Genomic DNA, 165981 nt, shown 5'->3' on the forward strand with positions numbered 1-165981 from the left:
TTCCTTCTTCCTTCTTCCTTCTTCCTTCTTCCTTCTTCCTTCTTCCTTCTTCCTTCTTCCTTCTTCCTTCTTCCTTCTTCCTTCTTCCTTCTTCAGCCCAACGTATAACAGGGCTCGTATTCGCCGGCGAGCTTCATGCGTCCCTGAGCGACGAAAGAGGTCAGCAACTCGTCCAGGCGTGCCATCAGCTGCGGTTCGGCGTTGAGGCGGAAGGGGCCGTGGGACTCGATGCGGCGGATGCCGCGCTCCTTGACGTTGCCGGCGACGATCCCCGAGAAGGCGCGGCGCAGATTGGCCGCGAGTTCGTGAACCGGTTGCTCGCGATGCAGGGCGAGGGCGGCCATGGAAGCGTGGTCCGGCTCGAAGGGTTCCTGGAAGTCGCGGTCGACATTGAGACGCCAGTTGAAGTAGAAAGCATCCTGCCGGTTGCGGCGATAGGCGGTGACCTCATTGATGCCGGCCCGCATGGTGCGCGCGACCTCCACCGGGTCGTCGATGATGATGCGATACAGATTGCGCACGGATTCGCCGAGGGTATAGACGAGAAACTCGTCGATGCGTTTGAAGTAATCCGCGGAGTCGGGCGGGCCGGTGAAAATGACGGGCAACTCCATGTCGTCGTTGTCCGGGTGCAGCAGGATGCCCAGCAGGTAGAGGATCTCCTCGGCCGTGCCGACCCCGCCGGGAAAGACGATGATGCCGTGGCCCAGGCGCACGAAGGCTTCCAGGCGCTTCTCGATGTCCGGCATCACCACCAGCTCGTTGACGATCGGATTGGGAGCCTCGGCGGCAATGATACCGGGCTCCGAGACGCCCAGGTAGCGTCCCTCGCTGCGGCGCTGCTTGGCATGCGCCACATTGGCACCCTTCATCGGCCCCTTCATGGCACCCGGGCCACAACCGGTACAGATGTCCAGCTCGCGCAGTCCCAGGTGGTAGCCCACGTGCTTGGTGTAATCGTACTCTTCGCGCGAGATCGAGTGGCCGCCCCAGCAGACCACCAGGCTGGGGTCACTGCTGGGTTTGAGGGTGCCGGCCTTGCGCAGTATGTGGAAGACCGCATTGGTGGTGCCTTCGGCCGTGGCGAGGTCGAACCGCTGGCGGGTCTGGATCTCGTTGTAGACATAGACGATATCCCTCAGCACCGATGACAGGTGTTCGCGAATACCGCGAATCATGCGACCGTCGACGAATGCCTCGGCAGGCGCATTCGAGAGCTGCAGGCGCACACCACGGTCCTGCTGGATGACCTCGATATCGAAATCCGGATAGGTCTCCATCAGGGCCAGGCCGTCATCGGTCGGGTTGCCCGAGTTCAATACGGCCAGGGCACAGCTGCGCAGCAGGTCATGCAGGCCGCTGCGTGAGGTATCGTGCAGGCGATTGACCTCCTGCTGAGAGAGAATTTCCAGGCTGCCTTCCGGCGAAATGGTACTGGAGATGGTGTCGGCCATGCAGGGCTTCCGTGTCGCAGAACAAAGGGGTTGTCGCCTCGCTCGCTACCGACTGGTGATTACCGGACTCGATCGAAGCGAGAGTTTTCGATGCTACCACGGCCCCCTGGCCCGTGCAGCGCTGCGGCGATCGCGTCGAGCTGATAGAATCCATAAAGCCGGATTCCTGTACAGCGATGTCATGCGCCATGTTCAATGCCCAATACTTCCGCACTTTCATCACGCTGGTCGAGACCGGTAGTTTCACGCGTACCGCGCGTCGCCTGGAAATGACCCAGCCCGGGGTCAGTCAGCATGTTCGCAAGCTCGAACAGTATCTGGGGCGCTCCCTGCTGGAGCGGCAGGGCCGGCGTTTCGCATTGACCGAGGCGGGGCGCCGGGCCTATGACTATGCCCTCAAGCTGTTCGCCGAGCATGAGCAGTTCCGGCACTCCCTGGATGACGAGAGCCTGGACAGCGGCGAATGCCGACTTGCCTCGCCGGGTAGCGTCGGCCTGATGCTGTACCCGTTCATTCTCGGTCAGCAGCAGATGTATACCGGCCTGACGGTGAGCTATAGCTTTGCCTTCAACAACGAGATTGTCTCCGATGTCATTGCCGGTCGCCATGACCTGGGCATCGTCACCGAAGCGGTACGCCATCCGGACATCGATTGCGTGCACTGGCATCAGGAGCCGCTGTGCCTGGTGGTGCCGGCCGACTTTACCGGCAGCGGGCTCACCGACCTGATGGGCATCGGCTTCATTGCCTATGCCGACGGGGTCTATCACGCGGATAGCCTGCTGCGTGGCAATTTTCCCGGCGAATTCCGCTCCATGAGCCACTTTCCGCGTCAGGGCTTCACCAACGAGGTCTCCATGGTGCTGGATGCGGTGGCGCGTGGCCTGGGATTCACGGTGGTGTCGCGGCTGGTACTCGAGACCTCGCCCTGGCGTCGCCAGGTCAAGGAATTCCCGTTGGCGCAGTCGGTGGACGAGAACCTCCACCTGGTGACGCGACGCGGTAGTCGCATGCCCAGGCGTTACACGCGATTGCTCGATGCCTTCCGTGAACATCGCCATCAGGAACGCTACGGTCACGGCTGAAGGCCGCCCGGCCCCGACAGACGAGGCCAGGCGGGAGGGTGGCGTTCAGTCCCGGTAGGCGTCGATGCTCGGGCAGGAACAGATCAGCTGGCGGTCCCCCTGCACATTGTCCACACGATTGACCGACGGCCAGTACTTGGCGGCCTTGACCGCGGTGGTTGGGAAGGCGCCGGTCTCCCGGGAGTAGGGGCGCTCCCAGTGGTCCTGCATGATGTCGGTCATGGTGTGCGGTGCCTTGACCAGGGGATTGTTGTCGGCCGGCCACTCGCCGGATTCGACGCGCGCGATTTCCTCGCGGATATGGATCATGGCGTCGCAGAAGCGGTCCAGCTCATAACGCGATTCGGACTCCGTCGGCTCGATCATCAGGGTGCCGGGCACCGGGAACGACATGGTCGGCGCATGGAAACCATAGTCCATGAGACGCTTGGCGATATCCTCTTCGCTGATGCCCGAGCCGTTCTTGAGCGGGCGAATGTCGATGATGCATTCATGGGCCACCTGGCCGTTGGCCCCCTTGTAGAGCACCGGATAGTGCGCCGACAGCCGACCGGCAATGTAGTTGGCGCCCAGGATGGCCAGCTGCGTGGCTTCGCGCAGCCCCCTGGCGCCCATCATCTTGATGTAGGCCCAGGAGATCGGCAGGATCGAGGCGCTGCCGAAGGGCGCGGCGGCGACAGCCCCGGCGTCGGCTGCCACGCCCTCCAGGCCGCGCACGCAGTGGTTGGGGACATGGGCCGCCAGGTGCGCCTTGACGCCGATCGGTCCCATGCCCGGGCCACCACCACCGTGCGGGATGCAGAATGTCTTGTGCAGGTTGAGGTGGGAGACGTCACCGCCGAAATCCCCGGGGCGTGCCAGCCCCACCTGGGCATTCATGTTGGCGCCGTCGATGTAGACCTGGCCGCCATGCTGGTGAACGATCTCGCAGGCCTCCTGGATGCTTTCCTCGAAGACACCATGGGTCGAGGGGTAGGTCAACATGATCGCCGAGAGGTCGTCGCCATGCGTCTCGGCCTTGTGGCGCAGGTCGGCCAGGTCGATGTTGCCATTGTCGTCGCACTCGACGACGACCACTTTCATGTGCGTCATGGCCGCGGAGGCCGGATTGGTGCCGTGGGCCGAGCTGGGGATCAGGCAGACATGACGCTGGCCTTCCCCCTGGGCCTGTTGATAGCGACGAATGGCGATCAGGCCCGCATACTCCCCCTGGGCCCCGGAGTTGGGCTGCATGGCGATGTGGTCATAGCCGGTGATTTCCTCGAGAAAGGCCGCCAGCTCGCCGATGATCTGCTTGTAGCCGGCCACCTGGTCCTGGGGCGCGAAGGGATGAATGCGCGCCAGTTCGGGCCAGGTGATGGGCATCATCTCCGCCGTGGCATTGAGCTTCATGGTGCATGAGCCCAGCGGGATCATCGCATGCGCCAGTGACAGATCCTTGTTTTCCAGACGCTTCAGGTAGCGCAGCATCTCGGTTTCGCTGTGATAGCGCTGGAAGGTCGGGTGGGTCAGAAAGTCGGAATCGCGCTCACAGGCTGCCGGGATGCCGGCAAGGCCCTGGTTGACGACGGCCTCGTCGAGCACGGCAACGGCCAGGCCGTGTTCTTCGCCGAGCAGCACATCGAAGAGTTCGGCGACATCGTGGGCGGTGGTGGTCTGGTCGAGGCTGAGCCCGACATCGCCATCGGCGAAGTAGCGCAGGTTGACATCCTGCGCCATGGCGCGCCCGTGAATCTTGCCGGCATCCACGCCGGTCAGGCGAAGGGTGTCGAACCAGCTGTCATGGACCAGCTTGACCCCCGCCTGTGCGAGGCCGGTAGCGAGGATGGTGGTCAGGCGATGAATGCGCCCGGCGATGGTGCGCAGGCCCTCGGCACCGTGGTAGACGGCATAGAAGCCGGCGATATTGGCCAGCAACGCCTGGGCGGTGCAGATGTTGGAGGTCGCCTTCTCGCGCCGAATATGTTGCTCGCGAGTCTGCATGGCCATGCGCAAGGCGGTATGACCGTATTCGTCCCGCGACACGCCGATGATACGCCCGGGAATCGAGCGTTTGAGCTTGTCGGTGGTGGCGAAGAAGGCCGCATGCGGGCCACCGAAGCCCATGGGTACGCCGAACCGCTGAGCCGAGCCGACCACCATGTCGGCGCCCATGGCCCCCGGCTCCTTGAGCAGCACCAGCGACATGATATCGGCGCTCACGCAGGTCATGATACCGGCCTGCCCGGCGGCGTCGATCAGCGGCGTCAGGTCATGCACGCGGCCGCTCTCGCCGGGGTATTGCAGCAAGGCGCCGAACACCTCGTGCTCGGCGACCTCGGCGGCCGGGCCCACCACCAGTTCGAAGCCGAAGTAGTGAGCCCGCGTGCGCACCACGTCCAGGGTCTGCGGGAAGACATCTTCGGCGACGAAGAAGGCATTCGATTTCACCTTCTTGTTGGCGCGGCGACACAGGGCCATGGCCTCTGCGGCCGCAGTGGCCTCGTCGAGCAGCGAGGCATTGGCCAGGCTCATGCCGGTCAGATCCATGACCATCTGCTGAAAGTTCAGCAGCCCCTCGAGACGCCCCTGGGAAATCTCGGGCTGGTAGGGCGTGTAGGCGGTGTACCAGCCGGGATTTTCCAGCACATTGCGCTGAATGACGGCGGGCAGCAGGGTGTCGTAATAGCCTTGACCGATGTAGCTCTTGGCGACCCGGTTCTGGCGCGCCAGGCGATAAAGGTAGTCGAGGGCTTCGGCTTCGCTGCGCGGTGGGTCGAGGTCCAGCTCGCGCCCCAGGCGTATGCTCGCCGGGACAGTGCGATCGATCAGACTGTCCATGCTGTCGATTTCCAGGCTTTCCAGCATGGCGGCGATGTCGTCTGCATCGGGGCCATTGTGGCGCTGGAGAAAGGCATCGTGATTGGCCAGCTGGGCCAGGCGGCGATTGTCGAAAGCCATGACTTACCTTTTGTGACGTTCGGCACGCGAACCTTGTCCTCGGGTGCCGATGACGAGAGGGGGGCAGGCCCGGTCGTCCACCGGGCTGCAGGGAAAGCGACTTATTCTTCGGCGGCGGCGATGGCCTGGTAGGCATCGGCGTCGAGCAGATCCTCGAGCTCGGATGCGTCCTCGAGGCGGAGCTTCATGATCCAGGCATCTTCATAGGGCGACTCATTGATCGACTCCGGAGCATCCTCCAGCGACTTGTTGACCGCCACGACTTCACCGGAGACCGGCGCATACAGGTCGGAGGCGGCCTTTACCGATTCGACCACGCCGAATTCGTCACCCTTGGCCAGCGAGGCCCCCACTTCGGGCAGTTCGACGAAGACGACGTCGCCCAGGGATTGCTGGGCATGATCGGTGACGCCGATGGTCACGGTGCCATCACCATTATCCAGGATCCATTCATGGCTGTCGGCGTAGCGTAGATTGGCAGGGATAGCGCTCATGCTGGTTTCCTATATGAAATATGTTGATTGAATTGCTGCAGATCCTAACGCCATCACGGCCGTTTGGCGAGCCTGAAGGCGTTCGAGGGTGGCTGGATATCCTCTTTTACTGCCCATCATAGAAAACCCCGCGGGAATTGCCTATGCAGAAGGGCGGAAGAATTTGCCGTTCCGGGTCGAACCACCTGATGGGAGCTGGCGGTGAGCCGCTGTGGGATCTCGGTCGACCTGCCTGGCTGCCGGAGGCTCGCGCGCCTCGGGGGCAAGAGGCTTGTCGACGGGTCAGGGGCTGGCTTAGAGTATACCTTGTTTCTTATAGGAAACACCGGTCTCGGCGGCATGCGCACTGCGCCGATGGCGAGATCAGGACGATGCGGTGCTCAGGAAGGTCAGTGGCTATACTTTGTCCTGTCTGGATGCAGAATCCCGATATTTTCCCATACGGGGCTGGAGCGCCAACGGAAGGATTCGCTATGGTAGGCGCGTTCGTACCATCGCGGTTCAAGCCGCCATGTCAGGCCATGCATCGGGACATGACAATACCCCGAGTGCATAACAAAAAATCTGAGGGAGACGTAACGTGGAAACCTTGACCAATATACTGACGTCGATCGAGAGCGTCGTCTGGGGCCCCTTGATGCTGCTGTTGCTGCTGGGGGTCGGCCTCTATCTGCAACTGGGGCTCAAACTGTTGCCCATCCGCAAGCTGGGCATGGGCTTCAAGTTGTTGTGGGGCGGGCGCACGACGCCCGCGGATGACCGCAAGGACGGTGAGGTCTCGCCGTTCAATGCCCTGATGACGTCGCTGTCGGCGACCATCGGTACCGGCAACATCGCTGGCGTTGCGACCGCCATCTTCCTGGGCGGCCCGGGTGCCGTGTTCTGGATGTGGATCACGGCGCTGGTTGGCATGGCCACCAAGTTTGCCGAGGCCGTGCTCGCCGTGCGGTATCGCGAGGTCGACGAGGCCGGTGATCACGTCGGTGGCCCCATGTATTACATCCGCAATGGCCTGGGCAAGAAGTGGGGCTGGCTCGGCATGGCCTTTGCGCTGTTCGGCGCCGTGGCAGCCTTCGGCATCGGCAACACCGTTCAGTCCAACTCGGTTGCCGACGGCCTCGGCGAGTCCCTGGGCATTCCCCACTGGGTCACCGGGCTGGTGATCATGGTACTGGCCGGTGCGGTCATCCTGGGCGGGATCAAGCGTATCGCCAAGGTTGCCGGCAAGCTGGTGCCCGTCATGGCCGTGGCCTACATCGTCTGTGGTCTGCTGGTGCTGTTCATCAATGCCGACCAGATCGGTACGGCGCTCGGCATGATCTTCACCCATGCCTTCACGCCGATTTCCGCTGCAGGTGGTTTCGCTGGCGCGGCGGTCGCCAAGGCCATCCAGTTCGGCGTGGCACGTGGTGTCTTCTCCAACGAGGCGGGCCTGGGCAGCGCACCCATCGCGCATGCAGCGGCGCAGACCAAGAATCCGGTGCGTCAGGGCCTGATCGCCATGCTCGGCACCTTCATCGACACCATCGTGGTCTGCACCATCACGGCGCTGGCCATCCTGACGACCGCCTGGACGTCCGGCGAGACAGGGGCCGCCCTGACGGCGATGTCGTTCAATGAGGCACTGCCCGGCGTCGGTCAGTATGTGGTCTCCTTCGCGCTCGCCGTCTTCGCCTTCACCACCATCCTTGGCTGGGCCTTCTATGGCGAGAAGTGCTTCGAGTTCCTGTTCGGTGTAGGCGCCATCAAGTTCTATCGAGTGGTCTACATCCTGGCGATCTTCGTCGGCTCGGTGCTGCCGCTGGGCTTCGTGTGGCTGCTGGCCAGTGTCTTCAACGCCATGATGGCGATTCCCAACCTGATCGCTCTGGCGCTGCTGTCACCCGTGGTCTTCAAGCTCAGTCGTGACTACTTCGACGGCAAGGAAGTCCTGCCGGGCGAGGATCTCGACAAGTCATGATGACGACGACATGGCCGGCTCGAAGCCGGCCATCTTCTTTGCGTCACGATAAGGGTTTGCCAGGCGATGAACGAACAACGCAAGACTCCGCTCCATGACCTGCATGTGGAACTGGGGGCCCGGATGGTGCCCTTTGCCGGCTATTCGATGCCGGTGCAGTTTCCCCTGGGGGTCAAGAAGGAGCATGAACACACACGCCAGGCCTGTGGCCTGTTCGATGTCTCCCATATGGGGCAGGTGGTATTGCGCGGCCCGAACCCGGCCGAGGCCCTGGAGACCCTGGTGCCGTCCGATCTGGTCGGCCTCGCCGAGGGTGCCCAGCGTTACGGCCTCCTGACCGGCGAGCAGGGCGGCATCCTGGATGATCTGATGATCGTCAATGGCGGCGAGCATCTCTATCTGGTCGTCAATGCTGCCTGCAAGGACCAGGATATCGCTCACCTGAAGCACGGCCTGGCGGATCATGACATCGAGGTGCTGGACCGTGGACTGCTCGCGCTCCAGGGGCCGCAGGCGGTTGCTGTCATGCAGCGGCACTGCCCGGCGGCCTGTGAGCTGGTGTTCATGCAGCATGCCCGCTGCATGATCGATGATATCGAGGTCTGGGTCAGCCGCAGTGGCTATACCGGGGAAGATGGCTTCGAGCTCTCGGTTCCTGCGGATGCCACCGAGACGCTTGCGAGGCGCCTGCTGAGCGAGCCGGAAGTCGAGGCCATCGGGCTGGGCGCACGCGATTCGTTGCGGCTCGAGGCCGGTCTTTGCCTTTACGGCCATGATCTGGACACCTCGACCACGCCGGTGGAAGCCGGGCTCATCTGGGCCATCGGCAAACCGCGCCGGCGTGGGGGAGAACGTCCCGGTGGCTTCCCCGGTGCCGATATCATCCTCCACCAGGTGGCCGAGAAGGATCATCGGCGCAAACGCGTTGGCCTGCTGGGTGAGGGCCGGGCTCCGGTCCGCGAAGGGGCCGAACTCTTCGATGATCAGGGGCAGCCGATCGGCGTCGTCTGTTCGGGTGGTTTCGGGCCGAGTGTCGGTCGACCGGTGGCCATGGGCTACGTGGCCATCGGACAGGCCGAGCCGGGGCAGGTGGTGCAAGCGCAGGTCCGCGGCAAGCGCCTGCCGATGACCGTGACGCGCATGCCCTTCGTGACTCCGGGGTATCATCGAGGCTGATTTATACCGTTATCATGTCTTTGGTGGGAAAACCAGCAACGACTGCCTTCGGGCGGTCGTTTTTCGTCAGTGGGGCGCCAAGGGGCTGACGCCTAAGGTACCTACAGACGAATGGCGCGAAAGGTCAGGCTGATGCGCAACCCCCTGTGGCGCCGGTCGGGCAGGCAGTGCTCGAGCAGTGACTGGACCCCCGCGCCCATCAGCAGGAGGCTGTCATCCGGCTGATCGACGTTGAAGGCGCTCGCTCGCCGGTCCTTCCAACGAAAGCGCAAGGGCCTGTCACTGCCCAGGCTGACGGCGGCAATGACGGGCGTCGGGCCGAGCTCGGGCTCATTGTCACTGTGCCAGCCCATGCGATGCTGCCCATGTGCGTAACGATTGATCAGTACGCTGTTGAAGTCGGTTCGAATGCCTTCCTGCTCCAGCCTTGCCTCGAGTGCTCGGCGAATCGCCGTGACCCAGGGGTGCCAGGCCACCGGAGCAAACTCCTGGCCCGAGTAGCGATAACGGGCATCGCCCATCCACACCTGATGGCGCGGTATGGGGTGCTCGCGCCCGAAGAGTCGCAGCCCGGGCTGCTGCCAGTCGAGCTCGGCATCCAGGCATGTCAGTGCCCGGGCGGCTTCATGCTGGCCCAGCAACCCGGGGTATCGGGTCAGGGGCGGCGAGTCCAGCAGTGGCATTCCACCATGCGCAGGGTCGAGGAGAGACATGATCGACAGCATGCCATCCGCCTGGGTGGCGCGGCCAGTCGTTGGCCTGTCAGCCCTGACCGGTGAGGCCCAGGCTGGCGAGGGCGAAGGCATAGCCGATGAAGCCGCCGGCGACCACATCACTGATGTAGTGCAGGCCGAGGCCGACCCGGGAAATGGCGATCAGGATCACGATCGGCAGCAACCAGGGAGCCAGCCAGGCGCTATGCGTGAGGGTCAGGGCGAGAAACATCACGGCGTGCATGGTATGCCCGCTGGGGAAACTGTAACGATCCCGGGCCGGCTCGTTGCAGGCAATGGTCTGAAAGGTGATGAAAGGTCGCTCGCGGCACAGGCGTGTCTTGACCAGGCGGTAGAAGACGATCGCCACCAGTGCGGTGACGCTGTATTGCAGCATCAGCCGCCAGGCCGCGGACCCTTCATGAATCAGCGGTTGTGCGGCAATCAGGACCACCCACAAGGGCCAGTCGCCGGCGCGGCTGGCCAGACGCAGGCTGGCCAGCCAGCGGCGATGGATGCTGAAGCCGGCCATCCACTGGCATAGTTGCCATTCGAGCAGGTCGAGTCGTTCAAACACGGCAGTGCTGCGTATTTTCATCACTTGCCTCCCGAGCGAGGTAGAGCGCGGCGAGAAAATCATCGCTGATCGCCGACCAGCGGTACTGCAAAGCACGCTCGCGTGCGGCCCGTCCGAGACGTGCATATCGTGCCGGTTGCTGGCTGAGTGTCACCGCGGCATCGCGAAAGCCGTCTTCGTTGCCGACGGTCAGATTGATGCCATTGACGTCGTTGTCGATGAGTTCGCTCCCGGCGGCATGGCGGAAGGCGACCACGGCCAGGCCGCTGGCCATGGCCTCGAGCACCACATTGCCCCAGGTTTCGGATAGCGAGGGAAAGATGAAGATGTCGGCGCTGGCATAATGCTGTGCCAGGCTCCGGGCATCGATGAAACCGGTGAAGAGGACGTCCGGCAGGGCCTTTTGCAGGCTGTCGCGCCCTGGGCCATCCCCCACTACCACGATGCGCATTTCCGGGCGCGCGGCCAGCATGGCGGAGAAGGTGTCACGCAGCAAGTCGAGGTTCTTTTCCGGCGCCAGACGGCCCACATACAGGGCCACGGGGCGGTGCTCATCGCTGCCCCAGTGCTCGCGCAGTTCGGGGCGGCGATGGGTCGGCGAGAACACATCGCCGTGAATGCCTCGGGCCATGACGCTGACCCGCTCGAAGCCTCTGTCCGTCAGCTCCCCGGCCTGCTGGTGGGTTGGAACGAGCGTGGCGGAACAACGGTTGTGGAAGTGACGCAGACGACGAATGACCAGCGGTTCCAGCCAGCCGATACCGTAATCCCGGCAGTAATGATCGAAGTTGGTGTGCCAGCCGCTGACCACCGGGATCGTCAGGCCTTCGGCGATGCGCAGTGCCGACCAGCCCAGGGGCCCCTCGGTGGCGACATAGATGACATCGGGCCGCTCGGCTTGCCAGAACTGCTTCAGGCGACGATCCGCCGGCAGGCCCAGGCGGACATCCCGATAACCGGGCATGGAAAAGCCCCTGACCTGCAGCTCGGCGCTCATGCCTTCGGCGCGATACGCGTCGCCGGCGGGAGCCGGCCGCACCAGCTGCAGTGCCGTGTCACGCTGCAGGAGTTCGCGACTCAACTGATGGAGCGTATGGGCGACACCGTTGATATCCGGTGACCAGGTTTCGCTGACCAGGCAGATACGCATGTCGATCCTCGTGCCGTCCGGTGCCGGTGCGGCACCTTTCGGCACAGAGGTTGCGCTTCATCGATGACAGTCGTGCGACAGGGTAGTGAACGAGTGATGACACCCGTTAACGCAGTACCCTGGCGGGGTCCATCGGCTTGCCGCCGTGACGCATGTCGAACAACAGTTCATGGTCGCCGCTGTTGGTCTGGCCCGGTTCGCAGAGGGGAGTTCCCTGGGTGACATCCTGGCCGCTGTCGACCAGCAGACGACGGCAGCGGGCGTAGACGCTCTGCAAATTGTCCGGGTGGTGAATGATCACGACCTTGCCCAGTTGTCGCATCTCGCTGGCGAAGCGAACCTGACCATCGGCCACGGCCCGGGGGCTTTCATCTGACGGGGTGGTCAGCAGCATGGGCTGCAGGGTGCCGTGTTCATCCTTGCCGAAGTGACGGGCGATGGTGTAATCCTCGAGTGGCCAGGGCCAGCTTCTGGTCTTCGCTGACTGGCTGTCGGAAGCCGGCTGACGGGATGGGCTGGCGGGCGCGGGGTCGGGCGCCTGGCTCGAGCTCGTATCATGCCCGACGTCGATGGGCAACTGGATCAAGCGGCCGACTTCGAGGTCGGTTGGCTCGACTCCCTGGTTGGCCGCCACCACGGCTTGCGGGCTTACACCGAAGCGTCGCGCTACCGACGAGAAGGTGTCACCGGGGCGAATCTGATAGCGGTAGGGTCCGCCGGAGGGCGCGCGTTCCCGGTGACCGGGAACCAGTACGCGTTGACCCACGGCCAGGCCACGTGGGTCGATACCGGGGTTGAAGCGCTGCAGCCTGACCAGGGGCACACCGGCCCGCTGGGCGATCTGGCCCAGCGTATCGCCGCGACGAATGGAGACCCAGTCACCGGCGATGCTCTGCTGCGCCTGGTGCTGGTTCGCGGAGCTGTCTCCCCGGGGGCTATCGGGCTGAGCGGCACAGCCGCCCAGCATGACGGTCAGGAGTATCAGGCTGAGTCCAGAGCGGCATCCTTTGCCTGCCACAGCGTATTGAGCCATGAGTGAAAGCGTTCCTTGTATTTCGAGTCTTGATGGTAATTGCCGGCCTGCATCCAGTCGGGCACTGCCATGTGGCGTGCCTGCAGGCGGATGGTGCCTTCTTGGCCGCAGAGAAAGCGCCAGAAACTGGGGGCGGGGTCGTCATAACTCAGGGTGACATCGAGAATGCCGCCGAGCCGGTCGCCCAGCAGGCCGACCACCTGGGCGATGCCGCCGGCTCTCGGCGGCAGCAGGTGGCGATAGGGGCTTTGACGCGCCGCGTGCTTGGCGGGGGTGAAGCGCGTCCCCTCGACGAAATTATAGATGGCGATGGGGCGTTCGCGGGCATGGCGACACATGCGTTCCGTGGCTTCCTGGTCGCGGCGCGCCAGATGCGGGCGCTTTTCGCGCTGTTCACGGGTCAGGCGACGCAGCATGGGGAATTCCAGTGCCCAGAAGGCCAGGCCGACCACCGGTATCCAGATCAACTGGCGCTTGACGAAGAAATGCGGCATCGGAATGCGACGGTGCAGCACCATCAGCAGGGCGAAGATGTCGGTCCAACTGCGATGGTTCGATAAAACCAGCCACCAGTCATCGGATCTGAGGTCATCGGGCAGACTCGCCTCGATGCGTGGTGACAGCCACAGGCGCATCCACCACAGATTGACATCCAGCCACCAGCGCGCGATGGCATTGAGTCCCATGAGCACGCCGCGTCGCAGGGGGCGGCCCGGCGTGATCACCTTGACCAGAGTGAGCGCAATCAGCGGCACTCCCCAGAACAGGGTGTTGAGCGTCAGCACCAGCAGGCTGACGATCCCTTTCAGGGTCGACATGCCGATCTCCTTGATGGTTCTTTCCTTGACGAGGTGCCTCGATGGCTCCTGCCTGACGTCATGCTAATGGATCAGCCGGGGTGTGCCCAGTCACCCCGGTCCCGTCAGGCTGTCACTCGCGCAGTTCGGGCAGGTCCTCGAAGAGTGCCAGGGCCTCCGGATTGGCCAGGGCCTCGCGATTGCGCACCGGTTCACCGTGGACCACATTGCGCACCGCCAGCTCGACCAGCTTGCCCGAGAGGGTGCGCGGGAGATCGGCAACCTGGAGGATGCGCTGTGGGACATGACGGGGTGTGGTGTGGCCACGGATGGTGGCCTTGATGCGTTGGCGCAGGTCGTCATCCAGTGTCCGGCCATCGCGCAGCCTGACAAAGAGCACGATGCGCATGTCATCGCCCCAGGTCTGGCCAATGCACAGCGACTCCAGGACCTCTTCGACCTTTTCGACCTGACGGTAGATCTCGGCAGTGCCGATCCGTACGCCCCCCGGATTGAGGACGGCATCGGAGCGGCCGTGAATGATCAGGCCGTCTTGCGCGGTGATCTCGGCATAGTCGCCATGTGCCCAGGTATTGGCGAAGGTCGCGAAGTAGGCATCGTGATAGCGCTCGCCATCCGGGTCATTCCAGAAACCGATCGGCATGGCGGGGAAGGGCGCGGTGCAGACGAGTTCACCTTTTTCGCCCCGCAGCGGTCGGCCGTTATCGTCGAAGACATCGACGGCCATGCCGAGCCCGCGGCATTGCAGCTGACCGCGGTACACAGGCCGGATCGGACAGCCCAGCGCGAAGCAGGAAACAATGTCGGTGCCCCCCGAAATGGAGGCCAGCAGCAGGTCCTGCTTGATGTCGCGATAGACATAGTCGAAGGATTCGTGGGTCAGCGCCGAGCCCGTCGAGAGAATGGCACGCAAGGCACCGAGGTCATGGTCACGACCCGGCAGCATGCCTTCCTTCTCGCAGGCCGCGATGTAACGGGCACTGGTCCCGAAGACGCTGATGCCTTCCTGTTCGGCAATCCGCCACAACACACTCGGGTCAGGCGCGAAGGCGGCGCCGTCGAACAGCACCAGGGTCGTGCCATTGGCGAGCCCGGAGACCAGCCAGTTCCACATCATCCAGCCACAGGTGGTGTAGTAGAAGAGCCGATCCGAGGTGTCGAGGTCGGTATGCAGGCGGTGTTCCTTGAGGTGCTGCAGGAGGGTGCCGCCGGCGCTGTGGACGATGCACTTGGGCGTGCCGGTGGTGCCGGAGGAGTACAGGATGTAGAGGGGGTGGTCGAACGGCTGGGCACGAAAGTCGATGTCCCGGGCCTCGTTGTCCAGATAGTCCTCCCATGCCACGGCACGTGGCAGGCCTTCCAGGGAGGGGGCGTCCTCGAGAAACGGAAAGACCACCAGGTGGGTCAGGTCGTCGAGGGAGCGCACGATGTCGGCGAGACGTGACCGGGTGTCGATGGCCTTGCCGTTCCAGGTGTAGCCGTCCGCTGCGATCAGCACCTTGGGGCCGATCTGGCCGAAGCGGTCGAGCACGCCCTGGTGACCGAAGTCCGGGGAGCAGGAAGACCACACGGCCCCGAGGCTGGCGGCTGCCAGCATGCCGATCACCGCGTGTTCGCTGTTGGGCACGAAACCGGCTACCCGGTCACCGGCTTCGACGCCGTCTTCCTGCAATGCCCGGGCCAGTCTGGCGACCTGCTGATAGAGCTCGACGTGGCTGAGCTCCCGGCGTCGTCCGCGTTCGTCGTGAATGATCAGGGCAGGGGCATCGTCGCGCCTGCGCAGCAGATTGGCGGCGAAGTTCAGGCGGGCCTGTGGAAACCATCGCGCGCCAGGCATGGCCCCGGCATTGTCGAGTACCGATTCGCCCTTTTGTTCGCTGATGATGTCGAATTCGTCCCAGAGCAGTGACCAGAAGGCCTCGGGGTGTTCGATGCTCCAGGCATGGAGGTCCGCATAGTCCGTCAGGCGTATACCCGCCGTTGCTTCGATGCGACGCATCAGGGCGGCCATCTGAGTGGCTTCAATGGTCTCGGGGGCAGGTTGCCAGAGTGGAGCGTTCATGGTGTGGATCTCCAGGTCCGTATCCAGGATTATCGCGGCGCCTTGCAGTGACCGATGTGGCGGGTGGGCCCATCGGGGTCCGGCTGTGCTGCCAGTGTAACGTTTTCGCGCCGTACGTCACCCTCTCGGCGGGCCGTCACACAGCCGGCACCACTACGCAGCGGAATCTACAGGCAGGTTTCGCGGGGTCGGACAATCGGCCTGTGTCGAAAAACTGACCATTTCGTGACAGGCGGGCAGGCTGCCTGGCCTGAACGGTTTTCTACCAGGGTGGTTCACAGCGTTATCCACAGAATCTGTGGATGATCGCCACTGAGTCGGTAGAGGGCCTAGAGCCGGCGATGGAGCGCCTCAGCCCAGTTCGCACAAGGCATGCTGGGGCAACAGCAATTCGACGCCGCGCTCCTGATTGGTGTTGACCCGCTGCTGGATGAGCGCCAGGCCGCCCAGGGGGACATCATGGCGGTCTCCGCCGGCGAAGAACAGGCGTTGAGGACGCCCCTGGTAGAAGCGATAGTCGAGCAGTGGCGAAACGGGAAAGACTCCATGGCGGCGGTCGGCATTGCCGACGTAGCCGAGCCGGGCAAGCTCGCGGTCGAACGCTTCGAGAGAGCCTTCCAACTGGTGGCAATCGAAACCGGTATGGTGAACGCGGGTGCCCATGATGGCCAGCCAGCCGGCCAGCGGATCTGCCTGCTCCAGCAGCCGATACTCGTCCCAGGCGGGCATGGGCCAGGGGCGTCCGCCAATGGGCAGGGAGCCGTGGCCGGGGGCAGCGCGATCGACGAGTCGTTGCATCAGATCGCGCGGGCGGCGGGCCAGGGTGGCCACCTGAAACTCTGCCAGCACCAGCCAGGTGTCGTGTGGCATGTCGGTTGCCAGCAGGGTCAACAAGAGGCCGCGTTCCGGCATGGCATAGCGATACCTGGGTCGGTAGCCGTGCTCGGCCAGGCGCGGCATCATCGCCTTGGCCGACCAAGGGCCCTGGCTCAATGTCAGCAGCGTGAGATATTCAGCCCTGATCGTCTCGGGCCAGATCTTGAGTTCCGCGATATCCGGCTGACGATTTGCATGGTCCAGCCATAGTGCCTGGACGAGGGTGTCCCGTTGCATCCGTGATCCCCAGTGTCGACGCCCTGTGCCGATTTTCCTTTTGTCATATTATAAACGGGCGGGGTGTGGGCGGATTCAACGAGGCGCGGTTCGGTGTGGTGCAGTGAAGGTGGCGAAGAACAAAAAACCGCCCGCAGGCGGTCTTTTCGGGAGCTGGCCGGCCGCAGGGCTCATTGAGCGGCCTCGGACAACAGTTGGTGATCGGTCACATACTGGTTGAATTCGGTAAAGCCGCCGATGTGCGTCTGGTCGGCGAAGATCTGGGGTACCGTGTGCACCGGCTTGCCGATGGTCTTGGCCATGTCGGCCTTGCTGATGCCTTCCTCGACGATGTCCACGTAACGATAGCCTTCGATGGCACCGGCGTTTTGCAACTGTTCGGCGAGTGCCTCGGCGCGCACGCAGAAAGGGCAGGCGGGGCGGCCGAAAATGACGATGAACATCGGGTATCTCCTTGTGATGGGGATGCCGCAGGGGCGTGAAGACAGGCGGTGTAAGCACTGTGATTCTGACCGAGCGCGACGCCCGTGGCCAATAGAGGTCCCAAAGCGCTGCCATTGTCATTGACTATCCGGTGGGGCCGGGACGCTGTTGGCCCGGTCCGGCGGGCCTGCCTACCAGTCGGCCAGCTCACTGGCGTCGGCACGCCGCAGCAGCTCGCCGAGGTCATCGTGCAGCCCCGGGCTGGTGACCAGCAGGTTCTCGCCATAGAGATCCTCGGGGATGCCGCCGGGCCCGGGATACAGATGGCTGGCGCGGGCACCGGCTTCCCGGGCGATCAGCAGCCCGGCAGCGAAATCCCAGGGGGCAACGCTTTCGTAATAGGCGTCGAGACGGCCACAGGCGACATCGCACAGGTCCAGTGCCGCCGAGCCATTGCGGCGGATGTCCTGGCAATGGGTGAGCACTGCCATCAGCCGGCGCATGAGGGGCGGACGGCTGTCATGCCGGTAGGGAAACCCGGTGCCCACCAGGGCGCGGTTCAGGCGGCTGGAGCGGCTGGCCTGGATGGTCTTGCCGTTGCGGCGGGCGCCGCGGCCCGACAGGGCCGTGAAGGTCTCGTCGAGGAAGGGCGCGTGCACCACGCCCAGGTGCAGGTGCCCGCCGCTGGCCCAGCCGATGGAGACCGCTACATGGCGAAGGCCGTGGGCAAAGTTCACGGTGCCGTCGATGGGGTCGACGATCCACAGCGCACTGGGGGCTTCCAGGCTTTCGCGGTCGGGGGCGAGCTCTTCGCTGAGTCGATGCTCGTCGGGGAAGGCTTCCTCGAGGCGTTGCCGGATATAGGTATCGACATCCACGTCGGCATCGGTGACCAGCTCCTGGCCATCCTTGTAGCGCTGCTGAAAATCCTGGCCGGTACGTGCATCGAGAATCATGCGGCCCGCCTGGCGAGCAATGTCCTCGGCGATTTCCAGTCGTTGTTCCGGTGTCATGATGATTCCTCGGCATGGTTGAAGCGACTCCGCCCAGTGTCCGGCATCCGCCTTCCGGTGTCGATTCCTCGGACTGTCGGCGGATAGGCATGGCGACCGGCTTCCCTTATGCTGAAGGCGTCTCATCTTCCGGTTGTGATAAATCCCTACAAGGGAAGCGCTGAATAAATCGCCGAGCATAGTAAAGCGCAACACCGCGATTTGCATGCGCAGGCATTTAAGCAATGTTTCCCCAAGGAGTCGAGAATGAACGACCAGACTCAACGCCCGCGTGTCGCCCTGGTGACGGGTACCGGCAGCGGCATCGGCGAGGCCGTGATGCGCCACTTCTGTGAGCAGGGACTCCAGGTCCTGGCGGTGGACTTTCAGGTGGAAGCTCGCCAGGCCGCGGAGCATGCCGGTGCGGCCTTCTTTCAGGCCGATCTGACCGATGGCGAGGCCTGTCGCGCGGCCGTTCAGGATGCTGTCCAGCGCTTCGGTCATCTGGACATACTCGTCAACAATGCCGGTATCCAGCATGTCTCGCCCATCGAGACGTTCGCGGAAGACAAGTGGCGCCATATCATCGACCTGATGCTGACGGCTCCCTTCCTGCTGACCCAGGCGGCATGGCCGCACATGCGGGCCGCCGGCTGGGGGCGGATCGTCAATATTGCCTCGGTGCATGCCCAGGTGGCCTCCCCGGGCAAGGCGGCCTATGTCAGTGCCAAGCACGGCATGATCGGCCTGACCAAGACGGCAGCCCTCGAGGGCGGCAGCCAGGGCATCACCGCCAATGCGCTGTGCCCGGCCTATGTGAAGACGCCGCTGGTGGACAACCAGATTGCTGACCAGGCGCGCATGCATGACATGCAGGAGCAGCAGGTCATCGAACAGATCATGCTCAAGAATGCCGCCGTCAAGCGCCTCATCGATCCGGATGAGGTGGCCTCGCTGGTCGGCTACCTGGCTTCCGACGCGGCTGGCGCCGTGACCGGGGCAAGCTGGAACATCGACCTGGGCTGGACCGCCCAATAGCATGTCGCGCCTCGTCGACGCCCATTGTCATCTCGACTTCAGTGTCTTTGCCGCTGATCGGGCCGGTGTTTTCGAGAGAGCCAGGGAGGCCGGCGTCGAGAGCTTCTTGGTGCCCGGCACGACGCGGGCCCGCTGGCCGGATGTCGTGGCCATGGGGGCGCGGGAAGATGTCGCGGTATGTCTCGGCCTGCATCCGTGTTTCATGGACGCCCATGATGATCTGGGTGACATCGCGGCGCTGAGCGAATGGCTCGACCGCCATCCCGAAGTGGTGGCGATAGGCGAATGCGGGCTGGATGCTCGCTTCGCGGACAGCTGGCACGCCCAGTGGTCCCTGCTCGAGGCCCAGCTGCGTCTGGCCAGGGCGCGTCGCCTGCCGCTGGTGCTGCACTGCGTGCATGCCAATGATGTGCTCGCCCGGCGCCTGCGTCAGCTGGCACCCCCGGCGGGTGGTCTGATTCATGGCTTTGCGGGGTCACCCGAACAGGCGATGGCTTTCTATCGGCTCGGCTTCGTGCTGGGGCTGGGCGGCGCCACGACCTATCCCCGGGCGCAGCGCCTGCGGCGCACGGTGGCCGCCTTGCCCGATGACGGCTATGTGCTGGAGACCGACAGCCCCGACATGCCGCTGGCCGGGCATCAGGGCGAACGCAACGAGCCGGCACGGGTCGCCGAGGTCTGCCGGATCGTGGCCGAGCTGCGAGAGCAGACGGAGTCGCGGGTGGCGGCGGACAGTACTGCCACGGCCTGCCGCCTGTTCGCTCTGGACTGAGTGGCCTATAGCGCGCCCGCCAACTGCTCGGGATCCAGTCGTTCAATGGGGTAGGGCAGTTTCAGCAGCTTGAGTTGCTGGCCATCCACGCTGAGCGGCTCGGCCGGCTCGCGGGTGCTCATCACCGCCAGTATCTCGGCCTGGCCGTAGGCGTCGAGTTCGGCGCTGACGACTTCCCCGAGGCGCTTGTCACGGGCATCGACAATGCCGCTTCCGGGGGTGGGCAGCTGTCCGCCCTCCAGTTGGGCCCGCATCAGGCGCTTCTTGACCTGGCCGCGGAAGTGCGCCCGCGCCACGACTTCTTGGCCGGTGTAGCAGCCCTTCTTGAAGCTGATGCCGCCCAGCGCTTCCCAATTGAGCATCTGGGGCAGGTAGGTGTCGCCCTGACTGGCGTCGAGCCAGGCAAGCCCGGCCTGGATGTCCTGCAGCCGCCAGGTGGCGCTGTCGACCGCCGTCACCTTGTCGGCCAGGCGCGACCACAGGCTACCAGCCTGGTCCTCGGGCACGCTGATCAACAGCCTCGGCGTGGGCCCCGGGTGGCCGAGCAGCTGGCCGGCGTCGTGGGCCGCCTGATGCCAGGGGCCGGGCGCCGTGATGCCGATCAGGGCCTCGGCGACCGCCGGTGCCTCGCGCCCGAACAGGCCGATCAGGGCGAGATCCTGGCGATCGGTGAGCTCGACCTTGTAGAAGGGGGCGAACTTGGCCAGGTGCTGGCGCAGGGAGTCGACCAGCTCATGGTGCATCAGCAGTCGATAGTGGCCTGTATCGACGCGCCAGATCTGTACATTGGCGAGGATCCGCCCCTTGGGCGTGCAGAAGCAGCCCAGCGGCGCGAAGCCGCCATCCACCAGGGACATCTGGGCGCTGGTCTGGCCCTGGAGAAAGCGTTCGGCGCCTTCGCCCGTCACATCGAGCATGCCGAGATGCGCCAGCGGCGTCATCACCGGTCCCTCGAGGGCCTGGCGGGCCGCTTCGGGGGTGTCGAAGACGATGCGTGTCTCGTTCTCGCGGCGACCGCCGGTCTGCGCGATCCAGTCAGTCATGTCGGATCCTTATGCTCTGCCTTGCCGGATTGGCGTTCACGGGACTCTGTCTGATAGTCAAATGAGGGTGACATGGCCGGAATACAAGTGTCGTGACGGTGTCAGCGGGCCATCATGCTAGAATTGGAAACTTGATGAGGGTGGCCGAGTCCATCGTGTCGCACAGAGGATCAATGGAGCTGCTGGCATGGCGCAGGTATCGCTGAATTTCCAGGGGGTCGACAATGCCGACCAGGTCAATCGTATCACCACGGCGCTGATGATGATGGATGGTGTCGAAAGCGCCGAGGTGGGGCGTCATGGTGCCGAGGTGGATGGCAAGGTGCCCCGGCAGGCGCTGATCGAGACCATCCAGTCCCTGGGGCTGGATATCGAGGTGAACTGAATGAGCATACAATTGCGCAGCGAGCGCGACGGCAAGTTGCGTCAGCGAGCCATGATCGAGTCCTTCGAGGATCTGCTCGTTGATGTGCCCGAGGCCTATGGCGGGGATGGACAGGCGCCGGATCCGCATGATTATTTCGACCTGTCGCTGGGTGCCTGCAAGGCTATCACGGCCCAGATGTATGCGCGTCGCAAGCAATGGCCGCTGGAAGGCGTCGAGGTTAGGATCGTGCGCGACGAGCAGGACGAGCCGCGTGGCGTCTATTGCCTGGAGGTCATCATGACCTTTCTGGGAGACCTGGATGACGCCCAGCGCGAGCGACTCGAGGAAATCAGTCACAAGTGCCCGATACATCGTCTGATGACGACCTCCGAGGTCCGCATCAACACCCGTCAGCCGTCCTGATGCCGGCAGAGACGGCGCCGATCACCAGCTTTCGTCACGGCCGTCGTTGCTGTCGGCCGGGCCACAGCAGGGAGAACCCATGAGCAAGTCGTTTCGCCTGGAGTCCAGGTTCCAGCCCGCCGGCGATCAACCCTCGGCCATCGAGGGCTTGGTGAACGGCCTTGAAGCCGGCCTGGCTCACCAGACGCTGCTTGGTGTCACCGGCTCGGGCAAGACCTTCACCATGGCCAATGTGGTCGAGCGCCTGCAGCGACCGACCATCGTCATGGCACCCAACAAGACTCTGGCCGCTCAGTTGTACGGCGAGTTCAAGGCATTCTTCCCCGACAATGCGGTGGAGTATTTCGTCTCCTACTACGATTACTACCAGCCCGAAGCCTATGTGCCGTCCTCGGACACCTTCATCGAGAAGGATGCCTCGATCAACGATCACATCGAACAGATGCGCTTGTCTGCCACCAAGGCGCTGCTCGAGCGTCGCGATGCCCTGATCGTGGTCTCGGTGTCGGCTATCTATGGCCTGGGCGACCCGGATGCCTACCTGAAGATGCGGCTGCACTTCAATCGTGGCGAATTGATCGACCAGCGCGCCTTCCTGCGGCGGCTCGCCGAGCTGCAATACACGCGCAACGACATGGACTTCAAGCGCGGGACCTATCGGGTGCGCGGTGACGTCATCGATATCTTCCCGGCGGATGCCGAGGACGAGGCCGTGAGGGTCGAGCTGTTCGATGACGAGATCGACAGCATCAGCCTGTTCGATCCCCTGACCGGCGAAGTGCGCGGCAAGGTGCCGCGCATGACCATCTACCCCAAGACGCACTATGTGACGCCGCGGGAAACCATCATGGGCGCCATCGACTCGATCAAGGAGGAACTGGCCGAGCGCCTGGCGTGGATGCGGCAGAACGACAAGCTGGTCGAGGCCCAGCGTCTCGAGCAACGCTCGCTGTACGACATCGAGATGATGCTGGAACTGGGCTACTGCAACGGCATCGAGAATTACTCGCGCTATCTGTCGGGGCGCGAACCGGGCGAGCCACCGCCCACCTTCTTCGATTACCTGCCGTCGGATGCGCTGCTGTTCATCGATGAGTCCCACGTCAGCGTTCCCCAGGTGGGGGGCATGTACAAGGGGGATCGCTCACGCAAGGAAACCCTGGTGGAATACGGCTTTCGTCTGCCCTCGGCCCTCGACAATCGCCCCATGAAGTTCGAGGAGTGGGAACGCATCTGCCCCCAGGCGGTCTTCGTCTCGGCCACGCCGGGGCCCTATGAGGCCGAACATGCCGGCCAGGTCGTCGAGCAGGTGGTACGTCCCACCGGCCTGCTCGATCCCGAAATCGAGGTCCGGCCGGCCTCGACCCAGGTGGATGACCTGCTTTCCGAGGTGCGAACCCGGAGCGCCGCCGAAGAGCGCGTGCTGGTGACTACCCTGACCAAGCGCATGGCCGAGGACCTCACCGAGTACCTGGATGAGCACGAAGTGCGGGTGCGCTATCTGCACTCGGACATCGATACCGTGGAGCGTGTCGAGATCATTCGTGATCTGCGCCTCGGCAAGTTCGACGTGCTGGTCGGCATCAACCTGCTGAGAGAGGGCCTGGACATTCCCGAGGTGTCGCTGGTGGCCGTGCTGGATGCCGACAAGGAAGGCTTCCTGCGCAACGAGCGCTCGCTCATCCAGACCATCGGCAGGGCCGCGCGCAATGCGCATGGCAAGGCCGTGCTCTATGGTGACCGGGTTACGGACTCGATGCGCCGTGCCATGGACGAAACCGAGCGACGGCGGACCAAGCAGTTCGCGCATAACGAAGCACATGGCATTACCCCCGAAACGATTTCCCGTTCGGTGGCGGACATCCTCGAGTCGGCCCAGACGCCCGGCCGCAAGAGCAAGGGGCGCAAGGGCGAGCGCAAGGTGGCCGAAGATTCGGGCCTTTATGATCCGCAGACCCTGTCGCCGGAAGAGATTCGCAAGGAAATATCGCGACTCGAAGATGCCATGCTCGAGTCGGCCCAGAACCTCGAGTTCGAGGAAGCCGCTCGCTTGCGTGACCGTTTGCATGAGCTCAAGGAACGCCAGCTTGCGCTGGGGTGAGTGACAATGCGGCGTAGAGGCGTTGCCTTGTGCCGAGAACAGACTCGTTTCTTATACCGTTATCCAGCATCGAATCGAACACCCGCCGACCGAAGCGTGAGCCTTGACCAGTTCAGCCAACCTGATGCAGGAGTCGCGGCACTCGGCAAGCCCAGGGCAACTCGAGCTGCCGCCGGGCGCTCGGGTGCGCTATGATGGTCGACCTGGTAGCCCGCCGCCGGCCAGGACCGAGTTTCGGAGCCCTGGTCGGAAAAGAAGCGGGACGTCGATCCACCAAGGAGCTCGCTGCTCATGACCGTGATTCGCCAGGACGACCTCATCCAGAGCGTCGCCGATGCCCTCCAGTATATCTCTTATTACCACCCCAAGGATTTCATCGATGCCATGGCCGAGGCCTACGAGCGAGAGGAAAATCCCGCCGCCCGCGATGCCATCGCCCAGATTCTGATCAACTCCCGCATGTGCGCCATCGGCCACCGTCCGATCTGCCAGGACACCGGTATCGTCACGGTCTTCGTGCATGTCGGCATGAATGTGCGTTTCGAGACCGACATGAGTCTCGATGACATGGTCAATGAAGGCGTGCGCCGCGCCTATCTGCTGCCCGACAACGTGCTTCGCGCCTCCGTGCTGTCCGATCCCGATGGCAAGCGTCAGAACACCCGCGACAACACCCCGGCGGTGATTCATCACAAACTGGTCCCCGGCGACAGGGTCGAGGTCCATGTGGCGGCCAAGGGGGGCGGCAGCGAAGCCAAATCGAAGTTCGCCATGCTCAACCCCTCGGACAATGTGGTCGACTGGGTCCTCGATCAGCTGCCGAAGATGGGCGCTGGCTGGTGCCCGCCGGGCATGCTGGGCATCGGTATCGGTGGCACGGCCGAAAAAGCCATGGAACTGGCCAAGGAATCGCTGCTGGACCCCATCGACATCCAGGATCTGCAGGCACGCGGTGCGGCAAACCGGGCGGAAGAGCTGCGTCTCGAACTCTATGACAGGGTCAATCGTACCGGCATCGGCGCCCAGGGGCTTGGTGGTCTGACCACCGTGCTGGATATCAAGGTCAAGGATTACCCGACCCATGCGGCCAACAAGCCGGTGGCCATCATCCCCAACTGCGCGGCCACTCGCCACGCTCACTTCACGCTGGATGGCTCCGGCCCGGCGGCATTGCCGGCCCCGAAGCTCGAGGACTGGCCGCAAATCACCCGTGAAACCGGCGATAACGTCAAGCGGGTCGACCTGGACGCCATTACCGCCGAGGAAATCCGCAGCTGGCAGCCGGGGGACACCCTGTTGCTCAACGGCAAGCTGTTGACCGGCCGGGATGCGGCGCACAAGCGCATGGTCGAGATGATCGGCAAGGGTGAATCGCTGCCCGTGGATCTCAAGGGGCGCTTCATTTATTACGTCGGGCCGGTGGACCCGGTCGGCGATGAGGTGGTCGGACCCGCCGGCCCGACCACTGCCACCCGCATGGACAAGTTCACCCGCACCATGCTCGAGGAGACGGGGCTGCTGGGCATGGTCGGCAAGGCCGAGCGCGGCGAGGCGGCCATCGAGGCCATTCGCGACAATCGCGCCGTCTACCTGATGGCCGTGGGCGGTTCCGCCTACCTTGTCGCCCAGGCCATCAAGCAGGCTCGGGTGGTCGGCTTCGAGGATCTCGGCATGGAAGCCATCTACGAGTTCGAGGTCGAGGACATGCCGGTCACCGTGGCCGTGGACAGTGCCGGCACCTCGGTGCATCAGACCGGCCCGGCCCAGTGGAAGGAAATCATCGCCGAGCGCGTCTGAAGGCAGTGAAGCGTTCCGGCCGATTGACGACGCCCCTGCCTCTGGCGGGGGCGTCGGCGTTACCGGTATGCTGGCCCGCATTCCTTATTTGCCGACGCTTTCATCTCCAAGGAAACAGTGCATGGCATCCTGGCTCTTCGGCCTGCTGATACTGGTGATTCACGTGCTCGGCGTCCTGTCGGCGGTCCAGGCCTTGATGTCGAGCCGCACTTCCCAGGGGGCCATCGCCTGGATGATCTCCCTGGTGACTATTCCCTATCTGGCCGTGCCACTTTACTGGGTTTTCGGGCGGCCGCGCTTCTATGGTTATGTATCTGCCCGGGGCGAGCGGGATACCGTCCTGCGGCGGGTCCTGGCACGCTACCGCAATCTGGTCGAGCCCTATCTGGCCGGCGCCAAGCAAGCGGACGTCAAGGCCGTGGAAAAGCTGGCCATGATGCCCTTGACAAGTGGCAACAGTACCCGGTTGCTGGTCGATGGCAGGGCAACCTTCGACAGCCTGTTCGCGGGAATCGAACGGGCCGAGGAATATATCGTCGTTCAGTTCTTCATCGTCCGCGAGGATGCCCTGGGGCGCGAACTCAAGCAGCATCTGCAGGATGCCGCCCAGCGCGATGTGCGCGTCTACTTTCTCTACGACGAGATCGGCTGCCACCAGCTATCCGAGCGTTACCTGAATGACCTGCGCGAGGCCGGGGTGCTGGTCACTGCCTTTCATTCTTCCAAGGGCTTTCGTCACCGCTTTCAGTTGAATTTTCGCAATCATCGCAAGGTGATGGTCGTCGACGGTCGGGAAGGCTGGATCGGTGGTTCGAATGTCGGCGTCGAGTATCTGGGCGAGAGCCCTCGGCACGGACACTGGCGAGACACCCATCTGCATCTGATCGGTCCCAGCGTGCTGGGTCTGCAGGAAGCCTTCTGGGAGGACTGGCACTGGGCTACCGGCGAGGTGATCAGCCTCTCCTGGGAACCCTGGATCCATCCGGATGAATCGCGCAATGTGGTCATCGTGCCTTCCGGGCCGGCCGATCCCCAGGAGACGGCCAGCCTGCTGGTACAGCACGCCATTCATAGTGCCCATGAGCGGCTCTGGGTCACCAGCCCCTACTTCGTGCCCGACCACAGCGTGCAGGATGCCCTGCGTCTGGCGGCCATGCGGGGCGTCGACGTGCGTATCATGATCCCCGAGCGACCCGATCACCTGCTGGTCTTCCTGTCGGCCTTTTCCTTCCTGCCGGACATGCTGCGTGCCGGGGTCAAGGTCTATCGCTACCAGCCGGGGTTTCTCCACCAGAAGGTCATCCTCATCGATGACGTGGCGGCCAGTGTCGGCACCGTCAACCTGGACAACCGTTCCTTCCGTCTGAACTTCGAGATCACGGCCTTCGTGCCGGATCGACGCTTTGCCGCCGATGTTCACGACATGCTGGAGCGTGACTTCCAGGCATGTCGCGAGGTCACCCTGGAGGAGATCCAGTCACGGGCGATGTGGCGTAAACTCTTGTCACGCGCCGCCTATCTGCTGGCGCCGGTGCAATGATCGGCTTGGGCAGAATCCATGGCTGCGGTACATTACGGCCTCGACAAGGCGGTTACATGGCTCCTTGAGGGAGCCACTTCATGCACTCATGAGTCGGAGCTCCGGTGAACCTCGAAACCAAGTGGCTGGAAGACTTCGTGGCCCTGGCCAACACGCGCAGTTTCTCTGCATCGGCGCGTCAGCGCCATGTCACCCAGCCGGCTTTCAGCCGGCGCATCCGGGCCCTCGAGCAGGCGGTGGGCATCACCCTGGTGGACCGCTCGACGACGCCCGTCGGGCTGACCCCGGAAGGCCAGTTGTTCCTGGTCACCGCGCGCAGCATGGTCGAGCAGCTCAATGAGAGCCTGGGGCATCTGCGCGGGCTGTCCATGGCCAACGAAGCCCTGGATATCGTCGCCGCGCATTCGCTGGCGCTGAGCTTCTATCCGCAGTGGATCTCGCGACTGCAGAAGGGCGTGGGCGAGCTGCCGACGCGGCTGGCGGCGATGAACGTGGGGGACGCCATCCATGTGCTGCGCGAGGGCAACTGCGACCTGATGCTGGCCTACTATGATCCCTATGCCAGCATGCAGCTCGACCCGGAAGTCTTTCCGTCCTTTGCCATCGGCCAGGTCAAGATGCTGCCCGTGAGTGTGCCGGATGAGCGCGGGCGCCCCCGCTTTTCGCTGGAAAACGGCGATGCCATTCCCCATCTTGCCTATACCCAGGGCGCCTTCCTGGGGCGTAGCGTACGCATGCTGTTGAAGAACGACCCGCTGCGCATGCGCCTGCGCACGGTCTACGAGACCGCCATGGCCGAGGGGCTCAAGGGCATGGCCCTGCAGGGCGTGGGAGTCGCCTGGATCCCGGATTTCTGCATTCGTCAGGAGCTCGATGACGGGCGGCTGGTTCGCGCCGGTGAGGCGAAGAACGACGTGCCGCTGGAAATCCGCCTGTATCGCTGCTCGCTGGTGCACAAGCCCGGCGTCGAGAAGCTATGGCGGCAGATGATGAAACTGCCGCGCGACTTTCTGGAGGCGTGAGGCCGGATTGCACTTCAGGGGCTGCTGAAGTCGGCGGGCAGGCCGAGGAAGTTCTGGATGATGAAGAAGTGGTCCTCGAAGAGGCCATCGGGCTCGAGGTCGGCGAGCGGCACCCAGCGCGCATGATCGCCGCCCTGGACGGGCTTGAGGCGGGGCAGTTGCTGATCCGGGCGCAGGGCGAAATAGAAGGCCTCGGCCAGGGTCCGACCACGCCAGCTGCGATGGGGTTCATCGAAGAGCCGCTGACCGCGCAGCGAGCCCTTGAGCACCGGCTCCGGGACTTTCAGGCGTACCCGTTCGCGCAGTTCACGCAGGCAGGCATCCAGCAGGCGCTCCTGGGAATTGATGAAACCGCCGGGCAGGGCATAGAGTCCCTTGCCCGGCGCGGCGGTGCGCTTGACCAGCAGGATGTGTCCGGACTGCACGACGACGGCGTTGACGGTCACGAAGATGGGCGGGTAGGGGGCCTGGGCCCAGGCCTGGCGATACTGGTCGAGCAGTCCCTGCTCCTCGACCAGCTGGGCGTAGGCTTCGGTCTCCAGGAACCCCTGAATGCCGTCGATCACGCCGGGCGGCAGTTCGTGAGCGGCTCCGGCACTGGTATAGTCGGCGGCCGCCAGAGGCGAGCGGAACAGGCGTTCGCGAATCTGGCTGGCGGAAATGCCCTCGACCATGGGCACGCTCACCGACTCCCACTGCGGAAACAGCGACAGATAATAGCTGGACTGGCCGCGACTGGCGCCGATCAGGCCGATACGCGGCAGGCGGGCATGGCGCGGTGAGGTGAGGTCGCGCACCTTGCGTTGCACATCGCGCACCCAGACATCATTGTTGTAGAGCGCATCCAGCAGCGGTTCGATCTCGAGGCGCTGGTTGTCGTCCTCGTCGAAGGCACTGCGCAGCATGCGGCGACGCTCGTCGAAACGCCAGGGATTGCGCAGTGAGCGCGCCTGCCAGGCCGAGCCCACCAGCACGATGACCTGCCGGGCCCGCTTGAGGGCCTGATGGATGACCGCCAGATGCCCGAGGTGAGTCGGCTGGAAACGACCGATGAAGACCAGACAATCGAAATCGGGGTCGTGTGATTCGGCGTCCGGCATGTCGCTCATCGTGTCGCTCCGGGCAATGAAAGGACCATTATGGTGGCCTGCCGGATGCCACGCAATGCGCATCCCCCTGCACCTCACCGGTGGCCTCCGGTATGCTGTCAAGCGACAAGGAATGTGAGGAGCTGACGTGATCAAGCAAAGCGTGATGAGTGCCTGGACCCGGTTGAGGGATTTCGTGGTCTTCTGGTGGCAGGTGGTGCGCGATGCCGTGAAACTCTGGCTGGACCGCAATGCGTTCAGTTATGCCGGTTCACTGGCATTCTATACCCTGTTTTCCCTGGCCCCCACAGTGATCATCGCCGTCACCGTGATCGGCGTGGTGCTGGGTGAAGAGGCCGCCCAGGGGCAGATCGTCGCCCAGCTCGAGGGCACCATGGGGGCGAGTGCGGCCGAGCTGGTGCAGAACGCGGTGACCCAGTCACGCATCCAGGAGTCGGGAGTATTACCCACCCTGCTGGGTGTCGGAGCCCTGCTGGTGGGTGCCACCACCGTCTTCGGACAGATGCAGTTTTCCCTGAATACCCTCTGGGGCGTGGCTGCGCGACCCAGCACCAACAGCCTGTGGATCTTCATCAAGAATCGCATGCTGTCGCTGACCGTGGTGCTCTCGATCGGCTTCATCCTGTTGGTCTCCCTGGCCCTCGGCGTGATGGTCAAGGCGATGCTCAAGGCGGCAGACGGACTCCTGCCCTTTGTCGGCCTGTTGACCAACGGCGCGGAATTCCTGGTCTCGCTGGCTCTGGTCACGGCGCTGTTCGCCACCATCTTCAAGGTGCTGCCCGATGTCGTGCTGCGCTGGCGGGATGTCATGGTCGGTGCCGTGGTGACGGCCCTGTTGTTCGCGGTGGGGCGGACGGCGATCGCCATCTATCTGACCTATACAGCGACGGCTTCGACCTACGGCGCGGCCGGTTCGGTGGTGATCATCCTGCTGTGGGTCTACTACTCTTCCCTGATCCTGCTGTTCGGGGCCGCCTTCACCAAGTGCCATCTGGTCGGCCGGGGCAAGGCCGTCGTGCCGCGCAACAGTGCCGTACTGGTCAAGCATGAGCTGCTCGATGAAGCAGCCGGCAAGGCCGGCAAGGGGGTCAGGGTGCCCGACTGGCTGAAGAAACGGGGCAGGTCGCGCTCAGCGACCGACGCGGACCCGGCAGCAGAGACGCACCAGCCGGAGACGGCGGAGGATGCCGAGAACGAGGCGTCCGACCAGCGCTGAGCCGGCGCCTCGACGCAACCCAGGCCCGGGCCTGCCGGGCCGTGTCCGGGAGGAACCCAGATGGGACAACAGCAATGCATGAAGGCCATCATCAGTGGCCGGGTACAGGGTGTCTGCTTTCGACGCTCGACCCAGCAGCAGGCCGAGGCACTGGGCATTGTCGGTTACGCACGCAATCTGGCCGATGGCCGTGTGGAAGTCCTGATGTGCGGTGAGGCCGAGCGGCTCGCAGCACTCCGCGAATGGCTGGGGCATGGGCCGCCCGGCGCCGAGGTGACCCATGTGGAATGCCAGGATGTCGAGTTGGCGCCGCCCGATGGCTTCACCACCGGGTGACGAGGGCCCGGGTCTCAGGCAAGGGTGTCCGTGATCCATTCGACCACGGCATCACCGTCGACGCCCAGGCAGACATCCGCCAGTGGTGTCCGCGACCAGCGCTCTTCGATGAAGCCACGTCCCTGGGGAGCAAACAGCGTCTGCCCCTCGGCCAGGCCCAAGGTGGCGACGCCGAGATGGCCACGCTGGGTGGTGAAAAGCTCCGGGCGCACCAACCAGGCCAGGGCGCAGCTGTCGTGCGGGCAGCAGCCATCGATGTCCAGCATCTGCTGATAGAAGTCACGGTAGAAGGCGTAGCTCCCGGCCAGCACCTGGCCTAGCCGGCCCTGGCCGGCCTCGATACGTGCCATCTGGTCCGGCCCGAGAACGCAGCGGTGGGTCACGTCCAGACCGACCATGACCAGCGGCCAGCCTGCCGTCAGGACTCGGGCGGCTGCGTGCGGGTCATTGAAGATGTTGGCCTCGGCGACCGGCGTGACGTTGCCGCCTTCCCGGATGGACCCGCCCATGACGATGACCTGCTTGACCTTGTCGATCAGCGCCGGGTCCAGCTGCAGGGCCGCGGCCAGGTTGCCCAGCGGGCCCACGGCCACCAGCGAGACTTCCCCGGGGCGCGCATTGACGGTGTCGACGATGAACTGCGCGGCACTGCGCGGGTCGGCCCGGCCCTGCACCTCGGGCAGCGCGATATTACCCAGGCCGTTGTCGCCATGGATATGCGTCGGAGCCGGATGGCGTGGCTTGACCAGCGGGGCCGCAGCACCCTGGGCCACCGGGATCTGACGATCGGCCAGCTCGGCCAGCAGCAGGGCGTTATGGGTGGCGGTCGTGATGTTGACGTTGCCGAAGGTAGTGGTCATGCCCAGCAGGTCGATGTCGGGGTGCGCCAGCGCGATGGCAATCGCCTGGGCGTCGTCCACGCCGGGGTCGGTATCGAAGATGATCGGGTGTGCCATGATGGCTCCTGGTCGGGTGTGTCAGGTGTGGCGGGCCAGCTCGGCGTCGACATCCGCTCGTTCGGGGATGCTCTCGGTGGCGCCGAGGCGTTGAACCCCGAGGGCGGCGGCCGTGGCCGCCCGCTTCAGGCAGCTCTCGGCGGAGTCGCCGGCCTGGCGGGCGGCCAGGTAGTAGCCGATGAAGGTATCGCCTGCGGCGGTGGTATCCCGGGGTGTGACCGGCAGGGGCGCTTGAAAGACCCGTTTGTCGGCGCACTGATACCAGGCGCCTTCACCGCCGAGTGTCAGCACGGTTTCGCTTTCCGGCAGCTGGCGTGACAGGGCATCCAGCAGCTCGCTGGCCTCCGAGCCGGCCGGCATGCCGGTCAGGGCCTCGGCCTCGCCGCGGTTGACGAATAACAGCTGACAGTAGTGCAAGGGCAGTGCCGTGATGTCCAGGGTCATGGGCGCCGGATTGAAGGCGATCCTGAGCCCCCGGGCATGCGCCAGCTCGAGGGCCTCGGCGAGACCGCTGCACTCGTTCTGGACCAGTAGCCAGTCTTCGGCCCGGGTAGCCTCGAAGAGGGCGGCGAGATTGTCCGCATCGAAGCCGTGATTGGCTCCGGGGAAGAGCAGGATGGCGTTCTCGCCTTCATCATCCACCTGAATGATGGCATGACCGCTGGGGCCATCCACCAGCTGGACGCTGGCGGTATCGACCCCGGAAGCCTGCAGTAGCTCCCTGGCCCAGCCGTCCTGACGACCCAGGCATCCCCAGTGGCAAACTCGACCGCCGGCGCGAGCCATGGCGATCGACTGGTTGGCTCCCTTGCCGCCCAGGCCGATGCGGTAATCCCGGCCTGACAGGGTCTCGCCGGGGCGGACCAGGTGGGGGACGCGGTAGAAATGGTCGAGGTTGATCGAGCCGAGATTGTACAGCATGCCGTTTTCCGAATTGGTGTCAGTGACGGATCGAGGGTTCCGGGCCAGAGTATCCAAGGGGTGGCGGAGTAGCGCAAGCGAGTCGGGTGTCGATAGCTTCGCTTTATACCGTTATCTTTTACAAGCAAGACTCAGATCATGAGGCTCCCCAAAGTTATCAGCTTTCAGGAAACCGAATCGCCAGCCTGCCAAGCATCCAGATTGTCGGCCGTCAGTTCGACAATTCGTTGCCTGGCCTGCGGGGAAATCCACGCATTGTGGGGGGTCACCATCAGGTTCAAGGGTTCCGCGAGAGCCTCCAGGAGGGGATGGCCATCTCTGGGGGGTTCGACGGGCAAGACGTCAACGCCGAGTCCCCCAAGCCGTCCTTGTCGCAGGGCATTCAGGCAGGCCTGTTCATCGATGACTCCGCCACGTGCGCAATTGATCAACAGCGTCGAGGGTTGCAGGCGTTCGAGCATGGCTTCATCGACCAGGTGGCGAGTGGCATCGGTGAGCGGGCAGTGCAGGCTGAGGACATCGGCCTCGGGCGCAAGCTGGGCGAGGCTCGGGCGCGAATCACTGGCCTCGCTGCCGGGTCGCGCGGCATAGCTGACGCGCATGCCGAATCCCTGGGCCAGGCGTCCGACGCGACTGCCGAGTTCTCCCTGACCCACGATCACCAGGTGGCGGTCCTCGACTTCCATGGTGCGGTGATCCATCAGGCAGAAGAAGGGGCTGTCATTCCAGCGTCCGGCGGCGACATCCTTCTGATAGAGCGGCAAGCGGGCGGCCAGTGCCAGCATCATCAGCATGGTGTGCTGGGCCACGCTGGCTGTACCATATGCGGCCACGTTGCGCACCTCGATGCCCAGGCGCCGTGCCGTCTGCATGTCGATATTGTTGGTCCCGGTCGCCAAGACGCAGATCAGACGTAGGCCGGGTAGGGCTTCCAGGGTCTCGGCCGTCAGGACGACCTTGTTGACGATGGCCACCTCGGCGTCCGCGAGTCGTTGCGCCGCCTGCTCGGCGTGGGTGAAGTCATGGCAGGTGAGTCGGGTGACGCGGTCCTCGATGGGCGAGAGGTCGACATCCGGGCCCAGGCTGGCGGCATCGAGCACGACGGCTTGCATGGCAGAATCCTCATCGGTGGCGCCGCGAGTCGCGGCGGGTCAACATTCGGGCACCCGCAGGGCTGGGCCTGAAGGCCTCGGCCAGGCTATAATATGGCCCCTTTGTGCCAGCCTTGGAATGGCATCGGGCTGCCCCCATCTAGCTGGCAAGACTACATCGCGACAGCGCCAGGTTGCACCGTCGCGCCCTCATGGGATTTCGTCATCGGGAGAATCACGACAATGCCCATCTACGAATATGCGTGCAAGGCCTGCGGCCATCGTCTGGAAAAGCTTCAGAGGCTCTCGGCCGAGCCCTTGACGGACTGTCCGGCCTGCAGCCAGCCGGCGCTCGATCGTCTGGTATCGGCGGCGGGCTTCCGCCTGGCGGGGGGCGGCTGGTACGAAACGGATTTCAAGACCGGCAGCAAGAAGAATCTGGCCGGCAGCAGCGAGGGCGCCAAGGCCCCGGAAATATCGGGCAAGGACGGCACGGCGGCCTGATTCCATTGCGGCTTGCCGGCCGGCGATGACGGCAAGCTCGACGAGCGCAGACAGCTTCCGGACATTGCCCAGTAAACTTCACGGATCACGAAACAGACAGGATACGACATGCGCAGCCATTATTGCGGCCAGTTGAACGAGACCATGGTGGACCAGACGGTCACCCTGTGCGGTTGGGTGCATCGCCGCCGTGACCACGGCGGGGTAATCTTCCTCGACATGCGCGACCGCGATGGCATCGCCCAGGTTGTGGTCGACCCGGATACCGCCGAGGCCTTTGCCAACGCCGATCGTGCTCGCAGCGAGTATGTGCTGCGCATCAGCGGGCGCATTCGCCTGCGTCCGGAAGGCACGCAGAATGCCAACATGCCGACCGGCATGATCGAGGTGCTGGCTCGAGACGTGGAAGTCCTCAACACGGCGGTCACGCCGCCTTTCCAGCTCGACGAACACGGCAAGGTCGGCGAAGAGGTGCGCCTCAAGCATCGTTACATCGATCTGCGCCGCCCCGACATGATCGACAAGCTGCGTCTGCGTTCGCGGATTTCGCATACCGTGCGTGCCTACCTCGAGAACCAGGGCTTCCTCGACATCGAGACGCCCATCCTGACCCGGGCGACCCCGGAAGGCGCACGGGATTATCTGGTGCCCAGCCGGACGCATGCCGGTAACTTCTTCGCGCTGCCCCAGTCGCCGCAGTTGTTCAAGCAGCTGCTGATGGTGTCCGGTTTCGATCGCTATTATCAGATTGCCAAATGCTTCCGCGACGAGGATCTGCGCGCCGATCGTCAGCCGGAATTCACGCAGATCGATATCGAGGCTTCCTTCGTCGAGGAAGACGATATCATGGCCATCACCGAGGACATGATTCGTCAGCTGTTCCAGCAGGTGCTCGACGTCGAGCTGCCCGAATTTCCGCGCATGCCCTATGCCGAGGCCATGCAGCGCTATGGTTCCGACAAGCCGGACCTGCGCATCCCGCTGGAGCTGGTCGACGTCGATGACCTGATGAAGGACGTCGACTTCAAGGTCTTTTCCGGCCCGGCCAATGCCGATGACGGCCGCGTGGCGGCACTCAGGGTCAAGGGCGGGTCCTCCTTGACGCGCAAGGAGATCGACGCCTACACCGATTTCGTCGGCATCTACGGGGCACGCGGTCTGGCCTGGATCAAGGTCAACGACCGTGCCAGTGGCATCGATGGCCTGCAGTCGCCGATCGTCAAGTTCATGGATGGCGTGGTGGAGCCCCTGCTCGACCGCGTGGGGGCCGAGGATGGCGACATCATCTTCTTCGGCGCCGACAAGGCGCGCATCGTCAACGAGGCACTGGGGGCGCTGCGCGTACGCCTGGGCGAGGACCTCGACCTGTACACGGCCGACTGGTCACCGCTGTGGGTCGTCGACTTCCCTATGTTCGAGGCCGATGATGAGGGCCGCCTGCAGGCGCTGCACCATCCGTTCACGGCGCCGTCCTGCGATGCCGAGACCCTCAGACAGCAACCGGACCAGGCGCTATCGCGCGCCTACGACATGGTGCTCAACGGCACGGAACTGGGCGGTGGCTCGATCCGTATCCACGACCAGGCCATGCAGCAGACGGTGCTCGAGACACTGGGCATCGGCGAAGAAGAAGCGCGCGAGAAGTTCGGCTTCCTGCTGGATGCCCTGCAGTACGGGGCGCCGCCCCACGGCGGACTGGCCTTCGGTCTGGATCGCCTGGTCATGTTGATGGGGGGCGCGCGAACCATTCGCGAAGTCATCGCCTTCCCCAAGACCCAGAGTGCGGCTTGCCTGATGACCGACGCTCCCGGGGATGTCAGCGGCCAGCAGCTCAAGGAGTTGAACATCCGCCTGCGTCACAAGGCCAAGGCGGACAACGCCGGCGAATAACGGCCCCGATGCCCGACGTCACGCGAACCGGCGCCCAGGAGGCGCCGGTCGTGTTTGCAAGCCCCAAGTTTTGCAGCAAGGAGTCTTATGGCGGGACACAGCAAATGGGCGAATATCAAGCACCGCAAGGCGGCCCAGGACGCCAGGCGCGGCAAGATCTTCAACAAGCTGATTCGTGAGCTCAGCGTCGCGGCGCGTCATGGCGGTGGCGACCCGGCGGACAATCCGCGCCTGCGCGCCGCCATCGACAAGGCCCTGTCCAACAACATGACCAAGGACACCATTCAGCGTGCCGTGGACCGTGGTGCGGGCAATGTCGATGGCGACGCCATGGAGGAAGTCGTCTACGAGGGCTATGGTCCCGAGGGCGTGGCGGTGATGGTCGAAGCCATGACCGACAATCGCAATCGCACCGTCTCCGAGGTACGCCACGCCTTCAACAAGCAGGGCGGCAACCTCGGCACCACCGGCTCGGTAGCCTTCATGTTCCACCGCCAGGGGCGCTTGACCCTGCCGGAAGATACCAGCGAAGAAGCTGCCATGGAGGCCACTCTGGACGCCGAGCCGGAGGAAATCGAGACGCTCGACGACGGCCGCCTGGAGGTCGTGACCTCACCGGACAGTTTCGGGACCATCAAGGATGCCCTGGTCGAGGCGGGCATGGAGCCCTCGGCCAGTGACGTGGGCCTGTTTCCCGACAACTATACCCGCATTGCCGATGCCGACCTCGGACGACGCATCATCAAGCTGGTGGACCGCCTGGAGGACCTGGATGATGTGCAGAATGTTTTCACCAATGCCGACTTTGATGATGCCATCCTCGAGTCATTGCACGATGAAGGCTGAGCCCGTGTCGTCATTCACGGACGATGCCATGCCAGGCTACCGCCGGCGGACCGTGGCCCAGCGGGGCGTGCTCGCATGCTGATTTTGGGCATCGACCCTGGGTCGCGGATCACCGGCTATGGCGTGCTGGATGTCACCACGTCGCAACCGCTGTATGTCGCCAGCGGCTGCATCCGCACCCGCGGCGAGGACCTGGCACAGCGTCTGGCGCAGATCTACGCCGGCATCAGCGAACTGATCGGCATGCACGCCCCCGGGGAATTCGCCATCGAGCAGGTGTTTCTGTCGAAAAACGCCGACTCGGCCCTGAAACTGGGGCAGGCCAGGGGCACGGCGATTGTCTGTGCCGCCAACCATGGCTTGCCGGTCAGTGAATATGCGGCTCGCCAGATCAAGCAGGCAGTGACCGGCAAGGGCGGTGCCGACAAGGCGCAGGTCCAGCACATGGTCACCGCCGTGCTCGGGCTGGAGGGTGCCCCTCAAGCCGATGCCGCCGACGCTCTGGCCATTGCCCTGACGCACGCCCACGCCCGTCTGGGACTGATCCAGCAGGGGCGTTATGGCGGTGGTCGGGGACGTGGCAGGGGAAGTTCCTGGCGGGATTTTCGGCCCTCCTGATGTCGCCCTGCGGCGACGCGGCAACAGCTTGTCGAACACCGTTCAGAGAGGCTGGCAAGCTGTCCTGGCGACCAGTATAGTGGGCCGGCAAGGTGGCATGCTCCGCCATGCCCCGGGCTTTTGATGACCAAGGATGTTGATACACCATGATCGGACGCCTGAGAGGCACACTGCTGGAAAAACAGCCCCCCTGGCTGGTGGTCGACGTCGGCGGCGTCGGCTATGAACTGGAAGCCTCGATGACCACGCTGCTGGCATTGCCGGAGTCCGGGGAAGAGCTCGCGCTGTACACCCATCTCAGCGTACGCGATGACGCTCACCTGCTGTACGGCTTTGCCCGGGAACAGGAGCGTTCGCTGTTTCGGGCCCTGATCAAGGTCAATGGCATCGGGCCCAAGCTGGCATTGGCGATTCTCTCCGGCATGGATGAAGACGCCTTCATTCGTTGCGTGATGGATGACGACATCAAGTCGCTGACCCGCCTGCCGGGTGTCGGCCGCAAGACGGCCGAGCGGCTCGTCATCGAGATGCGTGACCGCTTTCCGCACTGGCAGGCTGACCCTCAGGGCGCCGTCGAAAGCGTCGGCGCCACGCCGAGTCAGCCTGCCGCCAAGGAGCCTCTGGCGGATGCCGAGGCCGCACTGATCAGCCTGGGGTACAAGTCGACGGAAGCCAGCCGCATGCTGTCGGGTCTCGAAGGCGAGGGCAGCACCGAGGCGATCATCAAGGCGGCGCTGGTGCGCCGCATGGCGGGTTGAAGCATGCCGCGCGGGGAGGCTGTAGCGACACGCCCATCGACGTTGCCTGAGGAAGAGGGCCCATGCTCGAAACCGACCGACTGATTGGCGCCGAGACCCGGGACGGCGAGGGGTCGCTGGATCATGCCATTCGGCCACGCCACCTGACGGACTACATCGGCCAGCCACGCGTTCGCGAACAACTCGATATCTTCATCAGTGCGGCGCGTGGGCGTGGCGAAAGCCTGGACCACACCCTGGTATTCGGGCCGCCGGGGCTCGGCAAGACCACCCTGGCCAACATCATTGCCACTGAAATGAACGTCGGGCTCAAGTCGACTTCCGGGCCGGTACTCGAAAAGGCCGGCGATCTGGCGGCCATGCTGACCAATCTGCAGCCCGGGGATGTGCTCTTCATCGACGAGATTCATCGCCTTTCCGCGGTGGTCGAGGAAGTCCTCTATCCCGCCATGGAGGATTTCCAGCTCGACATCGTGATCGGCGAGGGGCCAGCGGCGCGCTCCATCAAACTCGATCTGCCGCCCTTCACCCTGGTGGGCGCCACGACCCGCGCCGGGCTGCTGACCTCGCCCCTGCGCGATCGCTTCGGTATCGTCCAGCGACTGGAGTTCTATTCCGTCGAGGAACTGACACAGATCGTCACGCGCTCGGCCGGACTACTGGACGTGCAATGCGACGCCGAGGGCTCCATGGAAGTCGCGCGACGCTCGCGCGGCACGCCGCGCATCGCCAACCGGCTGTTGCGTCGCGTGCGCGATTTTGCCCAGGTACGCGGCAGCGGCCACATCGATGCCGAGGTGGCGGATCAGGCACTGAACATGCTGCATGTCGACCACCACGGGCTCGATCACATGGATCGTCGCCTCCTGCTGGCCATGCTCGACAAGTTCGATGGCGGGCCGGTCGGAGTGGATTCGCTGGCTGCCGCCATCGGCGAGGAACGCGACACCATAGAAGATGTCATTGAACCATACCTCATCCAGCAGGGGCTGATGATGCGCACCGCGCGAGGCCGGGTGGTAACCCGCCAGGCCTGGCACCACTTAGGCCGGGCCCCGGATGATCAGGCCCCGCGCAACGATTGACCGATCTGCCAAGACCGAGAGGATTGCCGTGAACGACGCCATGTCCATTCCCCACCTGATCATGAACGCCAGTGGCGTAGTACAGGCCGTCATGCTGCTATTGCTGATCGGCTCTCTGCTCTCCTGGGTGGTGATCTTTCAACGCACCTTCGTGATGCGGCGCGCCCGCAAGGCGCATCGTGAATTCGAGAACCGGTTCTGGTCCGGGGTCGACCTCAACGAGCTGTATCGCGAGACCCCGGCGGAGCAGGAAACCCAGGGAACCGAGCACCTGTTCCGCGCCGGTTTCCGTGAGTTCAATCGCCTGCTGCCCAAGACGCGCAGCCCCCAGGCCATCCTGGACGGCGTTCAGCGCAGCATGCGCGTGGCCTGGTCACGGGAAGAGGATCGCTTGAATCTGCACCTGGTGTTCCTCGCCACAGTGGCCTCGTCGAGCCCCTATATCGGCCTGTTCGGCACTGTCTGGGGTATCATGGGTTCCTTCCAGTCGCTCTCGATGGCCCAGCAAGCCACGCTGTCGACAGTCGCGCCCTGGATTGCCGAGGCCCTGATCGCCACGGCCATGGGCCTGTTCGCGGCCATTCCGGCGGTGATCTTCTACAACCGGCTGTCCGCGGAATCTTCCCGGCTGCTGGGCAAGTACGAGGATTTCGCCGAGGAATTCCATTCAATTCTGCACCGCAACCTCCAGGGTCGCGGCGAATCCGGCGAAGGCTGAGGGAGAGGCGTCATGCACGGACCCTTCAACCGTATGGGTCGGCGCAAGCCGATGAACGAGATCAATGTGGTCCCCTTCATTGACGTCATGCTGGTCCTGCTGGTGATCTTCATGATCACGGCGCCCATGTTGACCCAGGGCGTTCAGGTCGAACTCCCCCAGACCGCTTCCGAGCCCATCGAGGATACGCAGGACCAGGAGCCGATCATCGTCTCGGTGGACCGTGAGGGTGAATACTTCGTCAGCCTGGGTGGCGATGAAACCCAGGTATCTCTCGATGAGCTCAGTGAACGAGTGATGGTTCTGCTGGAGCGTGAGCCGGGTACACGGGTACTGGTTCGCGGTGACCGCAATGTGGCCTATGGCCAGGTGGTGACACTGATGAGCACACTGCAGAATGCCGGTGTCGCCAACGTGGGGCTGATTTCTGAGCCGCCGCCCGGGGAGTCCTGAGGAAGCATCATGGCCAGACAGCAACGACGCGTAGGCTATGGAATACCGGCGCTGCTCGCCATCGGGCTGCACCTGGGCCTGCTGGTGATCAGCGTGCTGCGCTTTCCCTCGGCGGAAAGCGAGCCGCCTACCCAGTCGATCGTCCAGGCGACCCTGGTCAGCACCCGGACGACGACCGATCAGGCACAGCAGGCCAGCCAGCCCGAGGCTTCCTCGCCGGCCGACCAGGCCGCGGAACAACCGGCCACGGCCGAGGCCGACGACGCCGAAGCACAGCGCCAGGAGGCAGCGGAAGCCGACCGTCAGGCCGAAGCCCAAGCAGAGGCTGAAGCCGCAAGGGAGCGCGCCGCCGCACTGGAAGCCGCGCGCGCCGCTGCGGAAGAGGCACAACGGCGCAAGGCGGAGGCCGAGGCCGCAGCCGAACGCCGCCAGGAGGCCGAACGCCAGCGCCAGGCCGAGGCAGAGGCCCGCCGCCAACGCGAGGCAGAAGAGGCAGCGCGTCGTCAACGCGAGGCCGAGCGCCAGGCCGAGGCAGAGGCCCGCCGCCAGCGCGAGGCGGAAGAGGAAGCGCGTCGTCAACGCGAGGCCGAGCGCCAGGCCGAGGAAGAGGCCCGCCGCCAGCGCGAGGCGGAAGAGGCAGCGCGTCGTCAACGCGAGGCCGAGCGCCAGGCTGAGGAAGAGGCCCGACGCCAGCGCGAGGCCGAGGAGAAGCGGCGCCAGCAAGCCGCCGCACAGCGGGCGGCCGAAGCCGCCCAGAGCAGCCTGGAGCGCGCTATAGCAGGCGAGGCGCAAGCCGCCGCCAATGCCGAGCAGGCTCGCGAGGCCGCCAATGGCTTTATCAACCTGGTTCGCCGCTCGGTCGAACAAGCCTGGGTGATTCCTCCCAATGTGAGCGACAATACCGGTGCACTGGTGGCGATTCGCCTGGGCCCCTCCGGCGCAGTCTTTTCCGCCAGCATCGCCCGCAGCAGTGGCAACTCTGCCTTCGACCGTGCCGCCGTACAGGCGGTGGAGTCAGCCGCACCCTTCACTGAACTGCGTGAATTGCCGGCAGGGATTCAGCAGGAATATCGTGAGTTCAATCTCAACTTCCGTCCGGGGGACATCCGCTGATGAGAGTCTTGTTAACGAGCTGCCTGGCTGCGCTGGTGCTGCTCTGTGCACCACTGGCCCAGGCCGAATTGACCATCGATATCACGCGTGGCAACGAAGAGGCCACGCCCATCGCCGTGGTGCCCTTCGCTGAAGACGGGGCCGAGCTGCCGCAGGACATCGCCCAGATCGTCGCCGATGATCTGCGTCGCAGCGGTTATTTCGCGCCGTTGGAGCGCCAGAACATGTTCGCCCAGCCTTCCAGCAGTGATGAGGTGACCTATGGTGACTGGCAGGCACTGGATACCCGCTACCTGGTCGTGGGCCGGGTGTCCCAAGAGGGCGGCAACATCAGCATTCGTTATGAACTCATGGATGTCTCGGGCGAATCACGAATGTTGGGCGAGACGGTGACCACCAAGCTGAACCAGCTTCGTGCTGCGGCACATTATATCAGTGACCAGGTCTTCGAGGCGATTACCGACATTCGTGGCGCCTTCTCGACGCGCATCGCCTATGTCACTTCGGAGGGGGTCGGCGACAACATCCAGTACCGCCTGATGGTGGCCGATGCCGATGGTCACAACAGCCATCAGGCCCTGACGTCGAATGAACCCATCATGTCGCCTGCCTGGTCGCCGGATGGCAACAAGCTTGCCTATGTCTCCTTCGAGGGCGGCCGTCCCGGTATCTATGTACAGGAAGTCAGCAGTGGCCGACGCGTCAAGCTGACCTCTTTCGAGGGCCTGAACAGTGCCCCCGCCTGGTCGCCGGATGGCCGTCGGCTGGCCATGACCTTGTCACGGGATGGGCAGCCCGAGATTTACACCATGGATATCGCCACCCGTGATCTGACGCGCATCACTAGTGCGCCGAGCATCGAGACAGAGCCTGCCTGGGCACCGGATGGTCAGAGCCTGATTTATACCTCGGATCGCAGCGGGGGCCCGCAGATTTATCGCCAGAACCTCAATGGCGGATCCCCCGAACGACTGACCTATACCGGCAACTACAACGCACGCGCACAGTTTGCGCCGGATGGTGAGTCCCTGTTCCTGATCCACAAGGGCAATAATGGCTATCAGGTGGCGCGACAGGATCTCGATAGTGGTCGCCTTGTCGAGCTCAGCGATGCCCGACAGGCCGAATCACCGAGTGTTGCTCCGAATGGCACCATGGTAATCTTCGCCACCCAGCAGGGAAGTCGTGGTGTGCTGGGGGCTGTATCCGCGGACGGACGCGCTTCGTTCCGACTGCCCGCGGCCCAGGGTGATGTACGCGAACCCGCGTGGTCCCCGTTTCTGAACTGATCGAACCAGTAGCGCAAGGAGTCCTACGATGCAACTCAAGCCCTATGCCCGGTCTCTGGCCGTTGCCTTTTCTCTGGCCTTCGTGGCCGGTTGTTCCAGCACAGGTGGTACCCAGGAAGGTTCAATGTCCGGGAGTGGCTCAGGCAGTGGTACCGGTGGTACCAGCGGGGTCGGCACCGGCCAGGTGAGTGGTACCGGCAATGGCAGCGGCCTCAATGGTGGTGCCGGTCAGATGGCTGGCTCGCGCATTCCCGAGACACGCACCATCTATTTCGCCTACGACAGCGATTCCATTCGACCTGAATTCCAGTCGGTGCTCAACGCCCATGCCAGCTTTCTGCGCAACAACAGCAGTGCCAGTGTCGTGCTCCAGGGACACACGGACGAGCGCGGTACCCGTGAATACAACCTGGCGCTGGGCGAGCGTCGTGCCGGGGCCGTCGAAGAGTTCCTGAGCGTGCAGGGGGTTTCTCCATCGCAGGTGGAAGTGGTCAGCTACGGTGAAGAACGGCCCGCCGCTCGGGGTAGCAACGAAAGAGCCTATGCCCAGAATCGTCGCGTGGTTTTTGCCTACTGATCAGCCCGGGCGAGCCGTCTCCCGGCCAGAACAGCTTCACCACGGCCTGAAACCTCGCGCCGTGGTGATGGCGGTTCGGGAACGACACCGGCCACGCAAACACGCAAAGAGGGATACGTGATGAAGGGCATCCAACGACTCTGCGCCATCGGTCTATTCAGCATGCCGATGGGCATCATCCCGGCCGCCGTTGCCCAGCAACCTTCGGTCACCGATCTGTCCGGCGGTGGCGGCAGCACTTTTTACGATCAAACAGCCACCCGCGCGCAAGCCGGTGGTGATCTGTTGCTGTTCAACCGCCTGCAGCAGAACCAGGAAGAGTTGCGGCGACTCAGGGGCCAGGTCGAGGAACTGCGTCACCAGCTGGAGCGACTGCGCCAACAGACGCGCCAGCAGTACATGGACATCGACTCCAGGCTGAGCTCGCTGTCCTCCGTCGGTCCGGAAAGCAGTGCCCCGTCGTCTTCGGCCTCGTCCGACACGGCATCATCCGAGAGTGACGCGGCAACGGACAGCAGCGCCGGACGTGAAGCCTACCAGGCCGCCTTCGCCAAGGTGCAGAACCGCGATTTCGGTGCCGCCAAACAAGCCTTCGAGGCCTTCATCGCGGATTACCCGCAGAGCGAGCTTGCCGCCAATGCCCACTACTGGCTGGGCGAACTGCATTCTGCCGAATCCGACCTCGAAGCCGCCGCCGGAGCCTTCAGGAAGGTGATCGATGCCTTCCCCGACAGCAACAAGGTGCCGGACGCCCTCTACAAGCTGGGGCTGCTCAAGGCACGCCAGGGGGACGTCGATGCCAGTAACGAGCTGCTTGATCAGGTCCAGTCACAATACCCGGACAGCAATGCCGCCAGCCTTGCCGAAGACTTCCAGCAGCAGTCGGGCAGTTGATATTCGATCGGGAGAGACACCATGGTTGCCTGCAAGATCGACTATGCGCCACCCCCGGACCTCCTGGCCGGCCGCGTCATCCTGGTAACCGGGGCCGGAGACGGTATCGGGCGCAGTGCCGCCCTGAGCTATGCGCGACACGGTGCCACCGTGATTCTGCTGGGGCGTACCACCGCTAAGCTCGAATCCGTCTACGACGAGATCGAAGCGGCGGGCGGTGCCCAGCCGGCGATCTTTCCGCTCAACCTGGAAGGCGCGACGCTCAAGGACTATCAGGACATGGCGGTTACCCTGAACAATGCCTTCGGGCGTCTCGATGGCATACTGCACAATGCCGGTCTGCTGGGGCGCATCACGCCCTTCGAGCAATATGACCCGGCACTCTGGGAGCAGGTCATGCAGGTCAACGTCAACGGTCCGCTGTGGATGACCCAGGCGTTGCTGCCCTTGCTGCGCGCCTCGCCGGACGCCTCGGTGATCTTTACCTCCTCGAGTGTCGGCCGCAAGGGACGCGCCTACTGGGGGGCCTACTCGGTGTCCAAGTTCGCCACCGAAGGCTTCGTCCAGTTGCTGGCCGACGAGGTGGAGCATGAAGGCGGACTGCGTATCAACAGTCTCAACCCGGGGGCCACCCGCACCGCCATGCGCAAGTCGGCCTATCCCGGTGAGGATCCCATGACCCTGCGCACGCCGGAAGCCATCATGCCCACCTATCTGTGGCTGATGGGGCCGGACAGTCATGGCCATAACGGCGAGGCCTTCGACGCACAACCACCACGCCGGACCTGAGGGCCCGGCTGCTTCGTTCAGGACGACAACTCGTCCACCGTCAGTTCCCGCACCAGGTCAGCGGCGCTATCCAGGCACAGGTCCGCCGCCCACCGTCGGTGGTCATCAGCACTGTCCATGTAGCCATAGCCGACGGCCACGGCCAGCATTCCCGCGGCATGAGCGGCCTGAACATCCCTTTGGTGATCACCGATGTACCAGCAGTCCCCGGGAGCCACGGCCAGCCGGCGCGCGGCTTCCTGCAGAGGCGCCGGGTCAGGCTTCCTGACCGGCAGATCATCCGCGCACAACAGCACATCCGGCTCGAGCCCCAGGGCCAGGACCAGTGGCTCGGCATAGGCGCGCGGCTTGTTGGTGACAATCCCCCAGGGACGTCCGGCACTCACCCAGCGTTCCAGCAGTTCGCGCAGTGGCGGAAAGACCTCGCTCTCGACCGCGACGCCCTCGCTGTAGCGATCGAGCAGATACTGTCGCGCCTGATCATGCTCGGCATGCTCGCGCTCCAGGCCGAGCGCCAGTTGCACCAGGGCACTACCACCATTGGAGACCTGGGCCCGGATTGTCGGGTAGGGCAGGGCCTCCAAGCCGTGATGCGCTCTCAGGGCATTGGTGGCGCGCGCCAGGTCCGGGGCCGTGTCGACCAGGGTGCCATCCAGGTCGAACAGCAGTGCCTGCGGACAGGGCCAGCCGCTCATGAGGATGCCTCACGCCGACAGTGCATCAGGTAATTGACAGAGACATCACGCGGCGCCAGGCGATAGCGACGCCACACCGGCTGATAGACGAGACCGCTCTGTTCGCACACCTCCAGCCCCGCCTCGCGGGACCAGGCAGCCAGCTCGGAAGGGCGGATGAAGCGGGCATAATCATGGGTACCCCGCGGCAGCATGCCCAGCACGTACTCGGCGCCGATGATGGCCAGGGCATAGGCCTTGGGGTGGCGATTGATGGTCGAGAAGAAGACCTGCCCGCCCGGCTTGACCAGGCGGGCACATGCCCGCACCACCGAGGCCGGATCGGGTACGTGTTCGAGCATTTCCAGGCAGGTCACCACGTCGAAGGAGGCCGGTTGCTGCTCCGCCAACTGCTCGACACTGAGGCACCGGTAATCGATCTCGACGCCCGATTGCTGTGCATGCTGCCGGGCCACGCCCAGCGGTGCCTCGCCGAGGTCGATGCCGGTGACATGGCCTCCGCGATGGGCCATGGCTTCGGCGAGAATACCGCCACCGCAACCCACATCGAGAATGTCGCGACCCGCGAGGCCGGCCCGGGTATCGATGAAGTCGAGGCGCAGCGGGTTGATGTCATGCAGTGGCTTGAACTCACCGCCGGTATCCCACCAGCGGTCGGCCAGGGTTTCGAACTTGGCGATTTCGGACGCATCGACATTGTCGCTGCGGGAGTGACGTGCCGTCATGGCTCTCTCCATCAGAGGTGGCGAATTCGCCCCGGTGGCGAACTCGGGCGCATTCGGTATCATGGGGCCATGATACCCGTTCCGGGGAACCCATTCACAATGGCGCTTCACATTCATTCGATCTCGACAGGGACTCCTTCATGATTCGCAAGGCTGTATTGCCCGTCGCCGGTTTCGGCACCCGTTGTCTGCCTGCCTCCAAGGCGATCCCCAAGGAAATGATCACCATCGTCGACCGACCGGTGATTCAGTATGTCGTGCAGGAGGCCGTCGAAGCCGGTATCCGCGATATCGTGCTGGTCACCCATGGCAGCAAGGGCGCCATCGAGAACCACTTCGATAAGCACTTCGAGCTGGAAGCAGGGCTCGAGGCCAAGGGCAAGTGGGAGCTGCTGGAAGAGTTGCGCGCCATCGTGCCGCCGGACGTCAACATCATCAGCATACGCCAGTCGGAGCCGCTGGGGCTCGGACACGCCGTGCTGTGCGCTCGGCCGATTATTGGTGACAACGAGCCTTTTGCCGTCCTGCTGCCGGATGTCCTCGTGGACGGCAGCGATCTGGAGGGTGCCAACGACCTCGCCGGCATGCTCGCCTCCTACGAGACGCGTCAGCGTAGCCAGTTGATGGTCGAGTCAGTGCCTCATGACATGGTGCACAAGTACGGTATCGTCGCTCCCGAAGGGGCGCCCCCGGCAGCAGGTGAGGCCGGTGCGCTAAGCGGAGTCGTCGAGAAGCCCGCCCAGGAAGAAGCACCGTCGGACCTGGCCGTGATCGGACGCTATGTGCTGCCCGGGCGCATCTTTCCGTTGCTCGCCGAAACCCCGCCGGGCGCCGGCGACGAAATCCAGCTGACCGATGCCATAGAACGCCTGCGCGATGCAGAAGGGGTCGATGCCTGGCGGATGCGTGGCCGAACCTATGATTGCGGACACCAGCTCGGCTACCTGGAAGCCATCCTCGCCTATGGTCGCCGACACGCTCGCTACGGCGAAGGCTTCCGCGAGCTCATCGGTCGTTACGCCGGCGAGGAGTAAGTCATGCGTGTCGTTATCATCGGCAGCGAACTGGCGGCCGCGACTGCCGCGGCAGCACTCGCCTGGGTGGGGCATGAGGTCACCTGGCGTCCTCATGCCTCCCTGGACTGGGCCCGTCTTGCGACCAGCGCCTGGCTGACCAGCGAGCCACAACTCGAGGCGCACCTCCAGGAGGGCCGTGACCAGGGCAGGCTGACGGTTCTTGATGCCGATCAGACGCCCGATCAGGCGGCCGCCTTCGATGTGGTCTGGCTGTCCCTGTCCCCGGAACAGCGGGCCGAAGCGGGTGAACTGATCGCCGAGCACAGCCGCTGGCTGTCGGACACGGCCGTGCTGGTCAACAACTCGACCTTTCCGGTAGGCGAGACCGAGGCCCTGGCGTCACAGCTGGGCGCGGGTCGCAGTGCCGTGACGCTTGTCGACCTGCTGGAGGAGGGGCGCGCCTGGGACACATTTACGCGCCCCTCGCGCTGGCTGCTGGGCTGCGACGATGATTACGCCGAGCAACGGGTCCGTGAACTGCTGCGTGCCTTCAATCGACGGCGCGAGGTCTTTCAGCGCATGCCCCGGCGTGCCGCCGAACTCAGTAAGCTGGCCATCAACGGCATGCTGGCGACGCGCATCAGCTACATGAACGAGATCGCCGGGCTGGCCGATACCCTGGGGGTGGATGTCGAGTATGTGCGTCAGGGCATGGGCGCCGATACGCGTATCGGCTATGAATATCTGTATCCCGGGTGCGGCTTCGGTGGCCCCAGCTTTTCCCGGGACCTCATGCGGCTGGCGGATGTGCAGTCGGCCAGTGGCCGACACTCGGCCCTGCTCGATCAGGTCCTGGACATCAACGAGCACAAGAAGGAAACGTTGTTCCGCAAGCTCTGGGCACATTATCACGGCTGCCTGGAAGGCCGTACGGTGGCGATCTGGGGGGCAGCCTTCAAGCCGGGTACGGCGCGCATTGATCATGCCCCGGTGTTGACCCTGCTGCGGGCACTCTGGGCCCAGGGTGTGCATGTCAGGCTGCATGACCCGGCCGCCGTATCGGCGCTGCAGGAGCGACTGGGGGCCCATCCGTTATTGCGCTGTTTCGACGCCGATCCATTCGAGGCCACCGAGGGCGCCGATGCCCTGATGCTGGTCACCGAATGGAAGGCCTACTGGAACCCGGACTGGCAACGCCTGGCCTCACAGCTCGACGGCCGCCTGCTGCTGGACGGGCGCAATATCTATGACCCCGACTATGTGGCGGCCATGGGGCTGCATTATCGCGGGATCGGTCGGCGTGCCGACCCCTGATCAGCCGCCGGCATCGGCATGCTGGCGGGCAACGAAATCCCAGTTGATCACCTTCCACACCGCTTTCAGATAGGCCCGGTGGTCAGGCGTCTGTCGAGAATGAGCACCGGGCCCCGAGGCCTCGATCGCCAGCAGCGGGAAATGGTCACTGGCCAGGGGACATGGGCTATCGATAACGGTCAATTCACCGTTGACGTCCTGAACCAGCCAGCTCCAGGCGGATGTCCGGTTATCGCGTGCAGCGGCCTTCATGGCGCGCTCGAACTGCGCGAATGAGCCGAAACCTGCCTCGATGGCCCTGGCCATGGCGCCCGCGGGCTTGCCGCCGCGAGGAGCCAGACAATGCCAGTAGAAGGTCAGGCTCCATGCCTCGGCTGCCAGCGAGAAGGTCTCGCCGGATGTGCGCTGAAGCAAGTCCTCGAGAGACGCATCCGCCAATGGCGAGTCGGCCACCAGGGTGTTGAGACGCTCCAGGCAGTGCCGGTGGCGGCCGTCGTAGCGCTCACTGATCCAGTCGACCGACAGCTGGGGCTCCAGGGCATGTTTCTCGTAGGGCAGGGCAGGCGGTAGAAAGGCCATGGAAGACTCCCCTGAGTCGCTGGGTGGCAGTTTGGGTCGGACGATATCGCCAGAGGATGGCATTGTATCGGCCTTGCCCGTTCGCTACGACGGTAAAAAACTTTACACTATTCAACATGCTGTGACTGTTCGGTGGCGGCATCCTATCAAGCTGGCCCCTGATGCCTGGCTGTCGGCCCCCGAAACCCGTTTCATCGCCCAAGGAGATCATCATGGCAGAGCGCCCGGAAGACAGCCGGTACCAACGACCGATCGTACCGGACCCGGATGCCAGCCTGGCGGGCCACCGTCCCGCCAGCGCCCCCAGGGTGCGTCTCTGGCCGCTGTGGTGCCTGACGCTGTTGCTGTTGATCATGCTGACGGGGCTGGCCGTTGCGGGCTGGTGGTATCATCAGGATGTCCAGCAACGCCTGACACAATTGCAGGGCGAGCTTTCCAATGTGCATGCCCGCTTCGATGCCGAGCAGGGGCGTGGCGAGGCCCTGGACTCCCTGCAACAACGGGTCGCGGACGTCGAGGACGACCAGGCCGCGGTGGGCCAGCGTATCGAACAGCGCCTCTCCGAATGGGCAGAGCAACGCCTCGTGCCCGTGGCAGAAGGCCTCGACGAGGCCTCCCGCAATCTGGCCCGTCTCGAAAAGGAGGCCGAGGTGCGCGACAAGACGTTGTCGGCCGTTCGCAGTTCGCTGGATGCGCTGGAGCAGGCCGGTGAAGAGAGCCGCGCCGCCCTCGAGGAGCGTCTCGTGAGTCTCGAGAACACCCTGGAAGCGAACGAGTCTCGGCTGTCGGAGTCCAAAGCGCGCGTCCAATCTCGCCTTGCGTCGATCAGCGATGACCTGGAAGCCACTCAGGAGCGTCTGTCGGGCATGCAGGACGACATTGCAGCCCATGACAGTTCGCGAGAAGATACCAAGTCTCAGGTCGAAGACTTGTCTTCGCGCCTGAATGAAATGCAGACGGAGCTGCGAGACCTGCGTCAGGCGCAACTGGCGTTGAGCGCTCAGCTGGAATCCTTGCGCTAGTCGCGAGACGTCGGTCAGGAAATCTGCGTATTATGGATAATCGTCAGTTCATGCGCCTGGGCAGCGGAGCACTGTGTCTGGTCGCGGCCATGCCAAGCTTGGCACTGGATGCCTCGATCAGCGGTGTGGAAGACGAGCTTGCCAGCAACATCGAGGTCTATCTCGATGGACTCGATGCCTCTCAATATCAGGCCGAACGCCTGGAAGAGGAGGTGCGTCGCCTGGTCGGCGAGGCCCTGCGCCCTTTCGGCTACTATGAACCCGACATGACCCTGAGCTTCGATGACCCGGCATCTCCTTCCCATGTCAGCCTGGACGTCGACAAGGGAAAGCCGGTGCGCATCGAACGCCTCGATTTCGTGCTGGAGGGAGCCGCCGCCGAGGACCCGCTGTTCACCGACGCCATCGAGGCCTATCCCCAGGAGAAAGGCGATATCCTGCGCCATGCCCCTTATGACAGCCTGCGCAGCAAGCTCTCGGGGCTGGCGATGCAGCGTGGCTACTTCGACTGGGGGTTCCGCCAGAGACGCCTGGAAGTGCGTCCCTGGGCACATAGTGCCTACTTGTCGCTGGGCCTCGACAGTGGGCCTCGCTACCATTTCGGCGAGGTCCATTTCAGCGGTCAGCACATCGAATCCGAGCGGCTGAGAAATCTGGTGCCCTTCGAACCGGGTAGCCCGTATCTCGCCGGGCAGGTGGCCCGCTTGAATCAGAATCTGGGCCAGACTCAGTGGTTCGGCTCCGTCAGTGTTCGACCGCGCCTGGATGCCGGTCCCGAGACCCTCGCCATCCAGGATACGGGGCCCGGCTGGTGGTATGCGCTGGATGTGGAAGGCATCCCTGAACCAACGGCGCAACCCGCCATCCTCGATGCCCGGGCACTCGGCGCCGCCGGGGCACTCACTGAACCCGAGGTCCCTCGGGTACCGATCGATGTGCAGCTCACACCGGCAGACCGCCACCAGTTCGAGACCGGTATTGGCTTTTCCACCGACGTTGGACCACGAGCTCGCCTTACCTGGAATCAACCCTGGGTCAATCGTTATGGCCACAGCTGGAATCACGATCTGTATATTTCCAGTCCCGAGCAGAAGTTCACCGGCGTCTACTCCATGCCGCTCGAAGACCCCTTGAATGACAGCTATGAGCTGCAATACGGCCTGCGCAACAAGGACCAGGATGACACCCAGTCCACGGAAGCCAGTGTCGAATTCGGGCGTCGATGGAAGTTCGAGAACGGCTGGGAGCAGTACCTCTATGTCCGCTCGACCTTTGAAGACTTCACCCAGGCGGGCGTCTCCAATCAAGTATTGCTGGTGTACCCCGGAGTACAGTGGTCGCGTACCCGCACCCGCAACCCGACCTTTCCAACCTGGGGCGATCGGCAGCAATTGACGGTACAGTATGCCAATCAGGCCTGGGGCTCGGAAGCCGACTTCCTTCGCGTCAATGCCGACACCCATTGGATCCGCATGCTCGGCGACAGTAATCGTTTCGTGGGGCGGCTTGGCATGGGCAGTGTCACCACCGATGACTTCGACGATATTCCCCCGTCATTGCGCTTTTTCGCCGGCGGTGACAACAGCGTGCGCGGCTATTCCTACGAGAGCCTGGCACCCAGGGACGACGAGGGCCGCCTGGAGGGCGGCGCACAACGTTTCGTGGCGAGCGTCGAAGCACAGCGCAAGATTGCCGACAAGTGGTGGCTGGCCACTTTCGTGGACGCCGGGGACGCCTTTTCCGACTGGTGGCCGGATCAATTGAATACCGGTGCCGGTCTAGGCATCAGGTGGATCTCGCCGGTCGGGCCGATTCGTTTCGATGTCGCCCATCCCTTCGATCACGATGACAGCTTTCGCATCCACTTTTCCATCGGACCGGAATTCTGAGAGGCCGCCACGTGAGACTCCGTCGCTTGACCTGGGCGCTGACCCGCCTGTTGTTGCTGATCCCGCTGTGGCTATTCGGGCTGCTCTTGTTGGTGCTGGGCCTGGTACTGTCACCCTGGGGCACCGGACTGCTCCTCGATCAAGGCAAACGCATGGGGCTCTACGACTTTGCCAGTGTCGAAGGCGCGCCACTGGATACACTCATTGTCGAGGAGCTGAGTCTCGAGGCTGGCCCGGCCCAGGTGGCCGTTCAGCGGCTGGAACTGGCCTGGGCCGAGGATTGCCTGCTGGACGGGCGCCTGTGTATCGATCGACTGGATGTCACGGGCGCACGCATTCGTCTCTCGGCCAGCGACGCGCCGCCTCCTGAGCAACAACCGACCGACGGCGAGGGCGGCATGCCGGGTCCCATTCAGTTGCCATTTCCCATCGAGCTACGCGAACTGGCACTGGATGATGTGGCGGTGCGGCTGGCCGATGGCACACAACTAGCTTGGTCGTCCTTTTCCACCGGGGCGGTTGCCCAGTCTGATACGCTCGAGTTCAAACCAACACGACTGGATGGTCTGCGCCTGACCCTGCCGCTGTCGGTCGGCAACCAACTGGTGCTCAGCGAAGGCGAGCATGAAGGCCCCATTCTGACCGCTGCCGCCATTGATGCCACGATCGCCGTGAATTCGCCGTTGCCCGCCGAGGCAGCGCCCGAGGCCGCGGGAATGGCCAACCAGTCGTTGGCAGACAAACCGCGTATCGAGCTGCCGGATATCACCCTGCCCATCAATGTGGAGGTGCCGCAACTCAAGGTCACCGATACGGCCGTGGAAGGCGCCTTTGCCTATCACCTCGAGGAGTTGCTGCTGAGCGTCACGGCTCGGGGACAGGACATCACCATCGAGCCGCTGCGGGTGGCGAGTTCGGCCGCGGATGCCCGCCTCCAGGCCAAAGTCACCCTGAGCGGCGACTACCCGCTGAACGCCCGCCTCGAAAGCGATCTTTACCTGCCGCAGCGCATGCCGGCGCTTGACGGCGAGCGTATCGAACTCGCCGTAAGCGGCGACATGGCCGACCTGCAGATAGACCTGACCACGACCGGGCCCATCGAGACACGCTTCAGCGCCACACTCGATGCCCTCGACCCGACACTGCCGTTTCAGGCGTCACTGCAAAGCCCCGGCTTGCAATGGCCACTGCCGGGCATGCAAGCGGCTACCCCATCGGCCACCCCGCAAGCTGATGCCAACACCAACAACGACCAGGGAGAGAGCGGCACCGACGCATCCAACGCGGATGCGCAAGCGGCGGGGACGACCGAACCCTGGCGGGTGGAATCTCTCCGCCTCGAAGCTGAAGGCAGCCTGATCGATTACCGCACCCGGCTTTCGCTGGCGGCACAGGGCCCGCAGGTACCGCGTACCCGGGTGAAGCTGAGCGGGCGTGGCGATCTGGCGCATTTCATCTGGGAACCATTGGCCCTGCACATGAATGACGCCCGCGTGACGAGCGAAGGTCGCATCGACTGGGCCGAAGGTCTGGCGGTGGAAGCCAGCCTGGCGCTTCAAGACGTCAACCCCGAACCTTTCGTCGAGGGGCTGAGCGGTAACCTCGACGGTAATGCCGATGTATCCTTTCGCCAGGATACCGATGGCTGGCAGGTAACGGTGCCGGCCCTGAACATCGATGGCACCCTGGCCGATTATCCATTGCAACTGGATGCGCAACTCTCGGGTAACAGCCGGATGAGCTGGGACATTCAGACCCTCGATTTTCGCCAGGGCAAGAATCGACTCTCTGCCAACGGCACGCTATCTCCCGAACGCCTGAATGTGACTGCCGAGCTCGACATGCCGGCCTTGAAGAGCCTCTATCCGAAGCTTGGCGGCGCCTTGTCCGGCAACCTCGAGGCCTCGGGAAGCCTCGAGGTCCCCCAGTTGGAAATGGCCCTCGATGGTCGCAATCTGGCTTTTGCTGACAATCAACTGAAAGACTTGAGCCTTGAGGGTAATGTCGCCGGCCTCGAGGACCCGCGCCTGGATGTGACACTCAATGCCAAGGGTCTCGACGCCGCAGGCCAGGTGTTCGACAGCGTCGACCTGAACCTCGACGGGCGGCTGTCACAACACCGTCTGACGCTGGGCGTGAGTGGTCCGGAGGAGGGTCTGCTGTCTTCTCTGAACCTGGCGCTTCAAGGCGGACTGGATCAACAGGCACAACGCTATCAGGGCCGCCTGACACCCCTCGAGGCCAGTACCGAGTACGGCGAGCTGGCCCTCGATGATGCCCTGGTGGTCGAGGCCGACCTGGCCAGCAGCGCGATCACCGCGCAGCCATTCTGCCTGCGCCGTCGCGAGGGCGGTGCGGTCTGCCTCGAAGAGCCGCTCGACGCCTCGGCCGACAACGGCAATGCCGTGCTGACCATCAATGAGCTGCCCATGGACCTGATCAATGACGCCATGCCCGCCGGTTGGCAAATGGCGGGCGAGACCCAGGCCAGGGTGACGGCCCAGTGGTCCCGCGGTGGCAGTGCCTGGCAGGCCGCAGCCAATCTGGAGAGTAACCTGGATATCACCGGTCAGGATGCCTACGGCCAGGCCTGGTCGGTTCCCGGTACCGATCTCTCGCTCGAGCTACAAGCCGATCAGACGCGCGCCGATGTCAACATGGCCCTGACACTCGGCGATAGCGGCGCCATCAGCCTTGACCTGGGGATTGACGATCCCATGGGCGCCGGCAACTTGTCCGGCATATTCAATGTCGAGGATCTTCGACTCAACCCCTACCGACCGCTGGTCGCCGACATCAAGACCCTCGAAGGGGCGCTCGGCGGGCGCATCGAGATCGGTGGCGATCGTCAGCAACCCAGACTCGATGGCAACCTGGAACTGGGCGGGCTCCAGGCCGTCGGCCTGGGGCTGCCGCTTTCCGTGACCGATGGGCGCCTGAACATCGATCTCAATGGCGACCGCGCCCTGCTCGACGGCTTCTTGGCCAGCGAGAAGGGTAGACTGGAGATGGAAGGCAGTGCCAGCTGGCCGTCCGCCGATGCCTGGCAGGCAGGCATCGAACTCACCGGCGTCGAGGAGCCCTTGCAGGCCTCGTTGTCCGGGTTCGGCCGCCTGCGTCTGGCACCGGACCTCAGCATCAGTGCCAACCCGAAACGCCTGCGTATCCGCGGTGATGTCGGCATTCCCTGGGCCCGACTCGAGGTCGGTGAGGTACCGGCCTCGGCACAGTCGGCCAGCCCCGATGAAGTCATCGTCACTCGGGAGGAAGTCGAAGCCAGAAAAGCCGCCCGGGCAACCGGCGAATCGACGGCCGAAGCCATGACCGAGGCCGGCATGGCCATGGACATGCGCATCACCCTGTCGCTCGGCCCGGATATGCGGCTCTCGGCCTATGGGCTGCAGACCGGTCTGGCCGGCAAACTGGAAGTTCGCCAGGAAGGGGGGCCGTTGCAGGTCTTCGGTAACGTCAACCTCGTGGATGGTCGCTTCCGGGCTTTTGGCCAGGACCTGATCATCCGCGAGGGTATCCTGTATTTCAGTGGCCCACCTGGAAAGCCCCTGCTGGATTTCGAGGCCATCCGCAACCCGGACAGCACACAAGGGGACGTCATTGCCGGTATCCAGGTTTCCGGGCCGGCATCGAGCCCACGCTTGCAGATCTTCTCCGACCCCCCCATGGATGAGTCCCGGGCGCTGTCCTATGTGTTGCGTGGGCGCGCACCGGATGCCAGCGGCGGCGCCGACGGCGCCTTGACCTCGGCACTGATCGGCTTGAGCCTGGGCCAGGCTGGAGGAGCCGTGGGGGCCATCGGTGAGGCATTCGGCATTCAGGATCTTCAGCTGGACGCCGCCGGCAGCGGCGAAGATAGCCAGGTGGTGGTCCGAGGCAACCTCACCGACCGCTTGAGCGTCGGTTACGGCGTCGGGGTCTTCTCGCCCATCGCCGAGCTGAGCCTACGCTACAAGCTTTGGCGCAACCTCTATGTGGAAGCGGTCTCCGGTGCCTCCCAGGCGGTGGACCTGATCTATACCTTCAGTCTGCCGGGCGATCCGCCGGACCTGGAATAGGTCCCGTCGGGCAAGCCATATTCACGCAACTACGAGGAAAGCGTCATGAACGTACAGGCTGCAAGCGCGCCGCCGGGGCGTAGCACACCACTGGAAATTTCCGGCCGGCACCGGGTGACCGGGCGCAGCATGCTGCCGCCCTGGCCGGAGGGCATGCAGGAAATCGTGGTCGGTCTGGGGTGTTTCTGGGGGGCCGAGCGGCTGTTCTGGGAATTGCCCGGCGTGCATGTCACGGCCGTGGGCTATGCCGGGGGCGTCACGCCCAACCCGACCTATGAAGAGACCTGCACCGGTCGAACCGGCCACGCCGAGGTGGTGCGGATCGTCTTCGAGGCCGAGGTGATCTCGCTGGAGACGCTACTGCGCTATTTCTGGGAGGCCCACGATCCGACCCAGGGCGATCGTCAGGGTAACGATATCGGCCCCCAGTATCGCTCGATCATCCTGACCCTCGATGAAAATCAGCAGGAACGGGCCCGACACAGCCGCGAGGCCTACGCCAGGGCGCTGGCGGAGCAGGGCAGGGGCCCGATTACCACCGAGATACTGCCGCTTGAGGTGTTCTACTATGCCGAAGAATATCATCAGCAATACCTCGACAAGAATCCCGGCGGTTATTGTGGCCTCAAGGGTACCGGGGTGAGCTGCCCGATCAACGCATGACGGTGGCCCAGTGATCGAGCTGCTGTGCGACGCGGCGCGCCAGCCAGCTGGCGAGTCGCCCGTCCCGCCACTCGACATAGCCCACATGACCGCCATGGCCGGCCCGTTCGAGGCGGACCCCGGTGCCCAATGACAAGCGGTCGTAGAGGCCGGGCGGCATGAAGGGATCATCAGCGGCGTGCAGGATCAGGGTCGGCAGCTCGATCCGGTCCAGCAGGGGGCCGGCCGAGGCGCGCCGGTAATAGTCCTCGGCCCCCGTGAAGCCGTGCAAGGGGGCCGTCACCACATCGTCGTAGGCCCGCAGGGTCGCAAGGTCCCCGAGATCGTCAGGCTGCAGATCCAGCGGTAACTCCCCGTCTGCCAGTCGCGGCATCACCTTGTCTTTCAGCGCATCGAGCAGGTGGCGTTGGTAGATCCTCGCCATGCCGTGCTCCAGGGTATCGGCGCAGGCGGCCAGATCCACCGGCGGTGCCACTGCCATGGCGCCCCGCAGCTGAAGCCGGTCGTCGGCTTCCTCGGCCACCAGCTTGAGCAGCATGTTGGCGCCGAGCGACACGCCCAGTGCCGCTATGGTGGCGTGCGGATAGCGATGGCGTAGTGTCGCGAGCAGATAGCGAGCATCCGCGGTGTCGCCACTGTGATAGGCACGCGGTAGCCGGTTCGGCCACTGCCCGCAGCCACGGAAGTGCATCAGCACAGCCCGCCAGCCCGATTGTTCGGCGCTGGCCATGACATGACGCGCATAGGGTGAGTCCACCGAGCCTTCCAGACCGTGAAACATCACCAGCAGCGGGGCCCGCTCGCTGGTCGCGGACCGGCCGCACCAGGCGAGTTCGACGAAGTCGCCATCGGGCAGTTCGAGAGTCTCCCGGGTCATGTCCGGCGCAGGCCGTGGCAGCACACGCGGTAACAGCGTCTGCAGATGCGCATTGGCCAGACCGGGCACCGGGCGGAAGTCGGCGGGGAAGTCACCTGCCTGGATCACGTGCCGACGTCCCGCTTCGACATGACGCTGCCGTCCAGATCCTGCCACAGGGCATCGACGGCAGACTGGGCGACATGGCGACGATAGAGTCGGATGTCCAGGGGCAGGCACCAGGACGTGTTGCCGGCCAGCACCAGCCTACCCGAGGTCAGCGCTTGCGTGACGCTGCGTTCCGGCAACCAGCCGATGCCATAGCCCAGCCCGACCAGCTCGCGGATATTGCCGCTCTGGATGCTTTCGTTGAGCACATTGAAGGTGGGGGCAGCCCCACGTGCGTCCAGATGGCGGCGAAGCGCGGCATTGACCATGGAGCGCGGATGATAGGCAATCAGCGGCAGAGGCTGATGGCTCGGCGGGTCCAGCGCAAAACGCGGAGCACCATCCTGGGTTGGCAACGATACCGGTACCAGGCGTTCCGTACCCAGTCGACGATAATCGAAGTCCGCGGTATCGAATTCCATTGGCACCTCATCCACCGGCCAGTAGCACATCACCAGGTCACACTCATCGCGACCCAGCGCCTGGAAGTAATCCGGCGTCAACCAGCCGGTGGCGCGCAGGTAGGGCGTAATATCCGGAGGGCGCGACCAGCCGGCCAGCCACTCCGGCAGAAAGTTGGCCAGCAGGCTCTGGGACGCGGCCAGCCGCATGCCAGCGGCCTGGTTCTCGGCCAGACTGCCCAGGCGCTGACGCGTCTCCGCGACCTGACGCGTGACTTCCTGGCAGAGACGCAGGAACTCCTCACCCTCGGGTGTCAGCGACAACGGTAATGTCTGGCGATTGACGAGAATGGCGCCCATATCATCCTCGAGCAACTTGATGCGTCGCGAGAAGGTCGGCTGGGTGACATTCTGCTCTTCCGCCGCCCGCGAGAAGTGCCGCGTCCGGGCCAGGGCAATGAAATCTTCCAACCAGCGTATTTCCATGACAGCTCTCTTGCCGCGGCTCCTCGGATGGGATCAGCCACCAGGCAACCACTGCATCGATAGATGACGAAGCGCACGCCGCAACGCAAGAGAGCCCGGATTATCGGGCTCCCTGCGGCACGCGTTACGAATGGAGGCATTATGCCAGCAAATCAGCACACTCAGCCAATGCGCCCTTCCTCGACCGCATGACAGGCTACCTGGCCCCCGTCATCCGTGGCGATCAGGGCGGGAATCTCCTGGCGACAGCGTTCATCGGCATGCGGACAGCGCCCGTGGAAGACACAGCCCGAAGGCAGGTTGACCGGCGTCGGCACCTCGCCTTCGAGGCGAATATGCTGCGGGCGGTCATCCTCGAGTCGCGGAATGGCCGACATCAGAGCCTGGGTATAGGGATGGCGGGGGCGGGAGAAAAGCGTCGCGGTAGGCGCCACCTCGCAGACCCGGCCCAGATACATCACCGCGACCCGGGTACCGAAATGCTCGACCACGGCCAGGTCGTGAGTGATGAACAGATAGGTCAGGTTGCTGCGTTGTTGCGCTTCCATCAGCAGGTTGAGCACCTGGGCCTGAATCGACACATCCAGCGCCGAGATCGGCTCGTCGGCGACGATGAATTCCGGATCCACGGCCAGTGCCCGGGCGATGGCGATGCGCTGGCGTTGACCACCGGAGAACTCGTGGCCGTAGCGCGGCCCCCAGTCGGCACTGATACCGACAGACGTCATCACCTCGCTGACCTTGTCCTTGACGGCCTGGTTGGACCAGTCCGGATGATGCAGCCGGATCGGCTCTTCCAGCGTCTGCTGAATGGTCATGCGAGGGTTCAACGACGCATAGGGGTTCTGGAAGATCATCTGCATGCGGCGACGATAGGGCAGCAGCTGTTTGGTGCTCAGGTTGTCGATGCGTTCCCCGTCATAGTGAACCTCGCCCGCCGAGGGCGTGATCAGACCCATGACGGTACGCGCCACCGTGGACTTGCCGCAGCCGGACTCGCCGACGACGCACAGGGCTTCGCCACGTTGAATGTCCAGGTCCACGCCATTGATGGCGTGCACGTGTTCCTGGTGGCGCACCAGCTTGCCGCCCTTGAACTGTAGTTGTTCGAGAAAATCCCCGGAAAGCGAGAAGCGTTTCTCGATCCCCTTGAGGGTCAACAGCGGCCGTGAAGCTTCCGGGCTTGTCGCGGTCGAATTCATCAGTCTTGCTCCTCGGCCGGAATGCGTTCGCTTTCGATCATCTCCGCCACCATGTGGCAGGCGGCCTGACAGTTGCCGGAGGTCACGAATGCCGGCACTTCCTCGTGACAGGCCGAACGATGGCTGCCGTCGGGCCGCTCGACGAAGCCACAACGCGGATGAAAGGCACAGCCGCTCGGCAGCTTGGAAAGTGACGGCATGCTGCCGGGAATCTGGTTGAGCCGCTCGCCCGGGGTGGCCATTTGCGGCAGGGCATTGATCAGCCCCTGGGTATAGGGGTGTTGCGGATCATTGATGATCTCCCGGGTCGGTCCCTGCTCGATGACGCGACCGGCATACATGACCAGCATGCGCTGGGTGACCTGGCTGACCACCCCCAGATCATGGGTGATCAGGATCAGACCGACATTGTGGGTCTCGCAGAGCTCGAGCAGCAGCGCCATGATCTCGGCCTGAATGGTCACATCCAGCGCCGTGGTAGGTTCATCGGCGATGATGATGTCCGGGTCGAGCAGCAAGGCGATGGCAATGATCACCCGCTGTCGCATACCGCCGGACAGCTCGTGCGGATACTGGTCCAGTCGCGCTTCGGGCGAGGGGATCTGGACCTGCTGGAGCCGGTTGATCGAAATGGTGCGCGCCTGACGGGTACTGATGCGGCGATGTGCCTTGAGGCACTCGACCATCTGTTCACCGATGGTCAGCACCGGATTGAGGGTCATCATCGGGTCCTGGAAGATCATCGACATGCGATGACCGCGCACCTTGCGCAACTTGCGATCGCTGAGGCCGATGAGTTCCTGACCATCGAACTCGATGCTGCCGCCGGCGATATAGCCCGGCTGGGCGATCAGGTTGAGCAGCGTGAAGGCCGCCACCGACTTGCCGGCACCGGACTCGCCGACGATGCCCAGTCGCTCGCCGCGATCCAGGCTGAAGCAGACATCGCGCAGGGCCCGGACATCGCCGCCACGCAGCGCGAAACGCACATCGAGGTGGTTAACGTCGAGTAGAGACATGAGATTCAGCCCTTGTAGAGTCGCGGATTGAGCACGTCGCGCAGCCAGTCGCCCAACAGGTTGATCACCAGCACCAGTACCACCAGCACCAGGCCGGGAATCAGGGTGATCCACCAGGAGCCGGACTGCAGGTAGTCGAAACCGGATTTGATCAGCGAGCCCAGCGAGGGCTGGGTCTCGGGCATGCCGAGGCCGAGGAACGATAGGGCGGCTTCCGAGATGATGGCGTTGGCCACCTGCACCGTGGAGATGACGAAGATCGGCGACAGGGTATTGGGCAGAATGTGGCGGAACATGATGCGCCGACTCGGCAGCCCCATGACCCGCGCCGCATCGACATACTCCTTGCCTTTCTCGGCGAGCACCGAGGCCCGCACGGTGCGCGCATATTGTGGCCACTCGGCCAGGCCGATGATCAACACCAGCAAGGGGACGGCATAGTCGCTGAAGGTGGCGCCGCCGAAGATGGCCTTGAACAGGGCACCCACGATGATGGCGACCATCAGGGTCGAGAACGACAACTGGATATCGGCCAGGCGCATCAGGAAGGCATCGACACGGCCCCCCAGATAGCCGGCCAGCAGGCCGAAGCAGACCCCCAGTGTCGCCTGCATGGCGACGGCGCCGAAGCCGATGATCAGCGAGACCCGCAGGCCATAGAGAATCGTCGACAACAGGTCACGGCCCTGGGCATCGGTGCCCATGAGGTACATGGGGTCGCTGCCATCCACCCAGAAGGGCGGCAGTTCTGAAGCCAGAATATTGATCTGCGCCAGATCGTAAGGGTTCATCGGCGCCAGCCAGGGAGCCAGCAAGGCGGCGCCGACCAGCAGAATGAATACCAGCAGGCTGACCTGGGCAATCAGATCGCGCTTGAAGCTGTAGAGCAGATAGGAGTCGCGAAAGCGTTCCCAACGGCTCGTCTGTCGAGTCGTCAGCGTGGTCATGCGGGTTTCCCTGTCAGCTTGACGGTGGGATTGATCAGGCCATAGATCAGATCGACCAGGGTGTTGGTGATCACGAAGATCAGCCCGACGATCATCAGATAGGTCACGATCAGCGGTATGTCGGAGCGCTCGATGGCATCCAGGAACATCAGCCCCATGCCGGGCCACTGAAACACCGTCTCGGTCAGGATGGTGTATGCCACCAGGGTGCCGATCTGCACACCACCCACGGTGATCACCGGCAACATGGTGTTCTTGAGCGCATGCAGGAAGTAGATACGCCGTGGGGAAATACCCTTGGCGCGGGCGAACTTGACGTAATCGGACTGCAGTACCTCGAGCATTTCGGCACGGATCAGGCGGATGAACAGCGGCAGCATGATCGAGGCCAGCGAGATGGCGGGCAGCACCAGGTAACTCAGTCCCTCGAGAGAGGCGAAATTGGTCTCCCAGGTGCCGAACACCGGTATCGGGTTGCCGCGACCGTAGGCCGGCATGCCGCCCTGTGTACTGACCAGTTCATTGAGCCAGCTGCCCCAGCCGGTATCCGTCGGAAAGGGCGACCAGGAGACACCAATGGCGAAGATCTGGATCAGCACGATGGCGGTGAGAAACACCGGAATCGAAATGCCGACGATCGAGGCGCCCATGAAAAAGCGTGACAGCCAGGCACGTGGCTTGATGGCACTGTAGACCCCGATGGGCACCGACAGCACGATGATCAGGAAGGTCGTCGCGGCCACCAGCTCCAGCGTCGCCGGCAGGTGGCGCATGATGACCTGAGTGGTCGGCTCATTGAAGATATACGAATAGCCGAAATCGAACTGGGCGGCGTTGGCGACAAAACGCATGTATTGCACCGCGAAGGGATCATTGAGACCCAGCTCTTCACGCAGGGCTTCGCGCTCGCTCTCCGGCACGGACTGGCCGACCATCTGTTGGATGGGGTCACCCAGGTTGTCCTGGATGGCGAAGGAGATCAGGCTGATGACGAACATCACCAGCAGCGCATGAAAAAGGCGCTTGATCAGAAAAGCGATCATGAGTGGCGTTCCATTATCTTGGAGGCCTGAGCCTGAGAAGCCGGGCACGCGATAATACGTCCCTCGGAGAGGGACGTATCACGCCTGGAGTGTTGAATCCCCGGTCCTGTCCTGGTTGGCTCAGGCACCGGCTGGAGGGTGGTTACTCTTCATCCTCGATGACGAGATCGCCCAAATAGGGGAAGTTCATCACGTTGACGACCGGCTCGATGTTGACATTGGTGTCACTGGCCCAGGCGAGATCCTGCCAATGCAGCGGGATGAAGGCAGCCTCGTCGTACAGCGTCTGTTCCATCTGCTGCAGCATTTCAGCGCGTTTCGCCTGATCGAGTTCGAGGTTGGCCTCAGAGACCAGCTTGTCGACCTCCGGGTTGCAGTAATTGCCGGCGTTGTACTGACCAGCGCCAGTCTCGGCATCCGGGCAGGCAGTGAGGTACTGGTGAAAATTGGCCGAGTCCTCGGTATCCGCATGCCAGCCGATCATCATCATGTCGGCGGCCCGATCGTCATACTCGCCCCAGTACTGAGCCTTGGGCAGCGTCTTGAGGTCCACCTTGACATTGATGCGCGCCAGCATGGCCGCGACCGCCTGGGCGATCTTGGCATCGTTCACGTAACGGTTGTTGGGCGCCATCATGCTGATCGTGAAGCCATCCTCGTAACCGGCCTCGGCCATCAGCTGCTTGGCCTTCTCGACGTCATAGCGGGGCTCCAGCTCATCATTGTGACCTGCATAGCCCTCGGGCGAGAGCTGAGCGGCCGGGGTGGCAAAGCCCTTCATCAGACGGTCGGCGATGGCCTCCTGATTGATGGCATAGGCAAAGGCCTTGCGCACGCGCGGGTCCTCGAACGCCTCGACACGTTCCTGATTCATATGAAACAGGATGATGCGCGTCCCCGACATGGTGACCAGCTTGACACTGTCGTCCTGGCGGACACGTTCCAGATCGTTGGGGGGGACCGGAGCAATGAGGTCGACGTCGCCGGAGAGCAGGGCGGCCACGCGGGTGGCATTCTCACCGATCGGCTTCAACACGATCTTGTCGACGTTGCCCGGAGACGACTCGTCCCAGTAGTCGTCGTTGCGCTCGAAAACGACGCGTACGCCTTGCTGCCGTTCGGTGACCTCGAAGGGGCCGGTACCGGACATGTGGCTTGACGCGTAGGAGTTGCCGTTCTTGACGATCTCGTCCTTGGGGTCCCCGTCACTATCCTTGCCGGAATAGAACTGGCTATCCATGGGGAAGATATAGGTCGCCAGGTTGAGCAGCAGGGGGTAGGGCTTCTCTGTCTTGATCTCGACGGTATGCTCGTCGACCGCTGTGGCACTCGAGATCGGCTCGAAGATCGCCTTGAAATCAGGGCTGCGCTTGAGGCGCTCGATGGTCCAGACCACGTCTTCGGCAGTAAAGGCGTTGCCGCTGTGAAATTCGACATCCTCGCGCAGCTTCATGCGCAATGTGGTGTCGTTGACCTGTTCCCAGGACTTGGCCAGACGCGGCTCGATCTTCAGGTCCTTGGTCCAGCGAACCAGCGGGTCGAACGTCATGTGCGACAGTTGCAGGATGCCACCCGACAACTGTTCGTGGATATCCAGTGATACCGGGTCGGCATCATAAGCCATGCGCAGGGTGTTTTCCGCCAGAGCGGCCGGGGCAATAGCAGCGGAGGTCATGGCGGTGCCGATGACGCTAGCCAGAAGAGTCTTCTTGATTGTCATGTCTCGTTCCATGCCGGATGGATTGTTATCGGTCTCGCGGCTCGGGTCCGGTGAACCTCGAGCGTCTCGACCATTATGGTCCAGTCATCAACATAGAGAGGTCGACGGGAAAAGGACAATCGAAATTATGAGACGTCGCCATGCGTCCGACGAATAGCCGTGCCGGACGCAGGGGCAGTGGGGGTAGGGGCCTCAATCCTCACCGGCCGGCGTGGCGCGGTCGATGCGATACAGGGTGGAAACCTGGTCGAGTCCTGTCACGCTGCAGTCCAGGTCGGTGGCGAGGCCATCGCTGAGACCATAGACCCAACCGTGCACGGCCAACGGCTGGCCCCGTTGCCAGGCGCGTTGCAGGATCTTGGTACGACACAGGTTGTTGACCTGTGCCTTGACGTTGAGCTCGCACATGCGATCCACCTGCTGGTCCAGCGGCAGGTGCTCCAGGTCGGGACGATTCAGGCTGTAGAGTTCACGCACCGAGTGCAGCCAGTAATCGACGATGCCGCACTCGCCGCCGGTGACGGCCGCCTTGACCCCGCCACAGCCGTAATGACCGACGATCATGATGTGCTTGACCTTGAGCACGTCGACGGCGAATTGCACCACCGAAAGCGCGTTCATGTCATTGTGATGAAGCAGGTTGGCGACGTTGCGGTGAACGAAGACCTCGCCGGGCGGCAGGTCGATGATCTGGTTGGCCGGGACTCGCGAGTCGGAGCAGCCGATCCACAGATAATCCGGATTCTGCTGCTCGGAAAGGCGCGCGAAGAAGTCGGGATCCTCGCGGTTCACGCTTTCCGCCCACTGGCGATTGCGCTCGAGGAGCTGCTTCATTTCATTTTTCATGTGGAGAGAGTCTCTTGTGATCAGGCTGACTGACGCGGAATATTTTTTATTACCGGCATAGTGCCGGTCAATGGCCAAGCCCCTCCCGGGGCCTGTCGGGCGCTGGTATCATCGTGCCATCTTCACTCTCGCATCCTTCAGGAGAAGCCTGTGTCCGAGTTCGATTATGATCTCTTCGTCATCGGGGCGGGATCCGGTGGTGTGCGCGCCGCCCGCACGGCCGCTGCCCAGGGCGCCCGCGTGGCCGTGGCCGAGGACCGCTACCTGGGCGGCACCTGTGTCAATGTCGGTTGCGTGCCCAAGAAGCTGTATTCGTATGCCGCGCATTTCCACGAGTCCTTCGAGGATGCCGGCGGCTTCGGCTGGCAGCTCGGCGAAGCGCCACGCTTTGACTGGGCCACTCTGCGCGACAACAAGATCGGCGAGATCAAGCGGCTCAATGGCATCTATGGCCGACTGCTCGACAATGCCGATGTTCGCCTGATCAATGGCCGCGCCAGCGTCGTCGACGCTCATCATGTCGAGGTCGGCGGCGACACCATCAGTGCCGACAAGATCCTGGTGGCGGTCGGTGGCTGGCCCTGGGTACCCGACTTTCCGGGCAAGGAGTTGACCGTCAATTCCAACCAGGTCTTCGATCTGGACGAATTCCCGCGACGCTTCCTGGTCCTCGGCGGCGGCTATATTGCCGTCGAGTTCGCCAGCATCTTCAATGGCCTGGGCAGCGAGTCCCACCTGGTCTACCGCGGCGATCTCTTCCTGCGCGGGTTCGACAACGAGGTGCGCGAATACACCCGCAACGAAATGGCCAAGAAGGGCGTCAATCTGCACTTCAACACCAATATCGACGCGATCGAAAAAGTCGCGAACGGCCTCAAGGTCACACTTACCGACGGTCGCGTGCTGGAAGTCGACGCCGTTCTGGCCGCGACCGGCCGGCGGCCGCATCTGGCCGGGCTGGGTCTCGACCGGCTCGACCTGGCCACCCACGACGATGGTGCGCTCGAGGTCAACGAGCGCTTCGAGACCTCGGTGCCTTCGATCCTGGCACTGGGTGATGTTACCGGCGGCCCCGAGCTGACACCGGTGGCGCTGGAAGAGGCCATGAAGCTGGTCGAATATCACTTTGGCGAGACCACGCCCGAACCGCTGGACTACACGCGTATCGCCACGGCGGTATTCTGCCACCCGAATATCGGCACCGTCGGCTTGTCCGAGGAAGCGGCCCGCGAGACGTATGACGCGATCCGTGTCTACAGCGCCGACTTCCGCCCCATGAAGCATACGCTCTCGGGCAGCAGCGAGCGCTGCCTGATGAAACTGATCGTCGATGACGCCACGGATGTCGTGGTCGGTGCCCACATGGTCGGCGAGGAGGCCGGGGAGGTCATCCAGGGCATTGCCATAGCCGTGCGTGCCGGACTGACCAAGGCACAGTTCGACCAGACAGTGGGCATCCATCCCACCGGGGCCGAAGAATTCGTCACCATGCGCACTCCCAGCCGCCATTGAGATCGGCAGCCCCGACGTCATCTTCACGTCATCTCGGCAAGCCACCCTCAGGGGTGGCTTTTCACGTTTACGGCCAGGCATTCACGCGCCCCTGACGAACGCGGACGCTCGAGTCGCTATCCAGATCCCGAGGCCGGTTCAGGCGAGGGCGGCATGTAGATCATAATTCTGCATTATGGATATTCGGAAGCTGGATAAACCAGCTTTTGAAATAAGATGAAGCGGTTGTTATGATGGCTAACGAATTCGCTACAGCGAACCCTGAACATGAACGCACCTACAGAGCCGTTTACCCCCTCATCCGACCTGGCAAGGCCCAGCGTCTCGGATGCCGTGGTCGGCCATGAAGCCTCGCCACTCTTCATCCGCAAACCCAACCCGGATGATGGCTGGGGCATCTACGAGCTGGTCAAGTCCTGCCCGCCACTGGACGTCAATTCCGCCTATGCCTATCTGCTGCTGGCCACACAGTTCCGTGACAGCTGTGCGGTGGCCATGAATGAAGAGGGCACCATCGTCGGTTTCGTCTCCGGCTATGTAAAAAGCAATGCGCCGGATACCTATTTTCTCTGGCAGGTGGCCGTCGGCGAGAAGGCGCGGGGCACCGGAATGGCCCGCCGCCTGGCCGAGGCCATCCTGACACGCCCGGAGATGCGCGACGTCCACCATCTCGAGACCACCATCACGCCCGACAACCAGGCCTCCTGGGCGCTGTTCCGTCGACTGGCCGAACGCTGGCAGGCACCCCTGAACAGTCGCGAATACTTCTCTACCGATCAACTCGGCGGTGAGCATGACCCGGAAAACCTCGTTCGCATCGGCCCGTTCCAGACCGATCGGATCTGATCCGCAACGCCGCCTTGCCGGCCCGCTGCCGGCCGGCGACCCCGCTTCCCGATTCATTCAATTCATTGCAGAGGAGTTTCCCATGCAGACCCAGACCCTCGAGCGCATGGAGTCCGAGGTACGCACTTATTCCCGCTCTTTTCCGGTCGTCTTCACCCAGGCCCGGAATGCTCGCCTGACCGATGAAGAGGGCCGCGAATACATCGATTTTCTGGCCGGTGCCGGCACCCTCAACTATGGCCACAACAACCCGCATCTCAAGCAGGCGCTGCTGGACTACCTGGACAGCGACGGCATCGTGCATGGCCTGGATTTCTGGACTGCCGCCAAGCGGGATTACCTGGAAACGCTCGAGGAAGTGATCCTCAAGCCGCGCGGCCTGGAGTACAAGGTTCACCTGCCGGGGCCGACCGGCACCAACGCCGTCGAAGCCGCCATTCGCCTGGCCCGAGTAGCCAAGGGCCGTCACAACATCGTGACCTTCACCAATGGCTTCCACGGCGTGACCATGGGAGCACTGGCCACGACCGGCAATCGCAAGTTTCGCGAGGCCACGGGGGGCATTCCGACCCAGGGCGCCGCCTTCATGCCGTTCGACGGCTACATGGGCAACAGCGTCGATACCCTGGATTACTTCGAGAAGCTGTTGGGCGACCAGTCCGGCGGCCTGGACGTGCCCGCCGCAGTCATCGTCGAGACCGTGCAGGGCGAGGGCGGTATCAATGTGTCCGGGCTCGAATGGCTCAAGCGCCTCGAGAGCATCTGTCACGCCCACGATATCCTGTTGATCGTCGATGACATCCAGGCGGGTTGCGGGCGTACCGGCAAGTTCTTCAGTTTCGAGCATGCCGGCGTCACACCGGACATCGTGACCAACTCCAAGTCACTGTCCGGTTATGGCCTGCCATTCGCCCATGTTCTCATGCGGCCGGAACTCGACATATGGAAGCCCGGTCAGTACAACGGCACCTTCCGCGGCTTCAACCTGGCATTCGTTACCGCCACGGCGGCCATGCGCCAGTACTGGAGCGATGACAGCTTCGAGCGTGACGTTCAGCGCAAGGGTCGTATCGTCGAGGAGCGCTTTGCCAGGATCGCCAGCTGGCTGGCCGACAATGGCATCGAAGCCTCCGAGCGTGGCCGCGGCCTGATGCGCGGCATCGATGTCGGGGCCGGTGATATTGCCGACAGGATCACCCATCAGGCCTTCGAGAATGGTCTGATCATCGAAACCAGTGGTCAGGACGGGGAAGTCGTCAAGTGCCTGTGTCCGCTGACGATTCCGGATGAAGACCTGATCGAGGGGCTGGATATTCTCGAGTCCAGCACTCATCAGGCGTTCAGTTGATCGCCACGCAGCTGCCTTGATGGCATTCTATCCAGAGCCGGCCGTAGCTTGCGGCCGGCTCGTTCACGAATCACCGGAGAGTCGACATGATCGTTCGTAACCTCGAGCAGGCCCGTCAGACTGAGCGCCTCGTCACCGCCGAAAACGGCAACTGGGACAGCACCCGCTTGTCGCTGGCAGAAGACGGCGGCAACTGTTCCTTCCACATCACCCGCATTTTCGAGGGTACCGAGACCCATATCCACTACAAGCATCACTTCGAAGCCGTCTACTGCATCGAAGGCGAGGGCGAGGTGGAGACCCTGGCCGATGGCAAGATCTGGCCCATCAAGCCGGGTGACATCTACATCCTCGATCAGCACGACGAGCACCTGCTGCGAGCCACCAAGACCATGCACCTGGCCTGTGTCTTTACGCCGGGCCTGACCGGCAATGAGATTCATCGCGAGGACGGCTCCTACGCCCCCGCGGAGTGATCCGGCCGCTCCCGCCATCGTGTTGCGCCATCCGAGCCCCTGGCCATAAGGTCCGGGGCTCCGTTGCTTCAGCAGGAGGGGTTTCGTGGACCACAACCACCGCCTTTGCCTGACCCGTGCCGATGCCCGGCGTGTCTTGAGTCAGCTGCATGGCCAGCAGCAATCCCTCGACAGGGTCATCCAGCGCCTGGGTACCATTCAGTACGATCCCCTGGCGCCCGTGGGCACCAATCCGGACCTGGTATTGCAGTCACGGGTGCCCGAATATCGGCAGGGCGACTGGCAGTCGGCCGCCTACGAGCGTCGTCTGCTGGTGGATGGCTGGGACAAGCAGGCCAGCCTGATCGGTACACAGGACTGGTGGGCCCAGGCGCCATTTCATGAATGGTTCGCCGCGCGCTGGCGGCGGCGCGGCATCGATGTCGAGTCGCGAGAGGCCGGCGAACTCGTCGAACAGGTAGCACGCCAGGGGCCATCCACCAGTCTCGAGCTGGGGGATCAGCGTTCGGACCCGGCATTGCGTGGCCACTGGTACGGGCCCAGGCGCTCGCGACACCTGCTCAAGGCACTATGGGACACCGGCCGTCTCATGACCCATCATCGAGTCAAGGGGCGCCATGCCCATGATCTGCCGCAACGCGTCCTGCCGCAGCCATCCAGCCATCAGCCCGGCGACACCGATGATGCCCTGGAACGCCTGATTATCCGCCGCGTTCAGGCCGTCGGACTGCTGCGGCCGACCGCCGATGCGGCCGTATGGTTGCTGCCATGCACGCGGCGCGAACGTGACCGGATCGCCCGCCGGGCCATCGACAAGGGCCGGCTGATCGAAGTCGACATCGAGGGGCAAGCCTTCTGGGCCAGCCCGGCGTTGATCGCGAGTCTCGATGGCGCCGGCACGGCGCCGGATCCGCGGCTTCGCTTCATCGCGCCGCTCGATCCTTTGATGTGGGACCGCAAGGCAGTGTTCCGCTTGTTCGGTTTCGATTATGTCTGGGAGGTCTACAAGCCGGCAGCACAACGCCGCTGGGGCTATTACGTGCTGCCGGTGCTGTGGGGCGAGCGCTTCGTGGCCCGCTTCGACGCCGATTGTCGGCACGGCGTGCTCCAGCTACACGCCTGGCACTGGGAGGCGGACATTCGACCGGCGAGTTTGCCGTGTGGCCTGGCCGAAGCGCTGGAAACGACGGCACGACACTTCCTGGCGTACCTCGGGGCGCAGCGCGTGATCCTGCCGAGAGGCCTCGGACAGGCTGCCAGACGCGCCTGGCAGCGGGCCACGCGATATCCGGAATCGACGCGCTGATAAGTCCATGGACAGGCTACGCACAACGAGAAACGAGAAACGAGAAACGAGAAACGGGCAGAGTATAGACAGCAGCTCCGGGCTTCATGCACGGTCGATCAGGCTGGCTGGATCGACATTTGCAATTCTTTTCATTCCTTCATTTAACATAATATACATTCTACGAAATGATATTCAGCTCGACTGGCTTGTCGATTCCGTGTCTCCGCCATCGTGCATCATGAACGATACTGTAGTATCGACATCGGTTTCACGGCACATGCTGGAAACTCCGGCGTGGACACCACCTGATCGCCTCCTTATCATCCATGCAGCTTGAGCATTTTGTACTCCCTCAGTGCTAAGGACACCCTCGACATGCCGAAACGCCCGTCCCTGATGTTAACGCTACTCGGCGCTACGGCATTGCTTGGCGGCTGCGCCTGGCTGCCATCCCAGCAGGAGCCTGCGCCACCGCCCGTCACCTCGGCCGAGTTCCAGGTCGGTCTTCAGCAACTCGAAAGACGTGTCATGGCGCAGTGTGACGATCACGCCGAGCGCCTCGCGCAGCAACGCCAGGGACAACGCACGCTGACGGCGGATGTGCGTGAGGTCGGACGGCTGGTCCGCGACTTGAGCGCCGACATCGAACAACTCGCGCGTGACAGCCACCAGCAGGACACCACGCGTGTCATCACCGAATGCCGCACAACGGATGACCGCCTGGCCAACAAGGCACTGCTGGGCCGCGCCGAATGGGTCGGCTTGCCCAATATCGGTACCTTCCTTAAGGCACGGGTCGACTCAGGGACCGATACGTCCTCGCTGAGTGCCCGCGACATCACGCCTTTCGAACGCGATGGCGAAGACTGGGTCCGCTTCAAGCTCGGGATCACGAAAGACGATGCGGTAGCCAAAACCGCACGCGACGGCTGGCAGGAGGCACCCATCGAGCGGCGCGTGCGCGTCACCCAGGCTGCCGGTGAAGTGTCGCGTCCGGTCATCGAACTGTTGATGACGCTCGGGCCCATTCGCGAGCCCGTGCAATTCACCCTGACCGATCGCCGTGACCCGGAATATCCGGTGTTGCTGGGACGACGCTTCCTGATGGACATCGCCATCATCGATGTTGCCAAGGAATTCGTGCATGACAAGCCCGAGATGCCCGGCACCGCCGCTGAGTCCGCGGACAGCGAGGAAGACGCGACCAGCGACGCGTCGTCCTGATTCCCCGACGTCTGGCCTCCCCATGATTCTCCCAGGAAGTTGACATGTCCCGACTGCCCTTCTATTTGATTGTCGTGCTGCTGCTGGTAATCGGCATCGGCATGAGCCTTCACCGTCACGTCCAGTTCGAGGTGCCCTGGACGCCCGGCGAACAGCGGCAGGTCTGGGAAATCGAGGCACAGGTCAATTTCATTGCCGACGGAGGACCGGTCAAGGTGGAGATGGCATTGCCTTCCACTCAGCAAGGCTTCCGCCTGCAGGATGAGCACACCGCCTCGCCGGGCTATGGTCTTTCCTTCATCGAGGAGAACGGTACTCGACGAGCCCTCTGGACGAAGCGCGACGCCACGGGTAGCCAGCAGCTGTACTACAGCGCCCGCATGCAGGTCACGCCCCGCGCTCAGGCTGCCCCGGTGCCTCCCCCCTCACCCGACGACGACACCGTCTGGGAGCGCCCTTATGACACCGCGGCCAGCCAGGTCATCGAGCGCGCCTGGGCACGCAGTGCCGACGCCTTCACTTTCACCCGGGAATTGATACGCGACTTCAGCGATGAGCGTCAGGGAGAAAATGCGCGCCTGTTGTTGACCCAATTCGACCGTGTCCCTCTGTTGGTACGTCTGCTCAATCAGGCCGGAGTCGCGGCACGCGCCGTCAGCGGCCTGGAGCTCGAGCACGGGCGCCGCCGGCAGACCCTGACGCCGTGGATTCAGGTATATGACGGCGACGATTCGGCCATCTTCAACCCCCGGACCGGGACAAAGGGGCGGCCGGACAATCTGTTGCTCTGGGAACGTGCCGGGCAATCGGTGCTCGAGGTTCAGGGCGGCACCAACTCCGGCGTCACCTTCTCCATGCTCTCACGCACCCAGCCCGCCGAAGCCCTGGTACGTGAGCGGGTTACCGAATCGTCGGGCACCCTGCTCAACTTCTCCATTCACAGCCTGCCGCTGGAGGAACAGGCGCTCTTCCAGACTATTCTGCTGATCCCCATCGGCGCCCTGGTGGTGGTATTGCTGCGGGTCCTGGTCGGCATCAAGACCTCCGGCACCTTCATGCCGGTGCTGATCGCCCTGGCCTTCATCCAGACCACCCTGGCGACCGGCCTGATCGGCTTTTTGCTGGTCGTTGCGGTAGGACTGGTGATCCGCAACTATCTGTCGTACCTCAACCTGCTGCTGGTGGCCCGGGTCACGGCGGTGATCATAACGGTGATCGCGATCATTTCGCTGTTCTCGGTGCTTTCCTACCGGATGGGCCTAAATGCCGGCCTGACCATCACTTTCTTTCCGATGATCATCCTGTCCTGGACCATCGAGCGCATGTCGATCCTGTGGGAGGAAGAAGGCCCCAAGGAAGTCCTGATCCAGGGTGGCGGCAGCCTGGTGACCGCCGTACTCGCCTACCTGGCGATGAACAACCCATGGATTCGCCATATCACTTTCAACTTCCTTGGTGTGCAGTTGATCCTGATGGCACTGATCCTCATGCTCGGCAATTACACGGGCTATCGTCTGCTCGAATTGCGTCGCTTCAAGCCGGTCACGGAGGATTGACGCGATGAACTGGACGACCCCCGGCAAGCTGCGCGCCAAGGGCATCATTGGCATGAATCGGCGCAATATCCACTATATTGGCCGCTACAATGACCGACGGCTCTACCCACTGGTCGACGACAAGTTGCAGACCAAGCTGCTGGCCCAGCGTTACAACATCACTACCCCGGCCTTGATCGGCACCGTCTCGACCCAGTTCGGCGTCAAGCACATGCGCCGTATCCTCGACGGCCACAGTGGCTTCGTCATCAAGCCGGCCAAGGGCAGTGGCGGCAAGGGCATTCTGGTGATCGAATGCATCGAGGGGGGACACTATATCAAGCCCAGTGGCACGCACCTGACGCTGCCCGACGTCGAACGCCATGTCTCCAACATCCTGTCGGGACTGTATTCCCTCGGCGGCTCGCCGGATGTGGCACTGGTCGAGGGCTTGATCGATTTCGACGAGTCCTTCAGCGCCTACACCCATGAGGGCGTACCCGACATTCGTGTCATCGTCTTCAAGGGCTACCCCGTGATGGCCATGATGCGGCTTTCCACGGCGGCCTCGGACGGCAAGGCCAACCTGCATCAGGGCGCCGTCGGCGTGGGCATCGACATTGCCTCGGGGCAGGCCATTCGCGGCGTCCAGTTCGATCGAGCGCGCCACGATCATCCGGATACCGGTCATGAGCTCGCCAGTCTGCATATCGACAACTGGCGGACCCTGCTGGAATTGGCGGCCAGCTGCTACGAAATGACCGCGCTGGGCTATCTGGGTACCGACATGGTGCTCGACCGCCAGCATGGCCCCATGCTGCTGGAGCTCAATGCTCGTCCTGGCCTGGCCATCCAGATGGCCAATGGCGAGGGGCTGCGCAATCGCCTCGACCTCATCGAGCAACAGGCCAACGGCGCTGCCCCGGCGCAACGTGTCGATTTCGCCCAGCATCACTTCGCCCGCCGCAGCGAACTCGTGAGCACCGGGGAGGCCACGGCTTGAGGCCGCGCCTGGCAGTGCGGGCACGCGACGCGTAGAATGAGTCCTTTACTCCAGAGAGCGCATGGCTAGCATGACCGATTCCCGAGCCCTGATGGATCAGGCCGAGCGCCAGTGTCGCCAGCGCGGCGTACGCTTCACGCCGATTCGCCAACGCGTGCTGCAGATGATCGCCGACACCCGTGGGGGCCTGAAGGCTTATGACCTGCTCGACCGTTTGACCACCGAACACGCTGCGGCCCGCCCGCCGACCGTCTATCGCGCCCTGGAATTCCTGATCGACCAGGGGCTGGTACATCGCATCGAATCGCTGAATGCCTATGTCGCCTGCCCCTGCCCGGAACATGCCCATGGCTTTCAGTTATTGATCTGCCGCGACTGCGGCCGTGTCGAGGAACTCCACCTCGACACCATCAATGAGCAGCTCGGCCGCCGAGCCCATGAGCTGGGGTTCACGGTCCAGCGCCAGACCATCGAGCTGCTGGGCCGCTGCGATAGCTGTCACCAGCAGGCCCAGACCTCCTGACCGTCACGGAGTCCTCATGTCAGACGTGTTCAAGGCGCTGGAAGGCGCCACTGCCGACAGTACTCGGCCGCTGACCGATATCCTCGCCGCCGCGCGTTTCAACGACGCCGGCCTGATGCCTGCCATTGCCCAGCAGCACGACAGCGGCGAGGTCCTGATGATGGCCTGGATGAATCGTCGGGCACTCGAGGAGACTCTGAGCACCGGGCGTGTCTGCTACTGGTCGCGTTCCCGGGACCGCCTGTGGCGCAAGGGGGAATCCTCCGGCCAGCAACAGCATCTGGTCAGCGCGGCGTTCGATTGCGATGGCGACACCCTGCTGCTGCAGGTCGACCAGACCGGGCCCGCCTGCCATACCGGGCGGCGCAGCTGCTTCTACGTCGCGCTGGAAGGCGAGCAGGCCAGGATCGCCTCGGCGCCACTGCTCGACCCGGATAGCCTCTACTCGCGATGAGCCTGCTGGCTGCCTTATGACCGCCCTGCTCTCCGGCATCAGCCGCCTGTGCCGATATCTGCTGACTCTGACGCTCGTCGCCCTGGTCAGGCTCTATCAGTGCTGCCTGAGCCCCCTTCTGGGGCCGAGATGCCGTTACTGGCCGAGCTGCTCGCAATATACACTGGAGGCCCTGCGGGTACAGGGGCCGTTCAAGGGCGGCTGGCTGGCCACCAAACGCATCCTGCGCTGCCATCCCGGCGCGTCCGGCGGCATCGACCCGGTGCCCGGCGGCCCCAGCGAACAGCTGTGCAAGGAAGACCCCGAACTGGATGACGACTTCCGGTGTCGCCATTAAGGAAACACTGCTTAAATGCTTACGCATGCAAATCGATGCGCTATAGCCGCCATTCTTGGCGGCTACCCTGCGGGCCCGTCTAAAGACGGTTCAAATTCGCTCCTGGCGAATTTGTGCGCGGTGCTGGTGCGCTAGCCCGGTCGAAAGCTCGCCTAACTAATTGTCATGTCTCGCTTTCTTCGCTCCGTGCACTGATGTCTGGACATCAGGGTTAACTAAATATTGCCCTTCAGGTCATGAAACCCGTTTTCGACTTCCTGCACCAAGCGTTCCGCCAGTTCCTCGTCCTGAATCACGGGAAACTCCTTGATCAGCTTGCCACTGATGCCACCGCTCTGTCGTACCGAGCGAATGATTCGGTCGATATGCTCATCGGGACCTTCCAGCCAATCCTTGATGGCCAGCCGGGTCCGATACCAGGCACGCTGGAAAGCCGCCTGTTCATGCATCTCATACTCCAGCGTATGCTGGACCACTTCCTGAAGATACTCGACTTGCCGGGTCAGGTCAGGATACCTCCATGTTGGAGCTGCTTGATCATACGCAGAAAATTGGAAATCGGACGCAATGCCATCAGCGTAGCGGTGACGCTTTTCCGAGAAGCTCACCGCTTCAGTGAAAACTTGCATCAGGGGTTTGGAGTAGCATTCAAGAATACGGTCATACTCGGCTCGCCGAATCGCTGTCGACGTGATGGTCGCCGATACGGGGAGGATAAATGGCTCGGGGATCTGGCCGTCCCTACGCAGCACGTCATTGACCAGAAAGCGCGATACTCGTCCATTGCCATCGGCGAGAGGATGCAGAAAGACAAAGCCAAAGCTGGCGACAGCCGCCCGAATCAGCGAGGATTCCTTCTCGGTAGCTGCGAGGAAATGGCGTAGTCCATCGAGCATCCCGGCGAGCCATTGCCAGTGCGGGCAGACATAGTGAACCACCGAGCCGTGCTGAAGCGAATTGCTCCCAACGAAAACCGGCGATTGCCGCAAGCCTGGTTGTATCGTGGAAAGCCCGAGGATGGCACGCTGGAGTTCGGAAAGCGCATGTGAATCCAGAGAGTCATCCAGATTGCCGCAATAGTGCTCCATGGCTTGCGCAAAACGCTGAATCCGGTCCCGGCGCTGCCCTTCATGTTCGATCACGAAGCTTGCCCGACTTTCCTTGATAGTCAGCCAGACCGCACTCCTGAGCAAAATATCAGCACCGAATTCGCCTTCCATGGTGTCGAGTTCAGCGCTGATATCAAAATGCCGGAATGCCTCGACAATTTCGGTTTTGCGCACCAACGGGCAATACTCCGGTGTTCCCGGTAAATTGTCATTGATGCGCCATCGCCTGTTTCGAACCGGGTGGCTCCTTGTCACATAGTAGCGAGCATCAAGGGCATCACGGTAATTGCCGCCGACTTCAGCGATATCCAGCTCACGACGAGTCAACCACTCATAGAAGAACCCCGCTCGACGGGCATATTGCCCGGTCGGTTCGCGGTGCACCCACGCCGTCAACTCCTGTTCGGACATGACGCCAAACAGACGGGCCAGGAACTCCAGGTGCAGCCCTTCATGTTTCATGGCAAAGGCGAGATGGGCTGTCGGCGTATCGGCAGGACGCATGGCCTCCAGATACGTTTCCTGGCGTCCACTCTCATGCTCGTGGGTATGCCGCGTGCGCCCGATACAGCTCACCACATGAAATGGCTGAACCACTCGTATGTTGAAGTATCGGGCAAGCCAGCCATAGCCGATTACATCCTGCTCTTGAGCCGTCAAAATGATTATCTCACCGATAAAATGATTACATCTTCCAGCATTGATTCAAAAATGATTATGGCAGGATGCCGGGCTGGCGGCTAGCCGACTCAGGCGGCTTCCTGTTCGGCGACACGATAGATGCGTTCGAGCATGGAATGTAGGCCATTGCTGCGGGTCGGTGACAGGTGCTTGTCCAGGCCCAGGTCCGTCAGGAAATGCGGACTGGTGTCACGAATGTCCTGCGGGCGCCGATCATTGTAGATACGCATCAGCACCGCAATCAGACCGGAGACGATGGCCGCATCGGAAATGGCCTGGAAATGCAGGCTGTCGCCATCGCGCTGATGGTGCATCCAGACATTCGACTGGCAGCCCTGGATCTTGCGCTCCTCGGTCTTCCACTCGTCGGGAAAGGTCGGCAACTGCTTGCCCAGGTCGATGATGTACTGGTAGCGATCCATCCAGTTATCGAACATGTCGAATTCCTCGACGAGTTCCTGTTGAGCCTGCTCGGCGTTCATGGTCGTCATGCAAGTCTCCTCGATTCGGTTGACGTCCATTATAACGCTTGCGTCCCGCCGTCGTCCGCCCCCGATGCGGGCAGACCATGGCCGGACTGCTGACGATGCCACTCTTCGGCCTCGGCATGCAGGTAGCGGGCCGTGGTGTCGAGTCGTGAATGGCGGGCCGTCTCGGCCAGATAGCGCAGCTCGATGCCCGCTTGCGCCTGGTGGGTCAGCGCCGTATGGCGCAGCCAGTGCGGCGTGGCGCGACGCAGCTGCTGTGCCTCATGCTGGGCCTCGCCATCCGCCGACAGTCCGCGGGCATCCGCCGCCCGGGCGAAGGTGGCACGCATCAGTCGATAGACCTGGTTCTCCCCCAGGCCACGCCGACCATTCAGACCACGCAGCACCGGCATCTCCTCGTCCGCCGCCGGTCGTGGCGGCAGGCCCAGCCCCTGTCGCCAGTCGGCCAGCAGCTGCAGCATGTCCGGCGGCACGGGGATGCTCGCCAGCTTGCCGCCCTTCCCCGTCACCTGCCACCACCAGCGCCCCTCGCGGCGCTTGAAATCATTCATGCGCGCCGCTGCCATCTCGCCGATACGCGGCGCGAGCAGATAGGCAAAGCCGAACAACAAGCGCTGACGACGCCACTCGAACTGCCGGCGTCGGGACGCATCCTCCTCCGGCGGCCGATTCAGCCACTGCCATAGCCACTGCCACAGGGGCCGCTCCAGATAGCGCTCGACACTCGACTGGCGATTGTCCAGGCGGCGACGCTTGTCGCGCATCAGCCGAAAGGGGTTGTGCTCCAGCCAGGCCGCCTCGACCAGCCAGGCAAACAGCCCCTGGAGGATCACCAGGCTCTGGCGACGACTGGAGGGCGACAAGGGACCGCGAAAGGGACGCCAAGCGGGGTCGTGGCGGGGCCTGGTCGGCCCGACCCAGCGCTCCCGGGGTCGCGGATCGGCCAGAAAAGCCTCGAAGTCATCCAGGTCGCGACGTTGCAGGTCCTGAAGTGACCGCCCTGCTTCGCGCAGCCACAGCAGCAGCCGCTCGGCCTCGCGCCGATAGGCACGCCGGGTATTGGGGCTGGCGCGGTACTCGGCCAGCCAGCAGGCCACCGCCTCGGTATCGCTGGAAGCCTGGATGCGCCCGGATGACGACACAGGCAGCGCCGGGCTATCCGCGGACGCATACAGCAGTCTACCGACCTCTTCGGCGACCGGTCTGGCCGCCGCATCGGACGCTGAATTAACAGGCAGCGAGTCGTCTTCCATGGGGCATTCCTGTGAGTGGTCGCGATCCTGGGTGATGCCCGTGCCTTTCGGCGCTGCGGGCACTGCCCTGCCCTTGCCTCGGTCCGGTTGGCACATCGGCTCGCCCAGTGTGGCGCTACACGGACAATAATTCAAGATAAGACGCGTAATCTTGAATTTATCGACAATAGTGTAAATATATTTACGTAATACACCATTATGTAAAACTCTTTATTTCAGCACCGGAACGCGCTATCCTGCGCGCTGCCAGGCAGCATCGGACACACGCCAAACAGGCCGGCACACACCAGCCATGGCCTGCTTCGGCTACCAGGGAAAACAACACGGGCCTTCACGAGGAGATCACATGGCACGCAGCGGTGTGCGATACGAGGATGTACAACGCGCCATCGACGCCCTGATGGCACGCGGGGAAGCCCCCAGCGTGCACAAGATTCGTGAAGCCCTGGGCACAGGCAGCTTCACGACCATCAGCGAACACTTGCGCGAATGGCGCCGGCTGCGCGAGGAAAACCGCGATGTTCCGCCTCCTCAGGGCATGCCCACCGAGCTTCAGGCACTGGCCGAAGCGCTGTGGAGCCAGGCCCAGGAAGCCGCCAATGACGCCCTGGTGCATTATCGCCAGGAAGCCGATACCCGCGTGGAAGAGGCCCATCAGCAGGTTGCCGGGGCCGAGCGCCGTGCCGAGGACGCCGAACAGCGAGAAGCCGCCCTGTCCTCGCGCCTGACGGAACTCGATCAGCGTCTCGATGAGCGGACCCGTGAACAGGCGCAACTACAGGCCGAACACGATGCCCTGCAGGAGCGGCTGACCCGCGCGCAACAAGAGGTCGAGACCCTCCAGTCGCGATTGGAGGCCGCCAGACAGGAAGCCCGTGAGCAGGAGCAGGCCCACCAGCAGGCACTGGAAGCGCTGCAAACGAGCCTCGAGCAACGCCTGCAGCAGGAAGAGGAGCGCAATGAAAGCGCCGAGGCTCGCCTCATGGGCCTGCTGGATGAGGCCCGACAGGAGCGCCAGGCGGCCGAGAAGGCCCATGCCGGACGCGAACAGCGGCTCGAGCGTCAGCTGGAAGATGTCCGGGCACAGCACAAGGCCCGCGAACAGGAGCTGTCCGAGGCCCAGCAGGCGCGACACGAGGCCGAACGGGCCCAAGTCACGGCACAGGAAAGAGAAACTGAGCTGCAGCGGCAGAATGAAGAACTGGCCGGGCGTATTACCGAACGCGATCGCCAGCTGGCCGAGCAGGCCGAACACTGGCAACAACGCGAGCAGCAGATGGAGGAGCGGCTATGGGCTTCGCTGGAAGCCTTGCGCAGCGAGTGGCGGGATGCGCGGGAGCGAGCCGAGGATACAACGGACTCACCTGCTCCGGAACGCGAGGACCCCGCCTGAACGGGACCGGCTCGCGCGAGCGGATGGATGCCTGCCGCGGCCACCCGGCCACGGCAGGCACCGGGTCTCAATAGTAGGCGTTGGTGGTATCCGTGTGGTCGGTGATGTCCCGGATGCCGCTGAGCTCTGGAATACGTTCCTTCAGGGTCTTCTCGACGCCATCCTTGAGCGTGATGTCCACGGCAGCACAGCCCTGGCACCCGCCGCCGAAGGACAGCACGGCGACCTGCTCCTCGGTCAGCTGCACCAGGCGGACCTCACCGCCATGCGCCGCCAGACCGGGATTGATCTCGCTGTGCAGGACATAATTGACCTGATCCTCGAGCGGGCTGTCGGCATTGACCTTCGGCATCTTGGCATTGGGCGCCTTGATCGTCAGCTGGCCGCCCATGCGGTCGGCGTTGAAGTCGACCACGGCCTCTTCGAGGAAGGGCACGCTGTTGCTGTCGAGATAGACGGCAATCTTCTCGAGTTCGAGCCGCTCATCGCTGGGCTCTTCCTCGCCGGGCCGGCAATAGGCCAGGCAGGTCTCGGCGTAGGGCGTACCCGGTTGGGTGATGAAAATACGCACAGCGATACCTTCGACGTTCTGCTTGGCCAGCAGCTCGGCAAGGTAATCCTGGGCACTGTCGGTGATCTGGATGCTGTCACTCATGATGCTCTCACTGGTCTGGCCCCGACCCGGGACGAAGTGGACGGATGCGAGTCAGGATATCGGTGTTTTCCCTCATGGTAAGCGAGCCTTGCCGCCAAGACAATCCCGAGTGTTTTGGTGGGTCTTTCCCACCCTGCCGCTGACGCCCGGCATTTGCTACCATGTTGCACCATCCGGCTCCCCGCACAGGGCGAATGCCGCATGACACAGCCCATAACAACGCTCGATTCACGACCTCCCGGAGATCTTCCCGACTCATGGCCGACGTTTCCGTATCCTCGCTTGCGACGCTTACCGATAGCCTCTCCAGCCGCATCCTGATGCTGGATGGCGGCATGGGCACCATGCTGCAGAATGCCGGCCTCAGCGAAGCGGAATTTCGCGGCGAGCGCTTCAGCGACTGGCCAACCGACCTCAAGGGCAACAACGACCTGCTCGGCCTGACCTGCCCGGACCTGGTCACGCGCATCCATCGGGAATACCTGGAAGCCGGCGCCGACATTGTCGAGACCAACACCTTCAACAGCACGCGCCTGTCCCAAGCCGACTACGGCATGCAGGAACTGGTACCCGAGCTCAACCGGGAATCCGCCCGCCTCGCCCGCCAGATCTGCGACAGCGTGGCGCGAGAAACCGGCGTGCCACGCTATGTGGCCGGCGTGCTGGGCCCGACTTCGCGCACCGCCTCACTGTCGCCGGATGTCAACGACCCGGCCATGCGCAACGTCACCTTCGATGAGCTGCGCGACAACTACCGCGAGGCCGCCGCAGCGCTGGTCGAAGGCGGCAGCGACCTGATCCTGATCGAGACCATCTTCGACACCTTGAACGCCAAGGCCGCCATCTTCGCCCTGGAGGAACTCTTCAAGGCGCGCGGCGAGCGCGTGCCGGTGATGATTTCCGGCACCATCACCGATGCCTCCGGCCGCACCCTGTCCGGCCAGACCACCGAGGCCTTCTGGAATTCGGTGCGCCATGCCAGGCCCCTGTCGATCGGTCTCAACTGCGCGCTGGGCGCCGCCGAGCTGCGTCCCTATGTCGAGGAGCTGGCGCACAAGGCCGATACCTTCGTGACCGCCCACCCCAATGCCGGGCTGCCCAACGAGTTCGGGGAATACGATCAGACCCCGGACGAGATGGCGGCGATCGTGGCCGAGTTCGCCACCAGCGGGCTGGTCAACATCATCGGCGGCTGCTGTGGCTCCACTCCAGAACACATCGCCGCCATTCACCGCGCCATCCAGGGCGTCGAGCCGCGCCGGATTCCCCAGCGCGACCGGGCGTGTCGCCTGTCGGGCCTGGAGCCCTTCAACATCCAGCACGACTCGCTGTTCGTCAATGTCGGCGAGCGCACCAATGTCACCGGCTCGGCGCGTTTCAAGCGCCTGATCAAGGAAGAAGACTTCACCACCGCCCTGGAAGTCGCCCTCGAGCAAGTCGAAAACGGCGCTCAGGTGATCGACATCAACATGGACGAAGGCATGCTGGAGTCCGAGGAAGCCATGGTGCGCTTTCTCAACCTGATTGCCGGCGAGCCCGACATCGCCCGGGTGCCCATCATGGTCGACTCCTCCAAGTGGGAGATCATCGAAGCGGGCCTGAAGTGCATCCAGGGCAAGGCCGTGGTCAACTCCATTTCCCTGAAGGAAGGCGAGGATGCCTTCCGCGAGCAGGCCACCAGGTGCCGTCGCTATGGCGCCGCCCTGGTCATCATGGCCTTCGACGAACAGGGCCAGGCCGATACCTTCGCGCGCAAGACCGAAATTTCTCAGCGCGCCTATCGCCTGCTGGTCGACGAAATCGGCTATCCGGCCGAAGATATCATCTTCGACCCCAACATCTTCGCCATCGCCACCGGCATCGAGGAACACGACAATTACGCCGTCGACTTCATCGAGGCCACGCGCTGGATCCGTGAGCACCTGCCGCATGCCATGGTCTCCGGCGGCGTGTCCAACGTGTCCTTTTCGTTTCGCGGCAACAACGCCGTGCGCGAGGCGATCCACTCGGTGTTTCTCTATCATGCCATCCGTGCCGGCCTGAGCATAGGCATCGTCAATGCCGGCCAGCTGGCCGTCTACGATGACCTGCCCGATGAGCTTCGCGAAGGCGTCGAGGATGTCGTGCTCAATCGTCGCCGCGATGCCACCGAACGGCTGCTGGAACTGGCCGACCGATACAAGGATGACGGCAGCGGTGCCACCCAGAAGGAAGACGCGGAGTGGCGCAGCTGGGAAGTCGAGAAGCGCATCGAGCATGCCCTGGTCAAGGGCATTACCGCCTACATCGAGGATGATACCGAGCTCGCTCGCCAGCGGGCGCAGCGCCCGATCGAGGTCATCGAGGGCCCGCTGATGGATGGCATGAACGTGGTCGGCGACCTGTTCGGCGACGGCAAGATGTTCCTGCCCCAGGTGGTCAAGTCGGCACGTGTCATGAAGCAGGCCGTGGCCTACCTGATTCCCTATATCGAAGCCGAGAAGAGTGAAGACACCCAGGCCAAGGGCAAGATCGTCATGGCCACCGTCAAGGGCGATGTCCACGATATCGGCAAGAACATCGTCGGTGTGGTCCTGCAATGCAACAACTACGAGGTCATCGACCTCGGCGTGATGGTGCCGGCCGAGAAGATCCTGCAGACCGCGCGCGAGGAGAATGCCGACATCATCGGGCTGTCCGGCCTGATCACGCCCTCCCTGGACGAGATGGTGCATGTCGCCAAGGAAATGCAGCGCCAGGACTTCGACATCCCCCTGCTGATCGGTGGCGCCACCACGTCCAAGGCTCATACCGCGGTCAAGATCGAGCCGGGTTACGAGCACCCGGTGATCTATGTCACCGATGCCTCACGCGCCGTGGGGGTCGCCGGCAAGCTGCTGACTCCGGGGCTCAAGGCGGATTACATCAGTGACATCCGCGACGAGTACGAAAAGGTGCGAGAGCGCAACGCCAAGCGCCGCCCCAAGGCCGCCGAAATCAGCTACGCTCAGGCCCGCCAGCACAAGCCGGACTTCGACTGGCAGGCGTATACACCGCCGCGCCCGGCCCACTCCGGCCTGCAGACCTTTGCCGACCAGCCTTTGGCGCCACTGATCGAGCGCATCGACTGGACGCCCTTCTTCATGAGCTGGCAGCTGGCCGGCAAGTACCCGCGAATTCTCGAGGACGACAAGGTCGGCGAAGCGGCCCGCAACCTCTTCGATGATGCCCAGGCCATGCTGCGGCACCTGGTCGACGAGCGGCTGATCCAGGCCCGCGGGGTGATCGGCATGTGGCCGGCCAACAGCGTGGATGACGATACCATCGAGGTCTACGCCGACGAGTCACGGACCCGGGTGGTCGAGCGGCTGCAGCATATTCGTCAGCAGACCACCAAGAATCGCGAAGGCGTCTGCTACAGTCTGGCCGATTTCATCGCGCCCAAGAGCACGGGACAGCCGGACTGGATCGGCGGCTTTGCGGTGACCGCCGGCCACGGTGTGGAAGCGCTGGCCGAGCGTTACAAGGCCGCCGGCGACGACTATAACGCCATCATGGTCCAGGCCCTGGCCGACCGCCTGGCCGAAGCCTTCGCCGAGTACATGCACGAGCGCGTGCGCACCGAGTACTGGGGCTACGCGCCCGACGAGGCACTGGACAACGAGGCCCTGATCGCCGAGCAGTATCGCGGCATTCGTCCTGCTCCCGGCTACCCGGCCTGTCCGGATCATACCGAAAAGGCCGCCCTCTTCCGCCTGCTCGAGGCCGAGCAGCACACCGGGCTCTCCTTGACCGAGAGCTTCGCCATGTGGCCCGCGGCGGCCGTCTCCGGGTGGTATTTCGCGCATCCGCAGTCGAAGTACTTCTCCACCGGCCGCATCACACGCGACCAGGTCGAATCCCTGGCCGAGCGCAAGGGCATGACGCTGGGCGAGCTGGAACGCTGGCTGATGCCGGTGCTCTCCTACGACCCCAGTTGATGGCCGGGAGTGCCACCAGACGTGATACGCCCCGCCTGCTGCCCGAAGGCAAGCGGCGGCGTACCATCCTGCGCATCGCCCTGCCGATCATTGGCGGCATGCTCAGCCAGAGCCTGCTGAATCTGATCGATGCCGCCATGGTCGGCATGCTCGGCGCGGTCCCGCTGGCCGGCGTGGGCATCGGCGGCTATGCCATTTTTCTGGTCACGGCCGTGGTCTTCGGCCTGTCATCCGGTGTGCAGGCTCAGACGGCCCGGCGGCATGGCGAGCAGGCCTGGGGCGATCGCGGACAGGCCCTGAATGCCGGGCTGCTGATAGCCCTGGCGATCACCCTGCCCTTGACCCTGCTGTGTCTGTGGCAAGCGTCCCCCCTGCTGGCAATGATCAACCAGGATCCGGCGGTGCAGGCCGATGCCGTGGCCTACTTCCGCTGGCGAGTGGTGTCGCTGGCGCCCGTGGCCTTGATCTTCTGCTTTCGCGGCTTCTGGAACGGCATTCAGCGCACCGGCCTGTATCTGCGCATCATGCTGGTGATGCATGTGATCAATATCGTGACCAGTGCCGGCTTGATCTTCGGCCTGTTCGGACTGCCCGCCATGGGGGCGTCCGGTGCCGGTGCCGGTACCACCCTGTCGCTGTTCGCGGGACTGGCCCTCTGGGCCGCCTACAGCCTGCGCCATGCCACCGCGAGCGGTTTTCTGGGCGGCTGGCCCCCGCTCGGCACCCTGACGACCACGCTGAGGCTCGCCGTGCCGCATTCCTTCCAGCAGATCTGGTTCGCGGCGGGCTATGCGGCGCTGTTCTGGATCCTCGGACAGATCGGTACCGCCAGCGTGGCGGTCGGCCATGTGCTGGTCAATCTGTCCTTGATGCTGATACTGCCCGGCGTCGGGCTCGGCATGGCCGCCATGAGCCTGGTCGGCCAGTCACTCGGTCGCCAGGATCATCGGGACGCCACGCGCTGGGGCTGGGACGTGGTGCGCGTGGCCATTGTCTGTCTGCTCGTCCTCGGGGGGCCGCTGGTGGTGTTTCCCGAGCGCGTGCTGGGCTGGTTCCTGCATGACTCCGCCCTGATCGCCATGGGGCATCTGCCGCTGCAGTTGACGGCCCTGATGATCGTCATGGATGCCGCGGCCCTGGTGCTGGCCCAGGCGCTGCTGGGCGCCGGTGCCAATCGCACCGTCATGCTGACCACCCTGGGGCTGCAGTGGCTTCTCTTCCTGCCGCTGGCATGGTGGGTCGGTGTCCAGCAGGAATTCGGCCTCATCGGCATCTGGTGGCTACAATTGGCCTATCGTGGCCTCCACTCCCTGTGGTTTGCCATCATCTGGCAACGCCAGCGCTGGACGACGGTGGTGGTATGAGGGACAACGTCGACCGCCGATGACGGCGCCACCCGGCCATGGCCGGGCAGACACTCTCATTCCATTTCGAATATGAAATATGCACATTTATTCTTTTATCGTATAAAGCTCGGCCGGTAGACTAGTCGCAACCGTGCCACTTCCCTATCGAAGGAAGGCGTCGAATGTATCGCTATGACAACCATGATCAGACCCTGGTAGATGAACGCGTCGCGCAGTTCCGCGATCAGATGCGCCGCTACCTGGAAGGCAAGATCAGCGACGAGGAGTTTCTGCCGCTGCGCGTGCAGAACGGCCTCTATGTGCAACGCTATGCGCCCATGCTGCGTATCGCCATCCCTTACGGCATGCTGGCGTCCTACCAGCTGCGCAAGCTCGGCGAGATCGCCGCACGCTATGACCGTGGCTACGGGCACTTCACCACGCGCACCAACCTGCAGCTGAACTGGCCGAAGATGGAGGATGTTCCCGACATCCTCGCCGACCTGGCGAGCGTGCAGATGCACGCCATCCAGACCAGCGGCAATGACATCCGCAACACCACCACCGACCAGTTCTCCGGCATTGCCGCCGACGAGGACGTCGATCCGCGCCCCTGGTGCGAGCTGATCCGTCAGTGGTCGACCTTCCACCCGGAGTTTGCCTACCTGCCGCGCAAGTTCAAGATCGCCGTTACCGGCGCCGAGGAAGACCGCGCGGCCATCCAGGTACACGATGTCGGCCTGCGTTTCTGGCGCAACGAGGACGGCGACGTGCGGGTCAAGGTACTGGCCGGCGGCGGTCTCGGTCGCACGCCGATGATCGGCAGCGTGATCCACGAGGATCTGCCCTGGCAGCATCTGCTAACCTATCTGGAGGCCCTGGTCCGGGTCTACAACCAGTTCGGCCGCCGCGACAACAAGTTCAAGGCGCGCATCAAGATTCTGGTCAAGGCGCTGGGCGCCGATGAGTTTCGCCGCCGGGTCGAGGAAGAATGGGCCCACCTCAAGGACGGCCCTCAGACCCTGACCGACGAGGCCATCACTGCCGTGGCCGACCACTTCGTCGAGCCACCGCGTCGCGCGGTTGCCGAAGCGGCCATCCAGCACTATGAACAGATGCGCGCGGACAACCGTGCCTTTGCTCGCTTCGTCACCAACAACGTGACGGATCACAAGGTGCCCGGCTACAAGGCCGTGACCCTGTCGCTCAAGCGCCATGATCACTCGCCGGGTGACGTCACCTCGGACGACATGAGTGCCGTCGCCGACCTGGCGGATGAGTTCGGCTATGGCGAGCTGCGCGTCACCCACGAGCAGAACCTGGTGCTCACCGATGTGCCCGTCGACCAGATGGAGGCGCTCTGGCAACGCCTGGAAGAGCTCGACATGGCCAACCCGACCGTGGGCACGCTCGCCGACCTGATCTGCTGCCCCGGCGGGGACTACTGCTCGCTGGCCAATGCCAAGTCGATCCCGGTGGCGCAGGAAATCCAGCAACGCTTCGAGGACCTGGACTTCCTCTACGACCTGGGCCCGCTGGAACTCAATATCTCGGGCTGCATGAATGCCTGTGGCCACCACCATGTGGGCCACATCGGCATCCTCGGGGTCGACAAGAAAGGCGAGGAGTACTATCAGATCTCGCTGGGCGGCAGTCAGGGCAATGAGTCGTCCCTGGGCAAGATCCTCGGTCCCTCCTTCTATCGTGAAGATGTGACCAATGTCATCGACAAGCTGCTGAAGGTCTATGTTGGCGAGCGCAACCCGGACGAGACCTTCCTCGACACCTATCGACGCATCGGAATGAAACCCTTCAAGGAGCATGTGTATGCCTGAACAGCAACGCAGCCTGATCGTGGATGGCTCGGTCGTGCCGGATGAGTGGACACGCCTCGATGCAGACGCCGAACGTCCGGCCGACGCCGCCGTGATCGTGCCGCTGGCCGATTGGCAGGCGGCGCGGGGGCCGGCCGTCGCGCCCCTTCTGGCCAGCGACACTGAGCTGACACGCGAACTCGCCGCCGAGTTGCTCGAGGCCCCCTTGATCGCCATCGACTTTCCGAAATTCACCGATGGCCGCGGCTACAGCATCGCTCGTCTGCTGCGCGAGCGACATGGCTATGCAGGGCAGATCCGCGCGGTAGGTGACGTCCTGATCGACCAGCTGTTCTACATGTCGCGTTGCGGTTTCAACGCCTTCTCCCTGCGCGAGGACCAGATCGTCGAGGATGCCTTGAACGCCCTGGATACCTTCAGCCTCAGCTATCAGCCGGGTACCGACACCGGCGAGCCCTTGTTCCGTCGGCGCATGCGCGAAGCCGCCAGGCAACGCGACGTGGCCTGAACGCGAGCCAGTAACCGCAGGTTGCAGGCCCGGAAGCCGGTCCACGAGGATCGGCTTCCGGGTTTTCACGGCTGCACGTCACCCGCCACTGCCTAGCCGCGCCGCTTTTGCTGGCGCTCCCGATTGGCCGCCCTGGCCCGCTCGCTCTTGCGCAGCATCACCCAGGTCGCGCCGATGCCACCATCGCCCTGTGTCGCCGATGTGTAGGCTTGAACCTCTTCCAGGGCACTCAGCCACTTGGCCAGATACGAACGCAGCACATTGGCTGCACTGTCGATCTCCCTGCCACGACCATGCACGATCAGCACCGAACGCAGATCACTCTCGCGCGCTTCGCGCACAAAGACCGGCAAGGCACGGCGACACTCTTCCAGTGGCCGGCGGAGTAGATGCAAGCTGGCCTGGGCCGGATAGCCGCCATGGCGGAGGCGCTCGACGACACCTCGCTGAATGCCGTCGCGCCGCCATTCCAGGGGATCGAAGGGCGGCACCAGATCGACAAAATCATTGGACAGCCCCCAGCGCGTCTCATCCTCTGCCTCGGCATTCTGGCGTCGCGCCAGCTGGGCCTCACTGGGATCGGTTCGCGGCCGGCCTGGATCGGCGCGATCCGTGCCGCTGCGCAATGGCTGAACGTCATCCATCAATGCCCGAAAATCCAGGTCTTCACGCTGTGACTCGGTCATGGGACACCTCCGACAGGCACGTCAACTGAAAGCTTGATCGCTTCATGTTAGCGTCAGCCTCCAATGGATCAAAGCCGTCCGATGAGGGAAATATGCCCCGCATGACCCTCTACTGCCCGGATTCGCATTACAGGGGTCTCTAGATGCGTAAAGCGCTTCGCTATGGTGTCAGCGCCGGACTCGCCGCACCGCTGGTCATGGCTGCCGGGTTCTGGCTGGTGTGGTTGAGCCCCTGGACCTATGACCGCCCGCCCGCATTGCCCGAGGTGTCCGAGGGCCCGCACCAGGTCTTCGTCTATGGCACGCTGCGCCATGCCAGCGTGCGCTGGATCGTCTATGGTCGCGCCGGGTCTCCATCACCTGCCAAACTGAAGGGGTATGCGCGCAACGACCTGGACCTGAGCCGCGCCAAGGGCGCCAGCGTCGACGGTCTCCTGCTGACGGTCGATCGCCAGGAACTTCAGCAGCTGGATCGCTATGAACGCCTGGGGATCCGTTATTCGCGAGAACGCGTGGAGCTTGCCGATGGCCAGCAGGCCTGGGTCTACCAGCGCCTGGATGATTGACGTCCCGGGTATTGGCACCGATCAAATGACTTTTGTGGGATAGATAACGGTATAAATTCTGGTGGATGACATGACGTCAAGGCCCCTTGCCTGTAGGCTGATGCCCATGGATAACGAACTGACATTGCTCGAGATGTTCACCCGTCTCTGCGCCGCCGCCGGACTGGCTCTGGTGCTGGGTTGCGAGCGAGAGTTCCGCCGCAAGCCCGCCGGCCTGCGCTCCCATATGCTGGTGGCCCTGGGGGCCGCGGCCTTCCTGCTGGTCGGGCTGGAAATCCTGTTTGCGACCGGCGAAGGCGACCCCTCGGCACGTATCGATCCGACGCGTATTGTCGAAGGTGTCATCGGCGGCATTGGCTTCCTCGGGGCCGGCAGCATCATTCGCAGTGGCACCAATGTGCAAGGCATCACCACCGGCGCCTCGATATGGCTGGCCGGTGCCATCGGTATCGCCGCCGGCGTTGGCGATCTGGCGCTGGCCGCCATGGTCACGCTGCTGGCCTTGATCATCATGACCGTACTGGGTGCCATCGAACGAGCCCTGCCCTGGCACAAGCGCGATGATTGAGCCTCCCGACAGGCTGTTGTAGGCCTCTGTGCCCCCGGCCTACAATGGCCGCATGCCGTTCGTCATCACCCATGAGGCCCTTCGATGCTGACCCTGCTCCACAATCCACGCTGTTCGAAATCCCGCGAGACACTGGCCTTGCTCGAGGAGCGCGGCCTAGATATCAGAGTACGCCGCTATCTCGAGGAACCGCTCGACGAAGCGGAATTGAGATCCCTGCTGTCCCGTCTCGAGGCAGGCTCGGCCGCGCTGGTGCGCTCCAACGAATCCGAATGGAAGGCGCTGGATGCTGACCGCCACGATCCCGAGCAGGTCATTCAGGCCATCGTTGCGCACCCGCGGATCATGCAGCGTCCGATCGCGGATGACGGACAACGCGCCGTCATCGGTCGGCCTCCGGAAGATGTGCTGAGCCTGCTCGACTGACCATAACCGCCCCGATCCCTCCCTCGACCCCAGGAAGTCGCATGTCTGCCCAGCCTTATGTCCTGATTCTCTACTACTCGCGTCAAGGCGCCACGCGCGCCATGGCGGAGCGCATTGCCGCCGGCGTCGAGTCACTGCGTGGCATCGAGGCTCGCTTGCGCACCGTGCCTCCCGTCTCGCCCACCTGCGAGGCCGTGGACCCGGAGATCCCCGCCGAAGGGGCCATCCATGCCGACCTCGATGACCTGCGCAACTGCGCCGGCCTGGCCCTCGGCAGCCCGACACGTTTCGGCAACATGGCCGCCCCCTTGAAATACTTCATCGACACCACCAGTGAATTATGGCTGGGTGGCGCGCTGGTCGACCGTCCCGCCACGGCGTTCACCTCCACCTCCAGCCTTCACGGTGGACAGGAAACCACCCTGATCTCGATGCTGCTGCCCCTGCTGCACCATGGCATGGTCTACGCGGGCCTGCCCTACAGCGAGGTCGAGCTGACCCGGACCCAGTCCGGGGGGACGCCCTATGGCGCCAGTCATGTCGCCGGGACACGCAGCGACCGCCCACTGGATGATCATGAACGCCAACTGGCGTTCGCCCAGGGTCAGCGCCTCGCCCGTCTGGCGCTGACCCTTCAACAGGCCGGGGAGAACGCATGAAGCGCTGGCTGAACGATCTCGAGGCCCACGAGGGACTGGACCAACTGGTGGCCCGGTGCCGCAAGCTGGTCATCGGCAGTTATGCGATACTGATACTATTGATGATCTATCGAGGCATGGTGGTCGACAGTGAAACCAGCCGCGTCGGCCCATTGATCGCGTTCGTGCTGCCACTGGTGCTGTTCCTGCCCTCGATCCTGGCACAGCGCGCCCGTGGGCATGCTTGGCTGGCCTTCGTCAGCCTGCTCTACTTCGCCCAGGGCATCATGGTTGCCACCCTGCCGGGCCAGGTTACACGCGGTGTCGCGGAGGCCCTGGTGGCCCTGGCACTGTTCGCCGGTTGCACAGGCTATGCTCGCTTCCGCAGTCGTCAGGTCAAGCATGCCCAGACGGGTTCCTCTTAGCGAAGCGCTGCTGCATGGTCGTGAACAAGGCGCGACTGGTCGCCAGTACTGGCATTCGCAACACAGCGGAGAAGACGCCCGAACACGGCCAAAGCACTATACATCCGAGTCCATGCGGATCTTGATCGGACTCGCGGCTGATTCAACACCGCCTGGGCAAGCACAGTCGTTTATCAATACCCTCTTAGCCCATTCGTTTACAGCTGTCAGGAGAACCCCATGACACGAGATATTGCCGACATTAGGCGCGACTACGAAGGTGGTCGGCTTGAAGAAGATCAGGTGCCCAACGAGCCCATGCCGCTGTTCGACGAGTGGCTGACCCTGGCACTGGATAGCGAAGGCGATGATGGCAATGTCATGACCCTGGCCACGGTCGACAGCCAGGGCATGCCGCATGCCCGCATCGTGCTGTTGAAGCAGGTCAGCGAGGCCGGTCTGGTGTTTTACACCAACTACCAGAGCCACAAGGGCAGCGAGCTGGCCAACTCGCCGCATGCCGCTCTGGTGTTCTGGTGGCCATCCCTGGGCCGTCAGGTGCGTGTCGAGGGGCCGGTCGAGAAGGTCAGCGCGGAGGAGTCCGACAACTACTTTGCCGGCCGCCCGCGTGCCAGCCAACTGGGCGCCTGGGTGGCGACCCAGAGTGTGGTGATCCCCGGTCGCAGTTGGCTCGAGGAACGCGAACAACGCTTCCAGCACGCCTACCAGGGCCAGGATATCCAGCGCCCCGGCCACTGGGGCGGTTATCGGGTCAAACCGGAGATGATCGAGTTCTGGCAGGGCCAGCCCAGCCGGCTGCATGACCGCTTGCGCTACGAGCGGCGTGGCCACGGGTGGCAATGCTTCCGTCTGGCACCCTGACACCCGACGCTCACTGCGCCGCCATCGCCTCCAGGCGGTGGCGCTGCCATTCGTTTTGCGGTTCATTGAGCCTCAGCACCGCATCCACCACCTGCTCTTCCATGTTGTAGCGCTGGCGAAAACCAAGGTATTTCATCAGCGCGCGCATGGGGTGATTATCGGCCATGATCTGGCCCACCATCTCCAGGGTGCCGACGCTCTTGCTGTAGCGAATCATGCGCTCCATCAGCAGTTTGCCGATTCCCAGCCCCTGCAGATCATCGCGAATGATGATCGAGAACTCGGTGCGGATATTGTCCGGGTCGTTCCACACACGCACCACGCCCAGCATTTCCTTGCTGCCATCCGCCCGGGGATGCTCGGCGATGAAGGCCATCTGGCGGTCATAATTGATGTGGGTCAGCATCGACAGGTCACGCTGGGACAGATCGGCCTTGTGGTGGAAATACCGGAAACGGATGCTCTGCTCGGACAGGCGACCGTGAAAACGCTCGATGAGGGGCGCATCCTCGGCGCGTACCGGGCGCACCTCCACGCCCCAGCCATTGCGCAGTGTCACCCACTCACGCAGTTCCTCCGGATACGGCATGATGGCAAAGCGAGCCGGCTTGCCGAGATCCATGGCGTAGTCCACGGCCAGGACGCCGTCACGATTGAGCAACACCGGGTTGAGCTCGAGCCCCTGCAGCTCGGACAGGTCACTGGCCATCTGGGACAGCTTGACGAGCAGCTCGCAGATGCGCGTGATGTCCCGCTGAGGGTCACTCGAATGTTCACGGATCAGCCGTGCCGCATGCGTCCGCCCCACCACATCGGCGGCCAGCGACATGTTGAGAGGTGGCAGGGCTACCTGACGGTCGGCCAGGACATTGACCTTGTAGCCCCCGATGCCGAAGACGATCAAGGGGCCGAACACCGGATCACGCGTTACCCCGGCACACAGCTGCATGGAGTGCTTGCCACGCTGCATCGCCTGAAGGCAGTACTCGCGGACCTCGAGCCCGGGAAACTTCTCCCTGACCTTGTCGCCCAGCCGATCGATGCCCTCGGCGACCTGCTCTGCCGTCATCAGGTCCTGCAGCAGGCCGGCCGACAGCTTGTGCGGATGGCGTCGATAACGAAAGGGGCGACAGTTGGCTTCATGCACGATCTTCAGGGCCATGGGCCCATGGAAGTCACTGGCTGCTTCACGGGCCTCCGCCGGACTCGTCAGATAACGGCTGCGGGCCGATGGAATGCCATAAGCCTCGAGAACCTTGGCCACTGCCGAATGATTCAGTGTTTCCCGTCCCTCTGCCTTCGCTCGGTCGATGAGCTCCCGGCATTCACGGCGGATGGCCGGGGTCGTGGCGAATGGCAGGCTGGGCGGCGTTTCCTGAAGCAGGGACTGCACACCTTGATAGTCGACCATGTGCATGAACGCCTTGACGGCCTTTTCTGGCGATATATAGGTTGGAATGCCGGCCTGGTTGCACTCGTGGCGCGCCGACAGCGCCTCACCCAGCCCCATCCAGCTGGTCAGCAGGTTGCGCCGGAAACGCTTGCGGGCGTCGATGACCGCCCTGGCCGTCTCCAGCGATGCCGCCAGCCGCGTCGGCGCATGGACGACCAGCACGGCATCGACACCGGGGTCGGCGGCCACCAGCTCGATGGCTTCGACGAAATGCCGTGGCGTCGCCAGACCTCCCAGGTCCACCGGGTTTTCGCCGGGCTTGGTGCGATCCTGATGTTCCTGCTGCAACAGCGCCTGGGTGCTCGGCTCGAAGGCCGCCAGCCGCCCCCCGGCACTGATGAGCTTGTCGATGGCCAGCATCGCCGGTCCCAGCCCGTTGGATACCACCGCCAGGCGATCCCCGCGCAGGGGCCGCATGCGTGACAGGGTTTCCAGGGCATCGAAGAGCTCATCGGAATCATCGACCCTGACCACGCCTGCCCGGGCAAAGGCGGCATCGAAGACCTGGTCACGGTTGGCGATGCCCGGCGTCGGCGGCAACCCGGACATGTCCGACTCGGCCGTGCGCCCGCTCTTGATGGCCAGCACCAGGCGATGACGCGAGGCATCACGCAGGGCCGTCATGAAATGCTGGGCGTCGAGAATGCGCTCCAGGTGCAACAGGATGGCCTTGGTCGGCGCATACTGGTTGATGTAGTCGATCAGGTCCGGCAGCAGCACATCCACGCTGTCGCCCAGTGTCAGCAGATGCGAAAAGCCGATCCCGCGGCCAGCCGCCCAGTCGATCATGGCATTGCCGAGCATGCCCGACTGGCCGAGATAGGCCACTCGGCCACGCTTGACCGGCTGGCTGGAATAGGAGGCATTGAGACGCCGCCCCGGCACGATCAGCCCCATGCATTCCGGTCCCAGGACACGCAGGCCCGATGCGCGGGCCGCGCCGAGGATGCGCTGGCGAATCGAGGCCTGACCCTCGGGCACAGTATCCAGCTGGGCCCCACCGGACAGCACCAGCGCGGCGCGCACGCCATGCTGGCCCAATGCCTCGATCCAGCCCGCCACGGCCTCGACCGGCGAGCAGATCACCGCCAGGTCGGGAGTCGCGGACAGGTCGCTGACATCATCGAGGCAGGGCTCGCCATACACCCTGCCGTGATTCGTTGCCGTGTCTCCTGGCTGGTCATGCATGGCCCAGATCGGCCCTCTGAAGCCGCCATCGCGCAGGTTACCGATGACCATTCCGCCCATGGAATCCGGCTGTTCGGATGCCCCGACCACGACGATGCTGTGGGGCTCGAAGAAATAATCCAGAAAGCGGGTGCTCATCGGCGACTCCAACGGCTAAGGGGGCAAGCATGGCAATGCCTGGCGCCACTTGCGATGACGACAGCATACCCTGCTTGTTTACGACTTATGGCCACTTTCATGCAAGGGGCGAAGGCCTCTAGGGTAGTGGTTCGCCAGCGGAGGGCCGACATGATCACCGCCTATATCACGCACCCGGACCACCCCAGGCACTTCATGGGCCCCGGGCATCCCGAGTCGCCCGAGCGCCTGGATGCCATCCGGGCACGCCTGCAGCTCACGGGCCTGCTGCAACAGACCATGCAGTGCGAAGCCGTCGAGGCCACGCAAGCCCAGCTGTGTCGTGTTCACCCCGCCGCCCATCTTCACCACCTGGAAGGCTGTGCCCCCGTCGAGGGAATCCGGTCACTGGATGGCGACACCCTGATGACCCCGGATAGCCTGCGTATCGCCCGACTGGCCGCTGGTGCGGCCATCAAGGGCGTCGATCGCGTCTACCGCCAGCAGGCCGACAACGTCTTCTGTGCCATGCGTCCGCCCGGTCACCATGCCGAGGCCAGTGACGCCATGGGCTTCTGCTTCTTCAACAACGTGGCCGTCGCCGCCGCTCATGCACGGTGGGAACATGGTGCGCAACGCGTGGCGATCCTGGATTTCGATGTTCATCAGGGCAACGGCACCATCGATATCTTCCAGAATGATCCTGATGTGCTGGTCTGCAGCAGCTACCAGTCCCCCTTCTACCCGTGGCGCTACCTGGAAAGCAGTGCCCCCAACATCGTCAATACCCCCTTGCCGGCCGGCACCGCCGGGCCGGCATTTCGGCGCGCCATCGAGCGCGACTGGCTGCCCGCCCTGCATGATTTTCAGCCGGACCTGGTGCTGCTTTCCGCCGGTTTCGATGCCCATCGTGAGGACCCGTTGGGCGAGCTCTGCCTGGAGGATGAAGACTTTTACTGGGTCACCCGCCTGGCCATGGAGGTGGCCGAACGCTACGCCGAACGTCGCCTCGTGTCAGTGCTCGAGGGCGGCTATGCCGGTGCTGCCCTGGGACGCAGCGCCGCCGCCCATCTCAAGGCCCTGCTGGGACTGCCCGAGGCAGCATGACCCCCCGGCAACCCTGGTCGCGGATGGCGTCATGTCGTCGGGCCGCAACCGCGCGTCGTCGGGACTAGCCGATGCCTCGGGACGATATGCTAGTCTGGCGCTTATTCGTTTCCTATAGTGAACTCACATGACCGCCAGCCATGATCAGGACGCTGCCCTGCGCATTGCCTCGGGGCGCAAGCCCTTTGTCGAACCCCTGCGCCTGGGCGAGCGACTCAAGGAGATTCGCCTGGCCAACGAGTGGACCCTGAGCGATGTCATCCAGCGGACCGGCCTGGCGCGCTCGACCCTGTCGAAGATCGAGAATGGGCAGACATCGCCCACGTTCACTGCGGTCCAGAAACTCATCGGCGGGCTGGACATCGATCTGCCGCAGCTGCTCAGCCAGCCTCAGACCCGGACCCGCACCATGGGCCGTCGTGACCTGACGCGCCGTGGTTCGGGGCAACTGCACCCGACACCCACCTATGAGCATGAGCTGCTCAGCTGCGAGTTGGCGCAAAAGCGCATGATCCCCTTCAAGACGATCGTTCGCGCTCGCCGTTTCGAGGAGTTCAGCGAATGGGTACGCCACGACGGGGAAGAGTTCCTGATGATTCTCGAAGGCGAGATCCATCTGTATTCCGAATTCTACGAGCCCCTCCAGCTGACCGCTGGCGACAGTATCTACTTCGACAGCGATATGGGCCATGCGCTGGTCTCGGTCAGCGATGAAGATGCCGTGGTGCTGTCGGTATGCACACCCCGCGATGGTGCCTGAACCGGTCCCACCGTTCGGGGTTCTGAAGACCAATACGGAGCCATATCATGCAGGATCTAGACGACACGACCCGCACCGAACTGGAAGCGGCGGCCTTTCGCCGTCTCCTGCGCCACCTCGACGACAACAAGGACGTGCAGAACATCGACCTGATGATCCTCGCCGACTTCTGCCGCAACTGTCTTTCCAAATGGCTGGTTGCCGAGGCCGAGGCACGTGGTGAGTCCCTGGATTACGAAGCGGCACGCGAGTATGTCTATGGCATGCCCTACGCGGAGTGGAAGGCGCTCTACCAGCCCGAGGCCACGCCGGAACAGCTGGCCGCACTGGAAGCCCGTCAGGCCGGGAAGCAGCGCGGAGAGGGCGAATGAGCGAACCGCTGATACCGCTCCAGGTGGCCGTGTTGACCATTTCCGACACGCGCACCGACACCACCGACAAGAGCGGTGAATGGCTGGTGCAGTCCCTGGAAACCGCGGGTCATCGGCTGTACGAAAAGGCCATCGTCCGCGATGATGTCTATTCGATCCGCGCCCGGGTGGCCACCTGGATCGCCGATCCACGGGTTCAGGTGGTACTGACCACCGGCGGCACCGGCTTTACCGGCCGTGATTCGACGCCGGAGGCCGTCGCGGTGCTCCTCGACAAGCAGATCGAAGGCTTCGGCGAGCTTTTCCGGCACCTTTCCTGGCAGGAAATCGGCAGCTCGACCGTTCAGAGCCGTTGCCTGGGGGGGCTGGCCAACCATACCGTGATCTTCTGTCTGCCGGGCTCCACAGGGGCCTGTCGTACCGCCTGGCACGGCATTCTGGCCGAACAGCTGGACAGCCGGCACCGTCCGTGCAACTTCGCCAACCTGGTCATACCACAACGAGGCCAACATGGCTGATGCAAGCACACTGCAATCCGTGGAAGCGGGACTGGCCGCCCTGCTCGAGCATGTGGACCCCGTCCCCGCCGAAACGCTCGCCTGCGACGCCGCCATGAACCGCGTCCTGGCCGATGATGTGCCAGCAGTCCTGGACGTTCCCCCTTTCGCCAACAGTGCCATGGACGGTTACGCCCTGCGGCGCGCCGATGCAGGCCGCATACTGCCGGTATCCCAGCGCATCACCGCCGGTGTCTCCCCCGAGGAGCTGGCAGCGGACAGCTGCGCCCGGATTTTCACCGGCGGACAACTGCCCGAGGGCGCCGACGCGGTGGTAATGCAGGAAAAGGTGGAATCGACTGCGCAGGGCATTCGCTTCCCCGATAGCATCGACCTCCACAACAATGTGCGTCCACGCGGCAGCGATGTCGAGGCCGGCAGCCGGCTGCTCAAGGCAGGCATGCGGCTGGATGCCGCCGCCCTCGGGCACCTCGCCGGCCAGGGCATCACCCGAATCGCGGTGCGTCAGCGCCCGCGCATCGCCCTGCTATCCACCGGTAATGAAATCGTCGAACCGGGTCAGCCGCTGCGCGCAGGGCAGATCTACAACAGCAACCGCCCCATGCTCAGGGAACTGCTCGAGAGCTTCGGCGCCGACGTCACGCAACTGACATCCGTACCCGATGATGCCGAAGGCACTCGACGCCATCTGCGCAAGGCCGCCGAGCATGCCGATGTCGTCATCACCACCGGGGGCGTCAGCGTCGGCGAGGAAGACCACGTCAAGGCCGCCGTCGAATCCCTCGGCCAACTGGATGTCTGGCGACTGGCCCTCAAGCCGGGCAAGCCGCTGGCACTCGGTCGACTGCCCGACAGTCGCGGCGGCACGGCCGTCTTTGTCGGCCTGCCGGGCAATCCGGTCTCCAGCTTCGTCGGCGCCTGGCTGTTCCTGCGCCCCCTGATGGGCGCCATGCTCGACTGCCCACATCTGCGCGAGCTGCCCCGCATAAGGGCCAAGGCCGATTTCGCCACACGCACCGGGCCCAGGCGCCACTACATGCGAGTCTCGCTGACCTTCGAGGCCGGTGGCATCCGGGCGCAGGCCTACCCGGATCAGAATTCCGGCGTACTCTCGTCCTGCGTGGGAGCCGACGCCCTGGCGGTGATCCCGCCGGATGCCAGTATCGAGAACGGCGACGTCATCGACTGCCTCTGGCTCAGCGCCAATTGAAACGCGAGGCGGGCTCAGCCGAGCGCCGCCTCGAGATCTCCCCAGAGGACCCGGAAATCCGCCGCCAGTCGGGCGTAATCGGCCTGCATCCACGGAATCAGCCGAGCCAGTTGATTGGGCCCTGTCAGACGCCTGCCGATCCCGGACACCGCCCGGCAGGTAAAGTCGAAATCGGCATAGCCGCGTAACCAGTCCTGCCGGATCATCACGGGCATCATGGGCTCCAGCCTGTCCGGCGCCTCACGCGCGCCGAGCAGGCGATAACAACGCTCGATCAGCTCATCCCGCGCCGCCAGGTCCAGTTCGTTGGCCAGAAAGTGATCCCAGACCAGGTCCAGCGCAATACCGGCATAACGGCGTTGCGGAGATGGCGCCCGCGCCCTGGCCCCGCTTACCGCGGGATGTCCGTCGACGAAGGCATCCACACGCCGATGGTGACGAATCCCTTGGGCGACCCTGTCCGGCCAGGATGCCAGGTCGGCGCCCTTGACGCCGTCCGCAATCAGATTGCCGTACAGGAAATCATTCGAACCGGCTCTGGCCAGCCATCCATGCGCAAGAAAATTCATCGCGCTCGTCCTATGGACCCTGCCGGGATGGTCAACTGCACGCGATTGGGTCTCGGGAGGTTGCCTGGGGCCGGTGTCGACAGGCAGGCGATCACAGGCAGTTCGCCGGCTTGGGCAACCCCGCCAGCCGTGCGGCCACCTTGGCGGGACTGCCCGGGAAAAGCCGCATCAGGTAGATGGAGCGGCCCTTTTCAGGCCCCAGCGCCTTGCCGACCGCCTTGACCAGGGGACGCATGGCCGGCGCCATTTCGTATTGGCGATAAAAATCCCGCAACACCTCGATGACCGCCCAATGGTCGTTTTCGAGACTGATGGACTCTTCTGCGGCCAGACTGCGCGCGACATCCGGCGACCACTGCTCCATGTCGACAAGGTACCCTTCTGGATCCAGCGCTACTCGATGATCTTGTGCCACACATAGATAACGGTATATTTCAGCGGTTGCCATCAGTACCAACTCACGGTTTTATCCGCCTGCTCGGTGAGGCTGACGAAGCCCTCGATATCCACCACAGCAAAACGTTCATCCTGCCGGGCCAGCAGGCCGCGCGACTCCAGATCCTCGCGGAGCACGTAACAGCGTCCCGGCAGCCCCGCACAGCGGTCCGCCAGGGCCGGCAAGGACCCCAGGACGCCATCCTCTATCAACAGCAGACTGTCATCGCCCGACATGGCGGTCAGCACCTGCTCCAGCGTCTTGCCGGTGTCCGGGGCTTTATTGACAACATGCAGTATCACGATTGTTTCACCACCAGTTTCTCTTCCGCGCCATCTGTCGCGCTCCATCATGATCCGCTGGCCACGGAATCATCGCGACACCCTCAGTGTCGACCAGCGCGACTAGAACGTCAGCACCAGGTCATGATGTTTCAATAAGTCGGCGATCGCTGTTTCACCCACCCGCTCGGGCGTCAGCAGAAGATCGGCCTCTGCCACAGCGAAACGAGACATGGCAGCAGATTCGGCATAGAGCGCATCGACATCATACATCTCCAGCATCTGCAGCGTCGGGTGAGTCCCCTTCTGCCCCAGTGCCCCGCTGGTCTGGCCACTCAGCAGCGCCAGCACCCCTTCCCCCATGAACAGCAGCGACACCTTGCGATCGAAGGCAGCCCCTACCAGGGCGATATCCAGACCCTCACGAAGCCAGCTGCTGCCATGCGGGGCATGACGCAACACCAGCAGAATGTCGCCCTCTCGTTGGTTGCCCTCGATTGCCTCTGTGCTTTCCATCACCCACCTTCCTTCAGGGACCGAAGGTCACCAGCCGATCACAATCGAGCCCCAGGTCGACAAGCTGACCGAGACCGACAAGTTCAAAGGGTGCTTCCACACTATAGCCCGCTTTGCCATGCCGGCTGGCTTCACGCTGGTCCATCAAACCTCGACGCAGGGCTGCTGCTATACAGACCTGCAGGCTGACGCCATGTTCCGTGTGCAGGGCTATCCAGCCGTCGACGAGATGGGGCTCATCCTGGGGAGGCGCGGCCAGTCGGGCGGCGTTGTGCACCCCATCGTGGTAGAAAAAGACACACTCGAGACGATGTCCTCTGGCTACCACGGCCCTTGCAAACCTGAGCGCCGAGTGGCTCGCCTGAGTGCTGTAGGGAGCCCCCATCAACAGGATCGCATAACGCATGAAACCACTCTCCCAACAAACTGGCCCCGCCGAAGCGGGGCCAGCTGGACCTCGATAGTTCGCCGCCCGGATCAGTCCTGGCTCATGATCCCCAGAATGGAGAGCAGGCTGACGAAGAGATTGTAGATCGATACATAGAGGGTAATGGTGGCGAGAATGTAGTTGGTCTCGCCGGCACGGTGGATGATCTCACTGGTCTGGTAGAGGATGGCAGCGGAAGAGAACAGCACGAAGCCGGCAGACACCATCAGCGAGAGGCCGGGGATCTGCAGGAAGATGCTCGCCACCATGGCCAGGACCAGCACGATGGCACCTGCCAGCAGAAAGTTGCCGAGGAAGCTGAAGTCCTTGCGGGTAATCAGCGCCACGGCCGAAAGCCCGAGGAATGTCAGCCCTGTCATGCCCAGCGCCGTCATGATCAGCTGCGCCCCGTTGGGCAGCGTCAGATAGGCGCTGAGCAACGGCCCCAGGGTGAAGCCCATGAAGCCGGTGAAAGCGAAGGTGGACAACAGCCCCCAGGCTGAATTGGCTGTCTTGTGCACCAGGAACATCAAGCCATAGGCTCCGATGAAGAACACGAAGATGTTCAATTGCTGAACGCCCATTGCCATGGCGGCACCCGCTGTCACGGCCGAGAACAGCAATGTAAGCGACAGCAGCCCATAGGTGTTACGCAGCGTCTTGTTGGCACTGACGCCTTGTGACGACTGCTGTGTCACATGAGTATCTTGATAAGCCATTGATCTAGCGCTCCTGTATAAGATGATCCAGGCAATTCCCACAGAATGCCCCTTCAAGGTTCTCGACGCAAGCATTCGCCCTTTCGAGCAGCCACCGTCGTGCCGGACCCTCCCGCACAGTATATGCCATTCCCAGGTGCTGCGGATAACATCTTGATCGGTCGATGGTCTTGACGTCGCGTCAAAAATTGATAAGATACATCGCCGTGAGCCGGAGGGATGGCAGAGTGGTTGAATGCACCGGTCTTGAAAACCGGCGAAGGTGCGAGCCTTCCCAGGGTTCGAATCCCTGTCCCTCCGCCACCTTCTTCAAGGGAATCAGCTACTTAGCTGGTTCCCTTTTTCATTTCAGCCCCTCCAAAAACGCGTTTTCTATAACGTCTATAACAGCCTCCGTTATAGAGAATCGCCCAGCCCGGTGCATAAACGACTTTTTTCGACGAAAGTATGAAGCAAGCTCAGCGAACGAGAGTCAGGCCCCAACCTGCGGACACCTGAACCATTTGTGCCGCATGAGCCTCAGGCGCTATGCTCTATACATTGCAAAAAGATACACCGATACTCGAAAGCGGTGAGGCTAGGAACAGACATGGCCAAAGCAAATCCAGAAATTCTCGTTTGGGCAAGAGAAACTGCCGGCCTAAGCCTTGAGCAAGCGGCTAGCAAGCTGGGCCTGGGCAGCAAGAACACGCCAGGACCAGACAGGCTGGCAGCATTCGAATCAGGCGATAGTTCTCCGAGTCAGCCTCAACTGGTAAAAATGGCCAAGCACTACCATCGCCCATTTATTACCTTTTTTCTTCCAGCCCCGCCGCGCAACGCTTCAATGGGTGAAGATTTCCGTCGTCTCCCAGAAGCAAAACGAGAAGAAAATGAAGGCAGCGTAAACGCTCTTGTTCGCGATATCTTCCTTCGGCAATCCCTTGTAAAAGATGCACTCATCGATGCTGAAGAAGACGAAATAGTCGAATTTGTAGGCATGGGTCATGGCATGCCAGATGTAGATGATGCCTGCAGAGCGATCCGGGAATACTTTGAGATCGATATCGCCTCATATCGTGACATGAGAGATGCCCACGAGGCATTCAGCTACCTCCGAAGCAAGATTGAGAGCAAAGGCATTTATGTGTTGCTCATCGGCGACTTGGGTAGCTACCACTCTTCTATCAGTACCGAAGCCTTTCGTGGCTTTGCCCTATCTGATCAAGTCGCTCCATTCGTAGTCGTCAACCAGAATGACTCCAAGTCAGCCTGGTGCTTCACCCTACTCCATGAGGTCGTACACTTGTGGTTGGGGAAAACCGGAGTCAGCGCGCAAACCCACGAACACAAGGTAGAACGTTACTGCAACGATGTAGCCAGCCATACCTTGATCTCCGCTCATGAAGTTCGAGAACTCTATGAAGCGGCCATGAGATCGGACGAGGCCTTTGTACCCGCACTGCAACGGGAGGCTGGCAGCCTCAATATTAGCGCGTCACTGGTTGCCTACCGACTTTTCCGTGGAGCTCTCCTTGATCAAGCGCAATGGGAGAAGGCGAGCACTGAGCTTCGAGAGCTGTGGATACAAAGTAAATCCCAGCCCAGAGGAAACGGCTCTGGCTCAAGCGGGAACTTTTATAACACGCAGCGCCATCGCGCAGGGGGCGCTCTTATCAGCCTGGTTCGTCGATCACTGCATGGTGGTGTTCTGACTGAAACTAAGGCAGGACGGGTTCTGGGAGTCAGCCCGGGAAATGTCGCGGAAATGGTAGGGTTGTAATGCCTGACGAACAAAAAAAGCTGTTTCTTCTAGATGCCAATGTCATTATTCATGCTCACGATTATTACTATCACATGGACAGAGTTCCTGAATTCTGGCGTTGGCTAGAATTCCATGCTGAAAATGGTTCTATCCGCATGCCTCTTGAAACAATTGATGAGGTTCAAGGAGGTGATAAAGCGCAGCATGCTAGCTGGGCAAAGAGCCGAGAAATTCGCGACATCCTTGTATTGCAAGAAGAATTCGATGCTAATCTATTGAACAGAGTTCTAGACCATGGCTATGGACCCGACCTCAATGAAATAGAGATTGACAAAGTGGGTAAAGATCCCTTTCTAGTCGCCTACGGACTGCGCGACCCCGACAACAGGGTTGTTGTGTCCAACGAGGTGCCTAAACCTACGGCTCGACGGAAAAACCGCAAAGTCCCAAATGTTTGCGCAGATATGGGGGTCCGCTGCTGTAACGTATATTCGCTCTTGCACGAATTGGACTTTCGAACCGACTGGCGAGACCATGTATAGCACTAGGCCCCACGCTTGCCCGCCTCGAACACTACACTCGCACTATGCCGATATTCGACATCACTGGCCTAGCAATCTGCGCCCTAGCCCTAGGCGGCACTGACATGACACACCTCGAGGGTGGCATTGTAATAACTCCCTGGATTCTGCACACCCTACGAAGCTAAGGCGGGATGTGCTCGGGGTGCCGTATAGTCCAGAGACTGATGCGCCGCTCTTCGTTGTAGTACCAGATCCAGCCTTGGCTTGGACCAGAGACTCGAAGCGATAGAGCCAGATGCACTCTTTCTGAAGAAGCGATCGACGAGCCCGTTCTGCTCCGAGGTATACGGCGTCGTAAACTCCTGCGTGAGACCATAGGCCTTCACCGTGCCGGTGTAGTGGCGACTGCTGAAAACGAGTCCGTTATCTGACCGAAGGGCTAACAATTGCTGAACACATCCCAGCGCTCCCAGCCGATAAATCAGTGCTGCCTCTAGCCAGGCCTTCGCTATCTTGCTGCTGTCATTGTCCGATAATCTCCAACCAAGAATCTCACGTGTGCAGCAGTCGATGATCACCGCCAGGCTGGCGCGCCGATCCTTTCCACACCACAGATGGCAGGATCGGTCGCCCATCGCTCATCAGGCCTCGAGGCGACGGATGGCAGACTCTTGGCACGAGGGCGGAAGCCCTGAGGCCTCTTGTGCACCTGCCAGCCTTTGAGCTGTAGGATGCGCTGGACCGGCTTGCGGTTCTCCCCCAGAACGCGCGCCAGGCGGCAATAGCCATAAGTGGGGAACCGCTCCAAAACTAGCTTGACTCGGCTAGTCAGCTCCGTGTTGATCGCACGACTCCGCATCTTGGGACAGTAACACAACGTCCTCCGGGGAAACCCCAGCCACCGGCAGAGCTTGACGAACGATACCGCATGGCCCTCTTGGGCCATATCTGCCTGCAGCGACCTTACGAGTTCTCGTCCTCGTCGAGCAGGCGCTTGAATTTTTTTAGCGCATAGATCTGCAGATGGGCCTCGCCCAGTGCCTCCTAGTTTCCCGGCGCTCGGACTCATGCTGCTCACGGATGTCCTTGGGACGGGCCTTGAACCCGTTGTCCATGCTGCGCTGGGCCTCATCAATCCAGCCCTCGACTTCGGAGACGGTGAGATCGCACTGGCGAGCCACCTCAGCCGCCGTGGTCTGCCCTTGAAGATATGGCGGGCTTGCGCTTCGCGATCCATCGTTTGATGGGGTTGTCGTCACTCATCCTGTCCTCATGATGGCTGCACTATACCCTGCGCAGCTATGAGGGGGTCGCATCAGCATTGGCATGTGGCCTTTCATCAGCAGGAGCCATCCCTGGCTTCACCTTGGGCCCTGCCTTGCTCATCAACAAGCCGAGCCTCCTATTTGTCGCATTGATCCCCATCGGCATTATGCTCTCCAGTGGTGAGCTAGGCTTCCTGGAAAAAGGCTTCGAGGAAGCCAAGCCGGAGATTCGCGGCATACTGCGAAGGAATTACTGCTCTCGGTAGCCTGCTGGTCGCGGCGTCACTCTATTGCCGCCTCCAGCGACTCGACCACTACTGCTGTGCCGCTGGCGACCAGGAACAGCATCGACTTTCCTCCGCCCGAGAACTCGCTGTAGTCCAGATCAACCGCAATCACGGCATTGCCGCCCACGTCCACAGCTTCCCGCCGCAGTTCGTTGAGGCACGTCACGCGAGCGTCGCGGAGGACCTTCTGAGATGACTGGTTGCGACCCCCGACGATGTCGGAGAGCCCGGCAAACATGTCGCGGAACACGTTCATGCCGAACACACACTCTGCCGTCACGATGTCGATCGTCTTGACGACGCGCTGACCCTCGATCGATTGCGCGGTAGTTACTGTCGCCTCGAGCGCTGCTCTCTCCGCAGCCTCTCGCGCTTCTCGCGCCTCATTGCGGTTGGGCATATCGCTATCGCCAGCTATGCCGCGCTTTTCGCGAACCTGCCTGTTGTTATCAATGATGCAGTCATGGCAATAAGTGCTCATTAATCCGGCATCTGCGCCGCATGTCCTACATTTGGCCATATCACTCCCCTGCGCTGTGGCTTTGTGGCTGCCAACTCAGAATAGGGCAAGCCGCCACGCAGATGGAAGGTCGAGGTTTCCACCAGAACGCCCGCATGGTTATGTTATTGACGGGGCCTGCGGACCCTGACCACATAGGGAACTGATAAGGACCAATAATGCGATACCTCGCCGCCGTGATCGTCGCGAGCGCCTTCCTTTCGGGGTGCGCCAATCAACAGACCATGAGCCGCGACGACTTCATTACCACGACGCAGCGCAAATATGACGGAGTAAGCGAGCGCGAGTTCTACAAGGCCGCCGAGACGGTGTTCAAGCTGTCGGACAAGGACGATACAGACTTCGCCTACCCTAGCGAACACGCCATGATCGTTGAACACGACTGGTCGCTCTATATGGTCCTGGCGGCAGCCAGAGGCACGCATACCTGGCAGATCAAGACCGAGCCTGCCGATACGGATCTGACAGCCAACGCCTATGTCTCCATGCAGGCAGCCAATATGACAGGAATGCCGACTGGAGGCGGTGGCGCATCAGTGATGACCTCACCTTCCATGCAGAACATGGTCAACACGCCTGCGATCTATGAGCTGTTCTGGACTCGCATGGACTACCTTCTCGATAAAAGCCAGGACTGGCCAACATGCGAGGACTGGGAAGCGAAGGTGGACCGCGGCGAAACCTACGGCACTTTCGATCCGCTATGCGTGGCAATGAACACCGACGACCTGCTGCCAGAAGACATGCGGTAGCTCTACCCTGCTGACCGATATGGGAAATCTGCACCACGGCTGATCCAAATCTGGACCAACCTCGCCACTGGCGACGTTCGCTGCCAAATGTGAGCCATGGCCACATTTACCCTGCTGGGGGATGAACGCAGACTTGCGTCCATTGCCCTCGCCGCCCTGCTGACGTGTATCATCGAGCATCACCCGAAAACATTTTTATGGTGTGGTGCATGGTGGGATAGCTGAAAAATCCGCACATAAGATGCTGATTTAACAGTACATATCGCGGACTGTCCCTCCGCCACCTTCTTCAAGGGAATCAGCTACTTAGCTGGTTCCCTTTTTCGTTTGCGGTGGCTAAAAACGGCCAAAAGTGCAACGGGTGCAACGCCTGCCGTTGCACCACACACTCCAGACCAGCAAACAATAGACTAAAGCTGTAGATTGGCCCGCCTGTACAGCTCGACCTTCGCAGGCACACGAGTCAAAAGCTACTCTTGGGTGCTGGCTTGCGCAAAAGAAGGCCGCCCCGAAGAGCGGCCTATCTATCCAAGTACTCGACGATGTGAAACCCTACGCCTCCCGCCCTCGTATTTATGAGCACGCTTACCGCTTCCTCGTCTGATACGGCGGTAGTGCAGCTCACGACACGAGAGGTACATCATGAATAATGCCATCAAGATTGCAGCGCTTACGGCCTCAATGATCATGCTTTCAGGCATGGCCATCGCCGACCATCATCGTGGAGATACGTCCCAGATGCACGAAAACGAAGGCGAATCCCTCGTGCAAGATGGCGGCGTACAGTCCGATCACAATGCCGAACGAGCAGATACTGGTGGCACCCTCGATGACGAACCAATCATCCAGGATGGCGGGGTTCAGTCCAACTACAATGCCATGCGGGAGACAAAGGGCGAGTTGGAGGCCGACCCCATCGTCATGGACGGTGGCGTGCAATCAAACCATAACCCTGAGGTCAGCAACTAACTGACACTGCCTGACTGCCGCCACAAGGCAGAGCACATCAGCAAGTGAGCCTACTCGCCCCTGTTCCTGGCAGGGGCGAATATTGTTCAATGGCAGAACCACACCCGGCTCGCCCCCCCTTGTCAATTGCCATCAGAAGTGACCCACCAGCGGTCAACAAAAATGACCCACCCGTGACTGTCAGCTGAGCGTCTTCTGCTTCAGCCGGTAGCTCTCCCCGCCGAGCAGGTAGAGGTGTGAGTGGTGGATGATCCGGTCGACGATCGGCACCGCCACGTTGTCGTCATGGAAGAACTCCCCCCAGCTGGTGAAGTCCTTGTTGGTGGTGATGATCAGCGACCGGTACTCGTAGAATCGGTTGATCAGTTGGAACAGCGCGTAGCGCGCCTGCCGCGCTCATCGGCAAATATCCCAGCTCGTCAATGACCAGAGCGTCGACCTTGGCCAACTTCTGGAGTGTCTTCTTCAACTCGCCCTTCATCACGGCGATCTCCAGCTCCTCGACCAGGTGCAGGGCGTTGCGAAACAGCACTCGGTAGCCGGCCTCGATGGCCTTCTGGCCGATGCCGATGGCCAAGTGGGTCTTGCCCACCCCCGGTGGGCCGATGAACACCAGGTTCTCGCGGTTGTCGAGGAAGGCGAAGTCGAGCAGGGCGCTGACCTGGCGCTTGGTGATGGTGGTCTGGTATCGGTAGTCGAACCCTTCCAGTCGCTTGTCGCTGGGGAAGCCGGCCTGGCGCTGGTAGAGATCGATGCGCTTCGTCTCGCGGTCTGGCGCTCGTGCTCGACCAACATGTTGGCGAAGGCCAGGTAGGAGACCTCGTTGGCCTCGGCCTGGGCCAGCAGCTCGGTGAGGTCCCCGGCGATGGCCTGCTCTAGGTCGGCTTCCTGCTGGCGGTGGTCGCGGTAGTAGTTCTCATTGCGTGAGGTGTATCCCTTGCCCAAGTGCAGGGCATGGGTGGCGATCTCCTCGCCGCTCTCCAGGTCATGGATCGCCAGGCGACCGTCCGCTTCCCGGGCGCCGACCCGCCCCTGCTGGTAGGCCATGGGCACCGAGTACCTGTTGGCCTTCCAGGCGATCAGTCCGGTCTTGTCGAACTTGCGTGGGGCCAGGCCGTCGGCGTCACGCCCCAGGCAGGCCGGCATCAGGTAGGGGAGCAGATGGGCACGCTCCTCGGCCATGAAGTGCTCTTGCGGCTGCCGGCCGGTGGTGCCGTGGAGGCGCACGTTGGCCACCTCGTCGAGCCACTGCTGCACGTGGCACCGCAGGTCGGCCTCGTCGCGGAAGGTCTCGCCGTAGAACGCATCCTGCTTGGCGTACTTCACCCCGGCCTCGACCTTGCCCTTGCTCTCCGGGGCGTAGCCGCAGCAAGCATGGACCCGAAAGTCGGCGGTAGTGGCGTACGCATGGAAGCGCTGGTTCACCTCCAGCTCGCGGAACTGCTCGCTGATCACCACCATCTTGGTCTGGTCGTAGACGCACTCCTCGGGCAGGCTGCCGAAGTAGCGGAAGGCCTCATCGTGCAGGCGGATCAGCGTCGCGGTGTTCAGCGATTCCAGGCTGACGCCGACTTAGGACAGGCGCGAGTAGGCGAGCACGAACACCACAAAATAGACCGTGCGCGGCTCGCCGCCGATCATCACCTCGCGCAGTTCGCCGGGATCCACCTGGCACTGCACGCCGGGGACCATGTCCAGCACCGGCTCGTAGTAGCGGCGCTGGCGGCTGGCGACGGTGTTGCGGGAGATGCCCAGCTCCTGGCCGATGGCACAGATGGACAGGCCCTGTCCCTCATCATGTAACGCTTTGATCTTGTGAATCATTCCCCAGTCCTTTACATCTCCGCCCCGACCCTTGGCTGAGCCGATACGATAGGTGGATGGTGGCAGCGCTGCCACCTCGGGGGGGGGCAAAAGCGTTGGCCGATACTGGGTCACTTTACTTGGCCATTAACAGGCGGGAAGCTGAGCACGCCAGCGGGTTTCGCCGTAATCGCCTATAATGCGATAAACCTTGTTAAACTGGTACACAAGAGAGCCCAGCTGGCGGCAAAGGAGGAGCAAGACGATGAATAGCCTGATAATCGTGGCAGCTCTGGTCGTCCCTGTCACCGCCATCACCTGGTGGGCGATACACCACACCAACAAGGAGCTGGACGGCAAATAGCCCCGCACCGCACTCCCAAGCCCTGGCATCCGACGGGGCTTTGTCGTGTGGCGGACACCCAGCGACCAACATCGTCCTCACTCCATGGGCCTTCTCTAACATGTATCGTGAAGCATCGCCCGAGAATATTTTTGTGGTGTGATCAATGGTGGAATAGCTCAAAATCCCATTTATCATGATGGTTCCATGATGGCATGCGAACATTGGACGTCCGTCGCCCCCACAAACCAGCCAACGCTGACCAGATATCACGTCCCGCCGCGCGACTACCTTGCCGCACCAGCCACAGGAGTGGCGCACTGCGGTAACACCTGAACCACATCAAACCGGGAAGCCCTGCTTCTCAATGGTCAACTTGTGAGATGCCTCTGGCCGAGCCAGGCAATAGGTAACTCGGCTTTCAGCATGTTTCAGATTTTGCAACTTGCCACGCATATACGGCAATGATAAACATCATGCCGCACACAGGAATCCGCGCAACCGATTAACATTGATTCATCGCTCGACAGGACGTCAAGATGAAGATGACTGACATGACCACCACGCAAATCATGCGTATATTTGCCACTGTGGCAAGAAAGCAATTACAGATGGAAGTCGGTTTTGTCGGCCTCTTCGAGGGTAATAGTCGAAAGATACTGTCGTTATCGACTCACCACACCAGCACTTCTCCCATTTGCGAAGGTGACACCCACGACCTGGATGCCACCTACTGTGCTCACATTTCCAATAACCAGATCCCGGGTATTATTGTCGATACCCACAAGAACAAGGTGACCAATGCCCTGGCCCTCACGCGCAAGCTGGATATCCGTTCTTATGTCGGCGCCACCATCACCAGTGCATCCGGCCACAATCATGGCACTATCTGTTGTTATAACAACTCGCCCTTGAGAGGTGGTAAAGACAGTGTGAATGCCGAGGTTCTTAAAGCCCTGGCAGATGCGGCCGGCGCTATACTGGATTCAGGCGGCATGCAGGGCCACATCCACAAGCATGTCTTCGAGAAAATAAAATCGACCATTATCAGTAACAATGTCGAGATTCTCTTCCAGCCGATACTTCTGGTTCCCGAAAACCGTGTAATCGGCTTTGAAGCCCTCACCGGCTTTGCGCATATCGATACCACCCCTACCAGTGACTGGTTCGAAACCGCAGCCGAATGTGGACTGGGGGTCGAGCTGGAACTCGCCTGCCTGAAACAGGCGCTGGCCTACCTGCAGCGCTTCTCCTCTGATCAGTACCTGTCAGTCAATGTTTCCCCCGAGGCGATCTTCGACCCACGGATAACCGAGCTGCTTGCAAGGCATGACCTCGAGAGGGTCATGCTGGAAATCACCGAGCATGAAAAGGTCGAGGATTATGCAACACTGAAAGCCATCCTCGCTCCCTTGAAGCACCAAGGGTTGAGGGTGGCCATCGATGACGCCGGCGCCGGCTACGCGTCCTTGAAACATATCCTGGAGATCGATGCCGACAAGATAAAACTGGATATCTCACTGATCGAGGACATCCATCTCGACCGGCGCCGCTATGCCCTTGCCAGTGCCCTCGTAACCTTTGCCAATGCAATCGGCTCGACGGTGCTGGCAGAAGGCGTGGAGAATACTCGACAGCTGCAGGCACTCACCGGGCTCGGAGTGGAAAAGATCCAGGGCTATTACATCAGCCCACCGCTCGCCGCGGAAGCGGCCATCCGGGCTGCCTCCAACGCCAGCACCCGGTTGCGCCATGAGCCCCCGCAGCCCGACTAGATAAAGTGGCTCGAACTTTCATGTCAAGGCGGCGCCCGCTACTCCCTGGGGAATCCAGCCGCTTTCTCGCATCCCCTTGAGTCAACGAATCTGAAGCGTCCTTGATAAGCCGGCCAACCACCCCCAGTTATTCCTGTACACTCACTCATGACTCACAGCGACGCAAAGAGAACCTCATGGATATTATCCGCATCATCTTCGCCATCCTGCTGCCACCCGTCGGCGTCTTCCTGCAGGTAGGCCTCGGCCTGCATTTCTGGCTGAACATCCTGCTGACGATTCTCGGCTATATCCCGGGCATCGTGCATGCTATCTGGATCATCGCCAGACGCTAGCCGAATGAACCGTGGCCCTGACTTTCAGGGCCGAGGTGTGTCAGCCGGACAAGTCGACAAAAGGGCTTCGTTGCCCCGCATGTGGTTAATGAAATTTGTCTAAACCGGCATGGACAGCCGTGCGAGACTCGCTCAGACTCCCGCCACCTGCCCTTCTCTACTCGGGGCAGGCTTACATCAACGGATCAGGAGGACCGTATGGGCATTATTGCATGGATCATCTTCGGACTGATTGCCGGTATCGCCGCCAAGTTCATCATGCCCGGCAAGGATGGTGGGGGAATCATCATCACCTGCCTGCTGGGGATCATCGGCGCCGTCGTCGGCGGCTGGATCAGCACCCTGCTCGGCTTTGGGGCCGTGGATGGCTTCAACCTGGGAAGCTTCGCGATTGCCATCGTCGGCGCCCTTGTCGTGCTCTTCATCTACAACAAGGTCGCAAAGTAACCGACCCGGCCGGCTTCGGCCGGCCTTCAATACAACCGCAAGCCCACCTGCGTGACCTGATTACCCTTCATCTCGCTGACAACCCAGTGAATACCGTGCCAGTCGACATCATCGCCGACGACCGGATGCCCCCCGACCCGTAGCGAAATGAATTCGGCCAGTGTCATTTCATGCTCGCCCGGGCTCAGAGTCAGTCCATAGGCGTCGGCCAGATCCCCCATCCTGACATTCCCGGCAAAGGTGAAAGCACCGAAGAAGGCCTTTTCCCGCTTGAGCGTGGCATCCCCATTGAACAGCTTGTTCAGCGCCGGCAGGTCATCGGTACGCCCTATGACGCACAAAACATCCTTGCGGCACAAGCGCGTCGAGCCCTTGGGGTGCAGCATGACACCATCCCGGAACAAGGAGGCAATCAGGGCGCCGGATGGAAAGCGCAGCAATCGAATGGGTACATCCTCCAGGTCACTGTTCTCGACCACATAGACGAACATCTCGAAATCATTGGTCGCCTGAATGCCCAGCGGCCCCCGGCGATTCGGCGTGACCATGGGCGGCAACAGCACCTTGGTGCGTCGCGCCACCCAGGGCAGGCTTCCGCCCTGGATCAACAACGACAACAACACCACGGCAAAGGCGACATTGAAATACAGAGAGGCATTCTCGACGCCGCCGATGACCGGGAAGATGGCCAGAACGATCGGCACGGCGCCGCGCAACCCGACCCAGGCAATAAAGATCACTTCGCGCCAGCGAAAGCGAAAAAACGGCTTGATGGCGACCAGTACCGCCAGAGGGCGCGCCACGAAAATCAGCGCCAGCGCGACGATGGTCGCCGGCAAGGCAACATCGAGCATCTCGCTGGGGGTCACGAGCAGGCCCAGCACCAGGAAGAGCCCGATCTGACTCAGCCAGGCCAGACCATCGTGTACCGGCAGAATGAAATTGAGATGGCGGCCGGGCCGGTTGCCGATCATCAGGCCGGTCAGGTAGATCGCCAGAAAGCCGCTTCCCCCCAGAGCACTGGTCAGGCCGAAGACACAGAATCCCAGCGCCAGCGCCAGCAACGAGTACAAGCCCGGGGCCAGGTCCAGCCAGCTCAACAGGCGGCCGCTCAGCCAGCCAATACCCACACCCAACAGGATGCCCAGGCCAAACTGTTCGACGAAGAACAGCGCCGTCTCGCCGATGCCCCCCATATCACCGACCAGAATCTCGACCAGCATCAGGGTCAGGAAAATCGCCATCGGATCGTTGGTGCCCGATTCGATTTCCAGGGTGGCGCCCACCCGCTCGTTGAGATTGATGCCACGTCCACCGAGCATGGAGAAGACGGCGGCGGCATCTGTCGAGCCGACGATGGCTCCGACCAGCAGTCCCTGGACAAGCGTCAGATCAAAGACCAGCATGGCAATGCCGCCCACCAGGGCACTGGTCAGGAAGACACCCAGAGTTGCCAGGCTCAGCGCCGGCTTGAAACCGACACGAAAGGTCTTGAGCCGTGTGCGCAGTCCACCATCCAGAAGAATCATCGCCAGGGCGAGATGCCCGATCAGAAAGGCCAGCGCATAATCATCGAATTCGATTCCCAGCACGCCCTCTTCGCCGGCCAGCATGCCGAGCCCGAGGAAGATGAGCAGCAACGGCACACCGGCCAGGGTGGAAAGCCGGCTGGCGAGGATGCTCAGCGCGATGAGGAACCCACTGAGCAGAAAGAGCGTATTGATCGAGTCCATGTAATGAAGCCTGGCGGTTGAACCACTATTCTCTCATGACCGCTGGCATGTCGCGATGCGTCCTGCGCCAGCCAGGGCTGGTCAGCCAAGGGCAAGCGCCGATAGACTACCCAGTCCTGAATGCGAATCGACCCCGGGGCGTATGCCGCTACCCGAACGTCGGCTCGAGGGCCTCTCACTCAACGCGACCCAGCCAAGCTGGACGTCATCGCTGGAGCCATTGCCATGTTGTCACTTCGCCGGTCGCTATTGGTGTCAGGCCACCTCTTGCTGGGGACCAGCATGCTGATCGCGACGTTGGCCAGCGGTCAGCCGAGCGCCAGCGATGAGCATGGATTTCCGCCCCTGCAAACGGATGTCATGGTGCCGGATCTGAACGCCATCGAGTCGGGACCGGCCGGCACTGCGCCGGCCGGCTATGCCACCCTACCCAGCGGGCCCGCCGTCGATACGCCATCGCGCCCCATTGCACCCGCCATCGTGCAGGGGCCTCCCGAGCCCATTGCCCCGCCACCGGTCGATCACCTGCGGGTCTCCCTGGACTGGTACCCCAGTCCACGCCACGCGGCGCTTTATGTGGCCCAGGCCAGGGACATGTTTCGTCATCGCGGGCTCAGGGTCGAGATTGCCACTCCAGCCGACCCGGAAGTTCCCGCCAAGCTGCTGGCCGACTCCCGAGTCGACCTGGCCCTGACGCGCCAGCCACTGCTGCACCTGCTGGTGGATGAAGGACTGCCCTTGATTCGGGTTGCCAGTCTGGTCAGTGTGCCGCTGGACGCCCTGATCGTCAGTCGCGAGAGTGGCATCGAGTCATTATCCCAACTGGAGGGCAAGCGTATTGGCCACGCCGACCGGGATGGCGAACAGATACTGCTGCCGGCCATGCTCGCCGGCGCCAAGCTGACCCTGGACGACCTGGACACCCCCAATGTCCACTATCGACTCGAGGAGGCCGTCAGGGAGGGCCGTGTCGACGGCGTCATCGGCGGCAACCGTCACCTGCTGCCCCGCTCGCTGGCCAATGACGGCACCGCGACACGGAGCTTTCCAATCGAGGACCACGGGGTTCCGCTGCACGATGGCCTGATACTGGTAGCCAACCGTGAGGAACTGAGGCAACGCCGGGATGCCATCCGGCGCTTCATCGCAGCGCTGGAGGAAGCGACGGCCTGGATCCTCGAACACCCCCGGGACAGCTGGCAGCTGCTCATTGCCACCGAGCCGACACTCGACACACCGGTCAATCGTGACGCCTGGCCCGAGATCCGGGCACGCCTGACACTGACCCCGAGTGCCCTGAGTCAGGGGCGCTATCATGCCTTCGAGCACTTCCTGGAAGAGCAAGGCCTGGCCGAGGGACAGCACAAGGTGTCACGCCTTGCCGTGGACATCAGCGCGCCAGCCCCCTGAAGCAAGCGGGCTCACAGCGGTGTCAGAAACTCCTTGACCGCGCTCTGAAAGGCCTCGGGGCATTCCGCATGCAGCCAATGCCCCGCATCCAGGGTGACGACCCGGACATCGGGCAAGACCTCATGCAGCGCCGGCAGGGCCGCATCGCTGACATAATGCGATCTGGAGCCACGCAGCACCAGGCTCGGCCCGCGAAAGGCGCCCTCGCCGGCCGGCTCGGCCATGATGTCGGCATACCCCGCCTCGATCTCATCGAGCCCAACCCGCAGCCGCAAGCCGCCTTGATCACCGCGCACCAGGTTGGTCGCAAGAAACATCCGTGTCGAACTCTCTGCCACGTATTCAGCCAGCATGGCATCGGCTTCACTACGGTTCGCGGGCTCCCCCTCTTCCAGCCGCCGAAGCCCGGCAAAGATGGCCTCATGGTCGTGTCCATAGGCCAGCGGCGCGATATCGGCGACCATCAGTGAGGCCACCTTCTCCGGTGCCAGGCGGGCCATGCTCATCACCACCTTGCCGCCCATGGAATGCCCCAGCAGATGTGCCCGATCAATCTCGAGCTGCTGCAGCAGCTCCATGACATCCTCGGCCATGGCCTGATACGCCATACCATCGGTGTGCGGCGAACGACCATGATTGCGCAGATCCACGGCAATCACCCGCCAGGACTCGCGCCACTGCTTGATGTGTGAGCGCCAGTTGTCGGCACTGCCCAGCAGGCCATGCACGATGACCAAGGGCATCCCTTCGCCACCGGTATCGGTATGGTGAAGTGTCACGGGCATTGGCTACCTCCTTGGTTGTCGAAAAGCCCTTTCAGGTACGGGCACGGGCCTGATGCGGTGCCATGTCGTCATCCCCGGTCACCCCCGCCAGCCAGCGGGACAAGCCACCCAGCAGTACGCCATACAGCGGCAGGAAGAGCGCCAGACTGACTCCGAGCTTGATGACATAGTCGACCCAGGCGATCTCAGGCCAGTTGGCAGCCATGAAAGGATCCGGGCTGTGATGAAACGCGATGGAGAAAAACGCGAAGGTGTCCGCCAGGTTGCCCAGCAGGGTAGACAAGGCCGGCGCCACCCACCAGGCCTGCTTACGCCGGAGCCGGTCGAACACCATGATATCCAGCAGTTGCCCGACCACATAGGCCATGAAGCTGGCCAGGGCGATGCGACCGACGAAGAGGTCCCATTGGCCCAGGGCGCCGAAGCCTGCGAAACCACCCTGGGGGAAGAGCACCGAGACGACGTAGGAGACCACGAGTGCCGGCAACATGACACGCAGGATGATGGCGCGTGCCGGCTCCTTGCCGAACAGGCGTACCGTCAGGTCCGTGGCCAGGAAAATGAACGGAAAGCTGAATGCGCCCCAGGTCGTGTGCCAGCCGAACAGGCTGAAGGGCAGTTGGACCAGATAGTTGCTGGCCGCGATGACCAGGATGTGCAGGCTCACCAGCAACGTCAGGCAGCGCCGCCTCTGGGCGGCAGTCAGTACAAACATGTCGGATGCGGTCCTTTTTGGAAGAGGGGTGAGGGAACCCTCCTGGCAAATGAAAGCAGGAGCAAAAGCAAGGGAAGCATTATACGCATCTGACGTCGTCAGGCCAGAGCGCCAGGCGTCCGTCCAGGCCCCATCGCTCTGACGCAGAAACAGATTGGTACGTATAGAGACTAGCAGTTTGCTCATCACCACATTAGACAAGCGTTGATTCGCTAGTCCTTAAAAGAATGAGCTACAATAACCCAAAGCCTAATGAAGATCGCCGTGATCAGGCCGACCAAGATGAGCCAGCCTGTCATCACACACAGACCCGGTGACCAGCGAGGGATGGCGTGGCATTGGGCTCGCTAGGTATGGGAGCAAGACATGACCAACTCTCAGCGCCAGGCCAAGCGCCTATTGATCGATAGAGGCGATGAGGAAGTCGGAGAGGCCAGCGCCCTTCTCAAGGCGATGGCCAACGATAACCGTTTGCGCATCCTGTGCTTGCTGGCAGAGGGAGAGCTCTCAGTCACAGAACTGAATCAGCAGCTCGTGCTCAGCCAGTCGGCACTCTCGCAGCATCTTGCCATCCTGCGTCGCGCTCAGCTCGTGGCGACCCGACGCGCCTCCCAGACGATCTACTATTCGCTGGAAGGTGACCGAGCCAGGACCCTCATCACCACACTCGACCGCCTGAGCGAGTGACGCCCCTGCTGGAACAAGCCGGCGCGCCCGCTCTAGCGTTTCTGCCAGCGTGAGGCATCGAGCGCCTCCAGTCCACGCTGTGCCGTGCGTTCGATGCCTCGCGACACCGAAAGCCCAAGACGCTCCATGACCCCCTGCGGCTGTTGCAGGCTGAGCGTGATCACTCTCGCTTCCTGCATGCGGTCGTCCAGATAGGCAGCGCTCGTGCCGATCTCGTCGATCAGGCCATTGTCCCTGGCCTGAGTGCCATACCAGGTCTCCCCCGTGGCCACTGCCTGCATGTCCAGCCGAGGGCGGCGCTCCGCGACATACTCTTTGAACAGGTCGTGAACCGTATCCAGTTCACCCAGGAACTTTTCCCTGCCCTCTTCGGTGTTTTCGCCAAATACCGTCAAGGTGCGCTTGTATTGACCGGCCGTGAGTACATCAACATCGATATCGTGCCGTTTCAGCAAGCGATGTACATTGGGCAACTGCGCCACCACACCGATCGAGCCCAGCACCGCAAAGGGGGCAGCCCGCAGATGATCGGCACAACAGGCCATCATGTAGCCCCCGCTGGCGGCCACCTTGTCGACACAGACCGTGGTCTTCAGCCCGGCCTGGCGCAGGCGGTCCATTTCCGCCGCGGCATGGCCATAGGCATGCACCAGACCGCCCGCTGACTCCAGGCGAACCACCACTTCATCATCCTCGCCGGCCGCATCCAGTACCGCCGAGATTTCATCCGACAGCTTGCCCGTGGCACTGGCCTTCAGGTCGCCCTGAAAATCCAGCACCCAGACCGTGCTGCGACTGTCACCCGCCTTGTCGCTTTCCTTGTGGCGAGATTTGGCCGCGCGCCGGAAACGCTTGGCCAGTGCCTTGCGTTGCCCGGCATCGGTGGCAGCCAGGCGTAGACGTTGCTGACGGCGCTGGCGACGACGATTCAGCTCCTCCAGCCTGATCTGCGTCTTGTCTTCGCCACCCCCGGAACGCGCCTTGACGGCTACCAGCAGGACCGCGGCGATACTCGCTGCCACGATCAGACACTGAGCCAGAAACATGCCGAGCTCACTTAGCCATTCCGTCACTGTATGACTCCTGTATATTGGTAAGTTGCACCTCGTCACAACCGGGCAGCAGCGTGACGCAAGGCTCACTTTCGCATGACCGACTTGATCAAAACGATCGTTTTAAATAGGCTGACGATACGCCATTCATCCTGACTCACAGGCTTCCAGACGATGTCCACGTTCGACAAGTTGCATGTCCGCTTCGATCCCCAGGCAGCCGAAGGCATGCGCGAGATATTCCAGTTTCACTTCACCGATGCCGAGGATCATTACCTCAGGATCCATGATGGCGAGCTCGACATCGTCGCCGGAGAACATGATGACCCATCCGTCAGTCTGAACCTCAGCACGGAAACCCTGAAAGGCATCATGTCCGGCGATATCAATGGCATGGCGGCTTACATGAGCGGCCGGCTGAAAGCCAGTGGCAATGTCATGCTGGCCACCCGATTGACCAGCCTGTTCCCCTCTCGCTGATCAAATTGCTCAAGGCGGTGGGTCCATCAGCGCCGGGCACCGACCTGGGCCAGGTGGGCATCGATCAAGGCTCGCGAAATCGAATATGCCGGCGGCAGGTGTGGCAGTTGAGTCGGCGAGAACCAGGCCGCATCACTGATCTCGACACCATCGATGCGTATCCGCCGACTCGCCGCCTCGGCAAAGTAGCCCAGCATCAACGAATGCGGGAACGGCCAGGCCTGGCTGCGATAATAACGCAGGCGTCCCAGTGCCACTCCGACTTCTTCCGCCACCTCGCGCCGCACCGCCTCTTCGGCGGACTCGCCGGGCTCGATGAAGCCCGCTAGGGTCGAATAGCGCCCCGCCGGGAAGCGCGGACTGCGCGCCAGCAGCAGCGACTCGCCATGCGTTACCAGGGTGATGATACACGGCGAGATGCGTGGGTAATGGCGCTGACCGCACTGCTCGCAGTGCATGGCAAACTCGTGATCCAGCCTGCCTGACGGTGCGCCACAACGCCCGCAGAAGCGATGGTTGCGCAGCCAGGCGGCCACCTGAAGTGCCGTCGACACCAGCGCAAACCAGTCACCCGGCAAGCGCACCAACCAATCCCGGCCATCCGGCCAGTCCTCCCCGGGAGTCTCCTCCAGGGAGAGCCCGACGGGCTCCCCCTGCCACCAGCAGAGAGGCTGAACCGCGGCATGCCAGGGCGTCTCGGGCTGCAAGGGACCATCATTCACGCCGGGCGCGATGCGCCCCTGGGCCAGGCGAATCAGGCGACCGGATTGGGCGCGGTATGGCAGTTCCCGCTTGAGCATCAGGCAGGGTCCTCTCCAACCGTGGCCCCCGGCCAGCCCTCGAGGTTGTCCCACTGGCACTGGCCGGCCGCATCGCGAATGCTGGCAAGCTTGTCATGATGCGCCTGCCATTCCGCTGCTTGCGGCTGTTGCACCCGCAGCTGGCCGCGTGACAGGGAAAGCCGACGCAGGTCCGGCCCCTCGGCACTGTCGGCCTCCTGGCGCTCGCTTTGCGTCTGCTGGGCATCCAGTGTCAGGGCGGTCTGGCCGCCGGTCATGCCCAGGTAGACATCCGCCAGGATCTCGGCATCGAGCAAGGCGCCGTGCAGGACCCGATGGCCGTTGTCGATATCGTAACGCTTACACAAAGCGTCCAGGCTGTTGCGCTGGCCGGGGTGCTTGTCACGGGCCATGCGCAGGGTATCGAGAATCCTGCAATGTTCCGCCACCGGGCCGAGCCGAGGCTCGCTGCGTGCCTGGTTGAGCATCTTCAACTCATGGTCGATGAAGCCCACATCAAAGGGCGCATTATGAATCACCAGCTCGGCGCCCTGGATGAAGGCCCAGAACTCGTCGGCCACCTCGGCGAAGACCGGCTCGTCGGCGACCTTCTCGTTGGTGATGCCGTGGACATCGACCGCCTCGGCCTCGATATCCCGTTCGGGGTTGATGTACTGATGATAAGTGTTGCCGGTCAGGCGTCGGTTGACCATCTCGACGGCACCGATCTCGATCAGGCGGTGGCCCTCACGAGGATCGATGCCGGTCGTCTCGGTATCCAGGATAATCTGTCGCATGAGCTAACTCGTCGTCGCTGATCGCTCCAGGCTGGAACGCTGTCAGGTGGTGGCGTTCATTTCATCGATGGCCTCGTTGGCCAGCGCATCGGCACGTTCATTGCCCGGATGGCCACTGTGCCCCTTGACCCAGTGCCACTCCACGTCGTGGCGCTGGGACTCTGCATGCAGGTCACGCCACAACTCGGCATTCTTGACCGGCTTGCGCGAGGCCGTCTTCCAGTCGCGCTTGATCCAGCCATGAATCCATTCGGTAATCCCGCGACGCAGGTAATCGGAATCGGTCCATAGGGCGACCCGGCACGGACGCTTCAGTGTACGCAGCGCCATGATGGCCGCCATCAACTCCATGCGATTATTGGTGGTATGGGCCTCGGCGCCCTTGATGGCCTTTTCATGCTCGCCACTGACCAGCAGGGCGCCCCAGCCACCCGGCCCGGGATTGCCTCGGCATGCGCCATCGGTATAGATGGTAACGTCACTCAATCTGGTGCCCTTCTCGCAGATGATCCAAGCCGTGTGATGCCTCCCAGAGCCGGGCCGGCGACTGGCCGTTCGAAAGCCAGCCTGCCGCGCTGAGGCTGGATCAACTGAGAGCGACGGCGCGCATGAATCATGTAGGCGTCTCCCAGCGGCAGGTTATAGCGTCGCCCGAGTGTCTCGAGCATGGCGTTGCGTCCCGGACCGCCCGGCATGCGGAAGCCGCAATAGTCTACCCGCTGCGCTTCGAAGTCGACAAACTCCAGCCAGTCGCTCAACTGCGCCGGGCTGCGCCAGCGCCCCCCACCATGGAAGTGTCGACGCCATTCCGGGCGCACTCGCGAACAGCCCGCCGTGCCATAGGGGCTCCAGCCGAACAGCACGAGATGGCCATCATCCGCCGTCACCCTGGCCGCTTCCTGCAGCACATGGTGGGCACTCGGCAAAACCTCGAGGAGATGATGCACCACCACCAGATCCAGGCAGCCATCGGGCAAGGCCAACTGGTCGGGAGGACAGACCAGGGTCGACTTAGACTCGGCGAGTTCCGGCGTGGGAGACCAACGCAAGGCATGCTGCACCGGGCACATATCCGTCAGCACAGGCGCCAGACTGAGCTCGAGGGCATGGGGACCGAACCAGCGTTCGCACAACGGGCCGATGCAGGCGCGTTCGGCAGCCCAGATACCCTGACCAGCCTGCCCTGCCCAGTATCGGCGTCCTTCTCGAGCCAGCCTGGCCAGTGCTATCGCATCCCGCGAATTTGACATGGTTCGCTCTTCTCTCCACAGTTTACACTTTTTGCGAATTGCCTCGAGACAAGATACTCCGGGACAGTCCGGACTCACAGAGGCGCGAGGAAACAGCATTCATGTTGAGCGTTACCCCCATTCCAGCCATGAGCGACAACTATATCTGGCTGCTCCGCCAGGATACGAGTGACAGTGTCTGCGTTGTCGACCCCGGCGATGCAGCTACCGTCATCGAGTGGCTCGAGCGCGAAGGGCTCACGCTCGGCACCATACTGATCACGCATCATCATCCCGATCATACCGGTGGCCTCGCCGAGCTGATCAAGCGTTATTCGCCTCGCGTCATCGGTCCGCACAACCCGGCCATTTCAGGCATCGAAGAGCGGGTCGGAGACGGCGACGAGGTCCGTGTCATGGGACGCCTGTTCGAGGTCCTCGAGGTGCCCGGGCATACACTCGACCATATCGCGTTCTTTACCGCCGGCATACCACCCTTGCTGTTCTGTGGCGATGTGCTCTTCAGCGGTGGTTGTGGCCGACTCTTCGAGGGTAGCGCGGAGCAGATGCACCACTCCCTGACACGTCTGGCCCCATTGCCGGAAGATGCCCTGGTCTTCGCCGCCCACGAATATACGCTGGCCAACCTGGAATTCGCCAAGGCGGCCGATCCCGACAACCGGGATATCCGCGAGGCCGAACAGGAGTGCCTGCGAGCCCGCGAGCTGGAACGCCCCACCCTGCCCAGCACCATGGGCCGGGAACGCCGTATAAACCCCTTCCTGCGCTGCGGCGATCCCGCTATACGCAAGGCAGCAGCAGAACACGGGGCCACAGATACCGACCTGGCGACATTCACGACGCTGCGTGCCTGGAAAGATGCCTTCTGAGTTCGCGGCTGCCGGATCGTGCAACACCATGATCTTCCGCGAGCTTGACTCATTGACCGCCGGACGATGGCTTGTCCGCCACACCACCAGGCCAAGGTGCCCAGGAGTTCACTGAATGACCCATCATACACTGCGTCAGCGTTTGTATGGATTTGCCGGTTCCTGTGCCTTGATGGGCGCCCTGTTACCCCCGATGGTCGAGGCGGCAAACCTGTCTGCCGGCCAGGACCCGTTTGCGGCCTCGCCTGCCCCCACTGAAAGCACTTCCAGCAGACGCTCGCCCGCCGACACCCACGCCTCGGGATTCTGGGGCGAACTGGCGCTCCATCCCGGTGATGCGTGGCAACGTCTGCGCGCCAACTTTGCCTGGCAGGATCAGTGGCGTGCCGATGCCGGTCACGATCGCGTGCAATACTGGATCGATGAATACAGTTCGGGGCCTCGCAACATTGCCGCAATCACCCGTCGCGCACGCCCCTGGCTGAGCTGGATCATCCAGCAGGTCGAGGCTCGCGGGCTGCCCGGCGAAATCGCTCTGGTCCCCTTCATCGAGAGTTCCTTTGACCCTGAAGCGCGGAGCCATCGCGGTGCCTCGGGCCTGTGGCAGATCATGCCGCGCACCGGCGAAGCCCTGGGCTTGAGCCGCAACCGCCATTGGGATGGCCGACTGGATGTCGTGCGCTCCACGCAAGCCGCCCTGGACTACATCGAGATGCAGGCCGATCAATGGTACGAGGGCAATATCGAGCTCTCGCTGGCCGCCTACAATGCCGGTGCCGGCACCGTCAATCAGGCACGCCGGGCAGCCCGTGCCCGCGGTCAGTCCGGGGATTACTGGGATCTGGACCTGCCCTCTGAAACCATGGACTACGTGCCCAAATTGCTGGCCATTGCCGCCATCATTGCCGAGCCCGACCGATATGGCGTGACGCTGCCCGACATCCATGGTGGACCAGCCTTTGCCCGGGTCCCGGTAACGCGGCGCATCAGCCTGGACGAAGCGGCCAGCCTGGCGGATGTATCCCGTCAACGACTCGGCGAGCTCAACACGGGCCTGCGTACCGGTATCGCACACCCGCATCAGGTCGAAGAGCTGCTGGTGCCTGCCGGCAAGGCCCAGCCCCTGCTTGCCGCTCTACGGACCCCGTCCTCCTCGAGCTCGTCTGGCCAGAACAGCATCCATGTGGTGCAGCGTGGCGAGACATTGTCCTCCATTGCCTCGGCGCATTCCGTGGCGATGAATGACCTGGCACGCTGGAACGGGCTCGAACACCCGGACACTTTACAACCCGGGCAGCAACTGACACTTTCCGATAGATGACAATGGCGCGTCGTCTTCGCGCCAGCTTGATCCCGGAAAGGACCATCTCATGATTCGACTGCTCCTGCCGATGCTCATGGCCATGGCCAGCGGGGCCGCCATGGCGGCCGAACCAGCCGATGTCCCGACACGACACGCCCTGGCGCTATTCGGTGACCCCGCCCTCGACGAAGGTTTCCAGCATTTTCCCCACGCCAACCCCGATGCCCCCGTCGGAGGCAGCCTGAGCCGTGCCGCCAACGGCAGCAGCTTCAATTCGACCAACCCCTATATCATCCAGGGAACGCCGGCCGCCGGACTCAGCCATACTTACGATACCCTGCTGACCCAGAACCCTGACGAGCCTTTTACCATGTACGGCCTGCTGGCCTCGGGCATTCGACTGGACCCGAACCGCCAATGGGTCGAGTTCGACCTTCATCCGAAGGCACATTTCCATGACGGCACGCCAGTGACAGCTGAAGATGTCGTTTTCAGCTTCAATACCCTGGTCGAGCAGGGTCGCCCCTTCTATGGTGCCTATTATGCGGGTGTCGAGGACGTATACGTGGCGGATGAAGATACCGTGCATTTCGACCTCGCCGACAGCGAATCCCGTGAGCTTCCCTTGATTCTGGGCCAGATGCCGGTGCTCCCGGCCCACTACTGGCAAGACCGAGACTTCACCGACCCCACACGCGACGCCTTGCTTGGCTCGGGCCCGTATCGCATCGTCAGCGTCGACCCAGGCCGTCGCATCGTCTACGAGCGAGTGGAGGATTACTGGGGTAAGGATCTACCGGTCAACCGGGGGCGCCATAACATTGGCCGCTTGATCTATGACTATTATCGGGACGCTTCCGTGGCCATGGAGGCCTTCAAGGCGGGCAACCTGGACCTTCGCATCGGCGCCACGGCCAGCAACTGGGCCACCGGCTACGACTTTCCTGCCGCCAACCAGGGCTTCGTAAAACGCCTCGAGATTCCGGATGGTCAGCCGGCCGGCATGCAGGCCTATGTAATGAACCTGCGTCGGGACAAGTTTCAAAACATTCAGCTTCGCGAGGCTCTGAACCTGGCCTTCAACTTCGAGTGGCTAAACAAGAACCTCTTCTACGGGGCCTACGAACGCACCCACAGCTATTTCGCCAATTCCCAGATGGCAGCCGCAGGGCTTCCCAGCGACGACGAGCTGGCATTGCTCGAGCCCCACCGTGATGCCCTGCCCGAACGGGTCTTCGATACGCCCCTGCCCATGGAGCGACCGCAGGATCCACGCGCACGACTCAAACTGGCCCATGAAAAACTCACCACCGCAGGCTACCGCTACCAGGACGGACAACTGCTCAAGCCGGGTGGCGAGCCCCTGCACATCGAGGTGCTGCTGTACGACACTCGCTTCGAGAGGGTCGTGCAACCGCTGCTGCAGAACCTCGAACGTCTGGGCATCCAGGGCAATATCCGCGTGGTTGATGTCAACCAGTACCTGAATCGACTGCGCAACTTCGATTTCGATATCATCGTTGGCAGCTTTCCCCAATCGGCCAGTCCCGGCAATGAACAGCGCGAGTACTGGGGCAGTAATTACGCTGATGTACCGCGCAGTCGCAACCTCATTGGCCTGCAAAGCCCTGTCATCGACGATCTGGTCGAAAAACTGGTTGCCGCCGACACCCGCAGCGAACTGGATACTGCTGCCCGTGCCCTGGATCGCGTACTGCGTTGGGGCTTCTATGTAATACCCCAATGGCATCTTCCCGCCACTCGACTGGCTTTCTGGGATAAACTGGCCTGGAAGGAGCCCTTTCCGCAGTATAGCCTGGACCTCGACGCCTGGTGGATCGACCCGCAACGTGCACGCGAGGTCGAGGCCCGCCAGAGCGGCGGCTGATACGCCCCTGCTGGAGGAGTTGCCGTGGCCGCCTATACGCTGCGCCGCCTGTTGCTGATGATTCCCACACTGCTGGGGATCCTGCTGCTCAATTTCATCATCGTGCAGGCCGCTCCCGGCGGTCCCATCGATCAAATGCTGGCCCGCTTCGAGGGACTGTCGTCGCAATCCAGCACGCGTCTCGAGAGTGGTGGTGGCGAGGTCATGCAAGGCGACGAATCGCGCTCCAGCCGCGGCATACCGGACCGGCTCGTCCAGCGTCTGGAACAACAGTTCGGTTTCGATCAGCCGGCACCGCAACGCTTCCTCGACATGCTGATCGACTACGCCACTTTCGATCTCGGCGAGAGTTTCTTTCGCGGCAAGGCCGTCACGACGCTGATCCTCGAACGCCTTCCGGTGTCGATCTCATTGGGGCTATGGACCACCCTGCTGGTCTACCTGATATCGATCCCCCTGGGGATCCGCAAGGCATTGGGACATGGCTCGCGTTTCGATGTCTGGACTTCGGGCATTGTCATCGTCGGCTACGCCATCCCCGGCTTTCTGTTTGCCATCCTGTTGATCGTGCTCTTCGCGGGCGGCAGCTACTGGGATATCTTTCCGCTACGTGGCCTGACATCACCGGACTTCGAAGAACTCTCCACACTGGGCAAGGTGAAGGACTATTTCTGGCATATCAGCTTGCCGGTTCTGGCCTCGGCGATCGGCAGCTTCGCCACCCTGACGATGCTGACCAAGAACAGCTTCCTGGACGAAATTCACAAGCAATACGTACTGACGGCCCGCGCCAAGGGTGCGAGTGACCGCCGCGTGCTGTACGGTCATGTGTTCCGCAATGCCATGCTGATCATCATCGCCGGGCTACCCTCGGCCCTGATCGGCATCTTCTTTACCGGCGCCCTCTTGATCGAGGTCATCTTCTCGCTCAACGGCCTGGGCCTGCTCGGCTTCGAGGCCGTCATGCAACGCGACTATCCCGTGATCTTCGGCACCCTATATCTGTATACCCTGATCGGGCTGGTGCTGAAGCTGATCTCCGACCTGACCTATGTGTGGGTGGATCCACGCATCGACTTCGAAACGCGGGAATCCTGATCATGCTGGATGTCATGCGCTCGCGCCTGTCCCCCATCAGCCGGCGTCGACTGGCGGTTTTTCACCACAACCGCCGGGCTCGGGTATCGCTCTGGGTCTTTCTGGCCCTGTTCGTGATCAGCCTGGGCGCCGAGCTGGTCGCCAACGACAAGCCCCTGCTCATGCAGTACCAGGGCGACTGGTATGTCCCGCTAGTGGTCGACTATCCCGACACCGAGTTCGGCGGCTTCCTGCCCACACCGGCGGATTACCGCGATCCCCATACACGGAATACCATTGAGGCCGAGGGCTGGATGCTGTGGCCGCCGGTTCCCTACTCCTATAACACCCTGGACATGGGTCTCGAACACCCCGCCCCCTCTCCCCCTAGCGCCGAACACTGGCTGGGTACGGATGATCAGGGGCGCGACGTACTGGCCCGCGTCATCTATGGTTTTCGTCTCTCGGTAGTCTTTGCCCTGATCCTGACCATCGGCTCCCTGGTGCTGGGCGTATTGATCGGCGGCGTACAGGGGTATTTCGGTGGCAAGGTCGACCTGATCGGCCAGCGTCTCACCGAAATCTGGTCGGGGCTTCCTGTCCTATTCCTGCTCATCATCCTGGCCAGCATGGTCGAACCCAACCTCTGGTGGCTGTTGGGTATCATGTTGCTGTTTTCCTGGCTGGGACTGGTCGATGTGGTGCGCGCCGAATTCCTGCGCGCCCGCAACCTGGAGTACGTGCGCGCCGCTCGCGCCATGGGCCTGCCATCACACCTGATCATGTGGCGCCATGTCCTGCCCAATGCCATGGTTGCCACCCTGACCTTCATCCCCTTTCTGTTCACCGGCGGCATCACCACGCTGACCGCCCTGGACTTTCTCGGCTTCGGCCTGCCACCCGGCTCGCCCTCCCTGGGCGAACTCGTGGCCCAGGGCAAGAACAACCTCCAGGCACCCTGGCTGGGCATTGTCGCCTTCATGACACTGTCGATCATGCTGTCGCTGCTGGTCTTCATCGGCGAGGGGCTACGTGACGCCTTCGATCCGCGCCACATTCAACATGCCGGCGGCCAGGCCGGCACGAGGACCCCGGACGATGACTGAACAGCCACTTTTCCAGCTCGACCAGCTGCATATCGCCTTCGACGGCACCGCCGTCGTCGAGGACCTGTCGCTGGAAGTCCATCATGGCGAGACGCTGGCACTGGTCGGCGAATCCGGTTCCGGGAAGTCCGTCTCGGCCCTGGGTGCCATGGGGCTCCTGCCCGCCAACGCCGCCATTCGCGGCTCCCGCCGACTCGCCGGGCAGCAACTGGAGGGCCTGACACAGCGCGACTGGCAACGCATTCGCGGTTCACGGGTCGGGTTCATCTTTCAGGAACCGATGACCTCGCTCAATCCGCTGCACAATATCGGCAAGCAGATCGGCGAGGTACTGCGGCTACACCAGGGACTCACCGGACAATCGGCTCGCAAGCGCGCCCGGGAGCTGCTCGAACGGGTACAACTGCCCAGAGCGGCCGAACTGCTCGACACCTGGCCGCATCAGCTATCGGGCGGGCAGCGCCAGCGGGTGATGATCGCCATGGCCATCGCCAACCATCCCCGCCTGTTGATCGCCGACGAACCCACGACGGCACTGGATGTCACGGTACAGCAGGAAATCCTGTCGCTGCTCGCCGAACTGCGCGACGAGCAGGGCATGGGGATGCTGTTCATCACCCATGACCTCAACCTGGTGCGTCACCATGCCGACCGGGTCTGCGTCATGCATCAGGGCCGCATGCAGGAAAGCGGCGAGGTCCGTGACGTCTTCACCCAACCCCGGAGCGACTATACACGAGCCCTGCTGGATGCCGAGCCGAGCGGCCGACCGGCACCGGTAGCGAGTTCCCGCTTGCTCCTGCAGGCCACAGGGCTCAGCGTCGACTTCCAGCGCCCCAAGAAGCTGTTCCAACGGCGCCCTCCACCTTTCGCAGCGCTCCAACCGCTGGATCTACAGGTATCCCCCGGGGAAACCCTGGGCATTGTCGGCGAGTCCGGATCAGGCAAGAGCACCCTCGCCCAGGCCTTGTTGCGCCTGGTTCCCTCGCAGGGGGAAATCGACTTCGATGGCGTCCGCCTCGACCAACTGGGCCAGCGCGACATGCGTCGTCAGCGGCGACGCTTCCAGGTCGTCTTCCAGGATCCTTTCGGCTCTCTCTCGCCCCGCATGCCGGTCGCCGACATCATCAGCGAAGGCTTGCGGTTTCATCATCCCGAACTGAGCCCGGCGACGGTGTCACAGCGCGTCGCCGCGACCCTCCAGGAAGTCGGCCTGCCCGAGGGCTGTGCCGCCCGCTATCCGCATGAATTCTCCGGCGGCCAGCGCCAGCGAATCGCCGTCGCCCGGGCCATCATCATGGAACCCGAGCTGATCGTTCTCGACGAGCCGACATCGGCTCTGGACCGTAGCGTACAAGCCCAGCTGGTCACGCTGTTGCGTGAACTGCAGCGCAAGCGTGGCATCAGTTATCTGTTCATCAGTCACGACCTGGCGGTCGTACGTGCCATGGCGCATCGCTTGCTGGTACTCAAGGATGGGGTCGTGGTCGAGCACGGCTACTGCCGCGATGTTCTGGAGAGCCCGGCCAGCGACTACACCAGTGCCCTGGTGAACGCCGCCGGGCTCACCGCCTCATCCGAGTGATGATGGTTCCGAATGGGGCTTGATTCCTGGAGGGACCGGCGTACCATCCTGCACCTTCCCCGGCACATGATGAAGCCAACGTAGCGCATAGTAGAGTTGCGATGACAAGATAACGGTATAAACTAATAACAAGCTCATAAAGAAAGCACTAAAACGTTAAAACGGTACAAACTGCCCCGAAGGCTGCCCTGCCTATACTGGCTCCCAGAGTCACGCAGGGACATTCCATAAAATGAACCGCTCAACCGGGGTGCTGGGGCAGTGCATACTGTTCTGGAGTCTTGTCATATTCACGCTTTCACCACAAGCGTCTGACATGTCGCTTTCTGAAGGCTGGCAGTTTCGTTGGGGGGATTCCCCTGTCTCGGCAGATGGCAGCCCGGCCTGGGCGCAAGGTAAGGATCCGGCAGGTTGGCAGGCCATCAACTTTCCCTCCAACCCGCCGGGCCGCGACGGCAAGCGCCATGCCTGGTTCAAGACGACATTGCCGTCAGGGGGCAGCTGGCGCGACCCTGTGCTGTATATCTACAGTGTCAACCTCCTGCTGGAGGCCTACCTGGAGGGGCAACGCCACTACCGATTCGGCGAATTCGGCGCAGATGGCCAGGGCCGTTTCGCCGGCTGGCCATGGCACATGATCGAGCTACCTCCCGACTTTGCCGGCCAGCCGATGTATTTTCGCGTCTATTCCGACTATACCGACATCGGCCTGTGGGGCGAGATCAAGATCATGGAACGCGCCGAGCTGTTCGGCTATGTGTTGCGTCATTCGGCGATCGACCTCGGCATCAGCATGATCTGCCTGCTCCTCGCCCTGCTGACGGGCGTATTTACCACCATCCAGCCCGGCAAACGCCACCAGCTGGCCCCCATTGCCCTGTTTTCTCTGGCGTCGGGCAGCATGATCCTGGCCGAGACGCAAGCCAGTCAGTTACTGATCGACGCCCCTCTGATGTGGAATTATCTGGCCGCCGGTGGTTATTTCCTGCTGCCCGTGGCCCTGGGGTTACTCGTAGAGCAGTGGTACCGGGATACCCGCCTACGACTCATTCGCCGCATCTGGCAGTTGCACCTGGCGTATTGGGTGATCGCCCTGGGTGCTGCCTCGCTGGGTTGGGTCAGTCTGGCCATTACCTACCCGATTTTCGATGGCTTGTTGCTGATCAGCATGGTACTGATGGCAGTCATCATCCTGCCACGACTGAAGACACTCGACGTTGAGCAGAAAGCCATTCTGGCCACGCATGCCGTCTTCAGCCTGCTGCTGATAGCGGACATGGCCGTTGCCCACGGTCTGTTGCCCTGGGCTCGCGTGCCCATCAGCGCCGGAGCGCTGGTGTTCTCTTTCGTGATCGTGGCGATCTCGCTGTTCGAGTACAAGCGAACTCAACAGGAATTCAAGGCCCTGAACCTGCGACTGGAGCAGGAGGTGGCGCAGCGAACCGAGGAACTGCAGACACTGATTCAAAGACTCGAGGTCTTTTCCTACACGGATCCCCTGACCGGCCTCTACAACCGTCGCCATTTTACCGACATACTCGAGAAAGCGTCGGCACAGGCCATACGCCACCAGTCCCCGCTGACACTGGTCATGATCGACATCGATCACTTCAAGCGCATCAATGATCAGTACGGCCACGAGGCGGGAGACTGCGCGCTGGTCAATATCGCCAGCCAGCTCAAGCAGCACTTCCGCGAAGCCGATGTCATCTGCCGATTGGGCGGCGAGGAGTTTGCTATCCTGCTGTATCACACAGAAGCCGGTGGTGTTCAGCAGCGTACCGACGAGCTACTCGACATCCTGTCCAAGACCCTGCACGTCCATCAGGGAACCACCATGGGACCGATCACCATTTCATGCGGCATCGCTTCCTATCCCCAGCATGTCGATGATCCTCAAGCGCTGCTGGGCCTCGCCGACCAGGCCCTCTACAGCGCCAAGCTGGCCGGGCGCGCAAGGTCCCATGTCTACGCCTAGAAGAGCGCCACTTCCCCGGCATCGAGCTCTCGCCACTCACCGGGTGCCAGCGCATCGTCCAGTGTCAGCTCGCCCACCGACTGGCGGTGCAGTGCCTCTACATGGTTGCCGATGGCGGCGATCATGCGCCGCACCTGGTGATAGCGACCTTCGTGGATGGTCAGTCGGACGCGAAACGGATCCAGGCACTCCAGCTCGGCAGGACGGGTCGCCGATGTCTCGCCCTCCAGCCGTATACCCTCGGCAAAGGCCCGCACGGCACGTTGCGCCGTGGTTCCCTCGAGTGGCCGGGCCAGGGTCGCCACATACACCTTGGCACACTGGTGCCGCGGCGAGGTGACACGATGGGACCATTGTCCATCATCGCTGATCAGCAACAGCCCGGTAGTATCGACATCCAGCCGGCCGACCGGCTGCAAGCGTTCGGACTTGGCGACATCCAGCAGGTCCACCGCCCTCGGATAGAATTCCCGGCGCGACGTGCACTCAACGCCCTGCGGCTTGTGCAGCATGATGTAGCGATTGCCGATCAGCGCCAGCGTTTCACCCAGCCAGGTGACATCATCATTGGGTTGGACATGGCGGGCGGCCTTCTTTTCCAGCTGGCCATTGACGTTGACCTCGCCGCGCAATAACGCCCGCTTGGCCAGGCCACGCGTCAACTCGGTACTCTCGGCCAGAAATCGGTCTAATCGCATGCGTTGCCGACTCCGTCGGTCAGGGTAAAGTGGTCGGCATCCATCCAGGATGGAAACTTGTCTCTAAAGGCCTGTAGTTCCTGCAGGGACAGGCAGGCCGTGTGCACGAAGGGCTCATCGCGGGGCTCGTCCACCAGGGCCTCGCCCTTGGCATCGAGAAGCATGGAATCGCCCGCATAGCCGAGGCCCTTGGCATCCTCGCCGACCCGGTTGACGCCGATCACCGGACACAGGTTCTCGATCGCTCTGGCCTGCAGCAGGATACGCCAGGCGTGACGACGCGGCGCCGGCCAGTTGGCAACGCACAGCAGTGCATCATACTCGAAATGTTCGCCGGGCGTCGGTTGCTGACGCAGCCAGACCGGGAACCTGAGGTCATAGCAGACACTGAGCAGGATCCGGAAGCCCTTGAGCTCGACCACGACACGTTCAGGCCCCATGGCATAACGCTCGTGCTCGCCAGCCATGCGAAACAGATGGCGCTTGTCATAATGGACCAGGCTGCCGTCGGGGCGCGCCCAGATCAGGCGATTGAAGCAGGCGTCCCCGGCACTGACCGCCACACTGCCGGTCACTACGCAGCCGCGCTGCTGCGCCTGATCACGCATCCACGCGACAGTCGCGCTGTGCTCCATGGGTTCAGCCATTTCGCGCGAGTTCATGGTAAAGCCGGTGGCAAACATTTCGGGCAGAACGATCAGGTCGGTCTGCTCGCCACCGAGATCCCCCAGGGTCTGTTCGAGCATCCGGCAGTTGGCATCGGGATCCTCCCAGCGCAGATCGCACTGCACCAGGGTCGTTCGCAATTCACTCATACCAGGCTCCCTGATTGGTTCGGGTATGGTCATAGCCTAACTGAGTCACCCGAAGGGCGCAGCCATGGCATGAAGCCGGTAGTGGCACTATGATGGGACCGACATTCTTAGGAAGCTTAACATGCCAAGGACTCACTCCGTTTCCCCCGATGCCAGCAAGGGGGTCGGCTTCGGCCTCGCCGCCTACCTGATGTGGGGCTGTTTCCCGCTGTTTTTCGCCCTCTTCGAGGGCATTCCCGCCTATGAGGTGCTCATCCATCGCGTGCTGTGGTCATGTGTCTTTCTCATGGGCCTGGTCACACTGATGCGTCGCTGGTCACCGGTCAGAGCCGCCCTGCGACACCCTCGGCGTCTGGGGCGCGTCCTGGCCTGTGCGATTCTCATCGGTGCCAACTGGGGGCTGTACATCTATGCCGTGGAAACCCGCCAGGTACTGCAGGCCAGCCTGGGCTACTTCCTCACGCCATTGATCAACGTCCTGCTGGGCATGCTGGTGCTGCGGGAACGCATGCAGCCCCTGCAGGGTGTCGCCGTGGCACTGGCCGGTGTGGCCATCGCCATCCAGCTGATGATGCTCGGGGAAGTGCCCTGGATCAGCCTGGCCCTGGCCTTTTCTTTTGGCACCTATGGTCTGCTGCGCAAGCAGGTGCCGCTGGATGGCCTGTCCGGCCTTTTGGTCGAGACACTGTTGCTCATGCCCCTCGGACTCCTGGCGCTGGCATGGCTCAGTGAGCTCGGCATGTCGCACTTCCTCGCCGACCACCGCAGCACCCTGTTGCTGATCGCCAGTGGCGTGATCACCGCCCTGCCCTTGCTGGCCTTTGCCGGCGCGGCACGTCGTCTGCGACTCGCCACCCTGGGCTTTCTCATGTACCTGAACCCAAGCATTCAATTCCTGATCGCCCTGTTGGTGTTCAACGAGCCGCTGACACCGGCGCAGCTGTCGACATTCATGCTGATCTGGTGTGGATTGGCACTCTACTCATGGACGGCCTGGCAGAATCGGCCACAGGAGTCCTGACGTGGTCAGGAATGCCGGGGCGACTGAGCGCGCGCCGGCTGAGATACCGATTCGCCGGTCGAGCGGTTACCATCATGGCCTGACCTGATCGCGGAGCCGACATGCAAGCCCCACTGCCACTACCGCTATCGACCCCCAACCGCAACCTGGTGCGCTTGACCATCGTGCGCGGCATTACCTGGACGGGGTTTCTCATCGGCGTCGTCATCGGTATCGCGGTGCTCGACTTCGCCCTGGACATTCCTGCCGTGATTGCCGTGATGACCGGCATGAGCCTGATCAATATCACCACCTGGTGGCGCCTCGGGCGCCCCTGGACGGTCACTCACGGCGAGTACCTGACCCACCTGCTGGCCGACATGGCCGGGTTGACGCTACTGTTCTATCTGATCGGCGGCTCCACCAACCCCTTCATCGGCTACTACCTGGTGCCGGTCACCATTGCCGCCGCCACCCTGCCCTGGCGCCATGCCTGGATGGTGGCATCGGCCGGTATGGCCGGCTACAGCTTCCTGATGTTCTTCTATCACCCAGTACCACAACTGGGCATCCCGCATGCCGAAACCGGACTGAACCTGCACACCCTCGGCATGTGGCTCAACTTCGCCTTGTCCGCAGGCCTCGTGACCTTCTTCATCTACAAGATGGCGCATGCCCTGCGCAATCGGGAGCAGTCCCTGTCCCGCACGCGGGAATCGGCGCTACGCAACGAACAGGTACTGGCCGTGGCCACCCAGGCCGCCGGCACCGCCCATGAGCTGGGGACCCCCTTGTCGACCATGGCCGTGCTGTTGAGCGAGATGCGCGAGGATGCCGGCGACGACCCACAATTGAACCGGGACATCGAGCTGCTGCGTGAACAGGTGGATACCTGCAAGTCGCGCCTGCGACATCTGGTCGACAATGCCGACCGGCGACGCATGGCCGAGGCCGAGGTGCGTAATGCCAGGGAATGGCTGGAAAGCGTGATCCAACGCTGGCTGGTACTACGCCCCGATGTGACCTATCGGCTGAGCATCGCCGAGCGACGCGGCCAGCCACGCATCGCCGTCGACACGACCCTGGAGCAGGCCTTGACCAACCTGCTCAACAACGCGGCCGATGCCAACCCCGACGATATCGTTATCCAGCTGGACTGGAACCCGGACGAAGTGATCATCGATATTCGAGACCATGGCCCTGGCGTGGCACTCGACATCGCCGATCAACTGGGCGAGACCTTCGTGTCGACCAAGAGCAAGGGGCTCGGCATCGGCCTCTTCCTGACCCATGCCACGATCAACCGCTTCGGCGGCGGCGTGAGCCTGTATAATCACCCGGAAGGCGGAACCCTGACCGAGGTCAGCCTGCCGCGCAGTGACACCACTGTCTAGGCGTCTAGGCGCCGACGAACCCCGGCGGCAACAAACCGGCAAGCCAAGCGAGAGGATCACCACACCATGCAACAGACGGCAAGCGCACGACGTCTGCTCATCGTCGATGACGACGAGATGTTCTGTCAGGTCATGCATCGCGCCATGTCGCGACGCGGCTTCGAGGTGTTAGTCGCTCGCGATGGCGAAGAGGCCATGAACCTGGCGCGCCAATATCAGCCGGAGCAGGCAACACTCGACCTGAAGCTGGAACACGAGTCGGGGCTCAAGCTGCTGCCGGAAATGCTGGCCCTGATCCCTGGATGCCGCATCATCGTGCTGACCGGGTACTCGAGCATCGCCACCGCCGTCGAGGCCATCAAGCTGGGGGCGGTCAATTACCTGTGCAAGCCGGTCGATGCCGATGAGGTGCTCACCGCGTTATCCCGCGAGCAGGGCGACCCGGCCGCCGAAGTGGCCGAGACGCCCCCCTCCATCAATCGGCTGACCTGGGAGCATATCCAGAAGGTGTTGCAGGAACACGACGGCAACATCTCGGCAACCGCACGGGCACTGGGCATGCATCGACGCACTCTGCAACGCAAGCTGCAGAAGCGCCCGGTCAGACACTAGATGCTGTCGCCTACATGTCACTGGGCGCAAAGATGCCCGGGGCGTTACGCCAGTAACCCTTGTAGTCCATGCCGAAGCCGAACACATAACGATCGGCGACTTCCAGGCCGCAATAGTCGGCCTTGAGTCCTGCCACCGCCTTGCGATCATGCTGCTTGTCGACCAGCACCGCCGTGGAGATGCTCTCTGCTCCGGCTTGTCGGCAGTAATCGAGGATCGCCGCCAGGGTCGAGCCTTCATCCAGGATGTCATCGACGATGACCACATGGCGTCCCGCCATCGGCACTTCCGGTGACACCCGCCAGAACAGCTCGCCACCACGGGTTCCCCCTCGGTAGCGCGTGGCGTGGAGGTAGTCGACTTCCAGTGGAAAGCCCAGGCGAGTCAGCAGGTGGCCGGTGGTGATCAGGCCGCCATTCATCACGCAGTAGAATACCGGCAGCCGATCGCCCAGGTCACGGTTCAGCGCGTCGGCCATGCGGTCCAGCGCACGTTCGACCTCCGACTGGGAAATCAGGCAGTCGGCGCTGTCCATGACGGCTTGCATATCGGCAAGGGATGGAAGGGTATCGGGATCGAGTTTGGACATCGAAAGCTCGTAATATTCAGTAGCAGGAGGTGTCAGTCGGCGGCCATGGCCTCAAGACGCGCATGGAGACGTCGCCAGCGGGGCAAGGCGCCCAGGGCATCCAGATCCGGACGGGCTCGACCATAGCGCAGCTTGCCGGTGCGCCGCGATGTCTGCCCCTGGCAGGCCGCCAGGACCTGGAGAGCGGCCTGGCGATCATTGCACACCAGCAGCGTATCGCAGCCGGCGTCGAGAGCCTGACGCGCCCGCTCGGCGGGCTCACCGGCGGAGCGGGCACCGCCCATGCTCAGATCATCGGAAAAGATGGTGCCCTTGAAGCCCAGCGACTCGCGGAGCATTCCCAGCCAGGCCGGCGAGAAGCCGGCCGGGCGGTGATCGAAATCAGGGTAGACGACATGGGCCGGCATCATGCCATCCAGGCGCCCCGCCAGGTCGCGAAACGGAATCAGGTCGTGGGCTCTCAAGCGCTCCAGGGAGCGCGCATCTTCGGGCAGTTCGAGATGAGAGTCGGCGGCCACGCCACCATGCCCCGGAAAATGCTTGCCGACCGCCGACATCCCGGCTTCGTGCAGGCCGGAGACAAAGGCGCCGGCCAGTGCGCTGACCACGTCGGGATCGCCACTGAAGCTGCGATCACCGATGACCGAGGAGAGGCCGCTGTCGACATCGAGCACGGGGGCAAAGCTGATGTCCAGGCCGCAACTCGCCATCTCCATGCCCAGCAGCCAGCCGGTGTCATGACACAGGCGCTGAGCGACTTCGGGAGCCACCGCATGTTCGTGTCCCAGGCGCGCCATCGAGGGAAGGCGGGTTACCCCCTGGCGCAGGCGCTGCACGCGGCCGCCCTCCTGATCGATGGCCAGCAAGAGGTCGGGACGCACCTGGCGAATCGAGCGGCATAGTTCGCGCACCTGGAGAGCATCCTCGACATTGCGGCCAAACAGGATGACACCGCCGACCGCCGGGTGACCAAGCATCTCCTGTTCTTCCTGGAGCAGCCGAGGGCCTTCCAGATCCAGCATCACTGGTCCAAGTGTCTGGGTCATGGTCGCTTCCTGACGAAATAAAGGCCAGATTCTAGACCATCCCAGTGCGTGGTGACAGCCCGTGACGTCCAGATCGGCATGGCGGGCGGACAGCAGGCGACTGACCCCGTACAATGCGATGCATGCCAAGCAAGGAGTTTTTGATGCACAGTGCCCTGCCCCCCTGGCTGCTCTGGCCGGTGGCCTTGCTGCTAGGCTTGAGCCTCGGCAGTTTCCTCAACGTGGTCATCACGCGTCTGCCCGTGATGCTGATGCGCCAATGGCGCAGTGAAGCGCGCGAGGCGTTGTCCCTCGAGCCGGAGTCACCGCAACGCTTCAATCTCATGCATCCGGGGTCGATGTGTCCACAGTGCGAGTCGCCCATCGCCTGGCGGCACAAGCTGCCGTTGATCGGCTGGCTGATGCTGCGTGGCCGCTGCGCCGACTGTCAGGCACGGATCAGTCCCCAGTATCCGCTGGTGGAACTCGCCGGCGGGCTCTTCACCCTGGCCGTTTTGATCCTGCATGGTGTGAGCTGGGAAGCCCTCTTCCTGTTCGGAGCCTGCCTCACCCTGCTGGCACTGGCGGTGATCGATATCCGGCTGCAGTTGCTGCCGGATATCCTGACACTACCGCTGCTCTGGGCCGGCCTCCTCCATCACTGGCTGCTGGCACCATGGGCCCTGTCGGATGCCGTGCTCGGCGCCATGCTCGGCTATCTGGTACTCTGGACATTTCACGGAATCTTCCGCCTGGTTACCGGCAAGCACGGCATGGGCCATGGCGATTTCAAGCTGATGGCCGCCCTGGGTGCCTGGCTGGGCTGGTCGTATCTTCCCCTTCTGCTGCTGGTAGCGGCGGTATGTGGCACCCTCTATGGGCTGGTCGTGCAGGCCCGGGATCCGCAACAACGTGGCCAGGCCATTCCCTTCGGCCCCTGGCTGGCAATGGCTGGCTGGCTAATGCTGCTGGCCGGTGAACCCTTGATGGCGTGGTACCTCCAATGGCTGATCTGACACCTCGTTCTCCTGTCATCGGCGTGACCGGCGGCATCGCCTCGGGCAAGTCAACCGTCGCTCAGGCCTTCTCGCGACTCGGCGTGCCCTGGGTGGACGCCGACGATGTGGCCAGGGACATCATGGCGCCAGGGGAACCTACCCTGGCCGAAATCCGTCAACGCTATGGCCCACGCCTGATCCTCGAGGACGGCTGTCTCGACCGTCGTGCCTTGCGCGAAATCGTCTTCGCCGATGCCGACGAGCGTCACTGGCTGCAATCCATCACGCATCCACGCATTCGGGCCAGACTCAGCGAATGGCTGAAAGCCTTCGACAAGCGGGAGGCGCCCTATGCCCTGCTGATCTCGCCCTTGTTGTTCGAGTCCGGGCAGGATGCGCTGGTCGATCGCTGCCTGGTCATCGATGTACCGGAGTCTGTACAGGTCGAACGCACGGCCAGGCGCGACGATGTCGACGAAGCACAGGCGCGCGCCATTGTGGAGGCCCAGATGTCCCGCGAAGAGCGACTCGCTCGTGCCGATGATATCCTGCGTAATGATGGCAGCCCGGACGACCTCAACGCCGAGGTTCGGCGGCTCGACCAGGCGTATCGGAACATGCCGGGACTGCCCCGCCGTAGCTGATGCGCCACGCTATTTCGCCATTCACCCGACATCGCGACGAGACCCTCATGTCCGACACATCGACCAACCGCCCTCTGGAAGTCGCCTGCCCGCAGTGCCGCAGCAAGGTTGTCTGGACGGAAGCGAATCCCTATCGTCCCTTCTGCAGCAAGCGTTGCCGATTGCTGGACCTCGGCGCCTGGGCAGAAGAGTCCCACCGCATCGCCGGCGAGCCCGCCATGGATGAAGCGGACCTCGACGCCATGCTGGCCCGCGCCGATCGTGATGCACCTGAGTCGTGACCACGATGATGCAAGCGCCGGAATACCGGCTACTCGCCGAACTCGAAGCCGCCTTCGATCAACTGGTCGAACGAACCCATTGCCTCGTCGATGCATGGCAGCAATCCGGCGCCGCCGCCTGGTCGTTCGACACACCACACGCCGATGCCGACTGGCTGAAGCGCGCCCTGCTCGACTACTGGTATGAAGATGGTCAGGACGGCCGCAGCACACGGCGCTATGTCGGCATCGTTGCCGCCAGTGACGACGTCATGGTGCGACTGCAGGAGGTCAATGCGGCCAAGCGTCAACTGGGCCACCTGATAGCCGAGATACGGCGTGAGGTACCTGGCTTGATCCCCGAGATCAAGGCGGTCCTGCCCTTCCGCCAGCCTGCCCTGCATGAACATCTGAGCGGTGCCGGCCTGGCTCGCCTGCACCTCAAGCAATGCTGGCGCGCCATCCCCGCAGCCGACGCCGAGGTCACACGCGTGCGCCTGGCCTGGTACAGCAGTGGCCGCTCTATCAAGCGGATCAGTGTGTACGATGCTCAGCGCATGCTGCTGGAACTCGATACCGAGGCTCCACATGTTCGCCTGCAACTCGAGAAACTGGGTGGACTGCCCGACAGCGAGCCCCTGGCGCAGGTGCAACAACAGGCGGCCCTGATGCGAGCCAACCTGTTCTTCAAGGAGCCCCTGGCGGATGGGCATGATCGCAAGGCCATGAATATCGCCCTGCCGTTGTTCATTCCCAGCTCCAGCGGACAGCTGCCGGACATCAATCAGCCGCCGGCTACTCCCCCCGTGCAACGCACCCGCGCCAGGCGCAGCGACGCACGCCTGGAGGATACCGCCTTGCTGCCCAGTATCAGAGTGTATCGCTACCACGACACGCGATGACGACCACGGGTCGCCGGACGGGCCTCACGAAATCCTGCCAAGCGACTTCATGGTGACCAGGAGGTCGCTGACACTGTCGGCCGGCAAGGCGTACTCCTGCATCAGGCTCTCCAGTTGTCGCTTGAAAGCCGCCTCGCGGTCTTGCTCACCCACCTGTTTACCGGGCTGGGCCGAAGCCTGATCGGATGGCCGAGACGGACTCTCGAGCTGCTCGAGATCGCGCAAGGCTTCGGCGAACGCATCGTCAAGCTCACGAAACTTGCGCAACTTGTCGCGTTCATCATGGGGTTCTCGTGAATTCTGGTATTTCATTCGCTAATAACTGGCTCCAGGTCTAGCCTTGAAGTGAAGTAAAATAGTCTGGAACAGGGTCGTCGTGACCCGGCGAGCAGTATACTCTCTACGGCAAACTACAGCATGTCCGCTGCAATGCCCGGCAGCCGAAAACTCGCACATAATGCTCTCAAACGCGCATATTTGGCCAGGCTCCTTGCCTTGCACGCGAATTACCGGCATAAAAGGCCATTATTAATAAGTGCTAATGTACTGTCTTTATATCATGGCACGCATTTACAAGGATCTTTCTCGAATCTTATGGATGATGCAGGCATTACCGCTCACCGATTTCGCGGCTGGTGGCATACCGCCCGGGCCGATACGATCAGCCACGAAATGATGCGGGCGGAAGTATGGTTGCAGGATACCCTGAACAGCTCTGCCGGACTCGACGAGCTGGCACACCGCATCGGTTACTCGCCTTCGCAGATTCGGCGTCGTTTCCGCGATGTTTTCGGCATCTCGCCCGGTGCCTACCGCGACCGACTGCGCATGGCCAAGGCCGCGCGTCTGCTCGTGCAAACCCCGATGAGCGTCAGGGACGTTTCCAGGGAGTGCAGTTACGGTAACCATTCCGCCTTCACGCGTGCCTTTCAGCGACATCACGGGCTCACGCCCCGTCGCTATCGCCGGCAACGGCAGATCGACCTGCAACTTCAACTTCGACAAGCCCAGTGCCATTTCGTTTACCAGACCGACGAAGTTCCCGCCAGTTATGCGCTCTTGACACGACTCTACAACACTCCGCTGGCGCTGGACGAACCCAACGACTGGCAACAGCATCTCGCCACGGCACCCCTGGAACTCGGCGGGCTGGAGCAACATTCACGACTTGCCATTGTGCAGGATCATCAGCGTATTGCTTCACCTGCCAGACTCGACCTGGGAATCCAGACCGAGTCCTCGGCCGCCATGGACCTGGCCCTGCCACCTGCCTTCCGCCTGATATCCTTGCCCAGGCAACGCATTGCCCGTCTGCATCTCGAGACAGTCCGTCAGCTCGGTGACGCCATGTGTTTCATGAGTTGCCGCAGCTTTTCCGGCGAGGGGGAAGTCCTCAAGGGTGAGCCACTCCAGCTGGTACCACGCTCACAGGGGCTCGAGTTGCGCATACCACTTCGCGAGAGCGCCTGAAGGCCGATCATCGCGACGGCTGCACTGTACTACCCGGCAAGCAATGACCCCGTCTCTCGATGAAGACAGGGCCTTGCCGTAGTACTCAACTCATGAGCTTTATGGTCCAAGGAGCGGCTTGAGCCTTACTCTTCGACACGAACCAGCCAGGACTCAACCGTCTCGGCGCCGAACTCGTCCTTCCAGGCCTTGAGTGTTTTCTGGTTGCCGCCGCGGGTTTCGACCACTTCCCCGGTGTTGGGGTTCTTGTAGATCTTCAGCTTGCGCTTGCGGCGACCATTGCTGCCTGCCGAAGTGCCTTTCGAGGCGGGGCTGCTGGCAGCACTGGACTTGGGGTCGAGCAGCTCAATGACATCCGCTGCACTCTTGCCGAACTCGGCCATCAGCGACTGGAGCTTGTCCTTGAATTCCAGCTCCGCCTTGAGGCGCTCATCATTCTCGAGCTTGTCGAGTTCGGCTTGCAGCTGCTTGAGCTGCTCTTCTTTCTGCATGTAATTACTGAGCAGTGAGGACATGTTACGAATCCTAGATGGGTATGGGATGCTACGGGACATGTTGATTTTATCGCGATATGAAGTCGCAAGGCAACTCCGGCTTTAAAGCAACTTCATATTCCAGGTATTAAAGGCAGCCTGATAATTAATAACCTGAAACAAAACAACACAAAAATAAGCAGAAGCTTAATTAAAGCCCGCCTGACTCTTCGTCATAAAGACATAGCGACAAGTTTTGGCAATCGAGACTATTATCAAATATCATCTCAATGCCACCCAAAAGAAAACACCGCCCCGAAGGGCGGTGTTTAGCTTCTTGGCCGAACGGTGCTATCCGCCTGACGTTCAGTCCTGACCCATCTGCTGTTTGATGAGGTCACCGATGGTGGTCGGACCATCGCCTTCGGCGGCACCATCCTGCTCACGCAGCTTGCTCATGTTGCGGCGCGTATCGTCCTGATCCTTGGCCTTGACGGACAGGTTGATCTGACGATTCTTGCGGTCGACACCGACAATGCGTGCTTCCACGCTGTCGCCTTCATTGAGCACGTTGCGCGCATCCTCGACGCGATCGGCACTGATCTCGGAGGCCTTGAGCACGGCGATGACGTCCGTCGCCAGCTCGACGTGAGCTTCCTTGGCGTCAACCTCGACGACACGACCGGACACGATGGAGCCCTTGTCATTGACGGCCAGAAACTCGGCTACCGGGTCGGTGTCCAGCTGCTTGATGCCCAGCGAGATGCGCTCGCGCTCGGGATCGATGGACAGGATGACGGCTTCCGCTTCATCGCCTTTCTTGAAGTTGCGCACGGCTTCTTCGCCGGTGTCTGTCCAGGAGATGTCGGACAGGTGCACCAGGCCATCGATGCCGCCCTCGAGACCGATGAAGATACCGAAGTCGGTGATCGACTTGATGGTACCGGAAACACGGTCGCCCTTGTTGTACTGGGCGTTGAAGGTTTCCCAGGGATTCGCAGTGCACTGCTTGATACCCAGGGAGATACGACGACGCTCTTCGTCGATATCCAGCACCATGACGTCCACATCGTCGCCGACCTGAACGACCTTGGACGGATGGATGTTCTTGTTGGTCCAGTCCATCTCGGAAACGTGGACCAAGCCTTCGACACCCTCTTCCAGCTCGGCAAAGCAGCCATAGTCGGTAAGATTGGTGACGGTCGCGTGCACCTTGGTGCCTTCCGGATAACGTTCCTTGATACGCACCCAAGGATCCTCGCCCAGCTGCTTCAGGCCGAGGGAGACACGATTGCGCTCGCGATCGAACTTCAGCACCTTGACATTGACTTCGTCGCCGACGGAGACGATCTCGCTCGGATGCTTGATGCGCTTCCAGGCCATGTCGGTGATGTGCAACAGGCCATCGACACCACCCAGATCGACGAAGGCGCCGTAATCGGTCAGGTTCTTGACGATACCGATGATCTGCTGACCTTCCTGCAGGGTCGCCAACAGGGCCTCACGCTCGGCGCTGTTTTCCGCTTCGAGCACGGCACGGCGAGACACCACCACGTTGTTGCGCTTCGGGTCGAGCTTGATGACCTTGAAGTCCAGCTCCTTGTGCTCGAGGTGCGTGGTGTCGCGCACCGGGCGCACATCGACGAGGGAACCCGGCAGGAAGGCGCGGATGGAATCCACGTCGACGGTGAAACCGCCCTTGACCTTGCCGTTGATCACGCCTTTGACGATCTCTTCCTTTTCGAAGGCTGCTTCCAGAACCTTCCACGCCTCGGCGCGTTTCGCTTTCTCGCGAGACAGGCGGGTCTCGCCGAAACCGTCCTCGACGGCTTCCAGAGCGACGTGAACCTCGTCGCCAATGGCGATGGTCAGTTCGCCATTCTCGTCGCGGAACTGGGCCGCGGGGATCTGACCTTCGGATTTCAGACCGGCATTGACGGTGACCCAGTCACCTTCGATGTCGACAACAGCAGCCGGGACGATGGCGCCCGGCTCCATGTTGATGTCCTGGAGAGACTGTTCAAACAGTTCAGCAAAGCTTTCGCTCATGATGTTCCTACGTGATCAACGTGAATGCGACCGGAGTCGCTTCCTCCGCACCACCAGCGAGTGCGGGCCATTTCAGACTACCTTCGGGGATGTTGGCGCTGGTTCGACCTGGACGGGCTCACGGAAATCAATGCCCATCCACGTCATCACATCTTGCCGAAGGCGCCGCAAGGGAGCTCAGGCATCCGACGTCAGACCCTCGCGGGCCAGCAGTGCCATCAGCCGTTCCACCACTTCCGGTATCGTCAGGCGGGTGGTGTCCAGAGTAACGGCATCATCGGCCGGCACAAGGGGCGCCACACTGCGCTGCATATCTCGCGCATCGCGTGCCTGAATCTCCTTTAGAAGACTGGATAGATTAGCATCCACCCCCGCCTCTCGCAACTGTCGATGACGTCGCTGGGCGCGTTCCTCGGCCGAAGCCGTTAGAAAGATCTTCAGGGGCGCATCCTGAAAGACCACGGTGCCCATGTCCCGTCCATCGGCGACCAGCCCGGGAGGCTGGCGAAACGTCTGCTGGCGCTGCAGAAGCGCCGTGCGGACTTCGGGGAGCGCGGCCACCCGGGATGCGGCATCACCGACCTGCTCGGTGCGAATGTCACCGCCGACATCCTGGCCCTCGAGCAGGACGCGACCCTCGCCGCCCTCGGCCAGGAAGACGACATCGAGCTCGACCGCTACCCGGGCCAGATCACTCGCGTCGTCCAGCGCCACGCCGTGACGCAACGCCGCCAGTGCCGTCAACCGATACAGGGCGCCGCTGTCGAGCAGATGCCAGCCCAGCCGCTCGGCCACCAGCCGACTGATGGTGCCCTTGCCCGCTCCTCCGGGGCCATCAATGGTCACTACCGCCGCCCGGTCGCTCATGCGCCCTCCTGTTGTTCCTCGATGGTCAGGCCGACCCGCCGGGCCAGCTCGATAAAGCCGGGGAAGGATGTGGCCACGTTGGCGCAATCCCGGACATTGACGGCACCCTCGGCACGCAAGGCGGCCACGGCAAAGGCCATGGCAATCCGGTGATCGCCCAGGCTGTCGACGTCGGCACCGCGATAATTCGGGCCATCCGTGTTGCGACCCATGATATCGATGCCCTCATCATACAGCGTATGTTCGACGCCCAGACGGGCAAAGCCGTCGGCCATGGCCTGCAGGCGATCGGACTCCTTCACGCGCAGCTCACCGGCGTCGCGCAGGCGTGTCACGCCTTCGGCATTGGCCGCGGCGACGAACAGCGCCGGGAATTCATCGATGGCCAGCGGCACCTGGTCGGCGGGAATATCGATGCCGTGCAGCGGTGCATAACGAACGTGCAGATCCGCCACCGGCTCGCCCCCGACCTCGTGCTCATTCTCGAGACGCAGATCGGCTCCCATCCGTTGCAGGATATTGATCACGCCGATCCGCGTCGGGTTGACGCCGACATGTTCCAGCACCAGATCGGCGCCCGGGGTAATGGCGGCCGCCACCAGGAAGAAGGCCGCCGAGGAAATATCCGCAGGCACATCGATGGGCGCCGCCTGCAGCGCTCCGCCACCCTGCAGCCAGCAGGTGTCGCCATGACGCTCCACCCGGTAGCCGAGGCCGCCCAGCATGCGCTCGGTGTGGTCACGAGTCGGCGCCGGCTCGCGCACCCGCGTCTCGCTATCGGCGTAGAGGCCGGCCAGTAGCAGGCAGGACTTGACCTGGGCACTGGCCATCGGCATGTCGTAATCAATGCCCTTCAGCGCCTGGCCGCCACGAATCTTCAACGGCGGCCGGCCACCTTCGGCGGTATCGATGACGGCACCCATCTCGCGTAATGGATCCGCCACCCGGCCCATGGGGCGCCGGGTCAACGAGGTATCACCGGTCAGCTCGGTATCGAATGCCTGTCCCGCCAGAAGACCGGCGAAAAGCCGCATCGCCGTTCCGGCGTTGCCGACATAGAGCGGGCCCGCCGGCACCTGCAGACCATGCAGCCCCACGCCATGGATGGTCACACGCCCCTGATGCGGCCCCTCGATGGCGACCCCCATTTCGCGAAACGCCTGCAGCGTAGCCAGGCTGTCTTCCCCCTCGAGGAAACCGGAGACCTCGGTCACTCCCTCGGCCAGCGCGCCCAGCATGATGGACCGGTGCGATACCGACTTGTCACCGGGCACGCGAATGCGTCCCTGTACAGCGCCACCGGGACCTGCCCGGTAGCACAAGCTTGTAGATTCCTGCATCTGATACTCCGCCTGATAACTGCGCTGATTCAGTAAAGAGTCGAAATAGCGTCGGGCGTGACTGGCCCGATCGAGCGTTGACAGCATGGCATCGGCATCGCCGGCCTCGACGGCATGGCGCAGTCGAGCCAGGCCGGCCTCGAACTCGTCCAGGGCATCGAGCACAGCCGACTGATTGGCCGCAAATATGTCCCGCCACATCACCGGGTCACTGCCGGCGATACGCGTGAAATCACGAAACCCACCCGCCGCGTAGCGAAAGATATCCAGCCGCTCATCCTGGCGCGCCAGGGTGTCCACCAGCGAAAAGGCCAGCAGATGCGGCAGGTGACTGGTCCGGGCCAGCACCGCATCATGGCGATCCACGTCCATTTCGAGGACCTCGGCGCCGACCGTCGCCCACAGGGCGCGCACTCGTCCCACGGCATCGGTAGAGGTCGACGGGGCCGGTGTCAGAATCACCTTGTGGCCCTCGAAGAGGGCCGGATCGACCGCATCCAGACCGCTCTTTTCGGAACCGGCAATGGGGTGACCGAGCACCAGATTGGCCGGCAGGCTGCCGAAGGCCGCGACGGCGGCTTCGCGAATGGTGGCCTTGGTACTTCCGACATCGGTGATGACCAGGTCGGGCGCCGCTCGATGCCGGTCTGTCGCCAGTTCATGCATCACGTCACACATGGCCAGCACCGGCACCGCCAGCACGACCAGGTTGACACCATCGAGCTGCTCCGCCAGGCAGGCACCGCCACCATCGACCAGCCCCATCTCCCGGGCACGCGTCAGCTCGTCGAGATGCGGGTCACAGGCCCGGATCTCGCCAGCCACACCTGCCCGCCGCAGGCCGGCCGCCAGCGAGCTGCCGATCAACCCCAGTCCGACGATCAGAATGCGCGGTTCTCGAGCGACCTGCGACATCGTCACAGCACGCCCATCGGGAAGGACCCGAGTACCTTGACCTCGGCGGCGCGCAACTGGATTTCCTCGAGTACCGCCGCCACGCGGGGCTCAGCGTGGTGCCCCTTGAAGTCGATGAAGAAGACATAGTTCCACACCCCGGTGCGCGACGGCCGCGTCTCAAGTCGTGTCATATCGATCTGGTGACGATGGAAGGGCTCGAGCAGGTCATGCAATGCCCCGGGCTGGTTACGCATGGCCACCACGATGGAGGTCTTGTCGTCGCCGGACATCGGCACGTCCTGATTGCCGATGATCAGGAAGCGCGTGGAGTTGTCCGGGCGGTCCTCGATCTTCTCGGCGACCGGCGTCAGGCCGTAGAGCTTGGCCGCCATGTCACCCGCAATGGCCGCACTGTGCCATTCGGTCTTGACCAGCCTGGCTGCCTCGGCATTCGACGAAACCGGCACACGCTCGGCGTGGGGATAATGCGCGTCCAGCCACTTGCGGCACTGAGCAAACGACTGCGGATGCGAATAGATCCGCGACACCTTGTCGCGCCGGGTATTGTCGGAAACCAGCAGATGATGGTGAATGCGCAGCACGACTTCACCACAGATCCGCATGCCGGAATCCATGAAGGAATCCAGGGTATGGTTGATGACGCCTTCGGTGGAGTTTTCCACCGGCACCACTCCATAGTTGACGGCTCCGGCCTCCACTTCACGAAAGACCTCGTCGATGGCCGCCATCGGCAGGCTGACCGCACTCTCGCCAAAATGCTTGAGCGCCGCCTGCTGCGTGAAGGTGCCTTCCGGCCCCAGATAGGCGACCTTGACGGGCTGCTCGAGTGCCAGGCAGGCCGACATGATTTCGCGAAACAGCCGGGCCATTTCCTCGCTGTCCAGCGGCCCGTCATTGAGCTCCATGATGCGGCGCAACACCTGGGCTTCGCGCTCGGGGCGATAGAACACCGCCTGGGGATCATCCTGCGTCTTGGTCTCGGCGACCTGGCGGGCACAGTCAGCACGCTCGCTGATCAGACGCATGATATCCGTATCCAGCTGGTCGATACGCTGACGCAGCTCGTCGAGATGATGGGGCGTATCAGTCATGGGGTTCCCCTGATTATCAAATTATCAAGCCGCGAGCATCGAGCCACGAGATTCGAAGGGCACCCCCAAGGCAGCGTCGCTCGTATCTCGTACCTCGTAGCTCGTATCTCGGCTTACAGCTCCCGGCGTAGCCGAGCCGCTCAGCCATTACGCCGCTCGAAATCGGCCATGAAATCGACCAGCGCATCCACGGCCGCTTCCGGCACGGCGTTGTAAAGACTCGCCCGCATGCCGCCGACACTGCGATGCCCCTTGAGATTCAACAGCCCGGCCTGCTCGCTCTCGGCGAGAAACGCCTCATCGAGACGCGCATCGGCCAGCATGAAAGGCACATTCATGCGTGAACGATTGATCCCGGCAATCGGGTTGGAATAGAAGTCACTGGCGTCGATGGCGGCATACAGTTTGCTCGCCTTGCGAGCATTGATGGCCTGCATGGCGTCGAGGCCGCCCACGTCCTGGCGCAACCACTGGAACACCAGGCCGGCCAGATACCAGCTGTAGGTCGCCGGCGTGTTGATCATGGAAGCGGCCTCGGCCAAGGCCCGATAGCTGAACAGGCTCGGCATGTCCGCCCGGGCAAGCTCCAGGAGGTCGTCACGCACGATGACCACAACCAGCCCCGCCGGGCCGATATTCTTCTGGGCCCCGGCGTAGAGGATGCCGAATCGGGAAACATCCAGGGGCCCCGACAGAATGCTCGATGACATGTCACAGACAACCGGGACTTCCACACCATCCGGCCGCGCCATGCCACCCCGAGTATTGCCCAGGAGATAATCGAATTCGAGCCCGCCGATGGTCTCGTTGGCGGTGTAATGCAGATAGGCCGCATCCGGTGACAGGCGGATCTCCTCCGGGCGCGGCACCGCTGTATGGCCGTTGGGCTCGCTGGACGCCGCCACGCCTGCCTCGCCGAAAAGGTGGCGTGCCTCCTTGACGGCCTTGCTGCCCCAGATGCCGGTGTGCACGAAGTTGGCCGTGCCGCCCTGACCCAGCAGGTTATAGGGCAAGGCGGCGAACTGCTGGGTTGCACCGCCCTGGGTGAAGAGCACTCGATAATTGTTGGGAATGGACAACAGGTCGCGCAGGTCGTGCTCGGCCTGCTCGGCAATCGCCATGTAGTCACGGGAGCGATGGCTCATCTCCATGACCGAGAGGCCCCGTCCCTGGTAATCCAGCATTTCCTGTCGAGCGCGTTCCAGTACCGGCGCCGGCATGGCGGCCGGACCGGCACAGAAATTGAAGTGGCGTGTCATCGACTCAATGTTTCCTCGTTACTCATCATCGGGAGCGTCAGGCTCGTCACCATCGTCCGCGTGCGGAGACGACGCGGCCGTGTCATCACTCGGCTCGTCGGCCTGCGCCGCCGTCTCGCCTTCCAGCGCGGGCGCGTCCTCTTCCGCCGGGGCCTCTTCGGGTTCATCGACGCGCACCGTCTTGACCAGAGCTTCGCTCTCGCCCAGGCGGATCAGCATCACCCCCTGGGTGTTACGCGAGGAGATCGACACCTCGTCGACACGGGTGCGCACCAGGGTGCCGCGGTCGGTGATGAGCATCATCTCGTCGCTGGCATAGACCTGCATGGCAGCCACCAGCGGGCCATTGCGCTGGCTGGTCTGCATGGCGATGACACCCTGGCCGCCACGCCCGCGCAGCGGGAACTCCTCGAGCCGGGAACGCTTGCCGTAGCCGTTTTCCGAGGCCGTGAGGATATAGATCTGGCCATCGTCCTGCGGCTCGACCGTCGCCTCGTCAGTGCCCTCTTCCTCGGCATCGATATGCTGGCTGCGCGGAATGATCAGGCTGATCACCTCGGCACCCTCCAGCAGGCGCATGCCGCGCACACCGCGCGCGGTGCGTCCCATGGCGCGCACATCGGTCTCGTTGAAGCGGATCGCCTTGCCGTTGGACGACAGCAGCATGGCATGGTCGCTGCCACTGGTGATGGCAGCGCCGACCAGGCGGTCGCCCTCTTCCAGGTCGATGGCGATCAGACCCACGCTACGCGGGCGCGAGAAGTGAACCAGGCTGGTGCGCTTGACGGTCCCCTTGGCGGTGGCGAAGAGGATGTAGCTTTCCGGGTCATAATCATGCACCGGCAGGATGGCGTTGATGGCCTCATCTTCCTCGAGCGGCAGCAGGTTGACCAGCGGCTTGCCGCGCGAACCGCGGCTGGCCGCCGGCATCTCGTAGACCTTGAGCCAGTAGACCTTGCCGCGGTTGGAAAACAGCAGCACGGTGTCGTGGGTCGAGGCGACCAGCAGATGCTCGATGACATCCTCGTCCTTCATGGAGGTCGCCGACTTGCCGCGACCACCACGCCGCTGCGCCTGGTAATCGGAAAGCGGCTGAGTCTTGGCATAGCCCGAGCGGGAAACCGTCACCACCATGTCTTCCTCGGCGATCAGGTCCTCGATGGACAGGTCCAGATGGCTGGCCTGGATCTGGGTGCGGCGCGGTTCGCCGAACTGATCACGCACTGCTGCCAGCTCCTCGCGAATCACCTCGAGCAGGCGGTCGGCGGAAGCCAGGATCTCGGTGAGCTCGGCAATCTTCTGAAGGATGCCCAGATACTCGTCGAGCAGTTTCTCGGTTTCCAGGCCCGTCAGGCGGTGCAGGCGCAATTCGAGAATGGCCTGGGCCTGGGCCGGCGACAAGCGATAGCGGGTACTCGCCTCATCCAGCCCATAGCCTTCTTCCAGGTCCTCGGGTTTGCAGGAGTGCGCACCGGCACGCTCCAGCATGCCGGTCACCTGGCCGGGTGCCCAATCACGCTCGAGCAGCTTCTCCTTGGCCTCGTTGGCCGAGGGCGACGCCTTGATCAGCTCGATGACCTCGTCGATGTTGGAGATGGCCACCGTGAGCCCTTCGAGAATGTGGCCCCGTTCACGCGCCTTGCGCAGCTCGAACAGGGTACGACGGGTCACCACTTCACGGCGATGCCGAATGAAGGCTTCCAGGGCTTCCTTCAGGTTGAGGGTGCGCGGCTCTCCCCCATCCAGGGCGACCATGTTGATGCCGAAGACATTCTGCAACTGGGTCTGGGCAAAGAGGTTGTTGACGACGACATCGCCGGACTCGCCCCGCTTGACCTCGATAACCACCCTCAGGCCTTCCTTGTCGGACTCGTCACGCAGCTCGGCGATGCCCTCGATGCGCTTGTCCTTGACCAGCTCGGCCACCTTCTCGATCAGGCGCGCCTTGTTCACCTGATACGGCAGCTCGGTGATGACGATGTGATCGCGGCCGGTCTTCTCGTCATGCTCGATGGTGTGGCGTGCTCGCACATAAATGCGACCGCGACCGGTGCGGTAGGCTTCGAGAATGCCGGCACGACCATTGATGATGCCGCCGGTCGGAAAATCCGGGCCCGGGATATGCTCGATGAGATCGTCGACACTCAGGGTATGGTCGTCGATCAGCGCCAGGCAGCCGTCGATGACTTCCACCATGTTGTGCGGCGGGATATTGGTGGCCATGCCCACGGCAATGCCCGAGGAACCATTGACCAGCAGGTTGGGCAGCCTGGTCGGCAGAACCTCGGGAATGCGCTCGGTACCGTCGTAGTTGTCGACCCAGTCGACGGTGTCCTTTTCCAGGTCGGCCAGCAGGTCATGGGCCAGCCGGGCCATGCGCACCTCGGTGTAACGCATGGCTGCCGCATTATCGCCGTCAATGGAACCGAAGTTGCCCTGGCCATCGACCAGCACATGGCGCATGGAGAAATCCTGCGCCATGCGCACGATGGTGTCATAGACAGCGCTGTCGCCATGCGGGTGATACTTACCGATCACATCGCCGACGACACGTGCCGATTTCTTGTAAGCCTTGTTCCAGTCATTGCCCAGCTCATGCATGGCGAACAGCACACGCCGATGCACGGGCTTGAGGCCGTCACGCACGTCCGGCAATGCACGGCCGATGATCACGCTCATCGCGTAATCGAGGTACGACTGCTTGAGTTCGTCCTCGATATTGACTGGCAGAATCTCTCTGGCGATGTCACCCATGGGTCGTCGAATCCTTTGCACTACAACAGGTAAGCGCGTCACGAGACCGTGAAAACAGGGGCACCACCATCGACGACGACGGAAAAATGAAAGCGCGGGCCGGCATGGCCGCGTGCCATACCGCCCTGGAAGGCGCTTCACCCGCCCATCGAGTCTTCGGCGACTCCCTGGCGCGTCATATCAGCGCCACATTATACCATCCCGGGCGGTGCAAAGCAGCGGGCGGAAGCTTGCCCCGTTATTCGGCAACCAATGGCGCCATGAGCTCACGCAGCGGTCCTTCGATGGAGACCGCCTGGTTGCTGTGCATATCGAGCAGAACAAACGTCAGGTCCGCGCTCGAGATCAGCTTGTCGTCACTCAGGCGGCGGATGTCCTGGTGCATGCGGGCGCTTCGCGAACCCAGTTCGGCCACGCCAGTGACCACCTTGAGATCATCGCCGGCCACCGCGGCACGCCGATAGTCGATATTCAGATTGACGGCTACAAAGGCCACCTCCCCGCCCTGCAAGAGATTCGCCAGCTGAGGATGTTCATCGAAGTAGGCCCAGCGCCCCTCCTCGAGAAACTCCAGATACCGGGCATTGTTGACATGCCCATAGCCATCGAGATGATAGCCTCGAACGCGCAAAGTGATGGTCGACTGTTTTGAATCCATGGAAAATCCCTTGTGTGGAGCGCCGATGCGAGCGTGCTGTTACCCAAGAACATCCGCTATCGGCGATACGCGACAACAGCGGCCTTGAAGCGCCTTGCAAGGCTGCTGTCACCGACCCTGGGCTCAAGACAGATTCTAGTCCTGGCGCCGCCCGCATTCAAACCACCGTTTGAATACACAAGGCACTGTCTGAAAAGTCGACGAGCGAAGGTTAGACAAGGCGAAAATCTACGAAAACGCGGAGTTTACAACGAGTAAATGAGCATTTTGAGAAGATTTTCAACGCCGTATAACCGAGCGCAGACAGTTTTCGGACAATGCCTAGCCCGGTCGCTGGTGGCACCCTGGCGCTGCTTTCGCCATAATATGCATCCTTTTCATGCGGGAAAGCCTCCATGTGGTTCAAGCACTTGCACCTCTATCGCCTCCACGACGCCCCTGAACTCGGCGCGGCCGACCTGGAGACCGCACTGGCGGAACAGGCCTTCCGCCCCCTGAATGGCGCCGAGGCCCGGCGCCTGGGCTGGTGTACACCCGCCGGTCGCGCCGGCACTCAGTACCTTCACGAGCTGCAGGGCCACCGGCTGATGACGGCCCTGCGCCAGGAACGCATTCTTCCGACGGCCGTGGTCAAGGAAGAGCTCGAAGAACGTGTCGAGACACAGGAAACCGCCGAAGGACGCAAGCTGCGCCGACAGGAGAAACTGACCCTCAAGGAGCAGATCTATGAAGAGCTGCTGCCCCGCGCCTTCGTGCGCAGCCAGAAGGTCGATCTCTGGTGGGACACCCGCCACCAGTTGATCGGCATCAATACCAGCAGCCGCAAGCGTGCCGAAGAGATTCTCGATCTGCTCAGGGAGAGCCTGGGCAGCCTGCGTGTCACCCCGCTGGCGACCCAGACCCTGCCCATGCGCGCCATGACCACCTGGCTGGGTGATGCCGCTTCCCGTCCCGCCGACATGCAGCTCGGCGACCAGGTGGAACTCAAGGCCAAGGGCGATGACGGGGTCCTGCGCGCACGCCAGGTCGATCTGGACAGTGACGAAATTCAGCAACTGCTGGATAGTGACCGACAGGCCAGCAAGCTGGCGCTGGGCATCGAGGGGCGCCTGAGCTTCGTGCTCCACGATGACCTCGCGGTCAAGAGCCTGAGCTTTGATGATGCGCTGATCGACGAAGCGGCGCAGACGGATGACGGCGACGACAGCCTGGTACGCTTGGAAACCGACTTCCTGTTGATGACCCAGGCCCTCGCCGAAAGCATCGAGCGCCTGATAGCTTGGCTGGGTGGAGAATCCACGACGACCAGCGACACCACTACTGCATGATCGACACCGACCACGGCCGCCAAGAATGAACAACAGCGAAGCGACAAGTGCACAGGATCCATGGGCCGAAATTCGTCCCTATCAGGATGAGGAAGTGGCCGATGTACTGGCCCGCCTGGCCAAGGACCCCGAACTGCTGGATGCCCTGACCCGCTTCCGGCTGCCCCGCCTCGCCCGGTACATGCCTCGACTGTCACGCGCCATCGCCAGTTTCGCGGTGCGCCGGGAAGTCCGCGGTGTCAGCGACGTCAAGACGTTCCAGGACCGCATCGCTGGCTACATGCTGCGCATGATTCGCAACTCGACCACGGACTTCCGAGCCGATGGCCTCGACAAGCTGCAGCCGAACACGGCCTACCTGTTCATCGGCAATCACCGCGACATCTCGCTGGATCCGGCCTTCGTCAATTACGCGCTTTACCTGGCAAAACGCGACACCGTGCGCATCGCCATCGGCGACAACCTGCTGCAGAAGCCCTATGTCAATGACCTGATGCGTCTCAACAAGAGCTTCATCGTGCCACGCAGCGCACGCGGCAAGCGGGCTATGCTGGCCGCCTATCAAAAACTCTCGGCGTATATTCGCCACTCGATCACCGACGACAATCACTCGATCTGGATGGCCCAGCGCGAAGGACGTGCCAAGAACGGCATCGATCGCACCGACCCGGCCATCATCAAGATGCTGACCATGGCCAGGCGCGGTGCCGAACGCCAGGCCGGCACCGGTGAGGCCATCGCCGAACTGCGTCTGGTTCCGGTGTCGATCAGTTACGAATATGATCCCTGCGATGTGCAGAAGGCTCGCGAGCTGCATGCCGTCAATGCCAGCGGCGAGTACGCCAAGAGTGAATTCGAGGATATTCGCTCCATCGTTGCCGGCATTACCGGCCAGAAGGGTCGCGTGCACCTGCGGTTCGGCACTCCCCTGGGTGACGAATTCGACACGCCCGAAGCCGTGGCGGAAGAAATCGACCGCCAGGTCATCGCCGGCTACCACCTCTTCCCCAGTCACTACCTGGCACTCGAGGCGCTTGGCGAATCCCCGGAGCTGCTTGACCTCAGCGAAGTCACCGATGCCGACCGCGCCCGCTTTCAGCGTCGGCTCGCCGAGGTACCGAACGAACTGCGCGACTGGTGGTTGCGGCAATACGCCAACCCGGTGAAAAGTCGCGCCGCCAGTGAGTGACGTACCATGAGCACGCTTCAGAACCGTTCCCTCCAGGCCCGGCAAGCCAACAGGGTTACCCTGATCGGCGCCGGTATCGACCTGGTGGTAGGCCTGGCGAAACTCGTGGCGGGCTGGCTGGTCGGCTCGGCCGCCTTGATCGCCGACGGCATCCATTCCTTCTCGGATATCGTGACCGACTTGTTCGTGGTCGCCGCTACCCATTTCGGTCGCCAGGCCCCGGACAGCGACCACCCTTATGGGCATGGACGCATCGAAACCCTGGCGACCCTGTGGCTCGGCGGAATGCTGATCTTCATCGCCGGTGGCATTGCCTGGTCGAGCCTGTCACGTCTGCTCGACGGGGACGTGGCCACTGCGCCCGGCATCTGGGCCATCATCGTCGCCGTGCTTGCCCTGCTCGCCAAGGAATGGATCTTTCGTTATACGCTGCGCGTGGCCAGAAAAATCGATTCGCGGCTGCTCGAGGCCAACGCCTGGCACTCGCGCTCCGATGCCCTGTCCACCCTGGTCGTGCTGGTCGGCCTGGTGGCAGCGCAGTTCGGCATCGGCTGGATGGATGCCGCAGCCGCCATCGTCGTCGGCGTCATGGTCGGGCAGGTCGGAGGCCGCCTGCTGTGGGAGTCCGGCCAGGAGCTCGTCGACACGGCCCTCCCCGAAGACCAGCAACATACCCTGCACCAGACCGCCATGACGGTACCCGGCGTCGAGGGCGTGCATGATCTACGTACCCGCCGGATCGGCGGCGAGGTGCTGCTCGACCTGCATATCGTGGTCGCACCCCGAGTCACGGTCTCCGAGGCGCATGAAATCGGCAATGCCGTCAGCCGTCAGCTGCGCGACGTACACCCCAACCTCTTCGATGTCACCTTCCATATCGACCCTCAGGACGACGCCGGCGAGACCGAGCACAGCCTGCGCCCGGCCCTGCCCCTGCGCGACGATGTCGAGAATCTGCTGGACGAGGCCTGGCACGACATTGACCTGTGGCATGAACGCCTCGCTCTAAACCTGCATTACATCGATGAACACATCGATGTATCCATCTATATAGATGGCCTGCCCGACGACCGGAATCTGGACGACGCCGCCCGCGAGTTGCGCGACGCGGCCAGCGCCCTCACCTGGCTGGGTCGTTTGAGGATCTGGCAAGGCCCCGGCAAGAGTTGAAAGATCCCCCTTCAGTATGTCGAGCCGTGCAAGGAACTTGTTAGCAAGAGGCTACTTGAGCCACGCTTGATATATTCAGGGGCTTTACATCCGCAATGACCAACACCTTCCGCGCGAGGATGCCGGCCAATGTCACGAACCTCGTCAAGGACCAGCCCAGGTGTCACGGACACCTCGACCACACGTCGAGGTGTGCTGATGATGCTGGCCGGATTGTTCGGGGCCGGGCTGTTGGGTTGGCCCGGTTCGAAGATGTTGGCGGATCTGGACCAGGAACAGCTTCGCCGCAGCATGCGACAAGCCTATGGTCAGGCGGGCCTGACCGCTGTCGAGGAGTGGTTGGCACTGCTGAACCGGCTACAACAGCAGCCGGTCAATATCCAACTCGGCGCCGTGAACGACTTCTTCAACCTGCGCGTGGGTTGGCGGGATGACATCGACATCTGGAACCAGAAGGATTACTGGGCGACGCCGCTGGAGACTCTGGCCCGCGGCAAGGGCGATTGCGAGGATTACACGATCGGCAAGTACGCCACCCTGAGGCAACTGAATGTCGCCGAGGAAAAACTGAGACTGATCTACGTCAAGGCATGGCTGGGACGCGGCCAGGGTGCCCAGGCGCACATGGTGCTGGGCTATTACCACACGCCGGGTAGTGAGCCGCTGATCCTCGACAATATCATCCCCAATATCACCAGAGGTGGTGAGCGTACGGATCTCGAACCGCTGTTCAGCTTCAATGGCAGCGGTCTCTGGGCACAAGGGTCCAGTCAGTCCCGCGCCGATCCACTAGAACGACTCTCGCGCTGGCGTAGTGTTATCGAACGCATGCAACAACATGGATTCCTCCGGGGGAGATAAGCGGATGTCACTTATCAAGCAACTATGGCTGATTATCCTGGGATTGCTCATTCTGGCTTTCAGCGGCAGCCTGTTCATCAGTGTGACATCGAGTCACGATTACATTGAGCGCAGCATCCGCCTCAAGAATGCCGACAATACCAATGCATTGGCACTGACCATGTCACAGTTGCCGAAGGATGGTGTGACACTGGAGTTGCTGGCATCCGCCCAGTTTGATACCGGCCACTATCGTCTGATCGAGTTGCGCGATACTCAAGGAGCCGTCATTACTCGCCATCAGGCCGAAACCGGTATCGAGAATGTGCCGAAATGGTTTGTCGAGCTGATCGATTTCAATGTGCCACCCGGCAAAGCCAAGATCCAGGACGGCTGGCAACAGTTCGCGACCCTGACCCTCGAGGGTCAACATGGCTTTGCCTATCGGACCCTATGGCGAAGCACACTCGCGTTGACGGGCTGGTTCGTGCTTGCCGGAGGCATCAGCCTGGCGCTTGCCTGGTGGCTGGTCAGGCGTATTCGCCTGCCACTGCGGGCCGTCATCGACCAGGCGCAGAACATCGGGCAGCGGCGTTTCACCACGGCCCAGGAGCCACGCACGCAGGAACTGCGTGAGCTGGTCCAGGCAATGAATCGCCTGTCCACCGTGGTAGGCGATCAGCTCGGCAAGGAAGGACAACAGCTCGAGTCACTGCGCCGGCAACTGCAACATGATGCCGTGACCGACACCCTGCAACGCTCCACCTTCCTCGATCGCTTGAAAGAACACCTGGGGAGCCAGGACTACCGCGCCAATGGCATGCTGATCCTGCTTCGCGTCGTGGATCTCGCGGAATACAATCAACGTTTCGGCCATGCCGTGACGGACCAGCATCTGCGCGAGCTTGCCGATACGCTCACGGAGCTTGCCGCAGAATACGGTAATGGCATGGTGGGTCGCCTGAACGGGCAGGATTTCGCTGTCCTTCTGCCCGGAGCCAATGATCTCGACAACATGCGCGACCGGTTGTATCAATCTCTCGATGCCCTGTCCGACACCGCCGGGGACGCGGGTGTCACTTTTGCATTGCAGGCTGCCGGGGCTCTGATTTCTTATGGCCCGGATGACAGTCAGCCACTACTCTTCTCCGCCCTGGACAATGCCCTCGCCGATGCCGAGATGCGCGGCGAGCGGACCAGTCTCAGTGTCGTCACGCAGCACCAAAACGCCCTCTTCAATGGCCAGGAGGCCTGGCGTGACGCGCTTCAGGAGTCGATGAGCCAGGGCGTGCAGCTGACCTCCCGGCCCGTCATCGACGAGACTCGGCAACTGGTTCACATGGAAGCTCAACCGGAACTCTTCCTGTCCGGGGAGTGGCGTCATGCCGGCATCTTCATGCCCTGGCTCACGCGCTTGAACATAACGACTCAGTTCGAGCTCGACATGGTCGATGCCGCACTCGCAGAGATTGCTCGAAACGGATTGCCCGTCAGCATCCACCTGAGCACGGCTTCCATATACGATGCTCGCTTCGTGCTCGAGTTGCGTGAACGGCTGCTGGCCAACCAGGAGGCCAGCCGGAAGCTCTGGCTCGAGGTCCCCGAATCCCTGGCCACCCGTGAAATGGACAACCTGCGGAGCTTCTGCCGAGCTCAGCACTCCCGCGGCTGCCATATCGGACTCAAGCATGTGGGAACCGATGTGCGTCGCATCGCCGAACTTCGCGATGTCGGTCTGGACTACCTCAAGATCGAGGCAGGCCTGATTTCCCACCTCAAGGACAACGATCGTCTCAAGGAGGTGCTGCGTGGCATCGCCAGCCTGTGTCACAGCGAAGGTTTGCTGGTGGTAGCAGAGGGCGCTACCGACTCGGCCCATGCACAGGCCCTCTTCGAGCTGGGCTTCGATGGCGTTGCCGGCCCCGGCGTCAAGCGTCACCCAGACGGGCACCACATCATCGAGGATTGAGAGCCTTTCCAGAGCGACCCGTCCCACAGAATGGGCAGGCCCTTGCCTGCAATGAAAGAGCCGCCACCCCCGAACTCCGGGGATGGCGGCTCGACAAAAGCAGCCCGCTATTACCTGGGTGCTGGCGAAGCTAGATGACTTCGTCATCATCCTCATCCTCGTCCGACACCAGATCCAGACCCTGGGCCACACGATGGCGTAGCCGCTGACGTTCCAGCACCTTGTCCTGCGCCGCCTCGGGCAACTCGACGAAACTGATGTGCCCCTTGTCCATCAGCAGTTGAATCAGGTCCTCGACAACCCGGACGAAAGCCAGGTCCGATGCCTGGAAATGATCGATCCCCTGACTGGGCAGGCCATCCGCCATGAACGCCAGCAGCTCGGTAGAGTCGGCGGCAACGAATTCGGCGCAGTCAGACGTCGGCTCACGACTGACCTGCTGAATCCTTTGGTCTGCATCACGCCTTACGTACATGACATCGCCTCATCGTTGACAGGATTTGGGCCAAAACGGGCCGCCTGCCGAGCAAGCAGCACGCTGCGCATCACTCTATCGGATTATGGGGAATATCGACGACCTTTTCATCGGCTCCATTACCTGACGGTGCCGCATCACGGTTACCGGTCTTGTCCGCGGAAGGCTGATAGTCGAGGGACCCTTCCTGGCCCGTCAACAGCTCATCATCGCCATCACTCAGCACATCATCCGCCTGCAAGGTCTTGTTGCCGCCCTGTGAAGCCTGCTTCGCCACCGTCTGGCCGGTCGTCGCCTGGCCGGCCAAGGCTCCGTCGTTGCCGGCATACGGGGATACCTGCGTTGCGCTGGTGGCTTCCTCTTCGTCCGGTGCCAGGCTGAACTCCTGGAAGTTCAGCAGATCCAGACTCGACGTCGAGGTCGAATTCACCACCGGCGCATTGTTTTCGACACCATTGAGCGTCAGTTCAAGGATGCCCTCAACTTCATCACCATCATCATCCACCAAGGTATAGTTGAATGTCTCGGTCAGCGTCTCGCCAACATCCATATCATCACGCTCGTCCCGATCCACCTGATAGCTGTAACTGCCATCTGAGTTCACGGTGATATTGCCGTAGTCACCTTCAATGACCCCGCTCTGTATGCCGCCTTCCCAGTAAAGGCTGCCATCAACCGCCAGGTCATCGGCGCCCCATCCCGGCACGTCATCGGCCAGATTGGAGCCAGAGCTGGGCAGGTCGTCAGTGGATGACACCCGGGCAAAGAGGTCGAAGGAGGTACTGCCGTCCTCGAAGGTCCTAACCGTATTGACCAATTCGTCGTTCGCATCGCGGAAACCCTCGATGCTCAGCACGAACTCGCGATCGCCAACGGTAATCGTCTGTTGCTGATCGGGGTTGGTGATTCGGACAATATCTCTCTCATCACCACCATTGTTTGGGGTTTCCGTATGCTCAAATCCTATGGTCGTTTCAACATAGGTCGGGGACCCATCGATATTGACAGTAAAACCAACGGTCATATCAACAGTATCAAGAACTTCAGCATTTCCACTTATCGGAAAGTTGTTATGGGTTAACGTACCGAGAGAAAAGGACGAGTCAGTTTCCACACCCGCTGAGCTTTGAACACCTTCAGCGTATTCAAAATCATACCCAGACCTATCTGCTACCTGTACCCAATCCCATCCGCCATCCCAAACTCTTTCCCACTCTTCTTCACCCCAGTGAATATACAGGCCGTCCCCATCTGAGGTTTGATCAACAGAGCCACGATACCCTGTAGTCGTCATGTTCTCCCAACGCGCACTCAGGCCACCAATGCTCTGCTCACTGACCGCCACGGAGATTGCCCCCGTCTGGGTGCCTGCCACCGGCACATCATCGCGAATGCCTATGTCCAGGGTGTCACTGGTCAGGTCGCCTTCGCTGTCTTCCAACTGAATATCGAAGACATCCTCGATGCCATCAATCCCGGTGCCCTGACTGCTGTGGTCGGTCGAGTTATCGGTCAGCGTGTAAGTCCAGCCGTAGTCTCCATCACCGTTATCCGTGACCTCGAGGGTGCCAAACTCCCCCTGGTAGGTACCGCCGTCACCGGCAGGGTCGCCATCGATGGTCAATATGCCGGGCGCGTCTCCCCCCACTGAGGTGCTGAACGTACCCGTGGTGATCTGGGAGCCGTCGCCTGCTCGGCTGCCGTTCGACAATCCGGCCTCATCGGCCACGCCATCCCTGCCTGCCAGGCCGACCAGCTTGGGCTTCGAGTCGGGATCTACAGTAACCATCAATTGGGCACTGTCGGTATCACCATCAGCATCGGTAATGGTGTAGTCGATCACCACGTCGCCCTCGAAACCGGAAGTCGGTGAGAACGTCACCTCCCCCGTATCCGTATCGGTGTTCACGGTTCCTGCACGCGCATAGCCGGCCGCCAGGCCGGCGGATGTCAGTGTCGAGCCATCTGCCCCCAGGTCATCATTACCGAGAACATTGAACGTGACGGATGAATCTTCTTCAGTGGTGGTGGAATCGTCGTCGGCACTCGGCGTGGTGTCCTCGATACGGATATCCAGGCTGTCCGAGGCCGTCTCGCCGGCCACATCCGTGACCCCGAGAGCGAAGCTGTCCAGGATCTCGCCGGTGCTGTGGTCCTCGGCATCACCGTCTTCGGTATAGGCGTAACTGATGACACCACTCGCGGCATCATAGCCGGTGATGCGCAATTGACCCTGGGTGCCTCCGATAACCACCGGACTGGCCGAGGTGGCCCCGGTGATATCGGTGTCGTTGATGGTCACACCATCGATGCCCGCCTCGGCCGCTACGGTGGCGCTACCGGTGATGGTGTCACCGGTGGCTTCGACCACGCTGTGATCGGCCGTGTCGCTACCCGGGGCATTATCGTCGATGTCCACCGTCGGCGGCGCATCGGTGATGCCCGTTACCGTCACGGTCAAGGTGGCGGTGTTTTTACCACCTTCTCCATCATCTACGGTATAGGACACCGAAGTCGTAGCAGATTCGCCCTGATCCAGTTGCTGGAAGTCACTACCAGGATCAAAGTCGTAAGAGCCGTCGGCCCTTATGATGAACGTACCACCATTGTCGCCACTGACGGCAGTATTCAGACTCGAAGTATCATCATTGACTTCGATAATGCCCAGTGAGTCTCCATCCGGGTCAATATCATTGCTCAAGACGCCGTCACTGGGCACGCTGAGGTAACTGTCTTCATCGGTAGTCGCACTATCGTCTTGGGCATCTGGCGCCGGGTTGCTCACTGTCCACTCGAAATTCTGAGCGACCGATCCGCCATTTCCATCGCTTGCCGAGATGGTGACTTGATAGCTGCCAGCGTCTCCACCCTGGCTGGCAGAGCTATCCAGAACACCGGAAATAACGCCGGTACTCGGGTCGATCATCAAGCCCGGCGGCAAACCACTGGCGCTGAATGTCAGCGAATCACCGCTATCCACGTCAGAGAAGTTACCGGATACATCGAGGCTGATCGTTTCACTGTCATCACTGGATCGATCCGACAAATCGATGGCAATCGGTGCGTCATTGACCGGTTCCACGGTCAGATCCACCGTCACCGTCTCAGTGTCGCCGTTCACGTCCTCGACGTCGTAGGTGAAGCTGTCACTGCCGTTGTAGTCGGCGTCCGGCGTGTAGGTGAAGGTGCCGTCCGGGTTGAGGGACACTGTGCCATTGGTGGCATCGGCGTTGAGGCTATAGGTCGCCGCGGCACTGTGGGTGTCGTTGGTCGAGACATCATCGCTGAGCGGCGTGTCTTCCTGGGTGGTGAAGCTATCGGCCACCGCGTCATCCACGGCATTGACCGTGACATCGACCGTGGCGGTCTCGGTCACGCCACCCGAGGTCACCGTGTAGGTGTAA

General features: G+C 62.6%; 156 protein-coding genes, 1 tRNA gene and 1 pseudogene. 90 read left to right on the top strand and 68 right to left on the bottom strand.

Annotated features, from left to right (window positions below; all coding sequences use genetic code 11):
- Positions 1–92 precede the first annotated feature (92 nt).
- The gene (ppnN, locus tag HHA01_RS07040; RefSeq protein ID WP_141319142.1) at positions 93–1454 is read right to left on the bottom strand and encodes a nucleotide 5'-monophosphate nucleosidase PpnN; all 1362 of its coding nucleotides are present in this window, start codon (positions 1452–1454) and stop codon (positions 93–95) included.
- Between the two features lie 188 nt (positions 1455–1642).
- Here ppnN and HHA01_RS07045 point away from each other — a divergent pair, with 188 nt between their 5' ends.
- A complete protein-coding gene (locus HHA01_RS07045; RefSeq protein WP_141319144.1) occupies positions 1643–2539 on the top strand; it encodes a LysR family transcriptional regulator in 897 nt (298 codons plus the stop codon).
- 45 nt (positions 2540–2584) lie between these two features.
- Here the strand turns inward: HHA01_RS07045 and gcvP are convergent, their stop codons facing one another.
- Complete coding sequence (gcvP, locus tag HHA01_RS07050; RefSeq protein ID WP_141319146.1) at positions 2585–5479, bottom strand: aminomethyl-transferring glycine dehydrogenase; 2895 nt, start codon at positions 5477–5479, stop codon at positions 2585–2587.
- A gap of 101 nt (positions 5480–5580) precedes the next feature.
- On the bottom strand, positions 5581–5973 hold the full coding sequence (gene gcvH / locus HHA01_RS07055; protein ID WP_141319148.1) for a glycine cleavage system protein GcvH: 393 nt from the start codon (positions 5971–5973) through the stop codon (positions 5581–5583).
- 580 nt (positions 5974–6553) lie between these two features.
- Between gcvH and HHA01_RS07060 the strand changes: the two genes are divergently transcribed.
- Both HHA01_RS07060 and gcvT read left to right on the top strand, forming a co-directional pair.
- Positions 6554–7933, top strand: coding sequence for an alanine/glycine:cation symporter family protein (locus tag HHA01_RS07060; protein WP_141319150.1), 1380 nt, complete (start codon positions 6554–6556; stop codon positions 7931–7933).
- A 66-nt stretch (positions 7934–7999) separates the two neighbouring features.
- Entirely contained in the window at positions 8000–9109 is a 1110-nt protein-coding gene (gene gcvT, locus HHA01_RS07065) for a glycine cleavage system aminomethyltransferase GcvT (RefSeq protein WP_141319152.1), read from the top strand.
- Positions 9110–9210: 101 nt separating this feature from the next.
- Here the strand turns inward: gcvT and HHA01_RS07070 are convergent, their stop codons facing one another.
- The 9 genes from HHA01_RS07070 to HHA01_RS07110 form a co-directional block, all read right to left on the bottom strand.
- The gene (locus HHA01_RS07070) at positions 9211–9834 is read right to left on the bottom strand and encodes an alpha-ketoglutarate-dependent dioxygenase AlkB family protein (RefSeq protein ID WP_246053844.1); all 624 of its coding nucleotides are present in this window, start codon (positions 9832–9834) and stop codon (positions 9211–9213) included.
- 37 nt (positions 9835–9871) lie between these two features.
- Positions 9872–10420: a phosphatase PAP2 family protein gene (locus tag HHA01_RS07075; RefSeq protein ID WP_141319154.1), complete on the bottom strand. Its 549-nt coding sequence runs from the start codon at positions 10418–10420 to the stop codon at positions 9872–9874.
- A complete protein-coding gene (locus tag HHA01_RS07080; protein ID WP_141319156.1) occupies positions 10392–11549 on the bottom strand; it encodes a glycosyltransferase family 4 protein in 1158 nt (385 codons plus the stop codon). Before HHA01_RS07080 ends, HHA01_RS07075 begins: the two co-directional genes overlap by 29 nt.
- A gap of 106 nt (positions 11550–11655) precedes the next feature.
- Complete coding sequence (locus tag HHA01_RS07085; RefSeq protein WP_141319158.1) at positions 11656–12582, bottom strand: M23 family metallopeptidase; 927 nt, start codon at positions 12580–12582, stop codon at positions 11656–11658.
- Positions 12531–13400, bottom strand: coding sequence for a 1-acylglycerol-3-phosphate O-acyltransferase, YihG family (gene yihG / locus HHA01_RS07090; RefSeq protein ID WP_141319160.1), 870 nt, complete (start codon positions 13398–13400; stop codon positions 12531–12533). Before yihG ends, HHA01_RS07085 begins: the two co-directional genes overlap by 52 nt.
- A gap of 112 nt (positions 13401–13512) precedes the next feature.
- Complete coding sequence (locus HHA01_RS07095; RefSeq protein WP_141319162.1) at positions 13513–15462, bottom strand: acetoacetate--CoA ligase; 1950 nt, start codon at positions 15460–15462, stop codon at positions 13513–13515.
- Between the two features lie 351 nt (positions 15463–15813).
- A complete protein-coding gene (locus HHA01_RS07100; RefSeq protein ID WP_141319164.1) occupies positions 15814–16575 on the bottom strand; it encodes a VOC family protein in 762 nt (253 codons plus the stop codon).
- 170 nt (positions 16576–16745) lie between these two features.
- Positions 16746–17018, bottom strand: coding sequence for a GrxA family glutaredoxin (locus HHA01_RS07105; protein ID WP_141319166.1), 273 nt, complete (start codon positions 17016–17018; stop codon positions 16746–16748).
- Between the two features lie 171 nt (positions 17019–17189).
- Positions 17190–18011 (bottom strand): inositol monophosphatase family protein, encoded by an 822-nt coding sequence (locus tag HHA01_RS07110; protein ID WP_141319168.1) that lies wholly within the window; start codon positions 18009–18011, stop codon positions 17190–17192.
- A gap of 246 nt (positions 18012–18257) precedes the next feature.
- Between HHA01_RS07110 and HHA01_RS07115 the strand changes: the two genes are divergently transcribed.
- Complete coding sequence (locus tag HHA01_RS07115) at positions 18258–19028, top strand: 3-hydroxybutyrate dehydrogenase (RefSeq protein WP_141319170.1); 771 nt, start codon at positions 18258–18260, stop codon at positions 19026–19028.
- 1 nt (position 19029) lies between these two features.
- On the top strand, positions 19030–19800 hold the full coding sequence (locus HHA01_RS07120) for a TatD family hydrolase (protein ID WP_141319172.1): 771 nt from the start codon (positions 19030–19032) through the stop codon (positions 19798–19800).
- Positions 19801–19805: 5 nt separating this feature from the next.
- On the opposite strand, the gene ygfZ is transcribed toward HHA01_RS07120, so the two are convergent.
- Positions 19806–20843, bottom strand: coding sequence for a CAF17-like 4Fe-4S cluster assembly/insertion protein YgfZ (ygfZ, locus tag HHA01_RS07125; RefSeq protein WP_141319174.1), 1038 nt, complete (start codon positions 20841–20843; stop codon positions 19806–19808).
- 187 nt (positions 20844–21030) lie between these two features.
- Here ygfZ and HHA01_RS07130 point away from each other — a divergent pair, with 187 nt between their 5' ends.
- From HHA01_RS07130 to HHA01_RS07155, 6 genes are all read left to right on the top strand, one after another.
- Positions 21031–21228, top strand: coding sequence for a hypothetical protein (locus HHA01_RS07130; protein WP_141319176.1), 198 nt, complete (start codon positions 21031–21033; stop codon positions 21226–21228).
- Complete coding sequence (locus tag HHA01_RS07135) at positions 21229–21633, top strand: OsmC family protein (RefSeq protein ID WP_141319178.1); 405 nt, start codon at positions 21229–21231, stop codon at positions 21631–21633.
- Positions 21634–21712: 79 nt separating this feature from the next.
- Positions 21713–23734, top strand: coding sequence for an excinuclease ABC subunit UvrB (gene uvrB, locus HHA01_RS07140; RefSeq protein WP_141319180.1), 2022 nt, complete (start codon positions 21713–21715; stop codon positions 23732–23734).
- A gap of 291 nt (positions 23735–24025) precedes the next feature.
- Positions 24026–25531, top strand: coding sequence for a fumarate hydratase (locus HHA01_RS07145; protein WP_141319182.1), 1506 nt, complete (start codon positions 24026–24028; stop codon positions 25529–25531).
- Positions 25532–25652: 121 nt separating this feature from the next.
- Positions 25653–27071: a cardiolipin synthase gene (cls, locus tag HHA01_RS07150; protein WP_141319184.1), complete on the top strand. Its 1419-nt coding sequence runs from the start codon at positions 25653–25655 to the stop codon at positions 27069–27071.
- Between the two features lie 104 nt (positions 27072–27175).
- Positions 27176–28093: a LysR substrate-binding domain-containing protein gene (locus tag HHA01_RS07155; RefSeq protein WP_141319186.1), complete on the top strand. Its 918-nt coding sequence runs from the start codon at positions 27176–27178 to the stop codon at positions 28091–28093.
- Positions 28094–28107: 14 nt separating this feature from the next.
- Here HHA01_RS07155 and HHA01_RS07160 read toward each other — a convergent pair whose 3' ends face one another.
- On the bottom strand, positions 28108–29202 hold the full coding sequence (locus HHA01_RS07160) for a bifunctional nicotinamide-nucleotide adenylyltransferase/Nudix hydroxylase (RefSeq protein WP_141319188.1): 1095 nt from the start codon (positions 29200–29202) through the stop codon (positions 28108–28110).
- A gap of 127 nt (positions 29203–29329) precedes the next feature.
- On the opposite strand from HHA01_RS07160, the gene HHA01_RS07165 reads away from it, so the two are divergent.
- Both HHA01_RS07165 and HHA01_RS07170 read left to right on the top strand, forming a co-directional pair.
- A complete protein-coding gene (locus HHA01_RS07165) occupies positions 29330–30418 on the top strand; it encodes a YihY/virulence factor BrkB family protein (protein WP_307725346.1) in 1089 nt (362 codons plus the stop codon).
- Between the two features lie 60 nt (positions 30419–30478).
- On the top strand, positions 30479–30754 hold the full coding sequence (locus HHA01_RS07170; RefSeq protein WP_141319190.1) for an acylphosphatase: 276 nt from the start codon (positions 30479–30481) through the stop codon (positions 30752–30754).
- A 14-nt stretch (positions 30755–30768) separates the two neighbouring features.
- Here the strand turns inward: HHA01_RS07170 and HHA01_RS07175 are convergent, their stop codons facing one another.
- From HHA01_RS07175 to HHA01_RS07185, 3 genes are all read right to left on the bottom strand, one after another.
- The gene (locus HHA01_RS07175; RefSeq protein WP_141319192.1) at positions 30769–31710 is read right to left on the bottom strand and encodes a nucleoside hydrolase; all 942 of its coding nucleotides are present in this window, start codon (positions 31708–31710) and stop codon (positions 30769–30771) included.
- Positions 31711–31731: 21 nt separating this feature from the next.
- On the bottom strand, positions 31732–32631 hold the full coding sequence (locus HHA01_RS07180) for a ribokinase (RefSeq protein ID WP_141319194.1): 900 nt from the start codon (positions 32629–32631) through the stop codon (positions 31732–31734).
- A 164-nt stretch (positions 32632–32795) separates the two neighbouring features.
- Complete coding sequence (locus tag HHA01_RS07185; RefSeq protein WP_141319196.1) at positions 32796–33743, bottom strand: D-2-hydroxyacid dehydrogenase; 948 nt, start codon at positions 33741–33743, stop codon at positions 32796–32798.
- Positions 33744–33965: 222 nt separating this feature from the next.
- Between HHA01_RS07185 and HHA01_RS07190 the strand changes: the two genes are divergently transcribed.
- From HHA01_RS07190 to HHA01_RS07250, 13 genes are all read left to right on the top strand, one after another.
- Positions 33966–34226: an FmdB family zinc ribbon protein gene (locus tag HHA01_RS07190; protein ID WP_141319198.1), complete on the top strand. Its 261-nt coding sequence runs from the start codon at positions 33966–33968 to the stop codon at positions 34224–34226.
- 108 nt (positions 34227–34334) lie between these two features.
- Positions 34335–36116 carry an aspartate--tRNA ligase gene (gene aspS / locus HHA01_RS07195; RefSeq protein ID WP_141319200.1) on the top strand — a complete coding sequence of 594 codons (1782 nt, stop codon included), beginning with the start codon at positions 34335–34337 and terminating at the stop codon, positions 36114–36116.
- An 87-nt stretch (positions 36117–36203) separates the two neighbouring features.
- Positions 36204–36962, top strand: a complete 759-nt coding sequence (locus HHA01_RS07200; protein ID WP_141319202.1) for a YebC/PmpR family DNA-binding transcriptional regulator — start codon at positions 36204–36206, stop codon at positions 36960–36962.
- A gap of 75 nt (positions 36963–37037) precedes the next feature.
- Positions 37038–37580 (top strand): crossover junction endodeoxyribonuclease RuvC, encoded by a 543-nt coding sequence (ruvC, locus tag HHA01_RS07205; RefSeq protein WP_141319204.1) that lies wholly within the window; start codon positions 37038–37040, stop codon positions 37578–37580.
- A 146-nt stretch (positions 37581–37726) separates the two neighbouring features.
- Positions 37727–38338 (top strand): Holliday junction branch migration protein RuvA, encoded by a 612-nt coding sequence (gene ruvA / locus HHA01_RS07210; RefSeq protein WP_141319207.1) that lies wholly within the window; start codon positions 37727–37729, stop codon positions 38336–38338.
- A gap of 62 nt (positions 38339–38400) precedes the next feature.
- Positions 38401–39423: a Holliday junction branch migration DNA helicase RuvB gene (gene ruvB, locus HHA01_RS07215; RefSeq protein WP_141319209.1), complete on the top strand. Its 1023-nt coding sequence runs from the start codon at positions 38401–38403 to the stop codon at positions 39421–39423.
- A 40-nt stretch (positions 39424–39463) separates the two neighbouring features.
- Positions 39464–40141, top strand: a complete 678-nt coding sequence (tolQ, locus tag HHA01_RS07220; RefSeq protein WP_174787723.1) for a protein TolQ — start codon at positions 39464–39466, stop codon at positions 40139–40141.
- A gap of 12 nt (positions 40142–40153) precedes the next feature.
- On the top strand, positions 40154–40594 hold the full coding sequence (gene tolR, locus HHA01_RS07225) for a protein TolR (protein ID WP_141319213.1): 441 nt from the start codon (positions 40154–40156) through the stop codon (positions 40592–40594).
- 9 nt (positions 40595–40603) lie between these two features.
- The gene (gene tolA, locus HHA01_RS07230; protein ID WP_141319215.1) at positions 40604–41707 is read left to right on the top strand and encodes a cell envelope integrity protein TolA; all 1104 of its coding nucleotides are present in this window, start codon (positions 40604–40606) and stop codon (positions 41705–41707) included.
- Positions 41707–42996 carry a Tol-Pal system beta propeller repeat protein TolB gene (gene tolB, locus HHA01_RS07235; RefSeq protein ID WP_141319217.1) on the top strand — a complete coding sequence of 430 codons (1290 nt, stop codon included), beginning with the start codon at positions 41707–41709 and terminating at the stop codon, positions 42994–42996. The genes tolA and tolB overlap by 1 nt, the downstream gene beginning before the upstream one ends.
- 28 nt (positions 42997–43024) lie before the next feature.
- Positions 43025–43573 carry a peptidoglycan-associated lipoprotein Pal gene (pal, locus tag HHA01_RS07240; RefSeq protein ID WP_141319219.1) on the top strand — a complete coding sequence of 183 codons (549 nt, stop codon included), beginning with the start codon at positions 43025–43027 and terminating at the stop codon, positions 43571–43573.
- Positions 43574–43693: 120 nt separating this feature from the next.
- The gene (gene ybgF, locus HHA01_RS07245; protein ID WP_170214848.1) at positions 43694–44467 is read left to right on the top strand and encodes a tol-pal system protein YbgF; all 774 of its coding nucleotides are present in this window, start codon (positions 43694–43696) and stop codon (positions 44465–44467) included.
- A gap of 21 nt (positions 44468–44488) precedes the next feature.
- Positions 44489–45256: a YciK family oxidoreductase gene (locus tag HHA01_RS07250; RefSeq protein ID WP_141319223.1), complete on the top strand. Its 768-nt coding sequence runs from the start codon at positions 44489–44491 to the stop codon at positions 45254–45256.
- 17 nt (positions 45257–45273) lie between these two features.
- Here the strand turns inward: HHA01_RS07250 and HHA01_RS07255 are convergent, their stop codons facing one another.
- Complete coding sequence (locus HHA01_RS07255) at positions 45274–45951, bottom strand: HAD-IA family hydrolase (protein WP_141319225.1); 678 nt, start codon at positions 45949–45951, stop codon at positions 45274–45276.
- Positions 45948–46676 (bottom strand): bifunctional 2-polyprenyl-6-hydroxyphenol methylase/3-demethylubiquinol 3-O-methyltransferase UbiG, encoded by a 729-nt coding sequence (ubiG, locus tag HHA01_RS07260; RefSeq protein WP_141319227.1) that lies wholly within the window; start codon positions 46674–46676, stop codon positions 45948–45950. The genes HHA01_RS07255 and ubiG overlap by 4 nt, the downstream gene beginning before the upstream one ends.
- A 140-nt stretch (positions 46677–46816) precedes the next feature.
- Here ubiG and galU point away from each other — a divergent pair, with 140 nt between their 5' ends.
- Together galU and HHA01_RS07270 are read left to right on the top strand one after the other, a co-directional pair.
- On the top strand, positions 46817–47710 hold the full coding sequence (gene galU, locus HHA01_RS07265) for a UTP--glucose-1-phosphate uridylyltransferase GalU (RefSeq protein ID WP_141319229.1): 894 nt from the start codon (positions 46817–46819) through the stop codon (positions 47708–47710).
- Positions 47711–47713: 3 nt separating this feature from the next.
- The gene (locus HHA01_RS07270; RefSeq protein ID WP_141319231.1) at positions 47714–49006 is read left to right on the top strand and encodes a nucleotide sugar dehydrogenase; all 1293 of its coding nucleotides are present in this window, start codon (positions 47714–47716) and stop codon (positions 49004–49006) included.
- On the opposite strand, the gene HHA01_RS07275 is transcribed toward HHA01_RS07270, so the two are convergent.
- A complete protein-coding gene (locus HHA01_RS07275; RefSeq protein WP_170214849.1) occupies positions 49007–49585 on the bottom strand; it encodes a Fe-Mn family superoxide dismutase in 579 nt (192 codons plus the stop codon).
- A gap of 212 nt (positions 49586–49797) precedes the next feature.
- On the opposite strand from HHA01_RS07275, the gene HHA01_RS07280 reads away from it, so the two are divergent.
- The 4 genes from HHA01_RS07280 to msrA are packed head-to-tail and all read left to right on the top strand — an operon-like array spanning position 49798 to position 57229.
- The gene (locus HHA01_RS07280; RefSeq protein ID WP_141319235.1) at positions 49798–50607 is read left to right on the top strand and encodes a hypothetical protein; all 810 of its coding nucleotides are present in this window, start codon (positions 49798–49800) and stop codon (positions 50605–50607) included.
- A gap of 32 nt (positions 50608–50639) precedes the next feature.
- A complete protein-coding gene (gene tamA / locus HHA01_RS07285) occupies positions 50640–52496 on the top strand; it encodes an autotransporter assembly complex protein TamA (RefSeq protein WP_141319237.1) in 1857 nt (618 codons plus the stop codon).
- 11 nt (positions 52497–52507) lie between these two features.
- Entirely contained in the window at positions 52508–56566 is a 4059-nt protein-coding gene (gene tamB, locus HHA01_RS07290; protein WP_141319239.1) for an autotransporter assembly complex protein TamB, read from the top strand.
- Between the two features lie 45 nt (positions 56567–56611).
- Entirely contained in the window at positions 56612–57229 is a 618-nt protein-coding gene (gene msrA, locus HHA01_RS07295) for a peptide-methionine (S)-S-oxide reductase MsrA (protein WP_141319241.1), read from the top strand.
- Here the strand turns inward: msrA and HHA01_RS07300 are convergent.
- The 8 genes from HHA01_RS07300 to can all read right to left on the bottom strand — a co-directional run bounded on the left by HHA01_RS07300 (position 57219) and on the right by can (position 65905).
- Positions 57219–58214: a hydrolase gene (locus tag HHA01_RS07300; RefSeq protein ID WP_307725347.1), complete on the bottom strand. Its 996-nt coding sequence runs from the start codon at positions 58212–58214 to the stop codon at positions 57219–57221. The two genes, msrA and HHA01_RS07300, sit on opposite strands and share 11 nt — an antisense overlap.
- Complete coding sequence (locus HHA01_RS07305; protein WP_141319243.1) at positions 58211–59140, bottom strand: LysR family transcriptional regulator; 930 nt, start codon at positions 59138–59140, stop codon at positions 58211–58213. The genes HHA01_RS07300 and HHA01_RS07305 overlap by 4 nt, the downstream gene beginning before the upstream one ends.
- A gap of 161 nt (positions 59141–59301) precedes the next feature.
- On the bottom strand, positions 59302–60342 hold the full coding sequence (locus tag HHA01_RS07310; protein WP_141319245.1) for an ABC transporter ATP-binding protein: 1041 nt from the start codon (positions 60340–60342) through the stop codon (positions 59302–59304).
- Complete coding sequence (locus HHA01_RS07315) at positions 60342–61361, bottom strand: ABC transporter ATP-binding protein (RefSeq protein ID WP_141319247.1); 1020 nt, start codon at positions 61359–61361, stop codon at positions 60342–60344. Before HHA01_RS07315 ends, HHA01_RS07310 begins: the two co-directional genes overlap by 1 nt.
- A 5-nt stretch (positions 61362–61366) precedes the next feature.
- Positions 61367–62308, bottom strand: a complete 942-nt coding sequence (locus tag HHA01_RS07320; RefSeq protein WP_141319249.1) for an ABC transporter permease — start codon at positions 62306–62308, stop codon at positions 61367–61369.
- Positions 62305–63351, bottom strand: coding sequence for an ABC transporter permease (locus HHA01_RS07325; protein ID WP_141319251.1), 1047 nt, complete (start codon positions 63349–63351; stop codon positions 62305–62307). Before HHA01_RS07325 ends, HHA01_RS07320 begins: the two co-directional genes overlap by 4 nt.
- Before the next feature lie 142 nt (positions 63352–63493).
- Positions 63494–65071 carry an ABC transporter substrate-binding protein gene (locus HHA01_RS07330; protein WP_141319253.1) on the bottom strand — a complete coding sequence of 526 codons (1578 nt, stop codon included), beginning with the start codon at positions 65069–65071 and terminating at the stop codon, positions 63494–63496.
- Positions 65072–65263: 192 nt separating this feature from the next.
- Positions 65264–65905: a carbonate dehydratase gene (gene can / locus HHA01_RS07335; RefSeq protein ID WP_373862940.1), complete on the bottom strand. Its 642-nt coding sequence runs from the start codon at positions 65903–65905 to the stop codon at positions 65264–65266.
- 162 nt (positions 65906–66067) lie between these two features.
- Here can and gorA point away from each other — a divergent pair, with 162 nt between their 5' ends.
- From gorA to yidD, 11 genes are all read left to right on the top strand, one after another.
- On the top strand, positions 66068–67429 hold the full coding sequence (gene gorA, locus HHA01_RS07340) for a glutathione-disulfide reductase (protein WP_141319257.1): 1362 nt from the start codon (positions 66068–66070) through the stop codon (positions 67427–67429).
- A 267-nt stretch (positions 67430–67696) separates the two neighbouring features.
- Positions 67697–68275, top strand: coding sequence for a diaminobutyrate acetyltransferase (ectA, locus tag HHA01_RS07345; protein ID WP_141319259.1), 579 nt, complete (start codon positions 67697–67699; stop codon positions 68273–68275).
- A gap of 82 nt (positions 68276–68357) precedes the next feature.
- The gene (ectB, locus tag HHA01_RS07350) at positions 68358–69623 is read left to right on the top strand and encodes a diaminobutyrate--2-oxoglutarate transaminase (RefSeq protein ID WP_141319261.1); all 1266 of its coding nucleotides are present in this window, start codon (positions 68358–68360) and stop codon (positions 69621–69623) included.
- Between the two features lie 86 nt (positions 69624–69709).
- Positions 69710–70099: an ectoine synthase gene (locus HHA01_RS07355; protein ID WP_141319263.1), complete on the top strand. Its 390-nt coding sequence runs from the start codon at positions 69710–69712 to the stop codon at positions 70097–70099.
- Positions 70100–70184: 85 nt separating this feature from the next.
- On the top strand, positions 70185–71405 hold the full coding sequence (locus HHA01_RS07360) for a DNA glycosylase AlkZ-like family protein (RefSeq protein WP_141319265.1): 1221 nt from the start codon (positions 70185–70187) through the stop codon (positions 71403–71405).
- 357 nt (positions 71406–71762) lie between these two features.
- Positions 71763–72611: an ATP-dependent zinc protease family protein gene (locus tag HHA01_RS07365; RefSeq protein ID WP_141319267.1), complete on the top strand. Its 849-nt coding sequence runs from the start codon at positions 71763–71765 to the stop codon at positions 72609–72611.
- A 44-nt stretch (positions 72612–72655) separates the two neighbouring features.
- A complete protein-coding gene (locus HHA01_RS07370) occupies positions 72656–74167 on the top strand; it encodes an inactive transglutaminase family protein (protein WP_141319269.1) in 1512 nt (503 codons plus the stop codon).
- A gap of 4 nt (positions 74168–74171) precedes the next feature.
- A complete protein-coding gene (locus tag HHA01_RS07375; RefSeq protein WP_141319271.1) occupies positions 74172–75149 on the top strand; it encodes an alpha-L-glutamate ligase-like protein in 978 nt (325 codons plus the stop codon).
- 70 nt (positions 75150–75219) lie between these two features.
- Positions 75220–75672: a transcriptional repressor gene (locus tag HHA01_RS07380; protein ID WP_141319439.1), complete on the top strand. Its 453-nt coding sequence runs from the start codon at positions 75220–75222 to the stop codon at positions 75670–75672.
- A gap of 16 nt (positions 75673–75688) precedes the next feature.
- Positions 75689–76126: a phosphoribosyl-AMP cyclohydrolase gene (gene hisI, locus HHA01_RS07385; protein WP_141319273.1), complete on the top strand. Its 438-nt coding sequence runs from the start codon at positions 75689–75691 to the stop codon at positions 76124–76126.
- Between the two features lie 16 nt (positions 76127–76142).
- A complete protein-coding gene (gene yidD, locus HHA01_RS07390; RefSeq protein ID WP_141319275.1) occupies positions 76143–76463 on the top strand; it encodes a membrane protein insertion efficiency factor YidD in 321 nt (106 codons plus the stop codon).
- Positions 76464–76678: 215 nt separating this feature from the next.
- Here yidD and HHA01_RS07395 read toward each other — a convergent pair whose 3' ends face one another.
- The 3 genes from HHA01_RS07395 to HHA01_RS07405 form a co-directional block, all read right to left on the bottom strand.
- Positions 76679–78232, bottom strand: a complete 1554-nt coding sequence (locus HHA01_RS07395; protein ID WP_141319276.1) for a Fic family protein — start codon at positions 78230–78232, stop codon at positions 76679–76681.
- A gap of 89 nt (positions 78233–78321) precedes the next feature.
- Positions 78322–78744, bottom strand: a complete 423-nt coding sequence (locus tag HHA01_RS07400) for a SufE family protein (protein ID WP_141319278.1) — start codon at positions 78742–78744, stop codon at positions 78322–78324.
- A 29-nt stretch (positions 78745–78773) separates the two neighbouring features.
- Positions 78774–79994 (bottom strand): tyrosine-type recombinase/integrase, encoded by a 1221-nt coding sequence (locus HHA01_RS07405; protein WP_141319280.1) that lies wholly within the window; start codon positions 79992–79994, stop codon positions 78774–78776.
- Between the two features lie 346 nt (positions 79995–80340).
- On the opposite strand from HHA01_RS07405, the gene HHA01_RS07410 reads away from it, so the two are divergent.
- Positions 80341–81387: a DNA-binding protein gene (locus HHA01_RS07410; RefSeq protein ID WP_170214850.1), complete on the top strand. Its 1047-nt coding sequence runs from the start codon at positions 80341–80343 to the stop codon at positions 81385–81387.
- Between the two features lie 67 nt (positions 81388–81454).
- Here HHA01_RS07410 and nfuA read toward each other — a convergent pair whose 3' ends face one another.
- Positions 81455–82042, bottom strand: coding sequence for a Fe-S biogenesis protein NfuA (gene nfuA / locus HHA01_RS07415; RefSeq protein WP_141319284.1), 588 nt, complete (start codon positions 82040–82042; stop codon positions 81455–81457).
- 257 nt (positions 82043–82299) lie between these two features.
- Between nfuA and metH the strand changes: the two genes are divergently transcribed.
- The 4 genes from metH (at position 82300) to HHA01_RS07435 (ending at position 89690) form a co-directional block, all read left to right on the top strand.
- Positions 82300–86001 (top strand): methionine synthase, encoded by a 3702-nt coding sequence (gene metH, locus HHA01_RS07420; protein ID WP_141319286.1) that lies wholly within the window; start codon positions 82300–82302, stop codon positions 85999–86001.
- Positions 86001–87365 (top strand): MATE family efflux transporter, encoded by a 1365-nt coding sequence (locus HHA01_RS07425; RefSeq protein WP_141319287.1) that lies wholly within the window; start codon positions 86001–86003, stop codon positions 87363–87365. Before metH ends, HHA01_RS07425 begins: the two co-directional genes overlap by 1 nt.
- 164 nt (positions 87366–87529) lie before the next feature.
- Entirely contained in the window at positions 87530–89182 is a 1653-nt protein-coding gene (locus HHA01_RS07430; protein WP_141319289.1) for a nitrite/sulfite reductase, read from the top strand.
- Positions 89175–89690 carry a DUF934 domain-containing protein gene (locus HHA01_RS07435; protein WP_141319291.1) on the top strand — a complete coding sequence of 172 codons (516 nt, stop codon included), beginning with the start codon at positions 89175–89177 and terminating at the stop codon, positions 89688–89690. Before HHA01_RS07430 ends, HHA01_RS07435 begins: the two co-directional genes overlap by 8 nt.
- Positions 89691–89782: 92 nt before the next feature.
- Here HHA01_RS07435 and smrA read toward each other — a convergent pair whose 3' ends face one another.
- Positions 89783–90376, bottom strand: a complete 594-nt coding sequence (gene smrA / locus HHA01_RS07440; protein WP_141319293.1) for a DNA endonuclease SmrA — start codon at positions 90374–90376, stop codon at positions 89783–89785.
- Positions 90377–90519: 143 nt separating this feature from the next.
- Between smrA and HHA01_RS07445 the strand changes: the two genes are divergently transcribed.
- From HHA01_RS07445 to pdxH, 6 genes are all read left to right on the top strand, one after another.
- Entirely contained in the window at positions 90520–90942 is a 423-nt protein-coding gene (locus HHA01_RS07445) for a gamma-glutamylcyclotransferase family protein (protein ID WP_141319295.1), read from the top strand.
- Between the two features lie 106 nt (positions 90943–91048).
- Positions 91049–91510 carry an MgtC/SapB family protein gene (locus HHA01_RS07450; protein ID WP_141319297.1) on the top strand — a complete coding sequence of 154 codons (462 nt, stop codon included), beginning with the start codon at positions 91049–91051 and terminating at the stop codon, positions 91508–91510.
- Positions 91511–91594: 84 nt separating this feature from the next.
- Positions 91595–91936 carry an arsenate reductase (glutaredoxin) gene (arsC, locus tag HHA01_RS07455; RefSeq protein ID WP_141319299.1) on the top strand — a complete coding sequence of 114 codons (342 nt, stop codon included), beginning with the start codon at positions 91595–91597 and terminating at the stop codon, positions 91934–91936.
- 41 nt (positions 91937–91977) lie between these two features.
- The gene (gene wrbA / locus HHA01_RS07460; RefSeq protein WP_141319301.1) at positions 91978–92595 is read left to right on the top strand and encodes an NAD(P)H:quinone oxidoreductase; all 618 of its coding nucleotides are present in this window, start codon (positions 91978–91980) and stop codon (positions 92593–92595) included.
- Positions 92592–92999, top strand: a complete 408-nt coding sequence (locus HHA01_RS07465) for a DUF2069 domain-containing protein (protein WP_141319303.1) — start codon at positions 92592–92594, stop codon at positions 92997–92999. The genes wrbA and HHA01_RS07465 overlap by 4 nt, the downstream gene beginning before the upstream one ends.
- Positions 93000–93218: 219 nt before the next feature.
- Positions 93219–93860: a pyridoxamine 5'-phosphate oxidase gene (gene pdxH / locus HHA01_RS07470; protein ID WP_141319305.1), complete on the top strand. Its 642-nt coding sequence runs from the start codon at positions 93219–93221 to the stop codon at positions 93858–93860.
- A 10-nt stretch (positions 93861–93870) separates the two neighbouring features.
- On the opposite strand, the gene HHA01_RS07475 is transcribed toward pdxH, so the two are convergent.
- Complete coding sequence (locus HHA01_RS07475) at positions 93871–96639, bottom strand: bifunctional acetate--CoA ligase family protein/GNAT family N-acetyltransferase (protein WP_141319307.1); 2769 nt, start codon at positions 96637–96639, stop codon at positions 93871–93873.
- 150 nt (positions 96640–96789) lie between these two features.
- Between HHA01_RS07475 and HHA01_RS07480 the strand changes: the two genes are divergently transcribed.
- The 5 genes from HHA01_RS07480 (at position 96790) to HHA01_RS07500 (ending at position 100584) form a co-directional block, all read left to right on the top strand.
- Entirely contained in the window at positions 96790–97725 is a 936-nt protein-coding gene (locus HHA01_RS07480) for a histone deacetylase family protein (protein WP_141319309.1), read from the top strand.
- 127 nt (positions 97726–97852) lie between these two features.
- Positions 97853–98485, top strand: a complete 633-nt coding sequence (locus tag HHA01_RS07485) for a helix-turn-helix domain-containing protein (RefSeq protein ID WP_141319311.1) — start codon at positions 97853–97855, stop codon at positions 98483–98485.
- 47 nt (positions 98486–98532) lie between these two features.
- Positions 98533–98856, top strand: a complete 324-nt coding sequence (locus HHA01_RS07490) for a DUF1244 domain-containing protein (RefSeq protein WP_141319313.1) — start codon at positions 98533–98535, stop codon at positions 98854–98856.
- Complete coding sequence (gene moaB / locus HHA01_RS07495; protein WP_141319315.1) at positions 98853–99374, top strand: molybdenum cofactor biosynthesis protein B; 522 nt, start codon at positions 98853–98855, stop codon at positions 99372–99374. Before HHA01_RS07490 ends, moaB begins: the two co-directional genes overlap by 4 nt.
- The gene (locus HHA01_RS07500) at positions 99367–100584 is read left to right on the top strand and encodes a molybdopterin molybdotransferase MoeA (protein WP_141319317.1); all 1218 of its coding nucleotides are present in this window, start codon (positions 99367–99369) and stop codon (positions 100582–100584) included. The genes moaB and HHA01_RS07500 overlap by 8 nt, the downstream gene beginning before the upstream one ends.
- A 14-nt stretch (positions 100585–100598) precedes the next feature.
- On the opposite strand, the gene HHA01_RS07505 is transcribed toward HHA01_RS07500, so the two are convergent.
- The 6 genes from HHA01_RS07505 to HHA01_RS07530 form a co-directional block, all read right to left on the bottom strand.
- Positions 100599–101153, bottom strand: coding sequence for an acyl carrier protein phosphodiesterase (locus tag HHA01_RS07505; RefSeq protein ID WP_141319319.1), 555 nt, complete (start codon positions 101151–101153; stop codon positions 100599–100601).
- 91 nt (positions 101154–101244) lie between these two features.
- Positions 101245–101601 carry a TusE/DsrC/DsvC family sulfur relay protein gene (locus HHA01_RS07510; RefSeq protein WP_141319441.1) on the bottom strand — a complete coding sequence of 119 codons (357 nt, stop codon included), beginning with the start codon at positions 101599–101601 and terminating at the stop codon, positions 101245–101247.
- The gene (tusB, locus tag HHA01_RS07515) at positions 101601–101891 is read right to left on the bottom strand and encodes a sulfurtransferase complex subunit TusB (RefSeq protein ID WP_141319321.1); all 291 of its coding nucleotides are present in this window, start codon (positions 101889–101891) and stop codon (positions 101601–101603) included. Before tusB ends, HHA01_RS07510 begins: the two co-directional genes overlap by 1 nt.
- A gap of 102 nt (positions 101892–101993) precedes the next feature.
- Entirely contained in the window at positions 101994–102386 is a 393-nt protein-coding gene (gene tusC / locus HHA01_RS07520; protein WP_141319323.1) for a sulfurtransferase complex subunit TusC, read from the bottom strand.
- Positions 102387–102399: 13 nt separating this feature from the next.
- Complete coding sequence (gene tusD / locus HHA01_RS07525; protein WP_141319325.1) at positions 102400–102792, bottom strand: sulfurtransferase complex subunit TusD; 393 nt, start codon at positions 102790–102792, stop codon at positions 102400–102402.
- 71 nt (positions 102793–102863) lie between these two features.
- Positions 102864–103532 (bottom strand): Bax inhibitor-1/YccA family protein, encoded by a 669-nt coding sequence (locus HHA01_RS07530; RefSeq protein WP_141319327.1) that lies wholly within the window; start codon positions 103530–103532, stop codon positions 102864–102866.
- A 213-nt stretch (positions 103533–103745) separates the two neighbouring features.
- Here HHA01_RS07530 and HHA01_RS07535 point away from each other — a divergent pair.
- The 3 genes from HHA01_RS07535 to HHA01_RS07545 all read left to right on the top strand — a co-directional run bounded on the left by HHA01_RS07535 (position 103746) and on the right by HHA01_RS07545 (position 105818).
- Positions 103746–103835, top strand: a tRNA-Ser gene (locus tag HHA01_RS07535).
- 286 nt (positions 103836–104121) lie between these two features.
- Positions 104122–105294: an ImmA/IrrE family metallo-endopeptidase gene (locus HHA01_RS07540; protein ID WP_141319329.1), complete on the top strand. Its 1173-nt coding sequence runs from the start codon at positions 104122–104124 to the stop codon at positions 105292–105294.
- Entirely contained in the window at positions 105294–105818 is a 525-nt protein-coding gene (locus tag HHA01_RS07545) for a DUF4411 family protein (protein WP_141319331.1), read from the top strand. The genes HHA01_RS07540 and HHA01_RS07545 overlap by 1 nt, the downstream gene beginning before the upstream one ends.
- Positions 105819–105973: 155 nt before the next feature.
- On the opposite strand, the gene HHA01_RS15045 is transcribed toward HHA01_RS07545, so the two are convergent.
- Both HHA01_RS15045 and HHA01_RS07560 read right to left on the bottom strand, forming a co-directional pair.
- A complete protein-coding gene (locus HHA01_RS15045) occupies positions 105974–106435 on the bottom strand; it encodes a DDE-type integrase/transposase/recombinase (protein ID WP_218023788.1) in 462 nt (153 codons plus the stop codon).
- A 912-nt stretch (positions 106436–107347) separates the two neighbouring features.
- On the bottom strand, positions 107348–107872 hold the full coding sequence (locus HHA01_RS07560; protein WP_141319333.1) for a YbjQ family protein: 525 nt from the start codon (positions 107870–107872) through the stop codon (positions 107348–107350).
- A gap of 158 nt (positions 107873–108030) precedes the next feature.
- On the opposite strand from HHA01_RS07560, the gene HHA01_RS07565 reads away from it, so the two are divergent.
- On the top strand, positions 108031–108624 hold the full coding sequence (locus HHA01_RS07565) for a hypothetical protein (RefSeq protein WP_141319335.1): 594 nt from the start codon (positions 108031–108033) through the stop codon (positions 108622–108624).
- A gap of 642 nt (positions 108625–109266) precedes the next feature.
- Positions 109267–109593, top strand: a complete 327-nt coding sequence (locus tag HHA01_RS07570; RefSeq protein ID WP_141319337.1) for a hypothetical protein — start codon at positions 109267–109269, stop codon at positions 109591–109593.
- A gap of 180 nt (positions 109594–109773) precedes the next feature.
- Here the strand turns inward: HHA01_RS07570 and HHA01_RS14920 are convergent, their stop codons facing one another.
- From HHA01_RS14920 to istA, 3 genes and pseudogenes are all read right to left on the bottom strand, one after another.
- Complete coding sequence (locus HHA01_RS14920; RefSeq protein WP_307725348.1) at positions 109774–109968, bottom strand: ATP-binding protein; 195 nt, start codon at positions 109966–109968, stop codon at positions 109774–109776.
- Positions 109877–110347: an ATP-binding protein gene (locus tag HHA01_RS14925; protein WP_246053848.1), complete on the bottom strand. Its 471-nt coding sequence runs from the start codon at positions 110345–110347 to the stop codon at positions 109877–109879. The genes HHA01_RS14920 and HHA01_RS14925 overlap by 92 nt, the downstream gene beginning before the upstream one ends.
- A 110-nt stretch (positions 110348–110457) precedes the next feature.
- Positions 110458–111417: pseudogene (gene istA / locus HHA01_RS14930) on the bottom strand (IS21 family transposase); the annotation flags it as partial.
- 861 nt (positions 111418–112278) lie between these two features.
- Between istA and HHA01_RS07580 the strand changes: the two are divergent.
- The 3 genes from HHA01_RS07580 to HHA01_RS07590 all read left to right on the top strand — a co-directional run bounded on the left by HHA01_RS07580 (position 112279) and on the right by HHA01_RS07590 (position 114296).
- The gene (locus HHA01_RS07580) at positions 112279–113514 is read left to right on the top strand and encodes a sensor domain-containing phosphodiesterase (RefSeq protein WP_141319340.1); all 1236 of its coding nucleotides are present in this window, start codon (positions 112279–112281) and stop codon (positions 113512–113514) included.
- Between the two features lie 176 nt (positions 113515–113690).
- Positions 113691–113849, top strand: a complete 159-nt coding sequence (locus HHA01_RS07585) for a YqaE/Pmp3 family membrane protein (protein ID WP_141319342.1) — start codon at positions 113691–113693, stop codon at positions 113847–113849.
- Between the two features lie 198 nt (positions 113850–114047).
- A complete protein-coding gene (locus HHA01_RS07590; protein WP_141319344.1) occupies positions 114048–114296 on the top strand; it encodes a GlsB/YeaQ/YmgE family stress response membrane protein in 249 nt (82 codons plus the stop codon).
- A 26-nt stretch (positions 114297–114322) separates the two neighbouring features.
- Here the strand turns inward: HHA01_RS07590 and HHA01_RS07595 are convergent, their stop codons facing one another.
- Entirely contained in the window at positions 114323–116029 is a 1707-nt protein-coding gene (locus HHA01_RS07595) for a potassium/proton antiporter (RefSeq protein WP_141319346.1), read from the bottom strand.
- A 225-nt stretch (positions 116030–116254) separates the two neighbouring features.
- Here HHA01_RS07595 and HHA01_RS07600 point away from each other — a divergent pair, with 225 nt between their 5' ends.
- Positions 116255–117439: an ABC transporter substrate-binding protein gene (locus HHA01_RS07600; RefSeq protein ID WP_141319348.1), complete on the top strand. Its 1185-nt coding sequence runs from the start codon at positions 116255–116257 to the stop codon at positions 117437–117439.
- Positions 117440–117450: 11 nt separating this feature from the next.
- Here the strand turns inward: HHA01_RS07600 and HHA01_RS07605 are convergent, their stop codons facing one another.
- Positions 117451–118224, bottom strand: a complete 774-nt coding sequence (locus HHA01_RS07605; protein ID WP_141319349.1) for an alpha/beta fold hydrolase — start codon at positions 118222–118224, stop codon at positions 117451–117453.
- A 31-nt stretch (positions 118225–118255) separates the two neighbouring features.
- Positions 118256–118939 (bottom strand): 7-cyano-7-deazaguanine/7-aminomethyl-7-deazaguanine transporter, encoded by a 684-nt coding sequence (locus tag HHA01_RS07610; protein ID WP_141319351.1) that lies wholly within the window; start codon positions 118937–118939, stop codon positions 118256–118258.
- Positions 118940–119305: 366 nt separating this feature from the next.
- On the opposite strand from HHA01_RS07610, the gene HHA01_RS07615 reads away from it, so the two are divergent.
- Entirely contained in the window at positions 119306–119626 is a 321-nt protein-coding gene (locus tag HHA01_RS07615; RefSeq protein ID WP_141319353.1) for an ArsR/SmtB family transcription factor, read from the top strand.
- Between the two features lie 32 nt (positions 119627–119658).
- Here the strand turns inward: HHA01_RS07615 and sohB are convergent, their stop codons facing one another.
- Positions 119659–120699, bottom strand: coding sequence for a protease SohB (gene sohB / locus HHA01_RS07620; RefSeq protein ID WP_141319354.1), 1041 nt, complete (start codon positions 120697–120699; stop codon positions 119659–119661).
- 153 nt (positions 120700–120852) lie between these two features.
- Between sohB and HHA01_RS07625 the strand changes: the two genes are divergently transcribed.
- Complete coding sequence (locus HHA01_RS07625) at positions 120853–121158, top strand: SCP2 sterol-binding domain-containing protein (protein ID WP_141319356.1); 306 nt, start codon at positions 120853–120855, stop codon at positions 121156–121158.
- 26 nt (positions 121159–121184) lie between these two features.
- Here HHA01_RS07625 and nudC read toward each other — a convergent pair whose 3' ends face one another.
- From nudC to HHA01_RS07645, 4 genes are read right to left on the bottom strand one after another with little or no spacing between them, the layout of a single operon-like run.
- Positions 121185–121958: an NAD(+) diphosphatase gene (gene nudC / locus HHA01_RS07630; RefSeq protein WP_141319358.1), complete on the bottom strand. Its 774-nt coding sequence runs from the start codon at positions 121956–121958 to the stop codon at positions 121185–121187.
- Positions 121958–122734, bottom strand: coding sequence for a DNA polymerase III subunit epsilon (gene dnaQ / locus HHA01_RS07635; RefSeq protein WP_141319360.1), 777 nt, complete (start codon positions 122732–122734; stop codon positions 121958–121960). Before dnaQ ends, nudC begins: the two co-directional genes overlap by 1 nt.
- 42 nt (positions 122735–122776) lie before the next feature.
- Positions 122777–123220 (bottom strand): ribonuclease HI, encoded by a 444-nt coding sequence (gene rnhA / locus HHA01_RS07640; RefSeq protein WP_174787725.1) that lies wholly within the window; start codon positions 123218–123220, stop codon positions 122777–122779.
- Positions 123217–123984, bottom strand: a complete 768-nt coding sequence (locus HHA01_RS07645) for a class I SAM-dependent methyltransferase (RefSeq protein ID WP_141319364.1) — start codon at positions 123982–123984, stop codon at positions 123217–123219. The genes rnhA and HHA01_RS07645 overlap by 4 nt, the downstream gene beginning before the upstream one ends.
- A 101-nt stretch (positions 123985–124085) precedes the next feature.
- Between HHA01_RS07645 and gloB the strand changes: the two genes are divergently transcribed.
- From gloB to HHA01_RS07680, 7 genes are all read left to right on the top strand, one after another.
- Complete coding sequence (gloB, locus tag HHA01_RS07650) at positions 124086–124853, top strand: hydroxyacylglutathione hydrolase (protein ID WP_141319366.1); 768 nt, start codon at positions 124086–124088, stop codon at positions 124851–124853.
- A 115-nt stretch (positions 124854–124968) separates the two neighbouring features.
- Positions 124969–126174 (top strand): transglycosylase SLT domain-containing protein, encoded by a 1206-nt coding sequence (locus tag HHA01_RS07655; RefSeq protein ID WP_141319368.1) that lies wholly within the window; start codon positions 124969–124971, stop codon positions 126172–126174.
- A 49-nt stretch (positions 126175–126223) separates the two neighbouring features.
- Positions 126224–128044 carry an extracellular solute-binding protein gene (locus HHA01_RS07660; protein ID WP_141319370.1) on the top strand — a complete coding sequence of 607 codons (1821 nt, stop codon included), beginning with the start codon at positions 126224–126226 and terminating at the stop codon, positions 128042–128044.
- Positions 128045–128068: 24 nt separating this feature from the next.
- Positions 128069–129142 (top strand): microcin C ABC transporter permease YejB, encoded by a 1074-nt coding sequence (locus tag HHA01_RS07665; RefSeq protein WP_141319372.1) that lies wholly within the window; start codon positions 128069–128071, stop codon positions 129140–129142.
- A gap of 2 nt (positions 129143–129144) precedes the next feature.
- Positions 129145–130227, top strand: coding sequence for an ABC transporter permease (locus HHA01_RS07670; protein WP_141319374.1), 1083 nt, complete (start codon positions 129145–129147; stop codon positions 130225–130227).
- A complete protein-coding gene (locus tag HHA01_RS07675; protein WP_141319376.1) occupies positions 130220–131812 on the top strand; it encodes an ABC transporter ATP-binding protein in 1593 nt (530 codons plus the stop codon). Before HHA01_RS07670 ends, HHA01_RS07675 begins: the two co-directional genes overlap by 8 nt.
- A 316-nt stretch (positions 131813–132128) precedes the next feature.
- On the top strand, positions 132129–133790 hold the full coding sequence (locus tag HHA01_RS07680; RefSeq protein ID WP_246053845.1) for a GGDEF domain-containing protein: 1662 nt from the start codon (positions 132129–132131) through the stop codon (positions 133788–133790).
- On the opposite strand, the gene HHA01_RS07685 is transcribed toward HHA01_RS07680, so the two are convergent.
- Both HHA01_RS07685 and HHA01_RS07690 read right to left on the bottom strand, forming a co-directional pair.
- A complete protein-coding gene (locus tag HHA01_RS07685) occupies positions 133787–134488 on the bottom strand; it encodes a pseudouridine synthase (protein ID WP_141319380.1) in 702 nt (233 codons plus the stop codon). The genes HHA01_RS07680 and HHA01_RS07685 overlap by 4 nt on opposite strands.
- Positions 134479–135303, bottom strand: coding sequence for an amidohydrolase (locus tag HHA01_RS07690; protein ID WP_141319382.1), 825 nt, complete (start codon positions 135301–135303; stop codon positions 134479–134481). The genes HHA01_RS07685 and HHA01_RS07690 overlap by 10 nt, the downstream gene beginning before the upstream one ends.
- A gap of 121 nt (positions 135304–135424) precedes the next feature.
- On the opposite strand from HHA01_RS07690, the gene rarD reads away from it, so the two are divergent.
- The 3 genes from rarD (at position 135425) to HHA01_RS07705 (ending at position 138309) form a co-directional block, all read left to right on the top strand.
- Positions 135425–136324, top strand: a complete 900-nt coding sequence (gene rarD, locus HHA01_RS07695) for an EamA family transporter RarD (protein ID WP_141319384.1) — start codon at positions 135425–135427, stop codon at positions 136322–136324.
- A gap of 101 nt (positions 136325–136425) precedes the next feature.
- A complete protein-coding gene (locus HHA01_RS07700; RefSeq protein WP_141319386.1) occupies positions 136426–137697 on the top strand; it encodes an ATP-binding protein in 1272 nt (423 codons plus the stop codon).
- Positions 137698–137763: 66 nt separating this feature from the next.
- The gene (locus tag HHA01_RS07705; RefSeq protein WP_141319388.1) at positions 137764–138309 is read left to right on the top strand and encodes a response regulator transcription factor; all 546 of its coding nucleotides are present in this window, start codon (positions 137764–137766) and stop codon (positions 138307–138309) included.
- A 10-nt stretch (positions 138310–138319) separates the two neighbouring features.
- On the opposite strand, the gene HHA01_RS07710 is transcribed toward HHA01_RS07705, so the two are convergent.
- Positions 138320–138898, bottom strand: a complete 579-nt coding sequence (locus HHA01_RS07710; protein ID WP_141319390.1) for a hypoxanthine-guanine phosphoribosyltransferase — start codon at positions 138896–138898, stop codon at positions 138320–138322.
- A gap of 32 nt (positions 138899–138930) precedes the next feature.
- Complete coding sequence (gene nagZ / locus HHA01_RS07715) at positions 138931–139944, bottom strand: beta-N-acetylhexosaminidase (RefSeq protein ID WP_141319392.1); 1014 nt, start codon at positions 139942–139944, stop codon at positions 138931–138933.
- A 143-nt stretch (positions 139945–140087) separates the two neighbouring features.
- Here nagZ and HHA01_RS07720 point away from each other — a divergent pair, with 143 nt between their 5' ends.
- Genes HHA01_RS07720 through HHA01_RS07735 form a run of 4 tightly spaced genes read left to right on the top strand, consistent with a single transcriptional unit; the run spans position 140088 to position 142727 of the window.
- The gene (locus tag HHA01_RS07720) at positions 140088–140939 is read left to right on the top strand and encodes a prepilin peptidase (protein WP_141319394.1); all 852 of its coding nucleotides are present in this window, start codon (positions 140088–140090) and stop codon (positions 140937–140939) included.
- A complete protein-coding gene (gene coaE / locus HHA01_RS07725; RefSeq protein ID WP_141319396.1) occupies positions 140927–141565 on the top strand; it encodes a dephospho-CoA kinase in 639 nt (212 codons plus the stop codon). The genes HHA01_RS07720 and coaE overlap by 13 nt, the downstream gene beginning before the upstream one ends.
- 47 nt (positions 141566–141612) lie before the next feature.
- On the top strand, positions 141613–141846 hold the full coding sequence (yacG, locus tag HHA01_RS07730) for a DNA gyrase inhibitor YacG (RefSeq protein WP_141319398.1): 234 nt from the start codon (positions 141613–141615) through the stop codon (positions 141844–141846).
- A gap of 5 nt (positions 141847–141851) precedes the next feature.
- Positions 141852–142727: a DNA replication terminus site-binding protein gene (locus tag HHA01_RS07735; RefSeq protein ID WP_141319400.1), complete on the top strand. Its 876-nt coding sequence runs from the start codon at positions 141852–141854 to the stop codon at positions 142725–142727.
- Between the two features lie 24 nt (positions 142728–142751).
- Here HHA01_RS07735 and HHA01_RS07740 read toward each other — a convergent pair whose 3' ends face one another.
- Positions 142752–143039, bottom strand: a complete 288-nt coding sequence (locus HHA01_RS07740) for a hypothetical protein (protein ID WP_141319402.1) — start codon at positions 143037–143039, stop codon at positions 142752–142754.
- A 282-nt stretch (positions 143040–143321) separates the two neighbouring features.
- Here HHA01_RS07740 and HHA01_RS07745 point away from each other — a divergent pair, with 282 nt between their 5' ends.
- Positions 143322–144197: a helix-turn-helix transcriptional regulator gene (locus tag HHA01_RS07745; RefSeq protein ID WP_170214851.1), complete on the top strand. Its 876-nt coding sequence runs from the start codon at positions 143322–143324 to the stop codon at positions 144195–144197.
- A gap of 125 nt (positions 144198–144322) precedes the next feature.
- On the opposite strand, the gene HHA01_RS07750 is transcribed toward HHA01_RS07745, so the two are convergent.
- The 8 genes from HHA01_RS07750 to HHA01_RS07785 all read right to left on the bottom strand — a co-directional run bounded on the left by HHA01_RS07750 (position 144323) and on the right by HHA01_RS07785 (position 155606).
- Positions 144323–144712: a histone-like nucleoid-structuring protein, MvaT/MvaU family gene (locus tag HHA01_RS07750; protein WP_141319406.1), complete on the bottom strand. Its 390-nt coding sequence runs from the start codon at positions 144710–144712 to the stop codon at positions 144323–144325.
- Between the two features lie 324 nt (positions 144713–145036).
- A complete protein-coding gene (gene rpsA / locus HHA01_RS07755; protein WP_141319408.1) occupies positions 145037–146719 on the bottom strand; it encodes a 30S ribosomal protein S1 in 1683 nt (560 codons plus the stop codon).
- Between the two features lie 177 nt (positions 146720–146896).
- Positions 146897–147586, bottom strand: coding sequence for a (d)CMP kinase (gene cmk, locus HHA01_RS07760; protein WP_141319410.1), 690 nt, complete (start codon positions 147584–147586; stop codon positions 146897–146899).
- Complete coding sequence (locus tag HHA01_RS07765) at positions 147583–149841, bottom strand: bifunctional prephenate dehydrogenase/3-phosphoshikimate 1-carboxyvinyltransferase (protein ID WP_141319412.1); 2259 nt, start codon at positions 149839–149841, stop codon at positions 147583–147585. The genes cmk and HHA01_RS07765 overlap by 4 nt, the downstream gene beginning before the upstream one ends.
- 2 nt (positions 149842–149843) lie before the next feature.
- Positions 149844–150935: a prephenate dehydratase gene (gene pheA / locus HHA01_RS07770; RefSeq protein ID WP_141319414.1), complete on the bottom strand. Its 1092-nt coding sequence runs from the start codon at positions 150933–150935 to the stop codon at positions 149844–149846.
- 140 nt (positions 150936–151075) lie between these two features.
- Positions 151076–152194 carry a 3-phosphoserine/phosphohydroxythreonine transaminase gene (gene serC / locus HHA01_RS07775; protein WP_141319415.1) on the bottom strand — a complete coding sequence of 373 codons (1119 nt, stop codon included), beginning with the start codon at positions 152192–152194 and terminating at the stop codon, positions 151076–151078.
- Between the two features lie 18 nt (positions 152195–152212).
- A complete protein-coding gene (gene gyrA / locus HHA01_RS07780; protein ID WP_141319417.1) occupies positions 152213–154948 on the bottom strand; it encodes a DNA gyrase subunit A in 2736 nt (911 codons plus the stop codon).
- Between the two features lie 238 nt (positions 154949–155186).
- Positions 155187–155606: an acyl-CoA thioesterase gene (locus tag HHA01_RS07785; protein WP_141319419.1), complete on the bottom strand. Its 420-nt coding sequence runs from the start codon at positions 155604–155606 to the stop codon at positions 155187–155189.
- 395 nt (positions 155607–156001) lie between these two features.
- Between HHA01_RS07785 and HHA01_RS07790 the strand changes: the two genes are divergently transcribed.
- The 5 genes from HHA01_RS07790 to HHA01_RS07810 all read left to right on the top strand — a co-directional run bounded on the left by HHA01_RS07790 (position 156002) and on the right by HHA01_RS07810 (position 162102).
- Positions 156002–156934, top strand: coding sequence for a recombination-associated protein RdgC (locus HHA01_RS07790; RefSeq protein ID WP_141319421.1), 933 nt, complete (start codon positions 156002–156004; stop codon positions 156932–156934).
- Positions 156935–156959: 25 nt separating this feature from the next.
- Entirely contained in the window at positions 156960–158123 is a 1164-nt protein-coding gene (locus HHA01_RS07795) for a 1-acyl-sn-glycerol-3-phosphate acyltransferase (RefSeq protein WP_141319423.1), read from the top strand.
- A 6-nt stretch (positions 158124–158129) separates the two neighbouring features.
- Complete coding sequence (locus tag HHA01_RS07800) at positions 158130–159293, top strand: cation diffusion facilitator family transporter (RefSeq protein ID WP_141319425.1); 1164 nt, start codon at positions 158130–158132, stop codon at positions 159291–159293.
- Positions 159294–159422: 129 nt separating this feature from the next.
- Positions 159423–160154: a transglutaminase-like cysteine peptidase gene (locus HHA01_RS07805; protein WP_246053846.1), complete on the top strand. Its 732-nt coding sequence runs from the start codon at positions 159423–159425 to the stop codon at positions 160152–160154.
- Positions 160155–160158: 4 nt separating this feature from the next.
- On the top strand, positions 160159–162102 hold the full coding sequence (locus tag HHA01_RS07810) for a bifunctional diguanylate cyclase/phosphodiesterase (RefSeq protein ID WP_141319427.1): 1944 nt from the start codon (positions 160159–160161) through the stop codon (positions 162100–162102).
- Positions 162103–162232: 130 nt separating this feature from the next.
- On the opposite strand, the gene HHA01_RS07815 is transcribed toward HHA01_RS07810, so the two are convergent.
- Both HHA01_RS07815 and HHA01_RS07820 read right to left on the bottom strand, forming a co-directional pair.
- Complete coding sequence (locus HHA01_RS07815; protein WP_141319429.1) at positions 162233–162577, bottom strand: tryptophan synthase subunit beta like protein; 345 nt, start codon at positions 162575–162577, stop codon at positions 162233–162235.
- A 70-nt stretch (positions 162578–162647) separates the two neighbouring features.
- The gene (locus HHA01_RS07820) at positions 162648–165953 is read right to left on the bottom strand and encodes a cadherin-like domain-containing protein (RefSeq protein ID WP_170214852.1); all 3306 of its coding nucleotides are present in this window, start codon (positions 165951–165953) and stop codon (positions 162648–162650) included.
- Positions 165954–165981: the final 28 nt, after the last annotated feature.

The organism is Halomonas halmophila (assembly GCF_006540005.1).
Classification (GTDB): Bacteria; Pseudomonadota; Gammaproteobacteria; order Pseudomonadales; family Halomonadaceae; genus Halomonas; species Halomonas halmophila.

Excerpts from the sequence above, each read along its gene's own strand:
- HHA01_RS07180 (WP_141319194.1), bottom strand. The coding sequence starts at position 32,631 with ATGCTGTACAATCTCGGCTCGATCAACCTCGACCATTTCTACCGCGTC.
- uvrB (WP_141319180.1), top strand. The coding sequence starts at position 21,713 with ATGAGCAAGTCGTTTCGCCTGGAGTCCAGGTTCCAGCCCGCCGGCGAT.
- HHA01_RS07200 (WP_141319202.1), top strand. The coding sequence starts at position 36,204 with ATGGCGGGACACAGCAAATGGGCGAATATCAAGCACCGCAAGGCGGCC.
- HHA01_RS07305 (WP_141319243.1), bottom strand. The coding sequence starts at position 59,140 with ATGGAAATACGCTGGTTGGAAGATTTCATTGCCCTGGCCCGGACGCGG.
- HHA01_RS07255 (WP_141319225.1), bottom strand. The coding sequence starts at position 45,951 with ATGAGCGGCTGGCCCTGTCCGCAGGCACTGCTGTTCGACCTGGATGGC.
- HHA01_RS07190 (WP_141319198.1), top strand. The coding sequence starts at position 33,966 with ATGCCCATCTACGAATATGCGTGCAAGGCCTGCGGCCATCGTCTGGAA.
- HHA01_RS07765 (WP_141319412.1), bottom strand. The coding sequence starts at position 149,841 with ATGTCGCAGGTCGCTCGAGAACCGCGCATTCTGATCGTCGGACTGGGG.
- HHA01_RS07170 (WP_141319190.1), top strand. The coding sequence starts at position 30,479 with ATGGGACAACAGCAATGCATGAAGGCCATCATCAGTGGCCGGGTACAG.
- pdxH (WP_141319305.1), top strand. The coding sequence starts at position 93,219 with ATGACACGAGATATTGCCGACATTAGGCGCGACTACGAAGGTGGTCGG.
- pheA (WP_141319414.1), bottom strand. The coding sequence starts at position 150,935 with ATGACTGATACGCCCCATCATCTCGACGAGCTGCGTCAGCGTATCGAC.
- HHA01_RS07785 (WP_141319419.1), bottom strand. The coding sequence starts at position 155,606 with ATGGATTCAAAACAGTCGACCATCACTTTGCGCGTTCGAGGCTATCAT.
- nudC (WP_141319358.1), bottom strand. The coding sequence starts at position 121,958 with ATGCTCAAGCGGGAACTGCCATACCGCGCCCAATCCGGTCGCCTGATT.
- HHA01_RS07330 (WP_141319253.1), bottom strand. The coding sequence starts at position 65,071 with ATGACAATCAAGAAGACTCTTCTGGCTAGCGTCATCGGCACCGCCATG.
- HHA01_RS07605 (WP_141319349.1), bottom strand. The coding sequence starts at position 118,224 with ATGCCCGTGACACTTCACCATACCGATACCGGTGGCGAAGGGATGCCC.
- HHA01_RS07565 (WP_141319335.1), top strand. The coding sequence starts at position 108,031 with ATGCGATACCTCGCCGCCGTGATCGTCGCGAGCGCCTTCCTTTCGGGG.
- HHA01_RS07655 (WP_141319368.1), top strand. The coding sequence starts at position 124,969 with ATGACCCATCATACACTGCGTCAGCGTTTGTATGGATTTGCCGGTTCC.
- HHA01_RS07450 (WP_141319297.1), top strand. The coding sequence starts at position 91,049 with ATGGATAACGAACTGACATTGCTCGAGATGTTCACCCGTCTCTGCGCC.
- tolB (WP_141319217.1), top strand. The coding sequence starts at position 41,707 with ATGAGAGTCTTGTTAACGAGCTGCCTGGCTGCGCTGGTGCTGCTCTGT.
- can (WP_373862940.1), bottom strand. The coding sequence starts at position 65,905 with ATGAAGCAGCTCCTCGAGCGCAATCGCCAGTGGGCGGAAAGCGTGAAC.
- HHA01_RS07325 (WP_141319251.1), bottom strand. The coding sequence starts at position 63,351 with ATGATCGCTTTTCTGATCAAGCGCCTTTTTCATGCGCTGCTGGTGATG.
- HHA01_RS07135 (WP_141319178.1), top strand. The coding sequence starts at position 21,229 with ATGAGCATACAATTGCGCAGCGAGCGCGACGGCAAGTTGCGTCAGCGA.
- HHA01_RS07370 (WP_141319269.1), top strand. The coding sequence starts at position 72,656 with ATGTCCCGACTGCCCTTCTATTTGATTGTCGTGCTGCTGCTGGTAATC.
- rpsA (WP_141319408.1), bottom strand. The coding sequence starts at position 146,719 with ATGAGCGAAAGCTTTGCTGAACTGTTTGAACAGTCTCTCCAGGACATC.
- HHA01_RS07310 (WP_141319245.1), bottom strand. The coding sequence starts at position 60,342 with ATGAATTCGACCGCGACAAGCCCGGAAGCTTCACGGCCGCTGTTGACC.
- HHA01_RS07585 (WP_141319342.1), top strand. The coding sequence starts at position 113,691 with ATGGATATTATCCGCATCATCTTCGCCATCCTGCTGCCACCCGTCGGC.
- nagZ (WP_141319392.1), bottom strand. The coding sequence starts at position 139,944 with ATGACCCAGACACTTGGACCAGTGATGCTGGATCTGGAAGGCCCTCGG.
- HHA01_RS07710 (WP_141319390.1), bottom strand. The coding sequence starts at position 138,898 with ATGTCCAAACTCGATCCCGATACCCTTCCATCCCTTGCCGATATGCAA.
- wrbA (WP_141319301.1), top strand. The coding sequence starts at position 91,978 with ATGTCTGCCCAGCCTTATGTCCTGATTCTCTACTACTCGCGTCAAGGC.
- HHA01_RS07320 (WP_141319249.1), bottom strand. The coding sequence starts at position 62,308 with ATGACCACGCTGACGACTCGACAGACGAGCCGTTGGGAACGCTTTCGC.
- moaB (WP_141319315.1), top strand. The coding sequence starts at position 98,853 with ATGAGCGAACCGCTGATACCGCTCCAGGTGGCCGTGTTGACCATTTCC.
- HHA01_RS07160 (WP_141319188.1), bottom strand. The coding sequence starts at position 29,202 with ATGAGCGACATGCCGGACGCCGAATCACACGACCCCGATTTCGATTGT.
- hisI (WP_141319273.1), top strand. The coding sequence starts at position 75,689 with ATGTCAGACGTGTTCAAGGCGCTGGAAGGCGCCACTGCCGACAGTACT.
- HHA01_RS07400 (WP_141319278.1), bottom strand. The coding sequence starts at position 78,744 with ATGACGACCATGAACGCCGAGCAGGCTCAACAGGAACTCGTCGAGGAA.
- HHA01_RS07500 (WP_141319317.1), top strand. The coding sequence starts at position 99,367 with ATGGCTGATGCAAGCACACTGCAATCCGTGGAAGCGGGACTGGCCGCC.
- ygfZ (WP_141319174.1), bottom strand. The coding sequence starts at position 20,843 with ATGACTGACTGGATCGCGCAGACCGGCGGTCGCCGCGAGAACGAGACA.
- dnaQ (WP_141319360.1), bottom strand. The coding sequence starts at position 122,734 with ATGCGACAGATTATCCTGGATACCGAGACGACCGGCATCGATCCTCGT.
- HHA01_RS07435 (WP_141319291.1), top strand. The coding sequence starts at position 89,175 with ATGCCTGAACAGCAACGCAGCCTGATCGTGGATGGCTCGGTCGTGCCG.
- HHA01_RS07070 (WP_246053844.1), bottom strand. The coding sequence starts at position 9,834 with ATGCTGTCGATCATGTCTCTCCTCGACCCTGCGCATGGTGGAATGCCA.
- HHA01_RS07815 (WP_141319429.1), bottom strand. The coding sequence starts at position 162,577 with ATGTACGTAAGGCGTGATGCAGACCAAAGGATTCAGCAGGTCAGTCGT.
- tolQ (WP_174787723.1), top strand. The coding sequence starts at position 39,464 with ATGTCCATTCCCCACCTGATCATGAACGCCAGTGGCGTAGTACAGGCC.
- HHA01_RS07280 (WP_141319235.1), top strand. The coding sequence starts at position 49,798 with ATGGCAGAGCGCCCGGAAGACAGCCGGTACCAACGACCGATCGTACCG.
- HHA01_RS07645 (WP_141319364.1), bottom strand. The coding sequence starts at position 123,984 with ATGTCAAATTCGCGGGATGCGATAGCACTGGCCAGGCTGGCTCGAGAA.
- smrA (WP_141319293.1), bottom strand. The coding sequence starts at position 90,376 with ATGACCGAGTCACAGCGTGAAGACCTGGATTTTCGGGCATTGATGGAT.
- HHA01_RS07615 (WP_141319353.1), top strand. The coding sequence starts at position 119,306 with ATGACCAACTCTCAGCGCCAGGCCAAGCGCCTATTGATCGATAGAGGC.
- HHA01_RS07075 (WP_141319154.1), bottom strand. The coding sequence starts at position 10,420 with ATGAAAATACGCAGCACTGCCGTGTTTGAACGACTCGACCTGCTCGAA.
- HHA01_RS07510 (WP_141319441.1), bottom strand. The coding sequence starts at position 101,601 with ATGGCAACCGCTGAAATATACCGTTATCTATGTGTGGCACAAGATCAT.
- HHA01_RS07130 (WP_141319176.1), top strand. The coding sequence starts at position 21,031 with ATGGCGCAGGTATCGCTGAATTTCCAGGGGGTCGACAATGCCGACCAG.
- HHA01_RS07410 (WP_170214850.1), top strand. The coding sequence starts at position 80,341 with ATGGCACGCAGCGGTGTGCGATACGAGGATGTACAACGCGCCATCGAC.
- HHA01_RS07570 (WP_141319337.1), top strand. The coding sequence starts at position 109,267 with ATGAATAATGCCATCAAGATTGCAGCGCTTACGGCCTCAATGATCATG.
- HHA01_RS07080 (WP_141319156.1), bottom strand. The coding sequence starts at position 11,549 with ATGCGTATCTGCCTGGTCAGCGAAACCTGGTCACCGGATATCAACGGT.
- tusD (WP_141319325.1), bottom strand. The coding sequence starts at position 102,792 with ATGCGTTATGCGATCCTGTTGATGGGGGCTCCCTACAGCACTCAGGCG.
- serC (WP_141319415.1), bottom strand. The coding sequence starts at position 152,194 with ATGACACGCCACTTCAATTTCTGTGCCGGTCCGGCCGCCATGCCGGCG.
- HHA01_RS07545 (WP_141319331.1), top strand. The coding sequence starts at position 105,294 with ATGCCTGACGAACAAAAAAAGCTGTTTCTTCTAGATGCCAATGTCATT.
- ruvA (WP_141319207.1), top strand. The coding sequence starts at position 37,727 with ATGATCGGACGCCTGAGAGGCACACTGCTGGAAAAACAGCCCCCCTGG.
- HHA01_RS07670 (WP_141319374.1), top strand. The coding sequence starts at position 129,145 with ATGCTGGATGTCATGCGCTCGCGCCTGTCCCCCATCAGCCGGCGTCGA.
- HHA01_RS07745 (WP_170214851.1), top strand. The coding sequence starts at position 143,322 with ATGGATGATGCAGGCATTACCGCTCACCGATTTCGCGGCTGGTGGCAT.
- ectA (WP_141319259.1), top strand. The coding sequence starts at position 67,697 with ATGAACGCACCTACAGAGCCGTTTACCCCCTCATCCGACCTGGCAAGG.
- HHA01_RS07790 (WP_141319421.1), top strand. The coding sequence starts at position 156,002 with ATGTGGTTCAAGCACTTGCACCTCTATCGCCTCCACGACGCCCCTGAA.
- aspS (WP_141319200.1), top strand. The coding sequence starts at position 34,335 with ATGCGCAGCCATTATTGCGGCCAGTTGAACGAGACCATGGTGGACCAG.
- HHA01_RS07680 (WP_246053845.1), top strand. The coding sequence starts at position 132,129 with ATGTCGCTTTCTGAAGGCTGGCAGTTTCGTTGGGGGGATTCCCCTGTC.
- HHA01_RS07610 (WP_141319351.1), bottom strand. The coding sequence starts at position 118,939 with ATGTTTGTACTGACTGCCGCCCAGAGGCGGCGCTGCCTGACGTTGCTG.
- cls (WP_141319184.1), top strand. The coding sequence starts at position 25,653 with ATGGCATCCTGGCTCTTCGGCCTGCTGATACTGGTGATTCACGTGCTC.
- HHA01_RS07600 (WP_141319348.1), top strand. The coding sequence starts at position 116,255 with ATGTTGTCACTTCGCCGGTCGCTATTGGTGTCAGGCCACCTCTTGCTG.
- HHA01_RS07095 (WP_141319162.1), bottom strand. The coding sequence starts at position 15,462 with ATGAACGCTCCACTCTGGCAACCTGCCCCCGAGACCATTGAAGCCACT.
- HHA01_RS07365 (WP_141319267.1), top strand. The coding sequence starts at position 71,763 with ATGCCGAAACGCCCGTCCCTGATGTTAACGCTACTCGGCGCTACGGCA.
- HHA01_RS07315 (WP_141319247.1), bottom strand. The coding sequence starts at position 61,361 with ATGTCTCTACTCGACGTTAACCACCTCGATGTGCGTTTCGCGCTGCGT.
- gcvT (WP_141319152.1), top strand. The coding sequence starts at position 8,000 with ATGAACGAACAACGCAAGACTCCGCTCCATGACCTGCATGTGGAACTG.
- HHA01_RS07735 (WP_141319400.1), top strand. The coding sequence starts at position 141,852 with ATGATGCAAGCGCCGGAATACCGGCTACTCGCCGAACTCGAAGCCGCC.
- ectB (WP_141319261.1), top strand. The coding sequence starts at position 68,358 with ATGCAGACCCAGACCCTCGAGCGCATGGAGTCCGAGGTACGCACTTAT.
- HHA01_RS07445 (WP_141319295.1), top strand. The coding sequence starts at position 90,520 with ATGCGTAAAGCGCTTCGCTATGGTGTCAGCGCCGGACTCGCCGCACCG.
- msrA (WP_141319241.1), top strand. The coding sequence starts at position 56,612 with ATGAACGTACAGGCTGCAAGCGCGCCGCCGGGGCGTAGCACACCACTG.
- ruvB (WP_141319209.1), top strand. The coding sequence starts at position 38,401 with ATGCTCGAAACCGACCGACTGATTGGCGCCGAGACCCGGGACGGCGAG.
- tusC (WP_141319323.1), bottom strand. The coding sequence starts at position 102,386 with ATGGAAAGCACAGAGGCAATCGAGGGCAACCAACGAGAGGGCGACATT.
- gloB (WP_141319366.1), top strand. The coding sequence starts at position 124,086 with ATGTTGAGCGTTACCCCCATTCCAGCCATGAGCGACAACTATATCTGG.
- HHA01_RS07540 (WP_141319329.1), top strand. The coding sequence starts at position 104,122 with ATGGCCAAAGCAAATCCAGAAATTCTCGTTTGGGCAAGAGAAACTGCC.
- HHA01_RS07270 (WP_141319231.1), top strand. The coding sequence starts at position 47,714 with ATGCGTGTCGTTATCATCGGCAGCGAACTGGCGGCCGCGACTGCCGCG.
- HHA01_RS07110 (WP_141319168.1), bottom strand. The coding sequence starts at position 18,011 with ATGACACCGGAACAACGACTGGAAATCGCCGAGGACATTGCTCGCCAG.
- HHA01_RS07580 (WP_141319340.1), top strand. The coding sequence starts at position 112,279 with ATGAAGATGACTGACATGACCACCACGCAAATCATGCGTATATTTGCC.
- HHA01_RS07685 (WP_141319380.1), bottom strand. The coding sequence starts at position 134,488 with ATGCGATTAGACCGATTTCTGGCCGAGAGTACCGAGTTGACGCGTGGC.
- gcvP (WP_141319146.1), bottom strand. The coding sequence starts at position 5,479 with ATGGCTTTCGACAATCGCCGCCTGGCCCAGCTGGCCAATCACGATGCC.
- HHA01_RS07750 (WP_141319406.1), bottom strand. The coding sequence starts at position 144,712 with ATGTCCTCACTGCTCAGTAATTACATGCAGAAAGAAGAGCAGCTCAAG.
- HHA01_RS07120 (WP_141319172.1), top strand. The coding sequence starts at position 19,030 with ATGTCGCGCCTCGTCGACGCCCATTGTCATCTCGACTTCAGTGTCTTT.
- HHA01_RS07740 (WP_141319402.1), bottom strand. The coding sequence starts at position 143,039 with ATGAAATACCAGAATTCACGAGAACCCCATGATGAACGCGACAAGTTG.
- HHA01_RS07675 (WP_141319376.1), top strand. The coding sequence starts at position 130,220 with ATGACTGAACAGCCACTTTTCCAGCTCGACCAGCTGCATATCGCCTTC.
- yacG (WP_141319398.1), top strand. The coding sequence starts at position 141,613 with ATGTCCGACACATCGACCAACCGCCCTCTGGAAGTCGCCTGCCCGCAG.
- HHA01_RS07355 (WP_141319263.1), top strand. The coding sequence starts at position 69,710 with ATGATCGTTCGTAACCTCGAGCAGGCCCGTCAGACTGAGCGCCTCGTC.
- ubiG (WP_141319227.1), bottom strand. The coding sequence starts at position 46,676 with ATGACGGCACGTCACTCCCGCAGCGACAATGTCGATGCGTCCGAAATC.
- tolR (WP_141319213.1), top strand. The coding sequence starts at position 40,154 with ATGCACGGACCCTTCAACCGTATGGGTCGGCGCAAGCCGATGAACGAG.
- HHA01_RS07100 (WP_141319164.1), bottom strand. The coding sequence starts at position 16,575 with ATGCAACGGGACACCCTCGTCCAGGCACTATGGCTGGACCATGCAAAT.
- yihG (WP_141319160.1), bottom strand. The coding sequence starts at position 13,400 with ATGTCGACCCTGAAAGGGATCGTCAGCCTGCTGGTGCTGACGCTCAAC.
- HHA01_RS07425 (WP_141319287.1), top strand. The coding sequence starts at position 86,001 with ATGGCCGGGAGTGCCACCAGACGTGATACGCCCCGCCTGCTGCCCGAA.
- HHA01_RS07085 (WP_141319158.1), bottom strand. The coding sequence starts at position 12,582 with ATGGCTCAATACGCTGTGGCAGGCAAAGGATGCCGCTCTGGACTCAGC.
- HHA01_RS07480 (WP_141319309.1), top strand. The coding sequence starts at position 96,790 with ATGATCACCGCCTATATCACGCACCCGGACCACCCCAGGCACTTCATG.
- HHA01_RS07175 (WP_141319192.1), bottom strand. The coding sequence starts at position 31,710 with ATGGCACACCCGATCATCTTCGATACCGACCCCGGCGTGGACGACGCC.
- yidD (WP_141319275.1), top strand. The coding sequence starts at position 76,143 with ATGACCGCCCTGCTCTCCGGCATCAGCCGCCTGTGCCGATATCTGCTG.
- HHA01_RS07700 (WP_141319386.1), top strand. The coding sequence starts at position 136,426 with ATGCAAGCCCCACTGCCACTACCGCTATCGACCCCCAACCGCAACCTG.
- HHA01_RS07560 (WP_141319333.1), bottom strand. The coding sequence starts at position 107,872 with ATGGCCAAATGTAGGACATGCGGCGCAGATGCCGGATTAATGAGCACT.
- HHA01_RS07505 (WP_141319319.1), bottom strand. The coding sequence starts at position 101,153 with ATGAATTTTCTTGCGCATGGATGGCTGGCCAGAGCCGGTTCGAATGAT.
- HHA01_RS07275 (WP_170214849.1), bottom strand. The coding sequence starts at position 49,585 with ATGGCCTTTCTACCGCCTGCCCTGCCCTACGAGAAACATGCCCTGGAG.
- HHA01_RS07690 (WP_141319382.1), bottom strand. The coding sequence starts at position 135,303 with ATGAGTGAATTGCGAACGACCCTGGTGCAGTGCGATCTGCGCTGGGAG.
- metH (WP_141319286.1), top strand. The coding sequence starts at position 82,300 with ATGGCCGACGTTTCCGTATCCTCGCTTGCGACGCTTACCGATAGCCTC.
- HHA01_RS07475 (WP_141319307.1), bottom strand. The coding sequence starts at position 96,639 with ATGAGCACCCGCTTTCTGGATTATTTCTTCGAGCCCCACAGCATCGTC.
- nfuA (WP_141319284.1), bottom strand. The coding sequence starts at position 82,042 with ATGAGTGACAGCATCCAGATCACCGACAGTGCCCAGGATTACCTTGCC.
- gcvH (WP_141319148.1), bottom strand. The coding sequence starts at position 5,973 with ATGAGCGCTATCCCTGCCAATCTACGCTACGCCGACAGCCATGAATGG.
- ppnN (WP_141319142.1), bottom strand. The coding sequence starts at position 1,454 with ATGGCCGACACCATCTCCAGTACCATTTCGCCGGAAGGCAGCCTGGAA.
- gyrA (WP_141319417.1), bottom strand. The coding sequence starts at position 154,948 with ATGGGTGACATCGCCAGAGAGATTCTGCCAGTCAATATCGAGGACGAA.
- HHA01_RS07375 (WP_141319271.1), top strand. The coding sequence starts at position 74,172 with ATGAACTGGACGACCCCCGGCAAGCTGCGCGCCAAGGGCATCATTGGC.
- HHA01_RS07115 (WP_141319170.1), top strand. The coding sequence starts at position 18,258 with ATGAACGACCAGACTCAACGCCCGCGTGTCGCCCTGGTGACGGGTACC.
- HHA01_RS07595 (WP_141319346.1), bottom strand. The coding sequence starts at position 116,029 with ATGGACTCGATCAATACGCTCTTTCTGCTCAGTGGGTTCCTCATCGCG.
- HHA01_RS07485 (WP_141319311.1), top strand. The coding sequence starts at position 97,853 with ATGACCGCCAGCCATGATCAGGACGCTGCCCTGCGCATTGCCTCGGGG.
- ruvC (WP_141319204.1), top strand. The coding sequence starts at position 37,038 with ATGCTGATTTTGGGCATCGACCCTGGGTCGCGGATCACCGGCTATGGC.
- arsC (WP_141319299.1), top strand. The coding sequence starts at position 91,595 with ATGCTGACCCTGCTCCACAATCCACGCTGTTCGAAATCCCGCGAGACA.
- HHA01_RS07660 (WP_141319370.1), top strand. The coding sequence starts at position 126,224 with ATGATTCGACTGCTCCTGCCGATGCTCATGGCCATGGCCAGCGGGGCC.
- HHA01_RS07705 (WP_141319388.1), top strand. The coding sequence starts at position 137,764 with ATGCAACAGACGGCAAGCGCACGACGTCTGCTCATCGTCGATGACGAC.
- HHA01_RS15045 (WP_218023788.1), bottom strand. The coding sequence starts at position 106,435 with ATGGGCGACCGATCCTGCCATCTGTGGTGTGGAAAGGATCGGCGCGCC.
- HHA01_RS07145 (WP_141319182.1), top strand. The coding sequence starts at position 24,026 with ATGACCGTGATTCGCCAGGACGACCTCATCCAGAGCGTCGCCGATGCC.
- galU (WP_141319229.1), top strand. The coding sequence starts at position 46,817 with ATGATTCGCAAGGCTGTATTGCCCGTCGCCGGTTTCGGCACCCGTTGT.
- tolA (WP_141319215.1), top strand. The coding sequence starts at position 40,604 with ATGGCCAGACAGCAACGACGCGTAGGCTATGGAATACCGGCGCTGCTC.
- HHA01_RS07490 (WP_141319313.1), top strand. The coding sequence starts at position 98,533 with ATGCAGGATCTAGACGACACGACCCGCACCGAACTGGAAGCGGCGGCC.
- coaE (WP_141319396.1), top strand. The coding sequence starts at position 140,927 with ATGGCTGATCTGACACCTCGTTCTCCTGTCATCGGCGTGACCGGCGGC.
- HHA01_RS07405 (WP_141319280.1), bottom strand. The coding sequence starts at position 79,994 with ATGGAAGACGACTCGCTGCCTGTTAATTCAGCGTCCGATGCGGCGGCC.
- HHA01_RS07530 (WP_141319327.1), bottom strand. The coding sequence starts at position 103,532 with ATGGCTTATCAAGATACTCATGTGACACAGCAGTCGTCACAAGGCGTC.
- HHA01_RS07045 (WP_141319144.1), top strand. The coding sequence starts at position 1,643 with ATGTTCAATGCCCAATACTTCCGCACTTTCATCACGCTGGTCGAGACC.
- HHA01_RS07185 (WP_141319196.1), bottom strand. The coding sequence starts at position 33,743 with ATGCAAGCCGTCGTGCTCGATGCCGCCAGCCTGGGCCCGGATGTCGAC.
- HHA01_RS07465 (WP_141319303.1), top strand. The coding sequence starts at position 92,592 with ATGAAGCGCTGGCTGAACGATCTCGAGGCCCACGAGGGACTGGACCAA.
- HHA01_RS07625 (WP_141319356.1), top strand. The coding sequence starts at position 120,853 with ATGTCCACGTTCGACAAGTTGCATGTCCGCTTCGATCCCCAGGCAGCC.
- HHA01_RS07805 (WP_246053846.1), top strand. The coding sequence starts at position 159,423 with ATGTCACGAACCTCGTCAAGGACCAGCCCAGGTGTCACGGACACCTCG.
- HHA01_RS07795 (WP_141319423.1), top strand. The coding sequence starts at position 156,960 with ATGAACAACAGCGAAGCGACAAGTGCACAGGATCCATGGGCCGAAATT.
- HHA01_RS07430 (WP_141319289.1), top strand. The coding sequence starts at position 87,530 with ATGTATCGCTATGACAACCATGATCAGACCCTGGTAGATGAACGCGTC.
- HHA01_RS07720 (WP_141319394.1), top strand. The coding sequence starts at position 140,088 with ATGCACAGTGCCCTGCCCCCCTGGCTGCTCTGGCCGGTGGCCTTGCTG.
- cmk (WP_141319410.1), bottom strand. The coding sequence starts at position 147,586 with ATGAGCGACCGGGCGGCGGTAGTGACCATTGATGGCCCCGGAGGAGCG.
- HHA01_RS07810 (WP_141319427.1), top strand. The coding sequence starts at position 160,159 with ATGTCACTTATCAAGCAACTATGGCTGATTATCCTGGGATTGCTCATT.
- HHA01_RS07590 (WP_141319344.1), top strand. The coding sequence starts at position 114,048 with ATGGGCATTATTGCATGGATCATCTTCGGACTGATTGCCGGTATCGCC.
- tamA (WP_141319237.1), top strand. The coding sequence starts at position 50,640 with ATGGATAATCGTCAGTTCATGCGCCTGGGCAGCGGAGCACTGTGTCTG.
- ybgF (WP_170214848.1), top strand. The coding sequence starts at position 43,694 with ATGAAGGGCATCCAACGACTCTGCGCCATCGGTCTATTCAGCATGCCG.
- HHA01_RS07800 (WP_141319425.1), top strand. The coding sequence starts at position 158,130 with ATGAGCACGCTTCAGAACCGTTCCCTCCAGGCCCGGCAAGCCAACAGG.
- HHA01_RS07105 (WP_141319166.1), bottom strand. The coding sequence starts at position 17,018 with ATGTTCATCGTCATTTTCGGCCGCCCCGCCTGCCCTTTCTGCGTGCGC.
- HHA01_RS07250 (WP_141319223.1), top strand. The coding sequence starts at position 44,489 with ATGGTTGCCTGCAAGATCGACTATGCGCCACCCCCGGACCTCCTGGCC.
- pal (WP_141319219.1), top strand. The coding sequence starts at position 43,025 with ATGCAACTCAAGCCCTATGCCCGGTCTCTGGCCGTTGCCTTTTCTCTG.
- HHA01_RS07380 (WP_141319439.1), top strand. The coding sequence starts at position 75,220 with ATGACCGATTCCCGAGCCCTGATGGATCAGGCCGAGCGCCAGTGTCGC.
- rarD (WP_141319384.1), top strand. The coding sequence starts at position 135,425 with ATGCCAAGGACTCACTCCGTTTCCCCCGATGCCAGCAAGGGGGTCGGC.